Source organism: Methylophilus aquaticus (genome assembly GCF_030769565.1).
Classification (GTDB): domain Bacteria; phylum Pseudomonadota; class Gammaproteobacteria; order Burkholderiales; family Methylophilaceae; genus Methylophilus; species Methylophilus aquaticus.
In genome coordinates this window covers 1-230,686 of record NZ_JAVCAP010000014.1, presented here as the reverse complement: position 1 = coordinate 230,686, position 230,686 = coordinate 1, and the positions used below count along the sequence as shown (strand labels likewise).

Here is a 230,686-nt window from a genome sequence, read left to right as displayed (position 1 = left end):
CAGCTGGATAGCATGGAGGGCGGCAAAACACTGGACAGTCGTTTATATCGTTTAAAGTAAAACGGCCATCATCAAAAGCGCGCGGCAGTATCTCTGAAGCGCGCTTTTTATTTATCTCAATCATTAAATCCAGTCGCGTACGCGGCATTCACTCTTGATATACGCATAATAGACCGGCGCTGCCACAATGCCAGTCACGCCAAAGGTCGCTTCCATCAACAACATGGCCACCAGCAACTCCCATGCCCGCGCATGGATTTGCTCCCCGACTATTCTGGCATTGAGGAAGTATTCAAGCTTGTGAATAATCACCAGAAACCCGAGTGAGCCAAGCGCAATCAGAAAAGAATGGCTGGTGCTGACAATCACAATCACTGTATTGGAAATGAGATTACCAATGACTGGCAACAGCCCTACCAGAAAAGTAATGGCAATCAAGGTTTTGGTAAATGGCAGGTGCACGCCACACAAGGGCAGCACAATCGCCAGATAAACTGCCGTCAGCGTAGCATTCACTGCGGATATCTTGATTTGCGCGAACACAATATTTTTGAATGCTGCGGAAAAAAGTGCCGCGCGACGCATCAGGCTCTGCGCAAAAGGCTTGTAGCGACTGTGAGTCTCGACATCGTGCAGGGCAACCATGGCGCCAATCACCATGGCAATCAGAATATGCGCCAGATGATGGCCCGCTTCCTTGCCCAGTAATTGCCAATCAGCCGAATGGGCGCGCAGCCATTCAATCACGGTTTGCTGCAGTGTAATGGCATCATCTGGCAACCGGTCATTTAACCAGGCAGGTAATACTTTGCGCGAATCCTCAATGATGCGTGCCAGCTGATCAAACAGCATGGAAAAACCACCTGAATCACTACGAATCAGTGTGATCAAACCCATGCCTAAACCAACCAGCAAACTGATAATAAGAGTCGCCAGCAACATGACAGATAACAGTTTGGCGTACTTTCCGGGGACTTTTCGCTCAATAATCGGCGAAATAATATGGATCAGTTCGAACACCAGCAAGCCAATCAGCAGTGCCGGTAACAAGTGCACCTGTAACACCAGCAGCATCAATACTGCCATCACGCCATAAGACGCAATATCGAACCTTTGAGCCTGTGTCATACTTTCTTTCATTTAAAGATTAAGTAAACTTCTCTTGTAGCCGACGCGCTGCATCCAATGGCAATTTCAACAAGAAATGCACTGCCTCATCAAAATGCTTATCCAGCACTTCGCCTTTGACTTTTTGTACTTCCCGTGTCAATTCATCCACGCGCTTGTAAGTCGTCTTGATGTGTAGTTCTACCATCTCGACAAAAGGAATACTGCCTGCCCTCTCCATGGCGATTTTGGCAGTGCCGCCATAAGCACGTACCAAACCACCGGTGCCCAGATTGACCCCGCCATAATAGCGTATAACAGCGACACAGCAATTGACATAATTCTGTCCATCCAGCATTTGCTGAATTGGTTTGCCAGCCGTTCCGGCAGGTTCACCAGCATCCGAAAAACGGGCGACGATGCCATCCGCGGTTTGCATGCGAAACGCATAAGCCAAATGGCCTGCACTTTGATGTTCGCTGGCAAACTGTCGCAAAAACAGCGCCAGTTCACGTTCGTTTTCACAGCGCATGGCACGCGCAAAAAAACGGGACTTATGAATGGTCTGGTCGGCTTGGCCGACTTGCTGGAAGGTCAACATACAATTGAGAATTAAGAAAGCCCGCTGATTTTACCATCTGCAGCCACCCCGATACGTATACTGGCGGGCTGTTTTGGCAAGCCTGGCATGGTCATGATATCGCCACAAATGGCGACAACAAAACCGGCGCCACGTGCAAGACGCAACTCTCGCACTAACAGGGTATGGCCCACAGGCACATTGCGCTGCTTTGGATCACACGAGAACGAGTATTGGGTCTTCGCCACACACACTGGCAACCCCTGACTGGCCGCTGCCAGAGCATGTAACTGGGCTTGCGCAGCCGGGCTAAATGCTACGCCGTCAGCACCGTAAATCTGGCGTGCCACCAAGGCCAGTTTTTCCTCCAGCGCCACATCGTCAGCATAGGCCAGTCGAGCACCTGTTGAAGCCTGTGATAGTTGCGTGACCAACGCCTTGGCCAAATCGCTGGCACCACTGGCCCCATTCGCCCAATGTTTGCAAACGTGCATCTGATAACCCCAGCTTTGCACAGCAGCATCGACCAAGGCGACTTCTGCTTCAGTATCATGGCTGAAATGGTTGAGTGCCACCAGTACTGGCAAGCCAAACTGGTGATGCAGGTTATCGAGGTGTTTTTTCAGGTTTGCCAGGCCAGCCTGGAGTGCGTCCAGATGCTCATTGTTTAAATCGGCGACTTCTATCCCGCCGTGATACTTCAGCGCCCGCACGGTCGCCACCAACACCGCCACATCCGGGCGCAAACCTGACTGGCGGCACTTGATATCCATAAACTTTTCAGCACCCAGGTCGGCACCAAAACCGGCTTCTGTCACCACGTAATCTGCCAGCCGCAACGCCGAACGCGTGGCCACCAGTGAATTGCAGCCATGTGCAATATTAGCAAATGGCCCGCCATGCACCAGTGCCGGTGAACCGGCCAGGGTTTGCACCAGGTTGGGCTGGAAGGCATCTTTAAGCAAGGCAGTCATCGCGCCTTCTGCCTGCAAATCGCTGGCAAAGATGGGATTTCCGGCGGCATTGCTACCCACCTGTATGCGCCCCAGTCTGGCCGTCAAATCTTGCAAATCAGTCGCCAGACAGAAAATGGCCATGACCTCGCTGGCCACCGTGATATCAAATCCGGTATGCACCTCATGATCCAGCGTCACCCGACGCAAGGCACGGTCATTCATATCCATACAGCGGCGCCAGCTGACATGCTCGAAGCCCAGCGCATTGCCGTGATAAATATGATTATCGATTAATGCAGCCAGTAAATTATTGGCCGCACTGATGGCATGAAAGTCGCCGGTAAAATGCAGGTTAATGTTTTCCATCGGGACGACTTGGGCATAGCCTCCGCCGGTCGCGCCCCCTTTCATACCAAACACCGGCCCCATGGATGGTTCGCGCAAGCATGCCATGGCAGGATAACCTGCATGATTCAGTGCATCTGTGAGGCCAATCGTCGTCGTCGTTTTACCCTCGCCCGCCGGTGTGGGGCTGATCGCGGTGACCAGAATTAGCTTGGCACGCGCAGGTTGCTGTTGCAGCTTGCTGACAGTTGCCTGCGTCAGTTTGGCAATGTGGTGACCATAGGGCAACCAAGCCTCGGCAGACAAGCCCAGCTTCTCGGCAACGTTGTGTATAGGTAACAGGGTTGCAGCTTGTGCAATCTCGATATCAGTCAGCATGGCGCGCTCTGTAAATAGCCTTAAAGCAGCAGTATCAACGGCGGCTTTTGCTGCTGCTTCCACCAAGAATCGACCCCAGCACACCACGCACAATGGCACGGCCAAGTTGTGAGCCGATTGCCCGGGCAGCTGATTTGGCAGCCGACTCCAGCACAGAATCAGAACGGCTGGTTTTACCTCCTAATATACCGCCCAGGTCAAACCCCGAATCAGATGTCTCTTCTGCATGTTTAGCAGTGCTGGCTTCACTGGCGACTTCTGCTGCGCGCTGCTTGAGAATCTCGTAAGCGGACTCTCTGTCTACCAGCTTGTCATACACACCAGCCACCAGCGACTGTGCCATGGCATGCTGGCGTTCTGTATCGGTGGCCGGCCCAATGCGGCTTTCAGGCGGACAAATAAACGTTCGCTCCACCGGGGTTGGTGCCCCTTTTTCATCCAGAAACGAAACGAGCGCTTCTCCCACACCCAGTTCGGTAATCACCTTGGCCACATCCAGCGTGGGGTTGGCACGGAAGGTTTGCGCAGCAACCTGTACGGCTTTCTGGTCACGTGGTGTGAACGCACGCAAGGCATGCTGTACGCGGTTACCCAGTTGGCCAAGTACCACATCAGGAATATCCAGCGGATTTTGAGAAACAAAATACACGCCCACCCCTTTGGAACGCACCAGACGCACCACCTGCTCGATTTTTTGCATCAAGATGGCAGGGGCATCGTTAAACAGCAAGTGCGCTTCGTCAAAGAAAAAGACCAGCTTGGGTTTTTCCAGGTCGCCCACTTCCGGCAACTTTTCAAACAGTTCAGAAAGCAGCCATAGCAGCAATGTGGCATACACACGCGGAGAGTTAAGCAACTTATCGGCGGCCAGAATATTAATAAACCCCAAGCCTTTGGCATCGGTCTGCATCATGTCTTCCAGGTTGAGGGCAGGCTCACCAAACAGCACATCCCCCCCTTCAGTTTCAATCTGCAACAGTGCGCGCTGAATGGCACCCACACTGGCAGCAGAAATATTGCCGTACTGGGTTTGGTAAGTGGCTGAATTTTCGGCACAGTGCTGCGACATCGCGCGTAAATCTTTCAAGTCCAGAAGCAACATGCCATTGTCATCTGCGATTTTAAAAATCGCATTGAGTACACCACCTTGCACCTCGTTTAAATTCAACATGCGCGCCAGTAACAAAGGGCCCATTTCACTCAGGGTGGTGCGTACCGGATGGCCTTTTTCACCAAACATATCCCAGAACATGACAGGGTATGCCTTGTTTGTATAATCAGTCAGCTTGAGCTGCTGCACTCTGGCCTCGACTTTGGCATTGCCACCTCCCACCTGGCTCATCCCCGACAAATCACCTTTAACGTCGGCCATAAACACCGGTACGCCAATCCGTGAAAACTGCTCGGCCAGACTTTGCAGCGTGACCGTTTTTCCAGTGCCGGTGGCACCCGCAATCAACCCATGGCGATTGGCCATTCTGGGCAGCATCACACTGTCGGTTTCGTTATTTTTTGCAATCAGCATGGGGGTCGTCATAAGGCTCACTCAAACAATTAATGGCATGTTTGAGTATAGGGGATGACCGAAAAAAGTGGAAGGTTGTTGTGTGTCCGGACAGAGGAAAAACGGTTATTTAAAGTCACTGATTAAGCTTCAAGTAAGCAGAAAGCAATTTGAGCGATCAAAACCGAAGATCAATACCTGACAAAATGAAAACAAAAGGGCTGCGCTGTAGCTGTATCACGCACTGTAGCTGGGGAGATTGTAAAATCAGAAATCCCCGCGCCGCGCCCTTTCCATCAACGTGATCAGAGCATCTTCAAGTTCCTGTGCTGCAGCCTGAGCTCGAGCAGTCGGCTTTTTAATATTTTTCAGGTCATGCGTGGGGCGGTCAAGGCCCAGATACAAACGCAACTGACCGGAGGCGTCCGCCTTCTCATAAATTGCAAGTCTGCACGGTGCGAAAACAAGGAACTCCGGATGATCGAGCATGATTTCGGTGCCCATACTCAGATTACAAAAGGTGCGCACCTCTTTCACCCCTTGCGGATCCAAACCACGCTGTTTCATGTGTTCTGCAATCGGAAAATTGGCCGGATTGACAAAGTTCATGCCCTCAGACACTGACTTGAGGCTATACACCAGATCCTGATAGCTAACCCCAGGCTTGACCGGTACCTCATAAATCGCATTATCCAGGTCGATGTCAGGCATACCATGCCCAACCACACGCACATGTACTGAGCCCTCTTGCGCAGGCATCGCAGTCACTGGCAGCAAGCAGGCAAGCACACAGCACAGCAATGAAAAAATTCCAAGCATGATCAGCCTCAAACTATTTCAGCCATTAAAGCATGCCTGCGTTACAAGCAGCGTGACACTTGTCACACCAAAAATTGCTAAACTTGATGCAATGCATGTTGTACCGTGCGCTTATCGTACTGGGGGGAGAGCATGGTAATAAAATTAAGCATGTAATCCCGCAAAAAGGCATCGCGACGCACACCGAGGTAAGTGGTGCTATTGGGGAATAAATGGCTGCAATCCAGGCTATGAAGGGGCGCATCCCTGACAGCATCATAAGCCATATTGGCAATCAGCCCGATCCCCAGACCAAGATTGACGTAAGTTTTAATCACATCTGCGTCAATCGCGGTAAACACCACGTTAGGCTGCACACCGGCATCATGGAAAATTTTGGATACCAACGTCCCACCGGTGAACGCAAAATCATAAGTGATTAGGGGATATCTTGCCAGCGCCTGCAAAGTGAGTTCGTTGCTTTTCAACAAAGGGTGCTCGGGTGGCACTACCAGACAACGGTTCCATTCATAACAAGGCAAACAATTAATACGCTCATCCTTACTGATACTTTCAGTAGCTATCCCAATATCCGCTTCACCCGAAGCCACTTGCTCAGTCACTTGTGCCGGATTACCCTGATGTATGGTTAGTTTTACATTGGGATATTGCGCCATAAATTGTTTGACTGCAGCGGGCAAGCGATAACGCGCCTGTGTATGTGTAGTGGCAATCGTTAATTCACCAGTATCCTCGCGACTGTACTCATCTCCAACGCGCTTGATATTTTGCATCTCGAGTACCACTTTGGCCGCCAACGCTACAATTTTGCGACCGGGCTCGGTGACACCAATTAAGCGTTTTCCGTTACGTTGAAATATTTGCAAACCTAACTCCTCTTCCAGCAATTGTATTTGCTTGCTGACACCTGGCTGAGAAGTATGCAGCGCCTCTGAAGCCGCCGAAATATTAAGTTGTTGACGGACAACTTCATGCACATAACGCAATTGGTGAAACTTCATCGACGATCCAATATAACTAAAAGCTATATCATAGAACAATTGGTTATTAAATCAACAATTAGAATCCTGCTACCATGCACGTCGTTTTATCACTCTTTGAAGATACTCCACATGGAATTCGGATTTATTTTGGCGGGTTTTGCCGTCGGTTTTCTGGTAGGGCTGACCGGTGTTGGCGGCGGATCACTGATGACCCCCATCCTGTTATTACTTTACAACATCAAACCTGCAGTGGCTGTAGGCACAGATTTATTATATGCATCAGTCACCAAGTCAGCCGGAATTTTTGCGCATGGCAAACTTGGTAATATTGATTGGCGCATGGTTAAACGCTTAGCCATGGGTAGCTTACCTGCGTCTTTGGCAACTTTATGGATGTTGCATAATATGGATATGCAATCGAGCAGCGCAATCTCAACCATTAAGTTCTGGCTCGGCATTGCCTTAATTGTCACTTCCGCTGCGGTCCTGATGCGCAATAAACTCAGCGCTTATGTCGCCCGTGGCCAATGGATTCCAGAACAATATGTCCCTGGTTCAACAGTCGCTCTCGGCGTCATACTTGGTGCCTTAGTGACACTCACTTCGGTCGGTGCAGGTGCACTCGGTGTCACGGCGCTGATTATGCTATATCCGAAAGAAAAAATTACCACCATCGTCGGAAGCGATATCGCACATGCTGTGCCACTCACCATGGTTGCAGGATTAGGCCATGCCTCATTAGGTACGATTGACTACCAATTACTGGGCACACTGTTAATTGGTTCTATTCCAGGCATTTATCTCGGCAGCCATTTAAGCTCACGTGTGGCAGAGCACTGGGTTAGAATTGTATTGGCTATCATATTGATTTATGTAGGCTTTAAGCTCGTTTTCCATTAAAATATTGCCTCTTCTGAAAAAGCTGGCTAGAGTTAACAATGTACAAATACGACAAAATAGACCAACAAATCGTCAATGAACGCGTCGCGCAATATCGCGACCAAACGCGCCGCTACCTGGGTGGCGAATTGACTGATGAAGAATTTCGTCCCTTGCGTTTGCAAAACGGACTATATATTCAACGCCACGCGCCTATGCTGCGGATCGCTGTACCTTACGGCCTGATGTCCAGCACACAACTGCGCAAACTGGGTGAGATTGCCAAGCGTTACGACAGAGGCTATGGCCATTTCAGTACACGCCAGAACCTGCAACTTAATTGGCCTAAACTGGAAGATGTGCCGGAAATTCTGGCAGCGCTTGCCACCGTTGAAATGCATGCGATCCAGACTTCCGGTAACTGTATTCGCAATATCACCACTGATCAGTTTGCAGGCATCGCACCAGATGAAATCATCGACCCGCGTGCCATCGCCGAGATCATGCGCCAATGGAGTACATTCCATCCTGAATTTGCATTGTTGCCGCGTAAATTCAAAATAGCAGTTTCTGGCACGACCCAGGACCGCGCCATTGTGCAAGCGCACGATATCGGTCTGGAGTTTTACAAAGACGCCCAGAACCAAATGGCAATCAAAGTCTGGGTGGGCGGTGGTTTAGGCCGCACGCCTATCCTGGGCACCGTGATTCGTGAACACCTGGAATGGCAACACGCCCTTTCCTACTGCGAAGCTGTTATCCGTGTATACAACATCCATGGTCGTCGTGATAACGCATATAAAGCACGTATTAAAATCCTGGTGAAAGCGCTGGGTATTGAAGAATTCCGCCGCCAGGTTGACGAAGAGTGGACACACCTGAAAGAAGGTGCATTGACCATCACACAAGCAGAACTAGACCGTGTAGCGCAGTATTTTGAACCTATGCCGTACGAAACCCTGCCAGCGCATGATGCTTCTTTTGATACAGCCGTGGCCAGCAATCCAGCTTTTGCGGCCTGGGCTAAGCGTTGTGTGCATGGGCATCGTGTGCCGGGCTACCGCGCAGTGACCATTTCACTCAAACCACACGGCAAAGCACCCGGCGACATTACCAGCGAGCAAATGCAGGTAGTGGCAGATCTCGCCGACGCTTACAGTTTTGGAGAGTTGCGTTCGTCACATGAACAAAATCTGATTCTGGCAGATGTCAAGTTGTCTGATTTATTCGCTGTGTGGGAAAAAGCCCGTGCAGCTGACTTGGCAACACCGAATATCGGTTTGCTCACCGACATTATCTGCTGTCCGGGCGGGGACTTCTGCAGCCTGGCCAATGCCAAAAGCATCCCGATTGCCGAAGCCATTCAGATGCAATTTGACAATCTGGATTACCTGTACGAAATTGGCGACATTGAACTGAATATTTCAGGTTGCATGAATGCCTGCGGACATCACCATGTCGGTCATATCGGTATTCTCGGTGTAGATAAAGACGGCTCTGAATGGTATCAGGTCACCGTCGGCGGCAAACAGGGTAATGATGCCAGCATAGGTAGCGCCATTGGCCCTTCATTCTCGGCGGAGGAAATGCCGGGGGTGGTACAGCGCCTGATCGAAGTGTATTTACAACAGCGCTCCGATGAAGAACGCTTTATTGATACCGTTCGCCGTATCGGGGTTGCTCCGTTTAAAGCCCATGTCTATGCAGAGCAAAAAGAAGGAGCATCCGCATCATGAGTAATCTGATTCAATTAAACGCTGCAAATGGCGTGGCTGAAATTGTGCAGGACGCGTGGACGCGTGTCATCCCGCCAGCCGCAGGTGAAGAGTCTGTGCGCAAGCAAGCAGGCAAAGTGGTCTTGTTCAAACTGACAGGCGAGCAGACCTACACGCCAGAACAAGTTGCCAATACCACCATTCCCGCTTCCGGAAAAATTCTGGTGCCGCTCACCGTGTGGCAGGCGCGCAAAGCTGAACTGCAAACACGTATGCAAGCCGGTGAAGTTGGTATCGTATTGGCGACACACGAAACTGCCGAAGCACTCAAAGCAGAATTCAATGACCTGAACAGCCTGCCTATCATCGCCATTTATGTCGAGCGCTTTGCCGATGGCCGCATTTTCACATTGGGCAACTGGTTACGTACGCGTTACGGCTATACCAACGAGTTGCGCGCGATCGGTGATGTATTACGTGACCAGCTATTTTTCCACAAGCGTGCAGGCTTCAACAGCTTTTTAATCCGCGCGGACCGCTCTGCACAGGACGCGATTGCAAGCTTGAATGACTTTAGCCAACCCTATCAGGGCGCCGTCAACGACGTACCGGTCTGGCGCAGGATGAACCGCGCATGAGTTTCGGTGTCAGCATGCTCAAGCCGAGTATGAAAAACCCGGCGACTAGCCCAGAACTGACGGAGGCATTGGTTGCAACGGTGACGGCCAAACGCGCAGCCGTGCTGGCATTACTAAGCACAGCCGTGGCGGAGTTTCCTGCCATCACCTTTGCCAACAGCTATGGTGCTGAAGACATGGTGCTCACCGACATCATTGCCAAAGAGTCATTGGCAATCGAGATATTCTCGCTGGATACAGGCCGCCTGCCTGCGGAAACTTACACCCTGATGGGCGAGGTAGAATCACACTACCAGACCAAACCAGTGGTATTCTTTCCCAAGCATGAAGCGGTGGAAACTTACGTCAGGCACCATGGTATTAATGCGTTTTACGAGAGTATCGAACTGCGTAAAGCCTGCTGCCATATGCGTAAAGTCGAGCCGCTGCAACGCGCTCTGGCCGGCAAGCAGGCCTGGGTGACTGGCATGCGTGCCGAACAAGCCACAACACGGGCGAGCCTGCCAACGCAAGAGTACGACGCGGGCAACCAACTGGAAAAATTCAATCCATTGAGTGACTGGACCGAAAAAGAGGTCTGGGCCTATATCCGTATGTTTGATGTGCCTTACAACGCGTTGCATGATCAGTTTTATCCAAGCATCGGGTGTGCGCCTTGTACGCGTGCAGTGGCCATGGGCGAAGATATTCGTGCCGGTCGCTGGTGGTGGGAAGATCCAACCTCAAAAGAATGTGGCTTGCACGTTAAGAAATAAATCAGCCACACATTCACATAGATATCCATGTTTATTAGTGTGTTTCACTGTGGCTAAAATAATTTTTAGAGTTTAAATGATGACAACCAAACAAACACTCTCTCATCTCGATTGGCTGGAAGCAGAAGCGATACATATTCTGCGTGAAGTAGCAGGTCAATGTAGCAATCCTGTGTTGCTGTTTTCGGGCGGCAAAGATTCGCTTTGTATTTTGCGTCTCGCTGAAAAAGCCTTCCGCCCGGGTCGCTTCCCTTTCCCGCTCATGCACATCGACACAGGCCACAACTACCAGGAAGTGATTAACTTCCGTGACCAACGCGCCGCAGAACTGGGCGAGCGCTTGATCGTGCGTTCTGTAGAAGACTCCATGAAACGCGGCACTGTCGTATTAAAAACACCAGATGAGCCACGTAACAAACACCAGTCCGTGACCTTGCTGGAAGCGATTGAAGAGTTTGGCTTTGATTGCTGTATCGGCGGCGCTCGTCGCGATGAAGAAAAAGCCCGTGCTAAAGAGCGTATCATGAGTTTTCGTGATGAGTTTGGTCAATGGGACCCAAAAAACCAACGCCCTGAATTGTGGAATCTCTACAATGCGCGTAGTCACAAGGGTGAAAACATCCGCGCTTTTCCGATTTCCAACTGGACAGAAATGGACGTTTGGCAATATATCGAACGTGAAAACCTAGGCTTGCCTAGCATCTACTTTGCCCATAACCGCGACATCATTATGCGCGGTGGCGCCATGATGCCAGCCAATGTGCCATTGGCCTCAGGCGAAGTAATTAACGTGCCTAAAGCAGGTGAAGAAGTGATTAACATGCAAGTGCGCTTTAGAACCGTGGGCGATATTACATGTACAGCACCTGTGATTTCGGATGCAGACAACACCAGCAAAATCGTGCTTGAGACTGCAACCACCACCATTACTGAGCGTGGTGCAACCCGCCTTGATGACCAAACCTCTGATGCCTCGATGGAGCAACGCAAGAAAGAGGGATATTTCTAATGAGTAACACTATGCAACACAATGACTCACTATTACGTTTTATGACCTGTGGTTCTGTCGATGATGGCAAGAGCACATTGATTGGTCGCTTGCTGTTTGATACCAAAACCATTTTGGCGGATACGCTAACCAATATTTCCAATACGTCCAAAAAACGTGGCATGGAAGCGGTCGATTTATCATTATTAACCGACGGTTTGCAAGCAGAACGCGAGCAAGGCATTACCATTGATGTAGCTTATCGCTATTTCAGCACCGGCACACGCAAATATATCATCGCTGATGCGCCAGGCCACGAGCAATACACGCGTAACATGGTGACAGCAGCTTCTACCGCTAATTTGGCCATTATTTTGATTGATGCACGCAAAGGTGTACTCACACAAACCCGTCGTCACAGCTATTTAGCGCACTTGGTAGGTATTCCTCACATTGTGGTGGCCGTCAATAAAATGGACCTGGTCAATTACGACCAAGCCGTTTACGACAACATTTGTGCTGACTACATGGCATTTGCCAAAGAGTTAGGCTTGGCTGGTGCGCGTGATATAAAATTCATCCCGATGTCAGCGCTCAATGGTGATATGTTGGTAGACCGGTTAGACAGCATGCCCTGGTACACAGGCGAAACGCTGCTCGAACTACTCGAAAAAGCCCCCGCTGCGCATACTGAGCAATCCGAACAATTCCGCTTCCCTGTGCAGTTTGTCTGTCGTCCACACGCCAGTGCTGATGCCGAGTTGCACGACTTTAGAGGATTTATGGGGCGTGTGGAATCTGGTGATATTGCTGTGGGTGATGCGGTAACGGTGTTACCAAATGGCTATCAATCCAAAGTCAAAGCCATTCAAATTGGCGATGTGCCAATCGCGAGCGCTCAAACTGAGCAAAGCGTGACCTTGTTGCTGGAAGACGAAATCGACACCTCACGGGGCGACATGATTGTGAAAACAGGTGAAGCACCTGAGCCGGTGAAACAAATTGAAGCGCATGTATGTTGGCTGTCAGAAACCCCATTGTCGACTGCGCGTACTTACATCATCCGCCACACCACACGTGAATCCAAAGCCAAAATTGGCGCAATTCAATACAAAGTGGATGTGAATACGCTAGAGCAACAAGCCACACCAGACCTCAAAATGAACGACATCGCGCGTTTAACTTTTAAACTTGCCCAACCATTGATGGTGGATAGTTATAAAACCAACCGTGCAACAGGTGCGTTTATTGTCATTGATGAAAGTACCAATAATACTGTCGGTGCAGGCATGATTGTTTGATCAATCACAAAGCCATGCATCGCCATTTAGGCTAAATTGCAATAAAATAACGTTTTGGCTAACACAGCCCGCAAAAGGATTTAGAACATGACTTATGTAGTGACCGAAAATTGTATTCAGTGCAAATATACCGACTGTGTAGATGTCTGCCCGGTGGACTGCTTTGTAGAAGGCCCGAACTTCCTTGCCATCAATCCGGACGAGTGCATTGACTGTACATTATGTGTGGCGGAATGCCCAGCTGAGGCTATTTTCGCGGAAGATGATGTGCCAGCAGATCAGCAACATTTCATTGAACTGAATGCTCGTCTATCCAAAGTCTGGCCAGTCATTACTGCACGTAAAGAGCCACTGGAAGATGCTGACGCCATGAATGGTGTACCGGGTAAAACAGAACTGCTGATTGAATAAGGCTCAGGCCCAAAATAAAAAAGCCGCTTGATTAAAGCGGCTTTTTTATTGCTTGCTGATATATTCGGCCTGACTAGGGGCCCACGTCAGGAAAGGAGTTTTTTGACTGGTCCGTAACTGCGCCTGTGCTCCGGTGTGATGCCAAATTGCGCCAAACGCGCCAGATGCAAGGCCGTCGGGTAACCTTTGTGTTGTGCAAATCCATAGTCAGGATATTGGGCATCCAGTATCAAAAGTGAGGCATCCCTTGCGGTTTTGGCCAGAATAGAAGCTGCAGAAATTTCAGCGACCTTGCTATCCCCTTTCACAATCGCTTCGCAGGGAATATCAAATTTTGGAGAACGGTTGCCATCGACTTGTATTAAAGAGGCATGAATACCGAACTGCACAACCATCGCCTGATAAGCACGCTGCATCGCGAGCAGACTGGCTTGGAGAATATTGATCTCGTCGATTTCCTGTGCGCTGACACTGGCAATACCCCAGGCCAGAGCGTGAGCTTTGATCTGAATAGCCAACGCATCACGTTTGCTTTCTGACAGCTTTTTCGAGTCCGCCAAGCCAACAATGGGAGACGCTGGATTAAGAATCACTGCAGCGGCATACACAGCCCCTGCTAGTGGCCCTCTGCCCGCCTCATCGATCCCGCACAACAAATGACGCATACTTAAAATCGCAAAAACTGGGCAACCACCGCCGCCGCTTTTTGCGCGCTGTGCTGCTTGAGTTGTTGATGAATGGCGCGATACTTTTCCAGTAATGTTGCCAATCCTGACTTGTCAGCCAGCAACCCTTGAAGGGTGCTCGCAATGCGTTGTGGGGTTGCTTCTTTTTGCAATAATTCCGGCACGATAAATTCGCCAGCCAGAATATTGGGCAGGCCCACATAAGGTTGCAAGCGCATGCGTTTCAGAAGCTGCCAGCTCAGGTTGGACATTTTATACGTAATGATCATCGGCTTTTTAAGCAAGGCGGCCTCCAGCGTTGCTGTGCCAGAGGCTACCAGTACTGCGTCTGCAGCCATCATGGCCTCATGCGCATGGCCAAACATGATCTGCAAATCAATATCGGTTTCAGGGTACTTGGTCAGCAACTGGTGCCAGATGCCTTGAAAAATATCGCGCGTCTCACGGGTAATCAAAGGAACCAGAAATTGCGCATGCTGGCCTTTTTCACGCACCAGTGCCTGAAATGCCACAGCACTTTCCAGCATGAGCTCTGCATGCGCATTCACCTCAGACTGGCGACTGCCCGGCAACATGGCAATCACCACACTGTCTTTTTTCAGTTTGAGTTTTTCACGCATCCATGCCACTGGAGGTTCCATCGGCAGCGCATCCGCCAATGGATGGCCGATATACGTCACAGGCACTCCGACTTGCTGGTACAAAGCAGGCTCAAAAGGAAACAAGGCCAGCATATGTGAAACAGCCCGTTTAATCTTGTGGATACGGTTTTTGCGCCAGGCCCAGATCGATGGACTGACATAGTGAATGGTGGCAATGCCTTTGGCTTTCAGTTTTTTTTCCAGCCAGAAATTAAAGTCCGGCGCATCAATGCCAATAAACACATCCGGTTTTTCTTGCAGAATTTGTTTGAGTAATTGCTTGCGTAATTTGAGCAGGCCCCACAAATGCCGGATCACTTCCAGATAACCACGTACAGACAAACGCTCTATCGGGTATAAAGAGCGTGCACCCAGACTCATCATTTTAGGTCCGGCAATGCCGAAGATTTCCAGCTGAGGATGGGCTGTTTTAAGCTCTTGAATAAGATGAAAGCCCAGCATATCGCCGGAGGCCTCACCTGCCACCATTGCAATTTTTGCCATATTATTTTTGTATTAACGCACAATACCGCGCGTAGTTTGCGCGAGAAAACGAGTCATCAGGCCAATCTCTGGACAGGATTTTTCCATTTCAGCCAGCGCCAGCTTCGCCTCTTCAAAAGACAATCCCTGACGATATAACACTTTGTAAGCACGCTTGATTTGCTGAATCGCCTCGGCACTGAATCCCCGGCGCTTGAGGCCTTCAGCATTAATGCCATGAGGCTGTGCATCATAGCCAGCCGCAGTGACATAAGGAGGAATATCTTTAAATACCACAGAACCCACAGCGGTGATGATGTGTTCACCAATCTGGCAGAACTGGTGCACCAGTGTGAAACCGCCTAAAATTGCATGATCATAAATAGTGACATGTCCAGCCAGTGATGAATTATTGGCCATAATAGTATGATTGCCAACAATGCAGTCGTGTGCAATATGTACATAGGCCATAATCCAGTTATGGCTGCCAATTTTAGTGGTGCCTTTATCCTGTACAGTCCCGCGGTTAAAGGTACAGAATTCACGTATCGTATTGTGATCCCCGATTTCCAGCAAGGTCGGTTCATCTTTGAATTTTTTATCCTGCGGTTTGGCGCCCAACGATGAGAATTGAAAAATCTCGTTGTGTTTACCAATGACAGTAGGCCCTTCAATCATGACATGTCCAGCAATTTTGGTCCCGGCGTCAACACATACACCAGCGCCAATGGTGGTAAAAGGCCCGACTTCAACCGAACTGTCCAGCTCGGCTTTGGGGTCAATAATAGCAGTTGGATGAATCAGATTTTGCATGTGTGGTACATCTATAACGGTAGCTGTGTTTATTTTTCAATGGCTTTTAGAATGCACATCATATTTGCCTCGGCGACGACTTCGTCCCCAACTTTGGCAACACCGCTATATTTCCAGATACCTTTCAGAATACGATCAATCTTTACATTCAAAATAATCTGATCGCCAGGAGAGACTGGCTTCTTAAAGCGTGCACTATCAATCCCTGCAAAGTAATACACAGAGTCATTAGTGGGCTTGGTGCCCATGGTTTTGAAAGAAAGTAATGCTGCTGCCTGAGCCATTGCTTCGACAATCAACACACCAGGCATCACAGGGTGGTATGGAAAGTGCCCGGGGAAATACGGCTCATTTACCGAGACATTTTTAACGGCTACAATTTCTTTACCCAGTTCCATAGACAGCACGCGGTCTACCAACACAAATGGGTAGCGATGCGGCAGGTGTTCCAAAATATCATGAATATCCATGCTATTCATTGCATTCTCAGCCATATTCTCTCTCAATCTTCCGAATGTTTTTGTATATTACTTATTGCTTGCTCAAGCTGTTTGAGCTTGAGATGGTATTGTTCCAGATGACGAATACTCGCCGCAGTCTTCAACCAATCCTCATGTTTCTGAAATGGCATCAGTGCAGTATAGGTTCCCGGCTGATGGATGGAACGCATAATCATGGAGCCTGGTGAAATAGTCACGCCATTCGCAATATGCAGATGACCTAAAATCATGGCAGCACCGCCAATTTTACAATGAGCCCCGATGACTGCGCTACCGGCGATACCCACACAACCTGCGATGACCGTATGTGCCCCTATGCGAACATTATGGGCAACCTGTATCAAATTGTCCAACTTAACACCGTCCTCTATGACAGTATCATCCAATGCGCCGCGATCTATCGTTGTATTGGCACCTATATCGACATGATTGCCAATCACAACGCGCCCAATTTGCGGTATTTTAACCCATTGACCCTGCTCTTCGGCGTAGCCAAACCCATCATTACCAATCACAGCGCCAGAAAAAATATGGCAGTGATCACCAATAACAGCGCCATGTTTGATGACCACACGAGGCTCCAGAATGGTATGCATACCGATATGAACACCATCTTCGATGATACATCCGGCACCGACTCTGACACCCTCCCCCAACACTACACCATCACCAATAGTGGCCTGTGCCGCAATAGTTAACTCACCAGATAATTGTACACCTTGGCCTAAAACTGCACTTGCATGAATCTCGTTAAGGTATTGCTTGGGTGGATTAAACAATGCTGACAATCTGGCAAAATAGGCATAAGGGTTATCAGCCACAATACACGGTAGTTTTGTCAAATGCCGATGCTCGGCACGCAATACAATCGCAGAAGCTTGTGTACTCAGTAATGTCTGAGTGTATTTTGTATCATTAAAAAAAGCGATCGCATACGCATCGGCATGTGCAAGTGAGGCCATGCGTGTAAGCTCGACGTTTGGATCGCCATCGACTTGCCCACCTAAAGTCGCAACAATCTGATGCAGTGTATAACGTTGCGTCATAGGGATTTATGATTGCTCAATTGCGTGTATGAAACAACCTGACTATTTTTTGCCAAGTAGTTTAAGGACTTTATCAGTAATATCTATTTTCTTGCTGGCATAGGCAACTCCGCTATACACAACCAAATCATAACCTTCATTCTCAGACACGGTTTGTACTGCCTTGTTAATACGCTCCTGCAATACTGCCAGCTCTTCGTTTTTGCGTAGATTAATATCTTCACGCAGCTCTCGTTGCTTACGCTGAAACTCGAGGCGCATATTGGTTAAATCACGTTCTTTCATCCGTCGATCTGCTTCTGACATGGTTGTGCGATCACGCTCCAACGCACCTTCCAGATCACGCATTTGCTTCTGTAACTTGTCCAAATCCAACGATCGCGGGCTGAATTCTTTTTCAAGTTTTTTACCTGTTTCGGCAGTTTGTGGCGCTTCTTGTAACAACTTGTCAACCTGTACGTACCCAACCTTATACTCTGCTGCGCAAATACTCTGGTTACTTACAACTATGGCAACCAGCAAAATCAGAAATTTTTTCATCAGGCTAGCCCCTTTTTTACGCATGACTTAGCATTGATTGGTGCATTAAAACTGTTGTCCAAACTGAAACTGCAATGTTTGGGTATCATCATTAGGCTTGCTATTGAGTGGTTTGGCCAATACCAACTTCAAAGGACCGAATGGCGACACCCAAGTCACACCAACACCTGTGGAGAACCGCAAATACTCAGAGTTGATAGGGTCATCTTTACCATATACTCCACCAGCATCCACAAACGCACTCAGTCTGAATTGATTAGACTTGTTAACGAATGGCACTGGCATGAACAACTCCACATTACCTACCACACGCTTGGTGCCACCGACAGCAAAGTCTGAACCTGTGCTGGGGTTGATGTCACGCGGCCCCAGTGAAGAGTTCAGGAAACCACGTACACTATTTACACCGCCAGCATAGAAGTTTTTAAAGAAAGGGTAGTTCTTGCCACCATAACTATCTGCATAGCCAAGTTCACCATTCAGCATCAAGGTGAAATCCTTGCCCATATCCTTATACCAACTATGCTGGTAGTTAACTTTATAATATTGCAAATCCAGTCCGGGCAATGACAAATCGCCTGACAGTCTTTGCAACACGCCTCTGCGCGGGAAAAGAATATTGTCGCGGGAGTCGAAGGTCCATCCCAGGTTAGTCACAATGGAGTTACTGCTACAACCAGAGTTATTTTCACAGAATCTTAGATACTGAATCGGGCTGCTGTCAGACAACTCAACGTCGGTTAGATCAAGCGTCACACCGGCACTGATAAAATCCATTTCAGACATTGGCATACCAAACCGCATGCCTACACCGTAGGATTGACTGTTATAAGTACCTACATTCAATGTGGACGAGTTTCGTCTGCTTGTATCCACATCTCGTCTATAAACATCAAAACCGCGACTGATCCCATCAGGCGTAAAGTAAGGATCAGTATAGGATAGCGAATAGATCGTATTGTAACTGCTAGTGTTAACTTGCAAGGCAACCCGATTACCCGTGCCAAGGAAGTTTGGCTGGTTTACATTAAAGCCCAAGACCACGCCGTCGCTACTGGACAAGCCTGCACCGAACTGTACGCTGCCAGTTGCTTTTTCAGCCACAGTAACATTCATGTCAACCTGATCATTGAGGCCAGGTAATGATGGTGTTTCCAGTTCAACATTATCAAAGAAATTCAAGCGTTGAATACGCTCTTTTGAACGTTTAATTTTATCACCGGCATACCATGCAGATTCGAGTTGACGCATCTCACGTCTGACAACTGCATCGCGTGTTCGAGTGTTTCCCTGAACATTGATACGACGCACATACACTTTTTTACCAGGATCAATAAAGAACGTAAACGCAACTGTGTGATTCTGCTTGTTGATTTCCGGAACTGCATTCACGTTAGCGAAGGCATAACCCTCTTCACCAAGCTTCTCGGTCACAACCTTGCTGGCATCAGTGACTTTCTGACGATTAAAAATTTCGCCATCCTGAATATTAATCAGTTTTTTCAAGTCTTCTTCAGGCAAGAGCATTTCACCAGACAATTTGGTTTGACTGATATTGTATTTTTCACCTTCGGTCAGGTTAATAGTAATGTAGACGTCGCGCTTGTCAGGAGAAATAGACACTTGTGTTGAATCAATAGAGAACTCGAGGTAACCTTGATTCATATAAAATGAGCGCAAAGCTTCAAGATCAGCAGTGAGCTTTTGCTTGGAATACTGGTCATCCTTGTTCCACCAACTCATCCAGTTGGGCGTTGTCAGCAAAAAGTTCGCCCTGAGATCTTCTGTACTAAATAAGTGATTGCCCACAATGTTGATATCACGGATTTTGGCAACCGGACCTTCCACGATTTCAAAACGTACAGCAACACGGTTACGCTCAAGCGGACTGGCAATGGCCTTAACTTCAGCACTGTATTTACCTTGCGATAAATATTGTCGCTTGATTTCCTGTTCAGCTCTGTCCAGCTGTGCTTTATCAAAAATCTGTCCTTCGGCAATGCCGATCTGCTTTAAACCCTCTTTAACCTTATCAGTCGGAAATGACTTGTTTCCACTAAAGTCAATTTGTGATATTGACGGTCTTTCTTGCACAGTGACAACAAGTACATCCCCCTCAGCCTCAATGCGAACATCTTTAAAAAAGCCAGTTGAATAAAGTGATTTGATGGCTTGCGCAGCTTTTTCATCACTCATCACATCGCCTACCTGCATGGGCAAATAGTTAAATACGGTACCGGCTTCCGTTCTTTGCAGACCTTCTACCCGAATATCCGAAATTACAAAAGGCTCAGTAGCATTGGCATTGAAGTGCATAGCACCAGCCAGTAAAAACAACCACAATTTAGAATTGGTCTTTTTTTTCATTAAATATACTTTCAACCTGCCACGTAGCGATTGATGTCATTAAAAAAAGCAATGAACATCAATGCCCCAAGAATACCGAAGCCAAGGCGCTGACCTATTTCCAGCACCTTGTCAGGCAATGGTTCTCCTCGAATCAATTCCGCCATATGATACAACAAATGGCCACCATCTAATACTGGAATTGGCAGCAGATTCATGACTGCGATGCTGATACTTAACAACGCGATAAACCCGATATAAGGCTTGATACCAAGATCAGCTGTTTGTCCGGCAACATCTGCAATACTCACCGGGCCACTGATTGCTTTCAATGAAACTTGACCAGTCAACATTTTACCGATCATTTTGAGCGTAAAAACCACCGTGTCTTGTACACGGCTGATGGCCAGAAAAGCTGAAGCTGTCACGGTGTATTCACGCACAATTCTATAAGGGGAAAAGTCCACACTACGCATATCTACTGCCGCCCCTAAGCGCCCAAAGCGTTGACCTCCCTCAATCACGGCTTCTGGCAACAGTTTCAGCTCGGACAGAAACCCATCTCGCTGGTACTGTACGCGTAAAGGTTTAGAGGGACTGGCTCTAATCAATTTTACAAATTGCTGCCAATCCTGCACAGGCTTTCCATTGACTTGAGTTATTTTATCCCCTGCCTGCAATCCATTCTTGTCTGCCACAGAGCCTGGAATAATTTCCCCTACGACAGGTGGAATGATGGGCATCAAAATAGACAATCCGAGTTTTTCCAGTACATCGCCATCAGGCTCACCCGACAAATTCGAAATTGGTAACAGATGTTTATGCAACTCACCTTGCGGTGTACGCGTGACTACAGTAAGTGAGCGGTGTTCGAGCCAGCCTTGTAATAATTGCCACTGTGCCTCTTGCCAAGTTTGTACCACTTCCCCATTCAGCGAAACAATAACATCGCCTTGGCGCAATTTAGCCTGTTCCGCCATCGACCCAGTTGCAACTGTGCCGATATAAGGCTTCATTCCAACTTCTCCCTGCGCAAGTAGACCCCAATAACACACAAATGCTAACAGTAGGTTGGCCAGTGGCCCTGCAAAGACAATCCACATTTTGGCCCAAACTGGTTTGCGATCAAAAGAGTAGGAACCATCAATATTTTCTGCTGTAAACATTGATTCCTGTAATGTTTCGCGGCCATCAAGCATTTTCACATACCCACCCAAAGGCAACACAGAAAGCACCCATTCAGTGTCTTTAGTAGAGCGTTGATAGCGATAGAGTACCTTACCAAAACCAATCGAGAAACGCACAACATGGACGCCACAACTTTTTGCGGCCAGATAATGTCCAAATTCGTGGATGGTAACCAGCACACCAATGGCGACAATAAAAGCCAGCGCAGTCATCATGATGCTGTCTTCCGAAATGAGCTGGTCATTGTTTTGCGCTGGAGAAATTCGCACACAACGGCTCTCGCCTCAGCATCCACTGCTAGCAACTGCTCAACAGAGGAGACTGGTTGGATTGGTAATTGCTCAAGCGCTGCAGAAATCAATGCAGGAATATCAAGATACCGGATTTCATCTCGTAAAAAGGCGGCTACCGCCACCTCATTTGCGGCATTGAGCACTGCTGAGGCAGTACCTCCAGCATTTAACGCATCATAAGCCAGTTGTAAACATGGAAAGCGCAAGGTGTCAGGTGCTTCAAACTCAAGCTTGGCTACGTCAATCAGGCTAAGTGGCTTTACACCAGAAGCAATGCGTTCCGGGTATCCCAACCCATAAGCAATTGGTGTTCGCATATCAGGGTTACCTAGCTGAGCAAGAATACTGCCATCAACATACGAAACCATTGAATGTATGACGCTCTGAGGATGTACAACCACATCGATCTGTGATGGATGCGCATTAAACAACCAGTGAGCCTCTATCACTTCCAACCCTTTATTCATCAAGGTTGATGAATCAATGGTGATTTTGGCACCCATAACCCAATTTGGATGCTTCAATGCTAACGCTGGAGTAACAGTCTCGAGCTGGTGCTGTGTATAGCACCTGAATGGTCCACCTGATGCAGTCAAAATCACCTGGTTAACACCAACATCAGTCAGTGCATTACAACTTTTCCTTGGCATCACTTGAAAAATGGCATTGTGTTCGCTATCAATGGGCAATAGCGTGGCTCCCCCTTGTTTGACAGCATCCATAAAGAGCTGCCCTGCCATCACAAGTGTTTCTTTATTAGCCAGCAGAATCTTTTTTCCGGCTTCAGCCGCTGCCAGTGCTGGTAACAACCCAGCAGCCCCCACAATAGCCGCCATGACGATGTGCACGTCAGGATGGGCAGAAACCTCACTTAAGCCCTCAACGCCAGACAGAACCTCCACGGACAAGCCAGCAGCCTGACATTGTTGATGCAAACGATCAGCAGCCTCAATATCTTGCATCACTGCAAACCGAGGATTAAAGGCAACACATTGCGCAAATAATGCATCTACATTCTTATAGGCGGCAAGGGCAAACACAGCGTAACGATCTGAATGCCTGGACATCACATCCAGTGTTTGCTGACCAATTGTTCCGGTACTGCCGAGTATGGTGACTAATTGCAAAACGGCCTCTTAGAATGCATAAGATTGTTGCATGTAATGAAACCACAGAACCAGACACAAGCCCACTGGTAATGCAGGAATGACACCATCAATTCTGTCTAGCAATCCACCATGCCCAGGCAAGAACTGGCCACTATCCTTTAAGTTGGCACGTCGTTTAAAAAGGGACTCAAACAGATCACCGTAGATCCCTGCAATGGTAATCACCCACAAACAACCCAATACCCACCATGTAGAAACTGCACCAGTTAGCTTTAACAAGCAAGCGTAAATACCCACAGCGAACAATGCCCCAGCCACACCCTCCCATGTTTTTCCTGGGCTAATGGCTGGCGCCAGCTTATGTTTTCCAAATTGTTTTCCTGCGAAATAGGCAGCACTGTCTGCTAACCAGATAGTTGAAATAATCACCAGCAAGAACATTGGGTTCAACTCTTGTGTAGTGACCAATGCCATCCATAACGATAGCATCAAGCCCAATCCAACCAGCATATTCAACCATTTCTGGCGAGGAAAGTAATGAAAGAACAGTGCCAAAGGAACCACCACCAACCAGAATATCGTCGCGACCAATAAGACTAGCAATGACTGATAGAAGAACCAGTGAAACCCTGATTGATACAATAAAAATAATAAATAGAGCCCAGCGAGTGCAGAGAATAGCAAGTATCCCTTTTCCTGCCGATTGGTTAATGTCAAAAAACCCGACCACTCACGAATACCGACCAGGGCCAATGCCATCATCAAACTCGCCCATAGCATCATAGGTGACAAGAACAGCGCTGGGATGAATACACCCAATAATACAACAGCAGTAATGACTCTGATTTTTAACATGGCTTATAGGGAACCGTTCTCAGAAACCAGCTGTTCACTGGTACGACCAAATCTTCGCTCTCGCTGACGATAAGACTTCAACGCTTGCTCAAAGGCTGTCTCATCAAAGTCAGGCCACAATACTGGTGTAAAATAAAGCTCGGTATAGGCCAGTTGCCACAGCAGAAAATTACTGATGCGAGTTTCACCGCCAGTGCGAATAAACAAATCAGGCTCCGGCGCGTATGACATTGACAGGTAAGGTGTCAAGTCGGCCTCACTAATCTCATCAATAGGCTGTTTATTCAGTAACAATTGATTTACAGCATGCACTACATCCCAACGACCACCATAATTGACTGCAATGGTCAGTGTTAACCCTGCGTTGGCTTCAGTTTTACGCTCAGCATCCAGCATTTTCTGCTGTAAATCAGCATTGAACTGACTTCGATCCCCTATTAACTTCAGGATCACATTCGCTTCATGCAGCTTGGCTACCTCGCGATCCAAAGCTTCCAGAAACAAACCCATCAAAAAAGTGACCTCATCAGGTGGTCGACGCCAGTTTTCACTGCTAAAGGCAAACAATGTGAGGTATTTGATTTCAAGACGCACGCAAGTCTTAACGAGTTGGCGCACAGACTCCAGGCCTCGCTGATGCCCGGCTACACGGGGTAAAAATCTCTTTTTGGCCCAGCGCCCATTACCATCCATAATCACTGCCACATGTTGTGGCAGGTTATGCGTCTCAGGCACTTGCTTGGTGGAACTTGAAAAAAGACCCAAAACGATATCCGTCCTCGATGAATGGCCGCTTATACGGCCATCAAGTCTACTTCTTTTTGTTGCAAAAGTTTGTCCACTTCAGCCACTGCCTTATCAGTCATTTTTTGCACTTCATCCTGTCCACGACGCTCATCGTCTTCAGAAATTGCTTTATCTTTTACCAGCTTTTTCAAAGCATCATTGGCATCACGACGTACGTTACGAATGGCCACTTTTGCACCTTCACCTTCAGTCCGTACGATTTTAGTCAGATCACGGCGGCGCTCTTCAGTCAACATTGGCATAGGAACACGAATCAAATCACCGTTAGTGGCTGGATTCAATCCCAAGTCGCTGTCCCGAATCGCTTTTTCTACCTTGGCAATCATATTTTTTTCATATGGCTGTACGTTAATGGTGCGCGCATCACCCAAATTCACGTTGGCCACCTGGTTCACGGCCACCATTGACCCATAGTATTCCACCACGACATGGTCAAGCAAGCCGGCATGAGCGCGACCTGTACGCACTTTAGCCAGATCGGTTTTCAACGCCTCCAGCGATTTGTGCATTTTCTGTTCTGCAGATTTTTTAATATCTTCAACCATTCTGATTCTCCAATTTCGCACGCGTCCAGCTTAAGCCATGACGCGCGTACCTTCATTCTCACCTAAAATCACGCGCTTGAGTGCACCTTCTTTAAAGATACTAAATACAGCAATCGGCATTTTTTGGTCTCTGCACAGGGTAAACGCTGTTGCGTCCATTACCTTCAGATTTTTATTGATGGCCTCATCATAGGAGACGGTATCATAACGGGTCGCGGTGGGGTCTTTTTTCGGGTCAGCCGTGTAAATACCATCAACCTTAGTGGCTTTCAATACAATTTCAGCGTCAATTTCCACACCGCGTAAAGCAGCAGCAGTATCTGTTGTAAAAAATGGGTTGCCAGTGCCAGCACCAAAAATCACCACCTTACCTTCTTCCAGATAACGGATCGCTTTGCCTCGAATATAAGGCTCAGCCACCGCCTCAATATTTAACGCACTTTGAACACGCGCAGCCACACCGGCATGTTTCATAGCATCTTGAAGTGCCATAGCGTTCATGACCGTTGCCAGCATACCCATATAATCGGCAGTTGCTCTGTCCATCCCCTCAGCAGCAGGCGCAATCCCACGAAAAATATTGCCGCCACCGATGACGATACCCACCTGCACGCCCATATTCACAATTTCTTTGACCTGCCCAACAATAGCAGTCACCGTTTCACGGTTAATGCCATAAGCATCATCGCCCATTAACGCTTCACCAGATAATTTGAGGAGAACGCGCTTAAAAACAGGTTGTGCCATTGTTATTTATCCCAAATTCAAAATGTGCCTATTTAATCATAAAACACGGTTTTATGGGCTGCAAACCGCCCAGTTAGCCATAAAAAAAGTGGAATCCGAAGACTCCACTTTTATCCAAGCTCGTTTACAATCGATTACACTTTAGCCGCAGCGGCCACTTCAGCAGCATAATCCACCACGGCCTTTTCAATGCCCTCACCTACGACATACATACTGAATGAAGCCACCGACGCATTTTTGGATTTCAGCAACTGCTCAATGGTTTGCTTGTCATCCTTTACAAACGCCTGACTTAACAAAGTCACTTCTTTCAAAAACTTCTGCACAGTACCATCAGCAATTTTTTCCAGCATCGCCTCTGGCTTACCAGCTTCTTTTGCTTTTTCGATGGCCACACGGCGTTCTGCTTCAATCAATGCTGCGTCAACACCACTTGCATCCAGTGATTTTGGTTTTGCTGCAGCAATGTGCATGGCAATATCTTTACCCAAAGCCTCGTCGCCACCCACCAGATCCACCAGCACACCAATTTTGCTGCCATGTACGTAGCTGTACAACTGACCTTTGGCTTCAGTACGCGCAAAACGGCGTGGCGTGATATTTTCACCAATCTTGCCAACCAGCTGCGCGCGCACTGCTTCAGCAGTTTCGCCACGCATTGGCAAAGCACCCACCGCATCGATATCGGCAGGATTGTTTTCGTTCACTGTTTGCGCCAATTCCCCGACAAACTTCAGGAACTCTTCGTTTTTGGCACAGAAGTCAGTTTCAGAGTTGACTTCAATCAAAGTACCCAGTTTGCCACCAGCAGCAATGCTGATACCAACCGTACCTTCAGCCGCTACACGACCAGCAGCCTTGCTTGCCTTGTTACCAAAACGTACACGCAGGATTTCTTCCGCACGGGTCATGTCGCCGTCAGCTTCAGTCAATGCCTTTTTACAGTCCATCATCGGTGCATCAGTGCGCTCACGTAAGTCCTTCACCATGCTTGCGGTAATTTCAGCCATTTATTACTCCTTTTGTTAGGATTCCTGCAATGAGGATTCATCTAGATATTCTTTTTACAATATGCCAATCATGTGTCAGCCATATTGCATACAACACAATAGAAAAAGGGGCGGACCGCCCCTTTTTATGCTGCATTTAATTACTCGGCAGCAACAGCCTCTGCAGGCACAGTTTCTTCCTGAGCCGCTTTAACGATTTCAGAAATCGCGTTCGCACGGCCTTCCAGAACAGCATCTGCCATCCCACGCGCATACAAGCGGATCGCACGTGAAGAGTCATCGTTACCTGGAATGACGTAAGCGATGCCATCAGGTGAGTTATTAGTATCGACAATACCAATCACCGGGATACCGAGCTTGCGTGCTTCAGTAATGGCGCCACTTTCATGACCAACGTCAATTACGAAAATCGCATCTGGCAAGCCACCCATTTCCTTAATACCACCAATAGAACGTTCCAGTTTCTCAACTTCACGCTTGTAACCCAGTGCTTCTTTTTTGCCGAATTTCTCGATACTGCCATCAGTCATCATGGCTTCAAAATCCTGCAAGCGCTTGATAGATTGTTTAACAGTTTTGAAGTTGGTCAACATACCGCCCAACCAGCGGTGATTGACATAAGCACAACCAGCACGCTGCGCTTCTTCTTTGACGATGTCACGGGCTTGACGCTTGGTGCCCACGAACAGAATACGGCCCTTGTTTGCCGCCAATGTGCGCACGTATTTTTGTGCTTCTTCAAACAGCGGCAGTGTTTTTTCAAGATTAACAATATGGATTTTGTTACGATCGCCAAAAATGTACTCTGCCATTTTTGGGTTCCAGTAACGAGTCTGGTGACCAAAGTGAACACCGGCCTCCAACATTTGACGCATAGTCACTGACATAATAAGTCTTTCTATTTCAAAGGGTTATTCATTAACATGTATTCAATAACACCCTTGCGGGCACCCTATGTAAATACATGCATGGTTAATTGACCAAAAAGTCAATCCAAGATTATAGTGGAATTTACGTGCCCGATCAAGCACTTGAACAACACGAGACCTCGGTCACTAATGATGCGCGTGCGGCTTCAGGTCGTAATGTTTATGCGGATGACTATGATTGGCATCAAACCACTGTTGTGCCATTGCATGGGCTTTTTGCACATCACTCTTGGACAGTTTGCTAGCTACATAGGAGCGGTAAAAGTGGGCATCATCATGTCCGTTACCAGCAGACAAATCCAGCCATTTATATGCTTCCAGCAAATCAGCCTTAAGCCCTTCGCCATTCATGTACATCTTACCCAGATGAAATTGAGCGTTGCGATCCCAACCCTTGGCAGCTCGCATAAACCATTGCTGAGCTTCTTCGAAACTGACTGCTTGCCCCAATCCGGTATAGGCCATCAAACCCAAACCATATTGCGCTTCCACATGCCCTTTATCCGCAGCACGTACAAACCAACTCTTCGCATTCGCAGGGTTCACGTCCACCCCCTGCCCATCAAGGTACATTCTGGCAACCTGATACTGGGCTTGTGCAAAGCCACCATCCGCCGATCGCGAAAACCATTTAAAAGCCTCTGCAGGGTCTTTTTTACCAGCCTGACCACTCACGAATGCCATACCCAAATTGAACTGTGCGTCCGGATTACCCGATTCGCCAGACTTCTTTAACCACTCCATACCGGCAGCGACGTTTTGTTTTACACCCTGACCATTCACTAACATGACCCCCAAACTGAATTGCGATGCTACATGCCCTTTTTTGGCGGCACTTTCAAAAGCCTTATAGGCGCGCGCAAAATCCTGCTTAAACTCTTTGGACCCAGTATAGTAAAGCAGCCCCAAGGAATAAGATGCATCGACATGCCCTTTACTGGCAGCGCGTTCAATCCAGCCAATGGCTTTTTTGGGATCATTTTGACCGACTTTACCAGACAGCATTAATGCGCCAAGATTGTATTGCGCATCTACATCCCCTTTTTTCGCAGCGGCTTCCCAGGCTTTCTGCGCTGCCATAAAATCCCCTTTATTAGCGGCCTCCAATCCCGTTTCAAAGCTGGCAAATGCATGTATAGGCATCGCCAACATCAGGCCAGCGCATAAAACCAATCGAATAACCAATTGCATAATCATCCTTAAAAATATTTGTTATACCAGTGCCAACCTTTTAAGGTCAGCGCATTACAATTATGATAACAAACGTGCCATCACTGGAATTCAAAAAAGTGGAAAGGGTATCCGGTTTAATTAAAATGCTCCCTTAACAATTGCGGCCACCGTTCAACCCAGCAACACTTGTGATCAAACCCTTTGATCACCTGCATTTGCACATCAGCCTGAGCTGGAAAAAATGTGCGATAAGCCCAATATATAGAAGGCGGCATATTTTGATCTAACTCCCCTACAAAGTGCAACTGTCGGACACCCTGCAATTTCTGCCAGACGTCAGGTGGATTCATTGAATCATGCAAAGGACTTAAGTGATGTAAATCAGTCCAGACACGGTGATCAAGATTACCGGCCACAGTCACAATCGCATCCACATCCTGCCTTTGTGCTGCCATCAGAACGGCCAATGCCCCGCCTCCGGAGTATCCAATCAACATCAGATGTTCAGCATGTGCTTCCTGCTTTAGGCGAGTAACAGCCGCATTCATTGCAGACACCACCTCGGGCGAAAACCTTGCGTGCGTCCAATAAACAGAACGACAATCAGGCTCAGCTAAAGATACATACTGACATGGCCTTGCCAGATAAACAACATTGCCAGCCAGCGTATCCTTCACGGCAAGAAATGGGACAATACTGTTCAATGGTGTAGGGTTCAAGGCGGGTTGATATCGTGTAATCCATGACAGCCCGTCACCTTCAATGTATACACGCATATCCTTCGCGTCTACTGCTGGAGATTGCCAGACTCGCAAAGTAAAGTCCGGGGTAGAAATATCTCTCTGAACAAATCCATGTTGTGAAAAAAGCGAGGCTACAGGTTGCGTGCGCTCTGCGAGCTCCTGAGAGGCACAACTTGTTAGCAACCATAAACATGCAATGACCATAAGAAGAATACGCATGATTAATTCACTTTTTGTACGGGCAAATGCCAGAACAAATTTCGTCTAACATCAGGATGACTTATTTTCCAGATACATCCGTCTACAAAATAATGATGAATACTGACAATAGAGGCCAGCACCACTGCCAATCCATATGGCTGTTGACTTGGAAACAATATCACGGGCAAGTAGAAAATCAGCATGCCTGCAAAGACCAAAGTGCAGTAATAGCCTATTGTCGCGCCCAACAAAGAACTACGCTGTTTCGCAGGCAGATGTGGCACATTGGCAGCAATAGCGGCCTGATTCACCTGCATACGTAATGGAAACGCAAGATACTGTAATGCATGCGACAACTGCACCAACACATAGGCTGCCGGCATTAACAACAATACCCAATACCACAAGTAAATCGCCAACCAGGCAATCAATACCCGACGATCCGGCCAATGGCCCAACTGGCTTCTGATTTTGCACCAAATGACCAGTCCAATCAGAAACGAAAGCACACAAACGATAGTCAGGCACTGCAACAATAACGGGAGGTAAGACCTCATCGCCCCCAACCAGGCGACTGGTAAATCCTGTGCACCCCAAACGACATGCCAGATTAGCAGTAAACGCAATCCTGAACGCAACAGCAGTCGTTGCCCTGTGCTCAATATCAAGCCCGACAGGCGCGAGAATGTCGCCATCATCCCCCAAGCCTGACCAGTGTAATGCCAAGCCAGATAAAAAGCTGCCACCAGCCACAAAACGTATGCAAGGTCCTGATTAACACCCCAACCTGCTCCGCTGACAGGCCCAGTTATCAGTGCAATTACCAGATAAACCAGCAAAGCCACCGGGACAAACAGGGTCGAAAAAGGATATGTTTTTACATTCTGTAGCGGGCGATAGAGTAAAGCGTAAGCGCCCATAAAATGTGGCCAGTTAATCACTGCCTGCAACACAATCGCTTGACTAATCACGGCCGTGATATTTGCAGCGCTCGGCTCGCTGGAGGCATAGACCACAAGTAACAAGCCCATCACTACTACAGAGATACCGCCAGTCAGCCAAAAGTCCAGTGCCGGTGAAGCAATATAACCGGTCATTTGCGAGACAATTTTGTTTTTATTAGGGCGCTTGCGTTTGCCAGCGGGCAGCGTTTGCCTGGAAGCCGCTTTATTTACAGAGTCTGATAAGTGCGCCATAGAATTAAAGTTTCACCAAAAATCATCTGGATTGAAAACGATCCATCGCACGTAATGCCAAAGCTTGTATTGTGAGGCCAGGCGACTCCCCACCTCCTGAACTTGGAAATACACTTGCATCGAGAATGTAGAGGTTGCGCCAGCGATGACTGCGACAATCAACATTGACCACCGAATGGCGGGCATCATGCCCCATACGACAGGTGCCAAATACATGCGTAGAGCTAAAAATATCATACGAACTGAACTCTTCAAATATCTTTGTTGCACCCATCGCTTTGAGGATGTCACGGCATTGCTTGGCCATAAAAGCAATGCGTTTAGTTGCCATCTCATCGACATAACTATGTATGCTTGCCACCGGCAAGCCAAATACATCTTTTACAGCTGAATCCAGGCTCACGAAAGATTTTGGATGAGGCAGGCTCTCGCAAATACCGCTTAGAGACACAACACGACCAAAAGTCCGGCGCATCTCCTGCTTATGCTGATGGCCCCAGCCTTTTACGACTCTGGTGGCATAGCTGACAGGCCCCAGCAAATCTGACTCTGCAACAGAGGGTGAAAAACGGCAGCCGCCAATCACACCGGGGATTGCATCGGGAGCGTTGTAATCCCAACAAATGCTGTCTACCGGTAACCCGCGATAACTGGCGAGATCACTGTGATAAAGCGCATTGCTGGTCCACAACAGGGTTTCCATAAAGTTCTTACCAACTTGACCACTCTCATTGCACAATCCATTGGGTGAGTCTGCACTGGAGGACATGAGCAACAAGCGCGGACTTTCAACCGCACCCGCCGCCAGAATCAACAAGGGCGTTTTGATAAACTGCTTTTTGCCGGCTGAATAATATTCGACACCAGACACGAGGTCATTTGCACCGTCGGTGATAATACGGGTCACAACACATTCTGTGCGTATTTCACACAAGCCACTGGCTTTTGCCAGTTGTAAATACGTAACATCAATACTGCCTTTGTCTTTACGTGGGCAGCCTTTCAGACAGCAATTGCAATAGTTGCAGTTTAGTCTTTGAGCGCGCGGCTGAGGTAAAACCGCCAAGGGATTCTCAACCAGCCGCATGCCTTTAGCCGCAAACCCCTTGCGCAATAAATGCGTGGTATAGCCTGTTGCATGCGGGGAATATGGGTAAGGCGCGGAGCGGGGATGTATACCGTCATTCTCTGGGCCAGCCACACCAACGATATTTTCAGCCTGCACGTAATAAGGCTCGAGCATGTCATAACTGACCGGCCAGTCAGCAGCAACACCATGCTGCGACCACATTTGCATGGATTTGGGATTCATGCGATGTGCTTCGCCGGTAAAATGCAAGGAACTTCCGCCGACACCTCTTACATGATGATAAGCAAAAGCCACGCGCTTTGCCTCCGGATTTAAATACCCGGTCATGTGATTCCATGAGCGTAAGTGTGCCCATTGCTTGCTCAAGGGCTGGTCCAGTACGTAGGTGTAACGCCCCTGTGATCCAGCTTTCTGCGGAAAAGGCTTCTGCCATCGTGATGTTCCAGCAAGATAGTCCTTATCAGGGGCGTAGGACGGCCCCGCTTCAAGAATCAACACGCGCAACCCCTGCTGCGTCAAGGCATAAGCACTGGCACCACCACCTGCGCCTGCGCCGATAATGACCGCATCGTAGCGTTTCATTTAGTCAACTTTCGGGGTTGGCTGGCATATGACAGGTACCCATGCGGCTGAGGCGCACCATGCAGCCCCAAGCTAGGCCAGATCGCTGGATGAGCATAATAGAAACTGAAAAGATCTGCCTTGACATGGTCAAAGAACTGTCTCGCAATCGTTCCTGACTGACTGGTCTCGCTGAGTGAAACAATGCGCACGCGCTGCTCTTCCTGCAACTGGTGGAAGGCCATATTGGCCATCGCTATGGCTTGAGTATCCAGCCACTGGCATCCGAGAATAAGGAGCGCGGTATAGTTTTGTATAGTCTGGGCATGATTAAGCAAAACCTTATCTAATCCCAATTGTGAAGATGAAGGTGTTTCATCAGGGGGAATAAGGGTATCTATAAAAGAGACCAGGGTCCCAAGCTGAGAAGTTGTTAGTGACGTTCCGGCCATTACAGAAAGCGAAGGCGCTAAAGTCAATGTAGACAACAGGGAAACTGACTGCAGACCCAGACTCAAAAATTGACGTCTTTTCATGATTTAAACCTGATTAGATCAAGATCTGGTATTTGAGAGGATTATCAATAAAGAGGAAGAATACTCGATATTGCAAGCAATACAAACTAGTTTGCTTGCACGGCAAGTCTAACAAAATACCGCAAACAAAAGCCCCTGCATGGCAGGGGCTCTAGAATGCTTCAAGATGTCACTCAAAATCGATAAGTGCCTGTGACTTGTCCATTGATGGCATCGTAACCGTCGCCCTTCTCTGTTCCCAGCTCAACGGCAACACCGACTCGCTCTGTTTTTTCCCAGTTGAGCTTGGCGGCTACCCCATAGACATCCTGATTTACTTTTTGGCCAACGCTCTCAAACTGCGCGCCACCGCCGATAAACGAAGAGCTTGTGTTCATGCCATCACGGATGAAGTCATGCCGCCAGCCAGCCTTGACAGACGGATGTAATCGGCTGCCATCAGCAAGCACTTTCAGCATCCCCAGCTCCAATCCCAGCAATGAACGCACGCGATCTGCATTACTGCTGCCGACGTTCAAAGAGAGAGCTCCTGCGCCCTTCTCACTAAATCCATCCTGTTCAATATGATGCGCTTCAACCCCGACTGATGGTGTCAAGGTTAACACCTCTGTGATGTAAAAAGGCACCCCTGCAACCAAACGCGTGCCATACATATCACCATTAAAGCTACCTTTTGCAACACCGGTGAGATGGGTATTTCGTTTAGTATCATAGTCCTGATAGGCGTAACTCAACATGCCTTGCAAGAACCAGCGTTCAAAAGTCTTGGCAAAATAACCCGTAATCTGGTACGTCTGGATGCCTGCGCTGTCCCCATTGCGGAAATCATTCATATCCACATTGGTTTTTGCATATGCCGCAGCTACACCTAGTACGAGGCCATTGTCCAGCATGCGATCCACACCCGCCATCATCCCGAAAACCTTACTGTCAGACCCAGCAAAACCACTACGCGCAGCCTGATCAGCTTTACCGCCAAAGGCTTTCAACCAAACGGTTTTGTTCAAAGCCTCATCACCTGAAGACATGCCTTGCGCAGTCCCCCGTCCAGCATTGATGTCGCCACCATGATTCAGCATCGCCATATCATTCTGGCCAGACATGCCCACACGCAAATTATCCAGGCGCACTTGCACTGTATCGAGCGCAGCAGTCGTTGTATTAATTGCAGACTGGCTCATTACCTGACTACGATCAGGGGAAATCAGGCGCATGGCATCCCGCTTGCTCTGCTCTGTCATTGCATCAATCACAGCAAGTACACCAGCCATTTGGCCCGTAGCACCACTGAGCCCATCCAGCGTGGCTGCCACACCGGTTTGGTTTGCGCCGGCGATACTGACGTAATTCGAACCACCACCAAGCTGCGAGGCATTCACCACTTGCGACTGATTGATGGGCGCAGCTCCCGTCCCGTTAAATGTTCCGCTGGTAGTGTAAATGCGGTACCCTTCCCATGTAAATTGACCTGCTGAGGCAATCACAGTCCAGGCAATTTGACCCGATGGATTCAAGCCGGCTGCAACAAGGGCACTTGATTGAATACTCAATGCAGTGCCACTTTGAGAGCCTCCATTAGCGACAACTGTGTCATAAGAAATGGTCTCATTCCAAGTGCCAATCGTCAGCTGAATGGCATCACCTGCCGACCAGTCACCGCCAAAGTCAATTGTGACTCTGCCGTTATTGCCTCCTCCATTTTCAAAGGTCAACTGCGTGACACTGAGACCCTGCCCTGCATTTAAACTGATTGGTGTATTGTTTGAGGCTTGTGTAAACAAGTGCCCAGCATGGGCAGCTGTGCTAAGTAACAGCCCAATAATGATAATGAACCATACCTTGAATGCTTGGGGAATCAATTGAATCATAACGCTTTACCTGACAAAAAATGAAATGGGCAAAAAACAGTTTATACACCGTACTTCCCGGCTTCATCGCAACCCTAGGTTGAATGCATGTCAAACTGCTACAGTTTATGAATATCGACTATTTTGCGAATGTCTTAAGTCGGATTTGTGCAAAAAATTGATAATTACTGAGCCTAAATATAAGCGATTTAACCAACCGACTATTGTTAAAAAAAACAGGAATATTCCCCTTAATTCCAGCAATTATGCATAGATAGAAAATACTTCCTGTAGGGAGCGATATATTGAAAAAATTGCAAAAAAGCATTTATAAAAAGCCGATACATGCTAATCTAATGCCCACTCATTTTTGATAGCATGGCCGCACTGGCAATTAAAAAGCTGGGTAAAAACAAAGTCCCTGTAGCTCAGTAGGATAGAGCACATTCCTCCTAAGAATGGGGTCGCACGTTCGATTCGTGTCAGGGACGCCATCTACACTTAAACATTCAAGTTTGCACCCTTTCCTTGCCGGTCACCGATACTTATGAGTTAAGATGCAATTCTTGAATCATGAATAGCGTACGTATATGCAAAGTAAATGGATTAATCAAGCTGCACTAAAAATCCAGCAATCAATACTGAAACACGAAGCCGATATTGAGTGCCTGGATCGAGAAATCGGCGATGGCGACCACTACATCAATATGAAACGCGGCTGTGAAGCCATTAGCAAAATGGCTGAAGAACTTGAAGGCTTCAATGCCCCTGATGCTCTCAATAAAATTGGCATGAAACTACTCAGCACTATCGGCGGAGCATCTGGTCCATTGTTTGCCAGCTTTTTTATGGGCATGAGTAAACACCTTAAAAGTGTTGAAACAGCGGGCAATTTAGACATTGCACTAGCGTTTGAGGCGGGCGTGCACGCGATCATGCAGCGTGGCAAAGCGCAAGCAGGCGAAAAAACCATGCTGGATGTATTGATTCCTGTGGCCGAAAATTTTAAACAACAGGCAAAAAACGGGCAGTCAGCCAACGAAATTGCAGATGCACTTAAATTGGTAGCATCACAGGGATTGGAATCTACACGTAATATGCTCGCCACCAAGGGGCGTGCCTCAGGTTTGGGTGAGCGGGCAATTGGTCACCTGGATGCTGGTGCCAAAAGCTGCCAAGTTATGGTTCATGCAGTATGTGATCTGATATTAGAATCCACAAAAATACAATAAAAGGCAACAGGCATCAGGAGATAACGATGAAAAAATTCATCAACAATATAGACAATATGCTTCACGAAAGTCTAGCTGGGTTTGCAACTGCACACAGCGATTTGATCTCAATACAATTTGAACCAACATTTGTATGCCGTAAACACAAAGCTGAGCAGAAGGTGGCCATCATATCAGGTGGCGGCTCAGGGCACGAGCCTCTGCATGCAGGTTATGTTGGCAAAGGCATGCTCGACGCGGCCTGCCCCGGTCAGGTATTCACCTCTCCCACGCCCGACCAGATGCTGGCTGCCGCTGAAGCGGTACATGCCAACAAAGGCGTGCTGTTTATTGTCAAAAATTATGCGGGCGATGTAATGAACTTCGAAATGGCAGCAGAAATGTTACCGTTTGCCCATGCCACTGTTCTGACCAGCGACGATTGCGCTGTAATAAACAGCACATATACCTCAGGGCGACGGGGCGTCGCAGGGACAGTGATTGTGGAGAAATGCGTTGGCGGGCTGGCTGAAACTGGTGCAGATTTGGCCGCATGCGAGGCGTTTGGCAACCACATTAATGCACACACTTCCAGTATAGGGGTAGCACTGACAAGTTGCACCGTCCCGGCAGCCGGTAGGCCGACGTTTGATATTTCCGATACCGAAATCGAAATGGGTGTCGGCATCCACGGAGAACCAGGCAGAAAACGTGAAGCCATGCGGGAAGCAGACGCACTGGTGAATGATATGGTTGCTGCCATCATGCATGACTTTGAGACAAAGCAATTGCCACTACGTGGTGAAGTTCTGCTGTTGGTCAACGGACTGGGAGCAACACCGTTAATGGAACTCTATGTGATGTACAACACGGCCGCCAAGCTACTGCAAAGCAAGGGCTTGCATATTGCCCGCAGCCTGGTTGGCAACTACACCACGGCAATAGACATGGCAGGCGCATCATTAACCGTGTGCATGCTCGATGATAAAATCAAACAGTATTGGGACAGTGCAGTACACACCCCCGCGCTACGATGGGGGCTTTAGCGGCTACCAACTGCCGTGACGATCAATCCATATGAGTGCAACCCAATACCAAATGGTCATTGGCAGCATTGATAAGAACCACTCCCAATCATCAAAAACAAATATTTGTGCTACAAGCGGTGCATCACTGTAGCGTGACCAAGGAAAACAATACAGTGTGAATACAGCGCAAACTATAGTGAGCCAGCAAGCCACTTTTCGACGGCTTACATTCGCATAGACAACTTTTACCCACCAAGGGGCTTGGTCAATATTTTTCATATTACTTTCTGCTGATTAATTAAACACTAATTGCCATGCATCATCGACCACTGCTCGTTGCGCCAGCATCTCGCTATCGGCCACTATCGCTTCCTGCCCTTGCAATTTTGCATGATGAATAAAAGTCCGGTAATCACGATAGGCTGCTGCAACTTGCTCGGCAAACTGAGCAGAAGGCAACAGCCCTAAACTGGCGCATCGCTGCAAAAGGGCAATATTACCAATATTCTCGGTCAGGCCACCGTGTTTTGTGGCATAGGCAAGTACCAAATACTGTACAACAAACTCGACATCAACAATACCGCCTCTGCCCTGCTTGATATCAAATGTGCCGACCTTTGATTTATGGGCTTCGCGCATTTTCTCACGCATCGCGCTGATTTCAGCTTTCAACTGCAAGGGTTCGCGCGGTTGACACAGTATTTGATGGCGAATATGCTCGAATGCCGCCCCAATAGCAGGCTCACCAGCCACGAATCGTGCTCGGGTAATCGCCTGATGCTCCCATACCCAGGCTTTACTGTTCTGGTAGTCATCAAACGCTTGCAGACTGCTGACCAAGAGCCCGCTGTTGCCGTCCGGACGCAACTGCAAGTCGGTTTCATAAAGCAGGCCAGCATTGGTTAAGGTGTTAAACCAGGTATTCAGGCGCTGAGCAAAACGCGCATAGACTTCCTGCGCATTTTCGGCCTCATCGTCATACAGAAAAATAATATCCAGATCAGATAAATAGCCCAGTTCTTTGCCCCCCAGCTTGCCATAACCAATGACCGCAAATTGTGGTATTTCACGATGCTTAAACGATAGGTTGTGCCAGACTGTTTGCAGACTGACTTGCAGAACCACCTCCGCCAACGCACTCAAATCGTCTGAAATCGCTTCTAATGGCAACGCTGTCATTAAGTCCTGTGCCGCAATCTTGAGCACATGGGCATGTTTGAAGTGACGAATGGCATCCATTTGCGCTTCCACATCGCCAGTCAACTGCTGCATCAGGCGTGACAATTCCGCCTTCACAACCGGCGCATCAATGCGCTTGAACAGCGTTTGCTTGTTGAGCAGTTCATCGAGCAATATTGGATGCGCAGAAACATACTGCGCAATCCACGGACTGGCTGCGCACAACTTCACAATCAGCGACAAAGCATCTGGAAACTCGGTTAGCAAAGCGAGATAACTGGCGCGACGGCAAATGCTTTCAAGCAAGTCCAGCGTTCTTATCAACGCGGTATCTGGCGTTGTGGCTTGTTGCTGGGCAGCCTCACGCAATAACAATGGCATCAGGCTGTCAAACCGTCGCCGACTTGATTCTGGCAGCTGCTGTATTTTTTGACTATTATGTGTATTTTGCAAAAGATGCCAAATATCTGCAGCCCGCGTGTAGCCTTGTGCTTGCAACCATTGCTCGGCATCACAGCCTGAAACGGTGCCTTGCCAGAGAGCAGACTCCTGCTGCAAACCTTCGCTTTGGCTATCTCTGAACGTATCGTCAAAAAAATGCTGTACCCGATCCCTGTGGCTGTTTAGCATCTGCATAAAGCTTGCCCAATCAGGCAGCCGCAACATATTGAGCAAATGCTGGCGATAGGTCTCTGATGCTGGCAGATCCTGAGTTTGCTGATCATCGATATACATTAAACGATGCTCGAGATTACGCAGGTAGAGATAGCTTTCTTTTAAGGCTTGGACATCCTCTTCAGGTAGCATCTCCCTCTCGGCAAGGCAGTCAAGTACTGCCAGCGTGGGCTTTATTTGCAGATCTGGCACCTGCCCGCCACGAATCAGCTGGAACAACTGGGCAATAAATTCGATCTCGCGGATCCCGCCCCGCCCCAGCTTGATATTGTCAGATAAACGGCGCTGCACCACATCACGCTGAATTTGCATTTTCAGGTCGCGCATGGAGGCATACGCATTAAAATCCAGATATTTGCGAAATATAAATGGCTTGATCAGTTTAGTGAGCGCCAGCGCCGGGCCATAGACCACTCGCCCTTTAATCCAGGCATAACGCTCCCACTCACGTCCGTAATTCTGATAATAGTCTTCCAGCGCATCCAGATTACACACCAGTGCGCCTTCCGAGCCAAAAGGGCGCAGGCGCATATCCACTCGAAATACGAAACCGTCCGCAGTCACCTCATCGAGTGCTGAGATCAATTTTTTACCCAAGCGCGTGAAGAAATCCTGATTACTGATGGATTTCTCTCCATCAGTCGCGCCATCGCATTCGTACGCAAAAATCAGGTCTATATCTGATGAAACGTTCAGCTCGAGGCCACCTAACTTGCCCATGCCTACCACAATCAATTGTTGAGGCTCACCAGCTGAATTGCGCGGGACACCATACACATTACATAACTGCGCATGGTAAAAATCTGCTGCACAAGCAATAGCGGCCTCAGCCATCGCGCTGGTTGTCTCGACCACCTCGTGAAAATCCGCAAGTGCATTAAGATCGCGCAGGATCATATGTGCAAGTAGAAACTGTCGGTTTTTTCTGATTTGTTGTAAAAATGTTGTTTCTTCAGAAATTATTTTATCTAAAAACAGATACTTAACATCTTTACTCTTATATCTTTTATATAAGTTATCTACCAAATCATTTATAAAATCTGTATGTTTTGTAACTAATCTGGCAAAAAACGGGCTACATTGAGCCGCATGTAGCAAATACGCGGCTTCTGTAGACGGAATCTGCTTTTCTGTTAGAATTTGGTCAAGTTGTTGCATGCGATATCGCTCTACTTTAATGGTGTGGTGATGCCTTGCGCGCTCGGAGAGTTTGTCAATTTAGAACCAGAACAATAATACCTGAGGTTCAACCTTACTTTCATTTTTTGACATTGATTTTTGGGGGACGACATGTCTATCGAATCTGTACTTCACGAACACCGCACTTTCACGCCGGAAGAGGCTTTTTCCAGCCAGGCGGCCGTGCCCAGTATGCAGGAATACCACCGTTTATGTGCCGAGGCCGCACAAGATTATGAAGGCTTTTGGGCCAAGCTGGCACGTGAGCTGCTGGTCTGGCATAAGCCTTTCACAAAGACCTTGAACGAAAGCGAGGCGCCTTTTTACAAATGGTTTGAAGATGGCAAGCTCAACGTTTCTGTCAACTGTCTGGATAAGCACCTAGACACCATCCCGAATAAAACGGCCATTATCTTTGAAGCGGATAATGGCGAGGTCAAAAACGTCACCTATAAAGAGCTGTACCATCAGGTCTGCCAGTTTGCCAACGGTTTAAAATCTCTCAACCTGGTCAAGGGCGACCGCGTCATCATCTATTTGCCAATGGGCATTGAAGCTGTGGTGGCCATGCAGGCTTGTGCCCGTCTGGGCATTATCCACTCAGTGGTGTTTGGCGGCTTCTCGGCCAAGAGCCTGAACGAACGTATTATCGACGCAGGTGCCGTGGCGGTGATTACTTCTGATGGCCAGTTCCGTGGCGGTAAAACCTTGCCGCTCAAACAGGCAGTAGACGAAGGCATGGCGATGGGCGGTTGCGAAAGCATCCGCGACATCGTCGTCTTTCAGAAAACAGGGCAAGACGTGGCCTGGAACGACCAGTGTATCTGGTGGCATGACCTGATTGCCGGTAAAGCAGACACCTGTGAGCCGGTGATGGTGGATGCAGAACACCCGCTATTCCTGCTCTATACCTCAGGCTCTACAGGCAAACCCAAGGGGGTACAACACAGTTCTGCCGGTTACCTGCTGCATGCAATGAACACCATGCGCTGGACTTTTGACATCAAGCCAGAAGACATATACTGGTGTACCGCCGATGTGGGCTGGATTACTGGCCACAGCTATGTGACTTATGGCCCGCTGGCCATGGGCGCCACACAAATTGTGTTTGAAGGTATCCCGACCTACCCCAATGCCGGCCGTTTCTGGCAAATGATACAACGCCATAAAGTCAGCGTTTTCTACACTGCACCTACGGCCATCCGTTCGCTGATCAAAGCCGGTGAAATGGATTACACCACCCATCCCAACCACTTTGAATTGTCCAGCCTGCGTTTGCTGGGCACCGTGGGCGAGCCCATCAATCCGGAAGCCTGGATGTGGTACTTCGAACAGGTGGGCGGCAACCGCTGCCCGATTGTCGATACCTTCTGGCAAACCGAGACTGGCGGCCATGTGATTACCCCATTACCAGGCGCCACGCCGCTGGTGCCGGGTTCCTGCACCCTGCCTTTCCCCGGCATTGATATCGATGTGGTGGATGAAACCGGCAAAGACATCCCCTGGGGCAATGGTGGCCTACTGGTCATCAAAAAACCCTGGCCCTCCATGATACGCACCATTTACAACGACCCGGAACGCTTCAAGAGCAGCTACTACCCGGCAGAACTGGGCGGCAAACTCTATCTGGCAGGCGATGGCGCCATCCGCGATACCAAAACCGGCAACTTCACCATCATGGGTCGGATTGACGATGTCTTGAATGTCTCCGGTCACCGTCTGGGTACTATGGAAATCGAATCCGCACTGGTGGCTAACCATCTGGTGGCCGAATCTGCTGTAGTTGGCAAACCGCACCCGATTAAAGGCGAATCTGTAGTGGCTTATGTAGTCCTCAAGGGAAAACGCCCGGAAGGCGAAGAGGCGAAGAAAATCGTTGCCGAGCTACGTGAGTGGGTAGGCAAGGAAATCGGCCCGATTGCCAAGCCGGACGAAATCCGTTTTGGGGACAACCTGCCCAAAACCCGCTCCGGAAAAATCATGCGCCGTTTGCTGCGTAGCCTGGCTAAAGGTGAAGAAATCACTTCGGATATTTCCACGCTGGATAATCCCGCCATACTGGAGCAACTGAAACAACCAGTGAACTAACGAAACAAGCTCAGAGAAGTGCGGGATTGCGACGCAGGCTAACCTTCAGCTTAAGCGCGAAGCGCAGCCGAAGCCACAATCCTGCCATACTTGACGAGCTAAAAGACGTCGTGAAGTAAACCGCCTGCATTCACGCGCAGGCGGGAAAACGTAGCTTGGCAGAGTTTTGAGAAGCGGACATCCAACCAAACAAGTGGTCAGTCAATGTGACATGCTACATAACATTGAGATGGATATCAGAAAGTAAAGCAATGGAAGGTTTGATTATCCTTGTGGCATTCGTGGCCGTGGCCATTTTCCTGATGCGAAAATAATCCGGGCAAGTCCTTGATTAGGTTAAAATAGCGCTTTTTTCCAAAGCGCACTTTTTTCATGTCCAGTTTGCAGCAAGAAGTTGAACGTCGGCGTACCTTTGCCATTATTTCTCACCCTGATGCGGGTAAAACCACCCTGACCGAAAAACTGTTATGGTTTGGTGGTGCGATTCAGGTGGCGGGTGAAGTACGTGGCCGTAAAGCGGCGCGTCATGCAACTTCTGACTGGATGGAACTGGAAAAACAACGCGGTATCTCGGTGACTTCTTCGGTCATGCAGTTCCCCTACCGTGCGCACATGGTCAACCTGCTCGACACGCCCGGCCATGACGACTTCTCGGAAGACACTTACCGCACTCTTACCGCCGTTGACTCGGCAGTGATGGTGATTGACTCGGTCAATGGTGTGGAAGCACAAACCATAAAACTGCTTAACGTCTGCCGCATGCGGGATACACCGATTATTACTTTTATCAACAAACTGGACCGTGAAAGCCGTGCGCCGATTGAGTTGCTGGATGAAATCGAAACCACGCTGGGCATGGAATGCGCGCCCATGACCTGGCCGATTGGTATGGGAAAGACCTTCCGTGGCGTATATAACCTGGTGACGGATAGTATTTTGTTCTTTGACCCACGTGCCGAAAAAGGGACGTCAGAAACCATACAGGGCATTGATAACCCTCGGCTGGATGAACTGATCGGTTATCAGGCGCAAGAACTGCGCGTAGATATCGAACTGGTGCGCGGCGCTTCAAATGAATTCAACAAAGAACGCTATTTAAGCGGCAAACAGACGCCAGTATTCTTCGGTTCGGCGGTGAACAACTTTGGCGTACAATCCCTGCTGGATGCCGTGGTTGACCTCTCGCCACCCCCGCAAGCCCGCCAGACAGCCACCCGTGCGGTGGCCGCCAATGAAGAAAAATTTGCGGGCTTTGTGTTTAAAATCCAGGCCAATATGGACCCCAAACACCGTGACCGCATTGCCTTTTTGCGCGTATGCTCGGGCCGGTTTGAGCGTGGCATGAAAATCAAGCAGGTGGCCTCGGGCAAAATGCTCAATGTGAACAACGCCATTACTTTTATGGCACAAGACCGCACCATCATGGATGAAGCGTACTCGGGCGACATTATTGGCATTCCCAACCACGGTACAATTAAGCTAGGCGACACATTTACAGAAAATGAAGCCCTTAAGTTTATCGGTATCCCAAGCTTTGCGCCGGAATTTTTCCGCCGAGCAAGGATTAAAAATCCTATGAAAATGAAACAGCTACAGATTGGACTTAAACAACTGTCTGAAGAGGGTGCTGCGCAACTGTTCCGCCCCTTGCTCTCGAATGATTTGATTTTGGGCGCAGTAGGCATGCTGCAATTTGATGTCGTGGCGCACCGGCTGGAGCACGAATATGGCGTCGATATGGTGTTTGAACCCTATGACTGCTACACCGCGCGCTGGCTCAAAGGCTCTGACGCAGATTTAAAAGCTATTGCAAACAAATACGGCTTTAATGTGGGTCTGGATAGCGCAGATGATTATGTCTATCTGGCGCCGAACCGCGTCAACCTGCAAATGGCGCAAGAGCGCTATCCGGATATTCAGTTTATGGAAACGCGGGAAATCGCCTAAATACTGGCGATAGCATTGTCGGATAGCCAGAGATGTCCACGTTAGCGCAGCCTGATTTCCCATCTGGTGTCATCAAGGCATTATCGTTCAAACAACCCGTTGCATGGCTAATTGCCAACGGCTATTTACTGGTAGATGACCGTAGCTGGGGCACATCCTACCGCGGGCCTATCCTCATACATGCCAGCAAAGGGCTGTATGAAGCGTATTATCAGTACATTAACTCTCATACCGACGTGCCTATCCCTGACAGGGATAAACTGGAATATGGCGGTGTGGTTGGCATTGCCCGCCTCGTGTTGTGCAGCAAGCCGGGGGAGTTACCCGCTGGCATGCGTGACGAGCAACGGGCCCACTTCGGCGGTGTGCATCAGGCGTATTATGGCTTTTTATTTGATCAAGCAAGACCATTACCGCGGATACCTTGCGCTGGCAAACTTGGCATTTTTGATATCAATGTCGATCAGCTGCTGGCTGCGCCACCAGCGGCACAGTCCGAATTATTTTAATGTATCCGTTTGCATGGGCACTTGCTTGCCTGGCTGGCGTATAAAGCGTATTTATAAGCAATGGAGTCATAATGAAAAACCGTTGTCCATGCCATAGCGGCACTTCTTATGCAGACTGCTGCCAGCCCTTGCATGCAGGCACAGCCGCGCCAGATGCAGAACGTCTGATGCGTTCGCGCTATAGTGCGTATGCGCTTAAATTGCCTGACTATATTCTAGAAACCTGGCATGCAAATACCCGTCCTGCCAGCCTGTCTCTGGCCGAATTAAATGGTATCAAATGGCTAAAATTGCAGGTGTTATCTTACCGCCAGACTGATGCCGGCCATGCCGAAGTGGCTTTTATGGCCACCTATCAGAGCGGCCAGCAGAAAAAGTCAATCCTGAAGGAACACAGTCTGTTTGAGTGTGTGGATGGACGCTGGTTGTATCTTGGTGAAAAGGGCCACCTACATAAAAATTAGTCGGGACCGTAAAAGCTTACCAGCCTGGCAAAGGAAGGGGAAACCTGTGCCGTGCTAGGTTCACTCAGCCAGTCTATAATCGCTAAATGGAGTTCATGTGGTGTCACGCGCGCGTCACCATCCTGATCCAGCGTGTGCATGAGTTGTTTCACCTCGTGCGCACTGACATCTTCCAGTGCGCGCCCCAATTCACGCTGCCCCAGATAGCCGCGTTTATCCACATCAAGTCGCAAGAATATGTTCTGCGTAAACTGTGCACTTACCGTACAAATAATACTCGCCATCTGATCACTCCCTCGCACTTGCTCTAAATCACAGGGTTATTGTAGGCGGTGGCTGTTGTAAACAGTGTATCGTACTGTAACGCTTTGTATCGCATTGCCTGCTTAACAAAAAGCCCGCCATCAGGCGGGCTTTTATTTGATCAAAGGCCCTGCTTCAGGCTTTCCATGATAAACGGGTCTAAATCCCCGTCCAGCACGCCTTGCGTATTGCCGATTTCGACATTGGTACGCAAGTCCTTGATACGTCCCTGATCCAATACATAGCTGCGAATCTGGTGTCCCCAGCCGATGTCGGTCTTGGCATCTTCCAGCGCCTGCTTTTCTTCGTTGCGTTTACTTAACTCAAGGTTATATAACGCGCCCTTCAGCATATTCATCGCCTCTTCTTTGTTGCGATGCTGAGAACGATCATTCTGGCACTGCACCACCACATTGGTCGGCAAGTGGGTAATCCGCACGGCTGAGTCGGTTTTGTTAATGTGCTGACCACCGGCACCACTGGCACGGTAGGTGTCAATCCGCAAATCCGCAGGGTTGATTTCAATTTCAATCGAATCATCCACTTCCGGAAAGATCTGCACACTGGCAAAGCTGGTGTGGCGCTTGGAGTTTGCATCAAACGGCGATTTACGCACCAGACGATGGACGCCGCTTTCTGTACGCAAGGTGCCAAAAGCATAATCACCGGTTACTTTAATAGATGCGCCTTTAATACCGGCAATATCGCCCTCAGACTCTTCCAGCACCTCCACTTTGAAGCCTTTGCGCTCCACATAGCGTAAATACATGCGTAACAGCATGCCTGCCCAATCCTGCGCTTCTGTACCGCCGCTGCCGGACTGAAACTCGATAAAGCAGTTGTTCGCATCCATGGGTTGCGAAAACATGCGTTTAAACTCCATGTCGGCGATGGTCTTTTCAATTTTCTGCACATCGTCGCTGACGCTTAACAAAGTATCGTCGTCATTTTCTTCACGCGCCATATCAAACAGTTCGCGGCTATCGCCCAGCGACTGTGCAACCGCGTCCAGCGTCATGACCACGTTTTCCAGCATGCGTTTCTCTTTGCCCAGTTTTTGTGCTTTTTCAGCGTCATCCCAGACTTTGGGGTCTTCGAGCAGACCGTTGACTTCCTCTAAGCGCTGCTGCTTGTTTTCGTAGTCAAAGATACCCCCTGAGCGATTGATGACGTGCACTTAAATCATTGAGCGCATTGGCAATAGCATTAAGTTGTTCGGCTTCCATAATTTCGGTCTAGGTCGTATAAAAGGCGCTATTATACAGTAGCTGTGCCAACGGTTAAGACCGTATCCCACTATCCATGCAGCCCGCCCATATATATTTTTGTCACATAATATGTCACAAAATAGTAAAATTACTGTCACAAAACTTGATACCTACAGGGAGCTCTCAATGGCGAATGCCACTTTTGGCCGAATCATGGCTGCAATCACCCCCAGAAATGAAAATTACTTTGTACTCTTTAACAATCTGGCTGATTGTGCTGTACGCGGTTCCAAAGTGCTGGCCCTGATGGCCGCCGTCGTTGATCAGGCAGGCTTCCAAACCCATTTTGCAGAAATCAGGAAAATCGAATCTGAAGCGGACGAATACACCAAAGAGATTTTGCTGTCTTTGCACAAAACCTTTATTACCCCGTTTGACCGCCGAGAAATCCGTGAGCTGGCTATGGCGCTGGATGACATCATTGACTATATGGAAGCCATTCCACAAAGTGCAGAAATCTACGGTCACACCAAATTTACTCCTGAAATGGTCGCATTGGCCCAAATCCTTTTGCGTGCTTCCGAAAAAGTACAGGATGCTGTCCATATGCTGTCGGACATGAAAAATGCCGAGCGCATTTTGCGTACCTGTGAAGAAATCAGCAAAATTGAAGGCGAAGCCGACCATATCATGCGTTCTGGCATGCATCGCTTGTTCTCGGAAGATCATGATGCACGCACGCTGATCCGCTCAAAACAATTGTACGATCTGTTTGAAGAGGCCGTAGACAGCTGTGAAGATGTCGCCGACGTAATTCACGGCGTTGTGCTCGAACGTATCTAGGATCAGTCATGGATCATGTCCTTCTTGTCATGGCGGTGCTGGTCATCGTCGCTTTGATTTTCGACTTCATGAACGGTTTTCATGATGCAGCCAATTCAATTGCACTCATGGTTTCCACACGGTTGCTCACCCCGCAGGCGGCGGTGATCTGGGCCGCCTTCTTTAACTTTGTGGCTTTCCTGTTTTTTGGCCTGCATGTGGCAGATACCGTGGGAAAAGGCATTATCGACCCGAATATCGTGAACAATACAGTGGTATTTGGCGCCTTGTTTGGTGCGATTGCGTGGAACGTGATTACCTGGTGGTTCGGCATCCCTTCCTCCTCATCGCATGCACTGATTGGTGGCCTGATTGGGGCAGGCATGGCCCACTCTGGAACCAAGGGGGTGATTTTAGGCAGCAAACTCATCAGCACCGGCATTGCGATCATCCTTTCCCCACTGTTTGGCATGTTACTGGCAATGATGCTTTCGATTGGTATTTTGTGGGTGTTCCAAAAGTCTTCGCCCTATAAAATCGAGAGTCGCTTCAACAAAATGCAATTTATCTCCTCTTCATTGTTCAGCCTCGGTCACGGTGCCAACGATGCGCAAAAAACCATGGGGATCATTACGGTATTGTTATTTGCCAATGGCTATTTGCAAGGGGATTTCCATGTACCGTTCTGGGTGGTGATTGCCTGCCAGCTGGCCATGGGATTAGGAACCCTGTTTGGAGGATGGCGGATTGTGCGCACGATGGGCATGGGCATTACCCGCATTCGCCCGACCGGAGGCTTCTCTGCGCAGACCTCCGGCTCCATTGCCCTATTTTTAGCGACCAGCCTCGGCATTCCCGTTTCAACCACCCACACCATTACCGGCGCCATTGTCGGGGTAGGACTGTCACGCAGGGCCACTGCTGTGCGCTGGGGCCTGGCTTCACGGATTGTCTGGGCATGGGTGCTCACCATCCCCTGTGCCGCGATCATGGCCGCCTTTGCTTATCATATTGGCAAGGGCTTTTTATAAGGCATTCAGTAACAAAAAGGCGCACTAGGCGCCTTTTTCATTTTTTGTCACATTTTTGTCACATTATGTTTCTATGATCCACATCATTACAACAAACAAACACACTAGGAGTGTATAGATGAAATCCCAGCTGTTTCGCAACGCTTTAATGCTCTCTTTAATCACACAGGCATTCAGCATGAGCACATCCGCTATTGCGGCTGACAAGATCATCAAAATTGATGGCTCAAGCACCGTGTACCCTATTACTGAGGCGGTAGCCGAAGAATTTCAAAAAGCCAAAGGCGTAAAAGTCACAGTGGGCGAATCTGGCACAGGCGGTGGTTTCAAAAAATTCTGCCGCGGTGAAACAGATATTTCCGATGCTTCCCGTCCGATCAGCCAAAAAGAAATCGATGCCTGTAAAGAAGGTGGGGTGCAATTTATTGAACTGCCCATTGCCTACGATGCCTTGACCGTCGTCGTCAATGCTAAAAATGACTGGGTGAAGCAACTGACTGTTGCCGAGTTGAAAAAAGTCTGGGAACCAGGCTCTAAAATTAAAAACTGGAAACAATTGAACGCGACTTACCCCGACAAAGCCATGAACCTGTATGGCCCTGGGACCGCATCAGGCACATTTGATTACTTTACTGAAGCGGTGAATGGCAAATCCAAGGCCAGCCGCACCGACTACACGCCTTCTGAAGATGACAATGTGCTGGTACAAGGCGTCTCAGGCAACTTGGGCGGCATGGCTTATTTTGGCATGGCATACTATGAGGAAAACACTGACAAATTGAAAGCTGTGCCTGTGGTTGCCAAAGAAGGCGGTAAACCGGTTTTGCCTTCAGAAGCAACGGTGATGGATGGTACTTACCAACCACTTTCACGCCCAATATTTATTTATGTGAATGCCACTTCTGCAGCGTTTAAACCTGAAGTCAAAGCATTCGTAAACTTTTACCTGGAAAACGCACCAAAACTGGTAAAAGAGGTGAAATACGTGCCATTGCCTAAAGAGGATTATGATGCGGTAAAAACACATTTCAAAGCCATGAAACCGGGTACCGGATTTAACGGCACCTCAGAAGTGGGTATCAAAATAACTGACTTGCTCTCCAGAATCAAATAATATGAAAAACGGGGCTACACCAGCCCCTTTTTTTCAGGCTTATTCGAAATTCAAGTGATTTATCCGCTAAAATTCAACTCTCGGCAGACCAACACATTATGGCGACCCAAGCAATGCAAGCACCCATGGAATTGACCATCAGTCCCAGACTGGCAAAAAACATCCGTAGAAACGTCAAAGAACGCATCATCGAATTGATTTTGATGTTGGCCGCACTGACAGCCGTCGCGACGACCTTTGCGATTGTCGGGGTACTGTTGTATGAGTCAGTCAGTTTTTTCAAGACAGTCTCTGTTGTTGAATTCTTTACCGCCACCGAATGGACGCCGTTATTTGAAGATGCGCACTATGGCATCATGCCGCTGGTCTCTGGCACACTGACGACTTCTGCAATTGCACTGGCAGTGGCGGTGCCTATCGGGACGATTACGGCTATTTTCCTGTCCGAATTTGCATCGCACAAGGCACGCGAAACGGTCAAGCCGATTCTCGAGCTTTTGGTAGGTGTGCCCACTGTGGTATTTGGTTACTTTGCCTTGTTTTTTGTGACGCCATTGCTGCAGTCAGTGTACCCCGAGTTACCCAGCTTTAATATGCTGAGTGCAGGGATTGTGATGGGTGTGATGATTATTCCCTATATTGCATCCTTATCAGAAGATGCCATGCGTGCCGTACCCATGAGTATGCGCGAAGGTTCTTATGCGATGGGCGCAACGCGCTTTCAAACTGCCATCAAAGTGGTTGCCCCCGCCGCAACTTCAGGCATTGTAGCTGCCTACATTTTAGCCGTCTCGCGTGCTGTTGGTGAAACCATGGTGGTGGCCGTTGCCGCCGGTCAGCAACCGACATTAACATTCAATCCACTTGAAGGCGCAGCAACCATTACGGCTTATATTGTTCAGGTCGCCATGGGAGATTTGCCACATGGCAGCATCGGCTATCAGAGTATTTTTGCTGCAGGCCTGGTATTGATGGTGATGACATTGTCATTCAATATTATCGGGCACTGGATACGCAAAAAATATCGCGAACACTATTAATCGCCCCTGCAATAGTAGCTGTCTCAATATTGACATATCGCATCTATAAACTTAAAGCTAAACGCTTAGCTGCAAAGAGATCACCACATGGAACATAAAGCCTCCGTTATTGAAAATCTGGCCGAAGTACGCGCCATGATCAAACGCCACAAACGTAATGACACCTTATTTGCAGTCATTGGCCTGTGCGCATTAATGCTGGGACTGATTACCCTGATGCTGCTGTTCTGGCAATTGATTGCCGATGGCTATCCAAAATTCACCATCGACTTTTTAACCGAGTTTCCTTCCCGCCGCGCGGGTCAAGCCGGTCTGCTCTCTGCATGGGTAGGCTCGTTTCTGGTGATGTCAGTCACCTTTCTGACAGCCGTCCCTGTCGGTGTAGCGGCAGGCCTGTATCTGGAAGAGTATGCACCAAAAAACTGGTTTACTGACCTGATTGAAATCAACGTTTCCAACCTCGCGGGCGTCCCTTCCATTATTTATGGCTTGCTGGCGCTGGGGCTGTTTGTCTACATACTGGATCTGGGCCAAAGCATACTGACCGCTGGCCTGACGTTAGGTCTGCTGATTTTGCCGATTGTCATTGTCTCGACGCGGGAAGCGATCCGTGCCATTCCGGTCTCTATTCGTGAAGCGGCTTATGGCGTGGGAGCCACCAAATGGCAGGTGGTGTATGACCATGTATTCAAATACTCTTATGGCGGCATTTTAACCGGTGTGATTATTGGCATGGCCCGCGCCCTGGGTGAAACTGCCCCGATTATCACCATTGGCGCGCTGACCTTTATTGCATTCTTGCCGCCTAGCCCGATCACTGCCGAACCGCCATTTTTAAATTTTGAATGGCTGTCCTCAGGATTTACCGTGATGCCGATTCAAATGTTTAACTGGCTGTCACGTCCTGATCATGCATTTCATATCAACGCAGCCGCTACTGGTGCATTGATTATCATCGTCACTCTGCTGATGAACGGTACAGCCATCTGGTTGCGCTACAAAATTCGTAAAAACATTAAATGGTAATGCCACCAAAACGATATTAGGAAACAACATGGCGAACATTAACACTGCAATCAAAGCTGAAGCACGCGACCTGAACTTCTTTTACAGCAACGGCGCACGTGCCCTCAAAGGCATTTCGATGCCTTTGTATGAAAATAAAATCACAGCGCTCATTGGCCCTTCCGGTTGCGGAAAATCCACTTTTCTGCGTTGTTTCAACCGCATGCACGATCTTTACCCTGGCAATAAATACGAAGGTCAGATTGTTATGTACCCTGACAATACCAACGTGCTGGATGCAGGCGTGGATCCGATTGAAGTGCGCATGCGCATCAGCATGGTCTTCCAGAAACCTAACCCTTTTCCGAAGTCTATTTATGAAAATGTAGCCTATGGTTTGCGTGTGCGTGGTGAAAACAACAAGCGCATCATGGATGACAAAGTAGAAGAGGCCCTCAAGGGCGCAGCCCTGTGGAACGAAGTCAAAGACCGCCTGCATGACCTGGCCTTTAACCTCTCCGGTGGCCAGCAGCAACGGCTGTGTATTGCCCGTGCATTGGCCACTGACCCGGAAATCATGCTGTTCGATGAGCCAACCTCCGCACTAGACCCCATTGCAACCGCAAATATTGAAGAGCTGATGGTAGAACTGCGTAGCAAACTGACGATTCTGGTGGTAACCCACAATATGCAACAGGCCGCCCGCGTTTCTGACTATACTGCCTATATGTATCTGGGCGAGTTGATCGAATACGATGATACAGACCGGATATTTACCAACCCTGGACGAAAAGAAACAGAAGATTACATTACTGGAAAATTTGGCTAATCTTTGTAGTATGGTAGCCATTCAGGGTCGAAAAACGCCACTTTTTGTGGCGTTTTTTATTCGTCAGATGAAAGAAAATACTGTTTTAAATAGCTACCGTCTACGGCTAACGGCGGATACCCGACTCCAGGATAAAGAACTGTGGGTTAAGTGCTGCCAGCGGGCCTTTCAGCTTCTCGACCTCAGAAGCAGGTGCGTGCACTTCCAAGCGGGTGATTGTTGCTAATTTCAGTGCCTCGCCCAAGGGTTCAGCCACATTCTCAAGATGTGCCAGTAGGGCTTCTGCATGGCTATACCCTTCGCGACAATGTGCAGTATTGCCGCTGAATGAAAAGGCATAATGCAAACAACCCGCTTCGTTTCTGGTTTTTTCTAAAAATGAAGCTCCCAAGGCCTTAAAGGCAGGCAGATTCTCGGTAGGTACCTCAAAATATGGCACCAGGGTACAACATGTGTCCTGTGTAAACATTGTGATTATTCTCCTGATCAATAATGACGTCGTATGATGAATCCAATCACACGACATCTCTATCTTGGCGTGCACTGAATGCAACGTCAAGTGAGAATATTCAGCAGGTCACCTGTGCAGGAATCTGGCACCAAGCCTGTGAGGCATGGCATTGCAAGTAAAGCTCAAGAGATAGCAGTAGCCAGCAGTTGTTGATGCTCAGCAAACAACCGCTGGTAACACGCGAGCAATTTTTGCGCCTGCACATCGCTGGCCCATGTCTGCTCGACATATACCCGCCCTTGCTCACCTACCCGCTGACGAAATTTATGGTCAATGAGTAAAGTTTGTACCTGTTCGGCAAAATGCACCTCTTCATCTTTTGCAATCAATGCACCTTTTTCCTGAACCAGAATAGATGCAGTACCCAGTTCAGCAATGGCAACCACAGGGGTCGACTGCGCCATGGCTTCCAGCAATACCAATCCTTGCGTTTCACTTTTGGAGGCAAACACAAAGATATCGGCGGCCTGATAGGCAGCATTCAGCCCGATTTCACGATCAAGGTAGCCCAAGAACATTACATGTTGTTGCAATCTCTTTTCTTTGGACATTTTCTTCAGCATAGCTTCCGCAGGACCCTCACCCGTAATCACAAGCAGTACTTCCGGATGGTCCTGAATGACCAGATGCAGCATTTCAAGCAGAAACTGGATATTTTTTTCGTAAGCAACACGCCCCACGTAAAGCAGGAGTGGACGTTGTGATGGAATAGCATATTTTTGCCTGAATGCAGCACCATCACCGGGTACAAAACGCGAAGCATCCAGGCCCGTCGGAATCACCGACACTGGCGTTGTGACACCATATTGCTGTAACACATCGCGCATTTGTGCTGACGGAGAAACGACAGTATCCACTTGCTGACATTGTTTTTTGGAAACAAGCCTGGCAATATGCACCGCGATACTGCGTGGCACCCAAGGCAAGTAATGGTGCATATAGTCTTCAAAAAAGGTGTGGTAAGTTTCAATGACCGGAACTTGCAATTTTTTGGCAATGCGCACCCCCGCATAATGCGCAATAAATGGCGTGTGGATATGCACCACGTCATACTCACCGGGCTGCAAGTTGTCAACATATGCCATTAATGCAGACCATTTCATCAAATAATCTTCAGGATCAAAAACGATCTTGCGTGCCGCAATACGTGTAATCCAGGGTTCGTCATCCTTGCTCAATGCAGACTGGTGTGCATAATCGGGCGCAACCAAATGTACATCGTGCCCAAGCGCTCGCAAGCTCTGTGCAAATGTACGTATGCTAGTAGAAACCCCATTCACTCTTGGGAAATACACATCCGAAATCATCAAAACTTTCATGCAGTGACCCATATCATCATATTCCAACATAGCTTAACAATACTTCATGATGCTTTTGTGACGTATTTGCATTCACTTTTTATTCACACAGGCGTCATCTAAATGTCATCCATTGAACGCATCATGCGCGCATGACGAAAAAACTGTGCTGCCTGATACTTACACTGTTTTGTTTATTAGCCACTCCTGGTGAAGCACATGCATGGGGGCTCTATTCGCATGTCGCGTACACCCATGCCTTATTACAAGCCCTCCCCCTATTGCCATTGCCGATTCTGCGTGCCATTCAAAGTTATCCTGGCTTGGTCATGGCTGGGGCCTGCCTGCCTGATCTTGCAGTGGTATCAAGAAGCTTTAACCATAGTCACGGCTGGGGCGTAGGACAGCAACTACTGCAAACAAAAAATGATAGGCAACTTGCAATTGGAATTGGCTACAACATCCACTTGCTGACCGATGTGGTAGCCCACCAGCACTTTGTACCCACATTTGAGGCAAAGTGGAATCACGACAGCCTGCTCACGCATGCCGCCGCAGAATGGGCCATGGATGCTTATTTAAAACAGGCACATATTCCACACCCGCATCATTTATTGCGCTTGCATCAAAAAACGATTATAGAAACGCTGTCCATACAGCTGGATTATCCTGTGCACACGGCTAAAAAGGCTATTGGTCGATTAGCAACTGCAGACCAGGCGCTCAGGCTGTCACGCATTCCGCAATGGTTGCTGAACAGGTATCAACGCCTGGACAATGAGTTTGAAACCAAGCTTAAATATTACCGTGATCAGGTGACACTTGCTCTGCATGACTTGCCGCAATTATTACAAGGTGACTTTCCTTCACTGCATGCTGAGCATGTAAACCTCAGTATGGAGCAACTGGATGCATGGCGCAGTAAATGCCTGCAAGATGCCAGATTACGCCCCACCCGAGCTATTCGTGCATTTGAGCAGTACCAGCATCAATGGTTTAACCAACCAGACTGTTAGACTAGCCATGCTGCGCATGCGTCTGGGCATTGCAGGCGGTCCAATGCATCACACTCCACTACGCTGTTGCGACAGAGGGCACTCGATGGCGGTGGCAATGATGTGTGTGCAATGACTTGAATCTCAGCACGTAAACACCATATACCATTGATTGCTGTACTCTCACCGCCATTGATCGAAGGTCTTATGCCGCGTTTACGCTTCCTCATAATAACCACCACCCTGCTTGGCGTATTGCATTACTACATAGGCAGCCGGCTGTTGCATGATCTTTCCTCCTCAAATACATTGACCGTAGCGGCATGGTGTTTTCTTGGTGCCTCTGCCATACTGCAGCCACTCGGTTTTTTTGCGCGCGGCCTGCCAAATGCGCGACTGCGAGATGGGCTTAGCTGGGTGGCGATGACCGCCATGGGGGTATTCTCTTCATTACTGGTGTTTACCGTATTGCGCGACCTGATCCTGGTGATGATAGCCGCGCTGCATGGACTGGCTGTCATCTCTATTGATGTTGGCGCCCTGCAAAAAAACTCGGCCATCTTGACCATCGCTCTTGCTTTATCTGTCAGCCTGATAGGATTTTTCAATGCGCGCAGGCTGGCTCAGGTGATCAACATTGAGGTCCCGCTTCGCAACCTGCCCGCGCAACTGCATGGATTTCGTATAGTCCAGATCTCCGACATTCATGTAGGCCCCACAATCAAGCAAGGCTATCTGGCCCGTATTGTGGATCGTGTAAATACACTTGAGGCCGACCTGATTGCGATTACCGGGGATATGGTGGATGGTCGCGTGAGCGATCTTGCGCACCACACCTTGCCACTGTCGCGATTACAGGCGAGGCATGGCAGCTATTTTGTGACAGGCAACCACGAATACTATTCGGGTGCACTAGAGTGGATTAGCGAGCTGCAGCGGCTGGGTGTACACGTATTGCTGAATGAGCATGTTCAACTGTCGCACGATGGTGCGCTCTTGGTATTGGCGGGGGTCACTGACTACCATGCGGGGAGTTTTTATGACCACCACCACAGTGACCCGCATGCGGCGATGGCCGGTGCCCCACAGGCAGCACCCAGCATTCTGCTGGCACACCAACCGCGCAGTGCGCAAGCCGCATCCGCGGCAGGATTTGATCTCCAGCTGTCAGGACATACACATGGAGGTCAGTTCTGGCCATGGAACTACTTTGTACCTTTGCAGCAACCTTACACGGCAGGCATGCATCGCCTTGAGAACTTATGGGTATATGTCAGCCGTGGTACCGGTTATTGGGGACCTCCCAAACGCTTTGGAGCACCCTCAGAAATTACATGCCTGACGCTGGTCGCTGCCAATTTTTAAAAGATTGCTGTTCAAAACACATGCGCATACAGCAACACCAGGCCGTAACCAATAGCGGCCCCTGCCAATACATCGCTGGGGTAGTGCAAGCCTAGCACGACGCGTGACATGCCCACCAGTAATACAAACGGATAGATGACAGGAAACAGTTGCGGGTAATGTTGTACTGCCACCATGCCAAAGGCCACAGCATGCAGGGTGTGACCTGAGGGAAAACTGAAATAATCCAGTGGGGTACCGCTCAGCAATACATCCTGCCTGACCTGAAATGGGCGCGGACGACTGGTACGGTGCTTCAGCCATTTGTAAACCAAGGTACCCGTCAAGCCTGCGGTGAGCATATGCAAACATACATATAGTCCGGACTGACCTTGCGTCACTGCAATCACCGCCATCAGGATATACCAGAACATCCCATCGCCCATTCTTGAGATGGTGCGGAAAATCTGCCTGATACACCGGTATTGGCCAGTGTGGCTAACCTTGACACACAAGCGGCTATCCAAAGATTGTGCCCAGCCCAGATAATGTTGCAGTTTTAGCATCACAGCTCCTTAACGGGTGTCTACCCGTAACTACGCTTCGTTTTAGCGTAGTCTGACTGCCATGCTTGAAATTAACGTGAAGGATTCGTGAAATTAATGTGACGCACGCTTATTTCCAAAGCATGCGATAGATAAAACCTGGAAAGGACAGCACAATAAACAATGCCAGCGTAATGCTATAAAACTCCCAGCCTTGCGGCCAGACTTGCCCCATCACACTGCGTTCCACCAGAACAGCAATCCCTAGCATGATGAAGTAAGCCATTAACAGTTCGGCAAAACGCTGCCACAAGTGCTGCACAGAGCCATACAAACCGAGCCATTTATCCGAAATCCAGCCCAGATTGGCAAAAAACAGCATCAGCAGCAATAAGAGTAATTTGACTAACATAGACGACGCTTATTGCAAACTCATGAGCAGACTGCGTCCACAGACACCTAACAAGCTTTCCGGGAACAAGCCGAGACCAAGCAGTCCCAGGGCATGTACACTCAGAATAAAGCGCATATCCATCGGTGCCGTGATGGCAACTTGCGACCCGACCGGTGCATCAAAATACATTTTTCGCACAATATTAAGATAATAGAATGCACCGATCACTGCCATCAGTACTGCCGACACGACAGCCCAAGTAAACCCTGCCTGCCAGGCAGCCTGCAATACCGTAAACTTGGCATAAAAACCCACTGTAGGTGGAATACCAGCCATGCTGAACATGATGATCAACATCAGGAAGGCAATCCATGGGTTCTTCTGGTTCAAGCCCTTGAGATCATCGATCTGCTCGGCTTCAAATCCCTGACGGCTAAGCAACAGAATAATACCGAAGCCAGCAATCGACATCAGCACATAAGTACTGATGTAGAAAAAGCTGGAAGCAAATCCATTGGCGTTGGCACTCATAAAACCAAACATGATGAAGCCCACATGCGAGATGGTGGAATACGCAAGCATGCGCTTCAGGTTGGTTTGAACAATCGCACTGAAATTACCAATGACTATAGAAAGCACCGCCATCAGTAACATCATGTCCTGCCAGTCCTGGGCCAGCGGGTGCAGCCCTTGCACCAGCAAACGCACTGTCATCGCATAGGCGGCAAGTTTCGGCACTGACCCAATAATCAATGTCATCGGCGTCGGTGCGCCTTGATAAACATCCGGCACCCACATCTGAAAAGGCACTGCGCCAAATTTAAAGGCAATTCCGGCCACCACAAATACCAGACCCATAATCATTACCGGGCTCTTGCCCTGATGCTGCATGATGCTGTTGGCAATATCAGCCACATCCAGGCTGCCTGTCATGCCATATAGCATGCTCATGCCATATAACAACATACCAGACGCCAGCGCACCCAATACAAAATATTTCATGGCTGCTTCAGAAGCTTGCTTGTTGTCACGGTCAAATGCGACCAGCGAATACAAACATAGGGATAACAACTCAAGCCCCATGTAAATCGTCAACATGCTATGGCCAGAGACCATGATCATCATGCCAAGCAGACCAAACAGCACCATGGCATAAAATTCACCACGATACAGATTCCGATCTTGCAAGTACTTGCGGGTATACACAAAAATGAGTGAGGTACCGAGGTACATCATCAGTTTGATGACATCTGCAAGCGTGTCATCGATAAACATGTGGTTGAAGGCAAAGCCGACGGCCGGTGTATGTGTTTTAAAGGTGAAAAAAGCCGCGGCGAATAAGGTGAACTGGCTCAGCCCGTAAATGATAAAACGGTTCTGCGGCAGGATAAACAAATCCAGCAACAGGATAAACATGGCCATGGCCAGTACCACCATTTCCGGCAACAGGGTTAGCAAGTCGAATTGCATATTATCCATTTTTTAACATCCTGCTTTTAATAACCAGTGACCGGCAATTTTGAGATTGCCATGTGTTTCAGAAACTCTGCACTGGTTGCCTGCATTACTTCAGTAATCGGTTGTGGATAAACCCCAAATCCAATCACCAGAATCGCCAAAATAGCGAGAATCAGAAACTCACGCTTGTTCAGGTCTGTGAGCTCTGCCACGTGATGGTTGGCGACTTCGCCAAAAAATACACGCTTGGTCATCCACAAGGTATAGGCTGCACCAAAAATCAATGTAGAGGCGGCGAAGAAAGCCACCCAGAAATTGAATTTTACTGCGGCAAGGATCACCATAAACTCCCCCACAAAACCAGAGGTGCCAGGCAGGCCACTGTTGGCCATCGCAAACAGCACCGCAAAGCCTGCAAACACCGGCATGGTGTTCACCACGCCGCCATAAGCGGAAATCTCGCGACTGTGCACGCGGTCATACAACACGCCCACACACAGGAACATCGCAGCTGAGATAAAGCCGTGGGAGATCATTTGCATGACCGCGCCTTCCAGTGCCAGCTGGCTGAACATAAAAAAGCCCAGCGTAACAAAGCCCATATGAGAAATCGAAGAGTAAGCAATCAGCTTCTTCATGTCTTTTTGCACCAGCGCCACCAATGCGATGTAGACCACCGCGATCAATGACAACACCACCATCGCCTGCGTAAAGTAATGCGCGGCATCTGGTGCAATCGGCATGGCAAAGCGCAAGAAGCTGTAACCACCCAGCTTCAGGGCAATCGCGGCCAGGACTACAGACCCCCCTGTAGGCGCTTCCACGTGTGCGTCAGGTAACCAGGTGTGTACAGGCCACATGGGGATTTTTACTGCAAATGCCATGAAGAAGGCAATGTAAATCAGAATCTGTGCATGTAGTGAAATCGGCAGCAGGTAAAAGTCAGCCAGTTCGAAACTGCCAGTTTGGTGATACAAATAGATAAACGCCACCAGCATCAGCAAGGAGCCAAGCAAGGTGTACAAGAAAAACTTCACCGTTGCGTAGACGCGATTAGGGCCACCCCAGATACCAATCACCAGGAACATCGGGATCAACATGGCTTCCCAGAACACGTAGTACAGAATGGCATCCAGTGCAGTAAAGACGCCGATCATGATGCCACTCATAATCAGGAATGCGGCCATGTATTGGGCCACGTGTTTGGTGATCACTTCCCAGCCAGCCAGCACCACAATCACCGTGGTAAAGCTGGTCAACAGCACCAATGGCAATGAAAAGCCATCAATACCGAGGTGATAATGCATATTGAATGCGGGAATCCATGGCAATAATTCTTCAAACTGGAAGAATCCGTCTTTCACATCAAACAGGGTGTATAGCGGTATGGTCACCAGGAAACTGACGAGGCTGCCCACCAATGCCACCCAGCGGGTCAGTGTTGCTTTGTGGTCACCACCGAGCAGCAGTACCAGCATACCGGAAACAACCGGTATCCAGATTGCCAGGCTTAACCATGAAATACTATTGAGGTCGGCTTGCATCATCAGTTAATTTTGATAAAAAAGGTCATGAAGAGGAATACGCCAATAATCATGGCAAAGGCGTAGTGATAGATTAAACCGGATTGCAAATGACGGACCCTGGCAGCTATTTTACCCATAACTCTTGCGGTGCCATTGACCATGGCACCATCAATCAGGGTGATATCGCCAAACTGCCACAACAGCTTACCGAGATAGCGAGAACCATTGGCAAAGAATTTTTCATTAAAGCTGTCAAAGCCATACTTGTTTTCGAGCACTTGGTAAATCAGGTTGCAGCGTTGCTTGATAGCGGCCGGAATATCCGGACGCTTCATGTAGAAAAACCAGGACAACAGGACACCGGAAGCTGCCAGAGCAAATGGCAAACTGGTCAAGCCATGCATCGCCATGCCGGCAGGACTATGCATCATCTCATGGTAATGGTGCGCCAGATGCGCCATGGCCGGATGACTTTCAGCATTAACGAAAATGACGTTATTGAAGAATGTGCCAAATAACATGGGTTCTATCGCAATATAGCCAATAATGAATGACGGGATGGCGAGCAGGATCAATGGGAGTGTCACCACCCAGCCTGGCTCGTGTGGATCATCATTAGGGCCAAGGCCATGATGGTGGGCATCGTCATGCGTATGGTCATCGTGCGCATGGCTATCTTCTTGCGTGTCATGTTTAGCATTGTCAGTGGCGTTAAGATGCGCATCCTGTGTTTGGTGCGGTTGGCGCCATTTTTCTTTGCCGTGGAACACCAAAAAATACAGGCGGAAAGAATAAAACGCGGTGACAAACACGCCGACAATCACAGCAAAATAGGCAAAACCGCTGCCCGGGATGTGTGAGAGCTCTACCGCCTCGATAATACTGTCTTTTGAGTAGAAGCCTGCGAAGAATGGCGTGCCGATCAATGCGAGTGATCCAATCAACGAAGTAATCCAGGTAATGGGCAGGTATTTTTTCAGGTTACCCATGTTGCGGATATCCTGATCATGGTGCATACCCATAATCACAGAGCCAGCACCAAGGAACAGGAGCGCTTTAAAGAAAGCGTGTGTCATCAGGTGAAAAATGGCGACTGAGTAAGCCGATGCGCCCAAGGCTACGGTCATATAGCCGAGTTGAGATAAGGTAGAATAGGCCACCACGCGCTTGATATCGTTCTGGATAATGCCCAGAAAACCCATAAACAATGCAGTAATGGCACCAATCACCATCACTGTCGACAAGGCAGTGGTAGACAACTCGTACAAGGGTGACATGCGTGCCACCATAAATATACCTGCCGTCACCATGGTCGCCGCGTGAATCAGGGCGGAAATCGGGGTTGGGCCTTCCATGGAGTCAGGTAGCCAGACATGTAACGGCACTTGTGCCGATTTGCCCATGGCCCCCACAAACAGCAGTAAACAGGTGACTGTCATGAGGGACCATGAAGTGTTTCCAAGCAGGTTGACCTGCGTATTGGCTAACTCAGGCGCACGTTGAAAAACCGTTGCATAATCGAGGCTGCCAAAGTAATACAGCACCATGCCAATGCCCAGCAGGAAGCCGAAATCCCCCACACGGTTCACCAGAAACGCTTTAAGGTTGGCATAAATGGCGGTCGGACGAGTAAACCAGAAGCCAATCAGCAAATAAGACACCAGCCCCACCGCCTCCCAGCCAAAGAACAGCTGCATAAAGTTATTGCTCATGACCAGCATCAGCATGGAAAACGTAAACAGGGATATATAACTGAAGAAACGGCTGTAACCCGGGTCTTCTTCCATATAGCCGATGGTGTAAATATGCACCATCAGCGACACAAAAGTCACAACCACCATCATCATGGCGCTCAGATTATCAATCAAAAAACCTACTTCAAAATGGATATCCCCTGAATTGAGCCAGGTATACACTGACTCATTCAGGCTGAAGCCATTGAGTGTCTGGTTAAACACATACACGGACAAGGCGCAGGAAGCTGCAACCCCTGCAATCGTCAGCACATGGGCAAGCGTGCGTGGTAAATAATTACGAAAAATACCCACCACGGCCGCAGCCATTAAAGGCAACAGTGGAATCAGCATCAGGATTTGTTTTATTGTCATCACCACTTAACCTTTTAATTGATCCAGATCGTCCACGTTGATGGTACGCAGATTACGGAACAACACCACCAGAATCGCCAAACCAATGGCAGATTCTGCAGCAGCCACCGTCAGAATAAAGAAAACAAATACCTGCCCGGCAATATCGTTCAGATAGTGCGAAAAAGCAATGAAGTTAAGATTCACGGCCAGCAACATGAGCTCAATGGCCATGAGCAAGATAATGACGTTCTTGCGATTAAGAAAAATACCAATCACGCTGATGCCAAACATCAAGGCCCCCAGAATCAGATAATGCGACAAACCGACCATATTATTTCTCCTCCTCTGGCGCCACGTGCTCTGGCTCAACTTCTGCAGGCATGGAAATGATGCGTAGGCGGTCATTACGTTTTACCTTCACCTGATCGGCCGGATTCATGGATTTGCTGTCTTTACGATCGCGCAATGTCAACACGATGGCGGCAATCATGGCCACCAGCAACACAACGGAAGCCAACTCAAACGGTAACAGATAATCGGTGTAAAGCACTTTTCCCAATTCAGCTGTATTGCTGTAGTTAGGTGGCAAAGTCACTGCCTGGCTTGGGCGCAGGTTCTTTTCCGCCAAAACCATGCCCATTTCAACAATCATCAGCAAACCGATAGTGCCTGCCATGGGGAGATACTCCCAAAAGCCTTCGCGTAATTTGTCGATGTTAATATCGAGCATCATCACCACAAACAGGAACAGCACCATCACGGCGCCTACATAGACAAGAATCAGCGCAATAGCAAGAAATTCGGCCTGCAACAATAACCAGATGCCTGCCGCAGTAAAAAAAGCCAGCACCAGAAACAAAGCAGCGTGCACCGGATTACGCGTGGTAATCACACGCAGGCCTGAGAGCAGCAATATCGCCGCCAACACATAAAATACAACATCGGTAAACATCATGATTATTTTCCTGTCAGCTTATCGATAAGATTTATCTTGTGCGCGATCAGCTGCAATTTGTGCTTCGTATTTATCACCCACGGCCAGCAGCATTTCTTTGGTGTAAAGCAAATCACCACGCTGTTCGCCGTGATAGTCAAAAATACGGGTTTCCACAATACTGTCAACCGGGCAGGATTCTTCACAGAATCCGCAGAAAATGCACTTGGTCAGGTCGATGTCATATCGGGTGGTTCGGCGCGTATTGTCTTCGCGTTGTTCTGACTCAATCGTGATCGCAAGCGCCGGGCATACCGCTTCACACAATTTGCAGGCAATACAACGTTCTTCACCGTTCGGATAACGACGCAGGGCATGTAATCCACGGAAACGATTGGATTGCGGTGTACGCTCTTCAGGATATTGAATGGTGATCTTTTTAGCAAAGAAATAGCGTCCAGTCAGGGCCATGCCTTTGAGCATTTCCCATAACATCAAACTTCCCAGTGTGTTTTTAATTGTGTTCAACATAAGGTTGTTGTCTCAAAATTCAATCCGATTCCACCATCAATGGAACAAATAAGCCCATTGGGTTTGCATCATTGCAGCGACCACCACAATCCATACCAGTGTGATCGGGATAAATACTTTCCAGCCCAGACGCATGATCTGGTCATAGCGATAACGCGGGAAGGTCGCTCGGAACCATAAGAACAGGAATAGCAGAAATGCAATCTTGGCCAGTAGCCATAACACACTGTCAGGCAGGAAAGGTACAGGCGATAACCAGCCCCCCAGAAACATGAGGGCAGCCAGGGCTGACACCAGAATCATGTTGGCATACTCGGCCAGGAAAAACACTGCAAATGCCATGCCGGAATATTCAACGTGAAAGCCGGCTACAATTTCAGATTCACCTTCCGCCACGTCAAAAGGTGCGCGGTTGGTTTCTGCCACGGCACTGATGAAATACACAATAAACAGCGGAAACAATGGAATAAAGTACCAGTGCCAGAAACCACCCTCCTGCCCCATGACAATTTTGCCGAGATTGAGCGAATTGGCACACATTAAGACACCCACCAGGGTAAATCCCATCGCTATTTCATAAGAAACAATCTGTGCCGCGGAACGCAGAGAGCCGAGAAACGCATATTTTGAGTTGGAAGCCCATCCCGCAATAATCACCCCGTACACAGCCACCGATGTCATGGCCAGAATATAAAGCAAACCGGCATCAATATTGGCTAATACCAGTGTGCTATCAAATGGCACCACGGCCCACGCCGCAAATGCCGGTGCAATGGCCAGAATCGGGCCAATAAAAAACAGCGCCTTGCTCGAAGCCGTTGGCAGGATAATTTCCTTGAACAGTAACTTCAGGCCATCTGCCAGCGGCTGCAGCAAGCCAAAATAGCCCACGCGGTTAGGACCAATCCGCACCTGCATATAGCCAATCACCTTACGCTCAGCCAGCGTCAAGTAAGCCACGGCAATCATCAAAGGCAACACAATGGCAACGATTTTTATCAACGTCCACACCACCAGTTGCACGTCTGTCCAGTAAGAGCCAAAAAGTTGAGCAAAGAATTGCATGTTACGCCATCTCAGTCAGTTGTTTTTCGTAAAGAGCGGCATGCTCTGTGGAGGCTTTTTCTATGGTGATATCCCCCATCAGATCGCCCAGACCAGCAGTCAACGGGTGCGCCGCGGCCACCCGTACGCAGCCTTTGGCTACATGGTTATCGAGGCGAACCTTGAGAAGCGCACTGCCTTTATCCTGGTACGCAACCACCAGATCACCGTCCTGTAGTCCAAGTTCAGTCAACTGGTCTGCATGCATGCGCGCCATCGGACGAATATTATATTTGGTCTTTTGCAGTGGCGGTGAGCGTCGCACAATCGGATCAGATTCGTATTGCGGCACTTCCCCAATCCGTTGCAAGCCTTCTTTTTTGATATTGATCTGAATCTCAACCAGTTCTTTCAGGTTGTTATTGAGGCTGCGCCATACCAATGCTGAAGGTTTTTCGCCATGGAAAATTTTGTTTTTAACTTCTTCAGAACTGTTGTAATCGAAACCATTTAAACCCAGTGTATTGGCCAGTACACGTAATACTTTCCATGCCGGACGACATTCGCCTAGCGGTCTGGTGACTGCCTGGAAGCTTTGTACGCGACCCTCCATACTCATAAACGTGCCGGAAGTTTCAGTAAATGGCGCGATGGGCAGCAGAATGTCAGCATTTTCAAGCGCAGCTGATTTATAAGCTGTCAGCGCAATCACGCACTCGGCTTTCGCCATGGCATCTGTAGCCAGCGCTGCATGCTGGCAATCCAGCTCAGGCTCGATATTCAGTAATAAATATGCCTTGCGTGGCACTTCAATCATCGCGCGTGCATGCATGCCTGTCGCGGATGGCATCACACCCATCAAATGCATGCCAGTGCTGTTGGCGGCAGGCGGCAAAATACCGCCTTTTGCACCCGTAATGCCGCCGATGGCTTCGGCCATGCTATACATTTCTGTAAACCGAGGGTCGCTCAAGGCCATGTTCCCCAGAAAAATTCCGACTTTAGGCGCGATCAGAATCAGTTCTTCACTGATCCCGGCCAAGCATTCGGCAATTTTCTGCGTATTAGGACGGACTTTAATTTCTTCAAGCAAGGTATTTAATGTCGGCGGCAAGCACAGCGAGAGTTTTTGCAGGCCGGACATGGCTTTCAGAATCTGTCCCAGGACATTGACCATATCATTCGGACGCACAATCACTTTATGTGCCACGTCCATCAATGGATCATTGTCGAGCGGGCTGACGATACACAATTCGGCACCATTGGCCACCGCTTTACGAATCCGCTGAGCCAGTAGTGGGTGCTCGTTACGGATATTTGAACCGATCAGCAAAATACGATCCAGTTCTTCTATTTCCTGAATATTACAGCCCATCCATGGCGTGCCGGTTCGCTTGCCATCGAGACGAAAATCCGTCTGGCGCAGACGATAATCCACATTACCACAACCAAGCCCTTCAGACAGTTGCTTGATCAGATAGCCTTCTTCCATCGTGCTGTTAGGTGAAACCAGTACACCCAGTGCATCGCCGCCATACTGCTTGGTAATGTCTTTGAGTTGGCCTGCTGCAAATTCCAGCGCCGTTTTCCAGTCTGTTTCCTGCCACTGACCGTTGTGCTTGATCATTGGCACTTTTAAACGGTCGGGACTGTTGAGACCTTCGTAAGAGAAGCGGTCACGGTCTGACAACCAGCACTCGTTAATTGACTCTTTTTCACGCGGTAATACACGCATGACCTTGTGATCTTTCACATGCACTTCAATGTGAGAACCCAAACCATCATGCGGCGCAATCGACGATCTCCGTGTGAGTTCCCAGCTACGGGCAGAATAACGGAAAGGTTTGCTGGTCAATGCGCCAACAGGACATAAATCAATAATGTTGCCACTGAGTTCCGAGTTCACGGACTGATCAACATACGCAGTAATTTCCGCATGTTCGCCTCGCCCCACCATCCCCAACTCCTGCATGCCACCAACTTCCTTGAGGAAGCGCACACAACGTGTACATTGAATGCAACGCGTCATGTCAGTACTGACCAGCGGGCCGATATTCTTGTTAAAGACCACACGTTTCTCTTCAGTGTAGCGAGAACCGGAGGCACCATAGGCAACTGCGATATCCTGCAAGTCACACTCACCGCCTTGGTCACAAATGGGGCAATCCAGCGGATGGTTGATCAACAGGAACTCCATCACGCTTTGCTGGGCCTCGACCGCTGCCTTGCTGCGAGTATAGATTTTCATACCATCCGCCACTGGCGTTGCACAGGCAGGCAGTGGTTTGTTGAATTTCTCGACCTGCACCAGACACATGCGGCAGTTAGCAGCCACTGACAGTTTCTTGTGGTAACAGAAGCGCGGGATGGCAATGCCTGCGGCATCTGCAGCATCAATGATGGTGCTGCCGTGTTCGACTTCTAGTGGTTTGCCGTCAATTTCGATGTTTAACATGTCTGCTATCTCTAAAACTTATTTGTTGCGCATTGACAAAATTGCAGTCAAACACTCAAAAATAGATTTTTTGTGGTCCATCTTTAATTTATTTTCCATCCACCATGGATTTACCATGCTGAATGTAATACTCAAACTCTGGGCGGAAGTGCTTGATAAAACTGAGTACCGGCGTCGCTGCTGCATCACCCAACGCACAAATGGTACGTCCGGAAATGTTATTGCTGAGGTCAGTCAGCAGATCCAGATCCTCCATCTTGCCTTTGCCGTCAACAATACGTTCAATAATACGATAAACCCAGCCGGTGCCTTCGCGGCAAGGCGTACACTGACCACAGCTTTCTTCGTAAAAAAAGTAGCTCAATCGTTTGAGCGTTTTGACCATACAAGTAGTGTCGTCCATCACAATCATTGAACCAGCGCCCAGGCTGGAACCTGCTTTGCTTAAGCCATCATAATCCATAGTGGCATTTTCAATTGCGCGGGCAGGCATCACTGCTGTTGATGGGCCGCCAGGGATGACAGCTTTCAACTGGCGCCCTTTCCAGATTCCACCGGCCATTTCCAGCAGTTCTTTAAATGGCGTGCCCATCCTGATTTCATAGTTACCCGGTTTTTCGACATGACCGGAAACCGAGAATAACTTGCTTCCACCGGAGTTAGGCACACCGAGGTCAGCAAATGCTTGGCCACCATGCTGCATAATCCATGGAATAGAGGCATAACTCTCGGTATTATTCACATTGGTCGGCTTGCCAAATACGCCATAACTGGCAGGAAACGGTGGCTTAAAACGTGGCTGACCCTTTTTGCCTTCAATCGATTCAATCAGCGCAGTTTCTTCTCCGCAAATATACGCACCATAGCCATGCACGGCATATAAATCAAAGCTGAAGTTGCTGCCAAACAAGTTTTCACCCAGATAGCCCGCTTCGCGCGCTTCAGCCAGTGCCGCTTCAAAAATCTCGTAATCCTGCCAGATTTCACCATGGATATAGTTGTAACCGACGCGCGCACCCAGAGTGTAAGCTGCAATCGCCATGCCTTCAATTAACTGGTGCGGGTTATAGCGAATAATGTCACGGTCTTTAAATGTACCAGGCTCGCCTTCGTCCGTATTACAGACCAGGTATTTTGTGCCGTCGTAATAGCGCGGCATAAAACTCCACTTCAATCCGGTGGGAAAACCGGCCCCACCGCGACCACGCAGGTTTGAGACTTTCACCTGATTAATGATCTCTGGGGCCTTGATTTTTTCTGTGACCAGTCGCTTGAGCTGAGCATATCCACCCAATTTTTCGTAGGTAGCCAGCGAGGCAGGATTTTTCTCATTAAGTGTACGTAGCGTAACCAGCGTCTGACCTGTCAGGTCAGTCATGACGACTGGACGAGCCGCTTTTTTAGCAGAAGAGGATTTGCGCGTTGCCATTTTTGTGGTTTGCTCAGCCATTATTCGAGTTCCTTCAGCCTTTATTCAGTTCTTCTAGCAGGGCATCCACTTTTTCAGTGGTCAAAAACTCGTGCATGTGGGTATTGTTGACGTGTAATAATGGTGCGCCACCACAACAACCCATGCATTCACCCTCTTTAATGCAGAACTTGCCATCAGCAGTCACTTCGTTAAAGCCCACGCCTAATGTATGCTGCAAATGATCAACAATTTCATCAGAACCACGCAACATACAGGAAATATTGGTACAGACCGTAATTTTATATTGACCGACAGGTTGCAGGTCGTACATATTGTAAAATGAAGCCACTTCCATCGCCGCAATCTCGGGAATACCCAGATATTTGGCAACATCCGTAACACTTTCCTTGGACAACCAGCCACGTTCGATTTGTACGATACGCAGGGCCGACATCACAGCTGCCTGACGTCTATCCTTGGGGTATTTGGCCAGTTCGTATTCTATTTTTTCAATTGCTTCTGCACTTAACATGCTTGACCCTTGCTGTTCTGTTTACGCCGCTTATCTGTCAATTTCGCCGAACACAATATCCTGTGTCCCGATAATTGCCACCAGATCGGCAATCATGTGACCACGTGTCATCTCGTCCAATGCTGCCAGATGAGGAAATCCCGGTGCACGAATTTTCAAACGATAAGGTTTATTGGCACCATCAGAGATCATGTAAATACCAAACTCGCCTTTGGGGTGTTCAACAGCCGCATAAGCTTCTCCGGCCGGGACGTGAAACCCCTCTGTAAACAATTTGAAGTGATGAATCAAGTCTTCCATATTGGTTTTCATGCCCTCGCGATTTGGCGGGGCCACTTTATTGTCATCGGTAATGACGGGGCCTGGATGTTTGCGCAACCAATCCACACACTGCTTGATAATACGGTTGGATTGTCGCATTTCCTCGATACGCACCAGGTAACGGTCATAACAGTCACCATTCACACCTACTGGAATATCGAAATCCATCTTAGCGTAGACTTCATACGGCTGCTTTTTACGCAAATCCCAAGCAATGCCAGAACCGCGCAACATGGCACCTGTCATGCCTAATGCCAGCGCGCGCTCAGGGCTAACCACACCAATACCTACGGTACGCTGTTTCCAGATACGGTTATCCGTCAGCAAGGTTTCATATTCGTCCACATACGCTGGAAAGCGCGTCGTGAAGTCTTCAATAAAGTCCAGCACGGAACCCTGACGATTTTCGTTCAGCTTCTTGATCTCATCTGCACTGCGGAACTTGGTTGTTTCGTGTTGCGGCATTTTCTCCGGTAAGTCACGATACACGCCACCAGGACGGTAGTAAGCTGCATGCATGCGTGCACCCGAAACAGCTTCATAGACATCAAATAAATCTTCTCGCTCACGGAAAGCATACAGGAAGACAGTCATGGCACCGACGTCCAGTGCATGGGCGCCCAACCACAACAAATGATTCAGTACACGTGTGATTTCATCAAACATCACACGGATATATTGTGCACGTTCAGGCACGCTAATACCCAGCATTTTCTCGATGGCCATCACATAAGCATGCTCATTGGCCATCATGGACACATAGTCCAGCCGATCCATATAGGGTACGCTTTGCAGGTAGGTACGGTTTTCAGCCAATTTTTCAGTGGCACGATGCAACAAGCCGATATGCGGATCAGCACGCTGAATCACCTCACCGTCTAACTCCAGCACCAAGCGCAATACACCGTGAGCCGCTGGGTGCTGCGGACCGAAGTTCATGGTGTAGTTTTTAATCTCAGCCACGGTGCGCTCCTTCTTCACGAATCACGCGCGGTACATTATTTCTTAAGTCGATGGAGACCGGCTGATAAATCACGCGTTGCTGTACCGGGTCATAACGCATTTCGACATTACCAATCATCGGAAAATCTTTACGGAAAGGGTGACCGACAAATCCATAGTCAGTAAGCAATCGACGCAAATCGGGGTGGTTTTCAAACATCATGCCATAGAGGTCAAAGGCTTCCCGCTCAAACCAGTTTGCAACTGGCCACACATCCACCAGGGTTGGGAACACAGGGAAACCATCATCGGTCGCAAATGCTCTTAGACGCACGCGTTGATTCAAGCTGACAGACAATAAATGTATGACCACAGCAAAGCGTGGACCTTCCCACAATCCATCGGCATACTCTGAATAATCAACGCCGCATAAATCAATCAACTGCTCAAATTGGAGTTCAGCATGCGCTTTAAGCTTTTCAGCAGCCACCGTCAAATGCTTTGCAGCCACTTCCACGGTGATCTCGTCTAGCTTATGCTCTAGCCTGACTAGGGTATCTCCCAAGGCAAGCTTGAGTTGTGCAGACAAATGTTCGAGTTTTGCAGACATGATTTAGCTTCTTGCGATCGTGTTAGTACGTTTGATTTTTTTCTGCAACTGGATGATGCCGTAAAGCAGAGCTTCTGCAGTCGGCGGGCAACCTGGTACATAGACATCCACCGGTACAATGCGGTCACAGCCACGAACCACAGCATAGGAATAATGATAATAACCCCCGCCGTTGGCACAGCTGCCCATGGAAATTACCCAGCGTGGTTCAGCCATCTGGTCATAGACCTTGCGCAAGGCTGGCGCCATCTTGTTAACCAGCGTACCAGCCACAATCATCACATCTGATTGTCGCGGACTGGGTCTGAATACAATACCAAAACGGTCCAGATCATAGCGGGACGCTCCGGCATGCATCATTTCCACCGCACAACACGCCAAGCCAAATGTCATCGGCCACAATGATCCGGTACGGGTATAGTTAATCACCGTATCCAGCGTGGTTGTGACAAAGCCTTTTTCCAATACGCCTTCAATGCTCATTTTGCATCAATCCCATTCCGATCAGTCCCACTCAAGGGCACCCTTCATCCATTCAAAAATGAAGCCAACCACTAACACAAACAAGAAAACCATCATCGCCCAAAACCCTGCTGCTCCAATTTCCTGGATAACTACCGCCCATGGAAATAGAAAAGCAATTTCGAGATCAAACAGAATAAACAGAATGGCAACCAGATAGTAGCGAACATCGAACTTCATGCGCGCATCTTCAAAAGCCTCAAAGCCACATTCGTAAGGAGAGTTTTTTTCCGCATCAGGACGATGTGGAGAGACAATTTTACCGAGGACAAGTGGCCCTAAGCCAACACCCAGGCCCACCAAGATAAACATTAGAATCGGGAAATAGTTTTCTAACACTGATTCGCCTTAATCAATCACTTAAAAAGTATTTTTTAGCATGACAGCCCACTCTGCCCCAACTGCAAACAGAAAACAATCCCTTTTAACAACCTTAACAGTGACCAATCTCTCAGCAAAGAGTTCATCACTGGTGCCGTCGGCGAGACTCGAACTCGCACGACTTTCGTCACTACCCCCTCAAGATAGCGTGTCTACCAATTCCACCACGACGGCTGAAAATTAATTAGGAATATCTTTAGGTGTATTTTCAACCGGCTTGGCAGATTCTGTCGACACTGCCGTTGCTGGCGCCTCTTGAGTTACCGCAGATTTAACTACGCTCCCTGTAGACACCCGATGACTGGACATAAAGGCCAAAGTCAAACTGGTTGCAAAAAATACGGTAATAAAAATTGATGTTAGCTTACTGAGCAAGTTTGACGAACCAGACACACCAAACAGACTACCTGATGCACCGCTACCAAATGCAGCACCCATGTCTGCACCCTTGCCGTGTTGTAACAAGACCAAGCCAATCACTGCAGCAGCAGCCAACACATGAATGACGAGAATGACGTTTTCCATAACTTTTTTAATCCATTAATTTGTAATAACGAGCCAGCTTTTGGCGTTTTCGCTATCAAGAGGGGACTGATTGGCAAATTTTTATAAATTGCCCAGCTTCCAGCGAGCATCGTCCAACCAGTGCACCGTCTATTTCCTTCTGATGCAGTAATTGTATCGCATTTTGCGGGTTTACGCTGCCCCCGTAGAGGATTTTTAGCGATGCGGCTGCAGATTTACTGGCCCCGGCAATCGTATCGCGAATAAACTGGTGCATGGCCACCGCCTGCTCCGCGGTGGCTGCCAAGCCGGTGCCAATCGCCCAGATCGGCTCATACGAAACAATGGTATCTGCAAACGCCTCACCGCCAAACAATCTGACAATGGTTTCCAGCTGCCGGCCAACCACCCTCTCCATCACACCTGCCTCGCGCTCAAGCAAGGTTTCCCCTACACACAACACTGGCGTCAAGCCATGGCGCTTGGCCATCATAAATTTTTCCGCAATATTTTCGTCAGATTCGCAATAAGCGGTACTTCGCTCAGAGTGTCCAATAATCACATATTGCGCACCAAAGTCACGCAACATTTCAGCGCTCACCTCGCCGGTGTAGGCCCCCTCTTCAAACTTGGCCACGTTTTGCGCACCCCAAGCGAGATGCGTGCCTTGCAAAAATGACTGAATTTGCGCCAGATAGGGATAAGGCACGCACACCACGACATTGGCATGCAATGATTGCAATCCGTCGAGATACTTTTCAACGAGGTGCTGGTTGCGCGCAAGATTGCCATGCATTTTCCAGTTGGCAATGATGGTTTTTCGACCCGAAATCTGTTGGTAGGAAAGAGGTGCTGAAGTGATTGTCATGCAGAAATTAAACTCACAGTGCGCAGTGGCGTGGAAAGGTAGAGATTCGCGTTGCGCGAATTTTACGCCTGCACACCGTGAGCGGCAAGTGCGGTCACCAAAGTAACCGCTTATTTATTATGCCAGAAATGGATAGTCCGTATAACCCTGCTCACTGCCACCGTAAAAAGTGTTGGCATCAGCGGCATTCAGAGGTGCATCTGTGGCAAATCGGGCAACCAGGTCAGGGTTGGCAATAAACGGCACGCCATACGCAACACAATCCGCATGGCCACTGGCAATCACAGCATTGCCACGTGCCTTGTCATAACCGAGGTTCGCCATATACGCACCTTTGAACAACTTGCGCATTGCAACAAAATCAAATGGCTCCGCCTCGCCACCGCCATGAATGCCGCCTTCAACCACGTGCAAATAGGCCAGGTTAAAGCGATTAAGTGCCTGCGCCACTGCGTTAAAAGTGATTTGCGGCTGACTATCTTTCATGTCATTAAAAGGGTTCACCGGCGACAAGCGAACACCCACCTTGTCAGCACCCACCGTATCAACAACTGCCTGCACTACTTCCAGCAACAGGCGCATGCGATTCTCAACCGTACCCCCATAGGCATCCTGACGGTGATTAGTGCCGTCTCGCAGGAACTGATCAAGCAGATAACCATTGGCGGCATGCACTTCTACGCCATCAAACCCTGCGGCAATGGCACATTCGGTTGCATGCACATAATCCTGCACAATAGCCGGCAACTCATTGGCATCGAGTGCACGTGGCGTCACAAAGTCTACCAGGCCCTGATAAGTAAAGGCCTTGCCGGCGGGCTTAATCGCTGAGGGCGCCACTGGCAGGGCTTCATTCGGCAACAGGCTCGGGTGAGAAATACGGCCTACATGCCATAACTGGATGACTATTTTCCCACCCTTGGCATGCACGGCATCGGTCACTTTTCGCCAGCCCGCAACCTGTGCATCAGTATAAATTCCCGGCAGTGCGGGATAACCATGCGCCATGGGTGAAATCGGTGTGGCTTCGGTCACAATTAAACCGGCTGTTGCGCGCTGCTCGTAATACGTGACATTCATCGCCTGCGGAACACCCCCTTCAGCCGCGCGGTTGCGGGTGAGCGGGGCCATCACTATACGATTTTTCAGAGCAATTGCACCCAGCGTTGCTGGTGAAAATAAATCCAATGCCATATTTTTCTCCATAGATTATTTCGCTTTCACGCCTTCAATCAGCAGGGTGATTTCAATATCATCACCCACTGGGGCGCTGGCGCCGGTCGCCCAGCCAAAGCCGTAGTCAGAGGCTTTGAGTGTAATACGCCCTTCGAAGCCTGCACGCTGCCCACCCCATGGGTCAGCACCATACCCCAACACCCTTACAGGAATATCTACCAGCTTGGTCACACCATGCATGGTCAACTTGCCTTGCATGACTGCCTGCGTCTGGTTACTCGCCGTGATTTTGGTACTTTCAAACTGAATCTGGGTATATTTGGCGACATCAAGATATTTATCAGCCTTGATATGCTCGTCACGTTTGCCAAACCCTGTATTCACACTGCTGACATTAATCGCAGCACGCACTGAAGCCGTATTTAGATTAGCCGGATCCAGCGTAATGACCCCGGTAACATCATTAAAAGTGCCAGAGGTTTTAGAGACGACATGACGAATGCTAAAGTTTGCAAAACTGTGCGTCGCATCAATATTATAAGTCTCGGTCGCAGCCCATGCCTGGCTTGTCGCCAGTAAAGCCAGCAACATCAATGTTTTTTTCATTTGATTCTCCACTTGTTATTTCTATTTAAAATTAAGCTGCAAAACGCCTGGCGATGCTGGCAACACGCTCACCCAGATGTTCGGCAGTCAGCAAATCACTCTGGATAGGCGCAACATCAGGCCCCTCATCGGAGTTGGCTTGTGCCATCGCACCCAAAAAGCTGCCCAAACGGTTCAAATCGTTGACAGAGCCTTTGCTGTTATTGTTCCCCGGCAGCAAGTCTTGTCCTACCCAAATCATGCCATGCTGTGCTGCAAATACTGCCAGTTGTACCAATGTACTGAGCTTGTCGCCACTCTGGCTGGCAGAAGTGGTAAAGCCGGCAGCAATCTTGTCTTTCCAGTCACGGATATACCAGGCTTTGGAGCTGGCATCCATAAAAGCTTTAAACTGCGCCGAGGCGGAGCCCATATAGGTAGGGCTACCAAAAATAATCGCGTCACTGGCTTTGAGCAACTCCCACTGCTGTTGCGCCTCGTCTACATTCAATAAATGCACGGTCACGCCCTGCACTTTGGTCACGCCACGTGCAACCGCCTTGGCCTGTTCGCCTGTGTGGCCATAGCCACTGTGATATACCACTGCTACCTGCGTCATAAAAACTCCCCTTCAAACCAAATAAAAAATCAATTCATCAAAGAACCCGGCAAATCGAACCACAAGATCTCAGCCTCCGCCAGCGCCTCAAGCTTCAGGTTGACCGATGCATCTATCATCAATGCATCGCCGGCCTGCAATGACTGACCATCCACGTTTACGCTACCACGTGCAACATGCACATAAGCAACCCTGCCTGGCTGCACATGCAAAGACAACTGTTTTTCTGCATCCAGAACCGTCGTATAGAGTGATAAATCCTGATGTACCAGCAGCGAATGGTTGCGTGCATCTCTCGATGCAATCAAACGCCACTGATTCTGTTTCTCAGTCAGTGGAATGTTTTTTTCCTCATACCCTGGCGGCAGGCCGTTGGTTTCAGGGATAATCCAGATTTGCAGCAAGTGGGCGGTGCTTTGGCTTGAAGCATTCATTTCACTGTGGCGCACTCCGGTTCCGGCAGTCATGCGCTGCACATCACCGGCACGAATTACAGAGCCATTCCCCATGCTATCTTCATGACGCAACTCGCCAGCTAGCATATAGGTGATAATTTCCATATCCTGATGCCCGTGCATGCCAAATCCGTTTGCAGGCGCCACCTTGTCGTCGTTAATCACGCGTAGCACCGAAAAGCCCATATGCGCCGGATCATAGTAGCCAGCAAAGGAAAAACTGTGGTAGCTCTCAAGCCAGCCATGATGGGCGTATCCACGCGATGCAGACGTGCGAATATTGACCATGTTGTTCACTCCTGCTGAAAAGTTAAGTGTATGATATGGATAACTTTCAATCAGTGATAGCAAAAGATTTTGCATCAATTGTTCAATTTTTTTGAAGAACCTGCATGGCCATTAAACTGAGTATCGAAGCGCTTGAGGTCATAGACGCTATTGACCGCAAGGGCAGCTTCGCTGCAGCCGCAGAATCGCTCTACCGCGTCCCATCTGCCCTCACCTATACGATACGCAAACTTGAAGAAGACCTGGGCATTACCTTGTTTGACCGTAGCGGTCACCGCGCAGCATTGACGGAAGCAGGCGCAGAGCTACTCAAAGAAGGTCGTTACCTGCTTGATGCGGCACAAGCACTGGAATGCAGGGTACGCAGGGTGGCAACCGGTGTAGAAACAGACATCACCATCGCAGTCAGTGATTTATTCAACTTCAAACCCATACTGGACCTGCTGGAAGCATTCTACGCACAGGGGTTGGGTACGCGGGTGAAATTATTGCGTGAAGTCTATGGGGGGAGCTGGGATGTACTGCAATCCAACCGCGCCGACATCTCGATAGGCGCCCCTGGAGACGCACCGCCAGGCGGCGGCTTTAGCACCCACCTGCTCGGACAACTGGATTTTGTATTTGCTGTGGCACCGCACCACCCCTTAGCCAACATGCATGAGCCGCTCAGCGCGAACGATATCGTGCAATACCGCGCCGTAGCAGCCGCCGACAGTTCACGTAACCTGCCTCCCAGAACCTCTGGCATCCTTTCAGGACAGGATATTTTGACGGTGCCCGACATGCAAACCAAGCTGCAAGCACAGATTTCCGGGGTGGCTATTGGTTACTTACCAAAAAACATGGCACTTCAAGCTGCCAGTCAAGGGTTGCTTGTCATCAAGCAAGTGGCCGAGCCCAAGCCGCTCGGACCCGTTTTCATCGCCTGGCGCCAACAAAGGCAAACCGACATGGGTAAAGCTATGCAGTGGCTGCTCAAGCACCTTTGCCAACTGTCGCTGGAGCAATTACTGGTCAGATGATTTATCATAACAAGGATTGCAGCAACCACAGGAAATCGCATGTCGCAAGAACAACTGCCTGAAAAATTTGCTCCACTTAACCGACTGGCGATCAATGCCATGTTATGGCTGAACGGCTTTGCCCATATCATCATTGGTTTGGCCTTAGCGGTTTCAGTCATCATGTTCACTTGGCTATTTTTTCTGGATGTCAAAGAAGCCGCCTATGCCCACAACCTGGTGCATGGTTTTTTACACGCACTGGGCACGCTCATGCTGCTGTGGTCCATCTCAGCACTGATTTCCGCCGAAATACGCTACCTGCGCGGACATAAACTCCTGGTAGAAACTTTTGTTGAAGTGGTGTTGGTGATGTTTCTGCGCAAACTGATTGTCCTGCCAGTGCAAGATGCCACGCCCACCTATGAGGAAATCGGCATCTGGCTGGCAGGTGCTTTCATCATGGGGCTGGTTTATATTTTAATACGCATCGCCGACAAGAGCAGCCAGAAATAATGCACACCACTGACGAAGACTTTATGCGGCTGGCCATCACGCTTGCCCAACAAGCCGGACAAGCTGGAGAAGTTCCAGTAGGTGCGATTGTAGTAAAAGATGGTGTTGTGATTGGACGCGGATTTAATACACCGATTGGTCTCAATGACCCGAGCGCACATGCTGAGATTCAAGCGCTACGCCAGGCAGCACATCACCTCAACAACTACAGGCTGGTGGATTGCACACTTTATGTCACGCTTGAACCTTGTGCAATGTGCACTGGCGGAATTCAGCATGCACGTATTGCCAGACTGGTTTATGGTGCCAGCGATCACAAAACTGGTTGTTGTGGCAGTGTCATCGACCTGATGGCAGAACAAAAACTCAATCATCACTGCATTGTGAGTCATGGCATTTTAGCTCATGAGTGTGGGAAACTGCTCAGCGACTTTTTTCGTCAACGACGATTAGAAAAACAGAAATTTGACGCCATCTCTTGACGCGACCAAGTAGAGTAAAGCCCAGATACAACAAACCCGCCAGAATCGGCGGGTTTGTTGTATGGCTAAAGTCAAATCGACTTATTTTCGCTTGCCTGTTTTAGTCTCGATTGCCTAATAAAGAAAGCAAGATATTTAACAGGTTAACAAATAAGTTATAAATATCCAGATAGAGGTTCAACGTTGCCATCACGTAGTTGGTTTGACCGCCACGTACAATCTGGTTAACGTCGTACAAGATGTAACCAGAGAAGATCAGCACTGAAACACCTGAAATTGCCAATGACAGCGCCGGGATCTGGAAATACAGGTTAGCCAAACCAGCCACAATCGCTAAAATCAGACCGATCATTAAAAACTTGCCAATACCACTGAAATCACGTGCCGGGGATGAACCAATGCCAGCCAGACTTAAAAAGGTAATGCCTGTTCCCGCTGCGGCCAACCCTACAATTTCGGCACCATTACGCAAATGCAGTGCATGCTGCAGAATCGGGCCTAACATCACACCGAATACAAAGGTCATGGCTAACAATAACCATACACCCAAACCACTGTTCTGGTTAACAGCAATCAGTTTGAACATACCGAACATGACAGCCATAAAGCCGATGGCAAATATAAATGGATGCGCCGCCATCAAACCAAAATTAATTTGTAAGCCCACGTAAGCACCAATCACGGTGGGGATCATGCTTAAACCAAGCAACGCATAGGTATTGCGCAACACTCGGTTCTGCGCGTCAGAAACGTTATTCTCGCGACCTAGTACTTGCATATCAGACATTACTTTTTCCTCTTTTAAAAAATAGCCAAATAGCTACACGCTTTAAGATAATGATTATTGACTAAAGTTTCAAGCATTAAAATGTGACAATTGTGTTGCAGATACCTATTAGGCAAACAAATCAGACTCTTTCTGGCCCACTTGACCCACCCGCTTCACCGCATCTACATAGTGCACAGATTCGCGTAGCGCCACCATATCAGCCGGATGGTGGCCACCATGCATGCGCGCCAGACGAGCGATGCTTTGCGCCGAAATTTTCCAGTCCAGATTTGCGAGCAACTCATCGGCCAAATCTGGACGATTACACAGCAAAATCATATCGCAACCTGCGTTAAGCGCCGCCAGCGTGCGTGCGGTAACGTCGCCAGCCACTGTCGCGCCCTCCATGCTCAGGTCGTCACTGAAGATGACTCCATTAAAGCCCATACGCTCTCGCAAGACCTTCTGTAACCAGCGCGGCGAGAACCCGGCCGGTTTGTCATCCACCTTGGGGTAAATGACATGCGCAGGCATTACGGCATGCAAGCCCTCGTCTATCATGCGCACAAACGGCTGCATGTCATTCTGTGCAATCTGGTCAAACTCACGCTCATCGACCGGAATGCTCACATGCGAATCTGCCACCACAAATCCATGGCCGGGAAAATGCTTGCCAACGGCGGCCATACCTGCTTTTTTGAGGCCCTGCATCAGGCTAAAGGCCAGTTCGTTAATCGCCTGCGGATCGCGGTGAAAAGCGCGGTCTCCAATCACCAGACTGTCGCCATAGTCCATGTCCAGCACCGGTGTAAAACTGAAATCCACCCCATGCGCCCGCAATTCGGCACCGAGCACGTAGCCAGCTTCTATGGCCAACTCTTTAGCCTTCCGCGGATGCTGATCCCAAATATGTCCAAATTCACGCATGGGCGGAATCTTGGTAAAGCCTTCCCTGAACCTCTGCACACGACCGCCTTCATGGTCTACCGCAATCAGCAAGGGTGGCTGACGCACGGCATGAATGCTGGCGGTCAGCGCTTTCAATTGCGCGCAACTCTCAAAATTGCGTGCAAACAAAATCACCCCGCCCACCAGCGGATGTTGCAAACGGCGGATATCATCGGCAGTCAATTCCTTGCCAAGGACATCCAGCATGACGGGACCTAAAGACATTACAGATTCCTAAATTTCAACGATCAATTACATATTAAACGATAAAGACTGGTCACCTCTTTTACGCGCGCAGCATACAGGGGGTCGGACTGATCAGTGGCTTTGGCATGCTTGGGGGCAACTTGCAGTTGCTCAACCACATTTAATCCTGCTTCAGCAAACCAGCTTTGCAAATCATTCGGGGCGCGCAAGCCAATATGCTCAGCCAGGTCAGACATCACCAGCCAGGCTTCACCGCCAGGATTTAAATGTGCTTTCACGCCGTTTAAAAATCCTTTGAGCATTTTACTCTCAGGGTCATACACAGCATGCTCAATCGGTGCGTTGGCCTTGGCAGGCAACCAGGGCGGATTGCATACAATTAAATCGGCCTGACCTTCCGGAAACAAATCCGATTGTAATACCTGAATATTACTGTGCATGTTTAACCGCTGCACGTTTTCTGCTGCACATGCCAGTGCACGCGGACTGTTGTCTGTAGCTATGACCTGCTTGACACCGCGCGTCACCAGCGTGGCTGCAATCACGCCAGTGCCCGTGCCAATATCCCAAGCCACTTGCGGGTTATTGAGTGGTGCCTGATCAATCAGTTCAAGATACTCGCCGCGCACCGGTGAATACACGCCATAGTGGGCGTGGATATTGGTATTGAGTGCGTCAATCGGCACCCCTTTTTTACGCCACTCGTGCGCCCCTACCATGCCAAGCAATTCGCGCAAGGAGAGCACCAGACGTGCTGGTAATTTTTCAGTTTTTTCATCGACAATCAGCGCGCCTTGTACCGCAGCTTTGACGTCAGGTGCACGCGGCAAGTCACATTGACCGTATTTGAGCTCGATGAGAACTTTATTGGTGATGTTGGCACGACCAATCTGACGGGCGCGGTGCTGGTGAAAGGCTTCCAACATGGTAGCGGCTGGTTTTACCGGTTTGCGGTCTACGCGGCGGGTAATGGCTTGCAACAGTTGCTTGGCATTTTGAAAGTCACCGCGATAAAGCAAGGCAGTACCTTCACAGGCCAATCGGTAGGCCTCATCAGCTTTGGTAGTGTCATCTGCAATCACCACTGCTTTAGGCGGCGGATTGCCTGCCTCGGATTGCCAGTCGGCGGCTTGGGTTTTGTTTTTTTCGTACCAGTTAATCAGGTTCAATGGGGTTCCGATAATCTAAAAATAAGAGGCACTTTCACGTGATGCCTGCTTTATACAGTGCAAGGGCAAAAGTGCCTAGCAACAATTCAAATGATAAACGCTTAATCCGCTTTGTCTGCGTCGGCTAGCGTACCGCCTGTGACTTTGCTCAACACGCTCTTGCCGACGTCAGTTTGCGCCAGCGCTTCCAGCATAGAGCCCATTTGTGTACCGCCGTTGGCGCTAAACAAATCAGTCACCTTGCTAATGCCGTTACTCACCGTGCCGCCTGCATTGGCAATGATTTTGACCTGGGCTTTTTCCAGCGCTTTGGCTTGTTCTTTGCCAACTTCACCCATGACTTTGACTTGCTCTAGCGAAATCAGATACTTCTGGTAGCTTTCGTTTTCACCAATTTTTTCCGCCAGGGTGATTTCGGCTTGCACCGAGGCCAACTGCATGGCTTTGGCTGCTTCTGCACGGGCATGCCCTTCGGCCTCTATGCCTTTGGACTCCAGCACTTTGGCTTCTTTCAAACCGGCGGCTATCGCCATCGTGGATTGTTTCTCGCCTTCGGCCTTAATCATCACGGATTGTTTTTCTGCCTCGGAGTTAATCAATGCAGTGGCCTGTTCGGCTTCGGCATTAATAATTGCGGTTTCCTTTTGCTGGTTGGCGTTGACGATTTGCACTTCTTTGTTGATTTCAGCCTGTTTGACTTGTGCCACTTGCTCTACCGCCATGGTTTTTTCTTTGGTGATACGCTCTTGCTCTTTAATGCTTTGCACCGACTGCTCTTTGGCAATACCGACTTCACGCTCCTTTTCTGCCGTGCGCAAACCAACTTGCTGCTGGCTGACCTGGCGTTGCAGCTCGACATCGCGGCTGGCATCAATTTCGGCCATCTCGGCTTTACGTTTATTGGCGGCGACTTCAATGCGCGACTGCATTTCAATCTCGGATTTTTTCTTCTCCATGATGTTTTTAATCACATTGGAGCCTTGCGAGTCACGGATATCCATCAACTCCACTGATTTAACAGTCACCACCCCCCAGGATTTAAGGTTGTCATCTACCTGCCTGGTAAACTCTTCGCCAAATTTGGCGCGGTCTTGCATGATGGTTTCGATGTCATTCATGGCCAGAATCGAGCGTATGCAGCCTTGCAAGATGGCATTCATTTGCTTGCGCATTTCATCGAAAGTCGCTACCCGCTTGGCAGCCACGTTACTGTCTTCGATTCTGAAAAACGCTTTGACATCAATCACAAAGGGGAGTCTGCCTTGATCGTAGGCTTCATAATCAATCAACTCTTCAGTAAACACTGACACCGGATAACGGGAGACGGAAACGCCCAACACCGGCATCCAGATGGGGAATTCGTAATAAGTATTGCCGTATTGCAATCCAGTGCCATAAGAACGGCTCTGGTCAGCGGTCTGCACAATATGCACCTCATTAGTGGGCACGACACGACGCAAGAAAATGATCCACAGTACCAGCAACAACAGCAAGCCGGCCACCACCATGCCTATCAACATTGGTAACTGCGTGCTTAAATCCATTTCCATCTCTCCCTCTGCGAATTAAATGTACTAACAATAAATTTTGAAAAACAGCATCTTAACCCTGAACCATAAACAAAAGAATCGGGACTTTTTCACAAGCCCCATCCCCTAACGTAAGGCAAATGGACTAAAGTCAGTATTGTGGTCGTAATAGTCTTCGTTTTCTGCCCGTTTGAGGAAAGCGACAACTGTATAAGTGACCGGCGTCAACACCACTTCTACCAGAATCTTGCCGATGACTTGCGCCATGATAATCAGCGGAATTTTATCATTGGGAATGATACCTGTATCCCAGAACGCCAGCGGCACAAACATCAGCGTATCTACCGCCTCGCCAAACACGGTACTGGTGATAGTACGCTGCCACAGGTGTTTGCCAGCACTGATGACTTTCATTTTAGCCATGACATAACTGTTGACGAACTCGCCAACGGCAAAGGCCACCAGCCCGGCCAGCGAAATGCGCCAGGTGCTGCCAAAAGCCACTTCGTATTCGTGCTGGTTGTGCCAATAGGGCGCGGACGGCAACGCCACAATCATCCACGCCATCAGGCTGGCAAAGGCCAACCCGGCAAATCCGGCCCAGATGACGCGACGACTGGCGGCATAGCCATACACTTCAGTGAGAATGTCGCCAAAAATAAAACTGATGGGGAAAAATAGTATCCCGGCACCGAAGGTCAGCGTACCCAGTAGTGGCACCTCGATTTGCGTGACTTTGGCCGGGCCGATCAGGTTGGAGCAGACCAACACACAGACAAAGGCCGCCATGATGAGGTCGTAATAACGATAGTGTTTGCTCATAGCTGCCCTTCACTGCGCACATCCAGCCTGTCGCGCAACCAGTCGCCACCGAGATTGATGGCCAAAATCAGGCTCATCATGCAAAAGCCGACCGCCAGCACATAATGCGGCGCTACCAGCATAAAGCGTACAGCATCTCGCAGCATCGCGCCCCATGAAGCTTGCGGCGGCTGTATGCCCAAGCCAAGAAATGATAATGAGGCTTCGGCAATCATGACACTGGCCATGCTGTAAGTGGCCTCCACCAGCAGCAGTGAAAGCATTAACGGCAGCACATGCCTGTACATCACTCTTACGGGTCCTGCACCTAATGAAAAAGCTGCCAGCACATGTGGTCGTGCGCGCAACGCGAGTGCTTGTCCTCGTGACAAGCGGGCATAACTGACCCAGCCAGTCATACACAAAGCCAGCATCAGATTATTGATGCCTGCCCCCAACACCGCTGCAAAAGCGATGGCAAGCAGCATACCGGGAAACGCCAGAAATACATCAGTAAGCCGCATCAGATTGCTATCCAGCCGCCCCCCTAGCGTCCCAGCCAGCAAGCCAATCGAGACGCCGATTGCCATGGTGATGACGGTCACCATCATCGCTACAGAAAGTGACACTTCAACCCCATGCAACACTCTGGCTAAAATATCTCGCCCCAAATCATCAGTGCCCAACCAGTGCCGGGCATCCGGCAACTGCAGAATGGCATTTAAATCGATGTGATTGGGCGACATTCCCAGCCAACGGCCAAACACTACAGCCACTAACCAGACAGCTAAAATACAAATAGAGGCTAGCCTCATCCTGCACCTCTGGTTCTCGGATCAAGCCAGCGATACAAAAGATCGGTACACAGGTTTACCAGCACATAGCTAAGTGACACCACCAACACGCAAGCCTGAGTGACAGGGTAATCGCGTTTCTCTATGCTTTCCACCAGCAGTTTACCAATGCCATCCCAACTGAAAATGGTTTCTGTAATGACAGCGCCAGCCAGCAGACTGCCCATTTGCAAGCCGATGATGGTCACCAAGGGCAACAGCGCAGCCCGCAAGGCATGTTTAAACATCACAGCCTGCTCACTTAAGCCTTTAGCCCGTGCAGTACGAATGTAATCTTCATTGAGCACTTCCAGCAGACTGATACGGGTCATACGGGTCAAAATGGCACTCAAACCAAGCCCCAAGGTCAAGGCCGGCAATATAATCGCCACAGGAGAATCCATGCCACTCACAGGCAACCAGCCCAGCCAAATGGCAAATATCAGCATCAAGACTGGGCCCAGCCAGAATGCAGGCATTGCGGCCAGACGGATACTGAACAGGGTAACCAGAATATCCAGCCAGCCACCGGCCTTAAGCGCGGAGGCAATGCCCAATGGCACCCCCACCAGTACGCCAATGATCAGTGCCGTGGCCGCCAAAGCCAGCGTTGCTGGATATGCTTGTATCAGCAGTTGTGTAATCGGCGTTCTGGTTTGGATGGAGAGGCCAAGGTCACCCTGTAATAGTTGCTGAAGATAGTGCGCGAACTGTTCTGGCAATGTTTGATTCAATCCCAGTGTTTCCCGCAATACTGTACGGTCCGCCTGGCTGGCCGACTCACCCAGCATGACATCGACGGGGTCACCCGGCACCAGGTGCAACAAGGCGAAGGTGATCAGCAGCACCCCGAACAACACCGGAAAAAGAGCCATCAACCGTTTGATCATGCCGGATCAACCATCAACAATATTGACCGGCGTGCCTACCGTGACCAGCTCAAACAAATCAATCAAATCAGTGTTATGCATACGGATGCAACCATGCGAACCTGGCTTGCCCATTTCTGCAGAGGCGGGGGCACCATGAATGTAGATATAACGTTGCATGGTGTCGACATTACCTAAACGGTTCTTCCCGATTTCGGTGCCGCTCAACCACAAAATGCGGGTTAAAATCCAGTCACGCTCAGGAAACAGTGCCATCAGTTCAGGTGTAAAGATTTCTCCGGTTGGCCTGCGCCCAACGAATACGGTATTTTCAGGCGCATCCTCACCTATTTTGGCACGAATAATGTGTTGACCCAACGGCGTACAGCCACTGTTCTTTTCGCAGCCAATCCCGTTACTGGCTGTGGATATGGCATACCGTACGGCCAACTGCCCCAAGTCGTTAAACAACGAGAGTGATTGATCAGAAATTGAAATTTCAATACGCATAAGCGTTATTCTAAGCGATTTGCCATTTCCTCGCCCGGTAACAGCAATTCTTCGAGAAAGAAAGCAGACAACTCTGCTTTACCCGTTAACCCGGCTTTGCGGTATACCGCTCTCGCTTGCTCTCGCACGGTACGTTCGCTGGACTGCCTCAACACAGCAATTTCGTGATGACTAAAACCTTTAAGCATAAGCAATGCTATTTCTGCCTCGGCTCGACTCAAGCCCCATAGTGTGAACTGTTTTTTAATTTCCAGACCCAGACCTTGCATCAGGCTGCGACTTTGTGTGCGCCAATGCACTGCCTCAGCCTGTGCGTGCTGCAAGTTCACATGTAGTTGCGCAAAATTGCGCTCGGTAATCCGATAGTAGTCTAGCCCCAGCAAGAAAATCCCGCACAGTGACAGCAAAACCACCATTAACTCCATGCTAATGTGCAACCAGCTCTGCCCCTCTTGATAGTCATCCACAACATCTGCCGCCATCAGTAGCACGATGATCACAAACAAAGCCAGACTGAGCCTGAGTGTATTGCGGGTAAATGCGGTAACCACTTCTGTCATCCTTTAACATCCATTGTTAAGATTGTCTGGACTATTGTAATAGACATCACTCGCGACTGTGTAGCGACTTGTGACACGAGAAATACATTACAATCATTATGATTTTTTGTTAAATGTCAGGACAGAATTTAGTGATGAAACACCATGAAACACATCGTTTACACCGCAGTGGCTGGTTACGTGCTGCCGTGCTTGGCGCCAATGATGGCATTATTTCCACCGCAAGCCTGTTAATGGGTGTAGCTGCGGCCAATGCTTCTGCCAGCATGTTGCTCACTACTGGAGTGGCCGGACTGGTGGCAGGGGCATTATCGATGGCTGCAGGTGAGTATGTCTCGGTCAGCTCGCAGGCAGATATTGAACAAGCTGACTTGCAGCGTGAAACGCAAGAACTGCGTGATGACCCTGAAAGCGAGTTGCGTGAACTCACTGGCATTTATATGGCGCGGGGCTTGCCATCACCGCTGGCCACACAGGTTGCCCAAGCGTTGACAGCACATGACCCTCTAGCCGCGCATGCCCGGGACGAACTTGGCATTCACGCGCAGCATGCTGCCCAGCCACTTCAAGCCGCACTGGCCTCGGCAATCGCATTTGCAGCGGGTGCAGCGCTGCCTTTAGCTACCGCAATCTGCGCCTCGCGCAGCGATATCACTTACTGGCTGGCCGCCAGTACATTGCTGTTTTTAGCGATATTAGGCGCGACTGCTGCTAAAGCAGGGGGTGCAAATGTGTTAAAAGGCACCACTCGCGTGCTGGTTTGGGGCGTTGTTGCAATGGGGTTTACTGCGCTGATAGGCCACTGGTTTGGCGTGCAGACGCTTTAAATACGACATTAGAAAGGCCATCCCAGTTGCCGTCCGGCATTGGCGCATAGGTCTGAATCGATGGCCGATAAGCAGCAAACTGCCCTTCGTACCATAGCGGAATATACGGTAAGCGACTGTGAATACGCCGGGTGGCGGCCATCCAGTCCTCCGCGGCCAGCAAGCGATCCAGTTCACTGTCGCGATAGCGCCCGCGGTTCACCCCTACAGGCGGTACATTAGCTGATGCAAAAACCTTGGTATAAATTTCGGGCGTTTTAATGCCGACCCAAGTGAGACCATACAGCTGAAAATTCCCCTGCTGAACATCGGAAAAGAAAGTCCCCCAATCCAAACTCTTGATGTGCAAATCAATCCCCGCCTCACGCATTTGTGCCTGCAATATCGTGGCCAAGCGGACACGTTGAGCGTCAGTACTGGTTTTGTAAATCAGGGTCAATGGCAACTTAATGCCCGCAGACTGTAGCAATTGTCGTGACAGCGCTGGTTGATAGCGATAAGGCTGCAAGTCACGATTGCCTGCATAATGCTCGGGCGGCAAAATGGCATTCGCTGAACGGGTATGCGGCACCATGACCTTGCGGATAATGGCATCCGTATCAATTGCGTAGGCAATCGCTTGCCTGACTTTGGAGTCACGCAAATAATCCGCCTGAGTATTAATGCCTAGATACGAATAATTGGCGCCTGCTGCAGTTTGCACCATCAAGCCAGGCTGCGCTTGTAAATAGCTGACGAGCTCCGGCGGCAAATCTCCCTGTATCAAGTCAGCTTCTCCGCGTTTGAGCTTCAGCACACGGACATTAGGGTCTTTCACTTCATTAAAACAAACCTGCAAACCATCGCGCACACGGGTCAACACCAGTGACCGCGACCAAGCGTTCAGCCTGAATGGACCATTACCAACTGGCTGATGCGTAAAGTCATGGCCAGCGGCAACCAGGTCAGCAGGTAAAATACCAATAATCAAGCGTGCCGGAAAATGGGAGTCAGGGCGATTAAGTGTAAAGTCTATGGTGCGTGCATCCGGAGTGTCTATGCGCTGAATGTGTTTAAATTCAGCAACATGGGGAGAGTCTGGCAAAGCGAGCAAACTGTCATAAGTGGCCTTGACATCTTGCGCAGTCAACGGCTGACCATGGTGAAACGGTGCCGCCTGTGGCTTTAAATGAAATCGATAATGCCGCGCGTCTATTTGCTGCCAGTCAGACAGGCCGGCAACTTCATGCGAAGCACTGTCAAACTCTACCAGACGTTGATATAACAAACGGTTGGCGCGTTCAGAAGCTGCATCAGTCGCATAACGCGGATCGAGATTAATCGGCGCCTGAGCGACTGCAAACACCAGCACATTATTTGAGGATGAGGATTGGCAACCTGACAACATCCACAAGGTTGCGATCAGCGCCCCCTTCCACCACTGTCCAGCACGCATTAACTTCTTTCAAACCAGGCAATAGACTCCACATGCGCAGTATGCGGGAACATATTCATCACCCCGGCCGCTTTTAACACATAGCCTTTGGCTTGTGTCAGAATCGCGGCGTCACGGGCCAGTGTGGAAGGGTTACAAGACACATAGACAATGCGTTGCGGCGCGATATGCGCATGGTCAGCCCCGGCGTCCGGCAGCGCTTTCACCAGTTCAATTGCCCCATCACGCGGCGGATCAATCAACCATTTATCAAAGCGCCCCAGGCCCTGCAATAATTCAGCCGTCATATCAAACAAATCCGATTCGGCAAATTCCACATTGCTGACACCATTTAATGTTGCATTCTCAACCGCACGCTTCACCAGCGCCTGCGCACCCTCCACGCCATACACTTGTGCGCCACTGCGTGCAATCGGCAGAGTAAAGTTACCCAGACCGCAGAAGAAGTCCGCAATGCGTTCATGGGCTTGCGGCTGCAATAACTGCATGGCACGCCTGAGCATGACGCGGTTAATCGCCGGGTTCACCTGGGTAAACTCGAGCGGATTGAAAGGATAGCGCAGACCGAACTCAGGTAGGCTGTAATGCAAGCCTTTGTCATGCGCAAACAGCGGCTTCACCGTGTCAGGCCCCTTGGTTTGGGTCCACAGTTGCACACCATGCGCCTGTTCAAACGCCTGCAAATGCGGCAAATCTTCTGGCTCCAGCGCCTCCAGAATACGCAATACCAGCACCGTAGCCTCTTCGCCCACTGCCACTTCTATTTGCGGCAATGACTGCTTCACACTGAGCTGCGCGATCAGTGTCTTGAGGGGCACAATCAGGTCAGATAAAGGCTTGGGCAGCACCTGGCAACTGTCCATAAAGGTCACGTAACTGGTGGCTTTTTCATTAAAGCCGACCAGTACACCGCCCTTTTTCTCGACATATCGCACGCGCAAACGGGCCTTATGCCGATACTGCCAGGGCGTGCCCTGAATCGGCGGCAGTATTTTTTCAGCCTTCACGCGACCAATATGCCATAAGTCATCTTCCAGCATGCGCTGCTTGGCCGCCACCTGCGCTGAAAACTCAAGATGCTGCATGGCGCAGCCACCGCACACCCCATAATATTCACAGCGTGGCACCACCCGCTGGCTGGAAGGCTTGAGCACTTCGACCGTGGTAGCGACCTCGTAGGTAGATTTCACATGGTACGAGACAAATTTAATTTGCTCAAAAGGCAGTGCCCCTTCGACAAATATCACTTTGCCATCGACATGGGTCACGCCACGCCCTTCCTGGTCTAGCGATTCGATGGTGGCAACACGGGGGGGCTTTGACGCCAGCGCGGCAGGCGACAGGCGGTTGATTCGTTGACGATTGCTTCTCATGGCTATTATTTTACCGCAAATGCTCTTACAATCAGCAAAGAAACGTCAAAGTCTGAGAGGAGTCTGATATGTTTGCTCAATGGAGTTTTTATATAGCGTTCTCAATTATCGTTTGTTTATCGCAAGCAGCCTTTGCTGACGAGATTGCGATTCAGCAGGATAGCCATGGTGTGGACTATGTCACTGGCGGCATTGGGTCTGAAGAAGTTGAAGCGCTGGAACCCTACAAAAAACAATTCAATCTTTACTTTTTATTTTCTGAGGGCAAAGCTGGCCGCGTGATCGACAACGTCAATGTCGAGATTGTGGACAGGAAAAATCAGCCGGCATTTACGCTGGAAAGTGCTGCGCCGAGGCTGATGCTGAATTTGCCCAGCGGTAAATATACAGTCATTGCCAGTTATCAAGGTCATGCGCAGCGCTATGGTTTTAACCATCAGGCCAACAAACCGCAGCGGATTATTCTGAACTGGCGCAATGCGATCGATGGGGACGCGACGGAAGACGCTCCCGCAGAAACGGCAACCCCCTGAAGCACACCAGAGCAGCTATAAATGAAGCAGTCCAGCAGTTTATTGCCAGGCCGCAATAAACTGCTGCCAATGCGCTTCGGAATAGCTAGACAACGTCTCTTTGACCAATGCAATTTCAGTGTTGTACTCAGCTTCGGTCAGATGCCCGCGCATTTTCAAAAAGCGCAAATAGACCAGATGCGTATTGGCGACATCCGTTTCACAGTAATCGCGAATCGCCTTGATTTCGCCATTTAAATACGCCTGCCACACCTTGCTGCCATCCATGCCCAGCTTGCCGGGAAAGCCGCACAACTGGGCCATTTGATCGAGCGGTGCATTTGCACGACCGCTATACATGGCCAGTACATCCATCAAATCCAGATGCCGCATGTGATAACGGCTGATGTAGTTGTTCCATTTAAAATCTTTCTCATCCTCGCCCAGATCCCAGTAACGCGGTGCTGCAATGCCATGCACCATGGCACGATAATGCAGTACGGGCAAATCAAAGCCGCCGCCATTCCAGCTCACCAGGTTGGGGGTGTACTTTTCAATGCCGTCAAAAAAGCGCTGGATAATTTCCGCTTCTGTTGCCTGCTCATCGCCTAATGTCCATACCCGAAACTGGTTACCTTCACGCAAGGCACACGAAATCGCACAGACCCGCTGCAAATGATGTGGCAGAAAGTCGGTGCCATTCTGCTGCCGACGCTGGTGAAAGGCGATATTCGCCACGTCGGCATCCGCAAGCGTATCCGGTAATTCTTGTAAACGGCGGATACCGTCTATATCCGGAATAGTTTCGATATCAAAGACCAGGCTCAGCATGATGTACTCACAAAAAGATTGCGACATACCTTAGCATAGCTGGCTGAAATTCACCAAGCCGTCCCCTTTCAATCTTCACTGCCATACACGCGAACAGTGGTTTGTATCATTTGATACAAACCAAGGATATTTGTATCAAATGATACATTTAAATATATGATTTATAAGGTTTTTTTACCTTTTATTCACCCATAATAAAACGACTGTAAAGGTTAATCTTGGCATGTTCAGCGATTTGGATAGCATGCACACTGCGTGCGCCCTCCATGCTGAGCCACTTTAAAACCATAGGGAGTCACACCATGACCAGTATTAGCGCAGTCAACAGCAGTAGCAGCATTCAATCCTTTTCCCAGGTGAGTCAGCGCGGCATGCCACCGCCACCGCCTGATGGCGAGCAACGCGGCAAAGATGGAGGCGGATTACTGGGCGCCATAGATTCCGCCCTGAAAAGTGCGGGCGTAGAAGGCGGACTGGAAGCCATATTTGGACAATCTTCAGGCACAACAGCATCCACAGATGCCACCACGACAGACAGTGACAGCAGCGACACCAGCACGACCACCGATGCGGCCAGCGCACTCAATTCATTTTTACAGCAACTGATGAGCGCGCTGCAAGCGCAAGGTTCAACCGACGCCAGCAGCACTGACACGTCATCCGCTGATAGCAGCGATGTGGCCATGCAGGGAATGCCGCCCCCTCCGCCAAATGGCTATGGCGGACAAGGTATGGAGGATAAGTTGCAAAGCCTGCTCTCTTCACTGACCAGCAGCAGTGACAGCAGCACTGATAGTAATACAGCGTCGGACAGCAGCCTTGAAAGCAGCTTTCAATCGCTGGTGAGTGCCCTGGGGGGAAACAGTGACAATAGCAATCTCACAGGCTTTCTGCAGGCACTATCTAGCAGCATGCAGAACCGTGGCCCCAGCGGGAATGTCGTGAGTACAACAGCTTAGCCTGGCGCTAGTCCATTCAAGCATTGCCTCCTGAGGAGGCAATGCGGAATTAATGCGTGCAAAGGTAATGCGTTCAAAAGGTGATAAGAAAGTAAAACGCTGACGCTTGTCAGGCAAACTCTGCACGCGGTAGCAATTGTTCAGCCGCTGACTCATCTTCCAGCCATTCGGCAGGGGCTTTATGCAAACGAATTGGCCGCTTCATCTCTTCACCATCAAAGGTCAAAATCGCATAGCTGACTTCGTCCGGACTGGACATAGGCGTGAATTTGGCAAAACCAAACTCGTGATTACGCAGCACCTGCCAGGCACCCACAGGTTCAGAATATTCAGGCCTGGAGAAGTAATGGGCGATTTGCTTGTCGCTCACCGGCCTCAAGTCACAATCCTGCTCTCGCGCCATGACAGACCAGCGGTAATCCAGTCCATCCGCAATCGGCTGCAACTGCAATAAATACCAGTGCAAATTTTCTCGCACCAGTTGAATCAGGGAACGTACCCGACCGGTTTGTTGATTAAGAATATAGTAGACACCAAGATCATCCTGCTGAATCGTCTGGCCCAGCCGGGGAAGTACGAAAAGATTATTTGCCACAACAAACTCCTTTCAACGCAACATGCACAGAAGACTGCATGCAATGACTATGCCTGAAACAGAAATCAGGCCTTTTTCCCCCTGTATTCACAGCATACCCTGTGATTACAGAAGAGCCTACAGTTTCAGTCTACGTGAGAAAGAGCGGCGGCAATTGGACGATAAAGCAATGATTTACCGGTGTTTAGTAGCTTACTTGCGACTCCACTGCCCCTCGCGTTGCACAAACCAGCCACTTTGGGCCTTGTCTATCCAGCGCAGGGCAAAGATGCGCTGGATTTCACCCTCCCACTCAGGGTGACCATTCGCGGCAGCAATGCCCTGATACAAATGGGTCCTGTCTGTATTTTCATCATTGACGAGTCCTGCCAGCGCACCACGTTGGGACAATGGCACCAAACTGGCATCTTTGACTGCAACAAACCCCTCAACGGTCAAGCCAACCGCACCTGACTGGTAATAGGCTGACAATTGCGCATGACGTGCCTGCATCGCGGCCTTGACTGCAGCCACCGCTGGCGTGTTGACATTCAGATCGGCCGCAGCCTGCGCATGCGAAAAAGCTGCCATGAAACAAAAAGCCAGAAAGACGCCTGCTATGTATCTTGTCATCATTTGGCTACTCCTTGCGATTGGCAGGCTGACTGCCACTATCATTGACCGGTGTGACGGCTGCCGGACTTGCGGGAGGACTGACGGCATGATCAACGGGGGCAGCTTGATCCGGGGGTAGCTGCCAAATTTCGTCAATCACTTTATCGGCGGCTTTTTCGGCCGCCGCCGCCGGGAAATAAATATTGATTGTGACACAGCCCGGCAAGCCAGCCGCCAGTACGGCGACAAGCAGCCATGCCCTTTGACACGAACACAATGTGCATAATTTATTCACGCCAGGCTCTCCATGGTTGATCAGATTAATCTTCTATTTGATAATGATTTTACTGTTCGAGTCAGTCACGCGCTGCATGCGGCTCAGCACATCCTTCCAGCTAACGTACTGGGTATAGCCATTCACATTCACGGCAGGGACACCCTGCCCTTTGACAATGACAAAACCGTCAGGCACATTTTCTACACCGCCCATTTTGCAGATATCGCCGCGCAATTCACAGCGCAAGCCGATTTTTTCGTACCCAAACTCTTTAAAAAAACGTAGAAATGTTCTTTGCAAGGCCGCGGCAGTCCCCTCACCACCCAAGGCAGTAATATTTTCTACGGCCCGTTGCGATATTTTCTTTTCAAACGGGCCATCGGCAGTCTGAATCACCGCATCCATATACACGGGCTTCCAGTTTTGCAGGCGCAAATGCCTGACATCGCCCTCCAGTTTGCCACTGATAGAGCCAAAGTTGAATGTACGCGTAATCTCACCCAGATCAATATCACGCATGTTGAAATTGGCATGCAGCTTGGGCACAGCGCCCAGCGGGTCGACAATCTCCAGATCCGACATCCCGACCTTGCCATTAAAGAGTTTGAACTGCATTTCACCTGTCATGCGCAGTGCATGGTTGGCATAGGTGACCAGCGGGATTTCGCCATCAATTTGCCCGCGCATTTCGGGCCAGCCCAACGCCTGACTGAAACTGCGCATACTGATAGGCTGCATATCCATTTTCACATGCCACACCATGCTCTGGTTGATCCAGGCCGCCGAAAAATCCTGAAAATCCAATGCACCGTCCAGCAAAGGCAGCCGCAACTGTGGCGCTGTAATCGAAAAACGGTTCACCTCGGCCTGCCATTTGGTTTCCCCCAGGGGAATTTGCAGCACATGTCCTGACTGGTAGCCCATACTGATCTGTTGGGGCCGCTCGTAATCCCAGGGAATATTGGCATTAAAATGGGAAAAGCCGAACTTGCCGTTCTGGTCCTCTACACTGGCATCGATAATATGCAAGTTGAATTTGAGCGGTTGCAGGCCTTTGGCCTCAAACGACCAGTCGGCTTTGCCTGACACATTCAGGCTACCAAACACTGACTTCGCCACCAGTGGCTGAATAAACGCCTTGTATACCCCATTAAAATCGACATCCGTCGCATTGACTGTTAACAATTCAAAGTCCTTGCTGACCAGATTGATCCGGCTTTTACTATGCAGGGTGCCTACACCATCCAGACTGAGTTGCGCCTGTTCAATATCCAGATAGGGCGCTTGGTAAAAGCCACTGATCTCAAAACGCTTGCCGCCTTCGGCAAAGTAAAAAGGTTGCCAGAACAACTCGCCTTGTGTCCAGTGAAACAAGCCTTTCCAGCGCCAACCATCTGCTTGCTCATAAGCAGACAGCCTGATCTGGCCAGTCAGATTCTCACCTGCATGCAATCCGGCTGCATCGCTGAATCTGGCCTGATTGACATTGAGCATCACCTCCATGCCGCGTGCCAAAGATGTCGCCCCTGCTGCCGACTTCAGGGTTGGCGTCACCTGAACATGAAATGGAATATGTGAACGCACGTCCTGATACAAGCCATCATGACACTGCCAGGTCTGCAAAGACGCCTGAGGCGGAACCAGGCAACGCAGGTGAAACGTGCCCCATATCTCGTCACCAGTGGCTTTGATCTCTGCATCCAGAGACAATATCGGCTGGGTTGGATGGGTACGGTAATCAAGCAGGATTGTGGGGTTTCTGGCCTGATAGTGCTCAGACTGTAATGCAGAGGAAGTCACCAGCAAGGTCGGGTGACGGCTGACATTGAGGAATATCTGCGGCTTATCCAGCGTTGCAGCTCCGATTTGCAAACGCGCTGCATCCACTTTCACTTGCTGCCCGGACTGTAAATCAAGCTTTGCCCTCGGCTGTTGCAACACAATATTATCGTAGCTGATACTGTCGGCGCTCACACTGATATGTGTGACTGCATGCACATGCGTAATCCACAGGCACACGATCATCCAGCAGATACGCATCAGGCGGGAAACACTCCGGTAGACAGATAACGGTCACCGCGGTCGCAGACGATGCTGACAATTACGGCATTATTCACTTCTCTGGATAATTGCAAAGCTGTATACAACGCTCCGCCACTGGAAATACCTGCAAAAATGCCTTCCTGTGTGGCCAGTTTGCGTGTGGTCTCTTCCGCATGCTGTTGACTGACATAACGCAACGCATCAATACGACTAGCCTCATAAATGCCAGGCAAATACGCTTCTGGCCACTTGCGTATGCCTGGAATCTGCGCGCCGTCTTCAGGTTGCACACCAATAATCTGCACCTGGCTATTTTGCTCTTTCAGATAGCGTGAAGTGCCCATAATCGTGCCAGTGGTCCCCATACTGGAAACAAAATGCGTGACCTGGCCTTCGGTATCGCGCCAGATTTCAGGCCCGGTGCCTTCGTAATGCGCCTGCGGATTATCCATATTGCCAAACTGGTCCAGCACAACACCCTTGCCTTCGGCTTGCAGCCGCATCGCCACATCACGCGCCAGTTCCATGCTGCCGTCTTTAGGCGTGAGCACCAGTTCAGCCCCATACGCCTTCATGCTTTGTCGGCGTTCAACGCTCTGATTTTCCGGCATGACCAGCACCATCTTGTACCCACGCATGGCAGCCACCATCGCCAACGCAATGCCGGTATTACCACTGGTTGCCTCAATCAGCGTGTCTCCTGGTTTGATCTGTCCGCGCTGTTCCGCTCGCATAACCATGCTATAAGCGGGTCGATCCTTGACGGAGCCTGCCGGGTTATTCCCCTCCAGCTTAAGCAATACGGTATTGCTGGCATTTGGATTCATGCGCTGCAAAGCCACCAGCGGCGTATTTCCGACAAAATCATCCAGTGTTTTTATAGGTTTCATCTCTTATCAATTCACTCTTAATCAGTTCAATAGTGACAGGATTTACGCAAGATGGCCGCACAGTTTGCTGGCGTCATCCGCGACTTAGAATAAAATTGATACACCATTCAAATGAATAAATGTAAAATTTACATCTGTCTTTTAGGCGAAAATGTTCAAATAGCAATTTTCACATAAACTGACCTCCGTATAAAAATATAATTTCAAAAGGAAACAGGATGTTGAAAAAGTGGATTAGCAAAGCACTTATCGTCATGCTGCACCCAATCAAACTTTTTCCTGAGTTAAGTGATGCACACAATGTGCGTTACAAAATTGTTTTTCTTCAAAATGTGTTTACATTCGCTGGCTTTGTTTCACTTATCATGGGTGTACTGCGCTGGGAACAACAACCGATCATCGGCAAAATCGATGTAACATTCGGGCTGCTGGCTTTTCTGTTGCTGTCCACCATGCAAAGATACCGCCACAAAATTGAGCTGATCGCCAGCATTGCACTTTGGCTGTGTTTTATTCAATTCATGGCTGTGTTTTTTCTTGCCGATGGCAATAACAGCCGCAGCGGACTGCTGCTACTCATCTTGGCTGGCGCGTTTTACCTCAAAGGCAGGCTAACTGGTTACTACATGCTCGCAATGATTGTCATGCTGGTCGTCAGCAATCATTTTCTGGCGGTGTTTGACACACACTTTACCAATCTGGATATCTTGACTCTTTGCTTTTATCTGCTCGCACAGTTTTTTATCATTCATAACTATGAAAGTTTACGGGAAACGCAAACCCAGCATCTGAAGACACTCAATCAAGACCTTGAGGCTTTGGTTAAAAAGCGCACAGAACAGTTGGCTGCCGCCAACCATGCCCTGGAACTGGAAAAGCAAAATCTTAAAAAACTATCTGATACCGACCACCTTACAGGCTTGAGTAACCGCCACCACTTTGAGGCCCTTTTTTCGCAACAACAAAGAATCAGCGAGCGTGACACAACAGATGCACTGATCCTGATTGACATAGACTATTTCAAGCATATCAATGACACACACGGCCATATCCATGGCGACAATGTACTGAAAGGCATCGCCAGATCGATGCGAGAACATACCCGCGCATCCGATATTTCGGTGCGCTGGGGTGGTGACGAGCTCATCATTTATGCACCGCGCACGACTTTGCTGCAAGCCCGGCAATTGGCAGAAAAACTGCGTGACCACATACAAACATTACAATTGCCAGACGTAGGCACAATTACCATCAGTGCTGGCGTTGCCGTGCTGTGCCCAGGCGATACGTTTTCACAGTTGCTGCAGCGTGCGGATCAGGCACTCTATCGAGCCAAGCAGGCAGGTCGCAATTGCATTCAGACATTTGAGCCAGCATAAATCTGTATCCGCCCCCTAACCTTTTCCTACACACGCATTTGCCATGACCCACAAAAAGTCTATTTTAATTCTGAGCACTATATTCTGTTTTTGCACGCAAACTGTCTATGCCGAGCAATGGCAAACGGTATCAGGCAAAGAAAAATTTCTGGCAGTCTCAGTTGACCTTGAATCGATCCAGCCCGGCTATCATGAAGACATCGTTTTCTTTCGATTGAGATCAGATGACCACTACGACACCGTTTCTACCAGAACAGTACAGGCATCGTGTAGTGAACTATCCATCGAAGTTGATCAGGAGGTGGTTTTGAACAAAGCTGAGCAAACGGTAGAAAAGTTCGACTGGAAAAATCCCACGCTCAAATCCATCCCCACATACGCGCACTCCCGCCTATCATTCTGGGGCTACACTCAGGCGTTTGGCAACGCCATCAAGCTGGCATGTAACCGTATTGGCAATCACGCCCCGCAGCGCCTGGAGGCCATGGAGCAAGAGCAGTGCTCACTGGCCAATCCTTTATACAAAGTTGCCTGCGCTCCTTATGCCTCTTGGCGCGCTAATTACAAACTCTATTTGTCACGCTCACACGATGCAATTTACAATTGCGGTATTTCAGAAGACCGCATGGCCAAGCAAACAGGCCTGCTATTGAAGAATGTCATGCGTTGCCAAAGTGAATCTTGTGGCAATCAGATTCTGGAAAACTGGATACAAAAACGGGGGCAGGATATTGCCACGGTGATACACCTTCCCAACCAGCAGCAGCAACAAATATGGGTTGCCCCGGTGGAAAACCAACACTTGTGCAGCTCTCTGGATGAAGCCGATCAGGAAATTGCACGCATTGATAGTGAGGAAATGTTTGCCAAGGCCAAATACATGGGCTGTTTAAAAAGGGAGGGTTATCCGTATCATTCAACGCATAAAGATCAAGCACCAGCATTAAGTCTTAATAAAAAACAAAACGCGGAAACAGCATGCGCTCAGTACTATCAACAGTGGCAACACATCATTTCTGAAAAAGCGGCTTTTCAAAAAGAAATAGAAACACCTGAAACTGAAGCTGAGTTCATATTATTCTCAAATGCATCGGCAACCGATGATGAACAAGCAATCGATGTGCAAAGCAAACACTAGAGATGCATATGTTATAAACGATCCAATCCACATGGCTTCATTGCCTGGAACAACGCGTATCTTGAGGCGATGAATACAGCTTACATTAAAGGGCAAATGCTGACTTCAGGATTTATCAAGGTAGCACTGTTCGTTTGGTGTCCAGATCATGCCGGTAATCGTGTTGTTTCTTCTTGTAATATTGTGAAATGCGCTTGATGTAGTTTTGCGTTTCAGGAAAAGGTGGAATGCCACGATATTTTAAAACATTGTTTTCTCCCGCATTGTATGCCGCCAGAACCAACTCAATATCGCCTTTAAAGTAGGCAAGCAACCAGCGTAAGTAAGACAATCCACCTTTAATATTTTGCTCGGGGTTATACGCATCTTTTACACTGAACCGTGCTTGCGTTTCTGGCAACAGTTGCATCAGTCCCTGTGCATTTTTTGGTGATCTGGCGTTAGGATTAAAGCCAGACTCCACAGCAATCACTGCCATGGCAAAATCCACTTCAATATCATAAGAAGGCGCGTGTTTCTGCACCAGCCTGTAAATCGGACCTTTGGGATAGGTCATGGGTGCTGAATTATGGGTCTCTTCTTTCTCGTTTTTAGCGACTTCAGCCACCGGCTGAACTGGCTCTTTAACTGACTCGACAGGGACGTCCGGCTTTTCCATACACGCGGGTGGATTAGCCAAAGCAGGATTACCTGCTGTTTTTACCAGCCACGCCCCGGCCTCACGATGTCCGTGCTTTTCAGCAAGGCTAAAGAAAAAAGCGGCAAGATCATGATTGGTATCAACGCCTTTACCCATGCTATAAAGCCAGCCCATTGCAAATTGCGCATTGGGATCCTCAGCGTCTCTTGCCTGCTGACAATAGTAATCGTAGGCTTGCTGGTAAGTGGTTATACCTAAATCATTTGGCGTACGAAAAGCCAGACTGACCAAGAGAATGTAAGGATTGCTCAGTGCACCCGAGTTTTTTTGACGTAGCACATTACCTTGCCCCATTTGTGATTGAGCGTCCAGTTTTGCTTGCTCAGCATGGCAAAAAGCAGGTAAACACCACATACAGCAGCCCAATGTCAGGAACACGGTTTTTTTAAAAAAGTGCATGCAGTCACAGTCTGATAGAGAAATAAGCAATCTACGCAGTTAAGGCCGTAGCGCGTTAATACGGTACAACCAAAACGCATAAACCGCAGTTGCAATAAAAGAAATCAGGCCAAGTTGTGGCAGCGTCAGTCCAAAAAAGGTCCAATCTATTGCCGCGCAATCGCCCGTTCCTCGAAACACTAAAGTTAACGCTTTTTTAAGAGGAAAGTTTTCAAACATGTAGTCAAAACCAACGCCGCAATCCGCAAAAACTTCGTCTTTATGTACTTGTAACCACCAATGTCTGATAGCGACCCCGGCTCCACCGAATGCCGTCAGAATTTGCAGAGTCGTGAGCAGCCTGTGACTCCAATGTCTGGCAACAGGCCATGCCTGGATGAAAAACAACGCACCCAGCCCCATAAAAATCATCCTTTGCGAAATACAGAGCGGACAGGGTTCCAGATTGTTTTGAACCTGAATAACCAAGGCCAGCCCAACAATGCAAAAACAAGCAATAAAACCCAATAAATATCCAGACCGCCCCTTAAACCAACGCATCATACAAAGCTCCGATTATTTTAAATAAATCTAAAATTGTAATGGATATCCAAGAATTATCCATGTCAGTGACATGAAAGCAGACCATGCTGACGTGTAAATATTCTGGGATAATACGCTGTATGACACAATCTATTACGACATCGTTTCCTCAAATCTTGAGCGTGAGCGGATTAAATCGCCTGGCAAAAGAAACTCTGGAAGCATGCTTCCCGCTTTTTTGGATCAGTGGCGAGATTTCCAACTTCACGCGCGCAGCCAGTGGTCACTGGTATTTTTCATTAAAAGATGATCGGGCACAGGTCAGATGCGTCATGTTTAAAGGGCGCAACAGTCTGTTAAACACCCTGCCGCGAGAAGGCGATTTAATTGAAGCACGCGCAACGGTCACACTTTATGAAGCTCGCGGGGACTTTCAACTGACCATCGATTTCTTGCAGCCTGCCGGCATGGGCAGATTGTACGAAGCCTTTGAGCAACTCAAGCAAAAACTGCAGGCACAAGGCCTGTTTGATGCTGCACGCAAAAAGCCAATTCCAACCGAGCCATGCCGTATCGGGGTCGTAACGTCAGCAGATGCCGCAGCACTGCGAGATGTGCTGACGGCCATCCAGCGACGCTACCCCGGCATGGGCGTAATCATCTACCCAACGCCCGTGCAAGGCAAAGGTTCTGCCGAACGCATTGCGCAAGCCATTCATACCGCAAATCAGAGACTGGAAGTGGATACACTGCTTATTTGCCGCGGTGGAGGCAGCATTGAAGATTTATGGTCTTTTAATGAAGAGGTCGTTGCCCATGCCATCGCTGACTGCCGCATACCCACCATCAGTGGTGTAGGTCACGAAACGGACTTCACTATTGCTGACTTTGTTGCGGATTTGCGTGCTGCGACACCCACTGCGGCGGCTGAACTGGCCTGCCCTGACCAATCACGGCTGATACAACATCTGGACCAATTGCAACTCCGGCTACGCAGAGGAATGCGCACTCTTTTAGACAGGCAAGCACAGACACTGGATTACATGTCTCGCAGATTGATTTCACCAACGCAGCAATTACAGCAACAAAAAAATACCGTACTACAGTTGCAACACCGATTGCAACTGGCAATGCAACATAGCCTCACCGGCTACCAGCGGCAACTGCAACTGCTTGCAGCCAGCTTGCAACAACTAAATCCTCATCATGTGTTGGCCAGGGGCTATGCTATCGTGCACAAGCAAGATGGTCGCGCTGTGACCAGTGCACAACAACTGGAAATAAGCGAACAGCTTGCCATTACCTTGCAGCACGGTGCTGTCCAAGTAAGTGTCACACATTTATCCAATCTGAAATAAGTGTGCGTGGTCGTGCTTTTTGTAAATTTTCCACACACAAAAAACGCAGTTGCATGAATTGTTTAAAAAGCATTGGTCATGAACTGAATTTGACTGATAATGGCGGTTTGCTTTAAATCGTTCACACAATGGACCAATCAAAAAGTCAGCAAACAGCGCTGCATACAATGGCGCTGGCAGCATTGGGAGTGGTATTTGGTGATATCGGAACCAGCCCGCTCTACACCATGAAAGAAGTATTTGCTGTTGGGCATCATCCTTTATTATTGAATCAGGATAATGTGTATGGCATTTTGTCGCTGATTACGTGGGCATTGTTGCTGATTGTGTCTTTCAAATATGTCTGCTTTATCATGCGGGCAGACAACCGTGGTGAAGGTGGCATTATGGCCATGCTATCGCTGGCCAGCCGCTATGCAGGTGGCGACCCCAACCAGCGAAAGCGCATCATGATGTTGGGTATTATTGGTGCATGCATGTTTTATGCAGATGGCATGATTACACCTGCTATTTCAGTATTGTCTGCTGTAGAAGGTCTGGAAGTCGCAGCCCCACAACTCGAAAGCTGGATTGTTCCAATCACCCTCTTTGTACTGTTACTGCTGTTTTGGGCGCAAAGCAAAGGCACGGCAGTGGTGGGTGCATTTTTCGGACCAGTCATGCTGACCTGGTTTACGGTCTTAGGCATTTTGGGGGGCATCAATATCAGCCATCATCCTGAAATCCTCAAGGCACTCAGCCCTTATTATGCGTTCATGTTCTTCAACACTCAGCCTGGAATCGCATTTATTGCCTTGGGCGCAGTAGTGCTGGCTGTGACAGGAGCTGAAGCCTTGTATGCAGATATGGGACACTTTGGCCGCACCCCAATCAGATTGGCATGGTTCTGTTTTGTTTTACCCGCGTTGATCTGCAATTACTTTGGTCAGGGCGCCCTGATTCTGGCCGAGCCAGAATCCATCCAAAACCCTTTCTATCACCTGGCACCGGACTGGGCACTTTATCCACTGATTATCCTTGCTACCCTGGCCACCGTGATTGCATCACAAGCCGTCATTACCGGCGCCTTTTCAGTGTCTCGCCAGGCCTTGCAACTTGGTTTTATTCCACGCATGCACGTAGAACACACCTCTGAAAAAACAGAAGGTCAAGTGTATATGCCGCGCGTTAACTGGGGGTTAATGGTTGCCGTAATGGGGCTGGTACTTATCTTTGGCAGCTCCGGGGATTTGGCCGCAGCCTACGGTATCGCTGTGACAGGTGACATGGTGATTACCACTTTACTGGCAGCGGTGGTGTTCCATCACCTGTGGGGCTGGAGCAAGCTTAAAACAGCCAGTTTGATTAGCGTATTCCTGATTATTGACTTGTCATTCTTCTCTGCAAACATTCTTAAAATACCAGATGGCGGCTGGGTGCCTCTGCTGATCGGATTGATCATTTTCACCTTGATGCGGACCTGGAAGACCGGACGTGCTTTGCTTTACAGCATTTTAAAATCCGAGTCCATGGAACTGGTCCCTTTTATACAAGCCATCGGTGCACATCCGCCTGGCAGAGTCAGTGGCGCTGGCGTGTTCATGACCCCCAATCCAGATGGTGTTCCACATGCGCTTCTGCATAATCTCAAGCACAATAAAGTACTACATGACAAAGTCATTATCCTGACCGTTCGCTTTGAAGACTTCCCGCATACCAGCCTGGAGGAACGAGTGTCGGTAGAGGCCTTACCGCATGCGTTTTATCGCGTGACCTTGCGTTACGGCTATATGGATGAACCAGACTTGCCGAGAGACCTGGTACTCACAGAAGCGCATGGACTGACACTGGACACCATGGACACTTCATTTTTTATTGGCAAGGAAATCTTGCTGGCTTCAGACAAACCGGGCATGGCTTTTTGGCGTAAAAAAATCTTTATCGGTTTATTTAGAACGGCTGAAACCATCACCAACCAGTTCAAGCTCCCGCCAAACCGCGTAGTTGAACTTGGCTCACAAGTAAAACTCTAGCTTCAAGCTGGATTCAAGAAATAAATACTGTAAAATCCATTTCATAATTTTATATGATGATGTAACGATGAAACGACGTTTACGCTTCACCGAGTTATTCAAAGGATAGCTAACCATGATGCTCATCAAAATCTTTTCCATCGCCACGCTTTGCGCACTGTTGTCAGCCTGCGCCACCACAACGAGCAGCAGTGTTTCAGGTGTTAAACGAAGTCAGTTGCTTTTACTGCCATCCAGCACAGTGAACCAGATGTCGGCACAATCGTATGTGCAAACATTGCAGGATGCACAAAAGAAAAACACACTGAATGCAGACAAGCCTTTACTTAACCGAGTCAAGACCATTTCCAACCGCCTAATTACCCAGGTTGGCGTGTTCCGCCCAGATGCCAGCAAATGGAAATGGGAGGTCAACGTCGAAAAAAATGATCAATTGAATGCTTACTGCATGCCGGGTGGGAAAATCATGGTGTTTTCAGGTCTAGCAGACAAATTGAACGCAACAGACGATGAACTGGCTGCCGTGATTGGGCATGAAATTGCACATGCCTTGCGCGAACATGGACGCGAACGCATGTCACAAGCTTATGTACAGCAATTTGGTTTACAAGCGCTGGCTTCACTCATCGGCGGAACTGCGGGCAGCATGGCCGCACAGGGTGCAGGCATGGGTAGCCAATTGCTATTCTCGCTACCCAATGGTCGCGAGCAAGAACGCGAAGCAGATCGCATGGGGCTGGAATTAGCTGCACGGGCGGGCTATAACCCAGAAGCGGCAGTCACTTTATGGCAGAAAATGAATGCTGCCAACAAAGAGTCTCCGCCTGAGTTTTTAAGTACCCACCCTTCCAGCGAAAATCGCATCAAGGATTTACAGGCATTAACACCTAGTGTAATGCCTTTGTATTTGGCTTCAAAATCAAAGTAATACAACATCATCACGCCGCGGAAGCGGTGTGCACGCACCCAAACCCATATAATTTGAGTTAAAATGTGAGGTTTACCCAAGTAAATTAAGTAGAGAACACATGGATCCTCGTCAAAGTATTATTGAAGCGGCTTTCGAAGACCGCGCAAACATCAACCCAAGCAACGCCTCTATTGAAGTCAAACAAACGGTTAGTTCCGTTCTGGATGATCTGGATGCAGGCAAACTCCGCGTAGCCACCCGTATCGGTGATACGCAGCAGTGGGAAACCCATCAATGGCTAAAAAAGGCTGTTTTATTGTCATTCCGCCTGAAAGATAATGTATTGATGGATGATGGCGTAACACGTTATTTCGATAAGGTGGACCCGAAATTTGCTGACTACACTGAAGAGGACTTTAAAGCTGGCGGTTTCCGTGTGGTGCCTAATGCAATTGTCCGAAAAGGCTCATTCATTGCCAAAAATACAGTGCTCATGCCATCTTATGTCAACATAGGTGCTTATGTTGGAGAAGGCTCTATGGTAGACACGTGGGCCACTGTTGGATCGTGTGCACAAATTGGTAAAAACGTGCATTTATCGGGTGGTGTAGGGATCGGTGGCGTTCTTGAACCAGTTCAGGCTGGCCCAACGATTATTGGTGATAACTGCTTTGTCGGTGCGCGCTCTGAAGTGGTTGAAGGGGTTGTGGTTGAAGATAACTGTGTCATCTCCATGGGCGTATATATCGGTCAATCTACCAAGATTTATGACCGTGAAACAGGTGAAGTGCATTTTGGCCGCGTCCCGGCGGGCTCTGTCGTAGTGTCAGGCAACTTGCCTTCCAGCGATGGAAAATATAGCTTGTATTGCGCAGTTATTGTTAAAAAAGTAGACGCCAAAACACTGGGTAAAGTAGGCATAAACGAGTTGCTACGCGGCATTTAACCATTACAGCTTTATCATATCGGCAACATACTTATCGCAACAATCAGTAGCAACACTACATTTTTTAACATGCGTGTCGTTATAGGTATGCGTGCCGATTGTTCTACCACTATTTTGAAATTGAGTCTGGAGCATTAAAGGCAATAAAAATAAGCACAATAAAGACAAACAGTAGTCACGCAGTAGAATACCAAGAACAACATTGCAATTACTTATGAGCCAAACACAAATTTATATCAGCCTGCTTTTCGCACTCAGTGTGATCGGGTGTTATTTTGCGTTTGAACTGGTTTACCGCTTACGAAAAGTCGCACAAAAAGAACACGAACTTTTTCTTAAAAAGTATGCATCCATACTGGCTGCAGGAATATTTATCCTGCATGCAGGCTATCAATTCACTTCAGACAACATTCCAAAAATCGCCCAGCACCCTGTGGATTTTATAGGCGCATTACTATGTGCCTATCTATTGGCCCTCTCATTGTTAAACACCGTCAACCAGAGAAGCCTGCCATTAAGGGAACTGATGTATGCGGCAATGGCAGCCGGCTTCAGCGCGTACCTACTCTCCTACTTTTACCATATTGCATCAGGCGCAATTAATATCAATATCGATATTTGGACAGCGCTATTTGGCTTATTTATCGCCTGCATGACGTCGGCGCTGGTCATTGTGACCATGCTCTGGCTAAAAGGCTATGAAGGGAAAGCGTTACGATGGCTCAAACTGATGTTTTCGGTAGAAATTGCCCTTGGATTCCTTGCCGCCCATGCAGCAATCAACCTCAGCATTCTGCACAGCAGTGAATTTGCTTTGCAGCCGACTGACCAAGCCAGCAACTATTTAACTTTGTTGCTGGTACTTTCGCCAATTTTGCTATTCATGACTTCGTTCATATTAGTGGTTTTTTACGAACGTGCTGTCGACATTAACCAGAGTAAACTGAGCTTTCGTAACACACAAACCAGCCATAGAAAATTAACAGCTTATGACCCGCTAACGCATTTACCCAACAGGGACGCACTGAATCAGCACTTGGTAATCAGTGCAAAGCGTTGCGACCGTAACGGAGAGTCAATGGCATTGGCCTATATTGATCTTGACCACTTCAAACCTGTAAATGATCAATTCGGCCATCATATTGGTGACCTGCTACTGATAGAAGTCTCAAAACGCATCAGCAATGCGCTGCGTAATTGTGACTACGTTGCACGCGCCGGGGGCGATGAGTTTATTGCCATACTGAGCGAAATCGAAAATCATCAAAGTGTGGTTACGGTCATTCAACGTATTATTGATACCATGCGCGAAAGTTTTGTCATTGAAGACCATGTGATTGAAATTTCCTGCTCAATTGGCATCTCCATGTACCCACAAGATGGAAATTTACAGAAGTTAAAATTGAACGCCGATGCAGCTATGTACAAGGCTAAAGAAAACGGCAAAAACCAATATCGTTTTTTTGATGCTGAAATTGAACAAGCATCAGATGAAATGCAGCAAACCCGGATTGAACTCAAACATGCAATCACCCAACGTGAGTTCAAATTATTGTTCCAACCCAAGGTGGATGCCATGACCCGGCTGGTACATGGCGCCGAAGCCTTGTTACGTTGGGAACATCCATCCCGAGGACTGCTATCACCATCGACCTTTATCGAAGCGGCAGAGCGTTTTGGAATGGTTGAAGAGATTAATGAATGGGTTATTTCACAAGCCTGCCATACGATTAGAAAAGCCAGAGAAATTGGGATTGATCTCAGCATTTCTGTAAACCTTTCCCATCAGCAATTCAGAAATAAACATCTGGGCGAACATATCCAGTCAATCCTGGACATTAATCAAGTTGAGCCGCGGAGTCTGATCCTCGAGGTATCAGAAACAAATGCAATTCATCATCAAGAGCAATTCAGGGATACATTGCGACACTTTAAAACATTAGGTCTAAAAGTCTCGCTAGATGACTTTGGCTTGCACCCATTCAGTTTAAGCTACCTGCAGAATCTTGAAATAAGCGAAGTCAAGCTGGATCGCTCCCTCACCAAAGGAGTTGCAATTTCACAAGTATCATTATCAATTGTAGAAGCAGTGGTGAAGCTCGCGCATGCCCTTGACCTGAATGTAGTTGCCGAAGGTGTAGAAGATGAGGAGCAGCGGCTGGCACTTGCCACTACGGGCTGTGATCAAATGCAAGGATATTTATTTTCGAAACCTGTGGAACAGCAGTTTCTGTTTGATGTATTCAGCGACTTGCAGCATAGAACCACCACCAAAAGCCTGTTCTGATCACTAAGCTACGACCATTTGCCACAAATACTCGCACGCAGTACTGGCTGGCTGTTAAAATATTATTTTTTTAATAGCCATAGTCGAGCATGAAACTCTACGGAATTCCCAATTGCAGCACGGTCAAAAAAGCGCGTGAATGGCTGGCACAGCATGATGTGCCTTACGCATTCCACGATTTTAAAAAACAGGGATTTGAGCAAGCTGTTGCGCAGCAATGGCTGGAACAAGTCCCGTGGGAGAAATTGGTCAACCGTGCCGGAATGACCTGGCGCAATTTGTCAGAGACTGAAAAAGCGGCTGTGAGCAATGCTCAGGCGGCACTTACCCTTATGCAGTCCAACACATCTGTGATCAAACGCCCGGTTGTAGTGAAAGATCACCAGATTATCGCCATCGGTTTCAACGAAGCTGAATATACCCAACTTTTCCAGAAACAGTGACACCGCCATGTCCAACACACTCGAACTTGCTATTGATTTATTATGCAGACGCTCACTCACTCCCGAAGATGCGGCTTGCCAGGAAACCATGATTGCACGACTGGAACCCCTGGGTTTCAAGATCGAGCGCATGCGATTTGGTGAAGTAGATAATTTTTATGCCCGACGTGGCAACAGCAGACCGCTGATGGTGTTTGCAGGCCATACTGACGTCGTCCCTACCGGCCCTCTGGATAAATGGCATACGCCGCCTTTTGAGCCTACGATAAAAGACGGCATGCTGTATGCACGCGGCGCGGCCGACATGAAAACTTCGCTGGCTGCATTTATTACCAGTATTGAAGCCTTTATTACCGAACATCCTGAACACACAGGTTCTATAGGACTACTGATTACATCAGATGAAGAAGGCGTTGCGATTGAAGGTACCGTAAAAGTGGTCGAAGCCCTGCAAGCCCGAGGTGAAACCTTTGATTATTGTATTGTGGGTGAACCTACCAGTAACAAAGTTGTAGGCGACATGATTAAAAATGGCCGTCGCGGCTCACTGTCCGGCAAACTCATTGTCAAAGGCGTCCAGGGGCATATTGCGTACCCTCATCTCGTAAAAAACCCGATCCACATGGTGGCTCCTGCTATCAAGGACATGGTGGAAACCACATGGGATCAGGGTAATGAATACTTCCCGCCGACCTCATGGCAAATTTCAAATATGAACGGCGGCACGGGTGCCACCAACGTAGTGCCAGGTGAAGTAGAAATTCTGTTTAACTTCCGTTATTGTCCAGAAGTCGATGGTAACGGCAGTTCAGAAGCCAGCTTGCGATCACGCGTACATGCCATTCTGGACAAACATGCACTCGATTACACGCTCGATTGGGAACATAACCAGTCTTACATCACACCGCGCGGTGATCTGGTTGAGGCGATCAGCCAGGCCATTGTGGAGAGTTATGGGGTGAGCCCAGAGCTTTCAACCACGGGCGGAACGTCTGATGGCCGCTTTATTGCCGACATTTGCAAGCAAGTGATCGAGTTCGGCCCACTCAATGCCACCATCCACAAACTGAATGAATGTGTTGCAGTGGCAGATATCGAACCGCTCAAACAAACCTACAAACGCACCATGGAACTGCTCTTACTTAAATAATATGACCACTCAACTTAATAGCATACGCGACTGGTTACGTTACGCCGTCAGCCGTTTTGAAAACTCTGATATTTTTTATGGTCATGGCACGGATAACAGCTATGACGAAGCGGTGTGGCTGGTGATGAGTGCATTGCATTTGCCGCATGACACCCTGAGCAACTTTCAGGACGCCAGGCTCACCACAGAGGAATGCGAGCATCTGTCCACGCTGATTGAAAAACGTGTCAGCGCGCATGTGCCGACTGCCTACCTGGTCAATGAAGCCTGGTTGCGTGGCTATAAATTCTATGTGGACGAACGCGTGATTGTGCCTCGCTCGTTTATTGCTGAGTTGCTGGAAAATGGTTTGCAGCCTTGGATAGAATTTCCAGAGATGGTCGAATCTGCAGCCGACATTTGCACTGGTTCAGGCTGCCTCGGCATATTGCTTGCCGAAGCTTACCCGAATGCGCATATTGATGTGGTGGACATTTCTACGGATGCGATTGAAGTCTGCAATATCAATATCGGCCGCTATGGTCTGGAAGCTCAGGTGCAAGCGGTACAATCTGATATGTTTTCAGCCCTAAAAGGGCGTAAATATGATGTCATTATCAGCAACCCGCCTTACGTTGATGCCCCCAGCATGGCGCAGCTCCCGGCGGAATATCGGAACGAACCGCAACTGGCATTGGGCAGTGGAGAGGCCGGACTTGACCATACCCACACCCTTCTGACGCAGGCGAGTGAATACATGAACGATGGCGGGCTGCTGGTTGTGGAAATCGGGCATAACCGCGATGCGCTACATGCAGCATACCCTGACTTACCTTTTCTCTGGCTGGATACCAGCGGCGGCGATCAGTTTGTATTTTTGCTAAACAAAGAAGATCTGATCGAGGCAGGCTATTGATAGCCTGCTGCATGATTAACCGCGATTGCGATTACTGCTTTTTTTAGCCCTTGTATTCAACCGGGCATTTTGTCTGGAGGCCTCTTTTAAATCGGACTCCTGACGAATGCGGCGCGGCTGCTTAGGTGCTGCGCGCTGTGGGCGTTCAGCCTCAGGTGCGTTTGCAGTCTCAAGCAGACTGCGACGCTGTTTACGCACTTTTGGCACAAAGACACGAGTTGCACGGTCTTTTTCATGCGGGCTCAATTGTTTGAGTGGCTTGCGTGACACAGGTAAATCTGCCCACTCCAGCAACGAAACCACCTGTTTTTGTTCCAGCTTGAGCATGGTGCCACGCTTAAGACGTGGCGGTAGGTTGATCGGGCCAAAACGCACTCGCATCAGACGGCTCACCGGCAGGTGGAACGCCTCAAACAGGCGGCGGACCTCACGGTTGCGTCCCTCTTTAATCACAACCTGATACCATTTATTGGCACCCTCACCGCCCTGTGCGTGGATGCTTTCAAAGTTGGCAGGGCCATCTTCAAGCTCAATTCCGTGCTTGAGTTGCGCCATCTGCTCTTCAGTCAACTCCCCCAGAATGCGCACCGCATACTCACGCTCCACTTCATAGCGTGGATGCATAAAGCGGTTTGCCAGATCACCCGAGTTGGTAAAAATCAACAAGCCGCTGGTATTCATGTCCAAGCGGCCTACAGCAATCCACTTGCCTTGCTTGATGCGTGGCAATTTATCAAACACCGTGGCACGTCCTTCCGGATCATCTTGGCTGACAATTTCACCTTCCGGTTTGTGATACAGCAAGATTTGGGGCAGCTCCGGGTCAAACGGCAAATGCAAAATACGGCTATCCATGCGTACCACATCATGCTCTGTCACCACTGCACCAACCAAAGCCACCTGACCATTAATCGTGATACGTCCACTGGCAATCAGCGTCTCCATATCGCGGCGTGAGCCAAACCCGGCCAATGCCAGTAACTTGTGAAGACGCTGCCCCTCACGCGGGGCATCTGCATCAAGGGCAATATTGTGCGCATCAGTCGATGCGCTGGGCTTTGGGCTTGGAGTGCGCGGAGCGGGAGTATTCTTGGGTGTTTTAAACGGACGGGCCATGCTTCAACCTCTTCAATGAAGGCTGTATTTTACCGTATTTAATGCAAACGCCCTAAAAGCTTGATAAGACCGGAGATGAACACAGATACCAGCAAATTTAAAATAGCAAACCGATTCATCGCCAAGACATTGAAAATCCTCAATAGCGGACTAGAAATGCGCAATTAAACATGCACCACCAACATTGAACACCACTCATTTCTCAAGAATATATTTTCCTCAGTGCTTACTACGCACTATTCGGTGACTACTGTGTAGTGAGGCTTACACCTTGCATAAGAGCACCTCTAATCATTCAAAATGCTAAGCAAGCCTTGGCGCGATTAAAAAATTTAGACGCAGTGGATATGTACGGAAAAAAATTTATGCGCAACAACACAGCATCGCGACGGAATTTGAATGATTATTAGAGGTGCCCATAAAAGTCTCCATCAGACCACCGCATGCACTACCTGCAATTGCAAACTACGATTGCCATTAAATTCGTTCACCTGCAAGGCATAGGCAAGGTCAATTTGATCGGGTAATGGATCAGCATGTTGAAAATAGATCGCTTCGAACACCTGCCCCTGTTTTTGCAGGCGTAGTTTGAGGTGTTTTTCGGCCAGCACACGTTGTTGCAGTATCTCAAAACGATCATAAAATACAGGTTGCGGAAAGCCTTGCCCCCAAACTTCATTGGCAAGTAATTCTGCAGTACCTAAAGTCATCTCCTGTAAAGCGAGTGGACCATCCATCTCCAGCACTTCCTGCAAAATTTCTGCTGATATCAGACTTTTCACCACCTGCTCAAAAATTTGCTGGAACCGGACAAAATCATGCATACGAATAGTTAATCCGGCCGCCATGGCATGCCCGCCAAACTTCACAATAATATCTGGTGAGCGCTTGGTGACCAGGTCAAGCGCATCGCGTAAATGTAACCCAGGGATAGAGCGGCCAGACCCTTTAATCAACCCATCACTGGCATCGGCAAAGGCGATCACCGGCCGGTGATAACGTTCCTTGATGCGAGAAGCCAAGATGCCAATCACGCCCTGGTGCCAGTCCGGCTGGTAGACACTGATAGTGTACTGACTGGCCTGGAAATCACTTTGCAAATCGGCCATGGCATCCCACTGCATCTCGGCTTCAATTTGCTTGCGTTCTGCATTCAAAGCATGCAATTGTCGTGCATAACGCATCGCCTCCTCATCCGTCTTGGCTAGAAGACAGCGTATACCGATCGCCATGTCATCCAGCCTGCCGGCGGCGTTGATTCGCGGCCCCAGATAAAAACCTAAGTCTTGCGCATTAACTTGTGATGGCTCGCGGCCTGCCAGCTTGAGAATAGCCAGAATCCCGGGGCAGGCATGGCCTTGCCGTATCCGTTTGAGCCCCTGCGCCACCAGAATCCTGTTGTTGCTATCCAGCCTGACCAGATCAGCGACGGTGCCAAGTGCCACCAAATCAAGCAAACCGGCCAGATGCACAGCATTCTCTGCCAGCATACCGCGCTGTTTCAGCTCGGCACGCAGGGCAATTAACACATAAAACATCACACCAACCCCGGCCAGATGTTTACTCGGGAAAGCACATCCCCGCTGGTTCGGATTGACAATACAATCTGCTACTGGCGTCTGTTCAGCAGGTAAATGATGGTCGGTAATCAGTACCTGCAAACCAATCTGCTTGGCAGCAGCGACGCCCTCAATACTGGCAATGCCGTTATCCACAGTCAGAATCACATCAGGCTGCTGCTGTGCAGCCAAGGCAACAATTTCCGGAGTGAGCCCGTAGCCATACTCAAAACGATTCGGAACCAGAAAATCCACTTGCGCACCCATGGTCTGTAAGCCCAGCATGGCTACGCAAGTTGCAGTAGCGCCATCCGCATCGTAATCTCCCACAATTAAAATACGTTTCTTTTGCAGGATGGCATCTGCCAGCAAAGTTGCCATCTGCGAGCAACCCAGCAGCGCTTCAGGCTTAATCAAATGTGGCAACGCTTGTTGCTGACTGTCTGCCGAAACAACACCTCTTGCTGCCATTAGTCGCGCCAGCAAAGGCGAATACCCTTGTGCTTGCAAGGCTTCACAAGCCGCCATAGAAAACAATCGTTGCTGTATACGCACTAGCGTACCCCTTGAGCAGACTTAGGCTGCGACAACAGTGACTCATGCAATGCTTGCAACAAACTGTCCATCGGGCGCGGCTTTCGCCAAAAACACCAACGCAGGCCCCGCTTTAACGTGATATGCACGCTACACTCAGCAAATGGAAGCATAATTTTTAATTGCGTAAATATGCCTTTACTAAAAGCAACTGATAAAGATTCCCAATCCACATCTCGCATACTGTCAGCCACAAACAGAGCATGCTTATAGCGCTGACCGCTTGCAAGCTCTGCAATCTTGAGAGCCCTGACAGCGGACAAACCACTAGCAGTCAAGCCCTCTAACAAGCGTCCCTGCCCACTGATCAGGTCAAACCTGTGTTGCCATGAGGGCAATTGCGCGACATTGGAAAACCACAGACTGTTTAAAGTCGCTGGCCAGGACGCATCGGCATGATGCGCGATTTGATGCATGAGCATTTGACATTCATTTACCCATTGGCGTAGCACACGCGCACCTCTACCTGTGGGTTGCCAGGCAAACGCTTGTTGAAAGAGCACACTTTGTGGCCAAGGGCACTCAACCTCTAGTGTTTGCAAGGGTTGTACCCACCAGAATCGATTATCTGGATCGGTATGCAGAATAAAGTCTTTGGCAAAATGCTCGCTGATTTGTACCGTCAACTGCTGATAATGTGCTTTACTCAACGGCACAATCCCTTGCAGAGAAAAACTGTCACGCTGCATATTCAACTGGACAGGGAGCAAGCACAACATAGTGCCAGAAATACTGCTCGTTTTTTTGCTAACTAATACTGAGGATGCGAGCGATGAGGTGCTGCAAATGTTTTCATCACCCTGCAACTGGTTAAATAATGTTTGGAGTGGCCCATGCCTCTGTACTTGCCACTTCGCATACAATAATTCTGGACAAGCGTCGACTATCGACTGTACTGTCTCAACAGGTGCGATTGCCGCTTCACACATAAAATCTGTAATATAAACTTCTAAAATCATGATAAATTGTATTACCAATAAGCATTAAACATAGCGCACTGCCTTGCAAGAATTTATTTAACATAATTTAATATATTGCATGTTTTCATGTGCCCAATCTGCAAAAGTGGTCCTGTTATAATGCGTTGGACTTATACACGAAAATATGGGGGATGTCATGAAACGCTATGCAAGCATAGAAACACTCCATTTTGATATTAATCCATGAAAAAGGTTGTTGAGTTCAAACGGCTATGCAATTTCTTCAAAATTTAAGCATACAAGCCAGACTGCTGTTGCTTGTAATCGCCCCGGTATTTGCACTCTCATGTACTTTGCTGATGTTTGATTTTCAAGATCAATTACAGCGGGAAGAAAGTAAATTAAGCCAGCATGCACTCACTACAGCCAAGTTTTTGTCTGCTGTTGTGCATAATCAGTCAGAGCTACATGGCCAGCAGTACATTGATCGCTTATTAAAAGCGAGCCAGCTTGAGCATGAGCCCTACATGTCACTGGTGATTGCCGATGCAAATAATCGCTCACTGGCGAGCTTGGGAACCTCCTTCAATGTTGAACAACCATTGCCGCAACAAGATACGGTTGTCCTGCAACAATCAAGTTTTGACATCACCATGGTCAGAGTCTTTACAACTGAACCCAAACATGTGCTGATTGGCTACATTTTTGTTGCAATTGATAAGGCATCACTGATTGAAGATCACAGGCAAGCATTTATTAAAAATGTTGGCTACATCACACTGGGGCTCATGCTGTGTTCTATTCTGGTTTACTGGGTGAGCCGTTCAATTAGCCAGCCCATTCGCGAAATGACGACCGCGCTTAAAAAATTCATGATCGGCAATCAAGAGGTAAGTCAGGTCAAGCATTCGCTCCCAGAAATACAAACGCTGCAAACAACTTTAAATGAAATCTCCCGAGAGATGCAACATGCTGAAGCTGATATGCGTGATCGCATTCAGGATGCACAAGCGCAGCTACGCTATCAGGCAAGACATGACGCTTTGACCGGGCTCGTCAATCGGCAGGAGCTCGAAAGAAGGTTGCAACAAGCACTTGATGACGTCAAACAACATCGCGCCAGCCACATATTCTGCTACATGGACCTCGACCAATTTCGCGTCATTAATGATACATGTGGCCACCTCGCCGGTGATGAAATGTTGCGGCAAATCAGCATGATTCTTAGTCAACGTATTCGCGCAGAAGATACTTTTGCCAGATTGGGTGGCGATGAATTCGGGCTATTACTCAGTTATTGTGAGGTCGAAAAGGCCATCGAAATTACAGCGCAATTAAGACAAATGGTCGAAACTTTTCGCTTTATGCACGAAGGTCGCTTATTTCAAACTGGCATCAGTATCGGTATTGTTGAAATCACCGCAGATTTAAAAGATGTTGGTCAAATCACTCGCCATGCAGATGCAGCCTGTTATGTTGCCAAAGACAACGGCCGAAACCAGATTCATTTATTTCATCCGGAAGATAACGTATTACTCAAACGTCACGTTGAAATGGAGTGGGTATCACGCATCAACGAGGCCATCGATCAAAACGATTTTGTGTTGTACTGCCAAGGTATTTACCCCTTGCAGAATCGTGATTTACCACCATTCTACGAGGTGCTCATCCGCAAACGTGATGAACAAGGCGGCATCATTCCTCCAGCAGAGTTCCTGCCTTCAGCGGAACGCTATCAATTAATGACAAAAATTGATCGATGGGTCATACAACATGCATTTATGGCTTTGCAGCCATTATTTAAAATGCAACAGCAAACAAAACCTTTTATCGTCAGCATTAACCTTTCAGGCATGTCATTAGGTGACCCCAACCTACTGGCGTACATTAAAGAGTGCTTCAGTACCTACGACATCCCGGCTAACCATGTCTGCTTTGAGGTGACAGAAACCTCGGCGATTATTAATATTGATAATACGATTAAACTGATTCAAGAGCTGAAACGCATGGGCACGCGCTTTATGCTTGACGATTTTGGTAGTGGCATGTCGTCGTTTAGTTATTTGAAACATCTACCAGTCAACTTTCTAAAAATGGATGGTTCATATGTCAGAGATATCACCCATAACAAAGTGGATTTGGCGATGGCAAAAGCGATACAAAGTGTTGCCGAGTCGATGGAAATCGAGACTATTGCCGAGTATGTAGAAGATCTGGCAGCCCTTGAATGCCTAAAACAGATTGGAGTTAGCTATGCGCAAGGTTTTTATCTCAATAAACCTCAGCCCTTATCTGAAGCACTTGCTCGTCATATCGGGACAATCAGTGCACAGCACTCCACAGCCAGACTAGATATTTGATAGCGCTCGTAACAATAGGATAACAAAAACGCCATTCATTTCTGTATGGCGTTTTTTTGATTCAACGAGCTTCTGGGACTGATATAACATCCACTCACATCATATTCATTTACCAGTAATTCCGTTCATTTCTATACTGATGACCGGCAGGTCCATGCCATGCAGCAGGTTTAATCGGTGGTTGCATTTGTGTCTGATGAGGCCTTACCAACACGCTCACATCAATGCTGGGCCCAGGCTCTCTATCCATCAAAGTTGAGTACTGCCGGCCCTGATACTCGTAATTGACCAAGTAACCAGTTGTCACCGTTTGCCACTGATCAATCGTCACACACTGCTCTATCGGGCGGGTCACTGTTCTCTCACTCCCATAGGTATCTTGATTTCCTACGCGGTCACCCACGATTGCGCCCAAGCCAGCCCCGACTGCCGCCGCTGCTACTCGTCCGCTACCACGGCCTATAGTACTGCCTAACAATCCACCAGCAACGCCACCAACGACCGCCCCTGTATTGGAACGACTGGCAGGCTCATAAACACTTTCACGCACATACTCGGTATGACACTCTTGCCTAGGCTGGTTAATACGCTGGACCTGAGGTGCGACAGAAATGACTCTGGCACGATCTACGAATTCAGTATCGGCTAGTGCTGCATGACTAGTCACCATCAATACAACACTCAATCCAATCAGTTTACGCATTCTGGTTCTCCTGTTAAAAATGCACTGCATAGTGCAGCTGCTTACCATAACGTGCATTCAATCATGAGAGATGACCGAAACATGTATCAATCGCCCGAAAAGTTTGTATCCGCCTGGATACACCGACTGACATTGACTGTTAGCCACTATTTGCCAACTTGAGCAATGCACTCCGCTGTTGAATTTCAATGACACCTCGCCCCATGGTTAACCAGCCTTTCTGCTCAAGTCGCTTAAGTTGCCGGCTCACCACTTCGCGCGCTGTACCCAACTCATCTGCAATCTGCTGATGCGTGCGCTGAATGGTGTTATTGCCCATATCCAGCAGCCATTTTGCCAAACGCGCATCCAGTGTTTGAAAAGCAACCTCATCCAGCAATACGATCAAATCACTGATCAGTGCGCCATAGTTCTGCATCACATACTGGCGAAAAACGATTGAATCAATCATCAATCGATTAAAAATAGGCTCTGGAATAAGTACATCCTGAATCGGTTCCTCCACAATAGTGGAGGCCGGATACTGACTGTTACCGAGCAGACAGGTGGTGGTAATCACACATGTTTCCCCGGCACCAACACGGTAAAGCACTATTTCGCGACCGCCGGATGACATCTTATAAACACGAGAGCGTCCCTTAAGACGCAACACATACGCACCACAATGGTCACCTTCACGATAACCTATTGTGCCAATAGGTGCCTCAACGATACGTGCATATTGCACCAAGAGCTTCTTGGCAGATTCATCCAGTGCCTGCAACTCAGGAAACACCGTTAACCAGGCCAGTGATTGCATATTATCCATCTCTTCCCCCGTCTATATTTTTTATAAAAATGCATGCTTGCATAGTGAAAAAAATGCGCATTTATGCGATAAACTTTAACATATAAGAAAACATATCCACCATCTCGGTGACAAGCAATCCATAAAAAGCTTTTACAAGTCAAAGAGTTGATGGCTAGTTTTACAATTGAATACATTTTTTAATATCATAATAAAAAATACGTATCGTAGGGGTATCATGCAAACTTCAGAACTTGCAGTGGATCTCTTTGACCAGCTGAGAGCCTCTGCTGATCAGGCCAGTCAGTTGATGAAAGCAATGGCAAATACCGATAGGCTCATGTTGCTTTGCCAGCTATCACAAGGGGAAAAGTCGGTGGGTGAGCTGGAAGCCAGCCTCGACCTGCATCAACCCAGCCTTTCGCAACAGTTGACAGTATTGCGCGAAGCGCAACTAGTGAGCACCCGCAGAGAAGGTAAAAATGTGTTTTATTGCATTAGCAGCCCGGCAGCACTGGCGGTAATCGAAGTACTGCATCAGCAGTTTTGCCGCAAACCCGCAGCATGACAATCCGATAGAGAGTACAGATAATGAGTGACCAAAGCGACATGTCAATCAAATCAATAGACCAGCGATTTAGCATCACCGGGCAAATCAGTCTGAATGATTTGGAAAAAATCGCACACTCCGGCTTTAAAACGGTTGTTAACTTCAGGCCCGACGGAGAAGGTGGCGATGCACAACCGACCAGTGCCGCACTCGCTGCCAAAGCGGCAGCGCTGGGACTGGCCTATGCTTATATCCCGGTAATTCCTAACCAGATTCAACCCGGACAGGTAGCAGCACTCGGTGCAGCATTCGGTCAACATCCGCAGCCAGTGCTGGGATTTTGCCGCACTGGCAACCGTGCGCAAACGGTATATCAGCAGCTTTTACAAACCACCCCGCTTAGTGGCAGTACCGCCCATCCCGCATGCTGTCATGCACAGGTGCACCAAACGGGATGGGCGGCCGGTCTATTAAAGTTTTTCAAAAAATAACCCGTCATCACGCTGTCGTAATCCACAGTTTCAGAAAACACAAGCACGCGTTCCCCACTCAGTGCCGTCTCAGCCATTTCATTCGCCAGTTTGTGCAATTGGCAAAGAGGCCGCTCATCCGCGTACCCAATACCGCCTTGCTTACTGTTAAGAGGGCGTAAGTAAGGAGGACGGCAGGCTGGTCAAGGACAATGTGTCAGCCAGCATTATGCGCCATACCACATCCGCATGCCCCACCTTTATCGTCATACCATTTATGGCCGAAATCACCCCATTTTGACCTATATGGTTTTGCACCAACGCAAGCCAGGAATGGCTTGACGGCTTGTCACAACAAGGAGTGCTGATTAAATACCGAAGCCCCTCCCGACAGGCTCACTACACTCATGAAAGCCCCGTTATGCATTTCAACGAGCCATGGTAACTGTTGCAAAGACGGCTATTGCTGACGTGTACACTGTAACTTAATTGTGATTTTATCCATAAAAATACATATTTCAGGCACCTGACCATCAAACACAATTAATACATTTTTGGCAAAATTACGTACATTTGAGCTGCCAATAGCAGCATGATGCAATCACTTCATAAAAAATACTTCTGTTCAGGTCTTATATAAAACTTGATTCAATCGTAGCGAATGCCAAAAAAAGCAAGGGCAACAGCGTGGTTTAACTTGACCAAAATCCCTAAAAAAGAGACACTTAGCACTAAAGATAGCGCTGTAAAGCATGCAACAAAAAAGCAGCGCATTACCAAGATAGAAACACATCCATTTTTCGGAATATCCTTTCTGGTAACCATCAGCTTTTCAGTTTTAGATTATACGCGTAGCGTCACACAACACGGAGAATCCTCACGCATGGCAACCCCTTCGCAAGCCCACCTTACGGAAACCGATGCACAAGAAACGCAGGAATGGTTAGACGCGCTCAGCGCAGTCATCGAGAACGAGGGGCCTGAACGTGCCCACTTCTTGCTGGAAGCCATGATCGACAATGCCCGTCGCTCAGGCAGCAACCTGCCATACAACGCAACCACTTCCTATGTAAACACCATTCCCACGCATCTGCAGGCAAAACTGCAAGGCGACCCGGAAATGGAGCGTCGTGTGCGCGCACTGATTCGCTGGAACGCTATTATGACGGTGCTACGTGCCAACGAGAAGTCTCCTGGCATTGGCGGTCACATTGCCAGCTTCCAGTCCGCGGCAACCTTATATGATGTTGGTTTTAACCATTTCTTCCGCGCCCCTAATGAACAGTTTGGTGGCGATTGTATTTACTTCCAGGGGCACTCATCGCCTGGCGTGTATGCGCGCGCCTTTCTCGAAGGCCGCTTTACAGAAGAGCAAATGGACAATTTCCGCCAGGAAACTGCTGGCAATGGCTTATCCAGCTACCCGCATCCATGGCTGATGCCAGATTTCTGGCAGTTCCCAACGGTGTCTATGGGCTTGGGCCCATTGGCGGGTATTTACCAAGCACGGTTCCTGAAATACCTGCACAACCGCGGCATTGCCGATACCGCTGACCGCAAAGTCTGGGTGTTCTGCGGTGATGGCGAGATGGACGAGCCTGAATCACAAGGTGCGATCTCACTGGCGGCCCGCGAAGGCTTGGATAACCTGATTTTTGTGATTAACTGTAACTTGCAGCGTCTGGATGGCCCAGTGCGCGGTAACGGCAAAATCATTCAGGAACTCGAATCCAACTTCCGCGGTGCGGGCTGGAACGCAATTAAAGTCATTTGGGGTTCGTACTGGGATCCACTGCTGGCGATGGATAAAGACGGTCTGCTGCGTAAACGCATGGAAGAGTGCGTAGATGGCGAATACCAGAACTTCAAACAAAAAGGCGGCGCTTACACGCGTGAGCACTTCTTTGGCAAATATCCTGAACTGCGTGAAATGGTGGCGGCCATGTCAGATGCCGACATCTGGCGCCTGAACCGTGGCGGCCATGATCCACACAAAGTATTTGCAGCTTACAATGCAGCGGTCAACCATAAAGGCCAACCGACTGTCATCTTGGCTAAAACCGTTAAAGGCTATGGCATGGGCGAAGCCGGTGAAGGTCAAAACACCACCCACCAGCAAAAAAGCATGGATATTGCTTCCCTGAAGGCTTTCCGCGACCGCTTTGACTTGCCATTGACTGACGAGCAGGTAGAAAACCTGTCTTACTACCGTCCGGCCGAAGATAGCCCGGAAATCAAATACATGATGGAACGCCGTGCAGCACTGGGCGGATTCGTTCCTACGCGCCGTCGCAAAGGTAATACGCTGACCGTACCTGAACTTTCAGCATTTGAAAACATGCTGGGTGCCACAGGTGAGCGTGAAATTTCCACGACAATGGCATTTGTACGCATTCTGTCCACACTGGTACGCGACAAACAAATTGGTAAGTACGTAGTCCCGATTGTACCTGACGAAGCGCGTACCTTCGGTATGGAAGGCATGTTCCGCCAATTGGGCATTTACTCTTCTGTTGGTCAGTTGTATGAGCCACAAGACTCTGACCAGGTGATGTTTTACAAAGAATCACAAAGCGGCCAGATTCTGGAAGAAGGTATTAACGAAGCGGGCTCATTCGCTAGCTGGTTAGCGGCTGCCACGTCTTACAGCGTTACCGGCACGCAGATGATTCCGTTCTACATTTACTACTCCATGTTTGGCTTCCAGCGTATTGGTGACTTTGCCTGGGCTGCAGGCGATAGCCGCGCACGTGGCTTTCTGCTTGGTGCGACCGCTGGTCGTACCACACTGAATGGTGAAGGGTTGCAGCACGAAGATGGCCATAGCCACCTGATGTCAGCGACGATTCCCAACTGTATCTCTTATGACCCAACCTTTGGCTACGAACTGGCTGTGATTATTCAGGAGGGTATGCGCCGCATGGTACAAAATCAGGAAGATGTGTATTACTACATCACCCTGATGAACGAGAACTACAGCCACCCAGCCATGCCGGAAGGCAGTGCCGAAGGCATTCTCAAAGGCATGTACAGCTTTAGCCAATCAAAAACCAAAGGCCCCAAAGTGCAATTAATGGGTTCTGGCGTGATTTTACGTGAAGTAATTGCTGCCGCTGAGTTACTGGAAAAAGACTGGGGGGTTTCGGCGGATATCTGGAGCGTGACCAGCTTCACCGAGTTGCGCCGCGAGGGTATTGATGCCGAGCGTCACAACCTGCTCAACCCGGAAGCCAAGCCTAAACTGAGCTACGTTGAAGCATCGCTCAAAAAAGCGGAAGGTCCGGTAATTGCATCTACCGACTACATGCGCAGCTTTGCTGACCAGATTCGCCCATTTGTGCCTAACCGTTTTGTCACACTAGGGACCGATGGCTATGGCCGCTCAGACTCACGTGAGGCACTGCGCAGCTTCTTTGAAGTTGACCGCTACTATGTGGTACTGGCTGCGCTAAAAGCGCTGGCAGACGATGGCAAACTGCCAGTAGCAAAAGCCACCGAGGCCATTAAAAAATACAATATTGACGTTACTCGTGCCAATCCGGTCACGATTTAAGGTCACGACATAAGGAAATTACACAATATGTCTATCAAAGAAGTACTCGTGCCAGATATTGGCAACTTTGAGAGCGTGGATGTCATTGAAGTGTTGGTCAGCGTGGGTGACACGGTGGCCAAAGAAGACTCTCTGATCACGGTTGAATCTGACAAAGCATCCATGGATATCCCCTCCTCTCTGTCGGGGGTTGTGAAGGAAATACACATTAAGGTTGGCGACAAAACCAAGCAAGGTGCACTGATTTTGACGCTGGATACTGCCGCAGAAGCAGCGCCGGCCGAAAAAGTGGCTGCGCAACCCACGGCAACCCCGGTCGTCGCGACAGTCAAAGTCGATGAAAAAACCGTCGCCATTCCTGAGCCCACTCGCCCTGTTGCCGAAGTCCCGCAGGTTGTGCAACCGCAAGCCACCCCTAACCCTGTAGCGCAATCCAGTGTAGGCGTGACTGGAAAATTGGCGCATGCCAGCCCTTCAGTGCGTAAATTTGCGCGTGAATTAGGGGTCAATCTGGCACTGGTGAAAGCCACAGGCCCGAAAAACCGCATCGTACAAACAGATGTGCAGGCATACGTTAAAGGCGAACTGTCGAAACCACGTTCAGAAAATATGGGCGTAGGCACAGGCCTGAGCACCTTGCCGATGCCAGTGATTGATTTCAGCCAGTTCGGCGCGATTGAAAACAAACCATTGTCGCGCATCAAAAAACTGTCTGGCGCTAACCTGCACCGCAACTGGGTGACTGCCCCGCACGTGACTCAGTTTGACGAGGCCGACATTACCGATCTGGAAGATTTCCGTAAATCCATGCTGGCAGAAGCTGAAAAGCGTGGCGTCAAACTCACGTTGCTGGCTTTCCTGATGAAAGCTGTGGTCAATGCCCTGCGCACTTACCCCAACTTTAACGCCTCGCTTTCGCCAGAAGGTGATAGCCTGATTCTCAAGCAATACTACAATATCGGCTTCGCCTGTGATACGCCTGACGGGCTGGTTGTACCTGTCGTGCGTGATGTGAACCAAAAAGACGTGATGGACATTGCGCGTGATCTGGCTGACCTCTCTGCCAAAGCGCGCGAGCGCAAATTGAAGGTAGAAGAAATGCAAGGCGGCTGCTTTACCATCTCCAGCCTGGGAGGTATCGGCGGCACCATGTTTACGCCGATTATCAACTGCCCAGAAGTGGCGATTTTGGGGGTTTCCCGTGCGGCCATGCAACCGGTCTATAACAAAGACAGCGGCGGCTTTGACCCACGCCTGATCATGCCATTGTCATTGTCTTATGATCACCGCGTGATCGATGGCGCAGATGGCGCAAGATTCACCAGCCACCTGCGCGTGATGTTGAGTGATGTAAGACGTTTGTTGCTGTAATTTTTTACAGTCTAAACAATGGGCGCATCAAGCGCCCATTGTTTTAAGCTCGCACAAGCCAAGCCCTTTCATAAAGTCACCTTCTTTAATCAGTACCTTGTCATTGATTGGCCATTGATAAAGATAAATCCATACTTGTTCGAATAAGGTTCCATCCTTAGCATGAATGCGTGCTATGACGCGCTTATATTCAGCAGGTTGCGTATGCTGCGCACTGCACTCTTCATACGCATCCAATATCGCCAGCGCGCTATCCGGATCATTTAACTTGTAAACCTCACCGTATACGCAGTCGTTTACATCCTCCGAAGCTATCACCCCGGGATAATAGCTGATTTGGAACATAAGCCCCTGAAACCAGGCATGCGTGAGAAACTGTGCATGTGTGGATAGATACGCTGACATCTTATTGGCGTTACCTTTGCGCAGCGTCCCATAAACAAACAACAGATCAGACATGATGATACGAGCTAAAGCAACGTCAGCTGCGGCCTCGCAGGCTTCTGCTGCCATGACACCTGCACTACAAACAAATCCCGACAAAAACCTGCCCGCTCACCAGACATTCCCAACTTGTGGCTGCTCAGCTTGAAACGGTTTGCCAGCAAATACGCAAAAACACCCTCTACCGGCATACGTTTGCCAGACGCACTCTGACAAGTGTCTTTTATCCGACTTGTATTGTCATCACCCATAATAACCAGATAGCTAATTCAATATTTACGAGACTCGGCTGAACTAAGAAGAGGCCATTTTTAACAAAAAAATCAAGCGCCCGATATTACCGCGTTCGCGAGGACGACTAAGAGATGCACTCTTAGGATTTACTTTCATGCGTACAACAGTCTATTTACCGGGATTCTTGCACAATCCCATTACTGCTTTTCAGACAGCCACTGACAGGCAACTGCGCTCAGGTATGGCAAGGATTGTAATGCCAGCATAGACACCCATAGTTGCGCATCCAGGTTGCTGAACCCTCGTGAATACAACATGGCCAGACTGCTCACGATGAGTGCAATCAAAATGGCCAATTCTTCGCGTATCGGATCAATCAATTGCCAGTTAGAGAGCTTAGCCTTGGTTTTGGCGGTCACCACAAATACGCCGGCCTTGTGTGTAAGCCCGTTGATAATGCCTTTGGCAATGGCATGCGACAAACCCAAGCTGGCAAGGGACGCGCCAAAAATATCTTTCCACTCACAATGCATAGTTTTCCGGTACAACATTGGACCCAAAATCGCTTTAATCGCCAAAAAACACAAAATCGGGACAATCATCACGACCACAGGCAAGCTGAAATGTTTTGGAAACAGCAACATCGCCATGGTCCAGAAAACTGAGCCTATGGTAAAAATCAACTGCAAAGCCTCACCAAACCAGCCAAACCAACCCGTAAGAAAATGATAGCGCTGACTGAAGTTCAGCGTAGATTTCCCCAGCAGCTTGGGCATATGGTGCTTGAGAATCTGCATGGCGCCAAACGCCCAGCGATTACGCTGTGACTTCAAGGCTTTGAAGTTGGCGGGGGTCAAGCCGCGGCCAAAAGTTTCGTCGATGTAACGTAACTCCATATTGGTTTCGAGCAGACGTAATCCCAGTTCGGTATCTTCACAAATACACCACTCAGACCAGCCTCCCAGCGTTTGTAATGACTCACGACGGATCAAGGTCATGGTGCCGTGCTGAATTAATGCATTGCGCTCATGCCGGTGATGCATGCCTATGCGGAAGAACCCTTCAAACTCCCAGTTACACATGCGATGAAAAAAGTCGTTTTCCCACTCGCGGTGTGCTTGTGGTGCCTGCACCACTGCAACTTGTTTTTCGAGGAAATGCGGTACCAGATCGGATAACCAGTCATCTGTGACCACATAGTCAGCGTCAACCACGCCGACGACTTCTGCATCAGGATGCGTTTTATCCAGTGCAAAATTCAGGGCACCCGCTTTAAAACCAGGCCAGGAAGGCAAATGATAAAAATGGAAATGATCGGGCATGGTCGCCATGTAAGCCTCAATCGGCTTCCATTTCGCTTCGTCTTTGGTGTTGTTATCCACCACAATCACTTCGTAACGTGTGTATTTGAGTTGTTGCAAACTTTCAATCGTGGCAATAACCATTTCTGGCGGTTCGTTGTAGCAAGCCAGGTGAATAGAAACAAACAGTTCATCCTTGGCATCAAGCGGTTGTGCACGCTTGAAAAAACGACGCCAGTAGGGCTTGAACATGACCTCGCTGAACTCGACGGCATAAATCATCAAGACCATCGAAGTCAGTGCGATACCTAATAACAAACCAACCAGCACAACGAAGTCGCGCAACGAATAGTAATAATCTCCCGGCAAATTCCAGGCAATCACCAAGGTCGTCACACAGGCCTGAAACAGCACTGCCATAGAAACCACACCACCCATGCCCCAATGTTTAAAACGCCAGGCAATAAACATCAACGGCAGGAATGCCAGTACGGTCGACCATGTCGCTTTAGCCGCCCAACGGTTATTAGGTGGCACCGCACCTTGCAGGGAGTATTTTTGATGGCGGTCCGCGTTATACATGCCCCAGTAAGCCCCAGCCCAGCCCTCCAATGCCACTTTCCAAGGCTGGTCAAACGCTTCCATCAGATAGTAATCAAGATCTTCAATGGCATTACGCGCTAAAAACTCGCGGACAAACCTGGCCTGATTCACTTCACTGGCCACCGAGGCACCAATCGTAGGACCGCGACTGGGCCAACCCACCTCGGTAATGACAATTTTTTTACGAGGATAAGTCGCCAGCAGCTCTTGATAACGCTCCATTGTGTATTGCACCGCACGCTCAACCGGCACCCCTTCATGGTAGGGCAGCAAATGCACAGCAATATAATCCACATGCTTGACCAGCTCTGGATTTTTGAGCCAGACATGCCAGGGCTCTGCAGTAGAAACGGGGGCATCCACGTTTTCGCGGACGGCATCAAGGTACTGGATCAAATCCTCTAAAGGCAGATCATTTCTCAATAAGGATTCATTACCCACAATGACACGGTCAATATTCGTATAGTTATCCAGCTTTTCCATTAATGCGGAAATTTCCCTGGTATTCTTCAGACGGTCACTGTCTATCCATGCCCCGGCAATCACGTTCATCTGGCGTCTGGCAGCCAAAGGAATAACCTCATTCAAGTCTAATGAAGAGTACATACGAATATGGTCTGTATGCTTGCGCATCAAATCCAGATCTTGCGCCAACTCTGCAGTATTGGGATGCTGACCCTCCAGCGGACTTTGATCGCCACGATAGCCACTGTAGGCGAAGCCATTGACCGTCGGTTTTACACTGATCAGGGGCAGCGCACGGTTAGCCAGCGCCCACATGCCAACATGCAGTGCAGAAAAAAACAATGCAAAGACCAGACCAGGAATCAGTTTTTTTAACCACGACAACATAAGCAATGTTTTATATCTTTCGTATCAATTAATCGTTAGGGATGATGGCCGCCTGCGGCGTCAGCATCGATTTGGCTGGCAATACGAATGCGGCCAGTCCGCAGAGTCCGGCCCACATCCAGGCCGAAGTATTGCCCAGTTCAAGCATCGCCACGCCAAGCGCAATATTCGTGGCGATCAAAGTCAAGACAGCCAGTAACCACACAAAAGCCTTCCCTGACTGCATGGCTCGCGGATATTGACCATATTGGTAAATAAGCGTTATTAACACGACAATCACTGGTAGCAATGTAAGCACGAGTGGAAAATCTATATAGCGTCCATTGATGCCAAGACTGACACTCACCGCAAATAATGCACCGGCAAATAGCAACAACATACCCTGCTCCAGACCGTGGCTTGATGACATGTTCAACAGCTGTCGCACTTGCAACCATAGCAGCCCCCACCCCAGCAAGACCAATCCACCCAGCATGAGGTATTCATTGCGCATCCGTGCCGCATGTTGCACATAATCTACCTGAAGAAAGCCATGCAGACCAAAGGTTGCCGCCGTAAAAATGACCAGCAACTGACTTGATAAGGGCAACCGCCTGCGCCAGGCCCAGACAGCCGCCAGCATCGCAAGACAGAGTGAAATCACATAAGGCAACAGACCATCATACCGTTCAGAAACGCTGCCTTGCATGGCGAATTTAGGTTTTAGGTCCACATCAAACAATCCCCAATAGCCGCCAACAGTGCCTTCCAGTTCACGCTTCCATGGCTGGTCAACGGCCTCAATAATATTGTATTGCCATCCATTGGTGTGCGCGGCCTGTAAAAACTCCCGCACGTAGCGCGCCTCATTGACCAGACTTGGCGCAGCAGCAAAGCGCTGTCGCCCCTGCGAGGGCCACCCGGTTTCGCCAATCAGCACAGGTTTTTTAAAGCTGTTCTGCACCCGGTTCATCACGGCAACGGTATGCGGTACCGCCTGCGCAATGGCTACAGGCAAATCTTCCCAATAAGGCAGAATATGCACCGTAATAAAATCAACATCCTGCTCCAGTGTCGGATGTCTTAGCCAGAACTCCCAAACATCCGCATAAGTCACCGACACTTCTGTATTGGCTTGTGCCCATTGCAAATATTCATGCATTTTGGCTTCTGGCTGTTCACCTCGCAACAACACTTCATTACCAACGATGAGACCCTTGACTGTCTGTTTAAATTCATTAGCCAATTGCACTGCTAATTGGAGTTGTACTCTGTTTTCAGCATCCAGCCAGCCAATCCAGGTACCTAATAAAACCTGCATGCCCAGTTTTTGGGCGGCCTTGGGCACGTAATCCATCCCTTGCGAAACGGAATACGTCCGCACGCATTGAGTCACTACAGACAGTGCTTTCAAATCTCGCTCAATTTGTAAAGGATCTATATAAGTATCCTGAATGGTAGGGTTCATGCCAGGTTTGTAAAATGGGGCATAAGAGACACACTGCAACGGCTGCGGTGCATCTACCACCACTTGAGGTTGCTGCGCACGCCACACATAGAACAAGGTGGCTGCAAAAAACAACCCCATCAAGACGGCTACTGCAAAACGTTTAAAGGGGTATGAAAGCATCATGGGGGAGCATTATTAAAACAGTCGGATATTCTCTCACAAATGCCGAGCTTGTGCAGACCGTTTGACAGGGGTGATGGAATCGCATTGTGGATGGATAAATTTGCAAAAGAGTCCAAAAGAGACTTGGTAAAATAAGCATTTGGAATTATGATGAAAAGTCATGCACAGTCAGTACAAACTGCCTGAAAAATGCTTTAAAACCCGCGCTACAACCATCTTTTCTCGAAGTGATATGAACATAAAATTCTGTTTAACAACGCTCTCTTTTCTGTCTGTATTTTCAAGTGCAGAAGCATCAGCCGCTCCGGTGAGTAAATCCATTGATTACAGTGGTGAGTATTTGTGCAAAGGCAACAATGTAGCAGTGGGTGATTATGAAGTGACCATCTACCTCAAGAAAAATCGCCGCAACAGCACTCCAATGGCATCCGTATACGATCTGGTGACCCATACCGAAAACAAACAAAGTTACACAGGACAAGCGGTTACCAATGGAAAACAACTGGCCCTCACATTTAAATTGTCTGATGCCAAATATGCAGAATTTTCAACCGGGCTGGGGCAATTTACCAAGCTCAATAAAAATATGTGGTCGTTTAAAACAGATTATTACGAACCTGATGACACAGGTGGCAACTATGGTCATGAAACATGCACCATGAAAAAGCTGTTAAATCCGCTTGAAAAAACTGGAACACTTTCCACCAATAAACGCTAATCACATCCTGCGATGCAATTGAAACTTAAGTAGTTTTTTTGATGATAAAATAGCAATATTCTTTTGATTGTAAGGTTTTCATGAGTCAGTTAGTAGAAGTCAGTGTGCCAGATATCGGCAATTTTGAAAGTGTGGACGTCATTGAAGTACTGGTGGCTGTCGGTGATACCATTGCCAAAGAGGACTCCCTGATTACAGTAGAGTCAGACAAAGCGTCGATGGATATCCCCTCTTCGCATGCCGGGGTCGTCAAGGAACTCAAAGTCGCTGTGGGTGACAAAGTGGCCAAAGGCAGTGTCGTGCTGGTGGTGGAGTCGGCGAAGACTGCAGCAACGCCGGAAGCCAGTGTGGCTTCTGCTAAAGCCCCCGTTCAAAATACAGCAACTGCGTCGCTTGCTGCAACAGCGCCAACGCCTGCGCAAGCCAGCGGCAAGCACGACCTGACTGCGCAAGTCGTGGTGCTGGGCTCTGGCCCTGGCGGCTACACTGCCGCCTTCCGTGCGGCTGACCTTGGTCTAAAAGTAGTCCTGATTGAGCGCTACCCAACACTCGGCGGTGTCTGCCTGAATGTTGGCTGCATTCCTTCCAAGGCATTGCTGCACACGGCAAAAGTAATTACTGAAGCTGAAGAAACAGAACACCATGGCTTGAGTTTTGGCAAACCTGCGATTGATTTGGACAAGCTGCGCAACTGGAAAGCCAACGATGTGGTAGGCAAGCTCACTGGCGGTCTGGCGCAAATGGCCAAGGCGCGTGGGGTGACTGTAGTGAATGGCATAGGTAAATTTACCAGCGCCAACCAAATTGCAGTGACAGCGGCGGATGGCAAAGTGACCCTGATTGGATTCGACAATGCGATTATTGCTGCCGGCTCTCAAGCCACAAAATTCCCCGGCGCACCAGATGATGAACGCATCATGGACTCTACCGGTGCACTGGCACTGGCAGACATCCCCAAACGCCTGCTGGTAATTGGTGGCGGCATCATCGGTCTGGAAATGGGGACTGTGTATGACGCGCTGGGCTCTAAAGTCAGCGTCGTCGAATTCATGGATGGCCTGATCACCGGTTGCGACCGCGATCTGGTTCGCCCATTACAAAAACGCATGGAAAAACGGTTTGAAAGCATCATGCTATCGACCAAAGTTTCAAAAATTGAAGCCAAAGCCGATGGTATCTATGTTGATTTCGAAGGTGCCAGTGCGCCCAAGGAAACACAAAAATACGATCGCGTACTCGTTTCTATCGGTCGCCGCCCAAATGGTAAAAATATCGACGCCGACAAGGCTGGCGTTGCCGTGGATGATCGCGGTTTTATCGCAGTGGATAAGCAGATGCGCACCAATGTTCCGCATATTTTCGCTATTGGCGATATCGTCGGCCAACCCATGCTGGCGCACAAAGCCACGCACGAGGCCAAGGTAGCAGCGGAAGTGATTGCCGGGCACAAGGTCGAATTTGTTGCCAGCGTCATTCCTTCGGTGGCTTATACAGATCCAGAAATTGCCTGGGTCGGCATGACTGAAACCGAAGCCAAAGCCAAGGGTATCGACATCGAAAAAGCCAGCTTCCCGTGGGCGGCCAGTGGACGTGCCATTTCTATTGCACGTACCGAAGGTGCTACCAAGCTGATTTTTGATAAAGAAACACATCGCGTAATCGGTGCAGGCATCGTCGGCACCAATGCCGGGGAGTTGCTGGCAGAAGCGGTATTGGCGATTGAAATGGGGGCCGATGCGCATGACCTTGGATTGACTATCCATGCCCACCCGACGTTGTCTGAAACTGTGTGTTTTGCAGCGGAACTCAAAGAAGGCACCATTACAGACATGCTGCCCCCTAAAAAGCGCTAGCGTCAAAACTACACCGCCACCGGCGGGTCTACACCCCAGCGCACTATGCGGTACAACAACGGGTTACAACAACAAAGCCTCTTGAAACAAGAGGCTTTGTTGTTTGTGATCTGGTTATTTTATGACTGGGAGCCATGTGGCTATATCAACATGGCCAAGCACGCACCTGGCGCCACAAGTGCTAACCCAACTCGGCGATCAATTGTTTTACCTCATCAACGGGAACATCACGGCTACTGCCTGCACCTTCCAGTGCTTTTTGCAGTGCTAATTTGGCATGCAATTTATCCAGCACAGCCAGATACGCTTTGCCCAAGTGGTATTGAAAAACCGGATTCGCCGGGACTTTTTCAGCAGAAAACTCAAGGGCTTTTACAGCTTCTGCATACTTGCCAGCCTTATACGCCACCCAACCCACAGTATCCTTTAATTCAGGGACTTCTTGTTTAGAAAACTTCTGTGTCATTTGGTAGGCTCGAGCAATGCTATCTTTATCGCTATGATGCTCAACCAGCAAAACAGCCAAATTATTTAGCACACTTGTGGCATTAGCATCTACTTTCAACATAGCCTCATATACTGCCTGCGCAGCGCCAGGCTTACCCGTTGACTGGTATAAATCCGCCTGCAAAAACTGTAATGACAAATCCTTGGGATGCTGCTTTATGCCATCCTCAATCACAGACTCAGCTTCAACCATTTTACCTGTCATCAAATATAACTTTGCCAGCTCTTGATAAGCCTGTACCACTTTACTACTTTGCTGAATGAGAGATTGATACACCTGCGTTGCTTTATCTAGTTGCTTGGATTGCAGATAGACTTTTGCCAGCATGAGCTGTGACAGCGCATCCTGAGGATTTTCACTATGCAAGCGATTGAGCAAAGTCACCGCCTCGCTCGACTGACCGGCCATCACCAAATGGCTGACCAAATTACCCAACACCTGTGCATCCTTGGGCTCTGCCGCATAGACACGCTTGATCAAAGGCAAACTGGCTGCATAATTTTTTTGTTTAAAATAGACATCGCTCAACAAATAATCGGCTACCAGTGGCGACTTGGCCACCTGCCGCACTTTATCCACCACGGCCACTGCTCCCGTCCAGTCACTGCGGGCAGTTTTTACATCCACCATCATTTTCAGTGCAGGCAAATCATTGGCTTGTTGCGCAAGCACCGCATTGAGTGTTTTTTCAGCTTGTTCAAACTCACCTGTTGCAAACTGAAAATTCGCATAAGACATCATAAAGCGCACATTGCCCTGACTGGCATCAACCGCTTTCTGATAATACTGGTTAGCTTGCACAAATTGTCCTGTTTTGGCGTAGGACTGTGCCAGCACCAACATGGCATTGGCGTCTTTGGCATTGTCAGCGGTCACAATCAACAACTTGGCAATCGCAGCCTCCAGCTCGCCCGCCTGAATATCCAAGCCTGCCTTGAGCGTTAACGTTTGCTGGTCACGCACGTCTTCTTTCAGCACCTCAGCAATTAAAGCATCGGCGGCAGGTCTGTTTTTTTCTTGCAAATGCAGCTGTGCTAACAAACCCTTGGCTTTCAATCTATCCTGCTTTTCACCAGCAAGCGCAATAATCGTTTCCAACGTTTTTTTAGCCGCTGGCATATTCTTATTTTGCATATCGGTAGCAAACTGCGCAAACCGCAATTGCATATCGTCAGGCGCATCGTCAACAAACGCTTGCAATTGTTTAGCCGAGGCTTCTGCCCCCTTGCTACGTTTAATCACATCCAACAAAGCCAACTTAGCCTCTTGGTCTTTGGCATCAACAGCAATCAACGCACGCAACTGCTCCTCCGCCAAATCCATCTTCTGATGCCTCATATAAAACTTAACCAAATCAATACGCAAATTCTTTTTATTCGGTGTTTGTTTAATCAACTGCAAATACACCTGTGCCGCCTCATCTAACTGCTGGCGAGATTCAAGCACCCTAACCTTATAAATACTCAAATCCACATCGCCAGGCAACTGCTGCAAGCCCTGATTTAAAAACACCAACGCTTGGTCAGGGTCTTTATTTTGCATGCGCTCAACTGCCAACAGCGCATAAGCCTCATTAAACTTAGCATTCTTTTTAAGCGCTTGTTGCGCCAACGCCACCGCTTTTTCATGGTCGCCTTGGCGCAAACTTGCCCCCGCCTGCAACAACAACACATGCTCATCATTAGGGGCCAGCCTTGCCAATTGCGCCATATAATCTGCCGCTTTTTCGGGTTGACCCGCCAACATATAAATATTAGCCAACTTCACCCTCGCCATCACATGCTTGTTATCTTGCTCAGCCACCGTTAAATAGTGCTGATAAGCAGCTTTTAAATCGCCTTTTTTCTCAGCCACTTGCGCCATGCCATACACCGCCGCCGTCACGTTTTTTTTAATCTGCAAAGCATTTCTAAACTCAATATTCGCTTTGTCTAACTCATCATTTTCTAAAAAGGCCATGCCTTTTTCATAATAAGCCTGCACTTTCTCCTCTGGCGTTTTACTAAACAACAACACCAAAACCACCACTAGCACAGCGGGCAACACAAACCATTTCAACAACTTCAACCACATTGGTGTGCGGCGCTTGCGGTTGGGCTGATCTAGTGTACTCTCAAGCGCAAGGTGATTAACTGCGGTATCATGATTTTTAGCTTGTGTGTTTTCAGTCATAACAATCCATTTACTAAACTAAAAAAAGCGCCCTGACCCAAAGTCAAGGCGCTTAAGTAATAGCATTATTCACGCTAAACAATATGTTGAACAACACGACTTGGTTGCTAGCGTAGTTTTTTTCTCACCCAGAGGATAACTTATCGCTTAAACCGTTTTTTTACGGCGCAAACCTGCAAAGCCCAATACACCACTGCCAAATAACCAAGCCGCTGCAGGGATAGGTACGGCAGAAACAGTAGAAGAACTCGAAATTGACCCAGTACCGTTAACAATATTGATAGTACCACCAGCATTGGTCAATGCGCTTGCAAATTGCAGTGGCGGTAATGATAATAAACCCGCACTGTAATAAAATTCTCCAGTACTGTTATTAAATACGCTATTGAATCTATCTACATCTACTTGTGTTGCCACAAGTGTACCCCTTGTGCTGGAGGTGTCAGTGAAAGAAAAATTAACCGACGTTGCTTTACCCAGATCTGCGTCATATACAAAACTACCTGAAAATATTGTATCAACTAAACCAAAACTACCAGAAAAAGGAACACTTGCAGGGTCGGACTTTGCATCGTTACTAAATGTCCAAGTGACTGGAGTTGCTTGCGCATGGTTGGCGAGCAGGCCTGTGCTTAACGCTAATGCGATTGGCAGTGATTTAAAAAAAGGGTGCATCAATAGGCTCCTACGATAAAAAAATTAAAAAAACTAAATAACTCACAACATCAATGTAGCACAACACCAATGTTTGAAATCTGAACTTTTCTGACATTTTCGGCTGAAAACAACCAAATAGCCCAGATGGGCTAATGGGCACCTCTAAAATCAAATAGACCACAGAGTGCACAGAAAAAACCTTAAAACTGATTTAACCACTGATAAACGCGCATCATCACCGTATCCCCACCATGTCATTCCGTTGTCAAACGGAATCCAGCGACTTTTTATGCTTAAACACACTGGATACCGACTTGCGTCGGTATGACGGCGAAATAAACCAAGAGCTGGAAATCCAGCCCTTGGTTTATTGCTTAACTTTAATTGGTGGGCTTACCCCATAAAACAACCACTTACGCTTGCTGTTTACGACGACGCAGGCCCACTAAGCCCACCAAACCACTGCCAAACAACCAAGCCGCTGCGGGCACAGGCACCGCACTCACCGCTGGGATTTTTCCGGGGCTCACAGCCCAAGCATAATATTGGAGGTTCTTAAAGTCGGAGAAGCGCTGTCTACCGACGCTGGTGCCGAAGCTCCACGCGCTTATTGGATTGTCCGCGTACTCCGTGCCAGACCAGTAGACCCAAGATTGCTCGTTGTCAAAGGTGGCGGTGTTAGGGATAGCGCTAACGGCTGTGCCGCTCAGCTCGCTGTAAAACAGCTCTACCAGTTCATCACCCGCTGTGGTGCCATTGGTGGGGGTATTAAAACCAACTGTAGTGTTGACAACAGTAGGCAAGCGCCACTGGTTGCTGCCTGCATAGTTAATGCTGTTTAAATAACTGATAAACGCATTGGCACCATACCAAGAGGTTCGGCCTAACACGGTGGTGGAAAAGTCAGTGGCGCTGACGGTGTATGCCAAGCTGCCAATGTTGTTTGTGCTGGCAGCCACAATCTTGCTAATCACACTGCTGTCAGCAGCAATCATGCTGCCTAACAGATTGGCGTCTTTAGTCCAGGTGACATCGCTGACCGAGCTGTAGACCACATCTTGACCCCCAGATGTGTAGCCGGTGAGGGTGGCTTGGGCGTTGAGGCTGAATGTGCTGAGTGCGAGTGAGGCGGCAGCCAGGGTGTATTTAATAGCAGGTTGGTTTAATTTAATCATGTTAACTCTCGCAAGAATGAAGTATTCAATAAAGGGCACATCTAAAAATTCAAATTCCGTTGCGATACTGCGTTGCTCAAAAAAATTTCTCCTGACATATCAACTATATGCGGCGTCAAGTGGTGTAAGCAGGCAATGCGTGAAACGCATGCTCGCAAAATTTTTTACTCGCGCCTTATCTGGCTTAGTAATTTCAATTTTTAGAGGTGCCCTAAAAACAAAAGACGTTGTATTGCTTTAACTCAGGCATGCAAGTTAACAGAAAAATAAAAAACCAAATCTGAACTTTTCTGACATTACTGCTTGAAAATTAGGCAAATAGCCCGAATGGGCTAATGTGCGTTGTATCTACCTGCGTCATTGCGAGCGTAGCGCGGCAATCCATGCGATGTTTAAACCTTTTGGACTGCCGCGCTTTGCTCGCAGTGACGAGGGTAAAAACAAAAAAGGCTGGTTGCCCAGCCTTTTTAACACATCGACTTGAAAACCTTTTGCCTTCAAGCACTGCCCATCTTAAGCTTGCTGTTTACGGCGGCGCAAACCAGCCAAGCCTGCCAAACCACTGCCAAATAACCAAGCGGCGGCTGGGATAGGCACGGCAGAAGGCGTTGAAGAAGACACGATTTGTCCAGAAGTCACAGCCCAAGCATAATACCAGCTGTTCTTTTTGCGGCCGTCCGGGAGGCCAATGTTGTTATAGAAGTTCCACGCGTAATTAGGAATCGGCGCGTACTCCGTGCCAGACCAGTAAGCCCAAGCTTGCTCGTTATCAAAGGTGGTGGTATTGGGGATAGCGCTATTGGCTGTGCCGCTCAGCTCGCTGTAAAACAGCTCTACCAGTTCATCACCCGCTGTGGTGCCATTGGTAGCGGTGTTAGTGCCAATGCTAGTGTTGACAACGCCGGGTAGGCGCCACTGGTTGCTGCCTGCGTAATTAATGCTGTTTAAATAACTGATAAACGCATTGGCACCATACCAAGTGGTTTGGCCTAAAATGGCTGAAAAATCACTGGCACTGACGGTGTAACCACTAATTCCGTAGTTGTTGGTGCTGGCGGCCACAATCTTGCTAATCACGCCGCTGTCAGCGGCTATCATGCTGCCTAGAAGGTTAGCGTCTTTGGTCCAGGTGACATCACTCACTGAGCTGTAGACCACATCTTGACCCCCAGATGTGTAGCTGGTGAGTGCTGCTTGGGCGTTGAGGCTGAAGGCACTGAGTGCAAGTGTCGCGGCAGCCAGGCTGGATTTAATAGCAGCTTGGTTTAATTTAATCATGTTAACTCTCCCAGGAATGAAGTATTCAATAAAAACAAAAATGTGGTATTGCTTTAACTCAGGCATGCAAGTTAACAGAAAAATAAAAAACCAAATCTGAACTTTTCTGACATTTTCGGCTAAAAACAACCAAATAGCCCAGATGGGCTAATGGTTTTAAGTAAAAGTCGTCTTTGCGAGCGCAGCGAAGCAATCTAAGTAGGGTTGAAGCTAATCTCACTATAGAGAAATACAAAAAGACACAGAGAAAATCTTAAAACTGATTTAACCACTGATAAACGCGCATCATCACCGCCCCCCCCATCCCGTCATTCCGTTGTCAAACGGAACCCAGCGTCTTTTTATGCTTAACGACGCTGGATACCGACTTGCGTCGGTATGACGGCGAAAAAAACCAAGGGCTGGAAAACCAGCCCTTGGTTTATTGCTTAGCAGTCATTTGCGGGGTTAGCCCATAAAACAACCACAATCACTTAAGCTTGCTGTTTACGGCGGCGCAAGCCAGCCAAGCCTACCAAACCACTGCCAAACAACAAAGCAGCCGCAGGGACAGGTACTGCAGAAGGCGTTGCGGTGGTGGTAATTTGGCCAGAAGTCACAGCCCAGGCATAAAATCGGTTGTTATTAAAGTTGCGGTCCTGGCGGCCATTGGCGGTAGTGAAGTACCACGCGCGACCGGAAAGAACCGCGTGTTCCGTGCCAGACCAGTAAGCTACCCGCTCGTTGTCAAAGGTGGCGGTTTTGGGCATAGCGCTATTGGCTGTGCCGCTCAGCTCGCTGTAAAACAGCTCTACCAGTTCATCACCCGCGATGGTGCCATTGGTAGCGGTGTTAGTGCCAATGCTAGTGTTGACAACGCCGGGTAGGCGCCACTGGTTGCTTCCTGCGTAACTAATACTGTTTAAATAGCTTATAAACGCATTGGCACCATACCAAGAGGTTCGGCCTAACTCGGTCGTGGAAAAATCATTGGCGCTGACGGTGTAAGCCAAGCTGCCGTAGTTGTTGGAGCTGGCAGCTAAAATCTTGTTAATCACGCTGCTGTCAGCAGCAATCATGCTGCCAAGCAGGTTAGCGTCTTTGGTCCAGGTGACATCACTGACCGAGCTGTACACTACATCGACCCCAGCGGAGGTGTAGCTGGTGAGGGTGGCGTGGGCATTGAGGCTGAAGGCACTAAGTGCAAGTGTTGCGGCAGCCAGGCTGGATTTAATAGCAGCTTGGTTTAATTTAATCATGTTAACTCTTCCAAGAATGAAGTATTCAATAAAGGGCACATCTAAAAATTCAAATTCCTTTGCGATACTGCGTTGCTCAAAAAAAATTCTCCTTACATATCAAATATATGCGGCGTCAAAATTTTTTACTCGCGCCTTATCTGGCTTAGTAATTTCAATTTTTAGAGGTGCCCTAAAAACAAAAGACGTTGTATTGCTTAAACTTAGGCATGCAAAATAACAGAAAAATCAAAAACAAAATCTGAACTTTTCTGACATTGCTGCTTAAAAATTAGGCAAATAGTCCGAATGGGCTAATGTGCGTTGTATCAACCTGCGACATTGCGAGCGTAGCGCGGCAATCCATGCGATGTTTAAACCTTTTGGACTGCCGCGCTACGCTCGCAGTGACGAGGCTGGGACTGGCGCGCTGCGCTCGCAGTGACAGTTCAGACGTATACTGATCGGCTGATCACTTTTTGAGTAGTTCACTGATGGGTGCCGAGTCATCTGCCGCATTATATTCAGGCACTTAATTCTGACAAATTCTGACATTTTATGAAAAACGTCCTCTGATATGTGAAAATGCAATTTTAATTGTTGTTGCTTCCATACATGCTTAATAGCCGCCTTGCCATTGTTGAAGATGAAGCGCCGCTTCGACAGGATCTGATTGCTTTTTTTGAGATGCGTGGCATGCAAGTGTCTGGCTTCGCGAGTGCTGAAGATTTTTTTGAGGTTTTTGACGCAAGCACATTTGATGTGGTGATTTTAGACATCGGCCTGCCTGGTAAAAGTGGGGTTGAAGTGGCTGAAATAGTGCGTGAGCAATCACAAGCGCCTATTTTAATACTGACATCGCATGCCAATAATCAAACGCATTTAGACAGCCTGCAGGCGGGTGCAGATGTTTTTTTGTCCAAAAGTGCATCGCTTGAGATTATTGAATCAACCATCCTCAATATGCTCACGCGACAGCACATACTTCAAACACCAAGGGTACAGACTGACGCTCTGGCTACAGCGCACTTTGCAGGCCTCTCTCGCAAGTCTGATCAGGAGGTGTGGCGTTTGATTGAGAAGGAAACCATTTTAAAAGCGCCTAACCATGCATCGAGCAAGCTGACCTATACGGAAACACTTTTTTTGCGAGCGCTGCTTTCGCAGGCTAACCAGGCGGTAGCACGCGCGGAGCTGGTGTCTGCAATAGAAAGAGAAGTGACGGCTTCGAATATGCGTAATCTTGACACCTATGCAAACCGGCTTCGTCGCAAAGTATTCGCTGATACACATGTAGAGTTGCCGATTCGTAGCGCTTATAACCTGGGCTATGTTTTTTCCGGAACGGCGTATGTGTTGGCGTAAACACAGCGACAACATTCCAGATTGGCGCAGTTTACTCTCAGGCTTAATATTATGGCTCGCATGCCTGTGTCCGCTTGTCAGTGCCTCAGCGACACTACACCTGCCTGCTGAGCCCAAGTTCACTGACTATAGCAATCATATTGAGTACTGGTGCCCGAGTGCACGACTCTCATCATTGTCGGATGCCCAAGCAGCGCACTTTCAACCAGTGACACACCAATTTCACAGCCCTTCCGCTGCGTCCTCTATTTGCTGGTTCAAGCTGGCGGTGCAGTCCGATGCAAATACTGCAATCACCTGGATATTTTCAAACCATTGGACCCCGATTGATTTTCTGGATGTTTGGGTACTTAGCGACACGCACGCACAACACTTTACACTTGGAGACCATAGACCTTATCAAGATCGTATCATTAAAAGTCGCTTGCCCGCTTTTCCTGTCAGTTTGGCACCTCATCAAAATGCCACCATTTATATACGCGCCGAAAGCAGGAGTTTGATCGCCATACTCGGCAGTTTGTCGCCAGCAGAGGTGTTTGAGGCACAAGACAAAGCAGATGATGTGACTTTTGGTCTCTATTTTGGGGTATTCGGCATGATGGCGCTGATTGCGTTATTGATGGGCCTTTGGATTAAAGATCCGGCCATGCTGGCTTATAGCGGCTATGTTGCCAGCTTTTTACTGGTGACTTTTGCGGTGCTGGGCTATGCATCCGTGTTCTTCTGGACTACAAGGCTAGCCAGCTCAGATATTATGATAGGCGTATTTAGTTTAATGCTGCTGTTTTCGATCACATCGATGTGGATACATTTACTGCAACTGAAAATCCGCTTTAAAAAACTTTATTGGCTTTTTGCAGGCACCAGGACAGCAACCATCATCGCGTTGCCTATGGTATTGAGCCCTTTCTATACCGAGCTGCAAACAGCTTTAAGAGTCATCAGCTTCCCGTTTAACATTATTCCACCATTCATCTTAGCCATTCTGTGGTATCAGCATAAGAAAACAGAACATCTCATTTACTTGTTAAGCTTTACTGGTCTACTGCTGTCATCGTTCACTTATATCTCGATGACAGAAAACATCCTGCCTTTAACACTTAACAAAGCCTATTTATACATCGTCATGTTATTGATTAATATTTTCATCATGAGTATCGGCATGGCTTTTCGCGTACGCCAAATTCAGTTAGATAAAGTGGCTGCCGATAGCAAAGCCGAGCTGGCATTGCAGCGCACACAAGAAGAACGCCGATTTGTGGCCATGCTTTCGCACGAGTTCAGAAATCCGCTGGCCACGATAGACCGCAGTGCCCAGATGCTCATATTGACCAATCCGGATATTACACCTGCCTCAACCACTCGATTTAATAATATTCGCGCCAGCGTGAGTCGCTTATCTTCGCTAGTCGATAATTTTTTAATCTCCGAGCGTTTGCAAGAAGAACGCCTGACACTGCATGCATCCCTCCATTCAACAACTGATCTGATTGAAGATATCCGCAGCCACTTTACGGATGAAGACTGGCAACGCATTCAAGTAGAGTCGATCCGACAAAGCTTTCACTTTGATCTGAACCTGATCAGTATGGCCGTGGGTAATTTACTGCACAACGCCCTGCGCTATGCCCTGCCAGACACCATGCTTCAGTTAAACACAACAGTCCAACACAATGCACTGCACATTCTCGTAGCCGATGAAGGGCCAGGCATCTCTGAAGAAGAAATGCAAATGCTCGGCACACCCTATTATCGTGCCCCCAACGCGTTTGGCAAAAAAGGTACGGGCTTGGGCTATTATTTTTGCCGCAGGATTGTGGAGTTACATGGTGGCGAACTCACCGCATCAAAAAACAATGCAGGTGGATTAAATGTATTGATCGTTTTAAAACGAGAGTTAGCACAGTAAAGGCAATTGCCATTCACACACGTATCTTGGGAGAGATCAATAGTGCATCATTTCATCTTTAAATCAGTCCGTGCAAGTATATTTTTAGCGCTGGCGCTCATATTCACCTCAGCACAAGCGGCGCAACTCGATTTAATGCCAGACGATTATGTGGTCAAACCTGACACTGTACAGCTTGCCTTCAACCTGCTGCAACGCCGTCAGATAGGCGCTTATGTCAATGGCAGCTTACCGCAAAACAGCGTGCGTATCAGTCCGTTTTTACCTGCAATTCCTTTGGCTAAAACAGTCATTGAATCCCAAGTCGCCTCTATCCGCCTGTCAAAATTTATGACACTGGGGGAGTTTACTGTCGCACCGGTGTTAGTCGCCTCATACCGCAATATTGAAAATACCTCCAGCAGCTACAGCGCGCTGGTGGATATGCAGAAAATACTGGGAGAAGGTGCCCAAGGCGTGCATGGAGATATCGGTGTAGGTGGCACGCTCTGGCTGGTGAACCAACCGGCAAAACACGAGTTCTTAGGTGTCACTGCGTTTATGACGTTGCCTACCGGGGATTACGATGCCCGTAAAAACATCAATCTGAGTGAAAACCGCTGGCGTTTTGTCCTGAGTGGTGGCTGGGTGACGACATTGGGCGACAAGTGGGTGAATGAATTTTCACCCGAAATTGCGTGGTATGGTGATAACAATGCATACAGGGATTTCACTCAGTCGCGTTATATCCTCAACACACAACTAAAAGGCACCGATGAATTATCACAAGAAAAAACCTACGCGCTAAGTGATACTTTGCGTTATAAAATCACGCCAAGCATTCATGTTTTTAGCATGGCACAAATCAACCGTGGCGGCAAAACCTATGTCAACAATAGCAAGTTAAGCGATGCAGCTGATAATACGCGCATTGCGCTTGGCTTATTGTTTTATACGCAGGGCGGAAACCAGTGGATGTTGCGCTACCAGAAAGATACCGCGATTGAGAATGGCCTGCGGCTGGCAGATGAAGTAACTTTGCGCTATATGCATTATTTTTAAAAAAAGTGTAGACCAACAATAGCAAGGCCGGGAGCCCTGACAGGCACCCAGCCTTTTTAAATCAACGCTGGTTATTAAGCTTGTTTTTTACGGCGCAAACCTGCCAAACCCACTAAACCGCTGCCAAATAACCAGGCGGCGGCTGGGACGGGTACGGCAGATGGCGTGACCACGGCTGCAACTTGCCCTGAAGAAACTACCCACAGAAATGCACTGTTCCAGGCGCCATACCCTATATATGTGCTGCCGGATCCAAAGTTCCAGGCATCAATTCTTGGGTACATATCTGGTCTAAGAGTGGATGTCCAGTAAATACTTGGCTCCTCGTTATCAAATACATTATTGACATCATAAGCATTGGGTATGAAACGATTGGCAGTCAGATCATATTCCTTGCCGTTCAGTTCTTGTTGGTACAACTCTTTTTGCTCTTGAAAGGTTGGCAAGCGCCATTGCTGGCTACCACCATAGTTGCTGGCGTTTAATTGACTGATAAAAGCGTTGGCCGTCGATAACGAGATATGTCCGTTGGAAGTCAGATTGAGCGTTTTGTAAAGGTTTGCATCTTTTGTCCACGTCACATTACTGACTGAACTGTAAACCATGCCTGCACCGTTTGCACCTGTGTAGGATGTCAACGCGGCCTCAGCGTTGAAACTGAGGCTTGCTGCAGCAACGATGGCTGCCATCACCGCATTGTTTATAGTGGTATTTTGCATAACAGATTCCTAAAAATTGAATAATTGACCGCTAAAACTGCAAGGGCTATCTTAAACAACTCTTCAACTCCATGTTCTGAACTTTTCTGACAATTACTGACACTCTCTGTCATTCTGGCCGATTTTGCACGCCATTAGCCCGAATGGGCTAATGGATGTGGCTGTTATCTCTGAAATTAAATCATTGACGGCAGCGGATCAGAAGTTTCAATGCGCACAGTTGACCTCAAGTTCCAGAATATCGTGCCGTTATACAGGTTAAGCCTAATCGTGTTTAACCATCGCTTTATCCAATGCGGAATTGAATCAGAAAGGGCGATCCAAACCAACAAAAAAGAGAGGTGCCCATGAAATTTGTAAACTGGATAACGCTGGCGGGACTGACTATCAGTATGCATGCCAACGCAACACTACTGACCATTGTTAACAATGTGGTCTATGGCGCAAAAAATATTGAGATAAATGGGGTGCTGTATGATGCTGAATTTGGGCATGGCTACCTTGCCAATAACAGCGTGTTTGACAACTATGACAAAGGTAAAGCTGAGGTTGTTGGTCAAGCATTAATTAATCAAGTATTTTCGCAAATCAAGCTCAACAATGGTGAGTATCTTAACGGCTGTAGCGCTTATGACGCATGGTGCTCGGCATATACTTTTATGGATACAAGCACTGATGAAGGGTTTTTGGGTGCTTACACCAACGGTCACATTGAGTGGGAAGAAGGCTTTAACAGCGCGATTCGTGATAAGTTTAGCTATATATTCAGTACGTCCAACGGCAGTTCATACATCACAACCATTCAATGGTCTCTAGCCGGTGCGCAAGCACGTTCGGCATCTTCACCATCGTCAATTCCCATACCCGCCGCCGCTTGGTTGTTTGGCACAGGACTGTTCGGTCTTGCTTATATTAAACGACGCAGAATGGATTACTCATCGCTATAGTCAGTGCTGACCCTCCACTACCGAACCTGCCTCATGCAGGCTCGGTAGTGGAGGTAACTTACATATTTAAGTCATCAACTGTTTTAATGGCGTACCGTCATGCTGACTGTTGAAAGCAGTTATGGGCATGGTGTTTCTTTTAAAACGGAATCAGGAAACTGGGGTTGTGTTTTTTTCAGGTTAGCAAACTGTTGGACTGTCACATCCTGCAACTTGACCACAGCTTGCCCTTGTCCGCCATAACGCGTGGATTTGACCAACAGACGAACGCCTTTGGCTTTCAGGTCTGTCATGAGTTTATCCGCCAATTGCTCGTCGCGAAAAACACCAAATGAAATTGCATTTCGCCACTTGGGGTCTTGCACGATAAAAAAGTCTTCAACACCCAGTTTACGCAATTCATCCGCTTTAATCTGTGCGGCCTCGGCAGATGCCAGCGGTGGTTTATAAATCCAGTAGCGTGTATTCTCGACAGCACCAGTTTGTTGATTCACGAAATTTTTAATGCCAAGCTGGTTGGCTGCATCCACGGCTTCGTTGATTCTGGCCAAGTTAAAACTGCCCCACTCATAGCACACATGGGTCGCTGACATGTGCACCGTGGGTTTGGATTCTGCCTTATCAGCCACTTTAGTGTCCTGGCGTGGATTGGAAGGCTTACTTAACGCTGATATTGCAATTTCTGGCGTGGCGATTTCTGACTTGGCAATATCCGTTTTGACAACTTCAGTTGCACCCGGGGTTGTAACTTGTGCCGCAACATCTGACACGCCTTCAGCGTTTTCGGCCAGCGCATTCAGGCCTTCCTGAACTGGCTGGGCAGGACTGCGTCGAGGGTAATCATTCAGAGATTGCTCAGTGAGCAACTTCATCTGCTCCGGATGCAACTCCGGTTTTAATGTGCTGACCACAGGCGTCAAATCGGCCAGCTTAAAATAAGCAAATACCAGCACATTCAGCAGCAGTAATATCCAGACAAGTCTTTTCATTGCGTCATATTTTCGGCCACACTGGCCAATCCCCTTAAAACCAGATTATCCACAATAATGGCCTGTACTGACAATATTTGTGATAAATGAGGCTGTAAACGCGGTGCATCGCCTCCGCTGAGTAACAACAAGGGAGGGTTTGCGCAGGTGCTGGTCAATGCTTGATACTGCAACAATACCGCCCCCGCTATCGCATGCAAGCACCCTAGCAGCATCGCTTGCTGCGTATTTCGGGGGCGGGCATCCACCGCTAAAAAATCATCCGGAAATGCAGCATTCAACTGCGCGGTACGCTGTTGCATGCTTTGCCACATGAGTTGCAAACCAGGCTGTATGCTACCGCCGTCAAATACAGCATGCTTTTTGAGAGTCGGGGCTTCCATGATTTGCAGGGCATCTATGGTCACAGCAGTCCCGGCATTGACCACCAGTGCCGGTTGTTGATAATGTGCCCAGGCCGCCAACAGGCAGCACCAGCGGTCACTGCCTAATTGCGAAGGATCATGATAGCGATTATGCACCCCAAGCGCCTCCGCACTTGCACTCACCCAATGCATTCTTGCTACAGTCTCCAGCGATTCAAACACTTGCAGCCACAGCGCACCGGCAACATTGCTGATCCATATTTCTGTGGCCTGTGCTACTGCACTGGCAAAGGCAGTCTGCTCTGCAGCCTCTACATGATTTAACCAACTGGCATTATCAAAGGCAGATACGCTGTCAACGTCCGGACCACCCGCCTCCATTGCCCAAGCCCACTTAGTGCGCGTATTCCCCGCATCAATCAGCAGCCTCATTCGGCGCTCCGCACACTGATTTCACCGGCATTAAAACGTTGTATACCGCTGGCTGTTTCAACCAGCAGACTGCCCTCTTCTGCAATATCGATGACCCGGCCCGGCAGCACCTGACCATTCACCAGATGCAAATCGACAGCTTGCTGATGAAAGGCATGATACGCTGCCCATTGCGGCTGAAAATAGCTGAAACCGTGTTCGGCAAACAGGTTTAAATGCTCAGCCAGTGATGCCAGGCATCGCCCCAGCACCTGGTTCGGATCCAGCGCTTTGCCATACAACTGATTCAAACCCATCGCAGCCTGATCTATCTGCTGCCGTAATGTGGTGTCAACATCCAGGTTAAGGCCTACCCCGATCACTGCAGCACTTGGCCCTTCCATATCGCCTTGCAACTCGATCAAGATGCCGCCAAGCTTTTGCCATTCGCCATGGGTTTGCACGATCAGATCGTTCGGCCATTTAAGCCGGACGTCTACCAGGCCCATGCCATGCAGTGCGCGCACGAGCGCCAGCCCAACTACCAAACTCAAGCCAGACAGTCCTGCCGCACCACATTGGAAACGCCACAACAGTGAAAAAGTCAGACTACCGCCCAACTTAGAAAGCCAGTTGCGGCCGCGACGGCCTCGGCCCGCTGTTTGCACCTGAGCCACCACACAGGTCGCATGCGGAACGCCACGTACACTTTCCTGCATCAAGTAGCGATTGGTAGAATCCACCTGCGCCAATACCTGCATATGAAACCAGGGCGCATAGTCGCCACACGCCGCCAGAATCGCTTCCTGTTCCAACAAAACCACCGGTTGTGGCAAACGATAGCCGCGACCATGTACTGACAAAACGGTAATTCCCAACGTTTGTGCAGCCTGGATGGCGTTGAAGACCGTGGCCCGTGTCACACCAAAGCGTTGTGCCAGCGCCTCACCGGAGTGGAACTTGCCATCGGCCAGCACAGCAAGAATCGGAAATGCCAGTTTATTCATAGAATGATGTGTTTGGTTTTGTTCGGATAGCGTTGCGTATGGACGAATGGGCAAGCATGCCCCTTGTGAAGCTCTGTTTCAGCCAGAAGTGTAGCATACCCGCGAACACCTGCCGTGGCCTCTGGCGCAATGATAAAAGTGAGACTCACCGTGTATTAACTGTTTTGGTGCGCCCTGCGAAGGGTGTAAAATAGGAACACTTTAAAAACAAGTATCACACCATGTCCACAGAAAAAGAACCCCTGCCAGCCGCTTCCAATTTTATCCGCGCCATTATTGATAAAGATCTCGCCGAACACAAATACGCCAACAAAAAATGGGCTGGCAGTCCCGGTGATGCCGCACATCAAGCGGCTGGTCAGGTAGATTTTGCCAAAATCCGCACCCGCTTTCCGCCAGAGCCTAACGGCTACCTGCATATCGGCCATGCCAAATCCATCTTTTTAAACTTTGGCCTGGCGCGTGATTATGGTGGCGTGTGTCACCTGCGTTTTGATGACACCAACCCGGAAAAAGAAAGTCAGGAATACGTAGACAGCATCTCGGACATGGTGCAATGGCTGGGCTTTGGCTGGGAGAACCCCACTCCCAACGGCAAGCAAGAAAGCAATTTGTACTTTGCTTCAGACTACTTTGATGTGATGTACCAAGCGGCTGAAGCGCTGATTACGCATGGGCATGCCTATGTCGATGAGCAAACGGCCGATGAAGTGCGTATCAACCGTGGCACGCTGACTGAGCCTGGCAAAGATTCACCTTTCCGCAACCGCAGCGTAGAAGACAACCTGCGTATTTTCCGCGAAATGCGTGACGGCAAGCACCCGGATGGCAGCATGTTGTTGCGCGCCAAAATTGACATGGCTTCGCCTAACATTAATATGCGCGATCCGGCGATTTACCGTATTCGCCGTGCGCATCACCACAACACAGGGGACCAATGGTGCATATACCCGATGTACACTTTTGCCCACCCGATTGAAGATGCGCTGGAACAAATCACGCACTCCATCTGCACACTGGAATTTGAAGACCAAAGACCTTTTTACGACTGGCTGATGGCGCGTCTGGTGGAGGCAAACCTGCTGGCAAACCCGGTGCCCTACCAATACGAATTTGCACGCCTGAACCTGACCTATGTCGTGCTTTCCAAGCGTAAACTGATTCAACTGGTCGAAGAAAAACACGTATCCGGCTGGGATGACCCGCGCCTGCCCACGCTGGCCGGTGCCCGCCGCCGCGGCTACACGCCAGAAGGCTTTAAACTGTTTACTGACCGCATCGGTGTTTCAAAAGCGGATTCCTGGATTGAGTACAACATTCTCGAAGATTGCATGCGCGAAGTGCTCAACGAATCTGCGCCGCGCAAAATTGGCGTGCTCGACCCGATCAAACTGGTGATTGATAACTATCCAGCAGGCCAAGATGAAGATTGCCACGCCCCCAACCATCCGCAAAAACCGGAACTGGGCAAACGCGTGGTCAAACTCTCCAAAGAGTTGTGGATTGAACGTGAAGACTTTATGGAAGAACCCAGCAAAGGTTATTTCCGCCTGTTCCCGGGCAATATGGTGCGCCTGCGTTACGGCTATGTGGTCAAATGCATCAGCTGCGAGAAAGACGCGGCTGGTAACGTGACCACCGTACATTGCGAATATCTGCCAGACACCAAATCCGGCACACCGGGCGCTGACAGCGTAAAAGTAAAAGGCAATATCCATTGGGTGAGTGCCAGCCACGCTTATACCGCCGAAATCCGTCTGTATGACCGCCTGTTTAAACAAGCCCACCCCGGTAGCGGTGACAAAGACTTTCTGGAAGACATCAACCCGGATTCAGTGAAAACCATCACTGCGCAACTGGAACAAAGTGCACAGGAAGCACAACCGGGTGAGTGTTATCAGTTTGAGCGCCATGGCTACTTTGTAGCTGACCGTAAAGACAGCGTTGCTGGCAAACCGGTGTTTAACAGAACGGTGACCTTGCGGGATAACTGGCAGAAATAATGGATAAAAAGCGCACAAAGAACGCGTCATTCCCGTGCAAGCAGGAATACAGTTTGATTGAGCAAGCCATTAAAAAGTTGGATTTAAAACAGATTTTGGTGTTATTTATAAATAATACCTACGTCGGACTGTAAGCGCGTCAGATAAGTGTATTAATTCCTAGATTGAGATACCAAAGGAAATGCACTTGGGTTGCGGATAGACTCTACCGATAAATCAATATCCAATAGAGGCCAGTAGAGATGGTTAGAAGAAGGCTTTTCAACCGTTGTGACGGCTTCTAACGTGGCATGTTTAAACCATGGAAACTCAGAGAAAGGCACAAATAACTCCTCTGCGTCTAGCAACAACCAGAAACCTTTGTTTGATGCTAAAGAAACTTCAATTTCCGAAGTGTTTGTGCCAGGCATTTAAAATCTCCTCGTAATGCTTTTCAACCAACAGCAATACTTCATTAAGCTGCTTTTGCGTAAGTCCCTGGTTCATGGCCAACTCAATTTTTGGCTCAATCCAATACTTTGCTTCACCGTCCGTGTGTGACACGTGTATATGCATCCGTGGCTCTTCACGAGAAAAGAAAAAGAAGCGAAATGAGCCATCACGAAAAACGGTCGGTGCCATAAGCCAATCATAACATTTTTAAAAGCTATTTTGACAATAGACCAGACCCTTGCTATGGTTTCGCTAGCTTAATTGCAAGCACCGAAATGAAGTGTCAAATCCAATCGGTAACAAATAATATTGTGCTATAAGGTTAAGAAATTGGTGCACTACGCGTACCGTGATTCGGTAACGCGAGCACAGGGCGCATCCTACTTGGCTTATATAGTTGATAAATTAAATTGCTTGTATTTTTAGCAGTAATCACCCAGGAAGGATTTCAATAGGCAATGAATGGTCAATGGATTGGAAGGTTTGGTGGAACTACATCTGGACAAATAATACTTAATGTCGATGATTGTGGCGATTGGTACCAAGGGACTGCATTCCTATTACAGGACGACAATAGCATTGCTAATTCTTTGGTAGGGTTCAGCACCATTACCAAAAAGAATGAGTTCAAATTTACTACCAAAAATATCACTGCATTGAATAGATGGCCTGGCCTTCCGATTACGATTGACCAGATGCAAACTGAGTTCCCCCACTCTCAACTACCAGAGTTCGTTGAAGTTGAAGGGAAATGGACAGAAAGCAACCTTGTATTAAATTGGAAATCCAATCTTACTATTGGAAATTGCAATTTAAAAAAACCAAAAGCAAATACCAAATCAAAAATTTCTTCCAAAAAAGTCACCTGGGATAGTTTTAAAAGAGCAGTAGCTAAATTAGAAAATAGAAGATTTATCTTTAGAGGTCAACAAGAGCCTTGGCGTTTGAGAACCTCATTTCATAGAACAAATCGAACTAACATTCAGAGATTTATTAACGACGATATTCGTGTTCTGCACAGACATTTAAGTGCTAGAACAAAACATACATTCAACCTTGAGATACCAAATGAAAATGGCGCATTCTTTAATTTAGTCCAACATCATGGCTACCCAACTCCACTATTAGACTGGACATTATCTCCTTATGTAGCTGCTTTCTTTGCTTTTCGTAACATTTCGAAAGATGCAGTTATAAAAGCAGAGAAAACTAATAAAGTTAGAATAATTATGTTTGACCAAGATGCATGGAGAAATGACTATACTCAACTGGTCCACCTATCTACCGGAATATTGCATTTTTCAATGAGTGAGTTTCTTGCAATTGAAAATGAACGCATGATTCCTCAACAGGCAGTTTCTGCAATTACAAACATTGATGATATTGAAACTTACATACAACAATGTGAGAAGAAAAATGGCAAGAAATATCTTTATGCGTTTGACTTACCTTTATCTGAGAGGGATAAAGTGGTGCAGGAACTGCGCTACATGGGCATCACAGCCGGTTCGCTGTTTCCTGGTTTAGATGGGGCATGCGAAGAGCTAAAAAATAGAAATTTCGATTTATAAAATGACAATAGAGAGTAAATTAATCTACCGGCTTCTTAATCATGGCCCCACAACTCTAATAAGCTCTGCCCACGCCGGCCAACGCAACATCATGGCCGCTGCTTGGGTCTGCGCTTTAGACTTCAATCCACCCAAAGTCACTGTCGTCATTGACAGCAAAACCTACACCCGCGAACTGATGGAAGCCGAAGGCACGTTTGCGATTAACCTGCCCTGCGTGAAGCAAATCGAGATGGTAAAAAAGGTGGGGAGTATCAGCGGCCGCGATTTGGAAGGCACCGACAAGTTTGCTGAATACGGCATTGAAACTTTTGCTGCACAAGAAATCACTGCACCGTTAGTCACGGGTTGCGTGGCGTGGCTGGAATGCAAAATTATCCGCGAGCCACACAACCAGAACACTTATGATCTGTTTATTGCCGAAGTGGTGGCTGCGCATGCGGATGCACGCGTGTTTTCGGACGGGCGTTGGCATTTTGATGGGCATGATGATTTGCGTACCATACACCATATTGCAGGAGGTACATTTTTCGCAACTGGCCCTGCCTGCTGACTTTTAAAAGACTGCTCTATAAAGCCCTGTGTATCACTGCGCAGGGCTTTTTGTTTAAAAAAGCCGAAACTTTCCCATAAATATTTATGTCAATTATATATAAATAAAATTACTTAGTGCGAAATCACGCACATTCCGCTGTTACTTAAAAACAAAAACCGGATGCAGATTGCGTTCTTCGTGGCATGCACGCCGATAGCCAATGCTTACACATGGTTTAGCATCATTCATTCAACTAGAAAAATACATGCGAACACATTTAAAAGACCATTCTGAACCGTTATATATTTTACTGATCAGCGCTCATGGCTTGATCCGTGGCGAGCAGCTTGAGCTTGGCCTGGATGCGGATACCGGGGGCCAGTGTACCTATGTGCTGGAACTGACGAAGGCGTTGGCCAAACAAGCACAAGTGGCAAAAGTGGATTTACTCACCCGCCTGATTGATGACCCGCAAGTGTCTACAGATTATGCGCAACCAGAAGAGCGACTGTGTGATAAAGCACGTATTGTGCGTGTGCCTTGTGGGCCAAAACGCTATTTACGCAAAGAACATTTATGGCCACATCTGGATCAGATGGTGGATAAATGCCTGCATTATTTGCGTCAGCAGCGCCGGTTACCAGATGTGATTCACTCACATTATGCCGATGCGGGCTATGTGGGCCGCCAGCTCTCCATGTTGCTGGGAATTCCCCTGATACATACGGGTCATTCACTGGGCTTGCCTAAACAGATGCGTTTGCTATCGAGCGGGCGTAAACGCGCCACCATTGAAAAGCAATTTAACTTTGAACGCCGTGTGGCAGAAGAAGAAGCGTTACTGCGGGATGCTGCCATGATTGTGACCAGCACACGTCAAGAGATAGAGCTGCAATATGGCATGTATGCACACATGGATGGCAAGCGGTTTCGCGTGATTCCTCCGGGCACAGACACTACCCGTTTTTCACCGTTGGGCAGGCGTCAGGTTGTTGAGAACGTGGAAAACAGCATTGCGCGTTTTTTGACGCAGCCTAAAAAACCCATGATTCTATGCATTTGTCGGCCCGAATTGCGAAAAAACATTAAAGGGCTGCTGGCTGCTTACGGCACCCATCCCGAACTGCAAAAGCGGGCGAATCTGGTATTAGTGGCAGGTAGCAGGGAAGATATACGCCTGCTGGACAAAGCCCAGCAAGCAGTGATGAATGAGATGTTGCTGGACATCGACGCTTATGACTTGTGGGGCAAAGTGGCGATACCCAAACATTGGCCACAAGAGGATATCCCTGAGTTGTATCGTCTGGCAGCCAAACGGCGGGGAGTATTTATCAATGCCGCCTTTACCGAGCCTTTTGGGCTGACCTTGCTGGAAGCTGCCGCCAGTGGCCTGCCAACTATTGCCCCGGACGATGGTGGCCCCCGCGATATTCTGGCCAATTGTCGCAATGGCTTACTCACCAACACGCTGGAAAGCGATGCCATTGCCGAAAGCCTGCTGGCGGCACTCTCTGATAAAAAGCGCTGGCGCACATGGGCCAGTAATGGGGTCCTCAATATCAAACGCCATTACACCTGGGATGGTCACGTACGCAAATACTTAAAAGAGGTGCGTGCACTGCTGCACAAGCATCGGAAAAATCTGCGTAAACAGCGCATTGCACTGCATGCGGGGACTTCTACCATTCCATTGGCGGACTATGCGTTTATCAGCGACATAGACAACACCCTGCTGGGCAATCGTGAAGGCCAGACAGCCGTAGTCGATTGGCTTAAAGCCAACGCTGGAGAAGCGGTGTTTGGCATTGCGACTGGCAGACCCCTTGAAAGCGCCATCGATATTCTGCGCAAACATCGCATTCCTGTTCCAGATGTATTAATTACTTCGGTTGGCTCCGAGATCCATTATGGCGCACGCCAGACACCCGATGAGGGCTGGGCTAACCACATACGCCATTTATGGCGCCGTGACGACCTGTTACGCGCCTTAAACACCTACCCCGGCTTGCGACTACAAGCCCCTGAAAATCAACGCGAATTCAAAATTTCATATCTGGTTGATCCATCAGTCATGCCAGGGATGGATGCCATTAAACAGCATCTGCACCAATTGCATCTGCACGCTCAAGTGATTTATTCACATGATGAATTTCTCGATATTTTGCCAGTGCGCGCCTCGAAAGGACATGCCATTCGTTATCTTTCCTACAAATGGGGCCTGCCACTCAAACACTTTCTGGTTGCGGGTGACTCTGGCAACGATATCGAAATGTTATCGGGCGATACCATGGCAGTTGTGGTTGGCAATCACAGCCATGAACTTGCCGCGCTAAAGGGTCAGCAAAAAATCTACTTTGCCCAGGCCCATTATGCCCACGGCATTATGGAAGGCATGGCCCATTACCGTTTTGGTAAACAACCACAACGCCAAACAGGCAAACTTGCTGAAGCACTGGCCTGATGCCACTCTGAAACAGGAAACGCTGTATGTATGAACAAATCTCACACGCGATGCTAAACAAGATCCTGCTGCGCCTGAAACCGGGCAGTCAGGAAAAAGACTGGCAGTATTTTTATACCCGGCTGGGTGCAAATTTTTATGCCATTTACTCGCTGTTTTATCACCTGTATGGCCAGCGCGATGACTTTAAACCACAACTGACGCGACTGGTGACGTTGCTGGCGCAACAATATGGCAACCGGGCAGCGCATTTAAAACAAAAAGATCTGCAGCGTGAACAAGACCATAACTGGTTTATGCATCAAAAATGGGTAGGCATGGCATTGTACTGTGATGGCTTTGCCGGCACGCTGGCAAATATGCAGCAAAAACTGCCTTACCTGCAAGAACTGGGCGTAAATATGGTGCATATCATGCCTGTGTGTGATTGCCCAACTGAGAATAACGATGGCGGCTATGCAGTCCGTGATTACAAGAAAATTGATACGCGTTACGGAACACAACAAGATCTGGATCAATTGATTACAGAAATGCAGCAACGTGAAATGTTACTCGCGCTGGATGTGGTGGTAAACCATACGTCTGATGAGCATGCATGGGCAATCAAGGCAAAACAAGGCGAAGCCACCTATCAGGATTATTACTATATGTTTCCTGACCGTCGTTTGCCGGATATTTATGAAAGTGCCATGCCAGAAGTGTTCCCTGAACAGGCGCCGGGCAGTTTCACGTTTAACGCCGAGACGCAAAAATGGGTGATGACGGTGTTTAATCATTACCAGTGGGATTTGAATTACAGCAATCCGGCGGTATTGATTGAAATTCTCGACGTCATTTTGTTCTGGGCCAACAAAGGCGTAGATATTTTACGGCTGGATGCCGTCGCCTTTTTGTGGAAAAAGATCGGCAGTACTTGTCAGAATGAACGTGAGGCACACCTGATTTTGCAGTTACTGAAAGATTGCTGTCAGGTATCAGCCCCAGGCGTGTTGTTTATTGCTGAAGCAATTGTAGCGCCTACCGAAATCATCAAATACTTTGGTGAAGATGCAGTGAATGCCAAAGAGTGCGAAATCGCCTATAACGCGACTTTGATGGCCTTGCTGTGGGATGCGGTGGCCACCAAACAAACCGGATTGCTGTTTAAGGGGATAGAAGCTTTACCGGAAAAACTGGAACGTGCCACCTGGCTGAATTATGTGCGTTGTCACGATGATATCGGGCTGGGATTTAGTGACGAATCAATTATTGCCGCCGGCTTTGATCCGGTAGCACACCGCTGCTTTCTGGTTGACTATTACACCGGCAGCTATCCTGATTCCAATGCAAAAGGCTTTGCATTTGGCGTGAATAAAAAGACAGGCGATGCTCGGATCTCAGGTGCACTGGCGTCACTGGCGGGTCTGGAAACTGCCTTACAAAAACAAGATGAAACAGCGATTGAAAATGCCATAGACACCATTATCTTGCTGCATAACTTGATCATGGCCTTTGGTGGCATGCCTTTGCTCTACTATGGTGATGCCGTTGGGACATTGAATGATGATGCCTATTTGCTGGATTCATCAAAAATGCATGATAACCGCTGGGTCCACCGCCCCAGACTGGACTGGGCCATGATGGACAAGCGTTTGCAAAAGGGCACGGTCGAACAACGCATATTCAGCCGTATTCAGCGCCTGATCGTAACACGTAAAGAAATATCCGCTTTTGCCGACCTTAATAACCGCAGTCTGTTAGCCCTTGAAAACCCACACTTGATTGCCTTTAGCCGTGAGGCATCTCAAGGCATGCATGACCACATTATAGTGATTGCCAATTTTGATACCACACCGCAATCTGTACCGCTGCAGTCGCTCAGGCAAAAACACCGGTTTAAACATCCACTGATCACTGAACTGATCAGTGGTCTGGCAATCTCTACCGAGCAAACAATGCTCGAGGTTCCAGCGCTGACCGCTTACTGGTTATCTATTTAAATAAATAATAAAGGAGTGTGTATGAATTTGTACTGGTTACATGATCTTGGCATTGAAAATCCGTCAGAAATGCTGGCACTGATTAAAACGCTGTTTCGCATTTTTCTGATTGTGGGGGTGGCTTACTTTCTCAACCGCCTGACCAAAAAAGTGATCATGCGTCTGCGTGACCATCTGAATACACGCACTTTAGACGATTTGGAAGAGACCAAACGCTTAAACACCCTGAGCATGGTCTTGCGTTATATTGTCACGACTGTGATCATGGCGATTACAGTGGTTGAGATATTACATGAACTTGGCATCTCGATTGCCCCTGTTCTAGCCGCCGCCGGGGTGGTTGGTCTGGCAGTGGGCTTTGGTGCGCAAAGTTTGGTCAAGGATTATTTCAACGGTTTTTTTCTGTTACTGGAAAACCAGATTCGCAAAGATGATGTGGTCGAAATTGCCGACAAAGCCGGACTGGTCGAAGAAATTACATTACGCTACATTAAAATGCGGGACTATGACGGCAATGTGCATTACGTCCCCAATGGCCAGATCACCACGGTGACCAACAAGTCCAGAGATTTTGCATTTGCGGTGATGGATATCGGGGTGGCCTACAAGGAAAATATTGCACAAGTTATGCAGATCATGCAGGCAGTGGGTGCAGCGCTCTATGCAGACCCTGATTTCGAACACAAGATATTAGACCAATTGGAAATGGCCGGGGTAGATCAGCTGGGTGATTCAGCGGTAGTGATTCGTTGCCGTTACAAAGTGCGTCCTCTGGAACAATGGACCATCAAGCGCGAGTATTTGAAACGCATTAAAAACGCATTTGATCAACAGGGCATTGAAATTCCATTCCCGCATCTCACGGTTTATCAGGGTCAGTTGGCCGCCTGATAAGCAAAGTGGGCAGCCATGCCCGCTTTTTACTGGCGATTCGCACGCCTGTTTTGTCTGGCGCAATACGTCAGTAAAACAATGATGACGGCAACCTGTGGCCTATGGTATGCGCCGGGTAAATCTCGCTGGTTAAAGTTGTCAACGCAGGGTTGCCGAGGCGAAAGTCGCCTTGTAGCATCTGGAGTAACAGCAAGGCACCAAATGCAATAAGATTAAGCATGGAGACCATCAGTGCAGCGAATTGGGAGTATTTGCGAAAGCCAAACAATCTAAGCGTCACAGGGCGTGACTGAAAGCATCCATGCTTGCCCTTGTTAGGTCAGGCAGCCAGTTGTCTGATAACTTCGGCCAGTTGTTCTGCCTGTGCTTGCACCAGTGATTTATCCATGCCTTCGATCATCACGCGAATTTTGGGTTCGGTGCCTGAAGCGCGCAACAACACCCTGCCCTGCCCATTCAGCACTTGTTCAGCCTGCTTGATGGCTGCTTGGACGCTTTGCTGATTGAGATCGAGTTTCTGTTTGGTGGTGACGTTAATCAGCACTTGCGGGTACAGGCGCAGTTCGTCGCCCAAGGTCTGCAAGGTGTTGCCACTGTCCCTTAAAGCATGCAGCACTTGCAAGGCTGCAATAATGGCATCGCCACTGGTATGCTTGTCCAGTGTCAGGATATGGCCGGAGTTTTCACCGCCCAGTTTCCAGTTTTTGGCTTGCAGCAGTTCAAGCACATAGCGGTCACCTACATTGGCACGTGCAAATGGAATCTGGTGTTTTTGCAAAGCATGCTCAAGCGCCAGGTTGGTCATCAAGGTACCCGCAACGCCTCCTTTGAGTTTACCTCGGGCATATAGCCCCATGGCGATGATATAGAGCAGTTGGTCACCATCAAGCAAGTTTCCTGCGCTATCCACCATCATCACACGGTCACCATCGCCATCAAATGCGATGCCGAGATCGGCCTGCTGTGCGACCACAGCCGCCTGTAAGGCCTCGGGATGCGTAGAACCGACCTTTTCATTAATATTCAAACCATCAGGCTGGTTGCCGATGGCGATGACATCCGCGCCCAACTCGTGGAACACATCAGGCGCGACATGGTAGGTGGCGCCATGGGCACAGTCGAGTACAATTTTAAGGCCACGCAAATCGAGATGATTAGGAAAAGTACTTTTGCAAAACTCGATATATCGACCGGCTGCATCGTCCACTCGTTTAGCTTTGCCCAATTGCGCGGATGCCATGACCTGCATTGGTTTGGCCAGCTCAGCCTCAATTGCAAACTCCAGTTCGTCTGGCAATTTGGTGCCCTGCGCCGAGAAAAACTTGATGCCGTTATCGTAATACGGATTATGTGAAGCCGAGATCACTATGCCAGCCTGTGCACGCAAGGCACGCGTTAAATACGCCACAGCTGGCGTAGGCATGGGGCCCGTCAGCAACACATCCACACCTGCAGCAGACAAGCCAGCCTCCAGTGAAGCTTCAAGCATGTAGCCTGAAATACGGGTGTCTTTACCAATCAGCACTGTCGGACGCTGGCCATTTGGCAGATGTTCGTGATTGGCCAATACGTGTCCGGCGGCATAGCCCAGTTTCATTATAAACTCAGGCGTAATGACGGATTCGCCCACGCGGCCACGAATACCATCGGTGCCAAAGTATTGTTTACTCATCGCTCTGTTCCTTACACTGCGTTACTTGTTATTTTGTATTGCTTGTTATGCTATGCGGCTTATTTTAAAGCGGCCACGACCTTGAGTGCCTCAACGGTGGCTTTTACATCGTGTACGCGCAGTAAATGCGCCCCCTGCATGGCACTCACCACTGCTGCGGCAACACTGGCATGCAAACGGGCATCGACATCATGACCAGTCATTTGTCCAAGCACAGATTTGCGGGACAGGCCAACCAATAAGGGGCAACCCAAAGCCAGCAGTTCGGCAAGTGATTTTGCCAGCGTAATATTGTGTATACGTGTTTTGCCAAATCCAAAGCCTGGATCAAGCATGATGCGCTCCTGACTGATGCCTGCTGCGAGACAAGCATCACGTTGCTGGCTTAGAAAGGCTTTTACTTCAGCCACCACATCCTCATAATGTGGATTCTCCTGCATGGTCTGCGGTGTGCCTTGCATGTGCATAATACAAACCCCTGCGTCACTGCCAGCGACAGCTTCAAGGGCACCGGGCTCTTGCAGGCCGCGTACATCATTGACGATGCTCGCACCTGCTGCAATGGCTGCGCGCATCACGCCAGGCTTATAGGTATCAATTGAAATAGGCACTGGAATCTGGCGTGCAACCAATGCCTCAATCACAGGAATCACACGAAGCAACTCTTCGTCCTCTGGCACAGGCGTCGCATTGGGACGCGTAGACTCACCGCCGATATCCAGGACTGAAGCCCCTTCATCGATTAATTGCATAGCCTGCGCAATGGCCGCATCTGTGCGTGCAAACTTGCCCCCATCAGAAAATGAATCAGGCGTGACATTGACAATCCCCATTACCTTGGGGGTAGACAAATCCAGTGTGAAATTGGCACAGTGCAGTTGCATAGCGTTATCGGTTTCAACAAAAAAACAAAGGCTGGCACAAGCCAGCCTCGTTATTTTAACCGAATTTCTACTCTAAATCGGCTTCATCATTTTTTGCGGTAGGTTGCGGTGCAGGATTAATCACCGTCCCGCTGCCACTGCCACCACCGGTTGAAACAGTCGGTCCGTTTTTCGGTTTGGGTGCGCGCACTGGTAAACCAGCCATGATGTCGTTGATCTGATCCGCATCAATGGTTTCCATTTCCATCAATGCCTTGGTCATGGCCTCCACCTTGTCACGATTATCCTCAAGCAGTTTGCGCGCAAGCGCATACTGCTCATCGAGGATACGGCGAATTTCTGCATCCACTTTTTGTTGCGTGGCTTCGGACACGGTACGGGAAGACATGTTACCCATCCAGGAATCCTGCTCACTACCGGCATAGACCATGGTACCCAAACTGTCAGACATCCCAAACTTGGTCACCATATCACGTGCAAGTTTGGTAGCACGCTCAAAGTCGTTTGAAGCACCAGTAGACATCTGGTTCATGAAGATTTCTTCTGCAATGCGGCCACCGAACAGAATGGAGATATCCTGCAACATTTTGTCCTTGTAGTTGCTGATACGGTCATGCTCAGGCAACTGCCAGGTCAAGCCCAACGCCCAGCCACGTGGCATGATGGTCACCTTGTGTACCGGATCAGCCTTGGGCAGCAACTTGGCAACCACCGCATGTCCAGACTCGTGGTAAGCAGTATTCAAGCGCTCTTCCTCACGCATCACCATAGACTTGCGCTCCGGACCCATGAATATCTTGTCTTTGGCATCCTCAAAGTCTTCCATATCCACAGTACGCTTATTACGACGTGCTGCGAACAATGCCGCTTCATTGACCAGGTTAGCCAAATCCGCACCGCTAAACCCAGGTGTACCGCGTGCCAAAATGTCCGCTTTCACGTCAGGATTAATAGGGACCTTGCGCATGTGTACATTCAAAATTTGCTCACGGCCTTTAATATCTGGCAAACCAACCATGACCTGACGGTCAAAACGTCCAGGACGCAATAAAGCCTTGTCCAATACATCGGCACGGTTAGTCGCTGCAATCACAATCACACCTGAGTTGGCCTCAAAACCATCCATCTCCACCAGCATCTGGTTTAATGTCTGCTCACGCTCGTCGTTACCGCCACCAGTACCAGCACCACGATGACGACCCACCGCATCAATCTCGTCGATAAAGATAATGCATGGCGCATTTTTCTTGGCAGTTTCAAACATGTCACGCACACGTGCAGCGCCTACACCTACAAACATCTCGACAAAATCAGAACCAGAGATGCTAAAGAATGGCACTTTGGCTTCACCGGCAATCGCACGTGCCAGCAATGTTTTACCTGTCCCTGGTGGGCCCACCATCAGCACGCCACGCGGGATACGACCACCCAGTTTCTGGAATTTGCTTGGATCTTTTAAAAATTCAACCAACTCGGAAACTTCTTCTTTGGCTTCGTCACAACCGGCCACATCAGCAAAAGTAGTGCTGTTGTTGGACTCATCCAGCTGGCGAGCCTTGCTCTTGCCGAAAGAGAAAGGACCACCGCCCTTGCCACCGCCTTGCATCTGGCGCATGAAAAAAATCCAGACACCAATCAACAAAACCATCGGGAACCATGACACGAAAATACTCATGAGCACAGACTCATGCTCTTCTGGCTTGGCTTCGACGATCACATTATTCTTCAATAAATCGGACACCAGCCATGGGTCTGATGGAGAGAACGAGTCGTAGCTCTTGCCTTCATTGGTAGTGGCATGCAAAGTACGCCCATCGATTTGCACTTTGGCAATACGCCCATCTTTCACATCCTGCATGAACTGGGAGTACACGACCTGCCCGCTACTTCTTGCGGGGCCGTTAAACTGATTAAATACCGTCATCAGCAACAAGGCAATGGCTACCCAAATCGCGATATTTTTCAATAGATTGTTCAAGGTGTTTCCTTAACTAATAAACACTGGCAGGGGTTAATCCCTATAAATGATAATGGCGCCAAAGCGGATTATTTCAAGCCCTTAATGCATTGTATACCCAAAAATAAACTTGTGCGACCCGATATGACGCCCTTTAAAGCCTCAGTTTATGGTTTGCGATGCATGCCCAGCAGATAGACTTCACTACTGCGATCACGTGATGCTTTAGGCTTGCGTGTAACAACCTTTTCAAACTGGCCGCGCATTTGCTTCACAATTTCATCAAATCCGCTGCCAATAAATACTTTGACCAGAAAGTGGCCGCCCGGTTTCAGCCATTGCTGACAAAAATCCAGGGCGAGTTCCGTGAGGTAAGTTGCACCAGCCTGATCGACATCTTTCAAGCCACTCATATTCGGAGCCATGTCAGAAATCACTAGATCCACCAGTTTTTGATTCAAAGAAGCTTCTAACTGTTTCAGTACTAATTCTTCACGGAAATCACCACAAATAAACTCGACGCCAGAAATAGGATGCATATCTAAAATATCCAGTGCAATAATTCGCCCCTGACCTTTCAGACGCTGCGCAACCACCTGTGACCAGCTTCCCGGCGTAGATCCTAAATCAATGACGGTCATTCCAGGTTTAATCAGCTTGTCCTTATCATCAATTTCCAACAATTTGTAGGCCGCGCGCGCGCGATAACCATCCTTCTGCGCCATTTTGACATAAGGGTCATTCAGATGCTCTTGCATCCACGCTTTGCTGGTTTTCGAGGGTTTCATAATTTTTTATCACGCCTTTTCTGGCTGAGTGATTTGTATGTACAGAAGCAAGCTGCCTTCATGTTAAAATGTTGTTTATTCAACAGAAATGACTTACTCATGCAATTTAATACTAAACAAATCGCTTATTTACGGGGCCTTGCCCACAATTTAAATCCTGTGGTCATGATAGGCAATAATGGATTAACAGAAGCTGTACTTAAAGAAATCGACCTCAACCTGAATGCACACGAGCTGATTAAAGTACAGGTGGCCGGGGATGACCGTGACGCCCGCAAAGCCTTGCTGAATGAAATTGCAGAAAAATCCAATGCACTGGCTGTGCATCATATTGGCAAGCAGTTAGTATTTTACCGTGCAAGTGAAACAGTGAAGGCTTCAGCAAAAATCATTATCCCAAAGCTTTAGAGTTAATACGCTTTCAAGTTCTCAAGCTTTAAATTGAAGCTTGTAAAATCAATAAACGCGCAGTACATAATGGCTGCGCGTTATGCTTAAGTTTCTGTAACACAGTCGTTAACTGTATTTAATGACTAGCCACAAGCCCAGCAGGCATTCAAGCAGATAGGCAATACTGGCCACACCATGCCAGGTCCTGAATCGGTTGGCAAACACGCTTTGCATGACATCATTGGGCAAGGCGCTTGCTTTCAGTTGTGCCAGCAGGGGCTGAATACCGAATTCGCCGACCAGCACCAGCACCCACATGACCAGCAGCACCCAGAACAAACTTTGTTTAAACGCAGACAATCCATCTGCAGCCAAACGCTGCAACAGCAACCACAGGCCGCACACCATTCCAATAATACTGACAATAGTAAACAGCTTGCCAGCCACCAGACCAGCCAACTGGCGATCCGGGAGGGTTCGGAATAGCACACTGGCTGTTATCGCTGTCATCCACAGTGCGCCGACCCAAAGAGTGATGGCAACTGGCGTAATCAGACCGGAAAAACCACTGTTGCGTGCCATCTCGATGCCCTTTAAATATAAAGCACTTCAATAATTTCGTATTCTTTAACACCACCAGGGGACTGCACCTCGGCTACCTCGCCCTCGGATTTGCCAATCAACCCACGTGCGATCGGTGAACTCACTGAAATTTTACCGTTTTTGATATCAGCCTCATCCTCACCCACAATTTGATAAGTTTTGGCATCCCCTGAATCCAAGTCTTCAAAGCGCACTGTTGCACCGAATACCACACGTCCCTCGGCATTCAGATTGGTGGGGTCGATCACCTGCAAATTGGATAACTTGGCTTCAACTTCGGAAATACGGCCTTCAATAAAGCTCTGGCGCTCTTTAGCAGACTCGTATTCTGCATTCTCTGACAAATCGCCCTGCGCTCGCGCTTCGGCAATCGCCTGAATAATATTCGGACGATCCACAGCGCGCAAACGCTGCAACTCTTCTTTCAGCAATTCTGCACCACGTACGGTGACAGGAATTTGATTGACTGCCATAACTAAAACCTTCAAAAAAGTAAGTATAAAAAAAATAAACCACACCCGGTTGAGCGTGGCTTATTTCAATATCAATTGCTGACTAGTGTAAGTTAAGCAAGACGTTTGTGCAAGTCTTGCACTGAGTAAACATCCATGTCCTTACTTTGCGCCATTCCAATGCAGGCGGCGCGTGCACCGGCCAGTGTTGTGTAATAAGTCACCTTGTTTTGCAAGGCACTGCGACGAATCTCATACGAATCGGTAATCGCTTTTTTGTCCTCTGTCACATTGACAATCAAACTGATCTCATTGTTCTTGATCATGTCAACAATATGCGGGCGACCTTCAGCGACCTTATTCACCGGCGTGACAGACAAACCGCTCGCTGCCAGGGCACGCGCAGTGCCCTTGGTAGCCACCAGTGTAAAGCCCAGATCCACCAGATCTTTGGCAATATCGATGACTTTGGCATGGTCTTCATTACGCACACTGATAAAAGCCCTGCCACCCGTCGGCATTTTCACAGAAGCACCCAGTTGTGATTTGACGAAGGCCTCTGCAAATGTAGCACCAACCCCCATCACTTCACCGGTCGATTTCATTTCCGGGCCAAGAATGGTATCCACACCTGGGAATTTGATGAACGGGAATACCGCCTCTTTGACCGAGTAATAAGGTGGAATCACTTCTTTGGTCACCCCTTGTGACTTCAGGGACTGGCCGGCCATGCAACGTGCCGCAATTTTAGCCAGCTGCAAACCACAGGCTTTGGAGACGAACGGCACCGTGCGAGATGCGCGCGGATTCACTTCCAGTACATACACCACCTCGCCCTGACCAGAATTTTGCACTGCAAACTGAACGTTCATCAGGCCTTTTACGCCGAGGGCCTTAGCCATTTGTACCGTTTGCCTGCGCAATTCATCTTGCAATTCACTGCTCAAACTGTAAGGTGGCAATGAACAAGCCGAGTCGCCGGAGTGCACACCGGCCTGCTCCACGTGCTGCATAATGCCGCCAATCAGCACATCTTCACCATCACTCAACGCATCCACGTCGACCTCAATCGCATCGTTCAGGAAGCGATCCAGCAACACTGGAGACTCGTTAGAGACTTTCACTGCTTCACGCATGTAGCGCTCGAGCTGGCTTTGCTCGTGCACGATTTCCATCGCACGCCCACCCAGCACATACGAAGGACGCACCACCAGTGGATAGCCAATTTCCATGGCCAGACGAATCGCCTCTTCCGGCGCACGGGCTGTACGGTTAGGTGGCTGCTTCAAATTCAATGTATGCAGCATCTGCTGGAAGCGTTCGCGGTCTTCGGCACGGTCAATCGCATCTGGCGTGGTACCAATAATCGGCACGCCAGCTTTTTCCAGGTCACGCGCCAGTTTAAGCGGGGTTTGACCACCGTATTGCACAATCACACCGACCGGTTTTTCGATATTCACGATTTCCAGCACATCTTCCAGTGTCACTGGCTCAAAATACAAACGGTCAGAGGTATCGTAATCGGTAGAAACCGTCTCCGGGTTACAGTTCACCATGATGGTTTCGTAACCATCTTCACGCATGGCAAATGCCGCATGCACGCAGCAATAATCAAACTCGATGCCTTGGCCGATACGGTTGGGGCCGCCGCCAAGCACCATGATTTTTTTATTGTTCGTTGGGTTAGACTCGCACTCTTCTTCATAAGTGGAGTACATGTAAGCGGTATTGGTGGCAAACTCCGCTGCGCAGGTATCCACACGCTTGTATACCGGACGGATACCCAAGGCCTGACGGAAGGCACGCACAGCATGCTGATCAGTATCCAGCAACTTGGCCAAACGGCGGTCAGAGAACCCTTTGCGCTTCAGCCTGAAGACTGTTTCTTTGCTTAAATCAGCAATATGCTTGCCAATTAAGGATTGCTCCAGCTTGATAATTTCTTCAATCTGCACCAGGAACCAGCGATCAATTTTAGTGATATCAAACACTTCATTGACTGACATGCCCAGACGGAAGGCATCCGCTACATACCAGATACGCTCGGGACCGGGCTCGCCCATTTCCTTGACGATACGGTCTTTATCCTCGGTAATGGAGTCCAGCCCATCGAAGCCCACTTCCAGACCGCGCAAGGCTTTCTGGAAGGATTCCTGGAAACTGCGACCCATGGCCATCACTTCACCGACAGACTTCATCTGCGTCGTCAAACGACTATCGGCCTGCGGGAATTTTTCAAACGCAAAACGCGGCACCTTGGTAACCACGTAGTCAATAGAAGGCTCAAATGATGCCGGGGTTTGACCACCGGTAATTTCATTGCGCAACTCGTCCAGGGTAAACCCTACGGCCAGTTTGGCCGCTACTTTGGCAATCGGGAAGCCAGTGGCTTTGGAAGCCAGCGCAGACGACCGAGACACACGCGGGTTCATCTCAATCACAATCATGCGCCCATCATCAGGATTGATAGCAAACTGCACGTTGGAACCACCTGTATCCACGCCGATTTCGCGCAATACCGCCAATGAGGCGTTACGCATAATCTGGTACTCTTTATCGCTCAAGGTTTGCGCAGGCGCTACCGTGATGCTGTCACCGGTGTGCACGCCCATCGGATCCAGGTTTTCAATGGAGCAGATAATGATGCAGTTGTCCGCCTTGTCGCGTACCACTTCCATCTCGTACTCTTTCCAACCGAGCAGGGATTCTTCAATCAATAATTCATTGGTCGGAGACGCATCCAGACCACGCTCGCAAATGGCGACAAACTCTTCACGGTTGTAGGCAATGCCGCCGCCACTGCCGCCCATGGTAAATGAAGGGCGGATAATCGCCGGATAACCAATGTTGGCTTGTACCTGCAATGCCTCTTCCAGGCTATGTGCAATCGCAGAACGCGCAGAACCCAGGCCGATTTTAGTCATCGCCTCTTTAAACTTCTGCCGATCTTCCGCTTTATCAATCGCCTCTTTGGAGGCACCGATCAGTTCAACCTTGTACTTATTCAGCACACCATGCTTGTCCAGATCCAGCGCACAATTCAGGGCAGTCTGGCCACCCATGGTCGGCAGCAATGCATCCGGGCGCTCTTTTTCAATGATTTTTTCGACAATTTGCCAGGTGATCGGCTCAATATATGTCGCATCTGCCATTTCCGGATCCGTCATGATGGTGGCCGGATTGGAGTTGACCAGAATTACGCGATAGCCTTCTTCACGCAAGGCCTTGCAAGCTTGCGCGCCGGAATAGTCAAACTCGCAGGCTTGACCAATGACAATCGGACCTGCACCAATAATCAGAATACTTTTAATGTCGGTTCTTTTTGCCATTAGATGGACTTTCTTTCTTGCATTAACTGGATAAAGCGGTCGAATAACACGCTCATTTCTTGCGGGCCAGGGCTGGCTTCAGGGTGACCCTGGAAGCTAAAGGCCGGTTTGTCCGTACGTGCAATCCCTTGCAGGCTGCCATCAAACAATGACACATGCGTAATTTTGACATTGGCAGGCAAGGTGGCAGGGTCGGCGGCAAAGCCATGGTTCTGACTGGTAATATACACACGCTTGCTTTCGACATCCTGTACCGGATGGTTGGCACCGTGATGGCCGAACTTCATCTTCAGCGTTTTGGCACCGCTAGCCAGCGCCAGCAACTGGTGACCGAGGCAAATACCAAAGGTAGGAATTCCGGTATCAACCAGTGTTTTAATGGCTGAGATCGCGTAATCGCATGGCTCGGGATCACCAGGGCCATTGGACAGGAAAATACCGTCAGGCTTGTAAGCCAATGCTTGTTCTGCCGTCGCCTGTGCAGGCAATACCGTGACTTTACAACCGCGAGAAACCAGCATGCGCAGAATATTACGTTTCACGCCATAGTCAAACGCCACCACATGAAACTGTGAAGTGGTTGTTTTGCCAAAACCTTTACCCAATTGCCATTCGCCTTCGGCAAACGCATAAGGCTCAGTACAGCTCACAACCTTGGCCAAGTCCATGCCGGCCAGCCCGGGGAAACTATGAGACAACGCTAACGCCTGCGCTTCATCCACAGCCTCGCCGGCCATGATACAACCGGCCTGTGCACCTTTTTCGCGCAGAATACGGGTTAATTTTCGGGTATCGATATCGGCTATCGCCACTACATTATTGGCTTTAAGATAATCAGAGAGATTTTGTTCACTGCGGAAATTGCTTTCCAATAAGGGCAGGTCACGAATAATCAGACCCGCAGCATAGACCTTGCCTGACTCGACATCTTCACTATTGGTACCATAGTTACCAATGTGCGGATAGGTCAGTGTCACGATTTGTTCGGTATACGAAGGATCAGTAAGAATTTCCTGATAACCAGTGATAGAAGTGTTAAACACCACCTCACCGACAGTATGACCGGAAGCGCCAATGCTAATGCCCTTAAAAACAGTTCCATCTGCTAACACAAGAATCGCTGGAATTGTTTTTGACACCTTTAGCTCCTTAAGTTTGATACGAAACACATCCGTCAGATACCCCACCCTAACAGACGAAAAACGTTAATCAAGCTGCGGCGAGTAGATGTGCAAAACGGGAAAAGCTTTTTGGACTCTTCCCGTTTCAGAATTGCAGCATTATAGCCTGATTCGGCTTCTCACTCAAGGGTGTACATCATGACATCTGTAACTTAATCGCTTGCGCCTCGACTTAATTTTTAGCAAAACCCAGTACGTCACGCATATCAAATAAGCCGACAGGCTTATCGGCCAGGTATTTGGACGCGCGCAAAGCGCCGAGGGCGAAAGTAGCCCGACTGGAAGCTTTATGCGTCAATTCAACACGCTCTCCAACACCCGCCAGCACTACAGTATGATCACCCACCACATCACCACCACGCATGGTAGCAAAACCGATGGTGCCAGCCTCACGCTCGCCAGTCACCCCTTCGCGCGCATACACTGCACAGTCCTTCAGTGCTTTGTCTAAACCTTTGGCTGCCGCCTCACCCAATCGCAATGCAGTACCTGAAGGCGCATCCACCTTGTGGCGATGATGCATCTCAACCACCTCGATGTCATAGCCTTCATTCAACACGCGCGCGGCTTGCTCCACCAGATTAATCAACAGGGTGACGCCCACACTCATGTTAGGCGCAAACACAATCGCGATCTCATGCGATGCGGCCGTAATCGCTGCTTTTTGCGCTTCACTGAAGCCGGTAGTCCCGATCACCAGTTTGACGCCTGCCTGCTGGCAAGCCTGCAAATACTGCATACTGGCTTCAGGACGCGTAAAATCAACCAGCACATCGGCGCCGTTCAATGCCAGCTGCACATCTGCACTGATTTTTACACCACTGATGCGCCCAAACTGCTCTCCGGCATCCCGTCCTAACATCGGGCTTTCTGCGCGATCAAGGGCAGCATGCAACTGCAAGCCCTCATCGGCAAACACACCATCCAACAAGGCATGCCCCATACGTCCGGACACGCCTGCAATCACCACTTTCAACATAACTCGCTCTGTATTTCCAATTGTTGACTGGCTTTTAGTTAAAAGCCAATTTGTTCCAGCACCCCATCCAGATGCTCTGCACTGCCTTCTGGCGCAGTCACATCACGCTTGGCTGCGGGTGCTGCTGCTTCAGTCGAAGTTGTTTCGCGCACAATCAACCACGCGTTTTGCGCTGGGTGATAACGTAACTGCAACTTTTTCAACATTTCATCACGGTAGACTTTGGATGCGTATTTTTGGGTAAAGGTCACTACGGCTTCATTGCCATTTTTCTGCACGTTCACATTACTGATGTCCACTGTAATCGCTCCCTGCTTGGGTGACAGACGCTGTTTACGCTGTGCCTCCCAGGCACGCTTGCTTGGCAATCCTTCCGGAACAAAGTCATCAGCATAGGCAGCCAGATAGTCGCTGATATTTTTGCTACGCCAGGCTTGTGCCCAGGCCTGCACTGAAGCTTCAACACTTTTCTCTGCAACAGCAGCTTCAGTGGCCGCGACTTGCGCCGGAGCTTTGGTGGGCGCAGCGGGTTCAGCCATATCGACTTTTGCTGATGCAACGGCGATTGCGGGAGCAGAAACAGACAAGGGCGTGACACGCTCGTGTGTGATTAACCAACGCTTCTGTGCCGGAGCGTAACGCAACTCCAGCGTTTTAAGCAACGCATCCTTGTACGACTTGGCCGCATACTTTTGCTCAAATTGCACCACTGCAGTATTGCCGTCACGCTGCACCTGCACATCATTCAGAACTAAACTAATCGCACCCTGCTTGGGAGACAAACGCTGCTTGCGCTGGGCTTCCCATGCAGCACGACTTGGCAATCCTTCTGCCACGAACTCTGGCGCATATGCACCCAAGTAGGCCCCAATATTTTTACTGCGCCAGGCCTGCGCCCATGCAGCCACAGCAGCATTGATTTGCGCATCGCCTGCCGGAGCATCCTGACTGATTTCAGTCTGTGCAGGCGTCACCGCCACAACTGGCACAACGGGTTGTGCTGCTGATTCAGACTTGCTGAACTCTGGCAAGGTGGCTGCCGGGACTTCTGAGACTGCTGATGCAACCTCTGGCGTTGGAACTACCGCTTGCACAGGCTCGGGCACTACGACCACGGGCGCCGCAGCGACTACCGGTGGCGCGGGCTCTTTAGCCACAGACTGCTTGACGGCTGGCGGCGGTGGCAATGCTGGTTCCGGCTCAACCACAGCTTCAGGCAGTTGTTCGGCAATAAATACTGGCGGCGGCTCAGCGGCATCAGCGGCGGCTTCCGCCTGCACACCTTTTTCAGTCACGGTATGAGTTGCGGCATCCACTGCAGGCGTATTGGACGCGGCCATATTACCCTTTACCATTTCATCAGGTGTTGGAATGACTGCTTCCGAGTATTCCCCTTCAGGAATAAAAGGAATCACCTCATCATCCTCAATGACTGGCTCAGCCACTGGCACAACAGCTGGTTTACTTTCAGATTTGGCCACAGTGACCGGCACTGGCGATTTTTCCGGGGCGACAGGCGCGCTGGATACTTCAGGTGTTGCGGCTACTACTGCCGCAACCGGGGCCGCAGCGACAGCAGCAGCTAGCACAGCCGGCTCCGGCGCACTGACGACTGCCGGGGCCGGTGGTGGTGGCAATACCGGCTCGGGCTCTGCAACGACCGCTGGCTCCGGCATGGCTTCCTGTTCAAAAACAGGCGTAGGCTCTGCTGATGCAGCACTTTCAACTTTTGGCGCAATACCTTTCTCGGTCACCTGACGCGCTTCAGCCGGGGCAGATGGCTGATTCGCTTCAGCCATATTGCCTTTAACCATCTCGTCAGGACTTGGCGCAAGTGCCTCGGCATACTCACCCTCTGGAATATAAGGTACAACCTCAGCATCTTCCGCGGCTGCTTTATCTTCCGCCGAACTGCTGGCTACACTTGCTGGAGCAGTCTGCGCTGAATTAACTGCAGGCTCCGGCTGCGCAGCAATCACTGGCTCTGATGCAGCAACAGCTGCTGTAGCCACAGTGTCTGCCGACTTGGCTTCAGGTGCATTTGCAGCAGCGGCTTTAACGCCCTGCTGATCCTCAGCCACCGCTTCATCTTTCCAAAACTTGAGTTTATCCGTCCAGGCCTGCTCTTTCTCAGCCGCAGTTTGCTTGGGTGCTTCTACAATCGTTTTCACATCAGGGTTATCCCCTGCTGCAACCACATCCCCCCGTACGGATACCAGACTGTCTTTATCAAAATCCAGAATCACACGGCGTTTTTCTACGATGACCCCTTGCTTGCGCAACTCGTAAAAATAATCCCATCGGTTATCTCTAAAGCTGTCAACAATTAATGGCGTCCCCATAATATAGCGTACTTGCGAGCGCGTCATGCCGGGGCGAAGTTGCAACAGCATTTTGGAAGTGACGACATTTCCCTGCTGCACTTCCATTTTAAAAGGTTTAACGGATGGAAGCTTTGCACCGCAGCCACTCTCGATAGAGGCAACCACCAATACAAAAAAGATAGAATTACGCATTGGATTCACTTTATAATCGGTATATTGAACACAAACATTAATATACCACGTAGTTTGGCCAATCAAATACGCCAGAATACGCAACACTGGACAAAACACTATGCATGATCCCAAAGAACTGAAGAATGCAGGCCTTAAAGCAACACTGCCCAGATTAAAAATTCTTGAATTGTTTGAAACCAGCGAACAACGCCATTTGTCCGCTGAAGACATTTATAAAATCATGATCACCAATGGTGAAGACGTCGGCTTGGCCACCGTTTATCGTGTACTCACGCAGTTTGAACAGGCTGGATTACTCGTGCGCCACCATTTTGAAAGTGGCAAAGCGGTGTTTGAGCTCAATGAAGGCAGCCATCACGACCATATTGTCTGTGTGCAATGTGGCCATGTGGAAGAGTTTTGCAACGAGGAAATTGAGAAGCTACAACACAAAGTCGCTGAAGACCGCGGCTTTAAAATCCACGACCACTCCCTGTATATTTACGCCGACTGTATCAAAACCAGCTGTCCGCACAAAAACTGATCCAAACTTTCTCAGTATCAGTATGCGCGCCAGCAGTTTTTTACCGATTGCGCGCGCAGATGCGCGCATACTGATACTGGGCTCCCTGCCCGGCCTAGCCTCGCTTAAGCAGCAACAATATTACGCTCACCCGCAAAATGCCTTCTGGCGAATTATCGAAGCTTTATATGGGATTCCGGCCTGGCTGCCATATCCGGAACGATGCCTGCATGTCATGCAAGCCAAACTGGCGATTTGGGATGTGTGCCAGTCCGCGCAAAGACAAGGCAGCCTTGACAGTGCGATTGAAAAAGAAAGCGTGATCGCCAACGATATTAATGGGCTATTAAGCCTGTGCCCTGACATTGCATTGATTGTGTTTAACGGCCTTGCAGCTGCCAGCCTGTTTAAAAAGCATATCAAGCTCAACCATCATATGGAAACGATGCACATTCAAACCATGACCTTACCGTCAACCAGCCCGGCACATGCAGGCATCGGCTTTGACGAAAAACTGGCAAGGTGGAAAGTCCTGTGTACCTAAAAACGTGCCCGAAAATACTTATCTGGGATGCGCATCGAGAATGCGGAATGTAAAGATAAAACTGCTGAGTGATGCTTAACCGACGCGCAGCATTTCCCTGGCATGATTTCTGGTTGTTTCCGTGATGTGCAAGCCGCCCAGCATTCTGGCAATTTCCTCTACGCGCTCTTCCGCATTCAGGGCACGAATCCGGCTTAACGTATTTCCATCTTGCTCGGCCTTGCTGACTTGCAGATGCTGCTGCGCCTGCGACGCCACCTGTGCCAGATGGGTAATGACCAGTACCTGACGGTGCTGGCCAAGCGCATTGAGCAACTGACCCACAACCTCAGCCACCCCGCCGCCAATACCCACATCCACTTCATCAAAAATCATGCATGGCACGGTGCCGAGTGAGGCCGTCGTCACCTGCAGTGCCAGGCTGATACGGGACAGCTCGCCCCCCGAGGCCACTTTATTCAATGGGCGCGGCTCCACACCGGCATGGCCTGCCACCAGAAATTCGACCTGTTCCAGTCCATATGCCGCCGCCTCGCAAGGAGTGAGTGCCACAGCAAACTGCCCGCCTTTCAGCGACAGTGCCTGCATTTGCTCCGTAATGGTTTTGGCTAATGTTTGCGCTGCCAGCTGGCGTGCTGCCGTCAAGGCCTGGGCGCTTTGCTGGTAGGTTTGCCACGCTGCATGTACCTGTTTTGCCAGCGCACCATCATCTGCCAGGTCTTCCAGTTCAGTCATCCGTGCAACATCCTGCTTCAGCAAGTCCGGCAGCTCTTCAGGCTTGATCCGGTATTTACGTGCCGTGCCATGAATGGCTTGCATTCTTGCTTCCACTTCGGCCAGGCGTTCGGGGTCCAGATCGGTTTTTTGCAAATAGCGGTTAAGCTGACGACTGGCCTCTTCAAGCTGGATAGCCGCTGAATCCAGGGTTTCAGCAATTGGCTGCAACTGCGCATCCATGTCCTGCAACTCGACCAGTTTGGCCTGGGTTTGCGCGAGCATTTCCAGCGCATTAACCTCGCCCTCGCTCATCAGCTGCAAACAGAGCTCCATGCCACTGAGCAGACTGGCACCGTTACTGAGTCTTGTATGCTCCAGTTGCAGGGTTAACCATTCCTCTTCGGAAAATGACAGTTGTTTGAGTTCGCGGGTTTTGTCGCGCAGTTCGGCCAGCTCATCCGCAAACTGGCTGGCATTTTTTTCGTAAGCCAGCTGTTGCTGATGCAATTGGTACCAGGCTTTAAAAAATTGGGAGACTTCTCTGGCCAGCGGGCCAGCTTGCGCATAGGCGTCCAGAATCTCGCGCTGCGTCGCTGTTTTAAGCAAGGAGTGATGTGCGTTCTGGCTGTAAATATCAATCAGGGCTTCACCGATCTCGCGCAACTGTCCAACAGTGGCCGTGACGCCGTTGATAAACGCCCGGCTGCGGCCATCTGCATAAATCACCCGACGCAACACCAGGGTGTCGTCCACATCCATTTCCTGGGCTTGCAGCCAGGCGCGCGCGCCTGCATTGCCAGCAATCGCAAAAGTGGTCGAGATCTCGGCTTTTTCACAACCTCTGCGCGTGACATCACCTTCATTACGCGCGCCCAGACTCAATGACAGGGCATCAATTAAAATGGATTTACCGGCGCCAGTTTCACCAGTGAGCGCGGTATAGCCCGATGCAAACTCCAAATCGAGTGCATCGACAATCACAAAATCACGGATAGAGAGTGCTTGCAGCATAGGTGTAATTTATTTTTCTCTTTTGATCGACCCGCGCAACACATAACGGGCAGACTGATCAATGATGGTGGAATAGACTTTCATGGACTTAAAATCGAGCACTTGTGTCACCTGGACACCACTTTTCTCAGTCCAGCTGACAAAATAAATATCGGGCCTCACCTGAATACGCTCGGGCAACTCTTCGCCACTAGCACCGGCCTCTTCACCCTGAATACATTCCCAGTGCATGCTTTTTTGATGGTTGGCAGTGACACGATAAACACTGCCACCTTCATAGCTGTATAAAAACTGTCCCTGCCAGGGCTGTGCGGCCCACACCGATTGGCTAGCTGCCAACAGCAGAAACCCTATCCCAGACCTAATCCATCCTTGCATGGCGACTAACCCCAGTTGAGTTTGTTACGTAACATATCAAAATAACAATAGCTTTGCGGATGCAGCAACTGTATTTTTTGTGCCGCACGCGCAATCCGTATGCGATCCCCTGGCAACAAAGGATATTGCCCCTGGCCATCAAAATTGATCTGGGCATCCGTGGCACTGACCACCGTGACTTCTATCGTACTTTCGGCAGGCACACTGACCGGGCGATAACTCAAGGTATGCGGGCTGATAGGGACGATAGAAATCGCATCCAGATCCGGATGCATAATCGGTCCCCCGGCAGACAGTGCATAAGCGGTAGTGCCAGTGGGTGTACTTAAAATCAGGCCATCTGCCCGCTGACGTGACACAAACTTGCCATCGACATGCACTTCGAGTTCAATCAGCCGCACTGCACTTTTAATGACGACATCATTCAAGGCAACGGTATGGTAAATGCTGCTTTCCCCTCGCATGACTGACGATTGTAACAACATGCGAGACTCAATCTGGTATTCCCCTGCCAGGATTTTATCAAGCTCGACCAGCATGTTATCCGTTTGCAAATCGGTCAAAAATCCCAATCGGCCCCGGTTAATGCCCACCAGTGGCGCAGCAGACTCGCGTAATGCGCGCCCCACGCTGAGCATGGTGCCATCGCCCCCCATCACAATCACCAGATCGGACTTTTCACCAATGCGGTCAAGATCAGTGACGACAAAGCCGTCGTAACCAATAAATTTTGCCGTATTTTCTTCAACACAGACATGCAGACCTTGCTGCAAAAGATGATGGGCCAACCGGGTTAAGTCGCTTTGCATCTGCTGCAATGCGTTTTCATCCATGTATTTACCAACGATCGCGACAGAAGAGAAAGGAAAGGACATGCGCGCATTAAAGCATATTCAACCTAGACTGAAAAGCACGCAGGGCTGTTAAGTCAGCATCAAATCAGGCAAAATCAGTATTGTAGATTTTTGAGTCACTCGCCTTGGACAAAAGAGCACAAATACTGTTAAAAACACTGGTGGAACATTACATCAGCGACGGACAACCAATCGGCTCCCGCACACTGTTGCAGCATTCCGGGCTGGATGTGAGTCCTGCGACCATCCGTAACGTGATGAGTGATCTGGAACAATTAGGGTTTATCGCCAGTCCGCACACCTCCGCCGGACGTGTGCCCACGCAAAAAGGCTATCGCCTGTTTGTCGACTCTCTGCTGACGGTCAAACCGATTGATGCGCGCGCCATCAGCCAGCTTAAATCCGGACTTTCCTCGCCTGACCCGCAAGCACTGATCAACAATGCGGCAGATATGTTGTCGCAACTCACCCAGTTTGCGGGCGTAATACTCACCCCCAAACGGAGCCGCAACCTGCTCAAACACCTGGAATTCTTGCTCCTTTCCGAGAAAAAAATTCTGGTCATTCTGGTGACGGATGATGGACAGGTACAAAACCGCATCCTGATGACAGAAAAAGCCTTTAGTGCCAGCGAACTCACCGCAGCAAGCAATTACGTCAACACGCATTGCAGCGGGCTGACACTGGATGAAGTGCAACTTAAACTCAGACAGGAATTGCAACAAATGCAGGCGGATATTAACCACCTGATGTCTGCTGCACTCGATGCCGCCAGCCAGCCTGAACAAACCAACAAAGAAGCCGTTGTCATTTCCGGTGAGCGCAACCTGCTGGAAGTCGATGAACTGTCAGCCAATGTAGGCAGCTTGCGCAAACTGTTCGAGATTTTCGAGCGGCGTACCGCCCTGATGCAACTGCTGGACCAAAGCCAGCGCGCAGATGGCGTGCAAATTTTTATTGGCGGCGAAAGCGGCTACCTGCCACTGGATGAATGCAGCATGGTCACTGCCCCCTATGATGTCGATGGGCAAGTGGTTGGCACCCTGGGCGTGATTGGCCCAACCCGCATGGCTTACGAGCGCATCATCCCGATTGTGGATGTCACGGCCAAGCTGCTCTCAAATGCACTTTCCAATCAGTAAGGATATTGCACAACCTAATCAATTCTGACACTTGTTTGTCAGATAAATCCGACAAAAAAATAGGCATTCAACTGCTATTATGCAGCCCTCAATATCGACATAATCCACTCAAATCTCAATCAACATCAAGGGAGAACCCTATGCACAGCAGCAAAAACAAAGCATTTAGCAAATCACTCACCTGGACCACTGTACTTGTCCTCGCATTAAGCACGACAGCCTGTGGCACCATGAGCACACGCGGCAAAAGCACAGCGGTTGGCGCGGGCATCGGCGCAGTGGCCGGAGCAGTACTCACTGGCGGCAGCTCAGTAGGTACCGTAGGTGGCGCAGCCATTGGCGGCGTGATCGGTAACCAGATTCATAAAAAGTAATGCATTGACTCGCCTCACAGACAGGCGAGTCGCACTTTTTTACAAAGCATGCGTCATAAGGGCATTTTAATCGCTTAAAATGCCCTTATGACATACTACAACCCCGAACCTCCCTACACCCACGGCAGCCAACCCAAGGTTGGCATTTTACTGGCAAACCTCGGCACACCCGATGCGCCCACTGCCAAAGCCCTGCGTCCCTATTTACAGCAATTTCTGATGGATAGACGCGTGGTCGAAATTCCTCGCTTTATCTGGTGCTGGATTCTGCACTGCATCATCCTGGTGATTCGTCCGAAAAAATCGGCAGAAAAATATGCCAGCGTGTGGACAGACCAAGGCTCACCGCTGATGGTCTATGCCCAGCAACAGAAAACCTTATTGCAACAGAGCCTGGCTAAGCACATCAACAGCCCGTTTGCCGTCGAACTCGGCATGACCTACGGCAACCCCAGCATGAAAAGCGCCATTGAATCGCTCAAAGCCCAAGGCTGCGACCGCATTCTGGTATTCCCGCTCTACCCCCAATACGCTGCCAGCAGCACTGCAGCGGCGTTAGATGCCGTGTGGCGCGTACTGCTTAAAATGCGCAATGTGCCTGCCATCCGCACCATCAAGCACTACCACGACCATCCACTCTATATTCAAGCACTCGCCAGCCATATCAAAGCCTACTGGCAACAACACGGCCAGCCGGAGAAACTGGTCATGAGTTTTCACGGCGTGCCCAAATTCCACCTGATGAAGGGCGACCCCTACCACTGCGAATGCCATAAAACGGCTCGTTTACTGGCAGAGGCCTTAGGCTTAAACAAAGAGCAATATCAGGTTGCCTTCCAATCCCGCTTTGGCCGTCAGGAATGGCTGCAACCCTACCTCGCCAACACGCTGGATGCTCTGGGCAAACAACAAGTCAAACGGATAGATGTCGTTTGTCCCGGCTTTAGCAGCGACTGCCTAGAGACATTGGAAGAAATTGCCATGGAAGGTAAACACTTGTTCCAGTCTGTGGGCGGTGGTGAGTATCACTATATTCCAGCACTGAATAGTGAACCTGTATGGCTTGAAGCGATGCGAGATATTGCCTTGGAGCACTTGCAGGGGTGGGTAAGTAATGAGTTTGACTTAAAAAAAGCGGAGATTGAAGCACAAGAGAGTAAGCATCGTGCGCTGGAACTAGGTAGTAACCAATAATTTTAATTATATTAAGAAGCCTATAAATTTGGCATTCTAAATGTTTAACTCAAAATGAAAACTATAGAACATGACTTACTAGCAACAACAGTACTTAGGGACAAATATGGCCACAGTTTTTTTTCCTAGCGAATGCACTGAAATTGCAGTTTTCTCCTTTTGCGCTGAAGTTTTCAGCCATGCAGGTGCAGAGAATGTTTTAATTGATTTTTCAAAAATGGGAAGAATTGAGCCGTTCACCATGGGGTATGTGGCTAAACAAATAAGAGACTTCAACAGAGAAAACTCTGCTACAACAGTAAGTTGCATGGGCCACAAAAATAAAGATTATGCTGCTAATATGGGATTTTTTAGAGCATTTGGTTTAAAACATGGACGTGAGCCCAACTGTACTGATGGCAATGATCGATTTGTACCTTTCACAATATTACGGATCAAGACTATCAAGGAAGAGGCAGCGAAAGAGTGGGAAGTTGAACAAGAAATTATCGAACGTCGCTCCGAACACCTTGCAAAAATTCTCACTCAAGAAGATAAGGGCAATTTGGTTGATGCACTTACTTTTTCAATTCGCGAAATGATGCGAAATGTTCTGGAACACAGTGAGTCCAAAAGTATGGAATATTGTGCTCAATATTGGCCAACATATCACAAAGTCGAAATCTCAATTCTCGATAACGGAATAGGATTAATGACCTCCTTGCAAAATAACCCATATGTTCAAATAAACTCTCATTCCGATGCAATCCAGCAAGCTTTAATGCCTGCAATATCCAGTAAAAATTACAAAGGCGCTCGTATTAATACAAACGATCCATGGCACAACTCGGGTTTTGGCTTGTACATGATTAGTCGAATATGTCGATTAGGTGGGTCTTTTTTGATATGCAGTGGGGATCATGCTATTAAACTTGATGAAAACTCAAAAACTCACATCGACCTAAATCATCACTTTAAAGGTACAGCTGTTCGTTTAGTATTAAATACAAGTAAACTAACCGAGCTAGGTACTATGCTTGCAAAATTTCGCGACGAGGGTTACGAAGTTGCAAGACAAATTAAAGCCTCTGGTATGTACACAGCTTCCGCAGCATCACAAATGTTGTCTCGTGACTTTGCCAAATAACCGTAAGGCTCTATTTATTCATCTACCTCAATACCAAAACGCGACAATTGATTGAAATCACTTGGCAAAGTATCAAGAACCACTAGTAAACATGTCCCCAATAAGTGGTAGTGAGAAACCATCTCTGATTCATGCCAGCCCTTCCAGATTACGCGTTATAATCGCGGTTTAACGTTTTAATCACTCCCCTATGATCATTATCACCGGTGGTGCAGGCATGATTGGTTCTATCATGGCCTGGCATTTGAACAACAAACTGGGTCGCCAAGACCTGGTGATTGTTGACCGCATCACGCATGAAAGCCAGTGGCAAAACCTGGTGCACAGGCACTATGCCGAATATCTGGACAAAGACCAGTTGTTCGACTTTCTGGAGGATAACGATGACATCACTGCGGTGATTCATATGGGCGCGATCAGTGCGACCACCGAGCGTGACTTTAACAAGCTGGTGGCAGATAACATGCATTATTCGCAGGACTTGTGGTCGTGGTGTGCGGAATACGAAGTGCCGTTCTTTTATGCCAGTTCTGCCGCGACCTATGGTGGCGGTGAACAAGGCTATGACGATGCCAGCATCGACAACCTGCGCCCGTTAAATGGCTATGGCTATTCCAAACACTTTTTTGACCAGTGGGTGTTGCAGCAGGTGAACCAGAAGCAACCAGCGCCACCCGCCTGGGCAGGATTCAAGTTTTTTAACGTCTACGGGCCGAATGAGTACCACAAGGAACGTATGGCCAGCGTGGCATATCACACGTTTAACCAGTTTAAAGAAACCGGCACCATGCGCCTGTTTAAAGGCACCAAGGCTGGCGTGGAAGATGGTATGCAATTGCGTGACTTTGTCTATGTAAAAGACGTGGCGGATGTGATGGCATTCTTTCTCGAGGCCGCATTAAAAAACAAACCGGTCGCAAGTGCGATTTATAACATTGGCACGGGGCAGGCGCGCAGTTTTAAAGATCTGGCGACCAATGTGATGACCAGCATGCAACGCGAACCCAATATTACTTATATTGATATGCCGCAGGACTTACAGGGCAAATATCAGTACTTTACCCAGGCCGAGATGCAGAAACTGCGTGAGGCGGGCTATAAAAAACCTTTTACGTCACTGGAAGAAGGCGTCAAGGATTACGTGCAGAACTATTTGCTGCAGGATGACCCTTACGCATAACTTCCTCAGAGATTGTGAGCGATATGAACCATATTGAATATCTTAAAGGCGAACATGCTGCCCATGTGGTGATGTTCCAGGCATTGGAGCCACTCTTTCCGCTGATCAGTGATGTTGGCAACCTGTTGCGCGACTGTATTCAACGCGGTGGCAAGATTTTGCTGTGCGGCAACGGTGGCAGCGCGGCGGATAGTCAGCACATTGCGGCTGAGATTGTCGGACGCTTTAAAAAGGAGCGCAAAGGGTTGCCATCAATCGCGCTGACTACGGATACGTCTATCCTGACCTCCGTCGGCAATGACTATGGCTATGACTATATCTTTGCGCGCCAGGTGGAGGCTTTGTGTCGTCCAGAGGATGTATTGATTGGGCTGACGACTAGTGGTAACAGCGCCAATGTGGTCCGCGCGATTGAAACTGCCAATGAAATCGGCGCAACCACCATCGGCCTGACAGGTGGCAGTGGCGGTAAAATGAATGCATTGTGCACGCACAATATCGTGGTGCCTTCCAGCGTCACCGCCCGCATTCAGGAAGCGCATATTTTTATTGGCCATTGCCTGTGTGAAATCCTGGAATCCTGATGACTGGCACTGCACTGCATAACAACATCGCAACCCTGGTTGCGCATTTTGGCGAACAAAAGCAACACGCACTGGTGATTGGCGACGTCATGCTGGATCGTTACCTGATGGGTGAGGTCAACCGCATTTCACCTGAAGCCCCGGTACCGGTTGTATTGATCAAATCCGAGCAACAACGTGCGGGTGGCGCGGCCAATGTGGCTGCTAACCTGGCGCTGCTGGGCATTAATACCAAGATGATAGGCCTGATCGGAAAAGACAATGAAGGCGAGCGTTTATTGACGGCCATGTCGGATTACGGCATTGATACGCATGCCATGATCACTACACCATCGCGTCCGACCATCGCCAAAACCCGTATCTTGGGCGGTCATCAGCAAATGATGCGGCTGGATCAGGAAATCACGACGGCACTGTCAGCCACTGAAGTGGCTGATGTGATGCAAGCCATACAAAGTGCCTTGCAACAGCAACCTGCGTTGGTGATTTTGTCTGACTATGCAAAAGGCCTGCTGACCGAGCAAGTATGCCAATACGTGATCCGTTATGGCCGCGAGCACCAGATCCCGGTGCTGGTGGATCCCAAAGGACGTAATTACGACAAATACCGTGGTGCCACCGCGCTGACGCCCAACAAAAAAGAAACCGCAGAAGCCTGCGATACGCAGACCCAGGATGCTGTACTTATTGATAAAGCCAGCACACTCAAAAATAGTCTCGCTTTGGACTTTTTAGCGGTGACGCGCGGTGAAGAAGGCATTACGCTGATTACTGATCGTACAGATCATTTAGCCGCAACGGCCAAGCAGGTCTTTGATGTGTCGGGCGCGGGTGATACGGTCATCGCAACGCTGGCGGCTGGACTGATGCATGGACTGTCGCCACTCGATAGCCTATCACTGGCGAATATTGCTGCTGGTGTGGTGGTGGGCAAGGTGGGCACCGTGCCCATTACCAAAGCAGACCTGATGGATGCGATTGCCACTGCACAAGGCAGCCAGCAGGCGCATAAAGTGAGTGAGCTGCCTGAGTTGCTGCGAAAAGTCGCCACCTGGAAACAGCAAGGGCAAAAAATCGTGTTCACCAATGGCTGCTTTGATTTACTGCATGCCGGGCATGTGACCTACCTAGAGGGTGCCAAAAAACGGGGTGACAAGCTGATTCTAGGCTTGAACACTGACCGATCGGTGTCTGCCCTTAAAGGCCCGACCAGACCTGTCGTGAATGAACAAGACCGTGCCCGCGTGCTGGCAGCGCTGGAGTCGATTGATGCCGTGATCCTGTTTGATGAAGATACCCCGCTCGCACTGATCAATGCCATCCAGCCACATGTGATCGCCAAAGGCAGTGACTACAGCGCCGATCAGGTGGTGGGTGGCAAAGAGGTGTTGTCGTGGGGCGGCGAAATTGCCCTGATTGACCTGGTAGAAGGCCGCAGCACCACCAACCTGATTAAAAAATTGCACGCATGAACAAGATACTGGTGATGGGCCCGGCGTGGGTGGGCGACATGGTAATGGCGCAAAGCCTGTTCAAGCAGCTCAAAATCGACCAGCCTGACTGTCAGATCAGCGTCGCGGCACCAGCTTGGACAATGCCCTTGCTGGAGAGAATGCCGGAAGTATCACAAGCGATTGCCCTGCCCTTTAAGCATGGCGATGTGGCGCTACGTGAACGCTTTCAATGTGGCCGTTCATTGGCAAACCAAGGCTTTACGCAAGCCATATTGCTCACCAACAGTCTCAAATCAGCGATTCTGCCATGGGCCGCCAACATCCCGGTCCGTACCGGCTTTAAAGGCGAGATGCGCTATGGGTTGGTGAATGATATGCGGCCACTGGATAAAAGCGTGCTCAAAAAAACGGTCGAGCGCTTTGTCGCATTAGGGCTACCCAAATCAGCCGCGTTACCCGGCCAATTACCTCAGCCTGCCTTACTGGCTGATCCGGCGCGCGCGCGTAACTTGCTCACTACGTTCAACATCCTGCACTCCGACCAACCTGTATTAGGGTTATGCCCGGGCGCAGAATATGGCGAAGCCAAACGCTGGCCTTCTGAATACTATGCTGAAGTCGCCAATCATGCATTGAACCACGGCTGGCAAGTCTGGCTATTCGGCTCGGAAAAAGATAAACCCGTCACAGCCAGCATCCAGCAACACACACACAAAAAGTGTGTAGATCTGGCGGGAACAACCAAGCTAGGCGAAGCAATCGATTTAATGTCACTTTGTCATACAGTAATCAGTAACGACTCCGGTCTCATGCATGTGGCCGCCGCACTCGATAAAAAACTGATCGCCATTTATGGTTCATCTGACCCCAAGCACACACCGCCCATGCACCCACAAGCAGTGGTTGAATACCTTGCGCTGGAATGCAGCCCTTGTTTTGAGCGTGTCTGTCCTTTAGGGCATTTAAACTGCCTGAAACTGATCAGGCCAGACTCCGTTATTGGCAAAATCGTCGCATCATAGCCAACAGATCATCCAATGCCATGACCTGCGTTTTTCTTAGTTCAGCCCGCGCGCGCAGTACCTCTGGCAGCTTTAAACATGCCAAATAGAATCCTCTAAGATTCACATGATCCAGTAATAGAAGCTCACCAAGCAATTGAATCAGGGAAGCGGGTATAGCGCAAAAAATCAACTGGCATCTGGTTAAATGCATCCACTCAAGAATATAGCGATTTCTTCTTCTTATTGCTTTGATATAGTTCATTTTTACATTTGAGCGAATGGATCCAACACTCTGATGCACAATATGCACGCCAGGCTCAAAATAGCTCTCCCAACCACGACTCCATGCACGAAGGCCCAAATCATAATCCTCACTATAAAAAGGCTTATAAATTGGATGAAATCCGCCCAGAGCCAGAAACATAGACTTTCTCACCATAAAAGATCCGCCATGCGCGTAAGCACATGGCAGCCTTTTTCCTTCTGATCGCAATTGCAGCGCTTTTTCTAAAGTCCAATTTACCAATTTAAGCGTACCAAATTTAAATTGGCGCAAGTTCCAGGAGTGGCGCTTAACTTGTTTGCGTTCATCATAAATCAGCGGATTCACTGAAAACGTGTTGGTATCTTCAAAATAGGGAGTCAGCGCAGCAAAAATATTGAGAGAAACTTCCACGTCTGAATTCAGCAAAAATAGCAACTCTGTATTCGCCGCATTCACACCACTATGAATCGCTTCGGCGAACCCTTTATTTTGTGTATGTAAGACTAATTTCGCCTGTGGAAACTCATCTTTCAGGACGTCAATACTGTGATCACTAGATCCATCGTCCACCACGATCAGAAAGGATTCGCCAGGATAATGCACCATGGCATTGAGTACTGAAGGAATATTTTTTTTCAACAAATGTGCGCCATTGTAATTTGGAATCACAACTGTAATCGGGGCATGCATGTTAACGGCTCCGGATATGTTTTAAATATAAGCATATACCCGTCACGACGGCCAAAACATTCAGGTTCATGCTGACAAAAAATGGCATTGTAATACCTACACTAAAGATATCGATGGTCACGACCATCAACAACAGTAAATAAATCCAGGCAGGTGAATAATCGACGCGGGATCTTAAATAGGCAGAAATGATAAAGCGATATAGAGATAAGAGTCCGGCCAATACCAACAACGTACCGACAACACCATATTGATATAGCACCTCTAGCACGGCATTGTGAGGACTATTAAAGTCAATATTTTCCTTTATATGATAGCGTGAGTATCGAGGAAACTCCTGCTCGAACCCATGAAGGCCATGTCCAAATACCCATTGAAAAATATTACTATTATTTTGCATTTCCCATGCATCTTGCCAAATAGTGACGCGCTCCTCAGTGTTGGCATGCATGATCAAATCCTCCCAACGAGATTTGAAATTGCCGATATTTGTTGCAGCCAATCCCACACACAACACACTTGTGGCCAGCAATAAAAACATCGCATGTTTCCGGCGCAAAAAAATGGCAATGATGCCAACCGATAATAAAAGGCCAATCCAGGTGGGTCTTGAAGATGTGTTGATCAAGACAACACCAAGGATGATTGATGACAATCCAAGTAAATAACGATGAATCAACCGTTGATGTTTAATTGCCAGAAAACATCCGATCACCAGAAAAAAAGCACTGAATATTGCCAGGTAATGTGGATTCTTTGTTGTGCCAAAGTCTTTTTGCAGGAAGTACAATGCCACACCCTGTGAAATGGTATACAGATAAACCAGATTACTGCTAACGTTCATCAACTTGGGTTTGATAATGGCATGGTAAGAAGAAAGAAAGGTGATGCCGATCATCAGGCCGATAGCCAGTAACAAATGCCTGACGCTTTTAATATCAAAAGGAAAGTGCTGTGTTGCAAACCATTCTGCGCCAATAAACGCCAACCATAGCGCAACTGCGCCATAAATCACAACAGCATGCTCTTGTGCTGTTTGCTTATAGTAGGAAAAAGCAAACCCTAACACGAACAACAGATTCAGGTAAGCAAAGGATCTGTATAGATCTGCAAATGTGAGGGCTTGTAAAAACAGGCTGGACACAATTACATAAAAGTGAATCAAAGGGATTGGAAGTTTGGTTTTATTAAACATGGTCATTTTAGTTGGTATGATATGTTTGAATCGATCAGCATGCTGCGAGCATGCTATCGAACCAGTATATTGATCACATCGATATTCCTGCTTCTCGCTTGCGTAGCAACTTGGCATCCAGCTTCCTGGCGCGGCATTCTATTGCTAGCAAAAAGTGGGCATGCAACAACACCTGACGTAAAGGCTGTTGATAATAGACCTTCAGGAACCTGAGCACATCACGTTTTGTCAGTCCGATGTGCAGTGCAGAAAAATACAAGCCTGCCAGATCCTTCAGCCGCTTGCCATGAGGCAAATATGAATGAATTTCGACGCGGTGCAAATCCATCAAGTGCAGCCTGAAATTACCCGTCTCCAGATCAGTCAGCAACAGAGAAAAATGGCATAAATAAAAATCCCGGTGCCACATACCATGCGCATGGAAACGACTTGCCAATTCAGCCACTTTGACAATCAATTGCTGCTTTAACTTAAACGCTGGCTGCTGATATTGCCAGTGCTGGCAAAGGGTTTCCAGCGTAACAATATCCCCCAGGTCACGGGTCATCACAAACGATTGTTTGCGCGCAGGGTTGCAACCGCGCTCTCCATACATCAGTAATGGCGTGGTAGCGATGCCTATCGTATTCAGCTTTTGAATGGCTTTCCACTCATTGCGCGCACCGATCACTGGCCACTTCAGGGTCAACAGATTTTTCAGTATTTCAAACCAGCCCACGCCGAAGTGTTTTTTTATAAAAACCGACTCATTCCCCAGCTGTAATTTATGCGTTTGCCTGTCCTTAACCGTACGAAAGACTTCACCGGATAATGCCATCAGCGCATCAAAGTCAGTAATGACAGGCGTGTAGCCTGGCTCAGTATGGATAGTTGGAGCTTTATTCAACACGATACTCAATAAGGTCATAAGGGCATTAGGTAATTATTTGATCACTTGCAAATAATCAACGGAGGCCATGATTGTATCAGCGCAGTTATTTCCTCTTGGGGATTGGCTATAACCGTGCATGACACTACGCCAAAATGTAGCATCAAGTAAGCGCATTTCTTCCCGGTATTTACCTAAGCGAATAAAACTGCGGACGCGTGTAGCACAACGCAGGGGCCATGGATAAATCGTCATATCAGAAATGTCAATCAGACCAAATTGGCCATCAGGGGTTAGCAATACATTGCCGCTGTGCAAGGAATGAAAGTGAATACCCTGATCATGCAACTCAGCCAGAAAACGCCCCAGCTTCTCAGCCAGTGATTTAATTGCGGGTAACTCACTTTGCATTAATTGGCGCAGTGTTTGTCCAGCGAGCGGCTGATAAATAACCGCCGTGTGCCCTGCTTTTGGCAAATGGTGTAGTGACTTTACCGTGACTGTCGGTATATTGCGTGCCTGCAGGCGTAACGCATTGCGATAAAAACGCCTGGCATGTGAATACATCCGCGCCCCGCTTAACCAGCGACGCGCGCGAAAAATCTTCAGAAAATCCCCATTACTCAAGCGTACGACCTTCAGGCCGCGCACATCTTGCTCGATCACCTGACCGCCCTGACACAAGTCAATCAGCATTTCATCGGTAAGCAATGTACTGCTTGTACTTCGCAGCGTTAGCATGCCACACCCACTCAGTGCCCCAACATGGCATGCATATGGGCAACGACTGTGATCTGATGCTGCTCACAATAAGCCTGCCAGTCAGGCATATCAGTCCAGTCACTCAAAAATACAAAACTCAACCCGGCGCCTGTTGACGCTTGATGGTCAAAGCGGCTATCACCAATAAACAGCGCCGGAAACTGGATGGCACCATCAGCGATCAGCGTTTGCAGATGCTCGGTCTTTTTGGTGGGTCCGCCATAAATACCCAGTTCGAACAGGGTATCCAGGCCACGGCGCGGGAATATCTCACGTAACTCGCTCTGATCGCCGCCAGACATGAGCATCCACTTGGCTTGCGCCGTCTTGTTTTTCAGGTCCATCAACGCAGGCGCCACTTCGCATTGCATCAGGGTTTCATCGAGTATCTCGGTAAAGGTGTCCATATATTCCTGAAACAATTCAGGCGTCAGCGGCACTTTCAGAATCTCGGTAATGTAATAACGAATTTTGTCATTGCGAGGAATACTCCCCAGCTTGATATGGTAATCAACAAATGCCTGCGCCTGTGCATCCGTGCCGCCCAACCGTTTGGCGGTATTGTAATACGCATCCACCTTGGTCTGGTTACTGTTGAGTACGACGCCATCACAGTCCAGGACGATGGTTTTATATTGCTTGAGGTCTAGCATGTTTGACATAAATGGCAGCTAATAAAAAAGGCTTGTATGACTACAAGCCTTGATTATAGCGGATTTGAATTATTTCGCCGCTACGATTGCGGAAGCCTCTTTGGCCAGTTTGGTAATGTGCGCCCAGTCTTTACGCGCAACGGCATCCGCTGGCGTCAACCAGGTACCACCGCAGACGACTACGTTTGGTAATGCCAGGAACTGTGGTGCGCTTTCAACGCTGACGCCACCCGTGGGGCAAAATTTTACATCGCCAAATGGACCGGCAAAGCCTTTTAACAAGTTAATGCCACCCACAGCGACTGCCGGGAACAGTTTTAAAAAGTAATAATCATCTGCATTCGCCATCATGATTTCTGAACCAGTAGACACACCTGGCAACAACGGCAAGCCAATTTGGCGCGCAAACTGCCCCAGCTCGCTGGTGTAGCCAGGGCTGACAGCAAACTGGCAACCCACATCTTTGGAAGCTTGCGCATCCTTGAGGTTACGTACCGTACCGGAGCCCAGAATAGCATCCGGGACATGTTTCGCAATTTGTTCCATGGCTTGCAGAGCGCAAGAAGAACGCAGTGTCACTTCCAACACTTTGACGCCACCTTCAAGCAAGGCTTCGGCCATTGGCACCGCGTCTTCCACTTTATTAATGACAATGACCGGAATTACCGGGCCATGGTTAGCTAACTCTAATGTGCTCATGGTATGCAATATTTACCTAATAAATAAAAAAATGTTTTCAATCGTTTGCTTCATGTAAATGAACATTGCCAAGCAAGGCTAGGCGCAGGAGCGCAGACAGTACGAATAGTACGGCAAGCGAACTGCAACGAAGTATTGCGACGCAATGTTCATTTACAACCAGGTGACTGCGCCCTCTTCGGCAGACAACACATTTCTGCGCATGCCGCCAAATAGTTCGCGGCCCAGGCCGTGCGAATTGTGATGACGTTTGCTGTCGCTCAAGCCTTCTGCTTCACGCTCGGCCCAGGTATCTTCATCTACCAGCACATTCAACTGGCCGACCGTACCATTCAGTCGGATGATGTCACCATTGCGAATTTTTGCAATGGCGCCACCGGCACTGGCTTCAGGACTCAAGTGAATGGCCGCCGGGATTTTCCCTGATGCACCACTCATGCGGCCATCCGTCACAATCGCTACACGGAAACCTTTGTTTTGTAACACTGCCAATGGTGGCGTCAATTTATGTAACTCAGGCATGCCATTGGCTTTGGGGCCCTGGAAACGCACTACTGCGATAAAATCTTTTTCCAGTTCGCCGCGATCAAATGCCGCCAGCAACTCTTCCTGTGCATCAAATACAATGGCAGGGGCTTCAATAATGTGACGATCTTCAGGCACAGCAGAAATCTTGATCACGCTTCGCCCCAGATTACCCTTGAGCAGACGCAAACCACCAGACTCGTTAAACGGATGGGCTGCAGTACGCACGATGGTTTCATCGCCGCTCTCGGCCGGATAGTCTGTCCACACGAGTGTATCCCCCTGCTTCTCAGGCTTCTTGCCATAATCATGCATGCCGCCGCCACTCACCGTGAATACGTCCGGATACATGTAGCCACCTTCAATCAGCTCGCGAATCACAAAACCGGGCCCGCCCGCATCCTGAAACTCATTCACATCGGCTTTACCGTTCGGATACACACTGGCCAGCAAAGGAGTGGATTTAGCCAGATAATGGAAATCTGTCCAGTCAATGATAATGCCGGCAGCGCGTGCCACGGCAACCCAGTGAATCAGGTGGTTGGTAGAACCGCCAGTGGCCAGCAAAGCCACCATGGCATTGACAATCACATGTTCATCAACCAAACGGCCAATCGGTACAAATTTCTCTTTCTTGGTATTTTGCAGTACCAGACGTACTGCGGCACGGGTAAGGTCTTCACGCATGCCATCGTGTGGATGAATGAATGCGGCACCCGGCACATGCAACCCCATCGCTTCAAGCAACATCTGGTTACTGTTGGCGGTGCCATAGAAAGTACAGGTCCCGGCACCATGGTAAGCAGCAGATTCGCTGGCCAGCAGCTCATCGCGGTCACACAAGCCCTGTGCATATTTTTCGCGCACTTTAGATTTTGAGGTATTGTCGATACCTGTGCTCATCGGACCAGCGGGTACAAACACGCAAGGCAAATGGCCAAAATGCAAGGCACCGATTAACAGACCAGGGACAATTTTGTCGCACACACCTAACAACAAGGCTGCATCAAATACATCGTGAGACAGGGCAATCGCTGTACTCATGGCAATAGTATCGCGACTAAACAGGCTCAACTCCATGCCAGGCTCACCCTGCGTAATACCATCACACATGGCAGGAACGCCGCCTGCCACCTGTACGGTTGCACCTTGCTTACGCGCTTCGTCTCGAATAATGTCAGGATAATTGACATAGGGTTGATGTGCTGAAAGCATTTCGTTATACGCAGTCACAATCCCGATATGCGACGGCTTTTCAGCATAGATCTTGAACTTATCGTTTTGTGGCATCGCAGCAAACGCGTGCGCGACATTGGCACAGCCAAGACGATCAGGCCCTTTTTCACGATTCAGGTAATCATCAATCCGATGCAGATAGGCTGAACGCGTCGGACGACTGCGCTCGATAATGCGTTCTGTTACTTCAATGTGAGATTGTTTCATTGACTATCGCTCAACTGTATTTTTTGAATACGTGGTTCTTAACTACGTGATGGAATCACCCTGACCAACTGTTCAAACCTTGATATTTGCCACAGTTTTGGGGCATATGATGTATGAATCCAAGCCCGTTCCCGAATCATGATTATCGCTAAACTGCCTTATTCCGTCAAACCAAAATACCATCAATCAGAGTTTTTCAATATTATTCAAACAGTTAAAACAATCTATACTGTTTTAAACTCTATATTTTGGTCACTAAAATATCTTCCAGCATCAAATATTCGAGATCGCAACCATAAAACATATCCAAGGCGTCAGCTGGGCTACAGATCATAGGTTCGCCGCGGCGATTGAGTGAAGTATTCAGCACCACGCCATTCCCGCGCAGTGCTTCCAAATGTTCAATCAAAGCGTAATAGCGCGGATTGGTTGCCTTGGTTACCACTTGCGCACGTGCAGTGCCATCTTCGTGCACAACTTCAGGGATGCGTGATTTCCAATGTTCGGCCACATCAAAGGTAAAAGTCATATAAGGCGCAGGATGCTCGGTTTGCAAAATATCGACCGCCACACGATCGAGCATGCTTGGACAGAATGGGCGCCAGCGCTCCCGATATTTGATTTGCGCATTGATCCGGTCTGCCACACCCGGAAAGCTTGGGTCGCCTAAAATGCTGCGACAGCCCAGTGCACGCGGGCCAAACTCCATACGTCCCTGAAACCAGGCCAGTGGATTACCCGCCGCCAGCAACTCCGCTGCCTTTTTCGGCCCATCTTCAACACGCGTAAATTTGGGCTTGGACGGATGCGCCTCACAGGCAGCCATACACTCTTCGTTGCTGTAAGCAGGGCCCAGATAAGCGTGTTCCATTTTATGAATGGTTTCACCTGCCAGATGCGCCGCATAAGTAGCCGCCCCCAAACTGGTGCCGTTATCGCCTGAAGCAGGCTGCACAAACAGTTCATTGACATGCGGCAGTGCGATAATACGCTGGTTAAGCTTGACATTAAGCGCCACGCCCCCCGCCATCACGATTTTGCCGGTTTCACGAACAATATCACCCAGATAATACTCAATCATTTGCAGCGCGAGGTCTTCAAGCAGCTTTTGCACACTGGCCGCATAATGTATGTATGGGTCGTCAATTTCATCGCCAGCGCGCTTTGGACCCAGCCATTCAATCAATTTTGGCGTGAAATAAAAGCCCTTGCCATTTTCTTTATAGCGACGCAAACCGACCACGTTGACATACTCGGTATTGACGATCAGTTGCCCATTTTCAAACTTTGCCAAACGGCTTAAATCATACTTGCTTGGATCACCATAAGGCGCCATGCCCATGACCTTGAACTCGCCATCGAGCATTTCAAAGCCAAGATATTCTGTAATGGCACCGTATAAACCACCCAGGGAATCAGGATCATAAAATTCTTTAATTTTATGAATTTTGCCATTTTCGCCATAGCCAAAAAAGGTCGTGGCGTATTCCCCTTTACCATCGATACCCACAATCGCAGTTTTCTCTTTAAAGCCACTCAGGTGATAAGCACTGGAGGCGTGGGCCAGATGATGCTCCACCGGCACATAGCGGGCATTTTTCAGGCCCATGTCTTCCATCAGCTTTAAGGACTTATCGCGGTTACGCCGAAAGCGGCGATTACCATTAAAAATGGCATCCAGCGCACGGTCTGGCGCGTACCAGTAGCGCTTGGCGTAATGCCAGCGCGCAGCAGAGGTCAGCGGGATTTCACCATACGGAAAGGCGACAATATCCACCTGGTCTGGCTGGATACCGGCTTGACGCAGACAAAATTTGGCCGCTTCGTAGGGCCAGTGATTTTTAGCGTGCTTATCACGGATAAAGCGCTCTTCTTCCGCTGCAGCTACAATTTTGCCATCCACCAGAATGGCGGCGGAGGCATCGTGCCCCAAGGCGCCGGATATACCTAAAACAATCATGCAAAGACTCGTTCAATAATTAAATGGAGATGCCTGCCAGCTTAAGCGGTGCTACATCGCTGTATATCACACGCAAGCTTTTCACCAGTGCATTATACAGTGAAGTATCATCTTTCCAATTTTGCAGCAGCCGACGCAAGTCCTTGACATGCGCGCGCAAGGCAGTTTGCGCACAATGATGCTGGCGCATACTGTCCAGATCCATCACAACCACCTGACCGCCATTCGTGATTTGTAAGTTGGTCGCTTTCATATCACCATGCGAAAGTCGCAACAAATAAAGCTGGTAGCACAACAGGCTTAACTGCTTGACTGCTTCGGCCCGTAGACGCTTGTCTGTGGCCTGCTTAAAAAACAGCAGTGCATCCGGCCATGGGCTGAACGCCGCCACGAAATAAGCGCAGCCACGCATCCCCCAGCAGCGCGTCTCCAGCATTAACAAAGGTTGCGGCGTAGCAATGCCATGATATTGCAGCCGGTGCGCGTTTGACCATGAGGCTGCTGCACGACTGGGTCGCCATGCACGGCTCAAGGCATGCCAGCCATTTTTGATGTTGTACCGTTTGATCACCACTTGCCGGTCTTGCAGCTGTGTATGCATGACAGTGCAGGTATTGCCCATTTTCAAGGGTTGACCGCCATGCATGGCGACCTCGAGTGCAGGCAGGTCGGTGGCATGCAGGCCGCCTGCGCGACTGACGGCTTGCGCAGCAAGCGAAGTTTGCAGCCACTCGATATCACTGCAATTCCTGAATATTTTGTGCTGCACATACGCATTGACTTCAGCCCTTTTAAAGCGTTTGGCCCACGTTAACAAAACCTCTGAAGAGAGGGTTTGTGGCCACTGACGCGCTAGCAAATAAGTCTGTAACAAGGTCTCGCTAAAGGTGTGTTGATCAAGTACGGAAATTTTGGACAGCAGCTCAGCCAGCTGCTTGTGTGCCTGACGCGCTGAAAGCAGTTTTTCCTTGATGCCATCGCCATCGATAGACCACACCACGCCCTCTGCAAGCAAAAAGTTTTTGAGATGTAAATCCGTTTGCATCAAACCCGCTGCATGCTGGCTGGCAAGGGTTACGACAAGATGCGTCAACAGCGTCAATCGTTCTTGTTCTGACGCGTTAGCATAACGCGCATCCGCGCTCTCCGCCCTCTCAACTGCCGCATACAGCAGCACCTGCGCATCACCGGCCGCCGTCAGACCCTGCCATAACAAGGCAGGGGTTTTCAAGCCGGCCTGCAGCATCTGGCGCGCACCCTGGGCATCACGCGCTGCGTATTTGTCAGCCTGCTGACCCAGAAAAACCTTGGCAAACACTTTTTGCCCTTGCCAGTCAGCACTGAATACCCAACGCCGCGCCGGCAACACACGATAAGCAGTCAGTTGCTGCAACTGGCTGCCATCCGCCAGACTGATCGACAAGGTATGTGCATTGACTACCGGACATGCAAGTAGCGGCAAAGGCTGTGCCAGCAGATTGCTGATGACATCGTTCAACCGTGCCACCATTGCCTGAGTCTTTGCAAGACGCTACTTGAGCCACCAAACATTTTTTGCGCCCGCCTGTTACGTTTTTTCATCATTTTTTTCACTTGCGCCTTGGTCACTGCGTCATCTTCAGGACGCGCCACATACAGGGTATGCCGTGAATCTCCCGTCTCATTGGGAATAGGCAGTGCCTGATAGTAATACAGGGCAATCGATTTACGGGTAATGCCTTCCGGGGTCGTCAGCGGATCCGGGTGCCCATGAAAACTGTCAGCATCCGTATTAAAAATCACACAGCGATTAAACAGTGGCGCCACGCTGACCTGTCTGGCCTGCATCTGCCTGTCCCACAACTCCAGGTTACCACCGTACTCCGGCAACCAGTCCTCGTTCAAATACACCAGCATATTGACACGACGGTAGAGCTGCAACCCTTCATTGACCTGAAAGTCTGCATGAATACCCAGCAAGCCGCCACGGGAGGTTTCGTGCAAACCACCTCCGCCAAAATAAGGGTCAGGCAGCAAACCCTTAAAGCCTGTCAATGCCTCGATAAATTGCAACATGGGGGCAGAATTAAACAAAGCAAATGCAGCGCGCAACGTGGCATCACAGTCATCAGGCGAAATCTGGCGTTTATGCGTGCCTCCGTAGCCTTTTTCATACACTTTATCGTGCGCCTTGGGGTCGGCTGGAAAATGTGCCAGTAACGCCCTGGTCACCGCAGTCGGAAAAATTCCGTCAATCACTGCGTGTGCAAAAGGATGTGCCTGTGCATAGTCTTCTGCCAGCAACGTCCCTATTTCCCTGGCCAGGCGGCTATCCAGTGTAAAGCCGTCTGCCATTACAATCGGCAGCAAACCATCAGTAAGCTGATTCATTATGATTTCTCTTGTTGTTGTATATGTAACTGTTGCAGCAAAGTCTGTTTGCGTAACAATCGACGATTTTTTCCGTTATATCCGCTTACAAGCCCGACAGTACCAGCTTCCACATGGTCCAGATAGCGAAACAGTCTGGCTGGCGCAATCCGCTCGATCACATAGCCATCAGCAGAAAGCTTATCCTGCAACACATAGCCGGGAATCTGCTGCGCCATATAGAATCGGTAACCATGCTGTTTGATGCAGGCAGTGTTCCACAGGGCAAAAAAGCTTTTAATATAGGGCTCTATATAGGGCTTGGGCGGGCGGGTCGGTAGCCCGAGTACCGATTTCAACCGGCGAGTGTAATATTTCAGGAAACCGGTGAATGTGCGCCATGCAAGGCGAAAGTGTCCACGATTTAACTGGTGCAGACAGCCGATGGCCACCACATTCTGCCGGGATTGCATCCGCTGCAGACACCTGTCAAAAATCGCAGGATCATAGATAAATGTATCTGTATGCATCAGAAACAGATAATCCGTATCGATCGCAGTGAGGATCAGGTCGAGGCCTTCACCATGGGCGGCAAACCCTTGCTCCTTGCCAGGAGAAGACCGCTCGATCAGGTGAATCCAGTCCAGAGTGCGTAAATATGCCGTACTTTCATCCTGAGAATCATTGTCGACTACCCAAATATCCACCCTGTCAGCGGCCAGTGCACCACTGTCCAGATGCTGTTTTAACAGGGTCAGGCAGACCTTGGTTAAATCCAGTGTTTTATAATTAACCAGCCCGATGCTAAATCGGGGGGGTGATGTATATGATTGGCTCACAACAGTCCTTTCAAAACCATTCCAGTCACCTTTTACCTAGCGCTGACTGCGACGTATGATACGCATCAGGCACCAACGGTCAAATCTGGATAACTGTTTGACACCCAGATAATATTTGAAAAATAGTAGCCGATGCGCACGACTCAGCACCGGTGTATGCCGTTGCAATGCTGACAAATCAAACAGCATGCGACTGGTCAGTCCAGGTTGATGCCTGGCCTTTTCCAAGTCGATGAATGCAAGCTCGGCCTGCGCACCTCGACCACGCAGAAACAGGTGTTTTGGATAAAGCGCACGATGCACCAGCCCCAAATCATGAAAATGGCGCACTTGCTCAGCTACGCGACGTAGTGTCTGTAATTTTTCGGCATGCGGCCATTGCGTCCACTCAGGCAGCAAACGCTCAACATCACAAAAATCGGTCAAGTTTTCGGTCACCAGCATTGCACGTTGCTGACCTGAGGCTGATGACTCAGCATAAACAACGACACGTGGTGCCTGTAAGCCAGCGGCTGCAAGCGTTTGCAAGCGCAAGAACTCTCGCTTGAATGTAGGCTCACCGGAAAAAGGATGGCGCCAGCTACGACGGCCATGGTTCTCCTGTTTTTTTACAAACAGAATCAATGGCTGTGCTGATGAGACATTTAATACCAGGCGGCCCACGCCGCTCCAGCCACCGCGGCGTTGATTGGGTGGTTCAAACCATGCAATGTCACGCGCCCAGAGGGCGTCAAAGTCGTCCAGGCCATGTTGCGCCAGCGGCGCCATAAAAGCAGGGTCAATATATTGAGGTAAGGTTTGTTTCAAAATAAATCCGGCAACCCGCAGTTTTAAACTACATTTTGTTAAGATAAGCGCTTATGCCGAATTTTAACAGAATGACTTTATTAAGTTTTAGCCCATGCTAGGTTTTTTATGTAAAGCACTGGCCTGCCTGCCATTAAAGTGGATACATTATTTTGGCGCAGCTCTGGGATATGGCGCTTACCTCGTCGACCGCAAGGGTAACCGGACTGCACTCAACAACATCCTGCAAAGTGGCCTGACTGCTGATACAAGCCATGCGCGACACTTGATGAAAGCCAGCCGCATGTCGGCTGGCAAAGCGCTGATAGAAACCTTTTTTATCTGGGGACAACCGGCTGCCAAACTCGTGCCACTGGTGAAAGAAGTACATGGCTGGCAATTAGTGGAGGATGTGCAGAAAAACGGGAAAGGCATTATCTTCCTGACACCGCACCTGGGTTGCTTTGAAATCACATCGATTTATTACGGAATGCATCAGCCAATTACCGTGCTATATCGGCCACCAAAACTGCGCATCTTAAAAAACATGATCATCAGTGGCCGTCAAAAAGAACAGGTGACGATGGCCCCGGCAAACGCTGCCGGAGTTAAAAAACTGCTACAGGCTTTAAAAGCCGGTCAAGCGATTGGCATTTTGCCTGATCAAATCCCCAAGCGCGGTGAAGGCGAATGGGCGCCATTTTTTGGTAAACAGGCCTACACAATGGGACTGGCCAGCAAACTAGCCCAGAAATCAGACGCCACCATTATCATGGCATTTGGCGAGCGCCTGCCGGACGGGGCTGGCTATGCCATTCATCTCAGCGAAATCAGTGATATTTCAACACCCGCATTATTGAACAAAGCAGTCGAGCAGCAAATCGCCAGGTGCCCTGACCAGTATCTCTGGCAATATGATCGCTACAAGCAAAGGCGCTACGCCTTGCAAAAAAAGCCTTACCTCGCTGACGCAGCAACTGCTGAGCCGTCATCAGAGAAAGATAGCCAGAAATAAACCCAGACTACAAACCGGTAATCCAGCGCGCGTAAACCCTGTCCGCCACCGCATGCAAGCGCTCACAATCATGCTCAAGATTTGCCAGCATATGGCTCGCCGACTGAACAGCGGGGCTGCTTGCCGAATTGGCAATATCAGCCTTCCAGTTCTCGGTCCATACCTTGACCATCTCCGGCATCATTTCAATATGGCACTGAAAGCCGATATGCTTACCTAGCACATATGCCTGATTCTCGCAGTAGGGGCTGGCCAGAATTTGTGTTGCGCCATCAGGAATGGTGAATGTTTCACCATGCCAGTGAAAACTGTTAAAGGATTGCAAGTCGCCAAACCATTGCCTGGCGTGCGAATTATCTAGCACGCTGACTTCTCCCCAACCGATCTCTTTGACCCGGTTTTGACGCACAGTGCCTCCCAGCGCCTTGCTGATCAACTGCCCGCCCAGGCAATGTCCAAGCAGGGGCACATCCTGTTGCACCGCTTCACGAATCAACCCCAGCAATGGCGGAATCCAGGGCAAATCGTCATTCACGCTCATGGGGCCACCCATCAGCACAATACCGCTGTAAGCCGCTACCGAGGCGGGCACCGGCTCACCTTTGTCAATACGAACCTCGCACCACGGAATTGCATGCTGCGCCAAAAAAGTGCCTAAATAGCCTGCGCCTTCACAGCAGGCGTGTCTAAATATGACTACGGGTTTCATACTTTACCTTTTCACTTCAACCGCTTTGTATTCCCCAAGCAAGATTCCGTCCAAGGTATACGGGCCGACTGCATAGCGTATCAGGCGCAATGTCGGAAAGCCCACATGCGCGGTCATCCGCCGCACCTGACGGTTCTTCCCCTCGCTTATTTTCAGCTCCAGCCAGGTGGTCGGGATCAATTTTCGCTCACGGATCGGCGGATCCCGCTGCCATAAATGGTCAGGTTGCGTGATGATTTCTACGACGGCGGGCTGTGTCACAAAGTCACCCAAATCCACACCCTGTTGCAATGGCATCAAATCTGCTTGTGTAGGAGCACCTTCCACCTGCACCCAGTAGGTTTTGACCTCTTTGTGTTTGGGATGACTTAAACGATGTTGCAAAGCACCGTCATCGGTTAAAATAAGCAATCCCTCGGAATCGGTATCGAGCCGCCCGGCGGCATACACGTTGGGAATCGGAATATAGTCTTTGAGCGTCGCATGCTTTTCATGCGCAGTGAACTGGCAAACGACGTTAAATGGTTTATTAAACAGTAACAACATGGAAAGCGCTATGTCAAAAATCAAGGTGCCAGCGACTGGCAGCAAAATCACGGTGAATGCCGATAATACCTTAAATATCCCGGATCAACCTATCATCCCCTTCATTGAAGGCGACGGCATTGGCGTAGATATTACGCCCCCCATGATCAAGGTGGTGGATACCGCGGTAGAAAAAGCTTATGGCGGCAAACGCAAAATTTCCTGGATGGAAGTCTATGCCGGTGAAAAATCGACCACTGTATACGACAAAGATACCTGGCTATCTGATGAAACCATGGCGGTACTGAAAGACTATGTCATTTCAATTAAAGGCCCGCTCACCACTCCGGTCGGCGGTGGCATCCGCTCACTTAACGTGACCTTGCGCCAGGAACTGGACTTGTACGTTTGCCTGCGTCCTATTCAATATTTTACCGGCGTGCCAAGCCCGGTCAAGCACCCGGAAAAAACCGACATGGTGATTTTCCGTGAAAACACCGAAGATATTTACGCTGGCATTGAATGGGCAGCAGGCACTGAAGAAGTCAAAAAGGTAATCAACTTCTTGAGCGATATGGGTGTGCGTAAAAAAATCCGCTTCCCCGAAGCCTCTGCCATAGGCATCAAACCGGTCTCGATTGATGGCAGCAAGCGGCTCATCCGCAAGGCCATTCAATACGCAATTGATAACAACCGCAAGTCAGTCACCATTACCCACAAAGGTAATATCATGAAATTCACCGAAGGTGGATTCCGTGACTGGGGCTACCAACTGGCCAAGGAAGAATTTGGTGCAGTGCCGATTGACGGCGGCCCATGGTGCACACTGCCCAATGGCATTGTGATTAAAGACTGTATTGCAGATGCTTTCCTGCAAGAGATATTGCTACACCCTGAAGATTATGATGTGGTGACCGCACTTAATTTAAATGGCGACTACATGAGTGACGCACTGGCTGCGCAAGTCGGTGGAATTGGCATTGCACCAGGCGCCAACTTAAGTGACACCGTGGCCATGTTTGAAGCCACACATGGCACAGCCCCTAAAATTGCCGGTAAAAACCTGGCCAACCCGAGCTCACTGATTCTCTCTGCCGAGATGATGTTACGACATATGGGATGGGTAGAAGCCGCCGACCTGGTGTTGAGCGGAGTAGCAAAAGCTATTGCCAGCAAACGTGTCACGGGGGACTTCTCCAGCCAGATGGAAGGCGCAACGCAAGTAGGTACCGCAGAATTTGGTGACGAGATAATCAAAAACATGTAACAGCCAAGCAAATTTACGGCATAAAAAAACGGCTCACATACGTGAGCCGTTTCTATTTTAGTGCCCCTGAAACATTTTTTATGCTTTTTGAATATTGCTGGCTTGCTTGCCTTTAGGACCCTCAGTTACATCAAAACTCACGCGCTGTCCTTCTTTCAAGCTTTTGTAACCAGATTCCACGATTGCGGAAAAGTGTGCGAACAAGTCATCGCCGCCATCGTCCGGAGTAATAAAACCAAAGCCCTTAGAATCGTTAAACCACTTTACGGTACCTGTTGCCATTTCTACTTCCTTACTTATACTTAAAAGGGAGGCGCCCCAAAAGTTTGTCTCAAGAACTCAAGTCGCAATAAACAAGCTTTGCTTTAAAACTTAAATTAAAGACGGCTACAAAAAACCTGAACGCAAACGCCTGAATAATTTATAAGTGAGCATAATTTAAAAGTCAAGTGGAAAATAACAACTTTTAAGAAATTTATGATAAACCACGCAAAATTTGTATAAATGCCGCAGTAGAACATGTCTTTTCAAGCATTTGAATTTTCAACCCTTCAGTATACTAAAGAAAAAAGTACTGCTATATCAACACATTAACAAGGCTTTCTAACCAGCGAACAACTTTATGGCGACTCCGGCAAGTGCAAGTAAACTCGGTGGCATGGCCCGCATGCTGGTGCAATTGTCTCTGTTGACAGAAGGCGAAGCGGTTGCGATTCAAGATAAAGCGCAGTCACAGAAAAACAGTTTTCTGGCAACCACGCTCACTGACAAAAAAATCTCCTCCAGACACATTGCACAAGCCGCTTCAGACGCATTCGGCTTCCCATTTTTTGATCTGGATGCGTTGGATGCTGACGCGTTGCCAGCCAAAAGTATGGACATCAAGTTGATGCAGTCGCACCGGGTGGTATTGCTACAGCATAAAAACAATGTGGCTTACATTGCCATCTCCGATCCGACTAACCTGCATGCACTGGATACCATACAGTTTCAGATGGGTGCTACTCTGTTTCCGGTGATTGTTGAAGATGACAAACTCGGCAAATGGATAGACCGTATTGTGGAGTCGAAAGATACCAGTATGGCGTCGCTGAACAGCAACGATGACTTCGACTTGGGTCTGGATGAAAACAGCGAAGAGCCAGAAATTGAAAATACACAGGAAGTGGACGATGCCCCCGTCGTCAAGTTTCTACAGAAAATATTGATGGATGCCATCAACATGGGGGCTTCAGACCTGCACTTTGAACCCTATGAGAAGTTTTACCGTATTCGTTTCAGGATAGATGGCGTACTGCGCGATATGTCTCAGCCACCATTGGCGATTAAGGAAAAACTGGCCTCACGCATCAAGGTCATTTCAAATCTGGATATTTCAGAAAAAAGAATTCCGCAGGATGGCAGGATGAAACTCCTGCTCTCAAAAACCCGCGCGATTGACTTTCGTGTCAGCACACTGCCGCTGATTCATGGTGAAAAGATTGTGATGCGGATTCTGGACCCGGCCAGCGCGACACTGGGTATTGAAGCACTGGGCTATGAGCCAGAACAAAAAGAAGCCTTACTGAAAGCCATTTACCGCCCGTATGGCCTGGTACTGGTTACTGGACCAACCGGTTCGGGCAAAACGGTTTCACTCTATACTTGCCTTAACCTACTGAATGATCCCGCTGTCAACATTTCTACCGCCGAGGATCCCGCCGAGATTCCATTGGCCGGCATCAACCAAGTCAACGTGAATGATAAACAGGGCCTTACATTTGCAGCCGCACTGAAGTCATTTTTGCGACAAGACCCGGACATTATTATGATCGGTGAAATTCGTGATCTGGAAACAGCAGATATGGCGATTAAAGCCGCCTCTACCGGCCATATGGTGCTATCCACCCTGCATACCAATGATGCACCCTCCACCTTGTCAAGATTGCTGAACATGGGGCTCGCCCCTTTCAATATTGCTTCTGCGGTAACGTTAATCACAGCACAACGTCTGGCCAGACGTTTATGCAAGCACTGCAAGGTTCCACTCAACATCCCCAAAGAGGCCCTGCTGCAAGCCGGGTTCTGTGAAGCTGATCTGGATGGCACATGGCAGTTGTTTGGCCCCAAAGAAGGTGGCTGCGAGCATTGCAATGGTGGCTACAAAGGCCGGGTAGGTATTTATCAGGTGATGCCGGTCAGCGAGGAAATTGCGCGTATTATTATGTCCAATGGCAATGCCATGGATATTGCGGCGCAAGCCAAACGCGAAGGCATTAAAGATTTACGTGAATCAGGTCTGCTCAAAGTTAAACAAGGACTCACCTCGATTGAAGAGGTTGAAGCAGTGACTAATGAGTAAATTTTACAGCACTATTATTTAGGTATCCATCATGGCAGCAGCAAATGTAAAACAATTTGTATTCCTCTGGGAAGGCAAAGACCGCAAGGGCAAAGCGCTTAAAGGTGAAATGCGCGCCAATGGCGAAGCGGTAGTCAATGCCACCTTGCGTCGTCAGGGTGTGACTGTGACCAAAATCAAAAAACAGAGTGCGCTGGCCGGCAAGGGCAGGATCACCGAAAAAGATATTTCGCTGTTTACCCGTCAACTGGCAACCATGATGAAAGCTGGCGTTCCGTTGTTACAAGCGTTTGATATTGTAGGCAAGGGTCATAACAATCCGGCAGTTGCAAAACTGTTATCCGATATTAAAAATGATGTGGAAACCGGCAGCAGCCTGAGCGCAGCGTTCAGAAAGTATCCATTGCATTTTGATGCCTTGTTTTGCAATCTGGTTGCGGCAGGCGAACAGGCGGGCATTCTGGACGCCCTACTGGATCGACTGGCTACTTACAAGGAGAAAATACTCGCCATCAAAAGCAAAATCAAGTCGGCACTGGTTTACCCGGTTTCAATTCTGGTGGTGGCGTTTGTAATCACAGCGGTCATCATGATTTTTGTGGTGCCCGCTTTCAAAGACTTGTTCAGCAGTTTTGGGGCTGACTTGCCAGGACCAACAGTCATTGTGATCAACATTTCCGACTTTTTCGTCAAATGGTGGTTGGCTATTTTTGGCTCAATCGGGTTTAGTCTGTGGTACTTTTTTTATACTTGGAAACGCTCTGAAAAACTACAGGCTGCCATGGATCGCCTGATGTTGCGCCTGCCTATTTTTGGGGTACTGATTCGTAAAGCGACCATTGCCCGTTTTGCGCGCACGCTGTCTACCATGTTTGCTGCGGGTGTCCCGCTGGTGGAAGCGCTGGATTCCGTTGCCGGGGCTTCTGGTAACAAAGTCTATTTCGATGCCACTAAGAAAATCCAGAGTGAAGTAAGTACCGGCACCAGTCTGACCGTCGCCATGCAAAATGCCGATGTGTTTCCCAACATGGTGTTGCAAATGACGGCGATTGGGGAGGAATCCGGCTCACTGGATGCCATGCTGACCAAAGTGGCTGACTTTTATGAAGGTGAAGTGGATGACGCAGTCGCTTCGATTTCGAGCCTGATGGAGCCAGTGATCATGGTGGTATTGGGTGTGCTGATTGGCGGTCTGGTGGTGGCGATGTATATGCCTATCTTTAAAATGGGCAAGGTGGTCAGCGGCGGCGGTTAAGTCTGTTCAGGTCGCAAAAATAAAAAACGGGCTGGATAACCAGCCCGTTTTTTATATGGCGCCTAAACGCTACTTTTTAGCTGCTTGCAACGACTTTTCAATTTCATCATAAGGCTGTGCACCCAGCATACGCTTGCCATTTTCAAAAAACAGGGTAGGCGTACTGTTGACGCCATATTTGCGAGCCAACTCGCCCACTTTTTCCAGCGGCACTTCGCACTTGGCAGTTGTCGTGGGCAGCTTGTTGTTCATGATCCAGTCTTGCCATGCTTTCACGCGATTGCTGGCGCACCAGATACTGCGTGACTTGTTGGCTGCATCCGGATGCAACTGTTCAATCGGGTATAAAAAGGTGTATACCGTCACGTCATTCAGATTGCTCAACTCTTTTTGTTCCAGTCGCTTGCAAAACGGGCAATCTACATCTGAGAACACTACCAGCTTACGGCTACCATTACCTTTGACCACTTTGATCGCCTGATCCAGCGGCAAACTGTTGAAGTCAATTTTGGTCAGCTCATCCAGACGGTCACCCGTGATGTCCTTTTTGGTTTTGGGATCAACCAAACGTCCCTCGGCAATTAAAAAACTGAATTTATCATCGGTATAAATGATCTGGCCGCCCATGAACACTTCATACAAACCGGCATAAGGGGTTTTCACCACGCTGTCCACCTTGAATTTTGGATAAGCCGCTTCTATCACTTTTCTCAACGAGGCTTCATCTGCGCATGCAGCAACCGATACACCCAGCAATAACAGGGCAGACAACCATTTACGTATACTCATGACCACTCTTTCATTATGTGCACAATCACAGCCTAGGCGCCTGTGGCGGTACGTATTAAAAAACGTTTAAGCATAGCACTGTTTTCCAGGCCACGTAAGCCCAGAACTGCGGCATGGGTCCAGCCTGCTTGCGAGCGTGAAAACAGGCTATCCAGCCCTCTGGTCAATGCATGCATTGCGGCAATATCCGTTTTACGCGCACGCGCCACACGCTGTAAAAAACCTTGATGACCAATTGGCTGCAGCCTTGGCAAGCGCTGCATGTGTGTGCACAATGTCATCACATCCCCGAAACCGAGATTGACGCCCTGCCCTGCCATTGGGTGCACCTGATGCGCAGCATCGCCGAGCAACATCACATTCGGCAAGGCGGTCACCACAGCCGTTTTCTGTAGCAACGGAAAAGCCACCACTTCACCATGCGGTCGCAATGTCCCGGCGACCATTCCACAGCGTGCGGCAACCTCAGTCGCCAGTGCCTGCTGCGACAACTGAAGTTTGGCTTGTGCACTGACATGGGACAAAGCCCACACCAGTGACACTTGTTGTTGCGGCATTGGCAGCAATGCCAGCGTTTCATGTATACCAAACCATTGCCGCGCAATATCGCCATGCGGCTGGTCGCTGATATAGTTGGTCACTAATGCAGTTTGCGCAAAATCAAACACCTCGGTATTGATAGCACATTGTTCACGCACCCATGAACGCGCCCCGTCAGCACCTATCACCAACTGCGCTTCAATCTCGCGACCAGCCAATGTTAAATGGGCTATGTGACCGCAGTGTTGCAGGCCTGTGGCAGGTGCGTCGGTGATAATTGTCACATCAGTACGGTTAAGCGCTTGCCAGCAAGCGTTCATCAGCGCCCAGCTTTCGACGATATATCCCATGTGCGGCAGGTGTGCCTCTTCAGCTGTCAGGCGGATATCTGGCGTATCATGTACCTGTGTGGGCGACCATAAATGCATGGCAGCAATCGGGGTCACGCGTGAAGCAGGCAGATGTTGCCATACACCAATATCAGTGAGCCAGCTCACCGTGGCATTGGTCAAGGCATATATACGCGTATCCCAGTGTGCAGTGTCATTGACCCAACCTTCTGGCAGCGCCATGATAGGCTTGGCATCAGTCAAAACCACCCGTTTACCAAGTCGGGACAAGGCAATTGCTGCCGTCAGGCCAACCAGACCAGCGCCGACAATCACCACATCGGTTTGTAAATAATCAGCGGCCATAACTCATTTTATTGATTAAAAATCGCCGCGCACCGGGCAATACTCCCAACAATCCCAAACCGGCACCTCGCAATAAGCCCACGCCAATCAAATCATTGGAGAACACATTGACCAGAAAGTCTGTAAACAACAGTCCGCGTCCGGTATCCTGTGCGCGCGATTGCCGATAATGATCCAGCATACTGGCTACACCCCACGCAGAAGAAGGCGTCTCACGAATACTTTTAGCCAACGCCACGGCATCCCGAATACCGACATTAAACCCTTGTCCCGCCACCGGATGCATGGTTTGTGCAGCATTGCCAATCACCACGCAATGCGCTGGGAAAGTTTGCGTCAGTTTACTTAATTTCAATGGGAAACGACCGCGTTTGCCAATATGAAGAAATCGGCCAACACGGTCACCAAATGCCTGATGCAAGGCCTGCAGAAAAGCGGCATCATCCAGCGCATTAATTTGATCAATATAGGCTTGCTCGCCGGTCCATACCAGTGAGAACTGATCGCCATTCGGGAGCAAGGCCATCGGCCCTTTGGGTGTAAATCGTTCATAAGCAATATAGCGATGAGGCTGCTCGGCTTTCACCAACCCAACCAGCGCATCATGTCCGTAATGCTTGGTCTCCCTGACTAGGCCAGGGATAGCATCCAAGCTGCGACCGCCATCTGCAACGATAGCTAATGGCGAGCACAGGGTGTGTATTTCAGCCAGCATTGCCATAGAGATCTCAGCGGACCCGGCATCAACAGTCAACCCACCGACGGGCAAACCATAGCGGACAGCAATACCCTCCGGCCGTTCATCCAGACACTGATCCAGCGCGCGCATCAGCGCACCATAAGACACCACATAGCCCAAAGCCGGTATAGCCTGTTCACGAGCGTGCAACAGGGTACGGCCAAAGCCTTTCTGCTGGGAAATATGAATGGTCTCAATAGGCGTCACATCCGGCTCTAGCAAAGCCCACACGCCCAATTTTTCGAGTTCCAGGCGCGTACCATAGGACAAGGCGAGCGCACGACCATCGCCATACATCGCCCCTCTTTCTTGTGCCTCTAGCACAGTCACAGGCAAGCCAAGCTGCTGAAGGGATAGTGCCAGCACCAGCCCAACCGGGCCAGCACCTATGATGACGGGATGATCAATAGACTCACGTAACAAATTGCTTCTCTCTTCAGATTGTACGCATCAAAGCTTCGATATCTGCAACCGACTTGATGGCATCAGCGGTGATCACCTCAGCACCTTGTGCGGTCACCACCACATCATCTTCAATGCGAATACCAATGTTCCAAAAATGTTCGGGCACATTGGCAGATGGTCGCACGTAACAGCCGGGTTCAACAGTTAACACGTTGCCAGGTCGCAACATGACCCAATCGCCACCAGCCGTTTTATACTCCCCTGCATCATGCACATCCAGCCCCAGCCAATGTCCGGTACGGTGCATGTAAAACTGGCGGTAACTGCCACTTTCAAGCACGCCCTCGCGGCTACCCTGACATAAGCCATAATGAATAAAGCCATCTACCAGCACCGCCAAAGCGGCTTCATGCGGAGCATTCCAGTGATGCTCTGGACTTACATTTTCAATCGCAGCCAGTTGCGCCGCCAATACCAGTTCGTACAAATCCTTTTGTGCGCCACTGAAGTGACCGTTTACCGGGAAGGTACGCGTAATATCACTGGCATAACCATCCAGCTCGCAACCAGCATCAATCAATAACAAATCACCGGCGTTCAACTGCGCATTATTCGCGTTGTAATGCAAAGTACAGGCATTCGATCCACCTGCCACAATACTGGTATAAGCTGGCGCTTGCGCTCCATGGCGATAAAACGTATGTAAAAACTCAGCCTCTATTTCATACTCCCATTTGCCGGGCTGTACGCTGTGCATGGCCTGATTGTGCGCACTGGCAGCAATCCTGGCTGACTGTCGCATGATGTCAAGTTCGAAGTCGGATTTAAGCAGACGCAGACTGTCCAGGGGTTGACGCACATCAACCACAGCCGCTGGGGCTTGTATGCCTGCGCGTCCTTGGGCGCGCAACTGATTGAGCATGGCCAGCATTTTTGTATCCCAAACGGCATCTGCCCCCAGACTGAAAAAGAGCTTGGGCTGATTAGCCAGCAACTTGGGCAACTCCTCCTCAAGCTGCTTTATGGAAAAGGTCTGATCAAAACCAAACTCGGTTCTTGCGGCGTCCGGCCCAAAACGAAATCCGTCCCATATTTCACGTTCCAGATCTTTATCGCGGCAGAAAAGGATACTTTTATTTTCCTGACCAGCCACCAGCACCAGCAAGGCTTCAGGCTCTTTAAAACCCGTGAGGTAATAAAAATAACTGTCAAAACGGTAAGGGTAGTGACTGTCTCGATTACGAATCACTTCCGGCGCAGTCGGAATCACAGCGACCCCAGGCCCCATACGCGCCATCAATTGTTGACGGCGACAGGCAAATTCATTGATAGAGAAACTCAAGACAACCCCTCAAATAATTGGTGCATTTTAGCGTATTTGGTCTATGAATGCTGGAATGGTTCCTGACTTCACATCAAAGCATTCAGAAACCCATCATTTCATACAACGGCGACTGTCGCACCATTTTTTCAGCATTATCGATCTCACCGTCAGCCTGCCATTGCTGCAAAATATCAGCGAGTATGGGCCGCACCTGCCCGACACGCATACCCGACTTGATTTTTGGGGAGTACAGCATTTTCAGCAACAGAGCATCCAGTCCGGTGAGCAGAGTCTCTGGCGTTTTATCATTAAAAATGGAAGGGTAGACTTTGTCAGAGTCATTAGGCAGGCCCATGGCCTGTGTGGTTTCCTCCACAATACATGAAAGCAGCAATCGATGCTCCTGGGCATGATCTACAGGGATCACCACCCATGCACGCCGGATTGCCTTGCTTTCATCGAGATCGAGTCCAAACATGCAGGCGGCATCAGGAGGCGGCTTAAGCTTAAGGTTACCGCTAACCAAGGCGATATCGTTACGCCATAACTGCAAATAGCTAAACACGATGGTCATATTAGCCTCCGCAGCAGATGTCGCCATAGTGACCGGATGACCTGTAAGTTTTGCCAAATGCTCCAGATGATAGCGTGCCAATGTCGCATGCTCCTCTGCCTGGTCAACATGATGCACTAGCCACACTTTGACCGGCTTGCGCCATTTGCGTACAGTTTGTGGTGCAGACACGTATTCGCTTCTCAGTGCCACCTCCTCAAAAGCTTGCTGCAAATAGGCAATCTCTTGCCATGGTTCCGCAGACGAGGCAAGCGGTGGACAACACCCCCACCAGACGAATAGCCAAGCAATGTACTTAATCATGTGTGGATGTTTGCCGCAGCGGGTGTAGCAGTCCAGACAACCCATTGTGATCAATCTCCTGCATCAAATGCAGCAACCTGCCAAGTTCCCCCGGTGGAAAGCCTTCCCTCGCAAACCAGTTCAAATAATTTCCCGGCAAGTCAGCCAGCAAGCGACCCTTGTATCGGCCGAATGGCATGGTCATGCTGACTAGTTTCTGTAAATCAACTGGGTTCACCCAATTCTCCAATGAATATAAAACACAACTTATATGCAGTGTAGGTTCTGCATTTCATATCATTTTTTAACGCTACCCTTAATCATCCGGCAAATGCGCCGTTATTAGAAGCAGGTTTATATAAAAATTTTTAAAATCACCATTGAGAGATCACACGATGCAATATCAGGTCACTAAAGAGAAAAGTGCCGAATATCTTCGGCTGGCGGTCAACCATATGACCCAGCAGGATGCTGCGTTTCACCCAGTGAGCTATGCGGTATGGTACGAGTATGCTTCAGGCGAACATGCTAAATTGATTGAAGAGGTTGACGCTTTAATAGAAAAAGAAAAAAAGCTAAACGAAAAAAGTACAACACGCCTGTTTCAACATCATATTGCAAAGATTGATGATGCGGGTGCACAGGCAATTATTGACCGTTTTAGCCAGGTGATGACGGACATCAGCAGCTCGACTTCGAAAGCCGGAGAAGACACCACGCAATTTAAAAATGCACTGCAAAGCTGGTCAGACAAGATCCAACAACGCGACCATACCTCTGACCTTAATCTGCAAGCCATTCTTAATCAAACCTTGAATATGCAAGGCTCTATCAATAACTTACAATCAAAACTGGAGACCAGCGCTGAAGAAATGGTGCGTCTCAAAGACGAAATCACCAAAGCCAGACAGGAAGCCATTTCCGATGGGCTGACCGGACTAATCAATCGAAAAGGGTTTGATGCTGCGCTTGGGCAATGTTTATCCAGCTATGAACTTCAGTTAGATAATCTGCAAAAACCGCCATGCCTGTTGCTGGCAGACATAGACTACTTTAAAAAGATAAATGACAGCTACGGTCATTTATTTGGTGACAAAGTGATTAAAGCTGTTGCTCAGATATTGCAGTCCGCAGGTGCTGCACACCAAACCGCAGCCAGATATGGCGGCGAAGAATTTGTATTACTGTTACCTGAGACCAGTTTGGAAATTGCTGAAAAAATTGCAGAAGACATTCGTAAAAAAGTGGAGAAAATCACTATTAAAAACAGTGTTTCTCAAGCACAGATATCAAATATCACCATTTCATTAGGAGTGACCCCTTACCTGCATGGGGAATCTCCAGAATCATTTATCTCGCGCGCAGACCAGGCGTTGTATGCCTCAAAAGCTAAAGGCAGAAATCAGGTGACAGTCATTAGCAAAACTATGTCGGCATAAGTGCTTTTCTACCGGGCATTTAAAGTAAATCACGTTTCTGTTCTGGAATATCCTCATACGGAAATCTGGCATGTCCAAAGCGCATCGCCAGCACTGAAATTGCGAGAATAAAAATGGCTGATGACACGGCCAGCATATGGGTTTCGGTCATCTCTTTCATGTCGAGCAACAAATACCGCGCCAGCGCAACCATTGCGATGTAAATCGGATAACGCATCGGCAGCTTGCCTGAACCGAAGTAACTGTTGATCATGGAAAACACTTCCAGATATAAAAACAGCTGCAATAAATCGCCCAGCCCCACCATGCCGGCATGCCACATACGTGCCAGCTCGTGTGCCAATGAGAAAAAAGTGGCTACGGTGACCAGTGCAAGGCCCAGGCGCTCTATCCACATCAGGACATGATGCGCCAAACGGTCTGTACGATGTTCATAGGGTGGTTTCATAGCGTTCCCTGTTATTAAAATTAAGGCCATTAAGCCTGTTGTTTTTTCAGCGCAATATCCAGTTGCAGCAAGCGTTCCGGCGTACCAATATCATGCCATACCCCGTGATGATGCTGTCCACTGACGTGCCCGGTTTGCATGGCTTGCCGCAACAAAGGAGCCAGTTTGGCCGGTTCGCCTTTGGTGACGGATTCAAATAAGTGTGGATGATACACGCCCACACCTGAAAATGTCAGTTTGTGCCTGCCCTCGGCCTCGACCAGGCCATTGTGCAAACAAAAATCACCCTCGGGATGTTGAACAGGATTATCCACCAACACCAGATGAGCTAATTTGTCCTGTGTCAATTGCACGCTTGCATAGTCAATATCGGTATACACATCGCCATTAATCACCAGAAATGGCGCGCTGCCTAACAAGTGCAGAGCGTATGCAATCCCTCCCGCAGTTTCAAGCGCCACTTTTTCTGGACTGTACTGGATGGAAACGCCCCACTGCGTGCCATGCCCCAACGCCTCCTCGATTTGTACGCCGAGGTGCGCGTGATTGATCACCAGCTCAGTGATTCCTGCACGCGCAAGCTGCTCAATATGCCAGACAATCAGCGGCTTGCCACCTACCACCAGCAAAGGCTTGGGCGTATGGTCTGTCAGTGGACGCATACGCTCGCCACGCCCGGCTGCCAAGATCATGGCGCGCATGCTCAGGCCACCTTTTCCAGTTCGCGCAATAGCCTGAGAAAAGGACGCAACTCGACATACCGCTCACAGGCGGATTGCAAATATTGCATCACCAAAGGCATGTCTTTCAGGTAACCGTCCTTGCCATCCCGATGATACAAGCGCGCAAAAATCCCCAGTACTTTAATGTGCCGCTGCACACCCATCCACTCAAAATCTTTATAAAACTGACCAAAATCTGCATTGACCGGCAATCCGGCCTGTTTGGCCGCTTGCCAGTAACGGACTACCCAATCCATCAGGTCAGCTTCATCCCACTGAATATAGGCATCTTTAAACAGAGAAACCAGGTCATAAGTAATGGCACCGATCACTGCATCCTGAAAATCGAGTACCCCGGGATTGTGTTCGGCAGTCACCATTAAATTGCGCGAGTGATAATCACGATGCACTGTGACTTGTGGCTGTTGCAGAACATTATCGATCAGCAAGGAAAACGTTTTATCGATGACCGCCTGCTCCGCCACATTGAGCGTGCGCCCCAGGTGTTTTCCCACATACCACTCCGGAAAGAGTTGCAACTCGCGCATCAATAGCGCAGCATCATAAGGTGGCAGGCAGTTCTCCGCCTGCGTCGCAAGCTGCATCTTGATCAAAGCCTGGCAGGCATCACCATACAGTGACTTGGCATTTTCCGGCGTCAGTTGGGAGAGGTAAGTATCATTGCCTAGATCACTTAACAGTAAAAAGCCCTGTTCCAGCTCCTGCGCAATCACTTGAGGCACATTGACCCCTGCTGCAAGCAGCAACCCTGCGACCTTCACAAATGGGCGGCAATCTTCTTGCGGAGGCGGTGCATCCATGGCAATAAGTGTTTCATTGCCTACATGCACGCGAAAATAACGCCGGAAACTGGCATCCGCCGATGCTGTTGTCAAGGTAAATGGTTTTGCAACTACGGTTGCCAGCCACTGTTCTAGTTGATGCTTTCTATCCACAAAAATCCCGACTCATTGAATTAAGACTAACGACCATGAATACTTAACTGTTAAAATGCGACTCACATTTTAAGTGAAAAATGACTTTTTAGCCGTTTTCATGAATAATATACTGCACTTAAAAAATGTTGGTCAGGCTGGTTGCCTGATGGTAGGAAAGCACTGGCGTCGCCTCTTGGCAGGTGGTTCTGAAATCAATTATTCATAATACTAACTTGCAAGCATCTTCATCCACTTTTCAAGATCGGGGTATGTGCCTGATTCTGGCAGTTATTGCTACCAGCATGCTCGGGGCAACGTCTGTGCGTGCAGACGAACCGCCCACAGTTATTGAAACCCCTATTATGGTCGCTGAAACAGCCGTATTGCCCGGTGCCATCGAAATCGAAGGAGATACACTGCAGCTGCGCATCGACCGTCAGTTACGCGCAACAGGCAACGCCATTATCCGGAAAGACAATCAGAAAATCACTGGCGATGACATTCGTTATGATATGCAAAACGACGAATTGCAGGTGGATGGCAATGCAGTAATTACCATGGGGCAAGCCAAGATTACCGGACCTATGTTGCGTATGCGCCTGAGCGAAAGCATAGGTGAAATGCGCGACGTTTCAATCGAGTTCAAGAGTGCACCGCCCCCTCCCAGTGATCAGGACAAGAGCCCGCTCTTAAGCGATGAAGCCATTTTAATCAGCGACCCCAAACGCTATCTCGACGACAGCCTGGCATCAGGCACTGAGAATAAACAATCTAATTTTGACAATATCAGAATTTCAGCCAAACAAGTGCTGTTTGAAGGGCAAGACGTAAAACGGCTTTCCAAAGCCAGCTACACTTCTTGTCCCGCCAACTCTGATGACTGGTACATTAAAGCCAATGATCTTGAGCTCAATGACTATACACGTACTGGCGATGCAACCAATGCCTATATTCAGTTCAAGGGCGTTCCAATTTTATATACCCCCTGGATGAGTTTCTCGTATAACAATCAGCGCAAAAGCGGTTTGCTTGCACCGCTGATGGGAACGACTTCACGCAGCGGCTTCGAATTATTGACGCCTTATTACATCAATATTAGCCCGGACATGGATGCAACAATTGCTACTCGCATTTTAAGCAAACGCGGCCTGCAGCTTCAAGGCGAATTCCGCTACCTTGGTGAAAATTACTCTGGCATTAACAACTTCGAATATCTCGACAAGGATAGTACAACCGAAGAAACACGCTACTACGCAAAGCTGGCGCACACCCAACAGTTCAGTGACCATTGGTCTGGTGGCTACAACCTCGAAAAAGTTTCCGATGATAAGTATTTCTCTGAAATGGCTACCAGAATTGTAGTGACCTCACGCGTAAATTTGCCACAAACCGCATTTCTGAATTATCACGATGAGCATCTGACGTTCAACGGAACCGTACAACGATACCAAAACCTGGACAATGTTTCTTTTGTGTACCAGCGCCTACCACAGTTAACCATGACGTACAACAACGAGTGGAAAGGATTTACCACGCAAACCACCAGCCAATTCGTGTACTTTGACAGCATGAAAGAGGCTGGCACCTTACCGACAGGGTCGCGATTCAGCTTGTATCCATCGGTGTCCTATCCGGTCAATACTTCTTTTGGCTATATCACACCCAAGATAGGTGTGCATACCATTCAATACAACTTAAATGACAACAGACCGGTCGGTTACAATAACGAATACAATTCGTTGCAAAGAACGCTGCCGATCGTTAGCCTTGATTCCGGAATGTACTTTGATCGAGAGTCCACTCTGTTCGATACAAAATATACGAACACACTTGAACCTCGTGTTTATTACTTATATGTGCCTTACAAAGACCAAAGCAAGTTTCCAATTTTTGATACTGCGTTGGCAACACTGAATCAAAACTCGATTTTCAATGAAAACCAGTTTAATGGTGATGACAGATTCAGCAATGCAAACCAGGTCACGCTGGCAATGACAAGCCGATTCATTGATAGCGAGACAGGAATTGAACGATTGAGCACAACGTTGGGGCAGCGCTTCTACTTTGACGACTTGCAAGTATCGCTACCTAACACCAGTTTAAACAACAGGAAGTCTTCAGATATTTTGGCAGGATTTACCGCCAGACTTTCCAGCCGTCTGAATCTGGATACCTTCTGGCAATACGATCCCGACCGTAGCAATATGGAACGAAACAACTTTTTGCTGCGTTACAATCCCGAGCCAGGAAAATCATTGAATTTTGGCTATCGCTACACCGCGAACACATTGGAACAATTAGATGTTTCGGGCCAATGGCCGCTGGGCAACCGCTGGTATGGTATCGGCAGGCTAAATTACTCTATTCGGGATAACAATGCTGTACAGTCGCTGGCTGGTTTGGAGTATGACGCAGGCTGCTGGCAAGGTCGCGCAGTAATGCAACGTGTCCAAACGGCAACCGCCAATGCGAACTATGCGATGTTTTTCCAACTCGAATTAGGTGGCTTGACCTCGATTGGTGCCAATCCACTCAATATTGTCAAACGAAACATCCCCACTTACATGCGAACTAATGACATTCCGGGGATTTACAGAGAACAGAACGTAGAATGATGAATTACTTATCTAGAACAACGCTGGCAGGTGTGCTTTTGACAACCTTGTCAGTCAATCTGATGGCCGCCGAAAAAGCCGCTATTGAAAAAATGGATCGGATTATTGCGGTGGTCGATCAATCAGTCATCACCGAACGCGAACTGACTGATCGCACTGAAGCGATTAAAGCCCAAATGCTAAAAAAAGGCGCCGAAGTCCCGCCTCAGGATATCTTGCAAAAACAAATTCTGGAGCGCCTGATTGTAGACAGTCTGCAATTGCAGCTGGCAGGGCAAACAGGGATTAAGATCGATGATGCGCAACTGGATAAAACCATAGAACGGATTGCTGAACAAAACAATCTGACTATGCCAGCTTTCAAAAAAGCATTGCAAGATGACGGTACTAATTTCTACAAATTCCGTGAAGATATTCGCAATGACATTATCATCGCGCGTCTGCGCGAACGTGAGGTAGATAATAAAGTTAATATTTCGGAAGCCGAAATTGACAACTATCTGACATCGCAAGAAAGCCAAGGTGATCTCGATGAGTTTAATATGTCGCAGATTTTAATTCGCTTGCCTGAAGACAGTTCACCTGAAGATATTCAAAAAGCCAGAGCGCGTACAGAGCAAGTCATTAAAGCTTTGTCAGAAGGGATGACTTTTGAACAGGCCTCAGCGAGCTTTTCTGATGCGCCCAATGCACTGGAAGGCGGAAGCCTGGGCTGGCGTAGTGGCCAGCAAATGCCTGCCCAGTTTCTGGAAATCATCAAAACTGTCGAGGCGGGTGGCGTGACCAGACCTATCCGCAGCGGAAGTGGCGTGCATATCCTTAAGTTAAATGATCGACGTGCCAGCAATAACTCCATGATTGTGGATCAAACGCATGTGCGCCACATCTTGTTAAAACCCAATGAAATTTTGTCGGATAAAGAAGCCAGGCAAAAAATTGACGGCATTAAAGAACGGCTTGATCATGGCACCGCATTTGAAGACATGGCTCGTCAATACTCGGATGACGGCAGCGCTTCCAGTGGCGGCGATCTGGGCTGGTTAAATCCTGGTGATACCGTGCCAGTGTTTGAAAAAGCCATGAGCGAACTTGCCATCAACGAAATCAGTGCACCGATACGCAGTCAATTTGGCTGGCATATTATTCAGGTGCTGGAACGCCGCAAGCAGGATATGTCCAAAGAGTCCAAACGCCTGAAAGCGCGTCAGGAGATCCGTGCGCGCAAGGCTGAAGAAGCCTACAACGACTGGATACGCGAAATGCGCGATAAAGCCTTTGTCGAACTGCGTCTGGAAGACAAGTTCTAAACAGCATGTCCAGCCTGCCATGTATTGCCATCACTTCAGGTGAGCCTGCTGGTATTGGCCTCGATGTCTGTGTCAAACTGGCTTTTCAGGCACTGCCTGCCGGGCTGGTGGTGTTGGCAGATATTGCCGCATTGCATACCCGTGCTGCGCAATTGGGCTTGTCACTTAAAACCTATGCCTTTGCAGAGCGACCCCAGGCACACACCGGTGATGGCAGATTGTGTGTGCTTGATGTTCATGTACCCGCGCCCGTCGTTGCGGGGACACTCAATGCCAAAAACAGCGCTTATGTATTAAACATGCTCGATATTGCACGAGAAGGTTGTCAAACTGGCAGATTTGATGCCATGGTCACGGCCCCCGTGCATAAAGGCATTATCAACGACGCAGGCATTGCCTTTACCGGCCATACCGAATATCTGGCGGAAACGACCCACACCCCGCAAGTGGTAATGATGCTGACGGGCGGTGGCATGCGTGTTGCACTGGCAACCACCCACATTCCGCTCACGCAAGTCAGTTCCGCCATTACGCAGGCATCGCTGACCAGCACGCTGCACATTTTGCATCATGACCTCATACACAAGTTTGGCATTGAAAAACCGCGCATTTACGTTGCCGGCCTTAATCCGCATGCAGGTGAAAACGGCTATCTGGGGGATGAGGAGATTAAAACAATTAATCCGGTGCTGAATGCCTTACGGTCAGAAGGTATGGATTTGGTCGGCGCACTGCCGGCCGACACCCTGTTCTCGCAGAAAAACCTCGCACAAGCCGATGCCTTTCTCGCCATGTACCATGATCAGGGCTTGACCGTCCTCAAACATGCGAGTTTTGGCGAGGGCGTCAATGTCACACTCGGTTTACCCATTACTCGCACCTCGGTGGATCACGGGACCGCACTGGATATTGCCGGGAGCGGCAACGCCGATATCGGCAGCCTGCTCTCCGCTATCCACCTGGCCATTGAAATCGCACACAAGCAGACCAACTCGCAGACACCTAAGCACGCATGAAACATCAAGCAAAAAAACGGTTTGGACAAAACTTCCTGACCGATCAAGCCATTATTCAGAGTTTGATCACCGCAATCCATCCAAACACAGAAGACCTGATGGTTGAAATTGGCCCGGGCCTGGGCGCTATGACGCAACCGCTGATCCGGCATCTTGACCATTTGCACGTAGTTGAAATCGACCGCGACATCATCCAGTGGATGCAAGGCTTTTACCCTGCCGGAAAAATCACCATACATAACTCCGACGTCTTGAAATTTGATTTCGGGCTGATTGGGCCCCGTATCCGCGTCGTAGGTAATTTGCCTTACAACATTTCCAGCCCAATTCTATTCAAATTACTGGAAAACACGGCCCAAATCATAGACATGCACTTCATGCTGCAAAAAGAAGTGGTCGAGCGCATGGTGGCGCAACCCTCCACACCTGAATACGGACGCCTGTCTGTCATGCTGCAATACCGCCTGCAGATGGAGTATCTGATTACCGTGCCGCCAGAAGCCTTTGACCCGGCCCCCAAAGTGGAGTCTGCCTTTGTCAGATGCATCCCTTACGAGACGCTTCCCTACCCTGCAACTGATGAGGCACTATTTGCCAAAGTAGTCACAGCCGCCTTTGGTCAACGTCGCAAAACCTTGCGCAATACGCTGAAAGGCCTGCTGGATGACGCCGGATTCACAGCGCTGGGGATCAACCCGCAACTGCGGGCCGAGAATCTGGGCGTGGCTGAATTTGTCGACATCAGCAACTTTATCGCGGCGGCCAGTTAATCTGCCCTCATTCAGCTAGGTCAGCCATTTTTAGCCTGATATAATGCACTTTTTTCAAAAACCAATGTTTGGAGCATGACATGCGTTTGATTCTGCTGGGCGCGCCAGGAGCCGGTAAAGGCACCCAGGCCACTTTCATCAAAGAAAAATTCAACATTCCGCAAATTTCTACCGGTGACATGTTGCGTGCAGCGGTCAAAGCTGGCACCCAGCTGGGCTTGGAAGCGAAAAAATTTATGGATGCAGGCGGCCTGGTGCCAGACGAAGTAATTATTGGTCTAGTGAAAGAGCGGATCAAAGACGCCGATTGCACCAACGGCTTCCTGTTTGATGGCTTTCCACGCACCATTCCGCAGGCCGAAGCGATGAAAAACGCAGGCGTAGCGATTGATTACGTGGTGGAAATTGACGTGCCGGATGAGGCGATTGTCGAGCGCATGAGTGGCCGCCGCAGCCATCCTGCTTCTGGCCGTACTTACCATGTCAAATTTAACCCGCCCAAAGTGGCCGGTAAAGATGACTTGACTGGTGAAGAACTGGTACAACGAGATGATGACAAGGAAGAGGTCGTGTTGAAACGTTTGCAGGTTTACCATGACCAAACCGAACAACTCATCGGCTACTATTCAGGCTGGGCCAACTCCGGCACCGGTGGCGCACCCAAATATGTCAAAGTGAACGGCCTGGGCGAACTGAATGTGATCAAAGAAGAAATTTTTGCGGCATTGAAATAACAGCAATACTGTATCGTCTTAAACACACAGCCCGCAATTGCGGGCTGTGTGTTTTTTATTTGTCGTGCTCAAGCGTGGCTTAGAAGTCGTAACGAATCCCGGCAAACACCTGACGCTGACGCCCTGCTACCATCCCGTCCACGCGGCTGGCGAGATACTCCCGGTCTCCCAGGTTGTAGGCACTCGCAAAGTAGGTCAGCTGGCTACCTACAGGCTTATAGTTGACCGTTGCGTTAATCAGCGCATAGGCGGGAATATCACCTGTGACGCCGCGCAATACGTTTGCACTGCTTCTGCCGTCTCTAAACGCGACATCTTCTTCCTGTTCGCTGACATAATCGACACCAATACGCGCATCCAACCCAATGGGGTGCTGGTATCCAACATTCAGTGAAGCAAGGTGTTTGGGCGCATATGGTAATCGGTCACCACTTTGGATGCTGGCGCCAGCATTGGTCTTCTTAAACTCAGCAGTAAACAGATTCGTGTATGAGCCAGAAATGTAGAAGTTATGAGAGGTGTTATAAATCCTGCCAAAATCAACGCGGCCTGCAAACTCAATACCACTGTGTTCAGACTTACCGCCATTAATGAAAGTACCTGTTGTTAACCCATTGACAACGATGTCGTCAAAAACAGTGTGAAACAGTGTAGTTTCAAGACTGACGCCATTAAAATATTGCGAGCGCATTCCAAGTTCCCAGTTGGTGCTCTCTTCTGGCCTGGTGTTTACCACAACCGCAGTATTCGCCCCACCTGGCGCATTAATATCCCGGTCTGGGCGTGGCGGTGCAAATCCCTTGTGCACCCCGGCAAACAATGTTGTGTTTTCAATACCATTCCAGGTCAAGCCAAACCCGGGCAGCACCTTCGTTTGATTATTCGTTGCCTTAGATTCAGGATTGTTTTGCGCAGCCCCTTCAGCGCGACGAATATCGGTTTTAATACGCAGATCCTCTACGCGCAGCCCAGGCGTAAACGTCCAATCACCGACATAAAATGTATTCTGGGCATAATAGGATTTGGCTTCCACATTGGTATGAATCTGCTCGCGGTGATCGCCAAAGGCTTCGGCATATGCCTGACTCTGAATTCTTGGATCACTGCCACGATACTGGTTGCGCGCAATATCCTCGCGATGGTAACGAAAACCAACGACTGCGTTACTTTCAATCCCGAACAAGCTGTGCTGCAGATCCAAACGTGGTTCAATGCCCCAATATTCGTACTCACGTGGACGCCAGCGACCACCACATTGCTCTGCATTGGCTTCAGTTGCAACGCCTAAACCGGTACATCGATCCATCACCGAACGCCCACCCAGCGTGCCTGGATCATTAATTTGACGGAATGAAGCGCGGTCAGACTTTGCATAATACGCCTGTGTGCTTAACTTGACCTGGTTGTTAATCTGAAACAAGTGCTGTAGTTGAAATGTTTTTCTCTCATGTTCAAATACATCATTCTTGCCAGTGGGCGCCTGATATTTATCCTCGTGATACTCCACCAGGCCCAGCCCTGTTTCTGACACATGGGAATCCTCGCGGAAGTAGCTGGCCTTGGCAATCAGGGTATGCCGGTCAGACAGGTTCAACTGCCCCTTGGCGGTGTATTCCTGAATCTCAAAATCATGGTTGTCACGAATGCCATCGCCTTTTTTATGCAAGGCATCAATCATCAAGCCACCACGCTCGTCACCGGCACCAATATTGCCGTACAAACTGGTGAAATCATTATTACCCAGCATGGCGGAGGCTGTGCCGTGCACCTTGCCGTCATTGGGTACCGGACGCGTGACAAAGTTAATCATGCCACCTACTGTTTGCGGGCCATATAAAATCTGGCCCGAGCCCTTGACCACTTCAATCCGCTGCACACGTTCAAGCGGGGTGGTGTAATGTGCAGCCGGGTCACCATAAGGCGCCAGAAACAGCGGCATGCCATCTTCCATCAACAAAGTTCGCGAGGTTCGCCGTGGGTTCAAGCCACGCACACCGATGTTTACACCCAGACCAAAGGTGTTTTCACTGACTACGTTGATACCCGGCACAGTATTCAGCGCCTCCTGAATTGAAAAGGGACGCCGCTCATTGAGTTGTTTCTCGTCCACGACAAAATAGGCGCCCGGCACCGACTCCAGCCGATCCGGCAAAATGCCTTTCACTTCAATCGCATCGACCTTCACCGTACTCTTCTTTTTCTCTTCGTCCATTTCTGCCAGTACAAATCCGGCATTGGCCTGTAACGAGATCGCAGTCGCAATCACAATCATGTTTTTTTTGGGTTTTCGCATATTCTATATCCTGATAAATGCTATTGGCGTAACTCACCATTGCAACCTCCATGCCAGAATATCGCGATAATCATTAACATAATGATTTATTTATATAAATTGTTATGATGACAATTTAGCAATCAGGCTGGCCAGAGCGACGGCTGGTTGATAAGCTGCAATTCACAACCAATGTGCGTGATATCAACCAGCACCACGTCATTAGGTGCTAAAAATCTCAGCACCGAAGCCTAGTCCGGACAATGCACAGAAGCTTCTCAGGTATAATTGGTTTTTTTATCACCAAGTCATTTTCAACATGCAACAGCAGTATCCATTTAAAGAAGTCGAACAACAGGCACAACAACATTGGGAAGCCAAACAAAGCTTTCAAGCCAAAGCTGAGAGCAGCAAACCCAAGTACTACTGTTTATCGATGTTCCCCTACCCAAGTGGCAAACTGCATATGGGGCATGTGCGTAACTACACAATCGGCGATGTGCTCAGCCGTTATCACCACATGAAAGGCTACAACGTGCTGCAGCCCATGGGTTGGGATGCGTTTGGCCTGCCTGCCGAAAATGCGGCGATTCAAAACAGCGTGCCACCTGCGCAATGGACCTATGACAATATTGCCTACATGCGCAAGCAACTGAAGTCACTGGGCTTTGCCATCGACTGGTCGCGTGAACTGGCCACCTGCCAGCCGGAATACTACAAATGGAACCAGTGGCTTTTTTTACGCATGCTGGAAAAAGGCATTGCCTACAAAAAAACCCAGGTAGTGAACTGGGACCCGGTGGATCAAACCGTATTGGCCAATGAACAAGTCATTGATGGCCGTGGCTGGCGCACTGGCACGCTGGTTGAAAAGCGCGAGATTCCTGGTTACTACCTGAACATTACCGGCTATGCCCAGCAACTGCTGGATGATCTGGATAAGCTGCCAGGCTGGCCAGAACGCGTGAAAACTATGCAGGCCAACTGGATAGGCAAAAGCACAGGCGTGCGTTTTGCGTTTACCCACGAGATTAAAAACAGCGCTGGTACACTGATTGACGAAGGCAAACTGTGGGTATTTACCACGCGCGCCGACACCATCATGGGCGTGACCTTCTGTGCAGTGGCTGCCGAACACCCGCTGGCCACCCATGCTGCCCAGGGCAACCCTGCCTTGCAGGCGTTTATCGAGAAATGCAAACAAGGCTCGGTCATGGAAGCCGATATGGCCACCATGGAAAAAGAAGGTATGGATACCGGCCTGACCGTTGCACACCCACTGACTGGCGAACAAGTGCCTGTATGGGTGGGCAACTATGTGCTGATGACCTACGGCGAAGGGGCCGTCATGGCCGTGCCGGCGCATGACGAGCGCGATTTTGGCTTTGCCAAAAAATACAATCTGCCGATCAAACAAGTCATCAGCGTGCTCGACCAAAGCTTTGATCTCGCAAGATGGCAGGAGTGGTACGGCGACAAAAGCAAAGGCGTATGTATTTTTTCCGGAAAATATAACGATCTGAACTACTCGCAAGCTGTGGAGGCTGTTGCAGCTGACCTCGAAGCCAAAGCATTGGGTGGCCAACAAACCAACTGGCGCCTGCGTGACTGGGGCGTTTCCCGCCAGCGTTACTGGGGCTGCCCGATTCCGATCATTCACTGCGACGATTGTGGCGATGTGCCAGTCCCTGATGATCAGCTTCCGGTCAAATTACCAGAAGACTGTGTGCCAGATGGTTCCGGCAATCCACTGAACAAGCTGGAAAGCTTTGTGAACTGCACTTGCCCAAGCTGCGGCAAACCTGCCAAACGCGAAACCGACACCATGGATACCTTTGTCGATTCCAGCTGGTATTACGCACGTTACGCCTCCGGCTTCAGCGCCGATAGCATGGTCGATGCGCAAACCAACCACTGGATGCCTGTAGACCAGTACATTGGCGGCATCGAGCACGCTATTCTGCACCTGCTGTACTCACGTTTCTGGAGCAAGGTCATGCGCGACATGGGTCTCGTCAATTATGACGAGCCATTTGCCAACCTGCTGACACAAGGCATGGTGCTGAACCATATTTTCTCTCGCCGTACGGCCAAAGGCGGCATTGAGTATTTTGCACCTGAAGAAGTTGAACTGGTACAGGACAGCAACGGCAAGGTCACCGGTGCCAAGCTGTTAAAAGATGACTCAGCCATTGAGTATCAGGGCATCGGCACCATGTCCAAGTCCAAACGTAACGGCGTTGACCCGCAATCGCTGATTGAACAATACGGTGCAGATACCGCACGCTTTTTCATGATGTTTGCGGCACCGCCTGAGCAAACACTCGAATGGTCAGACAGTGGCGTCGAAGGCTCGCATCGCTTTCTTAAACGGGTATGGAATTTTGGTGTGACACTCTCGGAAAGCAAAGCCAGCGACATGCCGACCAAACTCAATGGCGAGCTGGCAAACCATAGACGTGAAATTCATACAGTTTTGAAGCAAGCCAATGTGGATCTGGCCAAATTGCAATTCAACACCGTCGCTTCTGCCTGCATGAAAATACTCAACACACTCGAAAAAGTGCTCAAAGAAGCTGAAGCCAACTGGCAAGCCGTGGCTTTTGAGGGTTATTCGATTCTATTACGGGTACTGTCCCCTATCGCACCGCATATTGCGCAGACCGTCTGGAAAGAACTCAATCTGGGTGAAGATATCCTCACGGCCAAATGGCCTGAGCCAGCCACCTCGGCGCTGGTGCAAGATGAAGTGGAATATGTGGTGCAGGTCAATGGCAAGCTGCGCGGCAGCATCAGCATCCCCAAAAGCATGGCCAAAGAACAAATTGAAGCGACGGCGGTCAATCAGGACTTCGTACAGAAGTTTTTGAATGAAGGCAGCGTGAAAAAAATCATCGTGGTGCCAAACAAACTGATTAATATTGTGGTCGCATAATCACACGCGCGCGAAAGGACGAACATGTTGCAACAGCCTCTCAGAACATTTGGGTTTAATACCCTTCTACATCAATGTGGATGGCTGATTTTAATTGCAGTATTAACGTCCTGCGGCTTTCACTTGCGTCAGCCCGCGCCCATTGTGTTCAAAACCGTACAACTCACCGGCAGCAGCCTGGTGATGCCTGCTTTACGCAAAAGCCTGACCAGTCAGGGCATTAAACTGGTAGAAAACAGCGAAGAGGCTGAATTACGGGTTGAACTGCTGAAAGACGAGAACGAAAAACGTATTCTTTCATTGAGCGGTACCGGTGTGGTGCGAGAGTACGAACTCTATTATCGCGTGCATTTCCGCACCAAAATTGCCAGTGATGCCACTTGGGCACTTCCGATGGTGATGGAAGCCCGACGCGACTATACCTATAACGACTCCAGCCTGCTGGCCAAACAAGCGGAAGAAAAGCGCCTGACAGAGGGCATGCAGACCGACGTGCTCAATGGCATTATGCGTCGACTGTCTGCCCTCAAAAAAGCAGAATAGACGCTATGCGCATACAGGCCGCGCAACTTGCACAGTACCTGCCGCCCAAACAGCAGTTGTTTATTCTGGCAGGTGATGAGCCGCTCTCCATCACCGAATCTCTCGACCAGATTCGTGCTGCCGCGCGCCAGCAAGGCGCACAGGAAAGGGCAAGCTTTACCGTAGAGCGCTACTTTAACTGGCAGCAAATTAGCCAGTTTCTGCAAAGTTTTTCACTGTTTGCTGAAAAACGCATCCTCGAAATCAATATCCCGACCGGCAAACCGGGGGTGGATGGTGCAAAAGCCCTGCAACAACTGGCTACACACCCTGTAGAAGACACCACCATCATCATCACCCTGCCCGCCCCTGACCGCGACATGACCAACAGTGGCTGGTATGAGGCGCTCTCACAACAGGGCGTGTTACTGGTACAGAATCAGGTACCGCTGGCACAGCTGCCAGACTGGATCGGCCAACGTCTGGCCTTGCAACAGCAATCTGCGGATGAAAGCTCCCGCCGCTTCATCGCCGAGCAAGTAGAAGGCAATTTGCTGGCCGCCCATCAGGAAATCCAGAAACTGGGCCTGCTCTATCCAGCCGGCGCATTATCCGACGAAGCCATCCGTCAATGCGTACTCAATGTGGCCCGTTTTGACGTCTCGCAACTGGGTGAAGCCATGCTGCAAGGTGACCCGGCCCGTACCTTGCGCATTATCGAAGGCCTGCGCGAAGAAGGCGAAACGGCTGTCGCCGTCATGAATCCCCTGATCTGGTTGTTCCGCCCCCTGCTGCAAGTCAGGTTAGCCATGCAACAGGGCCAATCTGCGCAAACCGCCATGACACAGGCGCGCCTGTTTGGTGACCGCCAGGTACTGGTCAAACGCGCATTGGACCTGCTGCCGCATAAACCGGTCGAAGCCGCCGTGCAAAAACTGGCGGAGATTGACCGTATCGCCAAAGGCGTGGGTCAGGGGGATGCCTGGCTAGAACTTTCACGCCTGAGTACAGGCATTGCACGTATTGCCGCCAACCGCAAAACGGGGCAACACAGGTCAGCGAATCGGGCGCGTTAAATCTGGGTTAAAATAACACCATGGACATCAAACACTACATGCAACAACTGGGGGAACAGGCCAGAGCCGCTTCCCGCCTGATGGCAAAAGCCGACACCAACACCAAAAACGAGGCGCTGCGCAATATCGCCGCCCTCATCCGCCAGCACGAAAAAGCCCTGCTTGCCGCCAACCAGCAAGATCTGGACGCCGCCAAAGCCAATGGCATGGAAGCCGCCATGCTGGACCGGCTCGCACTGAGTGCCAAATCGGTGGCGACAATGGCAGAGGGCTTGGAGCAAATCGCCAGCCTGCCAGACCCGATTGGCGAAATGAGCAACTTCAAATACCGCCCTTCCGGCATCCAGATTGGCCAGATGCGCGTGCCTTTGGGCGTGATCGGCATTATTTACGAGGCCCGGCCAAACGTGACCGTCGATGCCGCAGGCTTGTGCATCAAGTCCGGCAATGCCTGCATCCTGCGTGGCGGCTCTGAAGCCATTCATTGCAACCAGGCACTGGCCAAGCTGGTGCATCAGGGCCTGCAACAAGCCGGCCTGCCACAGTCTGCCGTGCTGGTGGTGGAAACCACAGACCGCGCCGCCGTGGGCGAACTGATCACCATGAAGCACTATGTGGACGTCATCGTGCCACGCGGTGGCAAAGGCCTGATCGAACGTATCAGCAACGAGGCACGCATTCCGGTCATCAAGCACCTCGATGGAAATTGCCATGTCTATGTGGATGATGAAGCCGATTTGGACAAAGCCGTGCGCATACTCGAAAACGCCAAAACCCAGCGTCTGGGCACATGCAACACTGCCGAGTCATTGCTGGTCGCGCGCAGCATTGCCAATACAGCGCTGCCTAAACTGGCCGACATGCTGACCGCCAAAGGCATTGAAATCCGTGGCTGCGACGAAACACGTGCCCTTGTGCCACAAGCCATTGCCGCGACGGAAGAGGATTACTACACCGAATACCTGGCCGCCATTATCTCGTGCAAGGTGGTGAGTGGCGTCGATGAAGCCATTGAGCATATCAATAAACACTCCAGCCAGCACACTGAAGCCATTGTGACGGAAAACTACACCAAAGCCCGCCAGTTCCTGCGCGAGGTGGATTCCAGCAGCGTGATGGTCAATGCCTCCACCCGCTTTGCCGATGGCTTTGAATACGGCTTTGGTGCTGAAATTGGCATTTCCACCGACAAACTGCACGCACGCGGCCCGGTGGGTCTGGAAGGTCTCACTTCATTGAAATATGTGGTTTTAGGTGACGGCCACGTACGCGCTTAATAAAGAGAGCGTTCGCGCGGGTACAGCGCGTTTGCGAGCACCTCGCAACACGGCGATGTGCCCAAAGAATGGCTGAAATGGAAATCATTGGCATTTTTGGCGGCACCTTTAATCCCATCCACAACGGACACCTTGCGCTTGCACACACCGTATTAGAAACCCTGCACTGTACGCAAATCCGCTTTATTCCCGCAGCACTGCCGCCACACAAAACAACCCCAACCGTTTCCGCCCAACATCGCGCAGCCATGGTGCAACTGGCCATCCAGGGCCACGCCAACTTTGTGCTGGATACCTGCGAACTTGAACGCTATGGCGCGTCCTATACCGTTGAAACACTGCTGCATCAGCGCCAACAGTTCCCGGATGCGGCTTTATGCCTGATGATGGGCCAGGATAGCTACCAAAAGCTACCGACTTGGCACCGCTGGCTAGAGTTACTGGATTACTGTCATCTGGTGGTTGTACACCGCGCAGAGAGTGAGCACAACTTAACTCTGCATACTGCGCACCAGGGTAAATTCATAGACATGACAAAAGCACCCAACGCGTTTGCAGCAGCACACAATGGCTTGATCAGCTTTTTACCCATCACACCACCAGATATTTCCTCTACCCGCATGCGTGCGCAATTGCGCCATGCCGACGACATCGTACACAATGAAATACCGCCTCAGGTATTACATTTCATCCAAGAAAACCTTCTGTATCAAAGCTAAGCGATGGCGCATTGGTCGTGCTGGTTGCCTAGCTTGCCTTGACCAGCATACTAGCGCGCCGCATGCAGTTTTTTGTAGCTATCGACCAGGCGATGATGTCTGCCCACTATGCCAGCCCTTCCCGTGAAGTCATCGAACTTGGCTTCAAGACTTAGCTTATCGATAAAGTTGGCTTTGATTTCCATGGGGAGAATTTCAAAAATGACGTATCAAACCAAGGCTGTCATTATCGCCACCAATAGACAGCCTACCTAATAAAACAGCAGCGTAAATTGTTTAGCTTGCTGAAAGTTCGGGTAAGTGGACTAATCTAATTCAGCACCACATAGATGAAGCCTTGCTACTTTTCAAGACCTGATAATCATCTAGCAAGCCCATGATGCGGTCTCCGAGACCAAGCTGTATTCTTAAGTTTCGCAAGCTTAAAACAGCTCAACCAAGGAGACCTAAATGGAACTGTACGCG

At 49.1% G+C, this 230,686-nt stretch carries 212 protein-coding genes and 2 tRNA genes (1 of these 214 cut by a window edge); 82 read left to right on the top strand and 132 right to left on the bottom strand.

Annotation, left to right across the window (positions count from 1 at the left end):
* A protein-coding gene (locus tag Q9291_RS07595; RefSeq protein WP_306389424.1) for a M48 family metalloprotease crosses the window boundary here: on the top strand, positions 1-60 show its 3' portion. 852 nt of this gene lie to the left of the window's left edge; the window shows 60 of its 912 coding nt (coding positions 853-912); its start codon lies beyond the left edge, outside the window; it ends in the stop codon at positions 58-60.
* A 63-nt stretch (positions 61-123) separates the two neighbouring features.
* Here the strand turns inward: Q9291_RS07595 and Q9291_RS07590 are convergent, their stop codons facing one another.
* The 6 genes from Q9291_RS07590 to Q9291_RS07565 all read right to left on the bottom strand — a co-directional run bounded on the left by Q9291_RS07590 (position 124) and on the right by Q9291_RS07565 (position 6,690).
* Entirely contained in the window at positions 124-1,128 is a 1,005-nt protein-coding gene (locus Q9291_RS07590) for an AI-2E family transporter (protein ID WP_306389423.1), read from the bottom strand.
* A 19-nt stretch (positions 1,129-1,147) separates the two neighbouring features.
* Complete coding sequence (locus Q9291_RS07585) at positions 1,148-1,708, bottom strand: IMPACT family protein (protein ID WP_306389422.1); 561 nt, start codon at positions 1,706-1,708, stop codon at positions 1,148-1,150.
* Between the two features lie 11 nt (positions 1,709-1,719).
* The gene (locus Q9291_RS07580; protein ID WP_306389531.1) at positions 1,720-3,366 is read right to left on the bottom strand and encodes a formate--tetrahydrofolate ligase; all 1,647 of its coding nucleotides are present in this window, start codon (positions 3,364-3,366) and stop codon (positions 1,720-1,722) included.
* Positions 3,367-3,400: 34 nt separating this feature from the next.
* Complete coding sequence (locus Q9291_RS07575; RefSeq protein ID WP_306389421.1) at positions 3,401-4,903, bottom strand: helicase HerA-like domain-containing protein; 1,503 nt, start codon at positions 4,901-4,903, stop codon at positions 3,401-3,403.
* A gap of 234 nt (positions 4,904-5,137) precedes the next feature.
* Positions 5,138-5,629: a DUF302 domain-containing protein gene (locus tag Q9291_RS07570; protein WP_306389530.1), complete on the bottom strand. Its 492-nt coding sequence runs from the start codon at positions 5,627-5,629 to the stop codon at positions 5,138-5,140.
* A gap of 137 nt (positions 5,630-5,766) precedes the next feature.
* Positions 5,767-6,690, bottom strand: a complete 924-nt coding sequence (locus tag Q9291_RS07565; protein ID WP_306389420.1) for a CysB family HTH-type transcriptional regulator — start codon at positions 6,688-6,690, stop codon at positions 5,767-5,769.
* A 111-nt stretch (positions 6,691-6,801) separates the two neighbouring features.
* Between Q9291_RS07565 and Q9291_RS07560 the strand changes: the two genes are divergently transcribed.
* The 7 genes from Q9291_RS07560 (at position 6,802) to fdxA (ending at position 13,359) form a co-directional block, all read left to right on the top strand.
* Positions 6,802-7,572: a sulfite exporter TauE/SafE family protein gene (locus Q9291_RS07560; RefSeq protein ID WP_306389529.1), complete on the top strand. Its 771-nt coding sequence runs from the start codon at positions 6,802-6,804 to the stop codon at positions 7,570-7,572.
* 38 nt (positions 7,573-7,610) lie between these two features.
* Positions 7,611-9,287: a nitrite/sulfite reductase gene (locus Q9291_RS07555; RefSeq protein WP_306389419.1), complete on the top strand. Its 1,677-nt coding sequence runs from the start codon at positions 7,611-7,613 to the stop codon at positions 9,285-9,287.
* Positions 9,284-9,904 carry a DUF934 domain-containing protein gene (locus Q9291_RS07550; protein ID WP_306389418.1) on the top strand — a complete coding sequence of 207 codons (621 nt, stop codon included), beginning with the start codon at positions 9,284-9,286 and terminating at the stop codon, positions 9,902-9,904. Before Q9291_RS07555 ends, Q9291_RS07550 begins: the two co-directional genes overlap by 4 nt.
* A complete protein-coding gene (locus tag Q9291_RS07545) occupies positions 9,901-10,659 on the top strand; it encodes a phosphoadenylyl-sulfate reductase (protein ID WP_306389417.1) in 759 nt (252 codons plus the stop codon). The genes Q9291_RS07550 and Q9291_RS07545 overlap by 4 nt, the downstream gene beginning before the upstream one ends.
* Positions 10,660-10,735: 76 nt before the next feature.
* Complete coding sequence (cysD, locus tag Q9291_RS07540) at positions 10,736-11,668, top strand: sulfate adenylyltransferase subunit CysD (RefSeq protein WP_306389416.1); 933 nt, start codon at positions 10,736-10,738, stop codon at positions 11,666-11,668.
* Complete coding sequence (gene cysN, locus Q9291_RS07535; RefSeq protein WP_306389415.1) at positions 11,668-12,948, top strand: sulfate adenylyltransferase subunit CysN; 1,281 nt, start codon at positions 11,668-11,670, stop codon at positions 12,946-12,948. The genes cysD and cysN overlap by 1 nt, the downstream gene beginning before the upstream one ends.
* An 87-nt stretch (positions 12,949-13,035) precedes the next feature.
* Complete coding sequence (gene fdxA / locus Q9291_RS07530; protein ID WP_306389414.1) at positions 13,036-13,359, top strand: ferredoxin FdxA; 324 nt, start codon at positions 13,036-13,038, stop codon at positions 13,357-13,359.
* An 86-nt stretch (positions 13,360-13,445) separates the two neighbouring features.
* Here the strand turns inward: fdxA and rnhB are convergent, their stop codons facing one another.
* From rnhB to Q9291_RS07425, 21 genes are all read right to left on the bottom strand, one after another.
* Complete coding sequence (gene rnhB, locus Q9291_RS07525; protein ID WP_306389413.1) at positions 13,446-14,024, bottom strand: ribonuclease HII; 579 nt, start codon at positions 14,022-14,024, stop codon at positions 13,446-13,448.
* A gap of 2 nt (positions 14,025-14,026) precedes the next feature.
* Positions 14,027-15,190: a lipid-A-disaccharide synthase gene (gene lpxB / locus Q9291_RS07520; RefSeq protein ID WP_306389412.1), complete on the bottom strand. Its 1,164-nt coding sequence runs from the start codon at positions 15,188-15,190 to the stop codon at positions 14,027-14,029.
* Between the two features lie 12 nt (positions 15,191-15,202).
* Positions 15,203-15,982 carry an acyl-ACP--UDP-N-acetylglucosamine O-acyltransferase gene (gene lpxA / locus Q9291_RS07515; RefSeq protein WP_306389411.1) on the bottom strand — a complete coding sequence of 260 codons (780 nt, stop codon included), beginning with the start codon at positions 15,980-15,982 and terminating at the stop codon, positions 15,203-15,205.
* 29 nt (positions 15,983-16,011) lie between these two features.
* Positions 16,012-16,476, bottom strand: a complete 465-nt coding sequence (gene fabZ / locus Q9291_RS07510; protein ID WP_306389410.1) for a 3-hydroxyacyl-ACP dehydratase FabZ — start codon at positions 16,474-16,476, stop codon at positions 16,012-16,014.
* Between the two features lie 8 nt (positions 16,477-16,484).
* Complete coding sequence (lpxD, locus tag Q9291_RS07505; RefSeq protein WP_306389409.1) at positions 16,485-17,528, bottom strand: UDP-3-O-(3-hydroxymyristoyl)glucosamine N-acyltransferase; 1,044 nt, start codon at positions 17,526-17,528, stop codon at positions 16,485-16,487.
* Positions 17,529-17,570: 42 nt separating this feature from the next.
* Positions 17,571-18,068 carry an OmpH/Skp family outer membrane protein gene (locus tag Q9291_RS07500; RefSeq protein WP_306389408.1) on the bottom strand — a complete coding sequence of 166 codons (498 nt, stop codon included), beginning with the start codon at positions 18,066-18,068 and terminating at the stop codon, positions 17,571-17,573.
* Positions 18,069-18,113: 45 nt separating this feature from the next.
* Positions 18,114-20,384 (bottom strand): outer membrane protein assembly factor BamA, encoded by a 2,271-nt coding sequence (gene bamA, locus Q9291_RS07495; protein ID WP_306389528.1) that lies wholly within the window; start codon positions 20,382-20,384, stop codon positions 18,114-18,116.
* Between the two features lie 62 nt (positions 20,385-20,446).
* Complete coding sequence (rseP, locus tag Q9291_RS07490) at positions 20,447-21,871, bottom strand: RIP metalloprotease RseP (protein WP_306389407.1); 1,425 nt, start codon at positions 21,869-21,871, stop codon at positions 20,447-20,449.
* A complete protein-coding gene (gene ispC, locus Q9291_RS07485) occupies positions 21,814-23,022 on the bottom strand; it encodes a 1-deoxy-D-xylulose-5-phosphate reductoisomerase (RefSeq protein WP_306389406.1) in 1,209 nt (402 codons plus the stop codon). The genes rseP and ispC overlap by 58 nt, the downstream gene beginning before the upstream one ends.
* Before the next feature lie 9 nt (positions 23,023-23,031).
* Positions 23,032-23,859, bottom strand: a complete 828-nt coding sequence (locus tag Q9291_RS07480; protein ID WP_306389405.1) for a phosphatidate cytidylyltransferase — start codon at positions 23,857-23,859, stop codon at positions 23,032-23,034.
* A 3-nt stretch (positions 23,860-23,862) separates the two neighbouring features.
* Positions 23,863-24,624, bottom strand: coding sequence for an undecaprenyl pyrophosphate synthase (uppS, locus tag Q9291_RS07475; RefSeq protein WP_306389404.1), 762 nt, complete (start codon positions 24,622-24,624; stop codon positions 23,863-23,865).
* A 29-nt stretch (positions 24,625-24,653) separates the two neighbouring features.
* The gene (gene frr, locus Q9291_RS07470) at positions 24,654-25,211 is read right to left on the bottom strand and encodes a ribosome recycling factor (RefSeq protein WP_306389403.1); all 558 of its coding nucleotides are present in this window, start codon (positions 25,209-25,211) and stop codon (positions 24,654-24,656) included.
* Between the two features lie 30 nt (positions 25,212-25,241).
* Entirely contained in the window at positions 25,242-25,958 is a 717-nt protein-coding gene (pyrH, locus tag Q9291_RS07465) for a UMP kinase (RefSeq protein WP_306389402.1), read from the bottom strand.
* 134 nt (positions 25,959-26,092) lie between these two features.
* Entirely contained in the window at positions 26,093-26,968 is an 876-nt protein-coding gene (gene tsf / locus Q9291_RS07460; protein WP_306389401.1) for a translation elongation factor Ts, read from the bottom strand.
* A 140-nt stretch (positions 26,969-27,108) separates the two neighbouring features.
* Entirely contained in the window at positions 27,109-27,855 is a 747-nt protein-coding gene (gene rpsB, locus Q9291_RS07455) for a 30S ribosomal protein S2 (protein WP_306389400.1), read from the bottom strand.
* A 168-nt stretch (positions 27,856-28,023) separates the two neighbouring features.
* The gene (locus Q9291_RS07450; RefSeq protein ID WP_306389399.1) at positions 28,024-29,088 is read right to left on the bottom strand and encodes an SEL1-like repeat protein; all 1,065 of its coding nucleotides are present in this window, start codon (positions 29,086-29,088) and stop codon (positions 28,024-28,026) included.
* Between the two features lie 116 nt (positions 29,089-29,204).
* Positions 29,205-30,032: a dienelactone hydrolase family protein gene (locus Q9291_RS07445; protein WP_306389398.1), complete on the bottom strand. Its 828-nt coding sequence runs from the start codon at positions 30,030-30,032 to the stop codon at positions 29,205-29,207.
* A gap of 2 nt (positions 30,033-30,034) precedes the next feature.
* Positions 30,035-31,210 carry a hypothetical protein gene (locus tag Q9291_RS07440; RefSeq protein WP_306389397.1) on the bottom strand — a complete coding sequence of 392 codons (1,176 nt, stop codon included), beginning with the start codon at positions 31,208-31,210 and terminating at the stop codon, positions 30,035-30,037.
* A 22-nt stretch (positions 31,211-31,232) separates the two neighbouring features.
* Positions 31,233-32,882, bottom strand: coding sequence for a GMC family oxidoreductase (locus tag Q9291_RS07435; protein WP_306389396.1), 1,650 nt, complete (start codon positions 32,880-32,882; stop codon positions 31,233-31,235).
* Entirely contained in the window at positions 32,879-33,397 is a 519-nt protein-coding gene (locus Q9291_RS07430; RefSeq protein ID WP_306389395.1) for a gluconate 2-dehydrogenase subunit 3 family protein, read from the bottom strand. Before Q9291_RS07430 ends, Q9291_RS07435 begins: the two co-directional genes overlap by 4 nt.
* Positions 33,398-33,570: 173 nt before the next feature.
* Positions 33,571-35,265 (bottom strand): autotransporter family protein, encoded by a 1,695-nt coding sequence (locus Q9291_RS07425; protein ID WP_306389394.1) that lies wholly within the window; start codon positions 35,263-35,265, stop codon positions 33,571-33,573.
* Positions 35,266-35,661: 396 nt separating this feature from the next.
* Here Q9291_RS07425 and Q9291_RS07420 point away from each other — a divergent pair.
* From Q9291_RS07420 to dhaK, 3 genes are all read left to right on the top strand, one after another.
* Positions 35,662-35,738, top strand: a tRNA-Arg gene (locus tag Q9291_RS07420).
* 96 nt (positions 35,739-35,834) lie between these two features.
* Entirely contained in the window at positions 35,835-36,476 is a 642-nt protein-coding gene (gene dhaL, locus Q9291_RS07415; protein ID WP_306389393.1) for a dihydroxyacetone kinase subunit DhaL, read from the top strand.
* 26 nt (positions 36,477-36,502) lie between these two features.
* Positions 36,503-37,501, top strand: a complete 999-nt coding sequence (gene dhaK / locus Q9291_RS07410) for a dihydroxyacetone kinase subunit DhaK (protein ID WP_306389392.1) — start codon at positions 36,503-36,505, stop codon at positions 37,499-37,501.
* Positions 37,502-37,504: 3 nt separating this feature from the next.
* Here dhaK and Q9291_RS07405 read toward each other — a convergent pair whose 3' ends face one another.
* Entirely contained in the window at positions 37,505-37,762 is a 258-nt protein-coding gene (locus tag Q9291_RS07405) for a hypothetical protein (protein ID WP_306389391.1), read from the bottom strand.
* 15 nt (positions 37,763-37,777) lie between these two features.
* Entirely contained in the window at positions 37,778-40,495 is a 2,718-nt protein-coding gene (gene glnE, locus Q9291_RS07400; protein ID WP_306389390.1) for a bifunctional [glutamate--ammonia ligase]-adenylyl-L-tyrosine phosphorylase/[glutamate--ammonia-ligase] adenylyltransferase, read from the bottom strand.
* Between the two features lie 132 nt (positions 40,496-40,627).
* On the opposite strand from glnE, the gene acs reads away from it, so the two are divergent.
* From acs to Q9291_RS07380, 4 genes are all read left to right on the top strand, one after another.
* On the top strand, positions 40,628-42,604 hold the full coding sequence (gene acs, locus Q9291_RS07395; protein ID WP_306389389.1) for an acetate--CoA ligase: 1,977 nt from the start codon (positions 40,628-40,630) through the stop codon (positions 42,602-42,604).
* A gap of 372 nt (positions 42,605-42,976) precedes the next feature.
* Complete coding sequence (locus tag Q9291_RS07390) at positions 42,977-44,551, top strand: peptide chain release factor 3 (protein ID WP_306389388.1); 1,575 nt, start codon at positions 42,977-42,979, stop codon at positions 44,549-44,551.
* A 32-nt stretch (positions 44,552-44,583) separates the two neighbouring features.
* On the top strand, positions 44,584-45,060 hold the full coding sequence (locus Q9291_RS07385; protein WP_306389387.1) for an ASCH domain-containing protein: 477 nt from the start codon (positions 44,584-44,586) through the stop codon (positions 45,058-45,060).
* A 71-nt stretch (positions 45,061-45,131) separates the two neighbouring features.
* Positions 45,132-45,524: a YchJ family protein gene (locus tag Q9291_RS07380; protein ID WP_306389386.1), complete on the top strand. Its 393-nt coding sequence runs from the start codon at positions 45,132-45,134 to the stop codon at positions 45,522-45,524.
* Here Q9291_RS07380 and Q9291_RS07375 read toward each other — a convergent pair.
* Both Q9291_RS07375 and prfB read right to left on the bottom strand, forming a co-directional pair.
* Positions 45,521-45,808: an EF-hand domain-containing protein gene (locus tag Q9291_RS07375; RefSeq protein ID WP_306389385.1), complete on the bottom strand. Its 288-nt coding sequence runs from the start codon at positions 45,806-45,808 to the stop codon at positions 45,521-45,523. The genes Q9291_RS07380 and Q9291_RS07375 overlap by 4 nt on opposite strands.
* Positions 45,809-45,948: 140 nt before the next feature.
* Positions 45,949-47,053 (bottom strand): peptide chain release factor 2 gene (prfB, locus tag Q9291_RS07370; protein WP_306389384.1). Its coding sequence is split into 2 segments (ribosomal slippage): positions 45,949-46,971 and positions 46,973-47,053, totalling 1,104 coding nucleotides; the frame shifts between segments, so codons are not numbered across the junction.
* A 168-nt stretch (positions 47,054-47,221) separates the two neighbouring features.
* Here prfB and Q9291_RS07365 point away from each other — a divergent pair.
* The 6 genes from Q9291_RS07365 to pstB all read left to right on the top strand — a co-directional run bounded on the left by Q9291_RS07365 (position 47,222) and on the right by pstB (position 52,876).
* Entirely contained in the window at positions 47,222-47,878 is a 657-nt protein-coding gene (locus Q9291_RS07365) for a DUF47 domain-containing protein (RefSeq protein WP_306389383.1), read from the top strand.
* Between the two features lie 8 nt (positions 47,879-47,886).
* The gene (locus tag Q9291_RS07360; protein WP_306389382.1) at positions 47,887-48,888 is read left to right on the top strand and encodes an inorganic phosphate transporter; all 1,002 of its coding nucleotides are present in this window, start codon (positions 47,887-47,889) and stop codon (positions 48,886-48,888) included.
* Positions 48,889-49,006: 118 nt separating this feature from the next.
* Positions 49,007-50,002: a PstS family phosphate ABC transporter substrate-binding protein gene (locus tag Q9291_RS07355; protein WP_306389381.1), complete on the top strand. Its 996-nt coding sequence runs from the start codon at positions 49,007-49,009 to the stop codon at positions 50,000-50,002.
* 113 nt (positions 50,003-50,115) lie between these two features.
* Complete coding sequence (pstC, locus tag Q9291_RS07350) at positions 50,116-51,042, top strand: phosphate ABC transporter permease subunit PstC (RefSeq protein WP_306389527.1); 927 nt, start codon at positions 50,116-50,118, stop codon at positions 51,040-51,042.
* Positions 51,043-51,129: 87 nt separating this feature from the next.
* Positions 51,130-52,068: a phosphate ABC transporter permease PstA gene (gene pstA / locus Q9291_RS07345; protein ID WP_306389380.1), complete on the top strand. Its 939-nt coding sequence runs from the start codon at positions 51,130-51,132 to the stop codon at positions 52,066-52,068.
* A 28-nt stretch (positions 52,069-52,096) separates the two neighbouring features.
* Positions 52,097-52,876, top strand: a complete 780-nt coding sequence (gene pstB / locus Q9291_RS07340) for a phosphate ABC transporter ATP-binding protein PstB (protein WP_306389379.1) — start codon at positions 52,097-52,099, stop codon at positions 52,874-52,876.
* A gap of 106 nt (positions 52,877-52,982) precedes the next feature.
* Here the strand turns inward: pstB and Q9291_RS07335 are convergent, their stop codons facing one another.
* Together Q9291_RS07335 and Q9291_RS07330 are read right to left on the bottom strand one after the other, a co-directional pair.
* Complete coding sequence (locus Q9291_RS07335; RefSeq protein ID WP_306389378.1) at positions 52,983-53,345, bottom strand: putative quinol monooxygenase; 363 nt, start codon at positions 53,343-53,345, stop codon at positions 52,983-52,985.
* Between the two features lie 164 nt (positions 53,346-53,509).
* Entirely contained in the window at positions 53,510-54,706 is a 1,197-nt protein-coding gene (locus Q9291_RS07330; RefSeq protein ID WP_306389377.1) for a glycosyltransferase, read from the bottom strand.
* Positions 54,707-54,837: 131 nt separating this feature from the next.
* Between Q9291_RS07330 and Q9291_RS07325 the strand changes: the two genes are divergently transcribed.
* Both Q9291_RS07325 and Q9291_RS07320 read left to right on the top strand, forming a co-directional pair.
* Entirely contained in the window at positions 54,838-55,701 is an 864-nt protein-coding gene (locus Q9291_RS07325) for a zinc dependent phospholipase C family protein (protein ID WP_306389376.1), read from the top strand.
* Positions 55,702-55,887: 186 nt separating this feature from the next.
* Entirely contained in the window at positions 55,888-57,045 is a 1,158-nt protein-coding gene (locus tag Q9291_RS07320; RefSeq protein WP_306389375.1) for a metallophosphoesterase, read from the top strand.
* 11 nt (positions 57,046-57,056) lie between these two features.
* On the opposite strand, the gene Q9291_RS07315 is transcribed toward Q9291_RS07320, so the two are convergent.
* From Q9291_RS07315 to Q9291_RS07205, 23 genes are all read right to left on the bottom strand, one after another.
* Positions 57,057-57,590 (bottom strand): phosphatase PAP2 family protein, encoded by a 534-nt coding sequence (locus tag Q9291_RS07315; protein ID WP_306389374.1) that lies wholly within the window; start codon positions 57,588-57,590, stop codon positions 57,057-57,059.
* Positions 57,591-57,699: 109 nt separating this feature from the next.
* Positions 57,700-57,981: a DUF2818 family protein gene (locus Q9291_RS07310; RefSeq protein ID WP_306389373.1), complete on the bottom strand. Its 282-nt coding sequence runs from the start codon at positions 57,979-57,981 to the stop codon at positions 57,700-57,702.
* Between the two features lie 9 nt (positions 57,982-57,990).
* The gene (gene nuoN / locus Q9291_RS07305) at positions 57,991-59,442 is read right to left on the bottom strand and encodes an NADH-quinone oxidoreductase subunit NuoN (protein ID WP_306389372.1); all 1,452 of its coding nucleotides are present in this window, start codon (positions 59,440-59,442) and stop codon (positions 57,991-57,993) included.
* A gap of 17 nt (positions 59,443-59,459) precedes the next feature.
* Positions 59,460-60,968, bottom strand: coding sequence for an NADH-quinone oxidoreductase subunit M (locus tag Q9291_RS07300; RefSeq protein WP_306389371.1), 1,509 nt, complete (start codon positions 60,966-60,968; stop codon positions 59,460-59,462).
* Positions 60,968-63,055, bottom strand: a complete 2,088-nt coding sequence (gene nuoL / locus Q9291_RS07295) for an NADH-quinone oxidoreductase subunit L (protein ID WP_306389370.1) — start codon at positions 63,053-63,055, stop codon at positions 60,968-60,970. Before nuoL ends, Q9291_RS07300 begins: the two co-directional genes overlap by 1 nt.
* Before the next feature lie 6 nt (positions 63,056-63,061).
* Positions 63,062-63,367: an NADH-quinone oxidoreductase subunit NuoK gene (gene nuoK, locus Q9291_RS07290; RefSeq protein ID WP_306389369.1), complete on the bottom strand. Its 306-nt coding sequence runs from the start codon at positions 63,365-63,367 to the stop codon at positions 63,062-63,064.
* 1 nt (position 63,368) lies between these two features.
* Complete coding sequence (locus Q9291_RS07285; protein WP_306389368.1) at positions 63,369-63,992, bottom strand: NADH-quinone oxidoreductase subunit J; 624 nt, start codon at positions 63,990-63,992, stop codon at positions 63,369-63,371.
* 18 nt (positions 63,993-64,010) lie between these two features.
* The gene (gene nuoI, locus Q9291_RS07280) at positions 64,011-64,502 is read right to left on the bottom strand and encodes an NADH-quinone oxidoreductase subunit NuoI (RefSeq protein ID WP_306389367.1); all 492 of its coding nucleotides are present in this window, start codon (positions 64,500-64,502) and stop codon (positions 64,011-64,013) included.
* A 36-nt stretch (positions 64,503-64,538) separates the two neighbouring features.
* Positions 64,539-65,567 carry an NADH-quinone oxidoreductase subunit NuoH gene (gene nuoH, locus Q9291_RS07275; RefSeq protein WP_306389366.1) on the bottom strand — a complete coding sequence of 343 codons (1,029 nt, stop codon included), beginning with the start codon at positions 65,565-65,567 and terminating at the stop codon, positions 64,539-64,541.
* A 1-nt stretch (position 65,568) separates the two neighbouring features.
* Positions 65,569-68,001, bottom strand: coding sequence for an NADH-quinone oxidoreductase subunit NuoG (gene nuoG / locus Q9291_RS07270; protein ID WP_306389365.1), 2,433 nt, complete (start codon positions 67,999-68,001; stop codon positions 65,569-65,571).
* Positions 68,002-68,089: 88 nt separating this feature from the next.
* The gene (nuoF, locus tag Q9291_RS07265; protein WP_306389526.1) at positions 68,090-69,379 is read right to left on the bottom strand and encodes an NADH-quinone oxidoreductase subunit NuoF; all 1,290 of its coding nucleotides are present in this window, start codon (positions 69,377-69,379) and stop codon (positions 68,090-68,092) included.
* Positions 69,380-69,464: 85 nt separating this feature from the next.
* Complete coding sequence (nuoE, locus tag Q9291_RS07260) at positions 69,465-69,944, bottom strand: NADH-quinone oxidoreductase subunit NuoE (RefSeq protein WP_306389364.1); 480 nt, start codon at positions 69,942-69,944, stop codon at positions 69,465-69,467.
* A gap of 30 nt (positions 69,945-69,974) precedes the next feature.
* Entirely contained in the window at positions 69,975-71,228 is a 1,254-nt protein-coding gene (locus Q9291_RS07255; RefSeq protein ID WP_306389363.1) for an NADH-quinone oxidoreductase subunit D, read from the bottom strand.
* Positions 71,221-71,817, bottom strand: a complete 597-nt coding sequence (locus Q9291_RS07250) for an NADH-quinone oxidoreductase subunit C (protein WP_306389362.1) — start codon at positions 71,815-71,817, stop codon at positions 71,221-71,223. The genes Q9291_RS07255 and Q9291_RS07250 overlap by 8 nt, the downstream gene beginning before the upstream one ends.
* Positions 71,818-71,820: 3 nt before the next feature.
* The gene (locus tag Q9291_RS07245) at positions 71,821-72,300 is read right to left on the bottom strand and encodes a NuoB/complex I 20 kDa subunit family protein (RefSeq protein ID WP_306389361.1); all 480 of its coding nucleotides are present in this window, start codon (positions 72,298-72,300) and stop codon (positions 71,821-71,823) included.
* 21 nt (positions 72,301-72,321) lie between these two features.
* Positions 72,322-72,651, bottom strand: a complete 330-nt coding sequence (locus tag Q9291_RS07240; protein ID WP_306389525.1) for an NADH-quinone oxidoreductase subunit A — start codon at positions 72,649-72,651, stop codon at positions 72,322-72,324.
* Positions 72,652-72,809: 158 nt separating this feature from the next.
* Positions 72,810-72,894, bottom strand: a tRNA-Leu gene (locus tag Q9291_RS07235).
* 6 nt (positions 72,895-72,900) lie between these two features.
* On the bottom strand, positions 72,901-73,245 hold the full coding sequence (gene secG, locus Q9291_RS07230) for a preprotein translocase subunit SecG (RefSeq protein ID WP_306389360.1): 345 nt from the start codon (positions 73,243-73,245) through the stop codon (positions 72,901-72,903).
* A gap of 55 nt (positions 73,246-73,300) precedes the next feature.
* Positions 73,301-74,092 carry a triose-phosphate isomerase gene (gene tpiA, locus Q9291_RS07225; RefSeq protein ID WP_306389359.1) on the bottom strand — a complete coding sequence of 264 codons (792 nt, stop codon included), beginning with the start codon at positions 74,090-74,092 and terminating at the stop codon, positions 73,301-73,303.
* A gap of 117 nt (positions 74,093-74,209) precedes the next feature.
* Positions 74,210-75,286, bottom strand: coding sequence for an alkene reductase (locus tag Q9291_RS07220; protein WP_306389358.1), 1,077 nt, complete (start codon positions 75,284-75,286; stop codon positions 74,210-74,212).
* 15 nt (positions 75,287-75,301) lie between these two features.
* Positions 75,302-75,874, bottom strand: a complete 573-nt coding sequence (locus Q9291_RS07215) for a YceI family protein (RefSeq protein WP_306389357.1) — start codon at positions 75,872-75,874, stop codon at positions 75,302-75,304.
* 31 nt (positions 75,875-75,905) lie between these two features.
* Complete coding sequence (locus Q9291_RS07210; protein WP_306389356.1) at positions 75,906-76,472, bottom strand: flavodoxin family protein; 567 nt, start codon at positions 76,470-76,472, stop codon at positions 75,906-75,908.
* Between the two features lie 29 nt (positions 76,473-76,501).
* Positions 76,502-77,215, bottom strand: a complete 714-nt coding sequence (locus Q9291_RS07205) for a pirin family protein (protein WP_306389355.1) — start codon at positions 77,213-77,215, stop codon at positions 76,502-76,504.
* 104 nt (positions 77,216-77,319) lie between these two features.
* On the opposite strand from Q9291_RS07205, the gene Q9291_RS07200 reads away from it, so the two are divergent.
* The 3 genes from Q9291_RS07200 to tadA are packed head-to-tail and all read left to right on the top strand — an operon-like array spanning position 77,320 to position 79,214.
* Positions 77,320-78,237 (top strand): LysR family transcriptional regulator, encoded by a 918-nt coding sequence (locus Q9291_RS07200; RefSeq protein WP_306389354.1) that lies wholly within the window; start codon positions 77,320-77,322, stop codon positions 78,235-78,237.
* Positions 78,238-78,276: 39 nt separating this feature from the next.
* The gene (locus Q9291_RS07195; RefSeq protein ID WP_306389353.1) at positions 78,277-78,732 is read left to right on the top strand and encodes a phosphate-starvation-inducible PsiE family protein; all 456 of its coding nucleotides are present in this window, start codon (positions 78,277-78,279) and stop codon (positions 78,730-78,732) included.
* A complete protein-coding gene (tadA, locus tag Q9291_RS07190; protein WP_306389352.1) occupies positions 78,732-79,214 on the top strand; it encodes a tRNA adenosine(34) deaminase TadA in 483 nt (160 codons plus the stop codon). The genes Q9291_RS07195 and tadA overlap by 1 nt, the downstream gene beginning before the upstream one ends.
* Positions 79,215-79,314: 100 nt before the next feature.
* On the opposite strand, the gene Q9291_RS07185 is transcribed toward tadA, so the two are convergent.
* From Q9291_RS07185 to Q9291_RS07145, 9 genes are all read right to left on the bottom strand, one after another.
* On the bottom strand, positions 79,315-80,001 hold the full coding sequence (locus tag Q9291_RS07185) for a Bax inhibitor-1 family protein (protein WP_306389351.1): 687 nt from the start codon (positions 79,999-80,001) through the stop codon (positions 79,315-79,317).
* A 108-nt stretch (positions 80,002-80,109) separates the two neighbouring features.
* A complete protein-coding gene (gene nagZ, locus Q9291_RS07180; protein ID WP_306389350.1) occupies positions 80,110-81,156 on the bottom strand; it encodes a beta-N-acetylhexosaminidase in 1,047 nt (348 codons plus the stop codon).
* Positions 81,157-81,179: 23 nt separating this feature from the next.
* Complete coding sequence (locus Q9291_RS07175; RefSeq protein WP_306389349.1) at positions 81,180-82,307, bottom strand: methyltransferase; 1,128 nt, start codon at positions 82,305-82,307, stop codon at positions 81,180-81,182.
* A 101-nt stretch (positions 82,308-82,408) separates the two neighbouring features.
* Positions 82,409-83,851 (bottom strand): SPFH domain-containing protein, encoded by a 1,443-nt coding sequence (locus Q9291_RS07170; protein WP_306389348.1) that lies wholly within the window; start codon positions 83,849-83,851, stop codon positions 82,409-82,411.
* Positions 83,852-83,962: 111 nt separating this feature from the next.
* A complete protein-coding gene (locus tag Q9291_RS07165; RefSeq protein ID WP_306389347.1) occupies positions 83,963-84,658 on the bottom strand; it encodes a queuosine precursor transporter in 696 nt (231 codons plus the stop codon).
* Complete coding sequence (locus Q9291_RS07160) at positions 84,655-85,452, bottom strand: ABC transporter permease (RefSeq protein WP_306389346.1); 798 nt, start codon at positions 85,450-85,452, stop codon at positions 84,655-84,657. Before Q9291_RS07160 ends, Q9291_RS07165 begins: the two co-directional genes overlap by 4 nt.
* Positions 85,449-86,360, bottom strand: coding sequence for a nickel ABC transporter permease (gene nikB / locus Q9291_RS07155; RefSeq protein ID WP_306389345.1), 912 nt, complete (start codon positions 86,358-86,360; stop codon positions 85,449-85,451). The genes Q9291_RS07160 and nikB overlap by 4 nt, the downstream gene beginning before the upstream one ends.
* Before the next feature lie 6 nt (positions 86,361-86,366).
* Positions 86,367-86,849: a L,D-transpeptidase gene (locus tag Q9291_RS07150; RefSeq protein WP_306389344.1), complete on the bottom strand. Its 483-nt coding sequence runs from the start codon at positions 86,847-86,849 to the stop codon at positions 86,367-86,369.
* A gap of 5 nt (positions 86,850-86,854) precedes the next feature.
* Positions 86,855-87,409, bottom strand: coding sequence for a helix-turn-helix transcriptional regulator (locus Q9291_RS07145; RefSeq protein ID WP_306389343.1), 555 nt, complete (start codon positions 87,407-87,409; stop codon positions 86,855-86,857).
* A gap of 134 nt (positions 87,410-87,543) precedes the next feature.
* On the opposite strand from Q9291_RS07145, the gene Q9291_RS07140 reads away from it, so the two are divergent.
* Complete coding sequence (locus Q9291_RS07140) at positions 87,544-88,236, top strand: VIT1/CCC1 transporter family protein (RefSeq protein WP_306389342.1); 693 nt, start codon at positions 87,544-87,546, stop codon at positions 88,234-88,236.
* Here Q9291_RS07140 and Q9291_RS07135 read toward each other — a convergent pair.
* Positions 88,193-89,671, bottom strand: coding sequence for an ABC transporter substrate-binding protein (locus Q9291_RS07135; protein ID WP_306389341.1), 1,479 nt, complete (start codon positions 89,669-89,671; stop codon positions 88,193-88,195). The genes Q9291_RS07140 and Q9291_RS07135 overlap by 44 nt on opposite strands.
* Complete coding sequence (gene rlmD, locus Q9291_RS07130) at positions 89,671-91,044, bottom strand: 23S rRNA (uracil(1939)-C(5))-methyltransferase RlmD (protein WP_306389340.1); 1,374 nt, start codon at positions 91,042-91,044, stop codon at positions 89,671-89,673. Before rlmD ends, Q9291_RS07135 begins: the two co-directional genes overlap by 1 nt.
* 68 nt (positions 91,045-91,112) lie before the next feature.
* On the opposite strand from rlmD, the gene Q9291_RS07125 reads away from it, so the two are divergent.
* Entirely contained in the window at positions 91,113-91,577 is a 465-nt protein-coding gene (locus Q9291_RS07125) for a hypothetical protein (RefSeq protein WP_306389339.1), read from the top strand.
* 39 nt (positions 91,578-91,616) lie between these two features.
* On the opposite strand, the gene Q9291_RS07120 is transcribed toward Q9291_RS07125, so the two are convergent.
* Complete coding sequence (locus Q9291_RS07120; protein ID WP_306389338.1) at positions 91,617-92,387, bottom strand: 3'-5' exonuclease; 771 nt, start codon at positions 92,385-92,387, stop codon at positions 91,617-91,619.
* 302 nt (positions 92,388-92,689) lie between these two features.
* On the opposite strand from Q9291_RS07120, the gene Q9291_RS07115 reads away from it, so the two are divergent.
* A complete protein-coding gene (locus tag Q9291_RS07115) occupies positions 92,690-93,346 on the top strand; it encodes a hypothetical protein (protein ID WP_306389337.1) in 657 nt (218 codons plus the stop codon).
* 109 nt (positions 93,347-93,455) lie between these two features.
* On the opposite strand, the gene Q9291_RS07110 is transcribed toward Q9291_RS07115, so the two are convergent.
* The 5 genes from Q9291_RS07110 to cysM all read right to left on the bottom strand — a co-directional run bounded on the left by Q9291_RS07110 (position 93,456) and on the right by cysM (position 97,745).
* Entirely contained in the window at positions 93,456-93,941 is a 486-nt protein-coding gene (locus tag Q9291_RS07110) for a hypothetical protein (protein ID WP_306389336.1), read from the bottom strand.
* Positions 93,942-94,133: 192 nt separating this feature from the next.
* Positions 94,134-94,553: a YdbL family probable chaperone protein gene (locus tag Q9291_RS07105; protein ID WP_370530752.1), complete on the bottom strand. Its 420-nt coding sequence runs from the start codon at positions 94,551-94,553 to the stop codon at positions 94,134-94,136.
* A gap of 7 nt (positions 94,554-94,560) precedes the next feature.
* Positions 94,561-94,830, bottom strand: a complete 270-nt coding sequence (locus Q9291_RS07100) for a hypothetical protein (protein ID WP_370530750.1) — start codon at positions 94,828-94,830, stop codon at positions 94,561-94,563.
* Between the two features lie 33 nt (positions 94,831-94,863).
* On the bottom strand, positions 94,864-96,852 hold the full coding sequence (locus tag Q9291_RS07095) for a translocation/assembly module TamB domain-containing protein (RefSeq protein ID WP_306389335.1): 1,989 nt from the start codon (positions 96,850-96,852) through the stop codon (positions 94,864-94,866).
* Complete coding sequence (cysM, locus tag Q9291_RS07090) at positions 96,852-97,745, bottom strand: cysteine synthase CysM (RefSeq protein ID WP_306389334.1); 894 nt, start codon at positions 97,743-97,745, stop codon at positions 96,852-96,854. Before cysM ends, Q9291_RS07095 begins: the two co-directional genes overlap by 1 nt.
* A gap of 218 nt (positions 97,746-97,963) precedes the next feature.
* Here cysM and Q9291_RS07085 point away from each other — a divergent pair, with 218 nt between their 5' ends.
* Positions 97,964-99,124 carry a GGDEF domain-containing protein gene (locus Q9291_RS07085; protein WP_306389333.1) on the top strand — a complete coding sequence of 387 codons (1,161 nt, stop codon included), beginning with the start codon at positions 97,964-97,966 and terminating at the stop codon, positions 99,122-99,124.
* A gap of 43 nt (positions 99,125-99,167) precedes the next feature.
* The gene (locus Q9291_RS07080) at positions 99,168-100,262 is read left to right on the top strand and encodes a hypothetical protein (protein ID WP_306389332.1); all 1,095 of its coding nucleotides are present in this window, start codon (positions 99,168-99,170) and stop codon (positions 100,260-100,262) included.
* A gap of 115 nt (positions 100,263-100,377) precedes the next feature.
* On the opposite strand, the gene Q9291_RS07075 is transcribed toward Q9291_RS07080, so the two are convergent.
* Positions 100,378-101,316, bottom strand: coding sequence for a transglycosylase SLT domain-containing protein (locus tag Q9291_RS07075; RefSeq protein WP_306389331.1), 939 nt, complete (start codon positions 101,314-101,316; stop codon positions 100,378-100,380).
* An 84-nt stretch (positions 101,317-101,400) separates the two neighbouring features.
* Positions 101,401-101,904, bottom strand: coding sequence for a disulfide bond formation protein B (locus tag Q9291_RS07070; RefSeq protein WP_306389330.1), 504 nt, complete (start codon positions 101,902-101,904; stop codon positions 101,401-101,403).
* 119 nt (positions 101,905-102,023) lie between these two features.
* On the opposite strand from Q9291_RS07070, the gene xseA reads away from it, so the two are divergent.
* The 8 genes from xseA to prmB all read left to right on the top strand — a co-directional run bounded on the left by xseA (position 102,024) and on the right by prmB (position 111,884).
* On the top strand, positions 102,024-103,241 hold the full coding sequence (gene xseA, locus Q9291_RS07065; protein WP_306389329.1) for an exodeoxyribonuclease VII large subunit: 1,218 nt from the start codon (positions 102,024-102,026) through the stop codon (positions 103,239-103,241).
* A 128-nt stretch (positions 103,242-103,369) separates the two neighbouring features.
* Complete coding sequence (locus tag Q9291_RS07060; RefSeq protein ID WP_306389328.1) at positions 103,370-105,253, top strand: potassium transporter Kup; 1,884 nt, start codon at positions 103,370-103,372, stop codon at positions 105,251-105,253.
* 115 nt (positions 105,254-105,368) lie between these two features.
* Positions 105,369-106,181: a M48 family metallopeptidase gene (locus Q9291_RS07055; protein WP_306389327.1), complete on the top strand. Its 813-nt coding sequence runs from the start codon at positions 105,369-105,371 to the stop codon at positions 106,179-106,181.
* 100 nt (positions 106,182-106,281) lie between these two features.
* On the top strand, positions 106,282-107,109 hold the full coding sequence (dapD, locus tag Q9291_RS07050; protein ID WP_306389326.1) for a 2,3,4,5-tetrahydropyridine-2,6-dicarboxylate N-succinyltransferase: 828 nt from the start codon (positions 106,282-106,284) through the stop codon (positions 107,107-107,109).
* Positions 107,110-107,323: 214 nt separating this feature from the next.
* Positions 107,324-109,396: a putative bifunctional diguanylate cyclase/phosphodiesterase gene (locus Q9291_RS07045; protein WP_306389325.1), complete on the top strand. Its 2,073-nt coding sequence runs from the start codon at positions 107,324-107,326 to the stop codon at positions 109,394-109,396.
* 89 nt (positions 109,397-109,485) lie between these two features.
* On the top strand, positions 109,486-109,839 hold the full coding sequence (locus tag Q9291_RS07040) for an ArsC family reductase (RefSeq protein ID WP_306389324.1): 354 nt from the start codon (positions 109,486-109,488) through the stop codon (positions 109,837-109,839).
* A 7-nt stretch (positions 109,840-109,846) separates the two neighbouring features.
* The gene (gene dapE, locus Q9291_RS07035) at positions 109,847-110,989 is read left to right on the top strand and encodes a succinyl-diaminopimelate desuccinylase (protein ID WP_306389323.1); all 1,143 of its coding nucleotides are present in this window, start codon (positions 109,847-109,849) and stop codon (positions 110,987-110,989) included.
* 1 nt (position 110,990) lies between these two features.
* Positions 110,991-111,884 (top strand): 50S ribosomal protein L3 N(5)-glutamine methyltransferase, encoded by an 894-nt coding sequence (gene prmB / locus Q9291_RS07030; RefSeq protein WP_306389322.1) that lies wholly within the window; start codon positions 110,991-110,993, stop codon positions 111,882-111,884.
* A gap of 15 nt (positions 111,885-111,899) precedes the next feature.
* Here the strand turns inward: prmB and rluB are convergent, their stop codons facing one another.
* From rluB to Q9291_RS07015, 3 genes are all read right to left on the bottom strand, one after another.
* Complete coding sequence (rluB, locus tag Q9291_RS07025; protein WP_306389321.1) at positions 111,900-113,000, bottom strand: 23S rRNA pseudouridine(2605) synthase RluB; 1,101 nt, start codon at positions 112,998-113,000, stop codon at positions 111,900-111,902.
* A gap of 431 nt (positions 113,001-113,431) precedes the next feature.
* Positions 113,432-115,087, bottom strand: coding sequence for a single-stranded-DNA-specific exonuclease RecJ (gene recJ / locus Q9291_RS07020; RefSeq protein WP_306389522.1), 1,656 nt, complete (start codon positions 115,085-115,087; stop codon positions 113,432-113,434).
* 26 nt (positions 115,088-115,113) lie between these two features.
* The gene (locus tag Q9291_RS07015; RefSeq protein ID WP_306389320.1) at positions 115,114-115,872 is read right to left on the bottom strand and encodes a hypothetical protein; all 759 of its coding nucleotides are present in this window, start codon (positions 115,870-115,872) and stop codon (positions 115,114-115,116) included.
* Between the two features lie 473 nt (positions 115,873-116,345).
* Between Q9291_RS07015 and Q9291_RS07010 the strand changes: the two genes are divergently transcribed.
* Positions 116,346-118,433: a putative bifunctional diguanylate cyclase/phosphodiesterase gene (locus Q9291_RS07010; RefSeq protein WP_306389319.1), complete on the top strand. Its 2,088-nt coding sequence runs from the start codon at positions 116,346-116,348 to the stop codon at positions 118,431-118,433.
* 109 nt (positions 118,434-118,542) lie between these two features.
* Here the strand turns inward: Q9291_RS07010 and Q9291_RS07005 are convergent, their stop codons facing one another.
* Both Q9291_RS07005 and Q9291_RS07000 read right to left on the bottom strand, forming a co-directional pair.
* Positions 118,543-119,136 (bottom strand): glycine zipper 2TM domain-containing protein, encoded by a 594-nt coding sequence (locus tag Q9291_RS07005; protein WP_306389318.1) that lies wholly within the window; start codon positions 119,134-119,136, stop codon positions 118,543-118,545.
* A gap of 139 nt (positions 119,137-119,275) precedes the next feature.
* Positions 119,276-119,935: a Crp/Fnr family transcriptional regulator gene (locus Q9291_RS07000; RefSeq protein WP_306389521.1), complete on the bottom strand. Its 660-nt coding sequence runs from the start codon at positions 119,933-119,935 to the stop codon at positions 119,276-119,278.
* 226 nt (positions 119,936-120,161) lie between these two features.
* On the opposite strand from Q9291_RS07000, the gene Q9291_RS06995 reads away from it, so the two are divergent.
* The 4 genes from Q9291_RS06995 to aceF all read left to right on the top strand — a co-directional run bounded on the left by Q9291_RS06995 (position 120,162) and on the right by aceF (position 125,867).
* Positions 120,162-120,491, top strand: coding sequence for an ArsR/SmtB family transcription factor (locus Q9291_RS06995; RefSeq protein WP_306389317.1), 330 nt, complete (start codon positions 120,162-120,164; stop codon positions 120,489-120,491).
* Between the two features lie 23 nt (positions 120,492-120,514).
* On the top strand, positions 120,515-120,964 hold the full coding sequence (locus tag Q9291_RS06990; protein WP_306389316.1) for a protein tyrosine phosphatase family protein: 450 nt from the start codon (positions 120,515-120,517) through the stop codon (positions 120,962-120,964).
* Positions 120,965-121,826: 862 nt separating this feature from the next.
* The gene (aceE, locus tag Q9291_RS06985) at positions 121,827-124,496 is read left to right on the top strand and encodes a pyruvate dehydrogenase (acetyl-transferring), homodimeric type (RefSeq protein WP_306389315.1); all 2,670 of its coding nucleotides are present in this window, start codon (positions 121,827-121,829) and stop codon (positions 124,494-124,496) included.
* Positions 124,497-124,523: 27 nt separating this feature from the next.
* The gene (aceF, locus tag Q9291_RS06980; protein WP_306389314.1) at positions 124,524-125,867 is read left to right on the top strand and encodes a dihydrolipoyllysine-residue acetyltransferase; all 1,344 of its coding nucleotides are present in this window, start codon (positions 124,524-124,526) and stop codon (positions 125,865-125,867) included.
* 27 nt (positions 125,868-125,894) lie between these two features.
* Here aceF and Q9291_RS06975 read toward each other — a convergent pair whose 3' ends face one another.
* From Q9291_RS06975 to Q9291_RS06965, 3 genes are all read right to left on the bottom strand, one after another.
* Entirely contained in the window at positions 125,895-126,380 is a 486-nt protein-coding gene (locus Q9291_RS06975) for a gamma-glutamylcyclotransferase family protein (RefSeq protein ID WP_306389313.1), read from the bottom strand.
* Positions 126,381-126,742: 362 nt separating this feature from the next.
* A complete protein-coding gene (locus tag Q9291_RS06970; protein ID WP_306389312.1) occupies positions 126,743-129,301 on the bottom strand; it encodes a glycosyltransferase in 2,559 nt (852 codons plus the stop codon).
* Positions 129,302-129,329: 28 nt separating this feature from the next.
* Complete coding sequence (locus Q9291_RS06965) at positions 129,330-130,913, bottom strand: glycoside hydrolase family 17 protein (protein ID WP_306389311.1); 1,584 nt, start codon at positions 130,911-130,913, stop codon at positions 129,330-129,332.
* 364 nt (positions 130,914-131,277) lie between these two features.
* On the opposite strand from Q9291_RS06965, the gene Q9291_RS06960 reads away from it, so the two are divergent.
* A complete protein-coding gene (locus tag Q9291_RS06960; RefSeq protein WP_306389310.1) occupies positions 131,278-131,631 on the top strand; it encodes a hypothetical protein in 354 nt (117 codons plus the stop codon).
* 80 nt (positions 131,632-131,711) lie between these two features.
* The gene (lpdA, locus tag Q9291_RS06955) at positions 131,712-133,484 is read left to right on the top strand and encodes a dihydrolipoyl dehydrogenase (RefSeq protein WP_306389309.1); all 1,773 of its coding nucleotides are present in this window, start codon (positions 131,712-131,714) and stop codon (positions 133,482-133,484) included.
* A gap of 181 nt (positions 133,485-133,665) precedes the next feature.
* Here the strand turns inward: lpdA and Q9291_RS06950 are convergent, their stop codons facing one another.
* The 5 genes from Q9291_RS06950 to Q9291_RS06930 all read right to left on the bottom strand — a co-directional run bounded on the left by Q9291_RS06950 (position 133,666) and on the right by Q9291_RS06930 (position 140,512).
* Positions 133,666-136,164: a tetratricopeptide repeat protein gene (locus Q9291_RS06950; protein ID WP_306389308.1), complete on the bottom strand. Its 2,499-nt coding sequence runs from the start codon at positions 136,162-136,164 to the stop codon at positions 133,666-133,668.
* 147 nt (positions 136,165-136,311) lie between these two features.
* The gene (locus Q9291_RS06945; RefSeq protein WP_306389307.1) at positions 136,312-136,839 is read right to left on the bottom strand and encodes a VPLPA-CTERM sorting domain-containing protein; all 528 of its coding nucleotides are present in this window, start codon (positions 136,837-136,839) and stop codon (positions 136,312-136,314) included.
* A 395-nt stretch (positions 136,840-137,234) separates the two neighbouring features.
* Entirely contained in the window at positions 137,235-137,996 is a 762-nt protein-coding gene (locus tag Q9291_RS06940; protein ID WP_306389306.1) for an Lcl domain-containing protein, read from the bottom strand.
* A gap of 513 nt (positions 137,997-138,509) precedes the next feature.
* Positions 138,510-139,274, bottom strand: a complete 765-nt coding sequence (locus Q9291_RS06935; RefSeq protein WP_306389305.1) for an Lcl domain-containing protein — start codon at positions 139,272-139,274, stop codon at positions 138,510-138,512.
* Positions 139,275-139,747: 473 nt separating this feature from the next.
* Complete coding sequence (locus Q9291_RS06930) at positions 139,748-140,512, bottom strand: Lcl domain-containing protein (RefSeq protein WP_306389304.1); 765 nt, start codon at positions 140,510-140,512, stop codon at positions 139,748-139,750.
* 576 nt (positions 140,513-141,088) lie between these two features.
* Here Q9291_RS06930 and Q9291_RS06925 point away from each other — a divergent pair.
* From Q9291_RS06925 to Q9291_RS06915, 3 genes are read left to right on the top strand one after another with little or no spacing between them, the layout of a single operon-like run.
* Complete coding sequence (locus tag Q9291_RS06925) at positions 141,089-141,856, top strand: response regulator transcription factor (RefSeq protein ID WP_306389303.1); 768 nt, start codon at positions 141,089-141,091, stop codon at positions 141,854-141,856.
* The gene (locus Q9291_RS06920; RefSeq protein WP_306389302.1) at positions 141,843-143,765 is read left to right on the top strand and encodes a sensor histidine kinase; all 1,923 of its coding nucleotides are present in this window, start codon (positions 141,843-141,845) and stop codon (positions 143,763-143,765) included. Before Q9291_RS06925 ends, Q9291_RS06920 begins: the two co-directional genes overlap by 14 nt.
* 42 nt (positions 143,766-143,807) lie before the next feature.
* Complete coding sequence (locus Q9291_RS06915; protein ID WP_306389301.1) at positions 143,808-144,806, top strand: transporter; 999 nt, start codon at positions 143,808-143,810, stop codon at positions 144,804-144,806.
* A gap of 74 nt (positions 144,807-144,880) precedes the next feature.
* Here Q9291_RS06915 and Q9291_RS06910 read toward each other — a convergent pair whose 3' ends face one another.
* Entirely contained in the window at positions 144,881-145,525 is a 645-nt protein-coding gene (locus Q9291_RS06910) for an Lcl domain-containing protein (RefSeq protein ID WP_306389300.1), read from the bottom strand.
* Between the two features lie 347 nt (positions 145,526-145,872).
* Here Q9291_RS06910 and Q9291_RS06905 point away from each other — a divergent pair, with 347 nt between their 5' ends.
* Positions 145,873-146,472, top strand: coding sequence for a VPLPA-CTERM sorting domain-containing protein (locus Q9291_RS06905; protein WP_306389299.1), 600 nt, complete (start codon positions 145,873-145,875; stop codon positions 146,470-146,472).
* A gap of 119 nt (positions 146,473-146,591) precedes the next feature.
* Here Q9291_RS06905 and Q9291_RS06900 read toward each other — a convergent pair whose 3' ends face one another.
* From Q9291_RS06900 to Q9291_RS06890, 3 genes are read right to left on the bottom strand one after another with little or no spacing between them, the layout of a single operon-like run.
* Positions 146,592-147,461 carry an SPOR domain-containing protein gene (locus Q9291_RS06900; RefSeq protein WP_306389298.1) on the bottom strand — a complete coding sequence of 290 codons (870 nt, stop codon included), beginning with the start codon at positions 147,459-147,461 and terminating at the stop codon, positions 146,592-146,594.
* Entirely contained in the window at positions 147,458-148,258 is an 801-nt protein-coding gene (locus Q9291_RS06895) for a type III pantothenate kinase (RefSeq protein ID WP_306389297.1), read from the bottom strand. Before Q9291_RS06895 ends, Q9291_RS06900 begins: the two co-directional genes overlap by 4 nt.
* Positions 148,255-149,244 (bottom strand): biotin--[acetyl-CoA-carboxylase] ligase, encoded by a 990-nt coding sequence (locus Q9291_RS06890; protein WP_306389296.1) that lies wholly within the window; start codon positions 149,242-149,244, stop codon positions 148,255-148,257. The genes Q9291_RS06895 and Q9291_RS06890 overlap by 4 nt, the downstream gene beginning before the upstream one ends.
* Positions 149,245-149,465: 221 nt before the next feature.
* On the opposite strand from Q9291_RS06890, the gene Q9291_RS06885 reads away from it, so the two are divergent.
* A complete protein-coding gene (locus tag Q9291_RS06885; protein WP_306389295.1) occupies positions 149,466-151,247 on the top strand; it encodes a glutamine--tRNA ligase/YqeY domain fusion protein in 1,782 nt (593 codons plus the stop codon).
* A 152-nt stretch (positions 151,248-151,399) separates the two neighbouring features.
* On the opposite strand, the gene Q9291_RS06880 is transcribed toward Q9291_RS06885, so the two are convergent.
* Together Q9291_RS06880 and Q9291_RS06875 are read right to left on the bottom strand one after the other, a co-directional pair.
* Complete coding sequence (locus Q9291_RS06880; protein ID WP_306389294.1) at positions 151,400-151,657, bottom strand: DUF2442 domain-containing protein; 258 nt, start codon at positions 151,655-151,657, stop codon at positions 151,400-151,402.
* On the bottom strand, positions 151,629-151,868 hold the full coding sequence (locus Q9291_RS06875) for a DUF4160 domain-containing protein (RefSeq protein ID WP_306389293.1): 240 nt from the start codon (positions 151,866-151,868) through the stop codon (positions 151,629-151,631). Before Q9291_RS06875 ends, Q9291_RS06880 begins: the two co-directional genes overlap by 29 nt.
* 269 nt (positions 151,869-152,137) lie before the next feature.
* Here Q9291_RS06875 and Q9291_RS06870 point away from each other — a divergent pair, with 269 nt between their 5' ends.
* The 5 genes from Q9291_RS06870 (at position 152,138) to Q9291_RS06850 (ending at position 159,116) form a co-directional block, all read left to right on the top strand.
* Positions 152,138-153,250, top strand: a complete 1,113-nt coding sequence (locus Q9291_RS06870) for an FRG domain-containing protein (RefSeq protein ID WP_306389292.1) — start codon at positions 152,138-152,140, stop codon at positions 153,248-153,250.
* Position 153,251: 1 nt separating this feature from the next.
* A complete protein-coding gene (locus Q9291_RS06865; RefSeq protein ID WP_306389291.1) occupies positions 153,252-153,803 on the top strand; it encodes a flavin reductase family protein in 552 nt (183 codons plus the stop codon).
* Between the two features lie 247 nt (positions 153,804-154,050).
* Complete coding sequence (locus tag Q9291_RS06860; protein ID WP_306389290.1) at positions 154,051-156,246, top strand: HAD-IIB family hydrolase; 2,196 nt, start codon at positions 154,051-154,053, stop codon at positions 156,244-156,246.
* A gap of 26 nt (positions 156,247-156,272) precedes the next feature.
* Positions 156,273-158,225 carry an amylosucrase gene (locus Q9291_RS06855; protein ID WP_306389289.1) on the top strand — a complete coding sequence of 651 codons (1,953 nt, stop codon included), beginning with the start codon at positions 156,273-156,275 and terminating at the stop codon, positions 158,223-158,225.
* 21 nt (positions 158,226-158,246) lie between these two features.
* Positions 158,247-159,116: a mechanosensitive ion channel family protein gene (locus tag Q9291_RS06850; protein ID WP_306389288.1), complete on the top strand. Its 870-nt coding sequence runs from the start codon at positions 158,247-158,249 to the stop codon at positions 159,114-159,116.
* 322 nt (positions 159,117-159,438) lie between these two features.
* On the opposite strand, the gene glmM is transcribed toward Q9291_RS06850, so the two are convergent.
* The 4 genes from glmM to rlmE form a co-directional block, all read right to left on the bottom strand.
* Positions 159,439-160,791 carry a phosphoglucosamine mutase gene (gene glmM, locus Q9291_RS06845; protein WP_306389287.1) on the bottom strand — a complete coding sequence of 451 codons (1,353 nt, stop codon included), beginning with the start codon at positions 160,789-160,791 and terminating at the stop codon, positions 159,439-159,441.
* 59 nt (positions 160,792-160,850) lie between these two features.
* Positions 160,851-161,675: a dihydropteroate synthase gene (folP, locus tag Q9291_RS06840; RefSeq protein ID WP_306389286.1), complete on the bottom strand. Its 825-nt coding sequence runs from the start codon at positions 161,673-161,675 to the stop codon at positions 160,851-160,853.
* A gap of 67 nt (positions 161,676-161,742) precedes the next feature.
* A complete protein-coding gene (gene ftsH / locus Q9291_RS06835) occupies positions 161,743-163,653 on the bottom strand; it encodes an ATP-dependent zinc metalloprotease FtsH (RefSeq protein ID WP_306389285.1) in 1,911 nt (636 codons plus the stop codon).
* A 146-nt stretch (positions 163,654-163,799) separates the two neighbouring features.
* Positions 163,800-164,420 carry a 23S rRNA (uridine(2552)-2'-O)-methyltransferase RlmE gene (rlmE, locus tag Q9291_RS06830; protein ID WP_306389284.1) on the bottom strand — a complete coding sequence of 207 codons (621 nt, stop codon included), beginning with the start codon at positions 164,418-164,420 and terminating at the stop codon, positions 163,800-163,802.
* 99 nt (positions 164,421-164,519) lie between these two features.
* Between rlmE and yhbY the strand changes: the two genes are divergently transcribed.
* Positions 164,520-164,828 (top strand): ribosome assembly RNA-binding protein YhbY, encoded by a 309-nt coding sequence (gene yhbY, locus Q9291_RS06825; RefSeq protein WP_306389283.1) that lies wholly within the window; start codon positions 164,520-164,522, stop codon positions 164,826-164,828.
* A 108-nt stretch (positions 164,829-164,936) separates the two neighbouring features.
* On the opposite strand, the gene Q9291_RS06820 is transcribed toward yhbY, so the two are convergent.
* The 6 genes from Q9291_RS06820 to Q9291_RS06795 all read right to left on the bottom strand — a co-directional run bounded on the left by Q9291_RS06820 (position 164,937) and on the right by Q9291_RS06795 (position 173,870).
* The gene (locus Q9291_RS06820) at positions 164,937-165,392 is read right to left on the bottom strand and encodes a DUF4149 domain-containing protein (protein ID WP_306389282.1); all 456 of its coding nucleotides are present in this window, start codon (positions 165,390-165,392) and stop codon (positions 164,937-164,939) included.
* An 11-nt stretch (positions 165,393-165,403) separates the two neighbouring features.
* Positions 165,404-165,886, bottom strand: coding sequence for a transcription elongation factor GreA (gene greA, locus Q9291_RS06815; protein WP_306389281.1), 483 nt, complete (start codon positions 165,884-165,886; stop codon positions 165,404-165,406).
* Positions 165,887-165,978: 92 nt separating this feature from the next.
* On the bottom strand, positions 165,979-169,194 hold the full coding sequence (carB, locus tag Q9291_RS06810) for a carbamoyl-phosphate synthase large subunit (protein WP_306389280.1): 3,216 nt from the start codon (positions 169,192-169,194) through the stop codon (positions 165,979-165,981).
* On the bottom strand, positions 169,194-170,333 hold the full coding sequence (carA, locus tag Q9291_RS06805; RefSeq protein ID WP_306389279.1) for a glutamine-hydrolyzing carbamoyl-phosphate synthase small subunit: 1,140 nt from the start codon (positions 170,331-170,333) through the stop codon (positions 169,194-169,196). The genes carB and carA overlap by 1 nt, the downstream gene beginning before the upstream one ends.
* Before the next feature lie 214 nt (positions 170,334-170,547).
* Positions 170,548-171,354, bottom strand: coding sequence for a 4-hydroxy-tetrahydrodipicolinate reductase (gene dapB, locus Q9291_RS06800; RefSeq protein ID WP_306389278.1), 807 nt, complete (start codon positions 171,352-171,354; stop codon positions 170,548-170,550).
* 38 nt (positions 171,355-171,392) lie between these two features.
* Positions 171,393-173,870, bottom strand: a complete 2,478-nt coding sequence (locus Q9291_RS06795) for a L,D-transpeptidase Cds6 family protein (protein ID WP_306389277.1) — start codon at positions 173,868-173,870, stop codon at positions 171,393-171,395.
* A gap of 100 nt (positions 173,871-173,970) precedes the next feature.
* Between Q9291_RS06795 and fur the strand changes: the two genes are divergently transcribed.
* Together fur and Q9291_RS06785 are read left to right on the top strand one after the other, a co-directional pair.
* On the top strand, positions 173,971-174,396 hold the full coding sequence (gene fur / locus Q9291_RS06790; protein ID WP_306389276.1) for a ferric iron uptake transcriptional regulator: 426 nt from the start codon (positions 173,971-173,973) through the stop codon (positions 174,394-174,396).
* A 22-nt stretch (positions 174,397-174,418) separates the two neighbouring features.
* Positions 174,419-174,919, top strand: coding sequence for a DNA-deoxyinosine glycosylase (locus tag Q9291_RS06785; RefSeq protein ID WP_306389275.1), 501 nt, complete (start codon positions 174,419-174,421; stop codon positions 174,917-174,919).
* A gap of 75 nt (positions 174,920-174,994) precedes the next feature.
* Here Q9291_RS06785 and recN read toward each other — a convergent pair whose 3' ends face one another.
* Genes recN through Q9291_RS06770 form a run of 3 tightly spaced genes read right to left on the bottom strand, consistent with a single transcriptional unit; the run spans position 174,995 to position 177,900 of the window.
* Complete coding sequence (gene recN, locus Q9291_RS06780; RefSeq protein WP_306389274.1) at positions 174,995-176,647, bottom strand: DNA repair protein RecN; 1,653 nt, start codon at positions 176,645-176,647, stop codon at positions 174,995-174,997.
* Positions 176,648-176,656: 9 nt separating this feature from the next.
* Positions 176,657-177,025 (bottom strand): MoaF-related domain-containing protein, encoded by a 369-nt coding sequence (locus tag Q9291_RS06775; RefSeq protein WP_306389273.1) that lies wholly within the window; start codon positions 177,023-177,025, stop codon positions 176,657-176,659.
* Between the two features lie 5 nt (positions 177,026-177,030).
* Positions 177,031-177,900, bottom strand: a complete 870-nt coding sequence (locus Q9291_RS06770) for an NAD(+) kinase (protein ID WP_306389272.1) — start codon at positions 177,898-177,900, stop codon at positions 177,031-177,033.
* Positions 177,901-178,004: 104 nt separating this feature from the next.
* On the opposite strand from Q9291_RS06770, the gene hrcA reads away from it, so the two are divergent.
* From hrcA to waaF, 8 genes are all read left to right on the top strand, one after another.
* On the top strand, positions 178,005-179,021 hold the full coding sequence (hrcA, locus tag Q9291_RS06765; RefSeq protein ID WP_306389271.1) for a heat-inducible transcriptional repressor HrcA: 1,017 nt from the start codon (positions 178,005-178,007) through the stop codon (positions 179,019-179,021).
* A gap of 140 nt (positions 179,022-179,161) precedes the next feature.
* Complete coding sequence (locus Q9291_RS06760) at positions 179,162-179,395, top strand: YMGG-like glycine zipper-containing protein (protein WP_306389270.1); 234 nt, start codon at positions 179,162-179,164, stop codon at positions 179,393-179,395.
* Between the two features lie 87 nt (positions 179,396-179,482).
* Positions 179,483-180,589, top strand: coding sequence for a ferrochelatase (gene hemH / locus Q9291_RS06755; RefSeq protein WP_306389269.1), 1,107 nt, complete (start codon positions 179,483-179,485; stop codon positions 180,587-180,589).
* Positions 180,590-180,695: 106 nt separating this feature from the next.
* Positions 180,696-181,715 carry a hypothetical protein gene (locus Q9291_RS06750; RefSeq protein WP_306389268.1) on the top strand — a complete coding sequence of 340 codons (1,020 nt, stop codon included), beginning with the start codon at positions 180,696-180,698 and terminating at the stop codon, positions 181,713-181,715.
* Positions 181,716-181,905: 190 nt separating this feature from the next.
* Positions 181,906-182,895, top strand: coding sequence for an ADP-glyceromanno-heptose 6-epimerase (gene rfaD / locus Q9291_RS06745; RefSeq protein ID WP_306389267.1), 990 nt, complete (start codon positions 181,906-181,908; stop codon positions 182,893-182,895).
* Positions 182,896-182,918: 23 nt separating this feature from the next.
* Complete coding sequence (locus tag Q9291_RS06740; protein ID WP_306389266.1) at positions 182,919-183,479, top strand: D-sedoheptulose-7-phosphate isomerase; 561 nt, start codon at positions 182,919-182,921, stop codon at positions 183,477-183,479.
* Positions 183,479-184,951 (top strand): D-glycero-beta-D-manno-heptose-7-phosphate kinase, encoded by a 1,473-nt coding sequence (gene rfaE1, locus Q9291_RS06735; protein ID WP_306389265.1) that lies wholly within the window; start codon positions 183,479-183,481, stop codon positions 184,949-184,951. The genes Q9291_RS06740 and rfaE1 overlap by 1 nt, the downstream gene beginning before the upstream one ends.
* Positions 184,948-185,955, top strand: coding sequence for a lipopolysaccharide heptosyltransferase II (waaF, locus tag Q9291_RS06730; protein WP_306389264.1), 1,008 nt, complete (start codon positions 184,948-184,950; stop codon positions 185,953-185,955). Before rfaE1 ends, waaF begins: the two co-directional genes overlap by 4 nt.
* Here the strand turns inward: waaF and Q9291_RS06725 are convergent.
* The 12 genes from Q9291_RS06725 to Q9291_RS06670 all read right to left on the bottom strand — a co-directional run bounded on the left by Q9291_RS06725 (position 185,930) and on the right by Q9291_RS06670 (position 198,992).
* Positions 185,930-186,892 (bottom strand): glycosyltransferase family 2 protein, encoded by a 963-nt coding sequence (locus tag Q9291_RS06725; protein WP_306389263.1) that lies wholly within the window; start codon positions 186,890-186,892, stop codon positions 185,930-185,932. The two genes, waaF and Q9291_RS06725, sit on opposite strands and share 26 nt — an antisense overlap.
* 1 nt (position 186,893) lies before the next feature.
* On the bottom strand, positions 186,894-188,087 hold the full coding sequence (locus Q9291_RS06720; protein ID WP_306389262.1) for an O-antigen ligase family protein: 1,194 nt from the start codon (positions 188,085-188,087) through the stop codon (positions 186,894-186,896).
* Positions 188,088-188,160: 73 nt separating this feature from the next.
* Positions 188,161-188,976 carry a lipopolysaccharide core heptose(I) kinase RfaP gene (gene rfaP / locus Q9291_RS06715; protein ID WP_306389261.1) on the bottom strand — a complete coding sequence of 272 codons (816 nt, stop codon included), beginning with the start codon at positions 188,974-188,976 and terminating at the stop codon, positions 188,161-188,163.
* Between the two features lie 33 nt (positions 188,977-189,009).
* A complete protein-coding gene (locus Q9291_RS06710) occupies positions 189,010-189,696 on the bottom strand; it encodes a protein kinase family protein (RefSeq protein WP_306389260.1) in 687 nt (228 codons plus the stop codon).
* An 11-nt stretch (positions 189,697-189,707) separates the two neighbouring features.
* Entirely contained in the window at positions 189,708-190,379 is a 672-nt protein-coding gene (locus Q9291_RS06705; protein ID WP_306389259.1) for an HAD family hydrolase, read from the bottom strand.
* Between the two features lie 60 nt (positions 190,380-190,439).
* Positions 190,440-191,069, bottom strand: a complete 630-nt coding sequence (gene eda / locus Q9291_RS06700) for a bifunctional 4-hydroxy-2-oxoglutarate aldolase/2-dehydro-3-deoxy-phosphogluconate aldolase (RefSeq protein ID WP_306389258.1) — start codon at positions 191,067-191,069, stop codon at positions 190,440-190,442.
* Between the two features lie 153 nt (positions 191,070-191,222).
* Complete coding sequence (gene edd, locus Q9291_RS06695) at positions 191,223-193,037, bottom strand: phosphogluconate dehydratase (RefSeq protein ID WP_306389257.1); 1,815 nt, start codon at positions 193,035-193,037, stop codon at positions 191,223-191,225.
* Between the two features lie 241 nt (positions 193,038-193,278).
* On the bottom strand, positions 193,279-194,997 hold the full coding sequence (locus tag Q9291_RS06690) for a carbamoyltransferase family protein (protein WP_306389256.1): 1,719 nt from the start codon (positions 194,995-194,997) through the stop codon (positions 193,279-193,281).
* 19 nt (positions 194,998-195,016) lie between these two features.
* Positions 195,017-196,507 carry a lipopolysaccharide kinase InaA family protein gene (locus tag Q9291_RS06685; protein ID WP_306389255.1) on the bottom strand — a complete coding sequence of 497 codons (1,491 nt, stop codon included), beginning with the start codon at positions 196,505-196,507 and terminating at the stop codon, positions 195,017-195,019.
* Positions 196,492-197,367 (bottom strand): 2OG-Fe(II) oxygenase, encoded by an 876-nt coding sequence (locus Q9291_RS06680; protein WP_306389254.1) that lies wholly within the window; start codon positions 197,365-197,367, stop codon positions 196,492-196,494. Before Q9291_RS06680 ends, Q9291_RS06685 begins: the two co-directional genes overlap by 16 nt.
* On the bottom strand, positions 197,367-198,185 hold the full coding sequence (locus Q9291_RS06675) for a glycosyltransferase family protein (RefSeq protein ID WP_306389253.1): 819 nt from the start codon (positions 198,183-198,185) through the stop codon (positions 197,367-197,369). The genes Q9291_RS06680 and Q9291_RS06675 overlap by 1 nt, the downstream gene beginning before the upstream one ends.
* A gap of 36 nt (positions 198,186-198,221) precedes the next feature.
* Positions 198,222-198,992 carry a lipopolysaccharide kinase InaA family protein gene (locus Q9291_RS06670; protein ID WP_306389252.1) on the bottom strand — a complete coding sequence of 257 codons (771 nt, stop codon included), beginning with the start codon at positions 198,990-198,992 and terminating at the stop codon, positions 198,222-198,224.
* Between the two features lie 94 nt (positions 198,993-199,086).
* Between Q9291_RS06670 and Q9291_RS06665 the strand changes: the two genes are divergently transcribed.
* Positions 199,087-199,986: a lysophospholipid acyltransferase family protein gene (locus Q9291_RS06665; protein ID WP_306389251.1), complete on the top strand. Its 900-nt coding sequence runs from the start codon at positions 199,087-199,089 to the stop codon at positions 199,984-199,986.
* A 7-nt stretch (positions 199,987-199,993) separates the two neighbouring features.
* Here the strand turns inward: Q9291_RS06665 and Q9291_RS06660 are convergent, their stop codons facing one another.
* Together Q9291_RS06660 and Q9291_RS06655 are read right to left on the bottom strand one after the other, a co-directional pair.
* A complete protein-coding gene (locus Q9291_RS06660) occupies positions 199,994-200,695 on the bottom strand; it encodes a type 1 glutamine amidotransferase (protein WP_306389250.1) in 702 nt (233 codons plus the stop codon).
* Positions 200,696-200,698: 3 nt separating this feature from the next.
* Complete coding sequence (locus Q9291_RS06655) at positions 200,699-201,241, bottom strand: pseudouridine synthase (protein WP_306389249.1); 543 nt, start codon at positions 201,239-201,241, stop codon at positions 200,699-200,701.
* Positions 201,242-201,251: 10 nt separating this feature from the next.
* On the opposite strand from Q9291_RS06655, the gene icd reads away from it, so the two are divergent.
* Entirely contained in the window at positions 201,252-202,487 is a 1,236-nt protein-coding gene (gene icd, locus Q9291_RS06650; RefSeq protein WP_370530749.1) for an NADP-dependent isocitrate dehydrogenase, read from the top strand.
* A gap of 78 nt (positions 202,488-202,565) precedes the next feature.
* Here icd and Q9291_RS06645 read toward each other — a convergent pair whose 3' ends face one another.
* Positions 202,566-202,769: a cold-shock protein gene (locus Q9291_RS06645; RefSeq protein WP_013441419.1), complete on the bottom strand. Its 204-nt coding sequence runs from the start codon at positions 202,767-202,769 to the stop codon at positions 202,566-202,568.
* Positions 202,770-203,109: 340 nt separating this feature from the next.
* On the opposite strand from Q9291_RS06645, the gene pilB reads away from it, so the two are divergent.
* Together pilB and Q9291_RS06635 are read left to right on the top strand one after the other, a co-directional pair.
* Positions 203,110-204,828: a type IV-A pilus assembly ATPase PilB gene (gene pilB / locus Q9291_RS06640; RefSeq protein ID WP_306389247.1), complete on the top strand. Its 1,719-nt coding sequence runs from the start codon at positions 203,110-203,112 to the stop codon at positions 204,826-204,828.
* A gap of 31 nt (positions 204,829-204,859) precedes the next feature.
* Positions 204,860-206,083, top strand: coding sequence for a type II secretion system F family protein (locus Q9291_RS06635; RefSeq protein ID WP_306389246.1), 1,224 nt, complete (start codon positions 204,860-204,862; stop codon positions 206,081-206,083).
* A gap of 69 nt (positions 206,084-206,152) precedes the next feature.
* Here the strand turns inward: Q9291_RS06635 and Q9291_RS06630 are convergent, their stop codons facing one another.
* From Q9291_RS06630 to Q9291_RS06605, 6 genes are all read right to left on the bottom strand, one after another.
* Positions 206,153-206,872 carry a DsbC family protein gene (locus tag Q9291_RS06630; protein WP_306389245.1) on the bottom strand — a complete coding sequence of 240 codons (720 nt, stop codon included), beginning with the start codon at positions 206,870-206,872 and terminating at the stop codon, positions 206,153-206,155.
* A 32-nt stretch (positions 206,873-206,904) separates the two neighbouring features.
* Positions 206,905-208,107 (bottom strand): FAD-dependent monooxygenase, encoded by a 1,203-nt coding sequence (locus Q9291_RS06625; protein WP_306389244.1) that lies wholly within the window; start codon positions 208,105-208,107, stop codon positions 206,905-206,907.
* Positions 208,097-209,269, bottom strand: coding sequence for an FAD-dependent monooxygenase (locus Q9291_RS06620; protein WP_306389243.1), 1,173 nt, complete (start codon positions 209,267-209,269; stop codon positions 208,097-208,099). Before Q9291_RS06620 ends, Q9291_RS06625 begins: the two co-directional genes overlap by 11 nt.
* Before the next feature lie 13 nt (positions 209,270-209,282).
* On the bottom strand, positions 209,283-210,593 hold the full coding sequence (locus Q9291_RS06615; protein ID WP_306389242.1) for an aminopeptidase P N-terminal domain-containing protein: 1,311 nt from the start codon (positions 210,591-210,593) through the stop codon (positions 209,283-209,285).
* A gap of 82 nt (positions 210,594-210,675) precedes the next feature.
* Complete coding sequence (locus tag Q9291_RS06610) at positions 210,676-211,452, bottom strand: DUF2927 domain-containing protein (protein WP_306389241.1); 777 nt, start codon at positions 211,450-211,452, stop codon at positions 210,676-210,678.
* Positions 211,445-211,669, bottom strand: coding sequence for a DUF3820 family protein (locus tag Q9291_RS06605; RefSeq protein WP_306389240.1), 225 nt, complete (start codon positions 211,667-211,669; stop codon positions 211,445-211,447). The genes Q9291_RS06610 and Q9291_RS06605 overlap by 8 nt, the downstream gene beginning before the upstream one ends.
* A 157-nt stretch (positions 211,670-211,826) precedes the next feature.
* Here Q9291_RS06605 and Q9291_RS06600 point away from each other — a divergent pair, with 157 nt between their 5' ends.
* Positions 211,827-212,870 carry a GGDEF domain-containing protein gene (locus tag Q9291_RS06600; protein WP_306389239.1) on the top strand — a complete coding sequence of 348 codons (1,044 nt, stop codon included), beginning with the start codon at positions 211,827-211,829 and terminating at the stop codon, positions 212,868-212,870.
* Between the two features lie 19 nt (positions 212,871-212,889).
* Here the strand turns inward: Q9291_RS06600 and Q9291_RS06595 are convergent, their stop codons facing one another.
* From Q9291_RS06595 to Q9291_RS06585, 3 genes are read right to left on the bottom strand one after another with little or no spacing between them, the layout of a single operon-like run.
* Entirely contained in the window at positions 212,890-213,318 is a 429-nt protein-coding gene (locus tag Q9291_RS06595) for a phosphate-starvation-inducible protein PsiE (protein ID WP_306389238.1), read from the bottom strand.
* 29 nt (positions 213,319-213,347) lie between these two features.
* On the bottom strand, positions 213,348-214,019 hold the full coding sequence (gene murU / locus Q9291_RS06590) for an N-acetylmuramate alpha-1-phosphate uridylyltransferase MurU (RefSeq protein WP_306389237.1): 672 nt from the start codon (positions 214,017-214,019) through the stop codon (positions 213,348-213,350).
* Positions 214,020-214,021: 2 nt separating this feature from the next.
* The gene (locus tag Q9291_RS06585) at positions 214,022-214,996 is read right to left on the bottom strand and encodes an aminoglycoside phosphotransferase family protein (protein ID WP_306389236.1); all 975 of its coding nucleotides are present in this window, start codon (positions 214,994-214,996) and stop codon (positions 214,022-214,024) included.
* Positions 214,997-215,247: 251 nt separating this feature from the next.
* Here Q9291_RS06585 and Q9291_RS06580 point away from each other — a divergent pair, with 251 nt between their 5' ends.
* The 5 genes from Q9291_RS06580 to adk all read left to right on the top strand — a co-directional run bounded on the left by Q9291_RS06580 (position 215,248) and on the right by adk (position 221,420).
* Positions 215,248-217,593: an LPS-assembly protein LptD gene (locus Q9291_RS06580; protein WP_306389235.1), complete on the top strand. Its 2,346-nt coding sequence runs from the start codon at positions 215,248-215,250 to the stop codon at positions 217,591-217,593.
* Entirely contained in the window at positions 217,590-218,900 is a 1,311-nt protein-coding gene (locus tag Q9291_RS06575; protein WP_370530748.1) for a peptidylprolyl isomerase, read from the top strand. The genes Q9291_RS06580 and Q9291_RS06575 overlap by 4 nt, the downstream gene beginning before the upstream one ends.
* Positions 218,901-218,905: 5 nt before the next feature.
* Entirely contained in the window at positions 218,906-219,916 is a 1,011-nt protein-coding gene (gene pdxA, locus Q9291_RS06570; RefSeq protein WP_306389234.1) for a 4-hydroxythreonine-4-phosphate dehydrogenase PdxA, read from the top strand.
* On the top strand, positions 219,913-220,686 hold the full coding sequence (gene rsmA, locus Q9291_RS06565) for a 16S rRNA (adenine(1518)-N(6)/adenine(1519)-N(6))-dimethyltransferase RsmA (protein ID WP_306389233.1): 774 nt from the start codon (positions 219,913-219,915) through the stop codon (positions 220,684-220,686). The genes pdxA and rsmA overlap by 4 nt, the downstream gene beginning before the upstream one ends.
* Before the next feature lie 80 nt (positions 220,687-220,766).
* Positions 220,767-221,420, top strand: coding sequence for an adenylate kinase (gene adk / locus Q9291_RS06560; protein WP_306389232.1), 654 nt, complete (start codon positions 220,767-220,769; stop codon positions 221,418-221,420).
* 79 nt (positions 221,421-221,499) lie between these two features.
* Here the strand turns inward: adk and Q9291_RS06555 are convergent, their stop codons facing one another.
* The gene (locus Q9291_RS06555) at positions 221,500-223,632 is read right to left on the bottom strand and encodes a TonB-dependent receptor family protein (RefSeq protein ID WP_370530751.1); all 2,133 of its coding nucleotides are present in this window, start codon (positions 223,630-223,632) and stop codon (positions 221,500-221,502) included.
* A gap of 379 nt (positions 223,633-224,011) precedes the next feature.
* On the opposite strand from Q9291_RS06555, the gene leuS reads away from it, so the two are divergent.
* The 5 genes from leuS (at position 224,012) to nadD (ending at position 230,221) form a co-directional block, all read left to right on the top strand.
* Positions 224,012-226,627 (top strand): leucine--tRNA ligase, encoded by a 2,616-nt coding sequence (gene leuS / locus Q9291_RS06550; protein WP_306389230.1) that lies wholly within the window; start codon positions 224,012-224,014, stop codon positions 226,625-226,627.
* 24 nt (positions 226,628-226,651) lie between these two features.
* The gene (locus Q9291_RS06545) at positions 226,652-227,170 is read left to right on the top strand and encodes an LPS-assembly lipoprotein LptE (RefSeq protein WP_306389229.1); all 519 of its coding nucleotides are present in this window, start codon (positions 226,652-226,654) and stop codon (positions 227,168-227,170) included.
* 5 nt (positions 227,171-227,175) lie between these two features.
* Positions 227,176-228,225 carry a DNA polymerase III subunit delta gene (holA, locus tag Q9291_RS06540; RefSeq protein ID WP_306389228.1) on the top strand — a complete coding sequence of 350 codons (1,050 nt, stop codon included), beginning with the start codon at positions 227,176-227,178 and terminating at the stop codon, positions 228,223-228,225.
* A gap of 20 nt (positions 228,226-228,245) precedes the next feature.
* On the top strand, positions 228,246-229,502 hold the full coding sequence (locus Q9291_RS06535) for a glutamate-5-semialdehyde dehydrogenase (protein ID WP_306389227.1): 1,257 nt from the start codon (positions 228,246-228,248) through the stop codon (positions 229,500-229,502).
* A 77-nt stretch (positions 229,503-229,579) separates the two neighbouring features.
* Positions 229,580-230,221, top strand: a complete 642-nt coding sequence (gene nadD / locus Q9291_RS06530) for a nicotinate-nucleotide adenylyltransferase (RefSeq protein WP_306389226.1) — start codon at positions 229,580-229,582, stop codon at positions 230,219-230,221.
* The last annotated feature ends 465 nt before the right edge of the window (positions 230,222-230,686 follow it).

Coding starts and splice junctions, on each gene's coding strand:
- Q9291_RS06930 (WP_306389304.1), bottom strand. CDS start 140,512: ATGATTAAATTAAACCAAGCTGCTATTAAATCCAGCCTGGCTGCCGCA.
- Q9291_RS06630 (WP_306389245.1), bottom strand. CDS start 206,872: ATGAGTATACGTAAATGGTTGTCTGCCCTGTTATTGCTGGGTGTATCG.
- glnE (WP_306389390.1), bottom strand. CDS start 40,495: ATGCAACAACTTGACCAAATTCTAACAGAAAAGCAGATTCCGTCTACA.
- rlmD (WP_306389340.1), bottom strand. CDS start 91,044: ATGAGAAGCAATCGTCAACGAATCAACCGCCTGTCGCCTGCCGCGCTG.
- nuoL (WP_306389370.1), bottom strand. CDS start 63,055: ATGACAATAAAACAAATCCTGATGCTGATTCCACTGTTGCCTTTAATG.
- rluB (WP_306389321.1), bottom strand. CDS start 113,000: ATGGCCCGTCCGTTTAAAACACCCAAGAATACTCCCGCTCCGCGCACT.
- nadD (WP_306389226.1), top strand. CDS start 229,580: ATGGAAATCATTGGCATTTTTGGCGGCACCTTTAATCCCATCCACAAC.
- Q9291_RS07115 (WP_306389337.1), top strand. CDS start 92,690: ATGACCAGTATTAGCGCAGTCAACAGCAGTAGCAGCATTCAATCCTTT.
- Q9291_RS06975 (WP_306389313.1), bottom strand. CDS start 126,380: ATGGCAGCAGAAGCCTGCGAGGCCGCAGCTGACGTTGCTTTAGCTCGT.
- Q9291_RS06865 (WP_306389291.1), top strand. CDS start 153,252: ATGACAATAGAGAGTAAATTAATCTACCGGCTTCTTAATCATGGCCCC.
- Q9291_RS06645 (WP_013441419.1), bottom strand. CDS start 202,769: ATGGCAACAGGTACCGTAAAGTGGTTTAACGATTCTAAGGGCTTTGGT.
- prmB (WP_306389322.1), top strand. CDS start 110,991: ATGACCACTCAACTTAATAGCATACGCGACTGGTTACGTTACGCCGTC.
- Q9291_RS07000 (WP_306389521.1), bottom strand. CDS start 119,935: ATGCAATCACTGGCCTGGTTAACGGTGTTTCCTGAGTTGCAGGCACTG.
- Q9291_RS07185 (WP_306389351.1), bottom strand. CDS start 80,001: ATGTCTGATATGCAAGTACTAGGTCGCGAGAATAACGTTTCTGACGCG.
- Q9291_RS06860 (WP_306389290.1), top strand. CDS start 154,051: ATGCGAACACATTTAAAAGACCATTCTGAACCGTTATATATTTTACTG.
- Q9291_RS06890 (WP_306389296.1), bottom strand. CDS start 149,244: ATGAATAAACTGGCATTTCCGATTCTTGCTGTGCTGGCCGATGGCAAG.
- murU (WP_306389237.1), bottom strand. CDS start 214,019: ATGCGCGCCATGATCTTGGCAGCCGGGCGTGGCGAGCGTATGCGTCCA.
- Q9291_RS06665 (WP_306389251.1), top strand. CDS start 199,087: ATGCTAGGTTTTTTATGTAAAGCACTGGCCTGCCTGCCATTAAAGTGG.
- Q9291_RS06740 (WP_306389266.1), top strand. CDS start 182,919: ATGAACCATATTGAATATCTTAAAGGCGAACATGCTGCCCATGTGGTG.
- Q9291_RS07240 (WP_306389525.1), bottom strand. CDS start 72,651: ATGTTTATCTTGGTGGGCCTGGGTGTTGGCTTAGGGCCACTTGTCCTC.
- hemH (WP_306389269.1), top strand. CDS start 179,483: ATGACATACTACAACCCCGAACCTCCCTACACCCACGGCAGCCAACCC.
- Q9291_RS07555 (WP_306389419.1), top strand. CDS start 7,611: ATGTACAAATACGACAAAATAGACCAACAAATCGTCAATGAACGCGTC.
- Q9291_RS06600 (WP_306389239.1), top strand. CDS start 211,827: ATGCAATATCAGGTCACTAAAGAGAAAAGTGCCGAATATCTTCGGCTG.
- aceE (WP_306389315.1), top strand. CDS start 121,827: ATGGCAACCCCTTCGCAAGCCCACCTTACGGAAACCGATGCACAAGAA.
- recJ (WP_306389522.1), bottom strand. CDS start 115,087: ATGGCGGCTTGTGAAGCCTTGCAAGCACAAGGGTATTCGCCTTTGCTG.
- Q9291_RS06725 (WP_306389263.1), bottom strand. CDS start 186,892: ATGCATGCCCCGATTACAGTTGTGATTCCAAATTACAATGGCGCACAT.
- Q9291_RS07380 (WP_306389386.1), top strand. CDS start 45,132: ATGAAAAACCGTTGTCCATGCCATAGCGGCACTTCTTATGCAGACTGC.
- Q9291_RS07365 (WP_306389383.1), top strand. CDS start 47,222: ATGGCGAATGCCACTTTTGGCCGAATCATGGCTGCAATCACCCCCAGA.
- Q9291_RS07145 (WP_306389343.1), bottom strand. CDS start 87,409: ATGACAGAAGTGGTTACCGCATTTACCCGCAATACACTCAGGCTCAGT.
- Q9291_RS06885 (WP_306389295.1), top strand. CDS start 149,466: ATGTCCACAGAAAAAGAACCCCTGCCAGCCGCTTCCAATTTTATCCGC.
- dapB (WP_306389278.1), bottom strand. CDS start 171,354: ATGTTGAAAGTGGTGATTGCAGGCGTGTCCGGACGTATGGGGCATGCC.
- lpdA (WP_306389309.1), top strand. CDS start 131,712: ATGAGTCAGTTAGTAGAAGTCAGTGTGCCAGATATCGGCAATTTTGAA.
- Q9291_RS07425 (WP_306389394.1), bottom strand. CDS start 35,265: ATGATTCAATTGATTCCCCAAGCATTCAAGGTATGGTTCATTATCATT.
- acs (WP_306389389.1), top strand. CDS start 40,628: ATGTCTATCGAATCTGTACTTCACGAACACCGCACTTTCACGCCGGAA.
- nuoF (WP_306389526.1), bottom strand. CDS start 69,379: ATGACTGACCTGACAGGTCAGACGCTGGTTACGCTACGTACACTTAAT.
- lpxD (WP_306389409.1), bottom strand. CDS start 17,528: ATGACGCAACGTTATACACTGCATCAGATTGTTGCGACTTTAGGTGGG.
- fur (WP_306389276.1), top strand. CDS start 173,971: ATGCATGATCCCAAAGAACTGAAGAATGCAGGCCTTAAAGCAACACTG.
- Q9291_RS07315 (WP_306389374.1), bottom strand. CDS start 57,590: ATGCTAAAACTGCAACATTATCTGGGCTGGGCACAATCTTTGGATAGC.
- pdxA (WP_306389234.1), top strand. CDS start 218,906: ATGTCCAGCCTGCCATGTATTGCCATCACTTCAGGTGAGCCTGCTGGT.
- folP (WP_306389286.1), bottom strand. CDS start 161,675: ATGCAACTGCACTGTGCCAATTTCACACTGGATTTGTCTACCCCCAAG.
- rfaE1 (WP_306389265.1), top strand. CDS start 183,479: ATGACTGGCACTGCACTGCATAACAACATCGCAACCCTGGTTGCGCAT.
- Q9291_RS07445 (WP_306389398.1), bottom strand. CDS start 30,032: ATGCGTATTCTTCTTATGGTCATTGCATGTTTATGGTTGCTAACAAGT.
- nagZ (WP_306389350.1), bottom strand. CDS start 81,156: ATGTCTTTAGGTCCCGTCATGCTGGATGTCCTTGGCAAGGAATTGACT.
- nuoK (WP_306389369.1), bottom strand. CDS start 63,367: ATGGTCGGTTTGTCGCATTATCTGATTCTGGGGGCCTTGATGTTTGGC.
- rfaD (WP_306389267.1), top strand. CDS start 181,906: ATGATCATTATCACCGGTGGTGCAGGCATGATTGGTTCTATCATGGCC.
- rnhB (WP_306389413.1), bottom strand. CDS start 14,024: ATGCGTCATTTGTTGTGCGGGATCGATGAGGCGGGCAGAGGGCCACTA.
- Q9291_RS06685 (WP_306389255.1), bottom strand. CDS start 196,507: ATGGTGGCACGGTTGAACGATGTCATCAGCAATCTGCTGGCACAGCCT.
- Q9291_RS06625 (WP_306389244.1), bottom strand. CDS start 208,107: ATGGCCGCTGATTATTTACAAACCGATGTGGTGATTGTCGGCGCTGGT.
- Q9291_RS07075 (WP_306389331.1), bottom strand. CDS start 101,316: ATGTGGTGTTTACCTGCTTTTTGCCATGCTGAGCAAGCAAAACTGGAC.
- Q9291_RS06635 (WP_306389246.1), top strand. CDS start 204,860: ATGGCAGCAGCAAATGTAAAACAATTTGTATTCCTCTGGGAAGGCAAA.
- Q9291_RS07360 (WP_306389382.1), top strand. CDS start 47,887: ATGGATCATGTCCTTCTTGTCATGGCGGTGCTGGTCATCGTCGCTTTG.
- pstA (WP_306389380.1), top strand. CDS start 51,130: ATGGAACATAAAGCCTCCGTTATTGAAAATCTGGCCGAAGTACGCGCC.
- Q9291_RS07385 (WP_306389387.1), top strand. CDS start 44,584: ATGTCCACGTTAGCGCAGCCTGATTTCCCATCTGGTGTCATCAAGGCA.
- Q9291_RS06855 (WP_306389289.1), top strand. CDS start 156,273: ATGTATGAACAAATCTCACACGCGATGCTAAACAAGATCCTGCTGCGC.
- dapD (WP_306389326.1), top strand. CDS start 106,282: ATGGATCCTCGTCAAAGTATTATTGAAGCGGCTTTCGAAGACCGCGCA.
- Q9291_RS07245 (WP_306389361.1), bottom strand. CDS start 72,300: ATGAGCATTGAAGGCGTATTGGAAAAAGGCTTTGTCACAACCACGCTG.
- Q9291_RS06940 (WP_306389306.1), bottom strand. CDS start 137,996: ATGATTAAATTAAACCAACCTGCTATTAAATACACCCTGGCTGCCGCC.
- Q9291_RS07560 (WP_306389529.1), top strand. CDS start 6,802: ATGGAATTCGGATTTATTTTGGCGGGTTTTGCCGTCGGTTTTCTGGTA.
- Q9291_RS07320 (WP_306389375.1), top strand. CDS start 55,888: ATGCCGCGTTTACGCTTCCTCATAATAACCACCACCCTGCTTGGCGTA.
- Q9291_RS07545 (WP_306389417.1), top strand. CDS start 9,901: ATGAGTTTCGGTGTCAGCATGCTCAAGCCGAGTATGAAAAACCCGGCG.
- lpxA (WP_306389411.1), bottom strand. CDS start 15,982: ATGCAAAATCTGATTCATCCAACTGCTATTATTGACCCCAAAGCCGAG.
- Q9291_RS07195 (WP_306389353.1), top strand. CDS start 78,277: ATGTCGCAAGAACAACTGCCTGAAAAATTTGCTCCACTTAACCGACTG.
- tpiA (WP_306389359.1), bottom strand. CDS start 74,092: ATGACAATCACTTCAGCACCTCTTTCCTACCAACAGATTTCGGGTCGA.
- tadA (WP_306389352.1), top strand. CDS start 78,732: ATGCACACCACTGACGAAGACTTTATGCGGCTGGCCATCACGCTTGCC.
- Q9291_RS07550 (WP_306389418.1), top strand. CDS start 9,284: ATGAGTAATCTGATTCAATTAAACGCTGCAAATGGCGTGGCTGAAATT.
- Q9291_RS06910 (WP_306389300.1), bottom strand. CDS start 145,525: ATGCAAAATACCACTATAAACAATGCGGTGATGGCAGCCATCGTTGCT.
- eda (WP_306389258.1), bottom strand. CDS start 191,069: ATGAGCACATTAGAGTTAGCTAACCATGGCCCGGTAATTCCGGTCATT.
- fabZ (WP_306389410.1), bottom strand. CDS start 16,476: ATGGCTGAGAATGCAATGAATAGCATGGATATTCATGATATTTTGGAA.
- Q9291_RS07565 (WP_306389420.1), bottom strand. CDS start 6,690: ATGAAGTTTCACCAATTGCGTTATGTGCATGAAGTTGTCCGTCAACAA.
- Q9291_RS07055 (WP_306389327.1), top strand. CDS start 105,369: ATGATGCTCATCAAAATCTTTTCCATCGCCACGCTTTGCGCACTGTTG.
- Q9291_RS06995 (WP_306389317.1), top strand. CDS start 120,162: ATGCAAACTTCAGAACTTGCAGTGGATCTCTTTGACCAGCTGAGAGCC.
- Q9291_RS07500 (WP_306389408.1), bottom strand. CDS start 18,068: ATGAAAAAATTTCTGATTTTGCTGGTTGCCATAGTTGTAAGTAACCAG.
- nuoN (WP_306389372.1), bottom strand. CDS start 59,442: ATGGATAATATGCAATTCGACTTGCTAACCCTGTTGCCGGAAATGGTG.
- carB (WP_306389280.1), bottom strand. CDS start 169,194: ATGGCAAAAAGAACCGACATTAAAAGTATTCTGATTATTGGTGCAGGT.
- nuoH (WP_306389366.1), bottom strand. CDS start 65,567: ATGCAATTCTTTGCTCAACTTTTTGGCTCTTACTGGACAGACGTGCAA.
- Q9291_RS06775 (WP_306389273.1), bottom strand. CDS start 177,025: ATGCAAGGATGGATTAGGTCTGGGATAGGGTTTCTGCTGTTGGCAGCT.
- Q9291_RS07010 (WP_306389319.1), top strand. CDS start 116,346: ATGCAATTTCTTCAAAATTTAAGCATACAAGCCAGACTGCTGTTGCTT.
- Q9291_RS07390 (WP_306389388.1), top strand. CDS start 42,977: ATGTCCAGTTTGCAGCAAGAAGTTGAACGTCGGCGTACCTTTGCCATT.
- Q9291_RS06785 (WP_306389275.1), top strand. CDS start 174,419: ATGCGCGCCAGCAGTTTTTTACCGATTGCGCGCGCAGATGCGCGCATA.
- lpxB (WP_306389412.1), bottom strand. CDS start 15,190: ATGGCAAAAATTGCAATGGTGGCAGGTGAGGCCTCCGGCGATATGCTG.
- Q9291_RS07480 (WP_306389405.1), bottom strand. CDS start 23,859: ATGTTAAAAATCAGAGTCATTACTGCTGTTGTATTATTGGGTGTATTC.
- leuS (WP_306389230.1), top strand. CDS start 224,012: ATGCAACAGCAGTATCCATTTAAAGAAGTCGAACAACAGGCACAACAA.
- Q9291_RS07575 (WP_306389421.1), bottom strand. CDS start 4,903: ATGACGACCCCCATGCTGATTGCAAAAAATAACGAAACCGACAGTGTG.
- Q9291_RS07085 (WP_306389333.1), top strand. CDS start 97,964: ATGTTGAAAAAGTGGATTAGCAAAGCACTTATCGTCATGCTGCACCCA.
- Q9291_RS06555 (WP_370530751.1), bottom strand. CDS start 223,632: ATGGACGAAGAGAAAAAGAAGAGTACGGTGAAGGTCGATGCGATTGAA.
- pstB (WP_306389379.1), top strand. CDS start 52,097: ATGGCGAACATTAACACTGCAATCAAAGCTGAAGCACGCGACCTGAAC.
- Q9291_RS07335 (WP_306389378.1), bottom strand. CDS start 53,345: ATGTTTACACAGGACACATGTTGTACCCTGGTGCCATATTTTGAGGTA.
- Q9291_RS07165 (WP_306389347.1), bottom strand. CDS start 84,658: ATGAGCAAACACTATCGTTATTACGACCTCATCATGGCGGCCTTTGTC.
- Q9291_RS06750 (WP_306389268.1), top strand. CDS start 180,696: ATGGCCACAGTTTTTTTTCCTAGCGAATGCACTGAAATTGCAGTTTTC.
- icd (WP_370530749.1), top strand. CDS start 201,252: ATGTCAAAAATCAAGGTGCCAGCGACTGGCAGCAAAATCACGGTGAAT.
- Q9291_RS06660 (WP_306389250.1), bottom strand. CDS start 200,695: ATGAAACCCGTAGTCATATTTAGACACGCCTGCTGTGAAGGCGCAGGC.
- Q9291_RS06720 (WP_306389262.1), bottom strand. CDS start 188,087: ATGTTTAATAAAACCAAACTTCCAATCCCTTTGATTCACTTTTATGTA.
- nuoI (WP_306389367.1), bottom strand. CDS start 64,502: ATGTTGAACACAATTAAAAACACACTGGGAAGTTTGATGTTATGGGAA.
- waaF (WP_306389264.1), top strand. CDS start 184,948: ATGAACAAGATACTGGTGATGGGCCCGGCGTGGGTGGGCGACATGGTA.
- Q9291_RS06895 (WP_306389297.1), bottom strand. CDS start 148,258: ATGAGGCTGCTGATTGATGCGGGGAATACGCGCACTAAGTGGGCTTGG.
- pilB (WP_306389247.1), top strand. CDS start 203,110: ATGGCGACTCCGGCAAGTGCAAGTAAACTCGGTGGCATGGCCCGCATG.
- Q9291_RS07430 (WP_306389395.1), bottom strand. CDS start 33,397: ATGAAAAGACGTCAATTTTTGAGTCTGGGTCTGCAGTCAGTTTCCCTG.
- Q9291_RS07355 (WP_306389381.1), top strand. CDS start 49,007: ATGAAATCCCAGCTGTTTCGCAACGCTTTAATGCTCTCTTTAATCACA.
- Q9291_RS06970 (WP_306389312.1), bottom strand. CDS start 129,301: ATGTTGTCGTGGTTAAAAAAACTGATTCCTGGTCTGGTCTTTGCATTG.
- Q9291_RS07070 (WP_306389330.1), bottom strand. CDS start 101,904: ATGATGCGTTGGTTTAAGGGGCGGTCTGGATATTTATTGGGTTTTATT.
- Q9291_RS07325 (WP_306389376.1), top strand. CDS start 54,838: ATGACGAAAAAACTGTGCTGCCTGATACTTACACTGTTTTGTTTATTA.
- nuoE (WP_306389364.1), bottom strand. CDS start 69,944: ATGTTAAGTGCAGAAGCAATTGAAAAAATAGAATACGAACTGGCCAAA.
- Q9291_RS06710 (WP_306389260.1), bottom strand. CDS start 189,696: ATGCTAACGCTGCGAAGTACAAGCAGTACATTGCTTACCGATGAAATG.
- Q9291_RS06935 (WP_306389305.1), bottom strand. CDS start 139,274: ATGATTAAATTAAACCAAGCTGCTATTAAATCCAGCCTGGCTGCCGCG.
- Q9291_RS06875 (WP_306389293.1), bottom strand. CDS start 151,868: ATGGCACCGACCGTTTTTCGTGATGGCTCATTTCGCTTCTTTTTCTTT.
- Q9291_RS07150 (WP_306389344.1), bottom strand. CDS start 86,849: ATGCGTATTGAAATTTCAATTTCTGATCAATCACTCTCGTTGTTTAAC.
- Q9291_RS06905 (WP_306389299.1), top strand. CDS start 145,873: ATGAAATTTGTAAACTGGATAACGCTGGCGGGACTGACTATCAGTATG.
- Q9291_RS06575 (WP_370530748.1), top strand. CDS start 217,590: ATGATGAATTACTTATCTAGAACAACGCTGGCAGGTGTGCTTTTGACA.
- Q9291_RS07120 (WP_306389338.1), bottom strand. CDS start 92,387: ATGCTGAGCCTGGTCTTTGATATCGAAACTATTCCGGATATAGACGGT.
- xseA (WP_306389329.1), top strand. CDS start 102,024: ATGACACAATCTATTACGACATCGTTTCCTCAAATCTTGAGCGTGAGC.
- Q9291_RS07405 (WP_306389391.1), bottom strand. CDS start 37,762: ATGAAAAATATTGACCAAGCCCCTTGGTGGGTAAAAGTTGTCTATGCG.
- Q9291_RS07310 (WP_306389373.1), bottom strand. CDS start 57,981: ATGTTAGTCAAATTACTCTTATTGCTGCTGATGCTGTTTTTTGCCAAT.
- rsmA (WP_306389233.1), top strand. CDS start 219,913: ATGAAACATCAAGCAAAAAAACGGTTTGGACAAAACTTCCTGACCGAT.
- Q9291_RS06945 (WP_306389307.1), bottom strand. CDS start 136,839: ATGCACCCTTTTTTTAAATCACTGCCAATCGCATTAGCGTTAAGCACA.
- Q9291_RS07160 (WP_306389346.1), bottom strand. CDS start 85,452: ATGAGGCTAGCCTCTATTTGTATTTTAGCTGTCTGGTTAGTGGCTGTA.
- rpsB (WP_306389400.1), bottom strand. CDS start 27,855: ATGTCAGTGACTATGCGTCAAATGTTGGAGGCCGGTGTTCACTTTGGT.
- Q9291_RS07585 (WP_306389422.1), bottom strand. CDS start 1,708: ATGTTGACCTTCCAGCAAGTCGGCCAAGCCGACCAGACCATTCATAAG.
- Q9291_RS06920 (WP_306389302.1), top strand. CDS start 141,843: ATGTGTTGGCGTAAACACAGCGACAACATTCCAGATTGGCGCAGTTTA.
- holA (WP_306389228.1), top strand. CDS start 227,176: ATGCGCATACAGGCCGCGCAACTTGCACAGTACCTGCCGCCCAAACAG.
- Q9291_RS07210 (WP_306389356.1), bottom strand. CDS start 76,472: ATGACGCAGGTAGCAGTGGTATATCACAGTGGCTATGGCCACACAGGC.
- Q9291_RS07205 (WP_306389355.1), bottom strand. CDS start 77,215: ATGGTCAATATTCGCACGTCTGCATCGCGTGGATACGCCCATCATGGC.
- Q9291_RS07045 (WP_306389325.1), top strand. CDS start 107,324: ATGAGCCAAACACAAATTTATATCAGCCTGCTTTTCGCACTCAGTGTG.
- secG (WP_306389360.1), bottom strand. CDS start 73,245: ATGGAAAACGTCATTCTCGTCATTCATGTGTTGGCTGCTGCTGCAGTG.
- Q9291_RS07215 (WP_306389357.1), bottom strand. CDS start 75,874: ATGAAAAAAACATTGATGTTGCTGGCTTTACTGGCGACAAGCCAGGCA.
- greA (WP_306389281.1), bottom strand. CDS start 165,886: ATGGCAGTCAATCAAATTCCTGTCACCGTACGTGGTGCAGAATTGCTG.
- Q9291_RS06535 (WP_306389227.1), top strand. CDS start 228,246: ATGGACATCAAACACTACATGCAACAACTGGGGGAACAGGCCAGAGCC.
- Q9291_RS06705 (WP_306389259.1), bottom strand. CDS start 190,379: ATGTCAAACATGCTAGACCTCAAGCAATATAAAACCATCGTCCTGGAC.
- Q9291_RS06655 (WP_306389249.1), bottom strand. CDS start 201,241: ATGTTGTTACTGTTTAATAAACCATTTAACGTCGTTTGCCAGTTCACT.
- dhaL (WP_306389393.1), top strand. CDS start 35,835: ATGCAAAGTAAATGGATTAATCAAGCTGCACTAAAAATCCAGCAATCA.
- Q9291_RS06680 (WP_306389254.1), bottom strand. CDS start 197,367: ATGAATCAGCTTACTGATGGTTTGCTGCCGATTGTAATGGCAGACGGC.
- dhaK (WP_306389392.1), top strand. CDS start 36,503: ATGAAAAAATTCATCAACAATATAGACAATATGCTTCACGAAAGTCTA.
- Q9291_RS07570 (WP_306389530.1), bottom strand. CDS start 5,629: ATGCCTGCGCAAGAGGGCTCAGTACATGTGCGTGTGGTTGGGCATGGT.
- rlmE (WP_306389284.1), bottom strand. CDS start 164,420: ATGAAACCCTCGAAAACCAGCAAAGCGTGGATGCAAGAGCATCTGAAT.
- dapE (WP_306389323.1), top strand. CDS start 109,847: ATGTCCAACACACTCGAACTTGCTATTGATTTATTATGCAGACGCTCA.
- Q9291_RS07125 (WP_306389339.1), top strand. CDS start 91,113: ATGTTTGCTCAATGGAGTTTTTATATAGCGTTCTCAATTATCGTTTGT.
- Q9291_RS06870 (WP_306389292.1), top strand. CDS start 152,138: ATGAATGGTCAATGGATTGGAAGGTTTGGTGGAACTACATCTGGACAA.
- Q9291_RS07005 (WP_306389318.1), bottom strand. CDS start 119,136: ATGCGTAAACTGATTGGATTGAGTGTTGTATTGATGGTGACTAGTCAT.
- Q9291_RS07040 (WP_306389324.1), top strand. CDS start 109,486: ATGAAACTCTACGGAATTCCCAATTGCAGCACGGTCAAAAAAGCGCGT.
- aceF (WP_306389314.1), top strand. CDS start 124,524: ATGTCTATCAAAGAAGTACTCGTGCCAGATATTGGCAACTTTGAGAGC.
- Q9291_RS07015 (WP_306389320.1), bottom strand. CDS start 115,872: ATGTTGTGCTTGCTCCCTGTCCAGTTGAATATGCAGCGTGACAGTTTT.
- Q9291_RS07250 (WP_306389362.1), bottom strand. CDS start 71,817: ATGTCTGCAAAACTCGAACATTTGTCTGCACAACTCAAGCTTGCCTTG.
- cysM (WP_306389334.1), bottom strand. CDS start 97,745: ATGAAACCTATAAAAACACTGGATGATTTTGTCGGAAATACGCCGCTG.
- Q9291_RS06880 (WP_306389294.1), bottom strand. CDS start 151,657: ATGCCTGGCACAAACACTTCGGAAATTGAAGTTTCTTTAGCATCAAAC.
- Q9291_RS07170 (WP_306389348.1), bottom strand. CDS start 83,851: ATGGATTTAAGCACGCAGTTACCAATGTTGATAGGCATGGTGGTGGCC.
- Q9291_RS06690 (WP_306389256.1), bottom strand. CDS start 194,997: ATGATTGTTTTAGGTATATCCGGCGCCTTGGGGCACGATGCCTCCGCC.
- fdxA (WP_306389414.1), top strand. CDS start 13,036: ATGACTTATGTAGTGACCGAAAATTGTATTCAGTGCAAATATACCGAC.
- edd (WP_306389257.1), bottom strand. CDS start 193,037: ATGAAACAATCTCACATTGAAGTAACAGAACGCATTATCGAGCGCAGT.
- Q9291_RS06770 (WP_306389272.1), bottom strand. CDS start 177,900: ATGTCCTTTCCTTTCTCTTCTGTCGCGATCGTTGGTAAATACATGGAT.
- Q9291_RS06760 (WP_306389270.1), top strand. CDS start 179,162: ATGCACAGCAGCAAAAACAAAGCATTTAGCAAATCACTCACCTGGACC.
- Q9291_RS07200 (WP_306389354.1), top strand. CDS start 77,320: ATGGCCATTAAACTGAGTATCGAAGCGCTTGAGGTCATAGACGCTATT.
- recN (WP_306389274.1), bottom strand. CDS start 176,647: ATGCTGCAAGCACTCTCTATCCGTGATTTTGTGATTGTCGATGCACTC.
- Q9291_RS06580 (WP_306389235.1), top strand. CDS start 215,248: ATGTGCCTGATTCTGGCAGTTATTGCTACCAGCATGCTCGGGGCAACG.
- yhbY (WP_306389283.1), top strand. CDS start 164,520: ATGCAATTTAATACTAAACAAATCGCTTATTTACGGGGCCTTGCCCAC.
- Q9291_RS06610 (WP_306389241.1), bottom strand. CDS start 211,452: ATGATTAAGTACATTGCTTGGCTATTCGTCTGGTGGGGGTGTTGTCCA.
- bamA (WP_306389528.1), bottom strand. CDS start 20,384: ATGCACTTCAATGCCAATGCTACTGAGCCTTTTGTAATTTCGGATATT.
- Q9291_RS06545 (WP_306389229.1), top strand. CDS start 226,652: ATGTTGCAACAGCCTCTCAGAACATTTGGGTTTAATACCCTTCTACAT.
- Q9291_RS06900 (WP_306389298.1), bottom strand. CDS start 147,461: ATGAAAAGACTTGTCTGGATATTACTGCTGCTGAATGTGCTGGTATTT.
- Q9291_RS07285 (WP_306389368.1), bottom strand. CDS start 63,992: ATGATGTTTACCGATGTTGTATTTTATGTGTTGGCGGCGATATTGCTG.
- glmM (WP_306389287.1), bottom strand. CDS start 160,791: ATGAGTAAACAATACTTTGGCACCGATGGTATTCGTGGCCGCGTGGGC.
- tsf (WP_306389401.1), bottom strand. CDS start 26,968: ATGGCTGAAATTACCGCAAGCATGGTGAAGGACTTACGTGAGCGCACT.
- Q9291_RS07220 (WP_306389358.1), bottom strand. CDS start 75,286: ATGGCATTGGATTTATTTTCACCAGCAACGCTGGGTGCAATTGCTCTG.
- cysN (WP_306389415.1), top strand. CDS start 11,668: ATGAGTAACACTATGCAACACAATGACTCACTATTACGTTTTATGACC.
- Q9291_RS07450 (WP_306389399.1), bottom strand. CDS start 29,088: ATGCAATTGGTTATTCGATTGGTTTTATGCGCTGGCCTGATGTTGGCG.
- Q9291_RS07440 (WP_306389397.1), bottom strand. CDS start 31,210: ATGGCGCACTTATCAGACTCTGTAAATAAAGCGGCTTCCAGGCAAACG.
- Q9291_RS06950 (WP_306389308.1), bottom strand. CDS start 136,164: ATGACTGAAAACACACAAGCTAAAAATCATGATACCGCAGTTAATCAC.
- Q9291_RS07300 (WP_306389371.1), bottom strand. CDS start 60,968: ATGATGCAAGCCGACCTCAATAGTATTTCATGGTTAAGCCTGGCAATC.
- pyrH (WP_306389402.1), bottom strand. CDS start 25,958: ATGGCACAACCTGTTTTTAAGCGCGTTCTCCTCAAATTATCTGGTGAA.
- Q9291_RS06595 (WP_306389238.1), bottom strand. CDS start 213,318: ATGAAACCACCCTATGAACATCGTACAGACCGTTTGGCGCATCATGTC.
- Q9291_RS07435 (WP_306389396.1), bottom strand. CDS start 32,882: ATGAAACGCTACGATGCGGTCATTATCGGCGCAGGCGCAGGTGGTGGT.
- Q9291_RS06965 (WP_306389311.1), bottom strand. CDS start 130,913: ATGATGCTTTCATACCCCTTTAAACGTTTTGCAGTAGCCGTCTTGATG.
- Q9291_RS07080 (WP_306389332.1), top strand. CDS start 99,168: ATGACCCACAAAAAGTCTATTTTAATTCTGAGCACTATATTCTGTTTT.
- cysD (WP_306389416.1), top strand. CDS start 10,736: ATGATGACAACCAAACAAACACTCTCTCATCTCGATTGGCTGGAAGCA.
- Q9291_RS06990 (WP_306389316.1), top strand. CDS start 120,515: ATGAGTGACCAAAGCGACATGTCAATCAAATCAATAGACCAGCGATTT.
- Q9291_RS07095 (WP_306389335.1), bottom strand. CDS start 96,852: ATGCGTATCTGCTGGATGATCGTGTGCCTGTGGATTACGCATGTGCAT.
- Q9291_RS07105 (WP_370530752.1), bottom strand. CDS start 94,553: ATGACAAGATACATAGCAGGCGTCTTTCTGGCTTTTTGTTTCATGGCA.
- nikB (WP_306389345.1), bottom strand. CDS start 86,360: ATGATCAAACGGTTGATGGCTCTTTTTCCGGTGTTGTTCGGGGTGCTG.
- nuoG (WP_306389365.1), bottom strand. CDS start 68,001: ATGTTAAACATCGAAATTGACGGCAAACCACTAGAAGTCGAACACGGC.
- Q9291_RS07580 (WP_306389531.1), bottom strand. CDS start 3,366: ATGCTGACTGATATCGAGATTGCACAAGCTGCAACCCTGTTACCTATA.
- Q9291_RS07060 (WP_306389328.1), top strand. CDS start 103,370: ATGGACCAATCAAAAAGTCAGCAAACAGCGCTGCATACAATGGCGCTG.
- Q9291_RS06795 (WP_306389277.1), bottom strand. CDS start 173,870: ATGCGTAATTCTATCTTTTTTGTATTGGTGGTTGCCTCTATCGAGAGT.
- Q9291_RS07375 (WP_306389385.1), bottom strand. CDS start 45,808: ATGGCGAGTATTATTTGTACGGTAAGTGCACAGTTTACGCAGAACATA.
- Q9291_RS07330 (WP_306389377.1), bottom strand. CDS start 54,706: ATGAAAGTTTTGATGATTTCGGATGTGTATTTCCCAAGAGTGAATGGG.
- Q9291_RS07590 (WP_306389423.1), bottom strand. CDS start 1,128: ATGACACAGGCTCAAAGGTTCGATATTGCGTCTTATGGCGTGATGGCA.
- adk (WP_306389232.1), top strand. CDS start 220,767: ATGCGTTTGATTCTGCTGGGCGCGCCAGGAGCCGGTAAAGGCACCCAG.
- pstC (WP_306389527.1), top strand. CDS start 50,116: ATGCAAGCACCCATGGAATTGACCATCAGTCCCAGACTGGCAAAAAAC.
- Q9291_RS07140 (WP_306389342.1), top strand. CDS start 87,544: ATGAAACACCATGAAACACATCGTTTACACCGCAGTGGCTGGTTACGT.
- Q9291_RS06820 (WP_306389282.1), bottom strand. CDS start 165,392: ATGGCACGCAACAGTGGTTTTTCCGGTCTGATTACGCCAGTTGCCATC.
- Q9291_RS06850 (WP_306389288.1), top strand. CDS start 158,247: ATGAATTTGTACTGGTTACATGATCTTGGCATTGAAAATCCGTCAGAA.
- Q9291_RS07135 (WP_306389341.1), bottom strand. CDS start 89,671: ATGCGTGCTGGACAGTGGTGGAAGGGGGCGCTGATCGCAACCTTGTGG.
- frr (WP_306389403.1), bottom strand. CDS start 25,211: ATGGTTGAAGATATTAAAAAATCTGCAGAACAGAAAATGCACAAATCG.